The 223,378-nt window shown below is 69.4% G+C and carries 209 protein-coding genes, 4 tRNA genes, 1 other RNA gene, 2 pseudogenes and 1 riboswitch; of the genes and pseudogenes, 106 read left to right on the forward strand and 110 right to left on the reverse strand.

What is annotated here, in order from left to right; genetic code table 11:
• Window positions 1–250 precede the first annotated feature (250 nt).
• From J3S89_RS13630 to J3S89_RS13640, 3 genes are all read right to left on the reverse strand, one after another.
• A complete protein-coding gene (locus J3S89_RS13630) occupies window positions 251–1,819 on the reverse strand; it encodes an HVO_A0114 family putative DNA-binding protein (protein WP_217928153.1) in 1,569 nt (522 codons plus the stop codon).
• Window positions 1,812–2,189 carry a toxin-antitoxin system TumE family protein gene (locus J3S89_RS13635; RefSeq protein WP_217928154.1) on the reverse strand — a complete coding sequence of 126 codons (378 nt, stop codon included), beginning with the start codon at window positions 2,187–2,189 and terminating at the stop codon, window positions 1,812–1,814. Before J3S89_RS13635 ends, J3S89_RS13630 begins: the two co-directional genes overlap by 8 nt.
• Window positions 2,190–2,592: 403 nt before the next feature.
• Complete coding sequence (locus J3S89_RS13640) at window positions 2,593–5,352, reverse strand: ATP-dependent helicase (RefSeq protein WP_217928155.1); 2,760 nt, start codon at window positions 5,350–5,352, stop codon at window positions 2,593–2,595.
• A 229-nt stretch (window positions 5,353–5,581) separates the two neighbouring features.
• Between J3S89_RS13640 and J3S89_RS13645 the strand changes: the two genes are divergently transcribed.
• Complete coding sequence (locus J3S89_RS13645; protein WP_217928157.1) at window positions 5,582–7,183, forward strand: pentapeptide repeat-containing protein; 1,602 nt, start codon at window positions 5,582–5,584, stop codon at window positions 7,181–7,183.
• On the opposite strand, the gene J3S89_RS13650 is transcribed toward J3S89_RS13645, so the two are convergent.
• The gene (locus J3S89_RS13650) at window positions 7,176–7,787 is read right to left on the reverse strand and encodes an HPP family protein (RefSeq protein WP_217928160.1); all 612 of its coding nucleotides are present in this window, start codon (window positions 7,785–7,787) and stop codon (window positions 7,176–7,178) included. The genes J3S89_RS13645 and J3S89_RS13650 overlap by 8 nt on opposite strands.
• A 150-nt stretch (window positions 7,788–7,937) precedes the next feature.
• Here J3S89_RS13650 and chrA point away from each other — a divergent pair, with 150 nt between their 5' ends.
• Window positions 7,938–9,170: a chromate efflux transporter gene (gene chrA, locus J3S89_RS13655; RefSeq protein ID WP_217928162.1), complete on the forward strand. Its 1,233-nt coding sequence runs from the start codon at window positions 7,938–7,940 to the stop codon at window positions 9,168–9,170.
• Window positions 9,171–9,406: 236 nt separating this feature from the next.
• A complete protein-coding gene (locus J3S89_RS13660) occupies window positions 9,407–11,380 on the forward strand; it encodes a methyl-accepting chemotaxis protein (protein WP_217928163.1) in 1,974 nt (657 codons plus the stop codon).
• 51 nt (window positions 11,381–11,431) lie between these two features.
• On the opposite strand, the gene J3S89_RS13665 is transcribed toward J3S89_RS13660, so the two are convergent.
• From J3S89_RS13665 to J3S89_RS13675, 3 genes are read right to left on the reverse strand one after another with little or no spacing between them, the layout of a single operon-like run.
• Window positions 11,432–11,872, reverse strand: coding sequence for an NUDIX hydrolase (locus J3S89_RS13665; protein WP_217928164.1), 441 nt, complete (start codon window positions 11,870–11,872; stop codon window positions 11,432–11,434).
• Window positions 11,872–12,873, reverse strand: a complete 1,002-nt coding sequence (locus J3S89_RS13670) for an inorganic phosphate transporter (RefSeq protein ID WP_217928165.1) — start codon at window positions 12,871–12,873, stop codon at window positions 11,872–11,874. Before J3S89_RS13670 ends, J3S89_RS13665 begins: the two co-directional genes overlap by 1 nt.
• A 42-nt stretch (window positions 12,874–12,915) precedes the next feature.
• Window positions 12,916–13,560: a DUF47 domain-containing protein gene (locus J3S89_RS13675; RefSeq protein ID WP_217928166.1), complete on the reverse strand. Its 645-nt coding sequence runs from the start codon at window positions 13,558–13,560 to the stop codon at window positions 12,916–12,918.
• Between the two features lie 186 nt (window positions 13,561–13,746).
• On the opposite strand from J3S89_RS13675, the gene J3S89_RS13680 reads away from it, so the two are divergent.
• From J3S89_RS13680 to J3S89_RS13690, 3 genes are all read left to right on the forward strand, one after another.
• Window positions 13,747–14,805, forward strand: coding sequence for an AbrB family transcriptional regulator (locus J3S89_RS13680; RefSeq protein ID WP_217928167.1), 1,059 nt, complete (start codon window positions 13,747–13,749; stop codon window positions 14,803–14,805).
• Between the two features lie 78 nt (window positions 14,806–14,883).
• Window positions 14,884–16,284: an FAD-binding oxidoreductase gene (locus J3S89_RS13685; RefSeq protein ID WP_217928168.1), complete on the forward strand. Its 1,401-nt coding sequence runs from the start codon at window positions 14,884–14,886 to the stop codon at window positions 16,282–16,284.
• A gap of 34 nt (window positions 16,285–16,318) precedes the next feature.
• A complete protein-coding gene (locus J3S89_RS13690) occupies window positions 16,319–19,957 on the forward strand; it encodes an AsmA family protein (protein ID WP_217928169.1) in 3,639 nt (1,212 codons plus the stop codon).
• 3 nt (window positions 19,958–19,960) lie between these two features.
• On the opposite strand, the gene J3S89_RS13695 is transcribed toward J3S89_RS13690, so the two are convergent.
• The 5 genes from J3S89_RS13695 to J3S89_RS13715 form a co-directional block, all read right to left on the reverse strand.
• Window positions 19,961–20,179: a ribbon-helix-helix domain-containing protein gene (locus J3S89_RS13695; protein WP_217928170.1), complete on the reverse strand. Its 219-nt coding sequence runs from the start codon at window positions 20,177–20,179 to the stop codon at window positions 19,961–19,963.
• Between the two features lie 17 nt (window positions 20,180–20,196).
• Window positions 20,197–20,409, reverse strand: a complete 213-nt coding sequence (locus tag J3S89_RS13700) for a DUF4169 family protein (RefSeq protein ID WP_217928172.1) — start codon at window positions 20,407–20,409, stop codon at window positions 20,197–20,199.
• 24 nt (window positions 20,410–20,433) lie between these two features.
• A complete protein-coding gene (locus tag J3S89_RS13705; RefSeq protein ID WP_217928173.1) occupies window positions 20,434–20,997 on the reverse strand; it encodes an SspB family protein in 564 nt (187 codons plus the stop codon).
• Between the two features lie 104 nt (window positions 20,998–21,101).
• Window positions 21,102–21,464: a transfer-messenger RNA gene (gene ssrA / locus J3S89_RS13710) on the reverse strand.
• A 38-nt stretch (window positions 21,465–21,502) separates the two neighbouring features.
• Window positions 21,503–21,796, reverse strand: coding sequence for a YjiS-like domain-containing protein (locus tag J3S89_RS13715; RefSeq protein ID WP_217928174.1), 294 nt, complete (start codon window positions 21,794–21,796; stop codon window positions 21,503–21,505).
• Window positions 21,797–21,975: 179 nt separating this feature from the next.
• On the opposite strand from J3S89_RS13715, the gene J3S89_RS13720 reads away from it, so the two are divergent.
• The gene (locus J3S89_RS13720; protein WP_217928175.1) at window positions 21,976–22,911 is read left to right on the forward strand and encodes a LysR substrate-binding domain-containing protein; all 936 of its coding nucleotides are present in this window, start codon (window positions 21,976–21,978) and stop codon (window positions 22,909–22,911) included.
• A gap of 10 nt (window positions 22,912–22,921) precedes the next feature.
• On the opposite strand, the gene J3S89_RS13725 is transcribed toward J3S89_RS13720, so the two are convergent.
• Complete coding sequence (locus tag J3S89_RS13725; RefSeq protein WP_217928176.1) at window positions 22,922–23,338, reverse strand: VOC family protein; 417 nt, start codon at window positions 23,336–23,338, stop codon at window positions 22,922–22,924.
• A 161-nt stretch (window positions 23,339–23,499) separates the two neighbouring features.
• Here J3S89_RS13725 and J3S89_RS13730 point away from each other — a divergent pair, with 161 nt between their 5' ends.
• From J3S89_RS13730 to J3S89_RS13760, 7 genes are all read left to right on the forward strand, one after another.
• On the forward strand, window positions 23,500–24,294 hold the full coding sequence (locus J3S89_RS13730; RefSeq protein ID WP_217928177.1) for a thymidylate synthase: 795 nt from the start codon (window positions 23,500–23,502) through the stop codon (window positions 24,292–24,294).
• Window positions 24,291–24,794 carry a GNAT family N-acetyltransferase gene (locus J3S89_RS13735; RefSeq protein ID WP_420801315.1) on the forward strand — a complete coding sequence of 168 codons (504 nt, stop codon included), beginning with the start codon at window positions 24,291–24,293 and terminating at the stop codon, window positions 24,792–24,794. Before J3S89_RS13730 ends, J3S89_RS13735 begins: the two co-directional genes overlap by 4 nt.
• Window positions 24,791–25,318: a dihydrofolate reductase gene (locus tag J3S89_RS13740; protein WP_217928178.1), complete on the forward strand. Its 528-nt coding sequence runs from the start codon at window positions 24,791–24,793 to the stop codon at window positions 25,316–25,318. The genes J3S89_RS13735 and J3S89_RS13740 overlap by 4 nt, the downstream gene beginning before the upstream one ends.
• A gap of 155 nt (window positions 25,319–25,473) precedes the next feature.
• Window positions 25,474–26,649 (forward strand): FtsH protease activity modulator HflK, encoded by a 1,176-nt coding sequence (gene hflK / locus J3S89_RS13745; RefSeq protein ID WP_217928180.1) that lies wholly within the window; start codon window positions 25,474–25,476, stop codon window positions 26,647–26,649.
• On the forward strand, window positions 26,649–27,539 hold the full coding sequence (hflC, locus tag J3S89_RS13750; protein ID WP_217928181.1) for a protease modulator HflC: 891 nt from the start codon (window positions 26,649–26,651) through the stop codon (window positions 27,537–27,539). Before hflK ends, hflC begins: the two co-directional genes overlap by 1 nt.
• Before the next feature lies 1 nt (window position 27,540).
• Window positions 27,541–27,744: a DUF2065 domain-containing protein gene (locus J3S89_RS13755; protein ID WP_217928182.1), complete on the forward strand. Its 204-nt coding sequence runs from the start codon at window positions 27,541–27,543 to the stop codon at window positions 27,742–27,744.
• 154 nt (window positions 27,745–27,898) lie between these two features.
• The gene (locus J3S89_RS13760) at window positions 27,899–29,437 is read left to right on the forward strand and encodes a DegQ family serine endoprotease (RefSeq protein WP_217928468.1); all 1,539 of its coding nucleotides are present in this window, start codon (window positions 27,899–27,901) and stop codon (window positions 29,435–29,437) included.
• 301 nt (window positions 29,438–29,738) lie between these two features.
• On the opposite strand, the gene serB is transcribed toward J3S89_RS13760, so the two are convergent.
• Window positions 29,739–30,629 (reverse strand): phosphoserine phosphatase SerB, encoded by an 891-nt coding sequence (gene serB / locus J3S89_RS13765; RefSeq protein WP_217928183.1) that lies wholly within the window; start codon window positions 30,627–30,629, stop codon window positions 29,739–29,741.
• 50 nt (window positions 30,630–30,679) lie between these two features.
• Here serB and miaA point away from each other — a divergent pair, with 50 nt between their 5' ends.
• The 5 genes from miaA (at window position 30,680) to J3S89_RS13790 (ending at window position 37,088) form a co-directional block, all read left to right on the forward strand.
• On the forward strand, window positions 30,680–31,621 hold the full coding sequence (miaA, locus tag J3S89_RS13770) for a tRNA (adenosine(37)-N6)-dimethylallyltransferase MiaA (RefSeq protein WP_217928184.1): 942 nt from the start codon (window positions 30,680–30,682) through the stop codon (window positions 31,619–31,621).
• 296 nt (window positions 31,622–31,917) lie between these two features.
• Window positions 31,918–33,678, forward strand: a complete 1,761-nt coding sequence (locus tag J3S89_RS13775; protein ID WP_217928185.1) for an acetolactate synthase 3 large subunit — start codon at window positions 31,918–31,920, stop codon at window positions 33,676–33,678.
• Between the two features lie 77 nt (window positions 33,679–33,755).
• Complete coding sequence (gene ilvN, locus J3S89_RS13780; RefSeq protein ID WP_217928186.1) at window positions 33,756–34,292, forward strand: acetolactate synthase small subunit; 537 nt, start codon at window positions 33,756–33,758, stop codon at window positions 34,290–34,292.
• Window positions 34,293–34,434: 142 nt separating this feature from the next.
• Window positions 34,435–35,304 (forward strand): hypothetical protein, encoded by an 870-nt coding sequence (locus J3S89_RS13785; protein WP_217928187.1) that lies wholly within the window; start codon window positions 34,435–34,437, stop codon window positions 35,302–35,304.
• A 173-nt stretch (window positions 35,305–35,477) separates the two neighbouring features.
• Complete coding sequence (locus J3S89_RS13790; protein ID WP_217928188.1) at window positions 35,478–37,088, forward strand: hypothetical protein; 1,611 nt, start codon at window positions 35,478–35,480, stop codon at window positions 37,086–37,088.
• A gap of 24 nt (window positions 37,089–37,112) precedes the next feature.
• On the opposite strand, the gene J3S89_RS13795 is transcribed toward J3S89_RS13790, so the two are convergent.
• Window positions 37,113–37,583, reverse strand: a complete 471-nt coding sequence (locus tag J3S89_RS13795) for a protoglobin domain-containing protein (protein WP_217928189.1) — start codon at window positions 37,581–37,583, stop codon at window positions 37,113–37,115.
• A 559-nt stretch (window positions 37,584–38,142) separates the two neighbouring features.
• On the opposite strand from J3S89_RS13795, the gene J3S89_RS13800 reads away from it, so the two are divergent.
• Window positions 38,143–38,829 (forward strand): TetR/AcrR family transcriptional regulator, encoded by a 687-nt coding sequence (locus J3S89_RS13800; RefSeq protein WP_230489060.1) that lies wholly within the window; start codon window positions 38,143–38,145, stop codon window positions 38,827–38,829.
• Between the two features lie 24 nt (window positions 38,830–38,853).
• The gene (gene ilvC / locus J3S89_RS13805) at window positions 38,854–39,873 is read left to right on the forward strand and encodes a ketol-acid reductoisomerase (RefSeq protein WP_217928192.1); all 1,020 of its coding nucleotides are present in this window, start codon (window positions 38,854–38,856) and stop codon (window positions 39,871–39,873) included.
• Window positions 39,874–39,942: 69 nt separating this feature from the next.
• On the opposite strand, the gene J3S89_RS13810 is transcribed toward ilvC, so the two are convergent.
• The 4 genes from J3S89_RS13810 to blaOXA form a co-directional block, all read right to left on the reverse strand.
• Window positions 39,943–40,647, reverse strand: a complete 705-nt coding sequence (locus J3S89_RS13810) for a GNAT family N-acetyltransferase (protein WP_217928193.1) — start codon at window positions 40,645–40,647, stop codon at window positions 39,943–39,945.
• Entirely contained in the window at window positions 40,644–41,147 is a 504-nt protein-coding gene (locus J3S89_RS13815) for a MarR family winged helix-turn-helix transcriptional regulator (RefSeq protein ID WP_217928194.1), read from the reverse strand. Before J3S89_RS13815 ends, J3S89_RS13810 begins: the two co-directional genes overlap by 4 nt.
• A gap of 119 nt (window positions 41,148–41,266) precedes the next feature.
• Window positions 41,267–41,770, reverse strand: coding sequence for a hypothetical protein (locus J3S89_RS13820; protein WP_217928195.1), 504 nt, complete (start codon window positions 41,768–41,770; stop codon window positions 41,267–41,269).
• Between the two features lie 59 nt (window positions 41,771–41,829).
• Window positions 41,830–42,636 (reverse strand): class D beta-lactamase, encoded by an 807-nt coding sequence (blaOXA, locus tag J3S89_RS13825; RefSeq protein WP_420801313.1) that lies wholly within the window; start codon window positions 42,634–42,636, stop codon window positions 41,830–41,832.
• 116 nt (window positions 42,637–42,752) lie between these two features.
• Between blaOXA and J3S89_RS13830 the strand changes: the two genes are divergently transcribed.
• Together J3S89_RS13830 and J3S89_RS13835 are read left to right on the forward strand one after the other, a co-directional pair.
• A complete protein-coding gene (locus J3S89_RS13830; RefSeq protein ID WP_217928197.1) occupies window positions 42,753–43,043 on the forward strand; it encodes a hypothetical protein in 291 nt (96 codons plus the stop codon).
• An 89-nt stretch (window positions 43,044–43,132) separates the two neighbouring features.
• Window positions 43,133–43,522, forward strand: a complete 390-nt coding sequence (locus tag J3S89_RS13835; protein WP_217928198.1) for a hypothetical protein — start codon at window positions 43,133–43,135, stop codon at window positions 43,520–43,522.
• Window positions 43,523–43,610: 88 nt separating this feature from the next.
• On the opposite strand, the gene J3S89_RS13840 is transcribed toward J3S89_RS13835, so the two are convergent.
• From J3S89_RS13840 to J3S89_RS13850, 3 genes are all read right to left on the reverse strand, one after another.
• Window positions 43,611–44,153 carry a hypothetical protein gene (locus J3S89_RS13840; RefSeq protein ID WP_217928200.1) on the reverse strand — a complete coding sequence of 181 codons (543 nt, stop codon included), beginning with the start codon at window positions 44,151–44,153 and terminating at the stop codon, window positions 43,611–43,613.
• Window positions 44,154–44,220: 67 nt separating this feature from the next.
• Window positions 44,221–45,864, reverse strand: coding sequence for a glucose-6-phosphate isomerase (pgi, locus tag J3S89_RS13845; RefSeq protein ID WP_217928202.1), 1,644 nt, complete (start codon window positions 45,862–45,864; stop codon window positions 44,221–44,223).
• A 92-nt stretch (window positions 45,865–45,956) separates the two neighbouring features.
• Complete coding sequence (locus J3S89_RS13850) at window positions 45,957–46,193, reverse strand: Lrp/AsnC ligand binding domain-containing protein (RefSeq protein WP_217928204.1); 237 nt, start codon at window positions 46,191–46,193, stop codon at window positions 45,957–45,959.
• 141 nt (window positions 46,194–46,334) lie between these two features.
• Window positions 46,335–46,440: riboswitch (TPP riboswitch) on the forward strand.
• Here J3S89_RS13850 and thiM point away from each other — a divergent pair.
• From thiM to J3S89_RS13880, 6 genes are all read left to right on the forward strand, one after another.
• On the forward strand, window positions 46,429–47,235 hold the full coding sequence (gene thiM, locus J3S89_RS13855) for a hydroxyethylthiazole kinase (RefSeq protein ID WP_217928205.1): 807 nt from the start codon (window positions 46,429–46,431) through the stop codon (window positions 47,233–47,235). It overlaps the preceding riboswitch by 12 nt.
• Complete coding sequence (gene thiE / locus J3S89_RS13860) at window positions 47,232–47,894, forward strand: thiamine phosphate synthase (protein ID WP_217928206.1); 663 nt, start codon at window positions 47,232–47,234, stop codon at window positions 47,892–47,894. Before thiM ends, thiE begins: the two co-directional genes overlap by 4 nt.
• Window positions 47,891–48,700: a bifunctional hydroxymethylpyrimidine kinase/phosphomethylpyrimidine kinase gene (gene thiD / locus J3S89_RS13865; protein WP_217928207.1), complete on the forward strand. Its 810-nt coding sequence runs from the start codon at window positions 47,891–47,893 to the stop codon at window positions 48,698–48,700. The genes thiE and thiD overlap by 4 nt, the downstream gene beginning before the upstream one ends.
• Before the next feature lie 65 nt (window positions 48,701–48,765).
• Complete coding sequence (locus J3S89_RS13870; protein WP_217928208.1) at window positions 48,766–49,845, forward strand: TRAP transporter substrate-binding protein; 1,080 nt, start codon at window positions 48,766–48,768, stop codon at window positions 49,843–49,845.
• A gap of 82 nt (window positions 49,846–49,927) precedes the next feature.
• A complete protein-coding gene (locus tag J3S89_RS13875) occupies window positions 49,928–50,743 on the forward strand; it encodes a UDP-2,3-diacylglucosamine diphosphatase (protein ID WP_217928209.1) in 816 nt (271 codons plus the stop codon).
• On the forward strand, window positions 50,740–51,810 hold the full coding sequence (locus J3S89_RS13880) for a glycosyltransferase family 4 protein (RefSeq protein WP_217928210.1): 1,071 nt from the start codon (window positions 50,740–50,742) through the stop codon (window positions 51,808–51,810). Before J3S89_RS13875 ends, J3S89_RS13880 begins: the two co-directional genes overlap by 4 nt.
• Here J3S89_RS13880 and J3S89_RS23140 read toward each other — a convergent pair.
• On the reverse strand, window positions 51,797–53,002 hold the full coding sequence (locus J3S89_RS23140; protein WP_230489059.1) for a protein phosphatase CheZ: 1,206 nt from the start codon (window positions 53,000–53,002) through the stop codon (window positions 51,797–51,799). The two genes, J3S89_RS13880 and J3S89_RS23140, sit on opposite strands and share 14 nt — an antisense overlap.
• A gap of 128 nt (window positions 53,003–53,130) precedes the next feature.
• On the opposite strand from J3S89_RS23140, the gene J3S89_RS13890 reads away from it, so the two are divergent.
• Entirely contained in the window at window positions 53,131–54,336 is a 1,206-nt protein-coding gene (locus tag J3S89_RS13890; protein WP_217928211.1) for an MFS transporter, read from the forward strand.
• Here J3S89_RS13890 and dgcA read toward each other — a convergent pair.
• Complete coding sequence (gene dgcA, locus J3S89_RS13895) at window positions 54,306–55,292, reverse strand: N-acetyl-D-Glu racemase DgcA (RefSeq protein ID WP_217928212.1); 987 nt, start codon at window positions 55,290–55,292, stop codon at window positions 54,306–54,308. The genes J3S89_RS13890 and dgcA overlap by 31 nt on opposite strands.
• A 5-nt stretch (window positions 55,293–55,297) precedes the next feature.
• Window positions 55,298–56,311, reverse strand: coding sequence for an N-acetyltransferase DgcN (gene dgcN, locus J3S89_RS13900; RefSeq protein ID WP_217928213.1), 1,014 nt, complete (start codon window positions 56,309–56,311; stop codon window positions 55,298–55,300).
• A 296-nt stretch (window positions 56,312–56,607) separates the two neighbouring features.
• Here dgcN and J3S89_RS13905 point away from each other — a divergent pair, with 296 nt between their 5' ends.
• From J3S89_RS13905 to msrP, 5 genes are all read left to right on the forward strand, one after another.
• Window positions 56,608–57,771 (forward strand): ABC transporter permease, encoded by a 1,164-nt coding sequence (locus J3S89_RS13905; RefSeq protein ID WP_217928214.1) that lies wholly within the window; start codon window positions 56,608–56,610, stop codon window positions 57,769–57,771.
• A gap of 1 nt (window position 57,772) precedes the next feature.
• Window positions 57,773–58,570: an ABC transporter ATP-binding protein gene (locus tag J3S89_RS13910; RefSeq protein ID WP_217928215.1), complete on the forward strand. Its 798-nt coding sequence runs from the start codon at window positions 57,773–57,775 to the stop codon at window positions 58,568–58,570.
• A gap of 7 nt (window positions 58,571–58,577) precedes the next feature.
• Entirely contained in the window at window positions 58,578–59,675 is a 1,098-nt protein-coding gene (locus J3S89_RS13915; protein WP_217928216.1) for an MlaD family protein, read from the forward strand.
• Complete coding sequence (locus tag J3S89_RS13920) at window positions 59,672–60,295, forward strand: ABC-type transport auxiliary lipoprotein family protein (RefSeq protein WP_217928217.1); 624 nt, start codon at window positions 59,672–59,674, stop codon at window positions 60,293–60,295. The genes J3S89_RS13915 and J3S89_RS13920 overlap by 4 nt, the downstream gene beginning before the upstream one ends.
• Window positions 60,296–60,397: 102 nt before the next feature.
• Window positions 60,398–61,348: a protein-methionine-sulfoxide reductase catalytic subunit MsrP gene (gene msrP, locus J3S89_RS13925; protein ID WP_217928218.1), complete on the forward strand. Its 951-nt coding sequence runs from the start codon at window positions 60,398–60,400 to the stop codon at window positions 61,346–61,348.
• Between the two features lie 248 nt (window positions 61,349–61,596).
• Here msrP and J3S89_RS13930 read toward each other — a convergent pair whose 3' ends face one another.
• From J3S89_RS13930 to J3S89_RS13940, 3 genes are all read right to left on the reverse strand, one after another.
• A complete protein-coding gene (locus tag J3S89_RS13930) occupies window positions 61,597–62,487 on the reverse strand; it encodes a LysR family transcriptional regulator (protein ID WP_217928220.1) in 891 nt (296 codons plus the stop codon).
• A 68-nt stretch (window positions 62,488–62,555) separates the two neighbouring features.
• Window positions 62,556–63,503: a thioredoxin-disulfide reductase gene (gene trxB / locus J3S89_RS13935; RefSeq protein ID WP_217928222.1), complete on the reverse strand. Its 948-nt coding sequence runs from the start codon at window positions 63,501–63,503 to the stop codon at window positions 62,556–62,558.
• 97 nt (window positions 63,504–63,600) lie between these two features.
• On the reverse strand, window positions 63,601–64,503 hold the full coding sequence (locus J3S89_RS13940; RefSeq protein ID WP_217928224.1) for a lysophospholipid acyltransferase family protein: 903 nt from the start codon (window positions 64,501–64,503) through the stop codon (window positions 63,601–63,603).
• A 170-nt stretch (window positions 64,504–64,673) separates the two neighbouring features.
• Here J3S89_RS13940 and rfaD point away from each other — a divergent pair, with 170 nt between their 5' ends.
• Genes rfaD through J3S89_RS13960 form a run of 4 tightly spaced genes read left to right on the forward strand, consistent with a single transcriptional unit; the run spans window position 64,674 to window position 68,342 of the window.
• Window positions 64,674–65,618, forward strand: coding sequence for an ADP-glyceromanno-heptose 6-epimerase (rfaD, locus tag J3S89_RS13945; RefSeq protein ID WP_217928226.1), 945 nt, complete (start codon window positions 64,674–64,676; stop codon window positions 65,616–65,618).
• Window positions 65,594–66,598, forward strand: coding sequence for a lipopolysaccharide heptosyltransferase II (waaF, locus tag J3S89_RS13950; protein ID WP_217928228.1), 1,005 nt, complete (start codon window positions 65,594–65,596; stop codon window positions 66,596–66,598). The genes rfaD and waaF overlap by 25 nt, the downstream gene beginning before the upstream one ends.
• Window positions 66,595–67,596 carry a lipopolysaccharide heptosyltransferase I gene (gene waaC, locus J3S89_RS13955; protein WP_217928230.1) on the forward strand — a complete coding sequence of 334 codons (1,002 nt, stop codon included), beginning with the start codon at window positions 66,595–66,597 and terminating at the stop codon, window positions 67,594–67,596. Before waaF ends, waaC begins: the two co-directional genes overlap by 4 nt.
• Complete coding sequence (locus J3S89_RS13960; RefSeq protein WP_217928232.1) at window positions 67,593–68,342, forward strand: glycosyltransferase family 2 protein; 750 nt, start codon at window positions 67,593–67,595, stop codon at window positions 68,340–68,342. Before waaC ends, J3S89_RS13960 begins: the two co-directional genes overlap by 4 nt.
• 282 nt (window positions 68,343–68,624) lie before the next feature.
• Here the strand turns inward: J3S89_RS13960 and greA are convergent, their stop codons facing one another.
• Window positions 68,625–69,098 (reverse strand): transcription elongation factor GreA, encoded by a 474-nt coding sequence (greA, locus tag J3S89_RS13965; RefSeq protein WP_217928233.1) that lies wholly within the window; start codon window positions 69,096–69,098, stop codon window positions 68,625–68,627.
• A gap of 164 nt (window positions 69,099–69,262) precedes the next feature.
• On the reverse strand, window positions 69,263–72,580 hold the full coding sequence (gene carB / locus J3S89_RS13970; protein ID WP_217928234.1) for a carbamoyl-phosphate synthase large subunit: 3,318 nt from the start codon (window positions 72,578–72,580) through the stop codon (window positions 69,263–69,265).
• 391 nt (window positions 72,581–72,971) lie between these two features.
• Here carB and J3S89_RS13975 point away from each other — a divergent pair.
• A pseudogene (locus tag J3S89_RS13975) lies at window positions 72,972–74,546 on the forward strand (methyl-accepting chemotaxis protein); the annotation flags it as partial.
• 164 nt (window positions 74,547–74,710) lie between these two features.
• A complete protein-coding gene (gene ypfJ / locus J3S89_RS13980; RefSeq protein ID WP_217928236.1) occupies window positions 74,711–75,670 on the forward strand; it encodes a KPN_02809 family neutral zinc metallopeptidase in 960 nt (319 codons plus the stop codon).
• Here ypfJ and J3S89_RS13985 read toward each other — a convergent pair.
• Window positions 75,651–76,556, reverse strand: a complete 906-nt coding sequence (locus tag J3S89_RS13985) for a DMT family transporter (RefSeq protein WP_217928237.1) — start codon at window positions 76,554–76,556, stop codon at window positions 75,651–75,653. The two genes, ypfJ and J3S89_RS13985, sit on opposite strands and share 20 nt — an antisense overlap.
• 125 nt (window positions 76,557–76,681) lie before the next feature.
• Between J3S89_RS13985 and J3S89_RS13990 the strand changes: the two genes are divergently transcribed.
• A complete protein-coding gene (locus tag J3S89_RS13990; RefSeq protein ID WP_217928238.1) occupies window positions 76,682–78,082 on the forward strand; it encodes an aminotransferase-like domain-containing protein in 1,401 nt (466 codons plus the stop codon).
• A gap of 69 nt (window positions 78,083–78,151) precedes the next feature.
• On the opposite strand, the gene carA is transcribed toward J3S89_RS13990, so the two are convergent.
• Entirely contained in the window at window positions 78,152–79,360 is a 1,209-nt protein-coding gene (gene carA / locus J3S89_RS13995; RefSeq protein ID WP_217928239.1) for a glutamine-hydrolyzing carbamoyl-phosphate synthase small subunit, read from the reverse strand.
• Window positions 79,361–79,613: 253 nt separating this feature from the next.
• Here carA and J3S89_RS14000 point away from each other — a divergent pair, with 253 nt between their 5' ends.
• The 4 genes from J3S89_RS14000 to J3S89_RS14015 all read left to right on the forward strand — a co-directional run bounded on the left by J3S89_RS14000 (window position 79,614) and on the right by J3S89_RS14015 (window position 82,342).
• A complete protein-coding gene (locus tag J3S89_RS14000) occupies window positions 79,614–80,069 on the forward strand; it encodes a GatB/YqeY domain-containing protein (RefSeq protein ID WP_217928240.1) in 456 nt (151 codons plus the stop codon).
• An 11-nt stretch (window positions 80,070–80,080) separates the two neighbouring features.
• Window positions 80,081–80,404, forward strand: a complete 324-nt coding sequence (locus J3S89_RS14005; RefSeq protein WP_217928242.1) for a YnfA family protein — start codon at window positions 80,081–80,083, stop codon at window positions 80,402–80,404.
• Window positions 80,405–80,670: 266 nt separating this feature from the next.
• Window positions 80,671–81,672 (forward strand): cytochrome-c peroxidase, encoded by a 1,002-nt coding sequence (locus J3S89_RS14010; RefSeq protein WP_217928244.1) that lies wholly within the window; start codon window positions 80,671–80,673, stop codon window positions 81,670–81,672.
• Window positions 81,673–81,865: 193 nt separating this feature from the next.
• On the forward strand, window positions 81,866–82,342 hold the full coding sequence (locus tag J3S89_RS14015; protein ID WP_217928246.1) for a Fur family transcriptional regulator: 477 nt from the start codon (window positions 81,866–81,868) through the stop codon (window positions 82,340–82,342).
• 17 nt (window positions 82,343–82,359) lie between these two features.
• Here the strand turns inward: J3S89_RS14015 and J3S89_RS14020 are convergent, their stop codons facing one another.
• Both J3S89_RS14020 and J3S89_RS14025 read right to left on the reverse strand, forming a co-directional pair.
• Complete coding sequence (locus J3S89_RS14020; RefSeq protein ID WP_217928247.1) at window positions 82,360–82,719, reverse strand: BrnA antitoxin family protein; 360 nt, start codon at window positions 82,717–82,719, stop codon at window positions 82,360–82,362.
• Window positions 82,673–82,984, reverse strand: a complete 312-nt coding sequence (locus tag J3S89_RS14025) for a BrnT family toxin (protein WP_217928249.1) — start codon at window positions 82,982–82,984, stop codon at window positions 82,673–82,675. Before J3S89_RS14025 ends, J3S89_RS14020 begins: the two co-directional genes overlap by 47 nt.
• Before the next feature lie 211 nt (window positions 82,985–83,195).
• On the opposite strand from J3S89_RS14025, the gene dnaG reads away from it, so the two are divergent.
• The 6 genes and pseudogenes from dnaG (at window position 83,196) to J3S89_RS14055 (ending at window position 89,800) form a co-directional block, all read left to right on the forward strand.
• Window positions 83,196–85,139: a DNA primase gene (gene dnaG / locus J3S89_RS14030; protein WP_217928250.1), complete on the forward strand. Its 1,944-nt coding sequence runs from the start codon at window positions 83,196–83,198 to the stop codon at window positions 85,137–85,139.
• Between the two features lie 438 nt (window positions 85,140–85,577).
• On the forward strand, window positions 85,578–87,560 hold the full coding sequence (rpoD, locus tag J3S89_RS14035) for an RNA polymerase sigma factor RpoD (RefSeq protein WP_217928251.1): 1,983 nt from the start codon (window positions 85,578–85,580) through the stop codon (window positions 87,558–87,560).
• Between the two features lie 178 nt (window positions 87,561–87,738).
• A pseudogene (locus J3S89_RS14040) lies at window positions 87,739–88,235 on the forward strand (REP-associated tyrosine transposase).
• 101 nt (window positions 88,236–88,336) lie between these two features.
• Window positions 88,337–88,621 carry an HlyU family transcriptional regulator gene (locus J3S89_RS14045; RefSeq protein WP_217928252.1) on the forward strand — a complete coding sequence of 95 codons (285 nt, stop codon included), beginning with the start codon at window positions 88,337–88,339 and terminating at the stop codon, window positions 88,619–88,621.
• A gap of 84 nt (window positions 88,622–88,705) precedes the next feature.
• Complete coding sequence (locus J3S89_RS14050; RefSeq protein WP_217928253.1) at window positions 88,706–89,104, forward strand: acyl-CoA thioesterase; 399 nt, start codon at window positions 88,706–88,708, stop codon at window positions 89,102–89,104.
• Between the two features lie 81 nt (window positions 89,105–89,185).
• Complete coding sequence (locus tag J3S89_RS14055) at window positions 89,186–89,800, forward strand: LysE family translocator (RefSeq protein ID WP_217928254.1); 615 nt, start codon at window positions 89,186–89,188, stop codon at window positions 89,798–89,800.
• Between the two features lie 211 nt (window positions 89,801–90,011).
• Here J3S89_RS14055 and J3S89_RS14060 read toward each other — a convergent pair whose 3' ends face one another.
• Together J3S89_RS14060 and J3S89_RS14065 are read right to left on the reverse strand one after the other, a co-directional pair.
• Window positions 90,012–90,665 (reverse strand): septal ring lytic transglycosylase RlpA family protein, encoded by a 654-nt coding sequence (locus tag J3S89_RS14060; protein ID WP_217928255.1) that lies wholly within the window; start codon window positions 90,663–90,665, stop codon window positions 90,012–90,014.
• Between the two features lie 277 nt (window positions 90,666–90,942).
• Complete coding sequence (locus tag J3S89_RS14065) at window positions 90,943–91,713, reverse strand: SIMPL domain-containing protein (RefSeq protein ID WP_217928256.1); 771 nt, start codon at window positions 91,711–91,713, stop codon at window positions 90,943–90,945.
• Window positions 91,714–92,071: 358 nt separating this feature from the next.
• Here J3S89_RS14065 and J3S89_RS14070 point away from each other — a divergent pair.
• A tRNA-Ile gene (locus J3S89_RS14070) sits at window positions 92,072–92,147 on the forward strand.
• Window positions 92,148–92,168: 21 nt separating this feature from the next.
• Here J3S89_RS14070 and J3S89_RS14075 read toward each other — a convergent pair.
• Both J3S89_RS14075 and J3S89_RS14080 read right to left on the reverse strand, forming a co-directional pair.
• Window positions 92,169–92,417, reverse strand: a complete 249-nt coding sequence (locus J3S89_RS14075; protein WP_217928257.1) for a hypothetical protein — start codon at window positions 92,415–92,417, stop codon at window positions 92,169–92,171.
• A gap of 14 nt (window positions 92,418–92,431) precedes the next feature.
• Window positions 92,432–93,427, reverse strand: a complete 996-nt coding sequence (locus J3S89_RS14080) for a hypothetical protein (protein WP_217928258.1) — start codon at window positions 93,425–93,427, stop codon at window positions 92,432–92,434.
• Window positions 93,428–93,700: 273 nt separating this feature from the next.
• Here J3S89_RS14080 and J3S89_RS14085 point away from each other — a divergent pair, with 273 nt between their 5' ends.
• On the forward strand, window positions 93,701–94,732 hold the full coding sequence (locus J3S89_RS14085; RefSeq protein WP_217928260.1) for an adenosine deaminase: 1,032 nt from the start codon (window positions 93,701–93,703) through the stop codon (window positions 94,730–94,732).
• A gap of 42 nt (window positions 94,733–94,774) precedes the next feature.
• On the opposite strand, the gene J3S89_RS14090 is transcribed toward J3S89_RS14085, so the two are convergent.
• The 11 genes from J3S89_RS14090 to J3S89_RS14140 form a co-directional block, all read right to left on the reverse strand.
• A complete protein-coding gene (locus J3S89_RS14090) occupies window positions 94,775–96,409 on the reverse strand; it encodes a pyruvate, phosphate dikinase (RefSeq protein ID WP_217928262.1) in 1,635 nt (544 codons plus the stop codon).
• A 13-nt stretch (window positions 96,410–96,422) separates the two neighbouring features.
• Entirely contained in the window at window positions 96,423–98,384 is a 1,962-nt protein-coding gene (locus J3S89_RS14095) for a hypothetical protein (protein ID WP_217928264.1), read from the reverse strand.
• 125 nt (window positions 98,385–98,509) lie between these two features.
• Window positions 98,510–99,631: an ABC transporter ATP-binding protein gene (locus tag J3S89_RS14100; RefSeq protein WP_217928266.1), complete on the reverse strand. Its 1,122-nt coding sequence runs from the start codon at window positions 99,629–99,631 to the stop codon at window positions 98,510–98,512.
• 10 nt (window positions 99,632–99,641) lie between these two features.
• Window positions 99,642–100,556 (reverse strand): ABC transporter permease subunit, encoded by a 915-nt coding sequence (locus tag J3S89_RS14105; RefSeq protein WP_217928269.1) that lies wholly within the window; start codon window positions 100,554–100,556, stop codon window positions 99,642–99,644.
• A gap of 8 nt (window positions 100,557–100,564) precedes the next feature.
• The gene (locus J3S89_RS14110; protein ID WP_217928271.1) at window positions 100,565–101,449 is read right to left on the reverse strand and encodes a carbohydrate ABC transporter permease; all 885 of its coding nucleotides are present in this window, start codon (window positions 101,447–101,449) and stop codon (window positions 100,565–100,567) included.
• 100 nt (window positions 101,450–101,549) lie between these two features.
• Window positions 101,550–102,893, reverse strand: a complete 1,344-nt coding sequence (locus J3S89_RS14115) for an extracellular solute-binding protein (RefSeq protein ID WP_217928272.1) — start codon at window positions 102,891–102,893, stop codon at window positions 101,550–101,552.
• A gap of 178 nt (window positions 102,894–103,071) precedes the next feature.
• Entirely contained in the window at window positions 103,072–104,304 is a 1,233-nt protein-coding gene (locus tag J3S89_RS14120) for an FtsX-like permease family protein (RefSeq protein WP_217928273.1), read from the reverse strand.
• Window positions 104,301–105,026, reverse strand: coding sequence for an ABC transporter ATP-binding protein (locus tag J3S89_RS14125; protein ID WP_217928274.1), 726 nt, complete (start codon window positions 105,024–105,026; stop codon window positions 104,301–104,303). Before J3S89_RS14125 ends, J3S89_RS14120 begins: the two co-directional genes overlap by 4 nt.
• On the reverse strand, window positions 105,001–105,480 hold the full coding sequence (locus J3S89_RS14130; protein ID WP_230489056.1) for a hypothetical protein: 480 nt from the start codon (window positions 105,478–105,480) through the stop codon (window positions 105,001–105,003). Before J3S89_RS14130 ends, J3S89_RS14125 begins: the two co-directional genes overlap by 26 nt.
• A 28-nt stretch (window positions 105,481–105,508) precedes the next feature.
• Window positions 105,509–107,251 (reverse strand): alkaline phosphatase, encoded by a 1,743-nt coding sequence (locus tag J3S89_RS14135; protein ID WP_217928275.1) that lies wholly within the window; start codon window positions 107,249–107,251, stop codon window positions 105,509–105,511.
• A 144-nt stretch (window positions 107,252–107,395) separates the two neighbouring features.
• Window positions 107,396–108,382, reverse strand: coding sequence for an aldo/keto reductase (locus J3S89_RS14140; protein WP_217928276.1), 987 nt, complete (start codon window positions 108,380–108,382; stop codon window positions 107,396–107,398).
• Window positions 108,383–108,629: 247 nt separating this feature from the next.
• On the opposite strand from J3S89_RS14140, the gene J3S89_RS14145 reads away from it, so the two are divergent.
• From J3S89_RS14145 to xylA, 4 genes are all read left to right on the forward strand, one after another.
• Window positions 108,630–109,631 carry an aldose epimerase family protein gene (locus J3S89_RS14145; RefSeq protein WP_217928277.1) on the forward strand — a complete coding sequence of 334 codons (1,002 nt, stop codon included), beginning with the start codon at window positions 108,630–108,632 and terminating at the stop codon, window positions 109,629–109,631.
• Window positions 109,632–109,743: 112 nt separating this feature from the next.
• Window positions 109,744–110,787, forward strand: coding sequence for a LacI family DNA-binding transcriptional regulator (locus tag J3S89_RS14150; RefSeq protein ID WP_217928278.1), 1,044 nt, complete (start codon window positions 109,744–109,746; stop codon window positions 110,785–110,787).
• A gap of 39 nt (window positions 110,788–110,826) precedes the next feature.
• The gene (gene xylB / locus J3S89_RS14155) at window positions 110,827–112,281 is read left to right on the forward strand and encodes a xylulokinase (protein ID WP_217928280.1); all 1,455 of its coding nucleotides are present in this window, start codon (window positions 110,827–110,829) and stop codon (window positions 112,279–112,281) included.
• A complete protein-coding gene (xylA, locus tag J3S89_RS14160) occupies window positions 112,278–113,603 on the forward strand; it encodes a xylose isomerase (RefSeq protein WP_217928282.1) in 1,326 nt (441 codons plus the stop codon). The genes xylB and xylA overlap by 4 nt, the downstream gene beginning before the upstream one ends.
• A 79-nt stretch (window positions 113,604–113,682) precedes the next feature.
• Here xylA and J3S89_RS14165 read toward each other — a convergent pair whose 3' ends face one another.
• The 4 genes from J3S89_RS14165 to xylF form a co-directional block, all read right to left on the reverse strand.
• Window positions 113,683–115,158, reverse strand: coding sequence for a sensor domain-containing diguanylate cyclase (locus tag J3S89_RS14165; protein ID WP_217928284.1), 1,476 nt, complete (start codon window positions 115,156–115,158; stop codon window positions 113,683–113,685).
• A gap of 189 nt (window positions 115,159–115,347) precedes the next feature.
• A complete protein-coding gene (locus J3S89_RS14170) occupies window positions 115,348–116,514 on the reverse strand; it encodes a sugar ABC transporter permease (protein WP_217928285.1) in 1,167 nt (388 codons plus the stop codon).
• A 31-nt stretch (window positions 116,515–116,545) separates the two neighbouring features.
• Window positions 116,546–118,084, reverse strand: coding sequence for a xylose ABC transporter ATP-binding protein (locus tag J3S89_RS14175; protein ID WP_217928286.1), 1,539 nt, complete (start codon window positions 118,082–118,084; stop codon window positions 116,546–116,548).
• 164 nt (window positions 118,085–118,248) lie between these two features.
• Window positions 118,249–119,259, reverse strand: coding sequence for a D-xylose ABC transporter substrate-binding protein (xylF, locus tag J3S89_RS14180; RefSeq protein WP_217928287.1), 1,011 nt, complete (start codon window positions 119,257–119,259; stop codon window positions 118,249–118,251).
• A 604-nt stretch (window positions 119,260–119,863) separates the two neighbouring features.
• Between xylF and J3S89_RS14185 the strand changes: the two genes are divergently transcribed.
• The gene (locus tag J3S89_RS14185) at window positions 119,864–120,874 is read left to right on the forward strand and encodes a hypothetical protein (protein ID WP_217928288.1); all 1,011 of its coding nucleotides are present in this window, start codon (window positions 119,864–119,866) and stop codon (window positions 120,872–120,874) included.
• An 88-nt stretch (window positions 120,875–120,962) separates the two neighbouring features.
• On the opposite strand, the gene J3S89_RS14190 is transcribed toward J3S89_RS14185, so the two are convergent.
• From J3S89_RS14190 to hemP, 12 genes are all read right to left on the reverse strand, one after another.
• Window positions 120,963–122,546 (reverse strand): caspase family protein, encoded by a 1,584-nt coding sequence (locus J3S89_RS14190; RefSeq protein WP_217928289.1) that lies wholly within the window; start codon window positions 122,544–122,546, stop codon window positions 120,963–120,965.
• Between the two features lie 176 nt (window positions 122,547–122,722).
• Entirely contained in the window at window positions 122,723–123,712 is a 990-nt protein-coding gene (locus J3S89_RS14195; protein WP_217928290.1) for a hypothetical protein, read from the reverse strand.
• 117 nt (window positions 123,713–123,829) lie between these two features.
• Entirely contained in the window at window positions 123,830–124,501 is a 672-nt protein-coding gene (locus J3S89_RS14200) for an OmpA family protein (protein WP_217928291.1), read from the reverse strand.
• 166 nt (window positions 124,502–124,667) lie between these two features.
• Entirely contained in the window at window positions 124,668–126,119 is a 1,452-nt protein-coding gene (locus J3S89_RS14205) for a DUF4384 domain-containing protein (RefSeq protein WP_217928292.1), read from the reverse strand.
• A 34-nt stretch (window positions 126,120–126,153) separates the two neighbouring features.
• Window positions 126,154–127,488 carry a hypothetical protein gene (locus J3S89_RS14210; protein ID WP_217928293.1) on the reverse strand — a complete coding sequence of 445 codons (1,335 nt, stop codon included), beginning with the start codon at window positions 127,486–127,488 and terminating at the stop codon, window positions 126,154–126,156.
• 59 nt (window positions 127,489–127,547) lie between these two features.
• A complete protein-coding gene (locus J3S89_RS14215) occupies window positions 127,548–128,630 on the reverse strand; it encodes an alpha-hydroxy acid oxidase (RefSeq protein WP_217928294.1) in 1,083 nt (360 codons plus the stop codon).
• The gene (locus tag J3S89_RS14220; RefSeq protein ID WP_217928295.1) at window positions 128,627–129,439 is read right to left on the reverse strand and encodes an energy transducer TonB; all 813 of its coding nucleotides are present in this window, start codon (window positions 129,437–129,439) and stop codon (window positions 128,627–128,629) included. Before J3S89_RS14220 ends, J3S89_RS14215 begins: the two co-directional genes overlap by 4 nt.
• Entirely contained in the window at window positions 129,436–129,912 is a 477-nt protein-coding gene (exbD, locus tag J3S89_RS14225; protein WP_217928296.1) for a TonB system transport protein ExbD, read from the reverse strand. Before exbD ends, J3S89_RS14220 begins: the two co-directional genes overlap by 4 nt.
• 5 nt (window positions 129,913–129,917) lie before the next feature.
• Window positions 129,918–130,694, reverse strand: coding sequence for a tonB-system energizer ExbB (exbB, locus tag J3S89_RS14230; RefSeq protein WP_217928297.1), 777 nt, complete (start codon window positions 130,692–130,694; stop codon window positions 129,918–129,920).
• Between the two features lie 8 nt (window positions 130,695–130,702).
• A complete protein-coding gene (locus J3S89_RS14235; RefSeq protein WP_217928298.1) occupies window positions 130,703–131,386 on the reverse strand; it encodes a Fe2+-dependent dioxygenase in 684 nt (227 codons plus the stop codon).
• 68 nt (window positions 131,387–131,454) lie between these two features.
• Window positions 131,455–133,806 carry a TonB-dependent siderophore receptor gene (locus tag J3S89_RS14240; protein WP_217928299.1) on the reverse strand — a complete coding sequence of 784 codons (2,352 nt, stop codon included), beginning with the start codon at window positions 133,804–133,806 and terminating at the stop codon, window positions 131,455–131,457.
• A 343-nt stretch (window positions 133,807–134,149) separates the two neighbouring features.
• Entirely contained in the window at window positions 134,150–134,302 is a 153-nt protein-coding gene (hemP, locus tag J3S89_RS14245) for a hemin uptake protein HemP (RefSeq protein WP_217928300.1), read from the reverse strand.
• 521 nt (window positions 134,303–134,823) lie between these two features.
• On the opposite strand from hemP, the gene J3S89_RS14250 reads away from it, so the two are divergent.
• The 3 genes from J3S89_RS14250 to J3S89_RS14260 are packed head-to-tail and all read left to right on the forward strand — an operon-like array spanning window position 134,824 to window position 138,622.
• Entirely contained in the window at window positions 134,824–135,828 is a 1,005-nt protein-coding gene (locus J3S89_RS14250) for an extracellular solute-binding protein (protein WP_217928302.1), read from the forward strand.
• On the forward strand, window positions 135,825–137,561 hold the full coding sequence (locus tag J3S89_RS14255) for an ABC transporter permease (protein WP_217928304.1): 1,737 nt from the start codon (window positions 135,825–135,827) through the stop codon (window positions 137,559–137,561). The genes J3S89_RS14250 and J3S89_RS14255 overlap by 4 nt, the downstream gene beginning before the upstream one ends.
• Entirely contained in the window at window positions 137,558–138,622 is a 1,065-nt protein-coding gene (locus J3S89_RS14260) for an ABC transporter ATP-binding protein (protein ID WP_217928306.1), read from the forward strand. The genes J3S89_RS14255 and J3S89_RS14260 overlap by 4 nt, the downstream gene beginning before the upstream one ends.
• A gap of 44 nt (window positions 138,623–138,666) precedes the next feature.
• Here the strand turns inward: J3S89_RS14260 and J3S89_RS14265 are convergent, their stop codons facing one another.
• The 9 genes from J3S89_RS14265 to J3S89_RS14305 form a co-directional block, all read right to left on the reverse strand.
• Complete coding sequence (locus tag J3S89_RS14265) at window positions 138,667–139,365, reverse strand: putative periplasmic lipoprotein (protein ID WP_217928308.1); 699 nt, start codon at window positions 139,363–139,365, stop codon at window positions 138,667–138,669.
• A gap of 109 nt (window positions 139,366–139,474) precedes the next feature.
• Window positions 139,475–139,873 carry a hypothetical protein gene (locus J3S89_RS14270; protein WP_217928309.1) on the reverse strand — a complete coding sequence of 133 codons (399 nt, stop codon included), beginning with the start codon at window positions 139,871–139,873 and terminating at the stop codon, window positions 139,475–139,477.
• Complete coding sequence (locus tag J3S89_RS14275) at window positions 139,870–140,460, reverse strand: hypothetical protein (RefSeq protein WP_217928310.1); 591 nt, start codon at window positions 140,458–140,460, stop codon at window positions 139,870–139,872. Before J3S89_RS14275 ends, J3S89_RS14270 begins: the two co-directional genes overlap by 4 nt.
• Complete coding sequence (locus J3S89_RS14280) at window positions 140,457–141,770, reverse strand: hydantoinase/carbamoylase family amidase (protein ID WP_217928311.1); 1,314 nt, start codon at window positions 141,768–141,770, stop codon at window positions 140,457–140,459. The genes J3S89_RS14275 and J3S89_RS14280 overlap by 4 nt, the downstream gene beginning before the upstream one ends.
• Before the next feature lie 2 nt (window positions 141,771–141,772).
• The gene (locus J3S89_RS14285) at window positions 141,773–142,654 is read right to left on the reverse strand and encodes an alpha/beta fold hydrolase (protein ID WP_217928312.1); all 882 of its coding nucleotides are present in this window, start codon (window positions 142,652–142,654) and stop codon (window positions 141,773–141,775) included.
• Between the two features lie 14 nt (window positions 142,655–142,668).
• A complete protein-coding gene (locus J3S89_RS14290) occupies window positions 142,669–143,802 on the reverse strand; it encodes a pyridoxal phosphate-dependent aminotransferase (RefSeq protein WP_217928313.1) in 1,134 nt (377 codons plus the stop codon).
• Window positions 143,799–144,614, reverse strand: a complete 816-nt coding sequence (locus tag J3S89_RS14295) for an SDR family oxidoreductase (protein ID WP_217928314.1) — start codon at window positions 144,612–144,614, stop codon at window positions 143,799–143,801. Before J3S89_RS14295 ends, J3S89_RS14290 begins: the two co-directional genes overlap by 4 nt.
• A 145-nt stretch (window positions 144,615–144,759) precedes the next feature.
• Window positions 144,760–145,509, reverse strand: coding sequence for a GntR family transcriptional regulator (locus J3S89_RS14300; protein ID WP_217928316.1), 750 nt, complete (start codon window positions 145,507–145,509; stop codon window positions 144,760–144,762).
• A 61-nt stretch (window positions 145,510–145,570) separates the two neighbouring features.
• Window positions 145,571–146,170, reverse strand: a complete 600-nt coding sequence (locus tag J3S89_RS14305) for an HD domain-containing protein (RefSeq protein WP_217928317.1) — start codon at window positions 146,168–146,170, stop codon at window positions 145,571–145,573.
• A 446-nt stretch (window positions 146,171–146,616) separates the two neighbouring features.
• Between J3S89_RS14305 and J3S89_RS14310 the strand changes: the two genes are divergently transcribed.
• From J3S89_RS14310 to J3S89_RS14385, 16 genes are all read left to right on the forward strand, one after another.
• Entirely contained in the window at window positions 146,617–147,681 is a 1,065-nt protein-coding gene (locus J3S89_RS14310) for an ABC transporter substrate-binding protein (protein ID WP_217928318.1), read from the forward strand.
• A gap of 75 nt (window positions 147,682–147,756) precedes the next feature.
• Entirely contained in the window at window positions 147,757–148,614 is an 858-nt protein-coding gene (locus J3S89_RS14315) for an ABC transporter ATP-binding protein (protein WP_217928319.1), read from the forward strand.
• Window positions 148,611–149,387: an ABC transporter permease gene (locus tag J3S89_RS14320; RefSeq protein ID WP_217928320.1), complete on the forward strand. Its 777-nt coding sequence runs from the start codon at window positions 148,611–148,613 to the stop codon at window positions 149,385–149,387. Before J3S89_RS14315 ends, J3S89_RS14320 begins: the two co-directional genes overlap by 4 nt.
• A complete protein-coding gene (locus J3S89_RS14325) occupies window positions 149,384–150,127 on the forward strand; it encodes an ABC transporter permease (protein WP_217928321.1) in 744 nt (247 codons plus the stop codon). The genes J3S89_RS14320 and J3S89_RS14325 overlap by 4 nt, the downstream gene beginning before the upstream one ends.
• A 36-nt stretch (window positions 150,128–150,163) precedes the next feature.
• Window positions 150,164–150,940: a class II aldolase/adducin family protein gene (locus J3S89_RS14330; protein ID WP_217928322.1), complete on the forward strand. Its 777-nt coding sequence runs from the start codon at window positions 150,164–150,166 to the stop codon at window positions 150,938–150,940.
• An 88-nt stretch (window positions 150,941–151,028) separates the two neighbouring features.
• Window positions 151,029–151,865, forward strand: a complete 837-nt coding sequence (locus J3S89_RS14335; RefSeq protein ID WP_217928323.1) for a TauD/TfdA dioxygenase family protein — start codon at window positions 151,029–151,031, stop codon at window positions 151,863–151,865.
• Window positions 151,866–152,200: 335 nt separating this feature from the next.
• Window positions 152,201–152,995 carry an IclR family transcriptional regulator gene (locus J3S89_RS14340; protein WP_217928324.1) on the forward strand — a complete coding sequence of 265 codons (795 nt, stop codon included), beginning with the start codon at window positions 152,201–152,203 and terminating at the stop codon, window positions 152,993–152,995.
• Window positions 152,992–155,055 carry a hydantoinase/oxoprolinase family protein gene (locus J3S89_RS14345; RefSeq protein ID WP_217928325.1) on the forward strand — a complete coding sequence of 688 codons (2,064 nt, stop codon included), beginning with the start codon at window positions 152,992–152,994 and terminating at the stop codon, window positions 155,053–155,055. Before J3S89_RS14340 ends, J3S89_RS14345 begins: the two co-directional genes overlap by 4 nt.
• Before the next feature lie 8 nt (window positions 155,056–155,063).
• Window positions 155,064–156,632, forward strand: a complete 1,569-nt coding sequence (locus J3S89_RS14350; protein WP_230489054.1) for a hydantoinase B/oxoprolinase family protein — start codon at window positions 155,064–155,066, stop codon at window positions 156,630–156,632.
• Window positions 156,633–156,703: 71 nt separating this feature from the next.
• Window positions 156,704–157,840 (forward strand): ABC transporter substrate-binding protein, encoded by a 1,137-nt coding sequence (locus tag J3S89_RS14355; protein WP_217928326.1) that lies wholly within the window; start codon window positions 156,704–156,706, stop codon window positions 157,838–157,840.
• On the forward strand, window positions 157,837–158,562 hold the full coding sequence (locus J3S89_RS14360; RefSeq protein ID WP_217928327.1) for an ABC transporter ATP-binding protein: 726 nt from the start codon (window positions 157,837–157,839) through the stop codon (window positions 158,560–158,562). Before J3S89_RS14355 ends, J3S89_RS14360 begins: the two co-directional genes overlap by 4 nt.
• Complete coding sequence (locus tag J3S89_RS14365; RefSeq protein WP_217928328.1) at window positions 158,531–159,532, forward strand: branched-chain amino acid ABC transporter permease; 1,002 nt, start codon at window positions 158,531–158,533, stop codon at window positions 159,530–159,532. Before J3S89_RS14360 ends, J3S89_RS14365 begins: the two co-directional genes overlap by 32 nt.
• Complete coding sequence (locus J3S89_RS14370; protein WP_217928329.1) at window positions 159,529–160,284, forward strand: ABC transporter ATP-binding protein; 756 nt, start codon at window positions 159,529–159,531, stop codon at window positions 160,282–160,284. The genes J3S89_RS14365 and J3S89_RS14370 overlap by 4 nt, the downstream gene beginning before the upstream one ends.
• A 12-nt stretch (window positions 160,285–160,296) precedes the next feature.
• Window positions 160,297–161,172 carry a branched-chain amino acid ABC transporter permease gene (locus J3S89_RS14375; RefSeq protein WP_217928330.1) on the forward strand — a complete coding sequence of 292 codons (876 nt, stop codon included), beginning with the start codon at window positions 160,297–160,299 and terminating at the stop codon, window positions 161,170–161,172.
• A gap of 26 nt (window positions 161,173–161,198) precedes the next feature.
• A complete protein-coding gene (locus J3S89_RS14380) occupies window positions 161,199–161,531 on the forward strand; it encodes a cupin domain-containing protein (protein WP_217928331.1) in 333 nt (110 codons plus the stop codon).
• Between the two features lie 16 nt (window positions 161,532–161,547).
• Window positions 161,548–163,050, forward strand: a complete 1,503-nt coding sequence (locus J3S89_RS14385) for an AMP-binding protein (RefSeq protein WP_217928332.1) — start codon at window positions 161,548–161,550, stop codon at window positions 163,048–163,050.
• A 76-nt stretch (window positions 163,051–163,126) separates the two neighbouring features.
• Here J3S89_RS14385 and J3S89_RS14390 read toward each other — a convergent pair whose 3' ends face one another.
• Window positions 163,127–163,858: an HpcH/HpaI aldolase family protein gene (locus tag J3S89_RS14390; protein WP_217928333.1), complete on the reverse strand. Its 732-nt coding sequence runs from the start codon at window positions 163,856–163,858 to the stop codon at window positions 163,127–163,129.
• A gap of 263 nt (window positions 163,859–164,121) precedes the next feature.
• Here J3S89_RS14390 and J3S89_RS23405 point away from each other — a divergent pair, with 263 nt between their 5' ends.
• The 8 genes from J3S89_RS23405 to J3S89_RS14425 are packed head-to-tail and all read left to right on the forward strand — an operon-like array spanning window position 164,122 to window position 172,663.
• Entirely contained in the window at window positions 164,122–164,244 is a 123-nt protein-coding gene (locus tag J3S89_RS23405) for a hypothetical protein (RefSeq protein ID WP_274383205.1), read from the forward strand.
• 10 nt (window positions 164,245–164,254) lie between these two features.
• Window positions 164,255–164,341, forward strand: coding sequence for a potassium-transporting ATPase subunit F (locus J3S89_RS14395; protein WP_230489063.1), 87 nt, complete (start codon window positions 164,255–164,257; stop codon window positions 164,339–164,341).
• 30 nt (window positions 164,342–164,371) lie between these two features.
• On the forward strand, window positions 164,372–166,081 hold the full coding sequence (gene kdpA, locus J3S89_RS14400; protein WP_217928335.1) for a potassium-transporting ATPase subunit KdpA: 1,710 nt from the start codon (window positions 164,372–164,374) through the stop codon (window positions 166,079–166,081).
• A gap of 26 nt (window positions 166,082–166,107) precedes the next feature.
• The gene (gene kdpB, locus J3S89_RS14405; protein WP_217928336.1) at window positions 166,108–168,162 is read left to right on the forward strand and encodes a potassium-transporting ATPase subunit KdpB; all 2,055 of its coding nucleotides are present in this window, start codon (window positions 166,108–166,110) and stop codon (window positions 168,160–168,162) included.
• Between the two features lie 10 nt (window positions 168,163–168,172).
• Complete coding sequence (kdpC, locus tag J3S89_RS14410; RefSeq protein WP_217928337.1) at window positions 168,173–168,778, forward strand: potassium-transporting ATPase subunit KdpC; 606 nt, start codon at window positions 168,173–168,175, stop codon at window positions 168,776–168,778.
• A gap of 13 nt (window positions 168,779–168,791) precedes the next feature.
• On the forward strand, window positions 168,792–171,503 hold the full coding sequence (locus tag J3S89_RS14415) for a sensor histidine kinase (RefSeq protein ID WP_217928338.1): 2,712 nt from the start codon (window positions 168,792–168,794) through the stop codon (window positions 171,501–171,503).
• The gene (locus J3S89_RS14420) at window positions 171,500–172,195 is read left to right on the forward strand and encodes a response regulator (protein WP_217928339.1); all 696 of its coding nucleotides are present in this window, start codon (window positions 171,500–171,502) and stop codon (window positions 172,193–172,195) included. The genes J3S89_RS14415 and J3S89_RS14420 overlap by 4 nt, the downstream gene beginning before the upstream one ends.
• 18 nt (window positions 172,196–172,213) lie before the next feature.
• The gene (locus J3S89_RS14425; protein WP_217928340.1) at window positions 172,214–172,663 is read left to right on the forward strand and encodes a PTS sugar transporter subunit IIA; all 450 of its coding nucleotides are present in this window, start codon (window positions 172,214–172,216) and stop codon (window positions 172,661–172,663) included.
• Between the two features lie 98 nt (window positions 172,664–172,761).
• Here J3S89_RS14425 and J3S89_RS14430 read toward each other — a convergent pair.
• A tRNA-Arg gene (locus J3S89_RS14430) sits at window positions 172,762–172,838 on the reverse strand.
• Window positions 172,839–173,485: 647 nt separating this feature from the next.
• On the opposite strand from J3S89_RS14430, the gene J3S89_RS14435 reads away from it, so the two are divergent.
• Complete coding sequence (locus J3S89_RS14435; protein ID WP_217928341.1) at window positions 173,486–173,866, forward strand: rhodanese-like domain-containing protein; 381 nt, start codon at window positions 173,486–173,488, stop codon at window positions 173,864–173,866.
• A gap of 91 nt (window positions 173,867–173,957) precedes the next feature.
• Here the strand turns inward: J3S89_RS14435 and J3S89_RS14440 are convergent, their stop codons facing one another.
• Window positions 173,958–175,178: a 6-phosphofructokinase gene (locus J3S89_RS14440; protein ID WP_217928342.1), complete on the reverse strand. Its 1,221-nt coding sequence runs from the start codon at window positions 175,176–175,178 to the stop codon at window positions 173,958–173,960.
• Between the two features lie 257 nt (window positions 175,179–175,435).
• On the opposite strand from J3S89_RS14440, the gene J3S89_RS14445 reads away from it, so the two are divergent.
• Window positions 175,436–177,190 carry a DEAD/DEAH box helicase gene (locus tag J3S89_RS14445; RefSeq protein ID WP_230489053.1) on the forward strand — a complete coding sequence of 585 codons (1,755 nt, stop codon included), beginning with the start codon at window positions 175,436–175,438 and terminating at the stop codon, window positions 177,188–177,190.
• Window positions 177,191–177,212: 22 nt separating this feature from the next.
• Here J3S89_RS14445 and J3S89_RS14450 read toward each other — a convergent pair whose 3' ends face one another.
• The 3 genes from J3S89_RS14450 to J3S89_RS14460 form a co-directional block, all read right to left on the reverse strand.
• The gene (locus tag J3S89_RS14450; RefSeq protein WP_217928345.1) at window positions 177,213–178,277 is read right to left on the reverse strand and encodes a glycosyltransferase; all 1,065 of its coding nucleotides are present in this window, start codon (window positions 178,275–178,277) and stop codon (window positions 177,213–177,215) included.
• An 84-nt stretch (window positions 178,278–178,361) separates the two neighbouring features.
• On the reverse strand, window positions 178,362–179,339 hold the full coding sequence (locus tag J3S89_RS14455) for a D-2-hydroxyacid dehydrogenase (RefSeq protein ID WP_217928346.1): 978 nt from the start codon (window positions 179,337–179,339) through the stop codon (window positions 178,362–178,364).
• A 110-nt stretch (window positions 179,340–179,449) separates the two neighbouring features.
• Window positions 179,450–179,947 (reverse strand): hypothetical protein, encoded by a 498-nt coding sequence (locus J3S89_RS14460; protein ID WP_217928347.1) that lies wholly within the window; start codon window positions 179,945–179,947, stop codon window positions 179,450–179,452.
• 128 nt (window positions 179,948–180,075) lie between these two features.
• Between J3S89_RS14460 and J3S89_RS14465 the strand changes: the two genes are divergently transcribed.
• Window positions 180,076–180,408 carry a (2Fe-2S) ferredoxin domain-containing protein gene (locus J3S89_RS14465; protein ID WP_217928348.1) on the forward strand — a complete coding sequence of 111 codons (333 nt, stop codon included), beginning with the start codon at window positions 180,076–180,078 and terminating at the stop codon, window positions 180,406–180,408.
• Window positions 180,409–180,524: 116 nt separating this feature from the next.
• Here J3S89_RS14465 and J3S89_RS14470 read toward each other — a convergent pair whose 3' ends face one another.
• From J3S89_RS14470 to J3S89_RS14485, 4 genes are all read right to left on the reverse strand, one after another.
• Entirely contained in the window at window positions 180,525–181,052 is a 528-nt protein-coding gene (locus tag J3S89_RS14470; RefSeq protein WP_217928349.1) for an Hsp20/alpha crystallin family protein, read from the reverse strand.
• Window positions 181,053–181,245: 193 nt separating this feature from the next.
• Window positions 181,246–181,584 carry a P-II family nitrogen regulator gene (locus J3S89_RS14475; protein WP_217928350.1) on the reverse strand — a complete coding sequence of 113 codons (339 nt, stop codon included), beginning with the start codon at window positions 181,582–181,584 and terminating at the stop codon, window positions 181,246–181,248.
• 177 nt (window positions 181,585–181,761) lie between these two features.
• Window positions 181,762–182,958 (reverse strand): MFS transporter, encoded by a 1,197-nt coding sequence (locus tag J3S89_RS14480; RefSeq protein WP_217928351.1) that lies wholly within the window; start codon window positions 182,956–182,958, stop codon window positions 181,762–181,764.
• On the reverse strand, window positions 182,955–183,518 hold the full coding sequence (locus tag J3S89_RS14485) for a GNAT family N-acetyltransferase (protein ID WP_217928352.1): 564 nt from the start codon (window positions 183,516–183,518) through the stop codon (window positions 182,955–182,957). Before J3S89_RS14485 ends, J3S89_RS14480 begins: the two co-directional genes overlap by 4 nt.
• A 111-nt stretch (window positions 183,519–183,629) precedes the next feature.
• On the opposite strand from J3S89_RS14485, the gene J3S89_RS14490 reads away from it, so the two are divergent.
• Window positions 183,630–184,559, forward strand: coding sequence for a LysR family transcriptional regulator (locus J3S89_RS14490; RefSeq protein WP_230489052.1), 930 nt, complete (start codon window positions 183,630–183,632; stop codon window positions 184,557–184,559).
• On the opposite strand, the gene J3S89_RS14495 is transcribed toward J3S89_RS14490, so the two are convergent.
• Together J3S89_RS14495 and J3S89_RS14500 are read right to left on the reverse strand one after the other, a co-directional pair.
• The gene (locus tag J3S89_RS14495) at window positions 184,532–184,981 is read right to left on the reverse strand and encodes a DUF4442 domain-containing protein (protein WP_217928355.1); all 450 of its coding nucleotides are present in this window, start codon (window positions 184,979–184,981) and stop codon (window positions 184,532–184,534) included. The genes J3S89_RS14490 and J3S89_RS14495 overlap by 28 nt on opposite strands.
• Window positions 184,982–185,159: 178 nt before the next feature.
• A tRNA-Phe gene (locus J3S89_RS14500) sits at window positions 185,160–185,235 on the reverse strand.
• 372 nt (window positions 185,236–185,607) lie between these two features.
• Between J3S89_RS14500 and J3S89_RS14505 the strand changes: the two genes are divergently transcribed.
• From J3S89_RS14505 to J3S89_RS14515, 3 genes are read left to right on the forward strand one after another with little or no spacing between them, the layout of a single operon-like run.
• Window positions 185,608–186,168, forward strand: a complete 561-nt coding sequence (locus J3S89_RS14505; RefSeq protein ID WP_217928357.1) for a hypothetical protein — start codon at window positions 185,608–185,610, stop codon at window positions 186,166–186,168.
• The gene (locus J3S89_RS14510; RefSeq protein ID WP_217928359.1) at window positions 186,168–186,521 is read left to right on the forward strand and encodes a hypothetical protein; all 354 of its coding nucleotides are present in this window, start codon (window positions 186,168–186,170) and stop codon (window positions 186,519–186,521) included. Before J3S89_RS14505 ends, J3S89_RS14510 begins: the two co-directional genes overlap by 1 nt.
• Window positions 186,491–187,108 carry a cytochrome b/b6 domain-containing protein gene (locus J3S89_RS14515; RefSeq protein ID WP_217928361.1) on the forward strand — a complete coding sequence of 206 codons (618 nt, stop codon included), beginning with the start codon at window positions 186,491–186,493 and terminating at the stop codon, window positions 187,106–187,108. The genes J3S89_RS14510 and J3S89_RS14515 overlap by 31 nt, the downstream gene beginning before the upstream one ends.
• 72 nt (window positions 187,109–187,180) lie before the next feature.
• On the opposite strand, the gene yacG is transcribed toward J3S89_RS14515, so the two are convergent.
• From yacG to hisD, 7 genes are all read right to left on the reverse strand, one after another.
• Window positions 187,181–187,378, reverse strand: a complete 198-nt coding sequence (gene yacG / locus J3S89_RS14520; protein ID WP_217928363.1) for a DNA gyrase inhibitor YacG — start codon at window positions 187,376–187,378, stop codon at window positions 187,181–187,183.
• 2 nt (window positions 187,379–187,380) lie between these two features.
• A complete protein-coding gene (locus J3S89_RS14525; protein WP_217928365.1) occupies window positions 187,381–188,019 on the reverse strand; it encodes a Maf-like protein in 639 nt (212 codons plus the stop codon).
• Between the two features lie 108 nt (window positions 188,020–188,127).
• Window positions 188,128–188,865, reverse strand: a complete 738-nt coding sequence (locus J3S89_RS14530; protein ID WP_217928367.1) for a pentapeptide repeat-containing protein — start codon at window positions 188,863–188,865, stop codon at window positions 188,128–188,130.
• Window positions 188,862–189,524, reverse strand: coding sequence for a hypothetical protein (locus J3S89_RS14535; protein WP_217928368.1), 663 nt, complete (start codon window positions 189,522–189,524; stop codon window positions 188,862–188,864). Before J3S89_RS14535 ends, J3S89_RS14530 begins: the two co-directional genes overlap by 4 nt.
• Window positions 189,524–189,970 carry an arsenate-mycothiol transferase ArsC gene (locus J3S89_RS14540; RefSeq protein ID WP_217928369.1) on the reverse strand — a complete coding sequence of 149 codons (447 nt, stop codon included), beginning with the start codon at window positions 189,968–189,970 and terminating at the stop codon, window positions 189,524–189,526. The genes J3S89_RS14535 and J3S89_RS14540 overlap by 1 nt, the downstream gene beginning before the upstream one ends.
• A gap of 5 nt (window positions 189,971–189,975) precedes the next feature.
• On the reverse strand, window positions 189,976–190,470 hold the full coding sequence (locus tag J3S89_RS14545) for a UPF0262 family protein (protein WP_217928370.1): 495 nt from the start codon (window positions 190,468–190,470) through the stop codon (window positions 189,976–189,978).
• Window positions 190,471–190,536: 66 nt separating this feature from the next.
• Window positions 190,537–191,829, reverse strand: a complete 1,293-nt coding sequence (gene hisD, locus J3S89_RS14550; RefSeq protein ID WP_217928371.1) for a histidinol dehydrogenase — start codon at window positions 191,827–191,829, stop codon at window positions 190,537–190,539.
• Window positions 191,830–192,030: 201 nt separating this feature from the next.
• Here hisD and J3S89_RS14555 point away from each other — a divergent pair, with 201 nt between their 5' ends.
• Window positions 192,031–192,786: a hypothetical protein gene (locus J3S89_RS14555; RefSeq protein ID WP_217928372.1), complete on the forward strand. Its 756-nt coding sequence runs from the start codon at window positions 192,031–192,033 to the stop codon at window positions 192,784–192,786.
• Between the two features lie 60 nt (window positions 192,787–192,846).
• Here the strand turns inward: J3S89_RS14555 and J3S89_RS14560 are convergent, their stop codons facing one another.
• The 3 genes from J3S89_RS14560 to J3S89_RS14570 form a co-directional block, all read right to left on the reverse strand.
• The gene (locus J3S89_RS14560) at window positions 192,847–193,281 is read right to left on the reverse strand and encodes a DUF2948 family protein (RefSeq protein ID WP_217928373.1); all 435 of its coding nucleotides are present in this window, start codon (window positions 193,279–193,281) and stop codon (window positions 192,847–192,849) included.
• Window positions 193,282–193,405: 124 nt separating this feature from the next.
• Window positions 193,406–194,707, reverse strand: a complete 1,302-nt coding sequence (murA, locus tag J3S89_RS14565; RefSeq protein ID WP_217928374.1) for a UDP-N-acetylglucosamine 1-carboxyvinyltransferase — start codon at window positions 194,705–194,707, stop codon at window positions 193,406–193,408.
• 141 nt (window positions 194,708–194,848) lie between these two features.
• Entirely contained in the window at window positions 194,849–195,016 is a 168-nt protein-coding gene (locus tag J3S89_RS14570; RefSeq protein WP_217928480.1) for a hypothetical protein, read from the reverse strand.
• Window positions 195,017–195,246: 230 nt separating this feature from the next.
• Here J3S89_RS14570 and J3S89_RS14575 point away from each other — a divergent pair.
• Window positions 195,247–195,321: transfer RNA gene (locus J3S89_RS14575), tRNA-Thr, on the forward strand.
• A gap of 253 nt (window positions 195,322–195,574) precedes the next feature.
• Window positions 195,575–196,483, forward strand: a complete 909-nt coding sequence (locus J3S89_RS14580) for a DNA-methyltransferase (RefSeq protein ID WP_217928375.1) — start codon at window positions 195,575–195,577, stop codon at window positions 196,481–196,483.
• Here J3S89_RS14580 and J3S89_RS14585 read toward each other — a convergent pair.
• The 3 genes from J3S89_RS14585 to J3S89_RS23410 form a co-directional block, all read right to left on the reverse strand.
• On the reverse strand, window positions 196,422–197,594 hold the full coding sequence (locus J3S89_RS14585) for a helix-turn-helix domain-containing protein (RefSeq protein WP_230489051.1): 1,173 nt from the start codon (window positions 197,592–197,594) through the stop codon (window positions 196,422–196,424). The two genes, J3S89_RS14580 and J3S89_RS14585, sit on opposite strands and share 62 nt — an antisense overlap.
• A complete protein-coding gene (locus tag J3S89_RS14590) occupies window positions 197,594–197,812 on the reverse strand; it encodes a helix-turn-helix domain-containing protein (protein ID WP_217928377.1) in 219 nt (72 codons plus the stop codon). Before J3S89_RS14590 ends, J3S89_RS14585 begins: the two co-directional genes overlap by 1 nt.
• Before the next feature lie 220 nt (window positions 197,813–198,032).
• Window positions 198,033–204,320, reverse strand: a complete 6,288-nt coding sequence (locus J3S89_RS23410) for an apolipoprotein A-IV repeat region-like domain-containing protein (protein ID WP_217928379.1) — start codon at window positions 204,318–204,320, stop codon at window positions 198,033–198,035.
• 515 nt (window positions 204,321–204,835) lie between these two features.
• Here J3S89_RS23410 and J3S89_RS14600 point away from each other — a divergent pair.
• The 4 genes from J3S89_RS14600 to J3S89_RS14615 all read left to right on the forward strand — a co-directional run bounded on the left by J3S89_RS14600 (window position 204,836) and on the right by J3S89_RS14615 (window position 208,615).
• Complete coding sequence (locus J3S89_RS14600) at window positions 204,836–205,222, forward strand: Hpt domain-containing protein (protein WP_230489050.1); 387 nt, start codon at window positions 204,836–204,838, stop codon at window positions 205,220–205,222.
• Window positions 205,223–205,447: 225 nt separating this feature from the next.
• Window positions 205,448–205,768 carry a 2Fe-2S iron-sulfur cluster-binding protein gene (locus J3S89_RS14605; RefSeq protein ID WP_217928381.1) on the forward strand — a complete coding sequence of 107 codons (321 nt, stop codon included), beginning with the start codon at window positions 205,448–205,450 and terminating at the stop codon, window positions 205,766–205,768.
• A 243-nt stretch (window positions 205,769–206,011) separates the two neighbouring features.
• Window positions 206,012–207,364 carry a hypothetical protein gene (locus J3S89_RS14610; protein WP_217928382.1) on the forward strand — a complete coding sequence of 451 codons (1,353 nt, stop codon included), beginning with the start codon at window positions 206,012–206,014 and terminating at the stop codon, window positions 207,362–207,364.
• Window positions 207,365–207,586: 222 nt separating this feature from the next.
• Complete coding sequence (locus tag J3S89_RS14615) at window positions 207,587–208,615, forward strand: NAD(P)/FAD-dependent oxidoreductase (protein ID WP_217928383.1); 1,029 nt, start codon at window positions 207,587–207,589, stop codon at window positions 208,613–208,615.
• Between the two features lie 79 nt (window positions 208,616–208,694).
• Here the strand turns inward: J3S89_RS14615 and J3S89_RS14620 are convergent, their stop codons facing one another.
• Both J3S89_RS14620 and ggt read right to left on the reverse strand, forming a co-directional pair.
• Window positions 208,695–209,195, reverse strand: coding sequence for a hypothetical protein (locus tag J3S89_RS14620; RefSeq protein ID WP_217928384.1), 501 nt, complete (start codon window positions 209,193–209,195; stop codon window positions 208,695–208,697).
• A 176-nt stretch (window positions 209,196–209,371) separates the two neighbouring features.
• Window positions 209,372–211,135 carry a gamma-glutamyltransferase gene (gene ggt, locus J3S89_RS14625; RefSeq protein ID WP_217928385.1) on the reverse strand — a complete coding sequence of 588 codons (1,764 nt, stop codon included), beginning with the start codon at window positions 211,133–211,135 and terminating at the stop codon, window positions 209,372–209,374.
• A gap of 149 nt (window positions 211,136–211,284) precedes the next feature.
• Between ggt and J3S89_RS14630 the strand changes: the two genes are divergently transcribed.
• The 3 genes from J3S89_RS14630 to J3S89_RS14640 are packed head-to-tail and all read left to right on the forward strand — an operon-like array spanning window position 211,285 to window position 213,465.
• The gene (locus tag J3S89_RS14630; RefSeq protein ID WP_217928386.1) at window positions 211,285–211,839 is read left to right on the forward strand and encodes a cysteine hydrolase family protein; all 555 of its coding nucleotides are present in this window, start codon (window positions 211,285–211,287) and stop codon (window positions 211,837–211,839) included.
• Window positions 211,840–211,890: 51 nt separating this feature from the next.
• Entirely contained in the window at window positions 211,891–212,274 is a 384-nt protein-coding gene (locus J3S89_RS14635; RefSeq protein WP_217928387.1) for a hypothetical protein, read from the forward strand.
• Window positions 212,275–212,289: 15 nt separating this feature from the next.
• A complete protein-coding gene (locus tag J3S89_RS14640; RefSeq protein WP_217928388.1) occupies window positions 212,290–213,465 on the forward strand; it encodes a vWA domain-containing protein in 1,176 nt (391 codons plus the stop codon).
• 3 nt (window positions 213,466–213,468) lie between these two features.
• On the opposite strand, the gene J3S89_RS14645 is transcribed toward J3S89_RS14640, so the two are convergent.
• Entirely contained in the window at window positions 213,469–213,981 is a 513-nt protein-coding gene (locus J3S89_RS14645) for a hypothetical protein (protein ID WP_217928389.1), read from the reverse strand.
• 105 nt (window positions 213,982–214,086) lie between these two features.
• Here J3S89_RS14645 and J3S89_RS14650 point away from each other — a divergent pair, with 105 nt between their 5' ends.
• Window positions 214,087–214,872: a glycosyltransferase family A protein gene (locus J3S89_RS14650; RefSeq protein WP_217928391.1), complete on the forward strand. Its 786-nt coding sequence runs from the start codon at window positions 214,087–214,089 to the stop codon at window positions 214,870–214,872.
• A gap of 19 nt (window positions 214,873–214,891) precedes the next feature.
• Here J3S89_RS14650 and J3S89_RS14655 read toward each other — a convergent pair whose 3' ends face one another.
• From J3S89_RS14655 to J3S89_RS14685, 7 genes are all read right to left on the reverse strand, one after another.
• Window positions 214,892–216,385: a hypothetical protein gene (locus J3S89_RS14655; protein WP_217928392.1), complete on the reverse strand. Its 1,494-nt coding sequence runs from the start codon at window positions 216,383–216,385 to the stop codon at window positions 214,892–214,894.
• Between the two features lie 139 nt (window positions 216,386–216,524).
• Window positions 216,525–216,950 carry a universal stress protein gene (locus J3S89_RS14660; RefSeq protein ID WP_217928395.1) on the reverse strand — a complete coding sequence of 142 codons (426 nt, stop codon included), beginning with the start codon at window positions 216,948–216,950 and terminating at the stop codon, window positions 216,525–216,527.
• Between the two features lie 132 nt (window positions 216,951–217,082).
• Complete coding sequence (locus tag J3S89_RS14665) at window positions 217,083–218,120, reverse strand: YcjF family protein (RefSeq protein ID WP_217928397.1); 1,038 nt, start codon at window positions 218,118–218,120, stop codon at window positions 217,083–217,085.
• Window positions 218,117–219,703 (reverse strand): YcjX family GTP-binding protein, encoded by a 1,587-nt coding sequence (locus J3S89_RS14670; protein ID WP_230489049.1) that lies wholly within the window; start codon window positions 219,701–219,703, stop codon window positions 218,117–218,119. Before J3S89_RS14670 ends, J3S89_RS14665 begins: the two co-directional genes overlap by 4 nt.
• Before the next feature lie 98 nt (window positions 219,704–219,801).
• Window positions 219,802–220,356, reverse strand: coding sequence for a SixA phosphatase family protein (locus tag J3S89_RS14675; protein ID WP_217928398.1), 555 nt, complete (start codon window positions 220,354–220,356; stop codon window positions 219,802–219,804).
• A gap of 184 nt (window positions 220,357–220,540) precedes the next feature.
• Complete coding sequence (locus J3S89_RS14680; protein ID WP_217928399.1) at window positions 220,541–220,771, reverse strand: helix-turn-helix domain-containing protein; 231 nt, start codon at window positions 220,769–220,771, stop codon at window positions 220,541–220,543.
• A gap of 9 nt (window positions 220,772–220,780) precedes the next feature.
• The gene (locus tag J3S89_RS14685) at window positions 220,781–221,356 is read right to left on the reverse strand and encodes a DUF2975 domain-containing protein (RefSeq protein WP_217928400.1); all 576 of its coding nucleotides are present in this window, start codon (window positions 221,354–221,356) and stop codon (window positions 220,781–220,783) included.
• 79 nt (window positions 221,357–221,435) lie between these two features.
• Between J3S89_RS14685 and J3S89_RS14690 the strand changes: the two genes are divergently transcribed.
• On the forward strand, window positions 221,436–222,056 hold the full coding sequence (locus tag J3S89_RS14690; protein WP_217928401.1) for a hypothetical protein: 621 nt from the start codon (window positions 221,436–221,438) through the stop codon (window positions 222,054–222,056).
• Window positions 222,057–222,132: 76 nt separating this feature from the next.
• Entirely contained in the window at window positions 222,133–222,360 is a 228-nt protein-coding gene (locus tag J3S89_RS14695) for an FmdB family zinc ribbon protein (RefSeq protein ID WP_217928402.1), read from the forward strand.
• Between the two features lie 67 nt (window positions 222,361–222,427).
• Here the strand turns inward: J3S89_RS14695 and J3S89_RS14700 are convergent, their stop codons facing one another.
• Window positions 222,428–223,273, reverse strand: coding sequence for an AAA family ATPase (locus tag J3S89_RS14700; RefSeq protein ID WP_217928403.1), 846 nt, complete (start codon window positions 223,271–223,273; stop codon window positions 222,428–222,430).
• Window positions 223,274–223,378 lie beyond the last annotated feature (105 nt).

Consider the following 223,378-nt stretch of genomic DNA (forward strand, 5'->3'; position numbering starts at 1 on the left):
GAACTCGTAGAACAGGGAGTCTTGAACGACTTGCCGATCGCCCATCATCGACTTCACTCCTGCCGCCGTGACACGAGTGAATCAGTGATCGACGCTCGGCGCAACGCCTGAGTTTTTCAACAGAATCCGCCGAAAGCGGAAGCTCGTCAACTACCGCGATGCCTGTGGAGCCATTCAGTGCCTGAATGACAAGGCGTAGCAATTGCACGTCGGTATCGCGGGATCGGCAGCAGGCCAATTTCTTCGGTTCTTAGTTGAATGCGTTCTCATGCTGTCGGTCGATAACCGAGATCGAGACGCCGAAATGATCTGCAATCTTAGATTTCGGAAGATCCTCTTCCTCCATCATATGGATCACCGCATTTTGGGGGGCCAAGAACTCCGCGGCAAAAGCACGCCCGACCGCCTGCCGATCAGTGTACAGATTGGCAACGCAGGACGTTCGGCTGCCAAACGCAATGAAATCTCCCACACCGCGCGCCAGGGTAAACACACTCGTACGCGGTCCCTCATCCTCGACGACGAACGAGGGAACTTCGCCTTCGGAGTCCTGGAAGGCCCGCAAAGTTCCAGGCGCTTTGGGGCTAAGTCCAATGCCACCACCCGCGCCTAGTAGCTTCGACAAGCCCTCTATGCCCTTGACGGGCTCGTCCTCATCCAACCCTAGGCATTTGCGCGCACTGCGCGCGAGTGCATAGCCATGCCGATAGGGCCTCCCCGCTGCACTGTAATCGCTCGCGCATGCGCCGCGCAGCTGAGTAAGTGCTGGCATTGCGTTGCGATTACGAAATCGCTTAAGTTCTTGGGTGGTCCAAAGCAGACCTTCGCCCAGCGATTCGATAAGAACTGCTGAGCTGAAATCAAGACGCGCAGGTTCATCTGCTATGAGAGCCAGCAGATCTCGAATCTGTTGAGCGCGTTCATCCGATAAGTCGTGAGGCGTTACACCGAGAGCCCCTGCTGTGCAGCAGAACGCACGCTCGGTGGGATGACCACGCGAATCTTCGATTCTCTGTAGAAGTGCGTGGAGCGGACGAGAACTTCTTCCCTTCAGCCGATGGTGGGAAGCCAAAGGTCGCAGAAATTCATCGATCAAATGCTGCTCAAAAGCAGAAACTGAAAATACACGAGACCCCTTCTCAAGATCGAGCATTCGATTGTTGCTCGCCCTCGCCTGAAGAACGATACTTGCGCCGCGAACTGTGGCTATTAATCCAAAGTCTTCTCCCGGCATCTCCTCAAGCGTGAACTCCCAAAGACGAAACGGAGCGTCGCGCCGGTAGAGAATTCGCCACCAGTTCGCAAGCAACTTGCGCCCAAGCGCATCGAGGTCGCCTTCAGTCCGCGCAGCGGCCCGCTCCCTAGACGACGCCAACCACAACCAGCTGGTCAGTTGACCTTCGATGTTGTCACTCGAAAGCTCCGCTGCCGTGGACTCAGCAATCTCTACAGAGAACAAGTCGTCTGCGGACAGGCTGGGCGTAGCAACGCCCTCGTCCGAATTGTACAGCCCGAGTTCCCGCGCCTTGGTCGCCCCCGTATCTGTAATCCTCGGAATCGAACGACGGCCGCTCGAAACGATCTCGACTAAGCCGGCGGCAACTAGCGCAGTCAGCGCCCGGCTAACGTTGGGCTGAGCGCGCGCCGCGAGATCGGCAAGCGCGCCAATGCTCGGCGGATTATGTCGCGCGATCAGACCGAGCAGATCGCGATGTCCCGGAATGCCAAGCACACGTACCCAGTCGTCGTTCGCCCGCGGCGCCTGAACACGTGCCAGTAGCCGGTCGCGCATGGCAGAGGCTGAAATGGTGTTAGGCATGGTCATCATCCACGATGAATTCCGACGAAACGCCGTGAGCGGCACAATGGGTCCCTAGTTTGTCGAAGAAATCACTGATCAACTTCGACGCTGAGACGAACCCGTAACGGAATCGCTGGCCCGTACGGCCGGCTCGATGCTCATGGTCCCAACAATCGTCTTCGTTCGCACCATCGAACGCATGGGAGTTGTCATACCCGAAGAGACGGTCGCCGCTGCCGTCTTGGAAAATGAGCGCGTAGTCAATCCCGTGTGGCTGCTGTGGCGTCGGATCGACCCATTCAGCCCTGATAACTACCTGCCACCCATTTGCCATCCGGTAGACACCGGCCATATCGATCAGATTGCTGAGTTCGACATCACCGAACATATATCGCCTCACGATATGAAATGGAAGAGGCTCCTCGGCTCTAAGTGGTGCTTGGGTGCACGCTTCGGCTTTTGGCGAATCAAACTACAATCAGCCACTATGACGCGCAATGAACCCTATCTGCTTGAATTTCCCTTCCGCTTGGAGGCCGTCACGACCAGCATTGATGGCGTAGCGACCTTGCGATCGGGCTCCACTTAAATGTCCGCTTCGGGTCGAACTGCGTCGACCGCATCGCGCCGAAAGCGGAAGCTGAGCTCACGTTGCACGGCGACCGAAATGGGGTCGGAAACCGCCCCTCCCGCCCCCTCGTGCCTTCCCGGCCCCTCGTACGCCTCCGGCCCCTTTCCCGGGTTTTCGCCCCCACCGGACGTCGCCGTTCGAGCTTCACTCGCCCCACCCTTCACGCCGTCGGCGTCACGAAGCCGTCCAGCACTCGCTTTCGTCCCGCCCTGTCGAAGTCGATCGTCAGTTTCTCGCCTTCGACTTCCGCCACGTTGCCGTTGCCGAACTTCTGGTGGAAGACGCGGTCGCCGACGGCGAATTTCGGCGGGGACGCGGTCACCGATTTGGCCACCAGCGCGCCTTCGATCACCTTGATCTTCTTCTCGTGGATCGGGTTGCCCCAGCGGTCGCGGGCGGGGGTGCGGTCCATGCGCTCGGTCGAGCCCGACCAGCGGCCGCCGCGTTCCTCGAAGCCGGTGGGGCCGTTGCGGCCGCTCGCCTCGCCGAAGCGATCACGGCCGGCGCCGCCCCAGCCCTGGTCGGCGCCGGCGCGGGTGGCGGCCGATTGGTCGAAGTCGCCGTCGTCGGCGCCGTAGCCGCGCGCCACGCGGGCCTGTTTCTGCGCTTGGGCCCGCTGCCAGCCGGGCGTCGCATAGGTCGAGCCGAAGGGTTCGGCCTGATCGAAGCGCGAGCGGCCGTAGCCGCCGTAGCTCGAGCCGGTCTCGCGGATCTCCACATGCGGCTCGGGCAATTCGTCGAGGAAGCGCGAGGGCAGGGACGATTGCCACGAGCCGTGGATGCGGCGGTTGGAGGCGAACCAGAGATAGGCACGCTTCTTGGCCCGGGTGATGCCGACATAGGCCAGGCGCCGCTCTTCCTCGAGGCCGGAGCGGCCGCCTTCGTCGAGGGAGCGCTGGTGCGGGAAGAGGCCTTCCTCCCAGCCGGGCAGGAACACGCGCTCGAATTCGAGACCCTTGGCCGAATGGAGCGTCATCAGGTTGACGGCGTCGACCGATTTGTCGCTCTCGGTGTCCATCACCAGGGCGACGTGCTCGAGGAAGGCGGGGAGGCTCTCGTAATCCTCCATCGCCTTGATCAGTTCCTTGAGGTTCTCGAGCCGGCCCGGCGCCTCGGCCGACTTGTCGTTCTGCCACATCTCGGTGTAGCCGGCCTCGTCGAGGATGAGGCCGGCGAGTTCGCCGTGCGGCAGCGCGTCGAGCTGATCGCGCCAGCGGGTGAAGTTCTGCACCAGCGCCTTCAGGGTGGCGCGGACCTTGGGCTTCAGCTCGTCGGTCTCGACGATGCGCCGCGCCGCCTCGAGCAGGGGCACGCCCTGGACCCGGGCGAAGGCATGGACCTGTTGCAGAGTGGCGTCGCCGAGGCCGCGCTTCGGCGTGTTGACGATGCGCTCGAAGGCGAGATCGTCGGCGGGCTGGGCCGTGACCCGGAAATAGGCCATGGCGTCGCGGATCTCCATGCGCTCGTAGAAGCGCGGGCCGCCGACCACCCGGTAGGGCAGGCCCAGCGTCACGAAGCGATCCTCGAATTCGCGCATCTGGAAGGAGGCGCGCACCAGGATGGCGATCTCGTCGAGGGGCGTTCCCTTGCGCTGAAGGGTCTCGATCTCGTCGCCGATCGAGCGGGCCTCTTCCTCCGAATCCCAGGCGTTGGCGACCAGGACCTTCTCGGCGTCGGGGTCGTCCTGTTCGGTGAAGAGCGTCTTGCCGAGCCGGCCCTCGTTGTGGGCGATGAGATGGGAGGCGCTCGCGAGAATATGCGTCGTCGAGCGATAGTTGCGCTCCAGCCGGATCACCAGGGCGCCGGGGAAATCCTTCTCGAAGCGCAGGATGTTGTCGACCTCGGCGCCGCGCCAGCCGTAGATCGACTGATCGTCGTCGCCGACGCAGCAGACGTTCCTGGTGCCGACGGCGAGCAGCCGCAGCCACAGATATTGGCAGACGTTGGTATCCTGATACTCGTCGACCAGGATGTAGCGGAAGCGGCGCTGCCAATCGGCGAGCACGTCGGGGCGGTCGCGCCAGATGCGGATGACGTGCAGCAGGAGATCGCCGAAGTCACAGGCGTTCAGCGTCAGGAGGCGGGCCTGATAGGCGCGGTAGAGCTCGACGCCCTTGCCGTTGCCGAAGGCGCGGCCCTCGAGCGGCGGCACCTGATCGGGGGTGAGTCCCTTGTTCTTCCAGCCGTCCATGAAGGCGGCGAACTGGCGCGCCGGCCAGCGCTTCTCGTCGATGCCCTCGGCCTGGATGATCTGTTTGATCAGGCGGATCTGATCGTCCATGTCGAGGATGGTGAAATCGGAGCGCAAGCCCACCAGCTCGGCGTGACGGCGCAAGATCCGCGTGCCGATGGCGTGGAAGGTGCCGAGCCAGGGCATGCCCTCGACGCGCTCGCCGACGAGCCGGCCGATGCGCTCCTTCATCTCGCGCGCCGCCTTGTTGGTGAAGGTGACGGCGAGGATCTCGCCGGGACGCGCCCGGCCGGTGGCGAGGATGTGGGCGATGCGGGTGGTCAGCACCCGCGTCTTGCCGGTGCCGGCGCCGGCGAGGACCAGGACCGGGCCTTCGGTCGCCTCGATCGCCTGACGCTGTTCGGGATTGAGGCCGGTGAAGAACTCGGCCGAGGGGGCGGCGAAGTTCGCAGCCGCCGCGCGGGCGGCGATGCCGCCCGGATTGTAATGGGGCGCGTCTCCGGACGCGCGGCCGGCGATGCCGCCCGGATTGTAATGGGGCGCGTCTGGCGACGCGCGGCCGGCGATGCCGCCGGGGGCGTACGGCGGGGCGGGTTCGAAGGGGCGGTTCGCGGCACCGGGCAGGGGGATCGGGCAATCGTCGTCGAGATCGGCGGGCAGGGGGGCGCGGGCGCCGCTCGCGGGGCCGGGCGCGAAAGGATCGTCGTCGCGGTCGAAACCGTTGATCATACTGGTCGTCGTCTCGGAATGGGGCGGGCCGCCACCCGGGCGCCGGCCGTGATTCTCACTTCGTTCCCCTCCACCATAGCATGGATGTGGGCACGAGGAGGGCGGAGCGACGCGGAGGGGCCGCCGTGGTTGAAAGGGCTACGCGCGATGGACTTGCGGGTGCCCATGGATTCACGTGAGAGTAGCGCCTAGGTGCGGCGCCCAAGCCTCGCCGTCAATCGAATAACCGATGACTGCGGAGGACGCCGCCGTGCGGGCGAGGACCGTCTACGACCAAGCGTTCTTCTTGGCCTTGGCACGGCCGCGCGACAACTCTTACGCGGCGCGGCTGGAAGCGCTCGAGCGGTGGAACGCGTGGCGGCGCGATCCGGCGAATGCTGCGGTGAGTGTCAATTTCACCGGGGTGGACTTTCGGGCGGAGGAAAACGTCCAGATTCGGTTCGAGGGATTTGAGTTCGGGGATCGGGCTCGCTTCGATGGTGCGACTTTCAATAATGGAGCGAAGTTCCACAGCGCGACATTCGGCGCTTTGGCGCGGTTTGTTGGTGCGAGGTTCAGGGCTGGTGCGGTGTTCAACAATGTGCGAATCGGGCTCGGGGCGAGGTTCGACGGCGCATCGTTCGGTGATGGCGCAAGCCTCCATGGCGCGACGTTCGGAAATTTGACGTGCTTCGACGACGCGACGTTCGCCCATGGCGCGAGCTTCGTGGACGCGGCGTTTGGTATAGGAACTCGGTTCGTCGGCGCGACATTTGGGGCACTTGCGCAGTTCCGCGGCGCGACCTTTGACGATCGGGTGTCGTTTGACGGTGCCTGCGGCGAAGGCGACGTGAAGGCAAGGCGGTGGGAATGGGAAACTCTGGGCGAGGCGGAAGGCGAAAGAAGAGAAAAATTCTATCGAGATCGACGCGAGTCCGAAGGGTTCGGTCCGGCGAAGTTCTCGATCGTCTCCTTCACGGGCGCTCACTTTCGCGGCAACGTCTCCTTCGCTCGCCGTTCCTTCGAGCACCCGGCCGATTTCACCGGGGTCCGCTTCGACGCCCCGCCCGAGTTCGACGGTGCGACCAATCTCCAGCGTATCAATTTCACTGGCGCGCGCATCAGATTCGCGCCCGCCGACCGTCCATGGTGGAAGCCGCACTTTACTACCAACAGCACCGTCGCCATCCGCCTGCGTGCTCTGCGTTCCCAAATAGAAGCCACCAAGAACCACGACTTCGAGCGCGATCTCTACATCGAAGAACGCAAGGCGGAGCGGGGGATCTATTTCGATCGTTATCTGGAAGAGCGGCGCTGGGCCGCGCTCGCTGGGCATTGCCTGTGGATCGGCGTCATGGCCGTCTACTGGGCGTTCTCCGACTACGGCCGATCCTGGCTGCGCCCCGCGATCTGGCTCGCCCTCAGCATCCCCGCCTTCCATCTCCTCTACGCGCATCTTCTCGCCGATCGGCGCGAGATCACCGTCGTCGCGGCGCGGGAGGCGGTGACGAAGACCGGCGAGGGCAAGGACGCGCTCGTCGTCGTGAAGGGGTGGCAGGTGGCGGAGGCGCGTGTCCTCGCCGACTACGACGCGACGGTCGGGCAATTGGCGGTCTCGAATGCCGTGCCCTTCGTCGGGCCGCTCACCATCGACGGCGACGCCAAGAAATTCCTCTATTGTGGCGTCTGGCCGACGGGGAAGGGCGAGACCATCGCGGGGAGCGTCGTCGAGCCGTGCCGGCCGATCCCGCCGCCGGGGTTCCAGGCAGCGATGATCTCCCAGAACCTCCTCTCGATCCTCCTCGTCTTCTTCATCGGCCTCGCGCTCCGGAACTACTTCCGGGTCAAGTGACCGATCGTTCGACCTCCACCGGCACCGCCTCCGTCCCCGTGGCAGCCGCGCCGGCGGCCTCCTCCTTCGCCGCCCACTCCGCCACGCGTGGCTTCTTCGGGCGGGCGTGGTCGGGGAGCGGCAGGGGGTAGACGTGACGAGGGGGCAGGCGGTGGGTGACGATCGCCACCAGCACCAGGATCAGCGAACCGACGATCACCGGGGCGGCCAGAAACGACCAGTGCGGATGGGTCAGCATCACCACCAGGGCGGTCGCGCCGGCCGGCGGATGTGTCAGCCGCATGAGACCCAGGAGCGCGATGACGCCGCCGACGGTGCCGGCGAGGTTGAGCGGGCCGGCGGGGAGGAGATGGTCGGTCAGGAGCGCCACGGCGGCGGCGATCGCATGACCGCCGATGACGTTCGCCGGTTGAGACAGCGGACTGTCGGGCACGCCGAAGAGGAGCACCGCCGAGGCGCCGAAGGGGGCGACGATCAGGCTCGCGCGGGTCGCCTCGCCGAGCAGCCAGATCGCCAGGAAGGCGATCGCCGTGCCGAGCCCGGCCTTGATCCACCGCGCGGCGGGCGCGCTCGGCTGATGGCGATGCAGAAATCGTCGCGGCATGGTCCCTCCCGGAAATGCGGACGACTTCGTGGCCGTCTTCTGCCCGGAAAATGAGCACAAGGCCGTTCCCCTCACAACGCGGCTCGCCGTCACGGCGCCGTCATGAGAGTCTCGCGATAGAAGGCGCCGAAGAGAGAGGCGAGGGACGTGATGGATGCGGGCGATCGGGGCGATCTGGACGCGGCGGTGGGGACGCCGGGCGAGGTCTTTCTCGCCTTTCTGCGCCAGGGGGTGACCGCCTTCGGCGGGCCGATCGCCCATCTCGGCTATTTCCGCGAGGAGTTCGTCGTGCGGCGCAAGTGGCTCGACGACGCGACCTACGCCGATCTGGTGGCGCTCTGCCAGTTCCTGCCGGGGCCGGCGTCGTCGCAGGTGGGGATGGCGCTCGGCCTGATGCGGGCGGGCCGGCTCGGGGCGCTCGCGGCCTGGGCCGGGTTCACGCTGCCGTCGGCGATCGCGCTGGTCCTCCTCGCGCTCGGGATCGCCTCGTTCGGGACCGGCGCCGCCGGGTGGCTGCACGGGCTGAAGATCGCGGCGGCGGCGGTGGTCGCCGGGGCGCTCATCGGCATGATCCGCAGCCTCGCGGCCGCCCGCGAGACGGCGACGATCGCGGTCGCGGCGATGGCGGCGGCGACGGTGCTGCCGGGTGCGATCGGACAACTCGCGGCGATCGCGCTCGGCGGCCTCGCGGGCGCGGCGGCGGGGCGGTTCGATCTCCTCGGGGCGCGGGGGGAGGCGAGCGGCGCGCCGGGGCGTGGGCTTTCGACGGTGATCGGACGCGGCGAGGCGGTGGCGATGCTGGCGGTCTTCGCCGGGATCTCGGTCTCGTTGCCGCTGGCGGCGGCGACGGGGTCGGGCACCCTCGGGCTCGCCGATGCGTTCTGGCGGGCGGGGTCGTGGGTCTTCGGCGGCGGGCACGTGGTGTTGCCGCTCCTCCAGGCGGAACTGGTGACGACGGGCCGGGTCGACGGGGCGGCGTTCCTCGCCGGCTACGGCGCCACGCAGGCGGTGCCGGGGCCGCTCTTCACTTTCGCCGCCTTCCTCGGGGCGGTGGCGAAGATCGGGCCGGGCGGTGTGCTCGGCGCCGCCGTGGCGCTGGTGGCGATCTTCCTGCCGTCGTGGTTCCTGGTCGCGGGGGCGTTGCCGTTCTGGCGGGACCTGCGGGGGCGGGCGGCGGCACGGGCGGTGCTCGCCGGGGTCAATGCCGCCGTGGTCGGGCTGTTGGCGGCGGCCTTCTTCGCGGTGGTGTGGCCGCAGGCGATCCTGGCGCCGGGCGACGCGGTCGTGGCGGCGGCGGCCTTCGTCGCGCTGGTGGCGTGGAAGGCGCCGCCCTGGGCGGTGGTGGCGGTCTGCGCACCGATCGGGGCGGTGATCGCGGGGTGAGGCCGCACGGACGGAGCGTCGGCTCTCTCGTCGAGATCTTTTCGCCGGCGTACAGGCCGTGTCGTCTCCACTTGAATTGACGTTTCGTCATTTCGAGCGGAAAAGCATGACGCAACGTAATTCTTTGCGTGGCCTGTAACTCCGGTCGGATATATTTCCGGATCGGCGAAATCAAAACGAATGATAAAGGAATCCACCCCAAATTGCGACGAGACCGCCAATCGGGGATTTCGGTAATGATGGGTCTTTCGAAGCTCGGCCTGCGCCTTCAGGTGGGCAGTATCGTCGTCGTCGCCGTCTCGTGTCTGGCGGTGGTGGCGGGGCTCTATGTGCGCGGCGAGGCGCGGATGTCGGCGATCCTCGGCGAGGTCGAGGCGGTCCGATCGGTCGCCGACCGGGTCACCCGGCTCGAAATCGACTTCCTGCAGATGCGGCGCTTCGAGAAGAACTTCCTGATGCGTCTCGATCCCGGCGCGGTGAGCGAACACGGCGCCGCGCGCGGGCGCGCCGGCGAGACCATCGCGTCGCTGAGCCGGGATCTGAAGGCCTCCGGCCGGAGCGATCTGGCGTCGCGCGCGGGCGAGGTCGCCAACGGGTTGACCGCCTATGGCGGCGCCTTCGACGGGCTGGTGGAGGCGCGCACGGTGCTCGGTCTCACCCCGGACACGGGTCTCGAGGGGGTGCTGCGCCGCGTGGTGCACGATCTCGAGAAGGCGGTCGGCGACTTGAGCGATCCGAGCCTGCAGATTCTCGTGTTGCAGATGCGGCGAAACGAGAAGGACTTCATGCTGCGGCACGATCCGAAATACGCGGACGCGGTGGTGGCGCGGGCCAAGGAGCTGAGCGACCGGCTCATGGCTCTCGACCTCCCGTTGATGACCCGCATCACGCTGACGCAGACGATCGAAGGCTATCGGGTCCGGTTCCTGGCTTGGGCCGAGGGCGAGCGCAAGGTGCGCGAGGCCGAGACGGCGATGCAGAAGGTGCATCGTTCGATGGAACCCGTCATGACCGGGCTCGCGTCGGCGGCCTCCGATCTGCGGCGCGGCACCGAGGCGACGGCGGAGGCGACCAAGGTTTCGACCGAGCGCTCGCTCCTTCTCGCCATCGGCGCGCTCCTGGTGTTGTTGACCGGCATTTCCGCTCTGATCGGCCGGGCGATCGCCAAGCCGATCGTCGGCATGACCGAGGCGATGAGCCGGCTCGCCGACGGCGATCTCGCGGTGGCGGTGCCGGGGCAGGGGACCGGCAACGAGATCGGGCGCATGGCGCGCGCGGTCGAGGTGTTCCGCGACAACGCCCGCGAGCGGCAGGCGCTCGAGGCGGCACAGCGCGGCGAGGCGGCGCGGCTCGCCGCCGACCGGCGCGCGACGATGGCGGCGCTGGCCGATCGGTTCGACCGGCAGGTCGGCGGCGTGGTGGCGACGGTCTCGGCGGCGGCGCGTCGCTTGGAGGCCTCTGCGGGCACGCTCAGCGCGGCGTCGGAGGAGGTCTCCGCCCAGTCGACGGCGGTGGCGGCGGCGTCCGAACAGGCGAGCCGCAACGTCCAGAGCGTGGCGGCGGCGACGGAGGAACTCTCTTCGACCGTGACCGAGGTCGGCCGGCAGGTCGCCCGCTCGACCGAGATCACCGCCGAGGCCCAGACCGCCGCCGAGGGCGGCGTGGCGCAGATGCGCGGGCTCGCGGCGGCGGCCGAACAGATCGGGACGATCGTCCAGATGATCACCGAGATCGCGGCCAAGACCAATCTTCTCGCCCTCAACGCGACGATCGAGGCGGCACGCGCCGGCGACGCCGGACGCGGCTTCGCGATCGTGGCGCAGGAGGTGAAGGGGCTCGCCGAGCAGACCACGCGGGCGACCTCGGAGATCGGCGTGCAGGTGGCGGCCATCCAGGGTTCGACCCAGCTCACCGCCGAATCGATCACGTCGATCGGCCGGACCATCGGCTCGATGAACGAGGTCGCCGGCTCGATCGCCGCGGCGGTCGAGGAACAGGGGGCGACCACGCTCGAGATCTCCCGCAATCTGCAGGAGGCGGCGCGCGGCACCGCCGACGTCAACGCCAACATCGACGGCGTCAGCACCGCCGCCGTCGGCTCGAGCGAGGCCTCGACCGAGGTCCTGTCCTCGGCGACCGATCTGGCGCGGCAGGCGGAGACGCTCAGGGCCGAACTCGCGCGGTTCCTGGCCGACATTCGCGCGGCGTGAGCCGGGCGTTCGGCGGAGGCCGTCGGCCGTCTTCGATGCCCGATGATGGCCTCAGCCGCGCTCGGGCGCGAAGCGCGCCAACAGGCCGGCGAGATCCGGCTCCTCGACCAGGAGGGCGGCATCGTCCGGCGTCATCCAGCGGACGTCGCGCTCGGCGCTCTCCTTGAAGGTCGCGAGATGACGCTCGACCTTCAGCGCGTAGACCTCGACCCGGACGAAGTGGAAGCGGTCGGACATCCGCTTCCAATAGGTGAAGGCGCCGATCGGTGTCTTGCCGACCTTGCCGGTGACGCCGGCCTCCTCCTCCGCCTCGGTGCGGGCGGCGGCGCGCGCGGTCAGCCGCTTGATCGGCCAGCCCTTGGGGATGGTCCAGCGGTGCGTCTCGCGGGTGGTCACCAGACAGACCTCGAGGCGGCCGTCGACGATCCGCCACGGCAGGGCGGCGATCTGACGGCGCGGTTCGTCGAGCTCGGCGGTCGGCGACTTCGCCATCACACGAGGCCCACCAGCCACCAGGTCGCGGCGGAGATGATCGCGGCGGCGGGAATGGTCACCACCCAGGCGACGACGATCGAGGAGGCGACGTTCCAGCGCACCGCCGAGGTGCGCCGGGCCGAACCGACGCCGACGATCGCGCCGGTGATGGTGTGAGTGGTCGACACCGGCACGCCGAGCCAGGTGGCGAGGAACAGCGTCAGCGCACCGCCGGTCTCGGCGCAGAAGCCCTGCATCGGGGTGAGACGGGTGATCTTGGACCCCATGGTGTGAACGATCCGCCAGCCGCCCAGAAGCGTGCCGAGGCCCATCGCCGCCTGACAGGAGATCACAACCCAGAACGGCACGTGGAACTCGCCCCCCAGATAACCCTGCGACCACAGCAGCACCGCGATGATGCCCATGGTCTTCTGGGCGTCGTTGCCGCCGTGACCGAGCGAATAGAGCGAGGCGGAGACGAACTGCAGCGTCCGGAAGCCTCGGTCGACGGAGAAGGGCGTGAAGGGGCGGCAGACCCAGGCGACGATCGCCATCAGCACCAGCGCCAACAGGAAGCCGAGCAAAGGCGACAGAACGATGGCGACGGCGGTCTTGAGGAAGCCCGACATCACCACCGCGTCGACCCCGGCCTTGGCGAGGCCGGCGCCGATCAGCCCGCCGACCAGCGCATGCGACGACGAGGAGGGAATGCCCACCACCCAGGTGACGATGTTCCAGACGATCGCCCCGCTCAGCGCGCCGAAGACGACGCGCGGATCGATCACGTTCGCCTCGACGATGCCCTTGCCGAGGGTCTGGGCGACGTGGAGGCCGAAGAACATGAAGGCGATGAAATTGAAGAACGCCGCCCAGGCGACCGCGTATTGCGGGCTCAAAACCCGCGTCGAGACGATCGTGGCGATCGAATTGGCGGCGTCGTGCAGGCCGTTCAGAAAGTCGAAGGCGAGCGCGACGGCGATCAGTCCGACGAGGAGGGGCAGGGCCAGGGTGGCGTCCATGGGATCGGTTCGGCCTCGGGCGGCAAGGGGCGGATGCCCGGGTCAGACGTGTTCGATGACGATGCCGGAAATCTCGTTGGCGACGTCCTCGAAGCGGTCGGCGACGCGCTCGAGGTGGCCGTAGATCTCGGCGCCGACGGTGAAGGCCATCGGGTCGGTGTGGCGATGGGTCAGGAAGAGCGCCTTCAGACCCTGATCGTGCAGCTTGTCGACCTTGCCCTCGAGATCGGTGATCGCCACCGCGTAGGTGTTGAGGGCGCCGGCGTTGGTGCCGACCTTGCGCAGGAGCGGGATCGCCCGGACCGTCATCTCGGCCGCCTCGACGGCGATCGCCGCCATCTCGCGCATCGGCGCCTCGAAGGTGGTCACCTCGAACAGCGTGATCGCCTTGGAGGTCTGATGCATCTGGTCGATGGCGTCGTCGAGCGACTCGATCAGATCCTTGATGTCGACCCGGTCGAAGGGCGTGATGAAGGAGCGGCGCACCGCCTGGAGTACCTCGGCCGTGATGTCGTCGGCGCGCTTCTCGTGTCGCTTGACCTCGGCGCAGGCGGTGGCGATGTCGGCGGAGCCGTCGAAGAGCGAGCGCAGCGCCAGCGCGCCCTCCAGGAGAACCTGCGAATGGGCCTCGAAGAGGTCGAAGAACCCGTCTTCCCTGGGCATCAGGGCCCGGAACCAGGACAACATGGAAACCCCCGTCCGTGTCGTGACGGGCGCGGTTTATGACAGTTCGGTGACGAAGGCGAGTCCGAACAGGTCCGGACCCCGTCTCCCGCCTCGGCCCCGGCCGCCCGGCCGACCCTCCGGGAAGGCGAGGATGCGGCTTGACCCGGACGAGGCGGCGTGGTGCATCGGGAGCGAAGGCGAGGGGCGATGCGATCGAGCGAGGCGACGGTTCGGGTGATGCGGTGGGCCCTGCTCGCCGCGCTGTCGCTCCTCCTCGCGTGGGGGCTCGAGGAGATGCGCCTGCCGGCCGCGTTCCTGATCGGGCCGCTGGTGGCGGGCATTCTCGTGCGGCTCGCCGAGATGGCGCCGAAGGTGCCGCGTCCGGCCTTTCTCGCCTCGCAGGCGGTGGTCGGGGCGATGTTGGGCTCGGCGTTGACGCCGTCGATCGTCGCGACGTTCCGCGCGGATTGGCCGATCCTTCTCGGCACCGTGGCGGTGATCGTGGCGGCGGCGGGCCTCTCGGGCTTTCTCTTGTCGCGATTCGGGGTGTTGCCGGGGACGACCGGGGTGTGGGGCGCCTCGCCGGGCGCCGCCTCGGCGATGGTGATCCAGGCGGCGGCGCACGGCGCCGACGTGTCGCTGGTCGCCTTCATGCAATATCTCAGGGTGTTGTTCGTGGCCTCCGGGGCCTCGGTGACGGCGCGGCTGTGGATCGGCGTCGAGGCGATGCCGCCGCCGCCGGTGATCTTTCCGCCGCTCCATCCCGGGCCCCTGGCGCTGACACTGGCGATCGTCGCGGTCGCGGCCGGGCTCGGCATCGTCTCGCGGATTCCGTCGGGCGCGATGCTCGGGCCGCTCCTCGCCGGGGCGGTGCTGCACGGCGCCGACGTCTTCGTGTTCGATCTGCCGACCTGGCTGCTGATCGCCGCCTATGCCGGGGTCGGCTGGACGATCGGGCTCGGCTTCACCCGGTCGGCGGTGGCGCACGCGGCGCGGGCGCTGCCGTGGATCGTCCTGTCGATCCTGTTCCTGATGGCGGTGGCGGCGGGTCTGTCGGTGGTGCTGGTCGAGCGGCTCGGGGTCGATCCGCTGACCGCCTATCTCGCGACCTCGCCGGGCGGCATGGACACGGTGGCGATCATCGCCGCCTCGACCCCGGTGGACGTCTCCTTCGTCCTGGCCCTGCAGGCGGTGCGGTTCTTCGTTCTGGTGGGGATCGGGCCGTGGTTGTCGCGGCGGGTGGCGGCATGGTCTTCGAAGAGCTGAGGCGCCTCGCCTCGACTTCTCCGGAGCCCTGCGGGCTGCTAGGGTCCGGCTCCGAGTTTTCCATGGGGAGAGGCGAGCATGAGTGAGCGGACGCGCAACGAGGCCGGAATCGCGGCGACGATCGAGCGATTGATCGAACGCTTCGGCGAGCGGGTCTCGACGTCGGCGTCGATGCGCGAGCAACACGGTCACACGCTCACCTGGATCGCCAATCAGGCCCCCGACGCGGTGGTCTTCGCAAAGAGCGAGGCGGAGGTGCAGGAGATCGTGCGGATCGCCGCGGCGAACGACTGTCCGCTGGTGCCGTTCGGGGCGGGGACCTCGCTCGAGGGGCATCTCAACGCGCCCTACGGCGGCATCTCGGTCGACGTCTCGGCGATGGACGCGATCGTCGCGGTCCATCCGGACGATCTCGACGTGGTGGTGCAGCCCGGCATTCGCCGCAAGGCGCTGAACGAGCAGCTGCGCGACACCGGCCTCTTCTTCCCGATCGATCCCGGCGCCGACGCAACCCTCGGCGGCATGGCGGCGACGCGCGCCTCCGGCACCAACGCGGTGCGCTACGGCACCATGAAGGACAACGTGCTGGCGCTGCGCGCCGTCACCGCCACCGGCGAGGTCGTCACCACCTCGCGCCGGGCCAAGAAGTCCTCGACCGGCTACGATCTCACCCGGCTCTTCGTCGGCTCGGAAGGCACGCTCGGCATCATCACCGAGCTGACCATCCGTCTCTCCGGCATTCCCGAGGCGATTTCCGGCGGCATCTGTCCCTTCCCGAGCGTGCAGGCGGCGGCCGACGCGGTGATCCTGACGATCCAGTCGGGGATCCCGGTCGCGCGCATCGAGTTGCTCGACGAGGTGCAGGTGCGCGCCTGCAATCTCTATTCGAAGCTCGATCTGCCGGAGACGCCGCTGCTGCTCGTCGAGTTCCACGGCACCGAGGCGTGGGTCGCCGAACAATCGACCCGCTTCGGCGAGATCGCCGAGGATCTCGGCGGCGGACCGTTCACCTGGACGACGAAGCCGGAGGAGCGCTCGAAGCTCTGGGCGGCGCGCCACGACGCCTATTGGGCGGGGCTGGCGCTGCGCCCCGGCTGTCAGACCTTCTCCTCCGACGTCTGCGTGCCGATCTCGCGGCTCGCCGAGTGCATCGCCGAGACCAAGGCCGACATCGAGGCGACCGGCCTCGTCGCGCCGATCGTCGGTCACGTCGGCGACGGCAACTTCCACACGCTGCCGCTGTTCGATCCCGCCGACGCGGACGAGGTGGCGCGGGTCAAGGCCTTCGTCGGGCGGCTGGTCGAGCGCACGCTCGCCATGGAGGGCACCGCCTCCGGCGAGCACGGCGTCGGTCAGGGCAAGATGAAATATCTCGAGGCCGAACACGGCGCCGCCGCCCTCGACATGATGGCGACGATCAAGCGGGCGCTCGATCCCAAGGGCATCCTCAATCCCGGCAAGATCGTCGCGATCCGATGAGCCGGGGCCGGCGGCGGACAGGACGGAGGGCGCGTTGAATTCGCTCTACATCGGTGTCGGCGTCGCGATCATCCTGGCGTTGGTGACGGCGCTGGTCGGGCCGCTCTTCGTCGATTGGGGCACCCATCGGGCGGTGTTCGAGGCGGAGGCGAGCCGGATCGTCGGTCTGCCGGTGCGGGTGCTCGGCGACGTCGACGCGCGCCTCCTGCCGAGCCCGCGCGTGCGTTTCGGTGACGTCGTCGTCGGCGATCTCGCCCGTCCGGTGGCGCGGGTCGGCCGTTTCGACCTCGATCTCGACGTGGCCGGGCTGCTCCGGGGCGAGACGCGGGTGTCCGATCTCGTGCTCGATCGTCCAGCCGTCGATCTCACCATCGAGACCGACGGCCGCATCGTCGGCCTGCCCGAGCACGGCGCCGATCTCACCGACGTGCACATCGAGGCGATCCGCTTCGTCGACGGCCGGGCGCGGCTCACCGATCTGCGTTCCGGCACGGAGTGGACCGCGACCCGGCTCGAGGGATCGGGCTCGGTGGAGAGCCTCGGCGGGTCGTGGCGGCTCGACGTCGCCGGTCAGTCGCAGGGCCGGGCGCTGAGCCTCCGGTTGGCGGCGCGCGGCAGCGGCGAGGCGCGGCAGTTGCGGACCGTGCTCTCACTGCCGGACCTCGGGGTGACCGTCTCGGGCGATCTCACCGCCGGCGATCCCGCGACCAAGCCCGGTGTCGCCGGTCCGATTACGGTGGAGAAGCGCGACGACACGGCCCTGCCGATCACCGCGACGGCGGCGATGGCGCTCGATCCGGACGGGGTGCGGCTCACCGATCTCGCGGTGGTGATCGGCGACGCGGTCGAGGGCGCGCGGTTCGAGGGGCGGGCGACCGCCCGGTTCGCCGCCGCGACGACGCTCGACGTCGATCTCTCCGCCAAGCGGCTCGATCTCGACGGAACCGCCCCGGCGCCCGGTGGCGCGGGAGCCAGGCTCGCCGGGCTCGGCGAGGGCGTGCGCGGCGGTGTCGGCCGGCTGGCGCTTCCGCGCGCCACCCGCGTCTCGCTCTCGCTCGGCTCGGTCGCGGTGGCGGGCGGGCTCGTCTCCGACGTGGCGCTGGAGGCGCGGGCGCGGCCCGGCGGATGGACCCTCGATCGGCTGGCGGCGCGCCTTCCCGGCGAGACTCGGCTCGATCTCGCCGGGCGGATCGGCCTCGCCGAGGGGGCGACGCTCGACGGGCGCGGGTCGATCGCGATCGGCGCGCCGGAAACCCTGGCCGCGTGGTGGTCGGGCGAGCCGGCGGGCGAGGCGGCGATCGGCGCTTTGACGCTCGACGGTGGCTTCTCGCTCTCGCGCGACGGGTTCTTCGGCCCGGATCTGGCGGTGACGCTCGCCGGCGCGCGGGCGCGCGGACGGGTCGAGAAGCGGGCCGACGGCGCGCTGCGGCTCGGGCTTTCGGCCGACCGGCTCGACGGCGCGCGGTTGGCGCGGCTCGGCCGGCGCCTCGGCGTCTCCTCGGCGATCGGGCGCGGGCTGGATCTCGACCTCGACATGCGGGTGGTCGATCTCGGCGCGGCGCGGGCGGAGGGCGCGCGGCTGGCGCTGCGGCTCACCGGCGACACGGTGGCGATCGATCGGCTGAGCGTCGCCGATCTCGCCGGCGCGCGGATCGAGGGCTCGGGCCGGATCGCCTCGGCGTGGAGCGCGCCGAGCGGGTCGCTCGACCTCGCCGTCGCCTCGGAACGCCCGGCGGCGGCGGCCAAGGCGCTCGCCGGCCTGATCTCGGCGGAAGCGGCGGCGGCGGCCGAGGCGATCGGCGCGGCGGCGGGGCCGCTCGATCTCAAATTGACGCTGGCGGGCGGTGGCGAGGCGCTTCGTCTCGGCATCGACGGCCGCGCGGCCGGTGGCACGCTCGCGGTCGGCGGCACCTGGACCGGGCGGCTCGACGATCTCGCCCATGGCCGGATCGAGGCCGAGGCGAACCTCGCCGGGGCCAAGCTGACACCCGCCGCAGCCCGTCTCCTCGACGCGAAGCCGGGGGAGGCGTCGGTCCTGAGCGGCACGATCCGCGGCCGGGCGAGCGACGGTATCGCCTTCGCGCTGCGGGCCGGGCTCGGCGGGCGCCGGGCGGAGGTCGCCGGTACCCTGTCGCGGCCCGACGAAGGGCCGGCGAAGGCGGCGTTCGAGGCGAAACTCGCGGCGCCCGACGTCGGGTTCCTCGCCGGGCTCGCGGGACGGCCGGGGCTCGCCTTCGAGCGGCGGCTTCCGGTCGATCTGAAGGTGACGGCGGCGGGCTGGGGCGACGATTGGCGGGTCGCCGATCTCTCCGGCACCATCGCCGAGACGCGGCTGACGGCCTCGGGCGCGTTGGCGCTCGCCGGGCCGCGACCCAAGGCGACGGGCCGGCTCGGGCTCGATCGGGCCGATCTGGCGGTGCTCGCCGGCACCGCGCTCTCGATCGGCATCGACTTCGATCTGGCGACGACGATCGATCGGCTCGACGACGACGAGATCCCGGTCGCGACGGCCGTCGCCGGGCGGGCGATCGGCGAGCCGGGAGCGGCGCGCCTGATCGATCTCTCGGCGCGGGTCGGGGCGGCGGCGATCGGCGGCGAGATCCGCGCGCGGCGCCCCGAGGCGACGCGGACGCTGGTCTCGGGACGGCTGGAGGCGAAGGGGGTTCCGCTCGCGATCGCGCCGGAGGCCGGGCGTCCGGGCCTCCAGGGGCGGCTCTCCGGCGACGTGGTCTTCGAGGCGGACGGCACCGATCGCGCCGCCACGATGGCGTCGCTGGCCGGCAGCGGTCACGTGCGGTTCGACGACGGTCGGCTCGACGGGGTCGCGGTCGACGCGCTGAGGGCCCCGGCGGGGGAGGCGGAGGCTCCGGCGGAGCGGGTGGTGCGGGCGATGGCGGGGCGGACGACGGCCCTGCCGGCGATCGACGTGCCGGTGCTCGTCGACAAGGGCGTGATCCAGATCCCGCGCTTTCAGGCCGCGCTCGACGGCGGGCGGCTCTCGGGGCGGGCGACGATCGATCCGGTCGCCGGCACGCTCGACGGGCTGATGACGATCGAACCCGTCGGCGAGGGCGATCTGCGCCGGACGACGGCGGTGTCGCATGCGACGCCGTCGCTCGATCTGGCGCTGTCGGGGACCTGGGAGACGCCGCATCTCGCCTTCGATACGACCAGCCTCACGGCGTTCCTGTCGCTCTATCGGCTGGAACGGGAGATCGAGGCGGCGGAGGCCCTGCGGCAGGACCGGGTCGAACGTCTGCGCTTCTCCACCATCCTCAAGCGGATCGAGGAGAAGCGGCGCGCGCGCGAGGCGGAAGCGGCGGCGAAGGCCGCCGAAGCGGCCCGGGCGGCGGAAGCGGCGAGGGCAGCGGAAGCGGCGGCGAAGGCGGCGGAAGCGGCGCGGACACAGGCGCCGCCCTCTCCGACGGTCGCGCCGCTCGGGGCGATCCGGCCGACGGCCCCGGCTCCGGCGCCCACCGCGCCGGGCGCCGTTCAGGCGCGGCCGTCGCCTTCGACACCGGCTCCCTCCGGCGCGCCCGCCGCGCCGGGAGCGGCGGCGCCGTCGCTGGCGCCGATGCGGATCACGCCCGTGGCTCCCACCGAGGCGTCGAGCCCGCCACCGGGGATCCCGGCGGGCGGGGGCGAGCGCCCCGGGGCGCCGACGATCCCGTGAGGATCAGCCGGCGCGCGTCTTTCGGGAGAGATGGGCGAGAACCGCGACGCGGATGGCGGATGCGAGATTGCGGTCGGGGGTGCGGGCGCCGTCGATTTCGGCGACCAGGGCCGCGAGGGGCAGGGACCGTTCCGTGGCGAGCGCTTCGAGCGCCGCCCAGAACTCCGGCTCGAGGGCGACCGAGGTGCGGTGGCCGGCAATGGTCATGGAACGCTTGTCCATGGTGGCCTCCTCGGACTTCACCCGTGCGGCGTATCGGTCTCCTCCGACGGAGGGATCTCGTCGCGACGGTGGGCTTCGAGGCGGCGGCGATCGAGGGTGCTCGTCAGCTCGACAGTGTCGCGCTCGGCCCGGGTTCGGCCGAATTTCACGCGATTTTCTTCCGCGCGTCGGCGATCCTCCGCCCGTGCGCGGGTCTTGCGAGCCTTGGAGAGCGACAGGATCTCGGTCATGGCCGCCTCACGGTACCCAGGAGATCACTTCTTCCGGAACTTGTCGAGCGAGACGACCGTCGCACCCGTGTCGGGGGCGGGGGGCTCCTCGGCCGGTTCGGCGGGGCTCGCGTCCGGTTCGGCGGCGGCTTCGGTCGCGACGTCCGGGGTGGGCTGGATCGGAATGATCGAGGGTTCGGTCGGCACCAGGCGGGGGCCGTCGGAGACGGCCTCGGCGGCTTCGGTGCCCTCGGTGATCACCTCGAACTGCAGGCCGAATTCGACGGAGGGGTCGACGAAGCCCTTCACCGCGTTGAACGGCACGTGCATGCGCTCGGGGATGCCGGAGAAGGAGAGATTCACCTCGAAATATTGATCGGTGACCTCGAGGTCCCAGTACTGGTGCTGGAGCACCACGGTCATCTCGGTCGGGTAGCGCTGGCGCAGGCGGCCGGACAGGCGCACGCCGGGATGGCGCGTGTCGAAGGACACGTAGAAATGGTGTTCGCCGGGCAGGCCGGTCTTGGCGATCTCGCCCATGACCTTGCGGACGACGCCTCGAAGCGCCTCCTGCACCAGCACGTCGTAACGGATGAGATCCTGCGTCATGGTCGTTCGCTCACGGGTCGCACGGAAGAGTCGCTCCCTTCTGTTTAGCCCAAGCGAAGGCCGATGACCACGAAGGCGTGTCGGACACGGGCGGAAAGGGAGGAAGTGAGGGCTTCTGTTGCCAGGTGCCCTCGAACCCCGCCTAGACGCTGCTACACGTCAGGACTTTTTGACCGGAGTCAGAAACCGCTCACGCGGCCACTGCAACCGGAGCATAGTTGTCGTTGGCAACTATAATTTTGACCCGATGACGGCGGTATCATGCCGGGCGAAAGACCAGTCTTTAGACCCTCGTCGATCCTGGTTCGCCCCCGCCGGAGCCCATCGGCGATGTGCCGGTGGGCTCGGGTGGAGGCGCCGGGTACTGCCCCCGGGTCCGATAGGCTTATTACACAGTTCGTTTATCGCCATATCCGTCTTGCGACGGCAGAGCCAATATAGGGGGCCGGGGCCGCGACGAAAAGGCCCCGGCGAAAAATCGCCCACAGCGGATGCGCCGCTCCGGTCAATCGATCACCCAGCGATCGCGCAGGATCCGGGCGCGCGCCGCGCGCGCCAGACGGCGGGTCTCGGCGAGCGGATCGGCGACGGCCGCGCGCGGGTCGAGATCTCCCGGCACCAGGCCGATGTCGGCGAGGCGGTCGGCGTCGAGGCGCTCGAGATGAGCGAGGGCACGGGCGGCGGCGTTGCGCCGCCGGATCAGGGCCGGGAGTTCGCGCAGGGCGGCGATCGCCCGGGCGGCGAGGGAGGGCGCGAAATCGTCGCGTCCACGGGCGAGGGTCAGAGCGGCTTCACGCATGGCGATGGTCTCCCGTTGCCGGAAACCGGCTCTCGCGCGGCCTTCCGGGTGATCACGTCTTCGTCGGTGGGGGCGAGAAACGCATCTCGCGAGGATCACTCTGTGGGAGATGGATTGATCAGACAATCGAAAAGATCTAACGTCACGCATCAGGTTTTCTGAATTGTCCGGAGGGCGCGATGACCGACGTGGGCAGTGAGCAGGGGGCGAGCTTCACCGGGGCGGCCTCGCTCGAGATCGATCTCCTCAAGACCTTCGCGGCGATCGCGCGCACGGGCTCGTTCAGCCGTGCCGCGCAGGCGGTGTTCCGCACGCCCTCGGCGGTCTCCATGCAGATGAAGCGGCTCGAGGAGATCGTCGGCCGCCCGCTCTTCGCCAAGGACGGGCGCACGGTGGTCTTCACCGAGGCCGGCGACGATCTCCTCGGCTACGCCCGGCGGATCCTCAGGCTCAACGAGGAGGCGTTGGCGCGCTTTCGCTGCGCCGACACCGCCGGCATGGTGCGGCTCGGCACGCCCGACGACTATGCCACCAAGTTCCTGCCGAAGATCCTGGCGCGGTTCGCGGCGAGCCATCCGCTGGTGCAGGTCGACGTGGTGTGCCGGCCGTCGACCGAATTGGCGCAGCGGCTCGACGAGGATCAGATCGACATCGCTCTGATCAGCTCCGGTCTCGGTTGCACCCTGCCGACGAGCGGCACCATCGTCCATCGCGAGAAGCTCGTCTGGGCGGGGGTGCGCTACGGCGAGGCGCACGAGCGCCGGCCGCTGCCGCTCGCCGTCTCCGGCACGACCTGCTCGTGGCGGACGCGGGCGATGGACGTGCTCGACCGGCTCGGGGTCGCCTACCGGGTCGCCTATTCGAGCCAGCACTACGTCGGGCAGATGGCGGCGGTGCTCGCCGACCTCGCGGTGGCGCCGTTGCCGTCGAGCGTCATCGACGGCGAGTTGGTGCCGATCGACGAGCGGGTCCTGCCGCCGATCGGTCACTATGAGATCCAGATGATCCGTTCGGCGCGCGCGGCCGGGGCGGCGGTCGACGCGCTCGCCGGCCACATCGTCTCCTCCTTCGAGATCGAAGAGGGGATGTTGCCGGAACGCGAGGCGGCGGAGTGAGCCGGGCGGCTCAGCCGACGATCTCGATCAGGGCGCCCTCGGGCGAGCGGATCACCGCCTCGTAATAGCCGTCGCCGGTGGTGCGCGGCGGCGAGACCAGCGCGCCCTCGGCGGCCAGTGTCGCGGCGAGCGTGTCGACCGCCTCGCGCGAGCCGAGATCGATCGCCACATGGGTCCAGCCGATCCGCTCGGCCGGGTCGGCGCGATCGCCGTCGAGCCAGGGTCCGGTCATCAACTCGAGCGCCGGGCCCTCGGCGAGGCGGACGAAGCGCGAGCGGAAGCCCGGGCGATTGCGGCTGACGTATTCCTCGCCGACGGCGGCGGCGAAATGGCGGGCCCAGAAGGCGACGGAGGCGTCGAGGTCGGGGGTCCACAGGGCGACGTGCGCGATGCGGGCGGGGGCGAGCCGGGGGGACGCGGGACGCATGAGGGCCTCCATCGGGTGTGAAAAGTCGGGGACCACGGCGAGGTCCTCGGTTGAACGGTCATCGCGGCGCGAGTAGGGCAGGGGAAGCGTTGCGCGACGGGCGGGGCGGTCCCATGCTCGCGCTTCGCCGAGGGGCGAGTCGAGAGCGGAGAGGGAAATCGATGCGAGCCTATCTCGATCTGATGCGGCGGATCCGCGACGAGGGCGCCACCAAGACCGACCGCACCGGCACCGGCACGCGCTCCGTCTTCGGCCATCAGATGCGTTTCGATCTCGCCGACGGCTTCCCGGTGCTCACCACCAAGAAGCTGCATCTGAAGTCGATCATCCACGAACTGCTGTGGTTCCTGGCCGGCGACACCAACATCAAATATCTGAAGGACAACGGCGTTTCGATCTGGGACGAGTGGGCCGACGAAAACGGCGATCTCGGGCCGGTCTACGGCCACCAGTGGCGCTCGTGGCCGAAGCCCGACGGCGGCACGATCGATCAGATCGCCTGGGTCCAGAACGAGATCCGCCGCAATCCCGACAGCCGCCGCCTGATCGTCTCGGCATGGAACCCGGCCGACATTCCGCGCATGAAGCTGCCGCCGTGCCATCTCCTGTTCCAGTTCTACGTCGCCGACGGCCGGCTCTCCTGCCAGCTCTATCAGCGCTCGGCCGACGTCTTCCTGGGCGTGCCCTTCAACATCGCCTCCTACGCGCTGCTGACGATGATGATGGCGCAGGCGACGGGCCTGAAGGCCGGCGACTTCGTCCATTCCTTCGGCGACGCCCATCTCTATCTGAACCATCTCGATCAGGTGGAGACGCAGCTCACGCGCGAGACACGGCCGCTGCCGACGATGGCGATCGATCCGGGGATCTCCGACATCTTCGACTTCCGCTTCGAGCATTTCCGGCTCGAGGGTTACGATCCCCATCCCCACATCAAAGCGCCGGTGGCGGTATGAGCGGGGATCGTATGAGTGGGGGCGTGATCCGGCCGGCGCGGCCCGGCGAGGCGGGGGTGGTGCTCTCCTTCATTCGGGCGCTCGCGGTCTACGAGAAGCTCGAGCACGAGGTGACCGCGACCGAGGCGATGATCGACGCGGCGCTGTTCGGCGAGCACCCACGCGCCTTCTGCGATCTGATCGAGGAGGCGGGGCGGCCGGTCGGCTTCGCCCTGTGGTTCTACAATTTCTCGACTTTCGAGGGGAAACACGGGATCTATCTGGAAGATCTCTTCGTTCTCCCGGAGGCGCGCGGGCGCGGGTACGGCAAGGCCTTGCTGGCGCATCTGGCGCGGCGTTGCGTCGCGGAGGGGCTCGGGCGGCTGCAATGGTGGGTGCTCGACTGGAACACGCCCTCGATCGACTTCTATCGCGGGCTCGGGGCGCGGCCGATGGACGAATGGACGGTGATGCGCGTCGACGGCGACGCGCTCGTCCGGTTGGCGGAGGCGGGCACATGAGCGGGGTCGAACTCTTCTGTGTCGTGGCGGCGGCCCGCAATCGGGTGATCGGCCGTGGCGGGACGCTGCCCTGGCACATCCCCTCCGACCTGAAGCACTTCAAGGCGGCGACGCTCGGGCGGCCGATGATCATGGGGCGGCGGACCTGGGCCTCGATCGGCCGGGCGCTGCCGGGCCGGACCACGCTGGTCGTCAGTCGCGAGCCGGGCTTTGCGGCCGAGGGCACGGAGGTCGTCGCCTCGCTCGAGGCGGCGATCGCGCGGGGCCGGGCGATCGCGGCGCGGGACGGGGTCGACGGGGTCGCGATCGTCGGCGGCGGCGAGATCTACGCCCAGGCGCTGCCGCTCTGCGATCGGGTCGAGCTGACCGAGGTGCGGCTCGATCCGCCGGTCGAGGGGGCGGTGCTCTTTCCCGCGCTCGACGCGGGCACCTGGGTCGAGACCGCGCGGGTCGCGGGGACGCGCACGGAGCGCGACGACGCCGACTTCGACTTCGTCACGCTGCGGCGGCGTGGCGCGGCCTGAAGTCGCGATCGCGATTCGATTTCGGCTTTCTTTCCAGCGGTCGCGTTGAAACGCCCGGTCGCGATACCTATAAAACGGGGAGTGCTACGGCGCGACACGTCTCGGGCCCACGGTTCCTCGTGCCGTGGAACCCGTCATCCGACAAAGGAAAAGACATGCCTTGGAGCAACCAGAACGGCGGCGGCGGAAGCGGCGGCGGATGGAAGGGCGGCGGCGGCGGCCCATGGGGTCAACCGCCGCGCGGACCTTCCGGTGGCGGCGGCAATCAGCCCCCCGATCTCGAGGAACTCCTGCGACGGAGCCAGGAACAGCTGCGCAGCTGGCTGCCGGGCAGCGGCGGCGGCTCGGGCGGTGGCGGTCTCGGCGGGATCGGCCTCAAGGGCCTCGGCCTCGGCGCGGTCGCGGCGCTCGCGCTGTGGCTGGCGACCGGGTTCTACCGGGTCGAGCCGGACGAGCTCGGCGTCGAGCTGGTGCTGGGCAAGGTGGTGTCGCAGACGACGCCGGGCCTCAACTACAATTTCCCGTACCCGATCGGGCAGGTCTACACGCCGAAGGTCCTGGCGGTGCGCGAGCTCTCCGTCGGCCAGCGCGACGGCGACGGCGTGCGCAGCCTGTCGCCGCGTGACGGCAGCGACGAGAGCCTGATGCTGACCGGCGACGAGAACATGATCGACGTCTCGTTCAAGGTGCAATGGGACGTCAAGGACGCGACCGCCTATCTCTTCAACATCCAGAACCCGGAGGCCACCGTGAAGGCGGTCGCCGAGAGTTCGATGCGCGAGGTGGTCGGCCGCAACACGCTCGACTATCTGCTCACCGAGAACCAGGTGGTGGTGCAGAACGAGGTGCGGCGGCTGATGCAGAAGGCGCTCGATTCCTACGGCGCCGGCATCGAGATCCGCCTCGTCAACATCAACGGCAACGGCGCCAACCCGCCGGTGCAGGTGATCGACTCCTTCCGCGACGTCCAGGCGGCGAGCATCGACGCGGTGCGTCTGCAGAACGAGGCGCGCTCCTACGCCAACAAGATCGTGCCGGAAGCGCGCGGTCAGGCGGCGGCGATCACCGCCCAGGCGCAGGCCTATCGCCAGCGCACCGTGGAAGAGGCGCGCGGTCAGGCCGACCGCTTCTCGGCGGTGCTGACGGAATACAAGCTCGCTCCCGACGTGACGCGCGAACGGCTCTATCTCGAGACGATGGAGCGGGTGTTCGGCGGGATGGACAAGGTCATCGTCGATCAGGGCAAGGGCGAGGGATCGGTCCTGCCCTATCTGCCGCTCGATCAGATCGGCCGTAAGGCCCAGCCGCGTACCGGCACCGGAGGTCAGTGATGAAGAACGGATTCATCGGGCTCTTCGCCGTCGCCGCGGCGGTGGTGATCGCCTTCGTCACCGGCGTCGCCTTCGTCGTCACGCCGACCATGCAGGTCCTCGTGCTGCAGTTCGGTCAGGTCAAGCGGGCGGTCGTCGAGCCGGGCATCTACTTCAAGATTCCCTTCATCCAGAACGTCGAATATCTCGACAAGCGGATCCTCGACATCGACCTCAACCCGCAGGAGCTGATCGCCTCCGACAAGAAGCGGCTGGTGGTCGACGCCTTCGCGCGCTACCGCATCATCGATCCGGTGCAGTTCTACCAGTCGGTCCGGACGATCCAGGGCGGCAATCAGCGCCTCAACACCTTCGTCTCCTCGGCGGTGCGCGCGGTTCTGGCCGACGCGACCTTCTTCGAGGTGGTGCGGGACGACCGCGCCGGGCTGATGGACAAGATCCGCACCCAGGTCGACGGCGAGGCCAAGGGCATCGGCGTCAAGATCGTCGACGTCAAGCTGCGCCGCGCCGATCTGCCGCAGAAGAACTCCGAGGCGGTGTTCCAGCGGATGCAGACCGAGCGTCAGCGCGAGGCGACCGAGCTGCGCGCCAAGGGCGCGGAGGAATCGAGCCGCATCCGCGCCAAGGCCGAGGCCGAGAAGGAGATCCTTCTGGCGGAGGCGAACCGCGACGCGGAACGGGTTCGCGGCGAGGGCGATGCCGAGCGCATCAAGATCTTCGCCGACGCCTTCGGCAAGGACCCCGATTTCTTCGCCTTCTATCGCTCGATGCAGGCCTACGAGGCGTCGATGAAGGGCTCGGACACCCGGGTTCTCCTGTCGCCGAACTCGTCCGACTTCTTCCGCTACCTGACCGACCCGAAGGGCGGAACGAGCGCGGGGGCCAAGTGAGGTGACGGCGGGCCCGGGCACGCGCGACTTTCTGGCGGCGCTCGGGCTGCTGCTGGTGTTCGAGGGGGTGCTCTACGCGCTCGCCCCGGGCGCCCTGAAGCGGATGTTCGAGGCGGCGCAGACGCTCGACGACGGGGCGCTCAGGATCGGTGGCGTGCTCGCGGTGGCGGCCGGAGTGGCCGTCGTGTGGTGGGTGCGCGGCTGAGGCCCGAGGTCGTCGGATCACATCGCCGCGAGGCGAGACGGGGCGGGCATGGTTCCGCCCCATTCCGTCGTTTGTGTCGACGTGCGAAGACACCACCCGGACCGGCGCCACGCGGAGCGGCCGGTAAACGAGAAGGACCGACGTCCCGATGACGATGCCTGCCCCCTCCGGTTCGACCCTGGCGCGGACGCGTCTTCTTCTCGGCGCGACGCTGGCGGCGACGCTCGTCGCCGGCACCGCCTTCGCCCAGACCGCGACGGCGCCGCTCTCGGCCCCGGTGGCCCCCTCGGCGGCGGCGTCGCAGCCGACCCGGCACGGCCCGGCTTCGGTCGCCGATCTCGCCGACGCGCTCTCCGGCGCGGTGGTCAACATCTCGACCACTCAGACGGTGGCGGCGGAACGGCCGATCCAGATCCCCAAGGCGCCGGACGGATCGCCCTTGCAGGAGTTCTTCGACGAGTTCTTCAAGAACCAGATGGGCAAGAACGGCGGCGCGCCGCGCAAGATCCAGTCGCTCGGCTCGGGCTTCGTGATCGACGCCTCCGGCCTGATCGTCACCAACAATCACGTCATCGACGGCGCCGACGAGATCACCGCCAACTTCACCGACGGCACCAAGCTGAAGGCGGAACTGGTCGGGCGCGACAAGAAGACCGATCTGGCGCTGCTGCGCGTCAAGCCGCTGAAGCCGCTGACGGCGGTCAAGTTCGGCGACAGCGACAAGGCGCGGGTCGGCGACTGGGTGATGGCGATCGGCAATCCGTTCGGCTTCGGCGGCACGGTGACGGTCGGCATCGTCTCGGCGCGCAATCGCGACATCAATTCCGGCCCCTACGACAACTACATCCAGACCGACGCGGCCATCAACAAGGGCAACTCGGGCGGCCCGCTGTTCGACATGTACGGCGACGTGATCGGCATCAACACGGCGATCATCTCGCCGACCGGCGGCTCGATCGGCATCGGCTTCGCGGTGCCCTCGAAGACCGCGGCGGCGGTGGTGGAGCAGCTGAAGCAGTATGGCGAGACCCGGCGCGGCTGGCTCGGCGTGCGCATTCAGGGTGTTTCCGACGACATCGCGGAGAGCCTCGGCCTGAAGGAGGCCAAGGGCGCGCTGGTCGCGGGCATCTCCGAGAAGGGCCCGGCCGACAAGGCGGGGATCCAGGCCGGCGACGTCATCGTCAAATTCGACGGCAAGGACGTGCCCAACGTGCGCGAGTTGCCGCGCATGGTCGCCGACACGCCGATCGACAAGTCGGTCGAGGTGGTGGTGCTCCGGAAGGGCAAGGAGGTCACCGTCAAGGTGGCGCTCGGCCGGCTCGAGGAGGGCGAGAAGCTCGCGGCCGCCGACAAGCCCGGCACCAAGCCCGACTCGGTGGTGCCCACCACCAAGACCGTCGCTGGCGCGACGCTGGCGCCGCTCGACGCGGAGGCGCGGGCGAAGTTCAAGATCAAGGATCAGGTCGCCAAGGGCGTGGTGGTGACCGAGGTCGCGCCGGGTTCGGCGGCGGCGGAAAAGCGGATCCAGCCGGGCGAGGTCATCCTCGAGGTCGGCCAGGAGGAGGTCGCGAGCCCCGAGGACGTCGTCAAGAAGTTCGAGGCGCTGAAGAAGGACGGCCGCAAGCGGGCGCTCCTGCTGATCGCCTCCGCCGAGGGCGAAATGCGCTTCGTGACGCTCGCCTCGGCCGAGTGAGGCTCTTTCGCGCGTGACGAGATCGGACGGCGCCGGAGCGATCCGGCGCCGTCGTCGTTTTTCGGAGTCCGAGCCGGAGCGGGGCACCGTCTCCTGTCGAGGGCGTGAGGTCCCGACCCATTCGACGTCGAGCGGAGGTCCTTCACCCTGAGGTGCGAGCGTGAGCTCGCCTCGAAGGGCCAAGGGCCAAGGGCCGAAGGGCACGGCCCCGTCGAGGCTTCGCCCTTCGAGGCCCGGTCTTCGACCGTGCGCCTCAGGGCGAAGCCGAACCCGGCGCAGAGTCGAGACTTTCCGCGTCGTCTCAATCGGCCACGAATTCGCTGCGCCGATAGCCCTGGAGGTAGAGCAGAGCGGTCAGATCGCCGTGGTCGATGCGGGCGTGGGCGGCGGCGGCCACCTTGGGCTTGGCGTGATAGGCGACGCCGAGGCCGGAGGCCTCGATCATGGCGAGGTCGTTGGCGCCGTCGCCGACCGCGAGGGTCAGGTCCATCGGCACCTTCTTTTCCGCCGCCAGCTCGAGGAGCGAGGCCTTCTTGGCGTCCTGGCCGAGGATCGGCTCGGCGACGGTGCCGGCGAGCTTGCCGTCCGCCTCGATCAGAAGGTTCGAACGGTGCTCGTGAAAGCCGATCATCTTGGAGATCGGGCCGGTGAAGACGGTGAAGCCGCCGGAGACGAGCGCGGTATAGGCGCCGTTCGCCCGCATGGTGCGCACCAGCTCGATGGCGCCGGGGGTGATGCGGATCCGCTCGGCGATGACCTTGGCGACGACACTCGCCGGCAGTCCGGCGAGGAGGCCGACACGTTCCCGGAGAGCCGGCTCGAAGGCGATCTCGCCGCGCATGGCGCGTTCGGTGATCGCCGCGATCTTCTCCTTCAGCCCCAGTTCGGCGGCGAGTTCGTCGATGCATTCCTGGCCGATCATGGTGGAATCCATGTCGGCGATCAGCAGGCCCTTGGCGCGGGCGCCGATCCTCTGCACCACCACGTCGACCGAGGCGGCGAGTGCCTGCCGCAGGTCCTCGGCGACCGCCTTCTCGGTGCCGGGCTCGGCGCGGAAATGGACGTCGGCGGCGATGCCGCTCGCCAGCGTGTCGATCGCGGTGCCGGCGAGCCGGGCGCGGGCGGCCTCGGCCAGCGCCGCGTCGACGGCGGGGGTGGTCGGCGCGGAGATCAGGGTTGCAACATGAGTCATGATCGAGAACAAGCTCCTGACCGGGGCGAGGCGACGAGCGAGGGCGGCGAATGAGCGAGAAGAGGGCGGCGCCCGCGCGCGCGGTGCTTATCGCAGGACCGACGGCGAGCGGCAAGTCGGCGCTGGCGCTCGACCTCGCCGAGGCGCTCGACGGGGTCGTGATCAACGCCGACTCGATGCAGATCTACGATGGGCTGCGCATCCTCACCGCGCGGCCGTCGCCGGCGGAGGAGGCGCGCGCGCCGCATCGGCTCTATGGTCACGTCGATCCCGCCCATGCCTTCTCGGTCGCCGAGTGGCTCGCCGACGTCGGCCCGGTGCTCGAGGAGACCCGGGACGCGGGACGGGTGCCGATCGTGGTCGGGGGCACCGGGCTCTATTTCGAGGGCCTGCTCGAGGGGCTCGCGCCGGTGCCGGAGATCGCCGAGGAGGTACGCGCCCATTGGCGCGCGCGCGCCGACGCGGTCGGGGCGGAGGCGCTCCACCGCGATCTCGAACGGCTCGATCCGGTGATGGCGGAGCGGCTCAGGCCGTCGGACACGCAGCGCATCACCCGCGCGCTCGAGGTCATCGCCTCGACCGGACGCTCGCTCGCCGATTGGCAGGCGGCGCCGCATTCACCGGCACTGCTCACGCGCGAGGAGACGGTGCGGATCGTGCTGGAGCCGGAGCGGGCGGTGCTCCACGAGCGGATCGCGCGGCGGTTCCGACTGATGATCGCGGAGGGCGCGATCGAGGAGGCGGCGGCGTTCGCGGCGCGAGGCCTGTCGCCGCGCCTGCCGGCGTGCCGGGCGATCGGGGTCGCGGCGCTGGCGCAAGTCGCCGCCGGGCGGCTGCCGCTCCAGGACGGGATGACGCGCGGCATCGTCGAGACCCGGCAATATGCCAAGCGTCAGTCGACGTGGTTTCGCGGGCGGATGGGCGAGTGGCTGCGCGGTGAGGCGGCCGATCTCCACGCGGCGACGATCGCGGTGATCGCGGGAGGGGCGTGAGCGACGATTTCGTCGAAGTTCGACGCGAAATCGTCAAAACCCTCACTTGACCGGCCGGAAGTCGATCGCTAACGTCCCGGCCATCGACCAACCAGAGGATCTGCGCCGCCATGTCGCGCATCGACATTCTCGTACTCGTATCGCGCGCCGCCGCCGGGACCCGCTGAAGGGGTTCCCGAACGAGAGCGAGCGCGCGGATCCAGGCCCCCCACCGGGGCCTTTTTTATTACCCGAACCAGACCATCGACAATCGGAAGAGGCGCCCGGACGGGCGGCCGAGGAGCGGAGAAGACCCCATGTCACGGCAGATGACCGGAGCGGAAATGGTGATCGCGGCCCTGCAGGATCAGGGTGTCGAGGTGCTGTTCGGCTATCCCGGCGGATCGGTGCTGCCGATCTACGACGCGATCTTCAAGCAGGAGAAGATCCGCCACGTTCTGGTTCGCCACGAGCAGGGCGCGGTCCATGCCGCCGAGGGCTACGCGCGGTCGACCGGCAAGGTCGGCGCGGTCCTCGTCACCTCCGGCCCCGGCGCGACCAATGCGGTCACCGGCCTCACCGACGCGTTGATGGACTCCATCCCGCTGGTCTGCATCACAGGGCAGGTTCCGACCCATCTGATCGGTCAGGACGCCTTCCAGGAGTGCGACACCGTCGGCATCACCCGGCCCTGCACCAAGCACAATTGGCTGGTCAAGCGGATCGAGGATCTGCCGCGCATCCTGCACGAGGCCTTCCTGGTCGCCAAGTCCGGCCGTCCCGGCCCGGTCGTCATCGACATTCCGAAGGACGTCCAGTTCGCGACCGGCACCTACGTCGGCCCGAAGAACATCCAGCACAAGACCTATCGCCCGAAGATCAAGGGCGACATGGACGCGATCCGCAAGGCGGTCGAGATGATCGGCAAGGCCCATCGGCCGATCTTCTATACCGGCGGCGGCGTCATCAACTCCGGCCCGGCGGCCTCGCAGCTGCTGCGCGAGCTGGTCAAGGCGACCGGCTATCCGATCACCTCGACGCTGATGGGCCTCGGCGCCTATCCCGCCAAGGACGATCAGTTCCTGGGCATGCTGGGCATGCACGGGACGCTCGAGGCCAACATGGCGATGCACGAGTCGGATCTGATCATCTGCGTCGGCGCGCGCTTCGACGACCGCATCACCGGCCGTCTCGACGCCTTCGCGCCGCATGCCAAGAAGATCCACATCGACATCGACCCGTCCTCGATCAACAAGATCATCAAGGTCGACTGCGCCATCGTCGGCGACGTCGCCCATGTGCTCGAGGACATGCTGCGCGTCTGGAAGCAGACCCAGCCGGAGATCGACAAGAAGGCGCTGAAGGCCTGGTGGGGCAAGATCGAGGCCTGGAAGGCGCGCAAGTGCCTCGCCTACAAGGGCTCCGACGAGATCATCAAGCCGCAGTACGCGATCCAGCGTCTCTACGAGATGACGAAGAAGCACGACACCTACATCACGACCGAGGTCGGTCAGCACCAGATGTGGGCGGCGCAATTCTTCAAGTTCGACGAGCCCAATCGCTGGATGACCTCGGGCGGTCTCGGCACCATGGGCTACGGCATTCCGGCGGCGGTCGGCGTGCAGATGGCGCATCCGAAGTCGCTCGTCATCGACATCGCCGGCGAGGCCTCGGTGCTGATGACCATGCAGGAGATGTCGACGGCGGTGCAGTATCGCCTGCCGATCAAGATCTTCATCCTGAACAACCACTACATGGGCATGGTCCGGCAGTGGCAGGAGCTTCTGCACGGCGGGCGCTATTCGGAGAGCTATTCGGAGGCGCTGCCCGACTTCGTCAAGCTGGCGGAAGCCTTCGGCGGCGTCGGCATCCGCTGCGACAAGCCGTCCGAACTCGACGCGGCGATCCAGCAGATGATCGACTGCCCGAAGCCGGTGATCTTCGACTGCATCGTCGATCCGGCCGAGAACTGCTTCCCGATGATCCCGTCGGGCAAGGCGCACAACGAGATGCTGTTCGGTGACGCGGTCGAGGACATCGGCTCGGTCATCGACGAGAAGGGCAAGATGTTGGTGTGAGGCGATCGCGGCGCGGGTGATCGCCCGCGCCGTCGCTCCTCCGTTTCCGGTTTTCTCAGACAACGACGGTTCTCGCCATGAACACCTCGCATTATCCCTCTCAGCACATCTTCCAGACGCCCGAAACCCACACGCTCTCGGTGATCGTCGACAACGAACCGGGCGTTCTCGCCCGCGTCGTCGGTCTCTTCTCCGGTCGCGGCTACAACATCGAGAGCCTGACGGTCTCGGAGACGGAACACGAAGCCCATCTTTCGCGCATCACCATCGTCACCACCGGCACGCCTATGGTCATCGAGCAGATCAAGAACCAGTTGGCGCGGCTGGTGCCGGTCCACCGGGTGGTCGATCTGACCGTGACCGGCCGGGTGCTGGCGCGCGAGCTGGCGCTGATCAAGGTCAAGGGCAAGGGCGAGGCGCGCGTCGAGGCGCTGCGTCTGGCCGACGCCTTCCGCGCCCGCGTGGTCGACGCCAACACCGAGAGCTTCGTGTTCGAGCTGACCGGCAAGTCCGACAAGATCGACGAATTCGTCGGGCTGATGGGGCCGCTCGGCCTCGTCGAATATTCGCGCACGGGCGTGGCCGCGATCTCGCGCGGACCCGACGCGATGTGAACCGGGACGGGCGGGGCGACGATCGGCGATGCCGTCGCGTCCCGCCTCGTTCGTGGCTCCGTGACGGCTTTCGTCACTTCGTCGCAGCGTCGATTTCCCCTATCGTCCCGTCGCGCGAGGCACGTGCGGCGGGACGAACGTCATGATCGAATGGGGACTACGGGCGCTCGGCGCCTTCTGGATCGTGGGCGGCGCGGCGACCCTGATCGCCTTGTGGCGGTCGCGGCCGTTCGACCGGCTGTTGGCGGCGCTCGGCGGTGGGTGGCGGCGGCGCGACCGCATTCGCGCCGGTCTCCTCGGTCTCGGAGCGGTGCTGACGCTGGCGTCCGGGGCGGGCCTCGCGGCGCTCGATCGCGCGGCTCCCGGCCTCATGGTCGCCAATGCGCTCGTCCAGGCGGCGTGGCTCGTCTTCGCGGCGCGGGCGTTTCCGCCGGAGGACGACGACGAGGCGCTCGGCCGCCGGCGGGTGGTCGTGGCCTTCGTGCTCTGGTGCCTCGCCACGGCGGCCGTGGTCACGGCCGCGCTCGGCGATGCCGTGAGGTTCGCGGCTCTGCCGCTGTTCGAGGCGGGGCTCGCGTTCGTGTCGCTGGCGCTGGCGGCGATCGTCGGATGGAGCGCGACGGCACGCGCCTGGGACGGGGCCGGGGCGGACGAGGAGATCCGGGGCGACGTTCCGGAGCCGATCGTCGATCCGACGGTGCCGCATCGTTGGATGTTCGCGCCCAACATCGTGACCGCGTCCATGCGCGACGTCGATACCGATCGGACGTTCGAGCCGGCGGCCCTGAAGCTGCCGGAGGCGCTGACCGAGCGGCTGGAGGCGTTCGAGATCGAGGTCCTCGAGCATCTCGTGGAGAGTCGCGACGACCCGGAGGTCTATGTCCTGCCGGCGCGGATCCGACGCGACCTCGAGGCGCGGATCGGCGAACTCGCCGAGGCGTTGAAGCCGCATGCGCTGAACGGCGAGACGTCGTGGTGGCTGCCACCGGGCGAGGAGCCGGAGCCGACGTGACGGACGCCGGGCGAGGTGCATTTCGATCACGCTCGAGAACTATTCGAAAATTTCCGTGGGCGCGGATTCGCTTCGTCACGAAATCGGCGTAGATCGCGGAGAGAGACGCCGGCTCGAGATCGCGCCGCGCCTTCTCTCCCGATTGAACGTTCATTCCTGTCGTTCGGACCCCCATGACCGTAGATCAAATCCATGCCCCGGAGGCGTGTCGCGTTCCGCCAGCGCGAGCTCGTCTCGTCGACCTTCTCCTGACGCACGAATTCTCGGTCGCGTTCTGGCTCCTGACGATCCTGGTGGTGACGCCGGTGTTCCTGGTCGGGGTGCCGCCGCTCGCCGACTACGTCAACCACCTCGCGCGCATGCGGGTGATCGCGGTCCAGGGGGTCGATCCGTCGCTGACGGCCTTCTACAAGATCGACTGGCAGCTGATCCCCAATCTGGCGATGGATCTGATCGTGCCGGTGCTCGACCGGATTCTCGACATCTATCGGGCCGGGCAGATCTTCACCGCGCTCACCGTTTTGTCGATGGTGACGGGGCCGATGGCGGTGCACAAGGCGCTGTTCGGACGGATCAACGCCTTCCCGCTCGTCGCCTTCGTCGTGGTCTACAACGGCATCTTCCTGTTCGGGATGATGAACTATCTGCTCGGCGTCGGTCTGGCGATGTGGGGGCTCGCGGCCTGGATCGCGCTGAAGGAACGGCCGGTGATCCTGCGGATGATCGTCTCGGCGGTGTTCTGCTTCCTGCTCTACGTCTGTCATCTCTACGCGGTCGGGCTCTACGGGCTCGCCATCGGCTCCTACGAACTGTGGGCGTGGAGCCGCCGGCGCTTCGCCCTCGACCGGGCGCTGATGGTCGATCTCGTCGCGCTGATCGTGCCGGTGCTGCCCTTGGTGCCGCTCCTGATGGGGTCGTCGACCTGGGGGCTGGTCACGGAATACGCCTGGGCGCCGCAGAGCAAGATGGAAGGGCTGGAACTGATCTTCCGGACCTATGTCGACACGCACGACCTCGCGCTGATGGGGCTCGGCGCGGTGGCGCTCGGCTGGGCGCTCCATCGCGGCATCCTGTCGGTGCACGGGGCGATCTGGCCGCTCGCCTTCTTCGGCTTCGCGGTGTTCCTGGCGATGCCCTACACCCTGTTCGGCTCGGAAATGGCCGATCAGCGGATGCCGGTGGCGCTCCTCCTGATGCTGATCGGCTTCGTTCACCTCGATCCTGACGACAAGTGGTCGAAGGCCGGGTTCCTGGTGCTGGTGGTCGGCTTCGCGGCGATGCGGGTCGGCGACGTCGCGGTGCATTGGCTGAAGATCGACGCGATCTATACCGACATGCGCGCCTCCTTCGCCTCCATGCCGCGCGGCTCGAAGATCCTGGTCTCGGTCGCCGACGATCCCAAGGGCGCGCAGGCCGAGCAGGACGCGATCAGCCATGCGCCCTGTCTCGCCATGATCGAGCGCTCGGCGCTGGTCTCGACCGCCTTCACCGTCAAGGGCAAGCAGATCATGACGGTGCGCAAGGCGTTCCGCGCCCAGGTCGACACCGAGGACGGGGTGCCGCCGGCGATCTCGCAGCTGGTGGCGACGTCCTACGTCTTCGACGACGACGAACCGCGTGAGCACTTCTGGGACAAGTGGACGGAGGAGGACGACTACGTCTATGTCCTCTACACCGAGAAGGAAGCCGACAACCCGGATCCGAGCAATCTCGATCTCGCCTATGACGGCAAGGGCTTCCAGCTCTACAAGGTCAAGAAGAACGCGGACGCCGAGGGGCGCTGAGCCCCTCGTCGACCGTCCGGCGGATCAGTCGATCAGCGCCACGTCATAGGCGCCGATGGCCATCGCCATGTCGAAGAAGATCAGCTTGGTGACCGAGGCGATCAGATCGGCGCGTTCGTCGGTGTCGAGGTTCGGGACCCGAGTCAGGTCCTCGACGAGCCGCGAGGCGAACCAGCCATAGGCCTGGATATAGAGCTTCGGCAGGATGTCGTGCTCGCGGTGGACGATGCCGACGCGGGTCACGCGGGTCACATAGGCATCGTCGATGCCCTGTTCGAACAGGCGCTCCCAATGGTCGATCAGCAGGTTCGTCAGGCGATCGGAATCGACGCCGACGAGATGGTTCGCCGCGCTGGTCGCGGTCAAGGTCTCGATCAGGCGAACCGCCACGGGCCGAATGAGGCTCTTCAACAGGGGCAGGTTTCGCGACGCGCTGACGTGACATCGCTCGGTGAGGCCCATGACGGCGGCGGCTTCCATGATCTCGTCTCGCATGAAACGCGTATCCTCCTTGGACTTCGACGGAAGGCACCGTCGAGTGAGGCAACCTCCAATGGCCGGTTCGATCATGCACCGAATATTCGGGGCGTTCCTCAACAATCGATGATTGTGGGGTCGCCTCGGCCCGTTTCGGCGCATCTTGCCGGGAACGGATAGTCGTTCATCCACCACCGTGTGTTCTCTGCGACACGGCGACGCCGGGGCGGGCGCCGCGCCGATCCGGCGCGCCGGGCTCGAGGGTACGTCCATCGGCGCGCGGTCGGGCGAGACGAGAGGATCCGACGAACGGACCCTTGACCGCGCGCGGCGGCGCGGCTAAACCGACCGGCGACTAGTACCGTACGGTACAGTACGCTGCGCTGCGAAAGGCGGTTCTTCGCGCATGCGTGTGTCGCGGATGCGGGCAGGGCTCGCGGAGGCGCATATGGCATCGCGGAGGCGGGTGTCACGGGTTCGGACGCATCGCGGCGGAGACATCGCGTTCGATGTGGGGCGCGGTTCGCGAGCGGTGCGGTTCGGGGTGGGTCGCGCGACGTGGCCGGAGGGGTCTGGGGTGAACGTGTCTTCGATCCAGGACGAGGCGGCCTTGAGCGAGCGCCAGATCGGCGTTCTCGCGGCGGTGCTGCGTCTTCTGGTGGAGACCGGCGACCGGCTGACCATGGCGGCGGTGGCGCGGGCGGCCTCGTGCTCCAAGGAGACGCTCTACAAGTGGTTCGGCGATCGCGACGGGCTCCTCGCCGCGACGGTGCGCTGGCAGGCGGCGCGGGTCCGGGTCGGGCCGGTCGACCGCTCGCGTCTCGATCGGGAGCGCCTCGCCGAACGGCTCGAGGAATTCGCGATCAATTGGCTGAGCGTGATCTCGACCGACACGTCGATCGCGCTCAATCGGGTGGCGATCGGGGCGGCGGCCAAGGCGGGTGCCGCCGGGCCCGGGACGGGAGCGGCCGATCCGCATTCGCTGGGGGCGATCGTGCTCGAAAACGGCCGCTTCGCCATGGGGCGGCGGTTGAAGCCGGTGCTGGAGGCGGGTCGCGAGGCCGGTCTCCTCGCCTTCGACGACGCGGAGGAGGCGTTCCGCACCTTCTTCGGGCTCGTCGCCCGCGACATTCACATCCGGTTGCTGCTCGGCGACCGGATCGTTCTCGACCCCGAGCGGATTCGCGGCGAAGCCGCGCGTGCGGTCGGGCAATTCCTCGCTCTTCACGGAGCGGATCCCCAAACCGGCGCCGCCGGTGCGTAATCCCTGTCAGGGAAGGAAAAGAAGATGCGCGTCTATTACGATTCCGATGCCGACATCAATCTGATCAAGGGCAAGAAGGTCGTCATCGTCGGCTACGGCTCGCAGGGCCGGGCCCACGCCATGAACCTCAAGGATTCGGGCGTGAAGGAGATCCGGATCGCGCTGAAGGCCGGTTCGACCACCGCCGCCAAGGTCGTCGCCGACGGTCTCGAGGTGATGAGCGTCGCCGACGCCGCCAAGTGGGCCGACCTCATGATGATGGCGACCCCCGACGAGCTGCAGGCCGACATCTACAAGGCCGAGATCGCCCCCTTCATCCGTGACGGCGCGGCGATCGCCTTCGCCCACGGCCTCAACGTCCACTTCGGCCTGATCGAGCCGAAGAAGACCGTCGACGTCATCATGATCGCGCCGAAGGGCCCGGGCCACACCGTGCGCGGCGAGTATCAGAAGGGCGGCGGCGTGCCGTGTCTGATCGCCGTCCATCAGGACGCCTCGGGCAACGCCCACGACCTCGCGCTCTCCTACGCCTGCGGCGTCGGCGGCGGCCGTTCGGGCGTCATCGAGACCAACTTCCGCGAGGAATGCGAGACCGACCTGTTCGGCGAGCAGGTCGTGCTCTGCGGCGGTCTGGTCGAGCTGATCCGCGCCGGCTTCGAGACCCTGGTCGAGGCGGGCTATGCCCCCGAGATGGCCTATTTCGAGTGCCTGCACGAAGTGAAGCTGATCGTCGACCTCATCTACGAGGGCGGCATCGCCAACATGAACTACTCGATCTCCAACACCGCCGAATGGGGCGAGTACGTCTCCGGCCCGCGCATCATCACCTCCGAGACCAAGGCGGAGATGAAGAAGGTGCTGCGCGACATCCAGACCGGCAAGTTCACGTCGGACTGGATGCAGGAGTATCGCGCCGGCGCCGCCCGCTTCAAGGGCATCCGCCGTCTCAACGACGAGCATCAGATCGAGGAAGTCGGCGCCAAGCTGCGCGCCATGATGCCCTGGATCGGCAAGAACAAGCTCGTCGACAAGGCCAAGAACTGAGCGGTCCCGCTCCTCTTCCCGCCCGGACCCTCGGTTCGGGCGGGGGTCACGGACGTTCCCCGGCCGGCCTCACGCCGGCCGGAGGAGCACGAAGGTCATCTCCCGGCGCAGCCTGAAGCCGAGCCGCTCGTAGAGCGCGATCGCGCCGGCGTTGCTCGCGAAGGCGTGCAGAAACGGACGGTCGCCACGGACGAGGACGTCGCGGGCGACCCGGCTGCAGAGGATCGCGGCGAGGCCGCGGCCCCGGACGTCGGGATGGGTACAGACGCCGCTGACCTCGGTCAGGCCGGGCAGGCGCATCCGTTCCCCCGCCATCGCGACGAGGCGCCCCTCGATCCGAACCCCCCAGAAGCGACCGAGCGTATGCGTGCGCGCGGCGAAGGGCCCCGGCGCCGTCGCGGTGGCGAGGGCGAGCATGTCGCCGGCGTCGGTGTCGCCGAGCGGCTCGATCCCGGCGTCGTCGATCGCGGCTTCCTCGACGAGCCGATCGGGGCTCTCCAGCACCATCTGCACCGCCGGCGCGCGGATCTCTTCGCGGCACCCCGGCGGCACCGGCGAGGCGACCGCCTGCATCAGGCCGAGGCCGCCGGCCGAGACGACCAGCGCCGCGAGTTCGGCGAGGCTCTCCGCCTCGTCGTCGATCGTCGCCGCCAGCGGTCCGATGTCGGGATGAAAGCGGCGGGCCCGCTCGGTGCCGACCGAGACGGAGCGCTGGAGGGTCGAGAGGGCATGCCAGATCGGGCGGTCGAGGGCGGGGTGGTCGAGTGGGGTCACGGCCGGGGCTCCGTCTCGGGGAGGAGGTCACGAGCCCGCGCATCGAGCGGCCGCGCGGCGAGGGCGTCTTCCAAGGCGTCGAGTTGATCGAGCAGCGGGCCGTCGAGATCGGCGCAGAGCCGGCGCACCGCCGTCTCGATCGCCGGCCACAGGTCGCGTTCGGCGCGGTCGACGAGACGTCGTCCGGCCTCGGTGAGACGAACGACCCGGGCGCGCTGGTCGGTGGGATCGGCGGCGGTCGCGACGAGGCCGGCGGCCTCGAGCTGCGTGACCGAGCGGGTGATCGCCGGCTGGCTCACCCCGACGCGGCGCGCCAAGGCGCCGATCGAGGCGGGTTCGGTGCCGGCGAGGACGGCGAGCAGCGGATATTGGCCGGCGGCGATGTCCAGGCCGAGGCGCGCGGACAGACGCGTCACGTCTCCCTGCAGCCGCTCGCCGATCCGCTTCAGGCGGCTGCCGAGCGTCAAGTGTCCCATGCGTCGAACGAGGTCGTCGACCATCGCATCCTCCGAGCGGTCCACGCCGCCTCGGAAGATTTTACATAACGCGTTATATTCTTCAACGGCGATCGACGCGACGGGGCGAGGCGCTCGGGCGATGCGTCCGGTCGGGCCGCCGATCAGCTCGGGAATTCGCGCCGGGCCCAGGTGGCGGCGAGGGCGAGGAGGCCGGCGAGGCGGCGATCGTCGATGTCGGGGAGATACCAGGGGCCGGCATCGCCGGGCGCGCGAGTGGCGCGGATCGGGCGCGAGAGAGCGGGCAGGCCGTCGATCGCGGCGACCTCGAGCCGGCCGGAGAACTCGTCGCTCTCCGCCGGGGGAAATTCGCCGTCGCCGCTTCCGGAGGCGAGGCGGATCTCGTCGACACGCAGTGTTGCGACGCCGGCGCGGGAATCGTTCGGCGCGAGCATGTCGACGAAGGCGCGCTCGAGGGCGGGACGGCCGAGGGCCGCGACCTTCTCGGCATAGCCGGCGAGCCCCTTGGCGGCAATCGGCTGCACGTCGAGCGTGATCGCGCGCAGGCGGCGATGGGGCAGGGGCGGATGGCCGCCGACGATGCATCCGCCGAGCGGCGCGAGGCCGAGGGCGGCGAGGAGGGACCGACGGGTGAGGAGACGTTTCATCGAGGCCACCGTTCGCGCGGGGTTCGAGCAAGGGCGTCAGTCTACGACGGGCAGTGGCTTCAGAGCGAGCCCGGAGTGGTGAAGAGATCGGCGACGACCGAGTCTTTCGCGGCCAGTCCGGGAAAGACGGACGGTTTGCGGTCGAGACGCACCAGGCGCGCGAAGAGGACCGTGCGGCCGCCCTTCTCGGCCCAGCCGACGAACCAGCCGATCGGCCTTTCCCGGTCGAGCGAGTCGTCGGGGTGTCGCGCCGCCGCCGAGCCCGTCTTGCCGTAGAGGCGCCAGCCGCCCGGCTCCAGGCCGGTGTCGAGGAGGCGGATCGTCGTCTCGATGGCGTGGGGCGTGACGGGCAGCCGGCGGCCGACGAGCCCCCGCAGGAAGGCGATCTGCTCGAGCGGCGAGATCTTCAGGGACGAGCCGATCCAGGATCGGGTCAGGCCGTTGCCCTTGCCGGGGTCGCCGGAGACGTCGCGATTGCCGTAGTCGAGGCGCGCGACGGCGTCGGCGAAGCGCCGCTTCCCCAGGGCCTCGGTGATCTTCTGCGAATACCAGACCACCGAGTTGCGGATCCATCCGGTCGGATCTGTATCGGTCTTCCAAGAGGGCATCCAGGCGGGATAGCCTGGGCGATAGGGCAGGACGGGCGCATGTTCGTCGGTCAGGATGCCGGCGTCGAAGCCGATCACGGCGAGGGCGATCTTGAAGGTGGAGGCGGGCGTGACGCGAGTCTCGCAGTCTCCCTCCCGTTTCAGGAGAGTGTCGGTGCCGGCCTCGGCGACAGCCGTGCAGACGACCGACATCTCGGCTCTGGCGAGGGAGACGGAGGCGAGAGCGAACACGAGTGCGAGCGATGCGACATGTCTCACGGCCGATTCCCCCCCGAGTCGTCCCTTTTCACCACAGCGCTCGAGGATTATGGCATTCGGTGGACGGTCGGCGGTCCGCCGAGACCGTTCGAGAGGCAGGAGCCCGAGAGGTGGCGATGCGGCGGTTGAAACTGATGGCGGACTACGGCTGCCATCCCCTGTGGGGGACGGTCGACCCCGAGATCGGCGACATCGATCCGGCGAGCCTGCCGTTGTCGGCGGCGCTCATCGCCGATCTCGCCGCCTGGGCGGCGGCCTTCGACGCGACGCTCGACCGCGACGATCCCGCCGCTTCCGGCTTCGCCTCGGCCGAGGCGGAGGCGGCGTTCCGGGCCGAGGGCGAGCGTCTGGCGGCGCGGCTCTCGGCCGAACTCGGGCCGGATTTCGAGATCGTCCCGGTGCTCTGAGACGCGTCTCCGCAGCATTGCTCATGGATCGCCGCCGGCCGCGTGCCCATCTGAGGCGACGAGGAGGGCGCGAGCCGGGAGGGTCGGTCATGAGGCGAAGAGCGATCGGTGCGGTGGTGCTGGCAGTCGGACTGCTGGCGAGTGGGTCGGCGCTCGCGTGTTCCTGCGCGCGGGTCTCGCGCGAGGCGGTGATCGAGCGGGCGGAGGTCGCCTTTCGCGGCGAGATCGTCTCCTCGGGGAAGAGCCGTGACGGCCGCGAGGTGGTGGCGCGGGTCAGGGTGATCGCGCCGATCAAGGGGCGGGTGCCGGCGATGGTCACTGTGACCAGCACGGCGGTGGCCGCCCGCTGCGGCTATCCGCTCCATCAGGGCGCGACGCTCGACTTCGCCGGGCGCCTCGACGCGGGCGGGCGCATGGGCGTCGGCATGTGCGGCATGGTGCCGCTCAATCCGAGCCCGTGGGGCGATCGGCTCCGTTGAGGGCACGGTGCCGTCCCGGCCCGATCCCGCACCGTTCCGCCCGCGACCGTCGTGGTGGCGACGGCCGAGGCGTCACCTCGCGCGAATTTCAGGCGCCGAATTCCCGCCGTGCCCAGGCGGCGAAGACGGTCGCGACGCCGTCGAGGCGGCGCTGATCGATGTCGGGGAGAGACCAGGGGCCGGCGCTCTCGGCGTCTCGCGACGCGGTGATGCGGCGGCGAGTGGTGCCCCAGGTGACCCAGCCCTCGATCCAGTCGGAATGGGCGTCACCGGAGAAGGAGCCGAAGGGAATCGTCCGCCAGCGGCCGGCGACATAGACGGGGAAGTCGCAGGCGTCGATCTCGAGGGTCAGCACGGGGGCCTTGCGGTCGCTCGGATCGATCATGTCGGCGAAGGCGGGCGTGGCGGCGCGACGCACCGCGTCACCGACGCGCCGGGCCCAGGCGGGCATTCCGGCGGCGGCGATCGGCGAGGCGTCGACCTTCAGGGCGCGGAACCGGCGGCGCGGCAGCGGCGGCTCGAGGCCGAGCGCGGACTGGAGGCCCGGTTCCCCGGCGCAGCCGGCGAGCGGGGCGAGGGCGAGGCCGGCGAGGAGCGCGCGGCGGGTGAGAGGGGGGAATGACGAGGTCACTTGCGGAAGTCCTTCCTCGTGCGGGATGGGGCGCGGGGCGGCGACCTCGCGCCGGGCCGTTCTTCGCTCAGTCCTCGGCGCGGAGCGCCAGGAAATGCTCGAGCAATCCTCCGGTCGAGGGGTCGACGCCGGCGATCGGCGCGGCTCCGGTGACCATCGGCAGCAGGTCCGTCGCCAGTTGCTTGCCCAGCTCGACGCCCCATTGATCGAAGGAATTGACGTCGAACAACACGCCCTGGACGAAGACCTTGTGCTCGTAGAGCGCCAGGAGGCGGCCGAGGGTGAAGGGGTTCAGGCGGCGATAGAGGATGGTGTTCGAGGGGCGGTTGCCGGGGAAGATCTTGTGCGGGGTGAGCGCGTCGATCTTGGCCTTGTCCATGCCCGCGGCATGGAGTTCGGCACGCACGGCACGTTCGTTCTTGCCGGTCATCAGGGCCTGGGCCTGCGCGAGGCAATTGGCGACCAGCTTGGCGTGATGATCGCCCATCGGCTCGTTGGGCTCGGCGGCGACCAGGAAATCGACCGGGATGACGTCGGTCCCCTGGTGGATCAACTGGAAGAAGGCGTGCTGGCCGTTGGTGCCGGGCTCGCCCCATACCACCGGGCCGGTCGGACCCTCGACCGGACGGCCGTCGCGGCGCACCGATTTCCCGTTCGATTCCATGTCCAACTGCTGGAGATGGGCGGGGAAGCGCGACAGGCGCTGATCGTAGGGAATGATCGCCTGGGTCGGGAAGCCCATCAGCGAGCGATACCAGACGCCGATCAGGGCGAGCAGCACCGGCAGGTTGCGCTCGAGCGGGGCCTCGAGGAAATGGTCGTCCATCGCCGCGCCACCGGCCAGGAAGGCGCGGAAATTCTCCGGGCCGACCGAGAGCATCACCGGCAGGCCGATCGCCGACCACACCGAATAGCGCCCGCCGACCCAGTCCCAGAAGCCGAAGATGCGATTCTCGGCGATGCCGAAGGCCTTGACCTTGGGAATGGCGGTGGAGATCGCGGCGAAATGATCGGCGATCGCCGCCTCGCCGAGCGCCGAGACCAGCCAGGCGCGCGCCGAGGCGGCGTTGGTCATCGTCTCGAGCGTGGTGAAGGTCTTGGAGGCGATCAGGAACAGGGTCGTCTTCGGGTCGAGAGCCTTCAGCGTGTCGTGGAGATGGGCGCCGTCGACGTTGGAGACGTAGTGGACCTTCAGCGGGCCGGCCCAGGGCTCGAGCGCCAGCGTCACCATCGCCGGGCCGAGGTCGGAGCCGCCGATGCCGAGATTGACCACGTCGGTGAAGCGCTCGCCGGTGGCACCGCGCGCGGTGCCGGAGCGGACCGCCTCGGCGAAGGCGGTCATGGCGAGGAGCACGTCCTCGACGTCGCCGGTGACGTCGCGGCCGGCGACCGTGTAGGGGCGGCGCCGATCGGGATTGCGCAGGGCGACGTGGAGGACGGCGCGGCCCTCGGTCGTGTTGATCGCCTCGCCGGCGAACATCGCGGCGCGGCGATTCTCGAGCTTCGAGGCACGGGCGAGCGCGAAGAGGAGGCTCATCGTCTCGTCGTTCACCCGATTCTTGGAATAGTCGATCATCAGATCGTCGAGGCGGGCGGAGAAGCGCTCGAAGCGATCGGGCTCGGTGGCGAAGAGGTCGACGATATGGGCCGAGCGCATGGTCTGAGCATGAGCGCGGAGGGCCTGAAAGGCGACGTTGCGAGTATCGGTCATGGGTGTCGACCTTCTCGAGTCGTTGGAGGAGCGCGGGCGGCGCGCCACCCGCTCCGGCGTCGCGACCGGCGCCCGGAAGAGCGAGGCGCTCGTCAGAACGCCTTGAAGGTGATCAGGGTCTTGGTGTCGACGATCCCGGGAATCGGGTGGACCTTCTGATTGACGAAGTGGCCGATGTCGGTCTGGTCGTCGACGTAGAACTTGACGATCAGGTCGTGGTCGCCGGCGATCGAGTAGATTTCCGAGGCGATTTCGGCGTCGGCGATCGCGGTGGCGACGTCGTAGGACCGCCCGAGGGCGCATTTGATGAGGACGAAGAAGGGTTTCATTCCGGGGGGCCTCGTCGAGATTTCACGCCAGTCGACCAGATGAGGAAGCGAAGGGCAAGAGCGGAGGCTTGCGGATCAGTCCCGCGCGGGTCCTCGCGATCGAAAGCCCTTGCCAGGATCGGTTTCGCGGCTTAACTCTCGGCGATCTCATGGGGGTGCCCGACCAGGATCGGGCTGAGAGGCGAGCGCCAACTCCTAGAACCTGATCCGGGTCGTGCCGGCGGAGGGATTTGAGATGTCGTACGACGAGACCACTCTTCCGACTTCACCCGTGGGCAAGGTCCGCAAGCTCGAGGCGCGTCGCGTCGTCGAGGTGCTCGCCCATGTGCGCGAGCGCCGGCCGCGCGTCCACGTCCTGACCTCGCCGGTGGCGCAGACCTTCACCGCCAACATGTTGCTGGCGGTCGGGGCCGAGCCGTCGATGACCTTCTCACCGGAGGAGGTGCCGGCCTTCGTGGCCTCCGCCGACGCGCTGCTGGTCAATCTCGGCATGCTCGACCGCGTCCGCCGCGACGCCTCGACGACGGCGATCGAGGTCGCCAAGGAGGCCGGCGTCCCCTGGGTGCTCGATCCCGTCAAGATGCAGATCTCACCGTCGCGAATGGAGTTCGCGCGGCGGCTGATCGAGATGGACCCCGATCTGGTGCACACCAATCGCGGCGAGTTTCTGGGCCTCTCCGGGCTCGAGGCGAGCGACGAGGCGGTCGAGCAATATGCCGTCCATTTCGTCTCGACGCTGGCGGTCACCGGCGAGGTCGACATCGTCACCGACGGAACGCGGATCATTCGCGTCGCCAACGGTCATCCGCTGATGGACCGGGTCACGGCGATGGGCTGCGCCGGATTCGCGGTCGCCACCGCCTTCCGCGCGGTCGAGCCCGATCCGGTGGTGGCCGGCGCGGCGGCGCTGGTCGTGCTCGGCGTGGCGGGCGAGGTGGCGGCGGCGGCGGCCCATGGTCCCGGCTCCTTCGCCGTCGAGATCCTCGACGCGCTCCACACTCTCGACGAAGAAACCCTGCTGGCACGAGCGAAGATCCGATGATCCCCGACATCCGCTGTTATGCCATTCTCGACCCCGAGCACTGCCGGGGCCGCGATCTCGCCGACCTCGCGCGCGCCTCCGCCGAGGGGGGCGCGACGCTCCTTCAACTGCGCGACAAGCACGGCACCACCCGCGAGATGGTGGAGCGGGCGCGGGTGATCGTCGCGGCGCTCGCCGGCTCCAAGGTGCCGGTCCTGATCAACGACCGGGTCGACGTCGCGCTGGCGGCGCGGGCGGACGGCGTCCACGTCGGCCAGGACGACATGTCGCCGCAGGACGTGCGCCGCCTGATGGGACCCGACGCGATCGTCGGTCTGACGGTGAAGACCGCCGACCAGGCGGCGGAGGTGCCGGTCGGGCTGGTCGACTACACTTGTGTCGGCGGGATCTTCGCCACCGTCTCCAAGCACAACCCGGATCCGCCGGTCGGGCTCCTCGGCCTCGGCCGGCTCGCCGACCGGATCCGTCTGAAGCGGCGGGATCTTCCGGTCGGGGCGATCGCCGGCATTCGCGCCGACAATGCCGAGGAGGTGATCGCCGCCGGCGCCGACGGCGTGGCGGTGATCTCCGAGATCTTCATGGCCGACGATCCGCGCGCGGCGACGGAACGCCTGCGCAAGGCGGTCGATCGGGGTCTGGCGGGGAGGACGGAGCGATGACGGCCAAGGCGCTCACCATCGCCGGCTCGGATTCCGGCGGCGGCGCCGGGATCCAGGCGGATCTCAAGACCTTCTCGGCGCTCGGCGTCTACGGCGCCAGCGTGATCACCGCGCTGACGGCGCAGAACACGCGCGGCGTCACCGCGATCCTCGACGTGCCGCCGGAGTTCGTCACCGCTCAGATCGACGCGGTCTTCTCCGACATCGCCTTCGACGCGGTGAAGATCGGCATGCTGTCGCAGCCCGGCGTGATCCGCGCGGTACGCGACGGGCTCGACCGCTGGCGGGCGACGTCGGTGGTGCTCGATCCGGTGATGGTGGCGACCAGCGGCGACCTTCTGTTGGCGCCGGAGGCGATCGACGCCCTGCGCCGGCTCCTGCTGCCGCGCGCGACGCTGATCACCCCCAATCTGGCCGAGGCGGCGAAGCTGACCGATCAACCCATGGCCGACACGCCCGAGGCGATGATCGAACAGGGGCGGATCCTGCTCGGCATGGGCGCGCAGGCGGTGCTGGTGAAGGGGGGGCACGGCGAGGGGCGGGTCGCCGAGGACGTGCTGGTGAAGCCGAACGGGATCGAATGGTTCTCGGCGGCGCGCCATCCGACCCGCAACACCCACGGCACCGGCTGCACACTGTCGTCGGGGATCGCCGCCGGGCTCGCGCTCGGTCTCGACCTGACCCAATCGATCCGCGCGGCCAAGGCCTATCTGACGGCGGCGATCCGCACCGCCGATCGGCTGGCGATCGGCGGTGGCCGCGGGCCGGTCGATCATTTCCACGCCTGGTGGCCGGATCGGGCCTGAACCGCCCGGCTTCGCCTTTCGATCTCTCGCACGGGCGCCGTCGGGGCGCCGGATGGAGCACGTCCATGGTGTCCTCGTCTCTCACCCGCCGCGCCGCGTTCGGGTCCCTCGCGGCGGCGGCCGGCACGGCGCTGGCGCGGCCGGCGATCGCACGCGGCCGCATCGAATGGCGGATGGCGACCTCCTGGCCCAAGGGCCTGCCGGGGCCCGGGGTCTCGGCTGAGCGGCTGGCGCAGTCGATCGGGCGGCTCTCGGAGGGGCGGTTGACCGTCAAGGTCTTCGCGGCCGGGGAGTTGGTTCCGGCGCTCGAGGTGTTCGACGCGGTCTCCGGCGGCTCGGCCGACATGGGGCACACGGCCTCGCTCTATTGGGCGGGCAAGATGCCGGCGGCGCCGATCTTCACCTCGCTGCCGTTCGGATTGACGCCGCTCGAACATCTCTCCTGGCTCGAGCAGGGCGGCGGACAGGCGCTGTGGGACGAGCTCTACGCCCCGCACGGGATCAAGCCGCTCGTCGCCGGCAACACCGGCATGTCGATGGCGGGCTGGTTCCGCCGCGAGCTCGGTAGCCTCGACGACGTCAAGGGTCTGAAGATCCGCATCGTCGGGCTCGGCGCCGAGATTTGGCGGCGGATGGGGGCGACCCCGGTGACGCTGCCGCCGGGCGAGGTCTTCCCGGGGTTCCAGGCGGGGATCGTCGACGCGGCCGAACTGTTGGCGCCGGCCTCCGACCTCGCGGTCGGCCTGCATCGGTTGACGCGCTTCTACTACGGACCCGGCTTCGACAAGCCGAACGGGGCGGGCGAGGCGCTGATCGCGATCCGCGCCTTCGAGGCCCTGCCGGACGACCTCAAGGCGATCGTGACGAGCGCCTGCCGCGAGGAACATGCCGTCGCGCTGGCGCAGGCGGAATGGGCCAACGCGGTCGCGCTCCAGGCGATGGTGGAGACGCACGGGGTGGTCCTGTCGACGGTGCCGGAGCCGATCCTGGCGGCCGCGCGCGGTCACGGCGAGGATCTCGTCGGCGAATTGGCGAGCCGGGACGCGATCTCGGCGCGGATCGTCGCCTCCTACCGCGTCGCGCGGGAGCGATCGCTCGTCTGGACGCGGGCCAATTGGAGACCGTTCTTCGCCGCGCGAGGGTGAGGTTTATCGTCGCTGTCATCAAACCGTGATCGGACTCGTGTTCTTGCGTGGCACGACACCCACGAAGATCGGAGCGGATCCGATGACGGCACCGGCCGAAGCCAGACATTTCCATGCGCTGTTTCTTTCAGACATTCATCTGGGAACACGGGGCTGCCGCGCGGAACTGTTGATCGATTTTCTGAAGTACCATGACGCGGAGACGATCTACCTCGTCGGCGACATCGTCGACGGCTGGCGTCTGAAGCGCGGCTGGTACTGGCCGCAGACCCACAACGACGTCGTCCAGAAGATCCTGCGCAAGGGACGCAAGGGCGCGCGCATCGTCTACGTGCCCGGCAACCACGACGAATTCCTGCGAGACTTCCTCGGGTCGCATTTCGGCGTGGTCGAGGTGGTGGACTCGGCCATCCACGAGAGCATCGACGGGCGCCGCCTCCTGGTGATCCACGGCGATCAGTTCGACGTGGTGGTGCGCAACGCCAAGTGGCTCGCCCTCCTCGGCGACGGCGCCTACACGGTGGCGCTCGGCATCAACACCGCGCTCGACGCGGTGCGCCGCCGCCTCGGCTTTCCCTATTGGTCGCTGTCGGCCTGGGCCAAGCTCAAGGTCAAGAACGCGGTCAACTTCATCGGCGACTTCGAGAAGACGCTGGCGGGCGAGGCGAAGCGGATCGGCGTCGACGGCGTCGTCTGCGGCCACATCCACCACGCCACCATCGCCGAGCATCACGGCGTGACCTACATGAACACCGGCGACTGGGTGGAGAGCTGCACGGCGATCGCCGAGGGCCACGACGGCACCTTCGAGGTGATCACCTGGCAGCGCCGGGGCGAGACCGCGGGCGAGGACGCCGAGGACAAGGACAGGGAAGACGGAGCGCTCGTCGCGGCATGAAGAAACTGCTCATCGTGACGGATGCCTGGCGTCCGCAGATCAACGGCGTCGTGCGCTCGCTCGAACGCCTCGCCGAGGAACTGGTCCGCTACGACTTCGACGTCGTGTTCCTGACCCCTCAATCCTACAAGACCCTGCCGTGTCCGAGCTATCCGGAGATCCGGCTGGCGTTGACGACGCCGTGGGGCGTGCGGCGCAAGATCGAGGAGATCGCGCCGGACTACATCCACATCGCGACCGAGGGGCCGCTCGGGATCATGGCGCGCCGTGCCGCGCTCGATCGCGCCGCGCCGGGCTTCACGACGAGCTACCACACCCGTTTCCCCGAATACATGGCCTCGCGCTGGCCGGTGCCGACCGGGCCGATCCATCGGTGGCTGAAGCGCTTCCACAACGCCGGCCTCGTCTGCATGGTGGCGACCGAGAGCCTGCGCAAGGAGCTCGAGAGCCACGGCCACGACAATCTGATGCCGTGGTCGCGGGGCGTCGACACCGGCCTCTTTCATCCGCGCGACGATCTCGGCGAGATCTACGCGGGTCTGCCGCGTCCGATCTTCCTCAACGTGGGCCGGGTCGCGGTGGAGAAGAACCTCGAGGCCTTCCTGGCGCTCGACCTGCCGGGATCGAAGGTGGTGATCGGCGAGGGGCCGCTGCTCGAGCCCCTGCGCAAGGCCCATCCGGACGCCCATTTCCTCGGCGCCAAGGTGGGCGAGGATCTGGCCCGCCACTATGCGGCGGCCGACGTCTTCGTCTTCCCGTCGCTGACCGACACGTTCGGCAACGTGATCGTCGAGGCGCTCGCCTCGGGCCTGCCGGTGGCGGCCTATCCGGTGATGGGGCCGATCGACATCGTCGGCGGCACCCGCGCCGGCGCGCTGTCGGAGGATCTGCGCGCGGCCGCGCTCGAGGCGACGACCCTCGACCGGGCCGACGCGATCGCGCTCGCCGCGACCTACAGCTGGGATCATTCGACGCGGCAGTTCATCGACGCGATCGAGCTGGCGCAGGAGCGCCGCTTCGCCCAGGCGGAGACGCGCCGTCTCCTGCCCTCGTTCAGCCGAAGGTGATCAGACGCCGCTCGACGCCGAGTTCGGCGATCGGGTCGGCGGCGCTCACCACCGCCAGGGCCGGCGTGGGCGCCGGCGCCGGCAGGGCCTCGTCCTCGACCACCATCACGGTGTTGCCGACCGTCACGGTGACGGGGGCGCCCCCGGTCCGCTCGAAGGCGCCGGTCTCGGTGGAGGCGAGCGAGGCGGCGGGGGCGAGCGAGGCGGCGGGGGTGCCGCGCGTCGGCTCGGCCGGCGCGAAGACGTCGGGCGCGGCGAAGACGTCGGCGCCCCGGCGCGCGGCGGGGGCGAGCGAGGCGGGCGCGAAGACGTCGGCGGAGGTATCGAAGACGTCGGCGGCGGGCGAGGCGGCCTCGGCCGGCTCGGACGCCTCGGGCGCGGGCGCCGGTTCTTCGGTGGCGAAGACGGCGGGTTCCTCGCCGATCTCGAAGGCTTCGACCGACGGCGTGGCGCCGTCCTGCCACATCAACTCGTCGACGTCGTCCTGACGGATTCCCCGGCCCTGGAGCTGCGGTCCGTTGAGGAGATGGCGGTCGGGACGCGCGTCCATCGGATCGAAGGCATCGGACGTCGTCGTGGTCGCGGCGGCGATGTCGGCGTGGGCGTCGTCCTGCATACCCCAAATGTCGATCATCGCATTGATGCGGCTCTCGAGATAGCGCAACACGGTGACGACCTTGCGGGTCCGCTGGCCGGTGAGGTCCTGGAAGGAGCAGGCGGTATAGACTTCGGTGGCGTGGGTATCGAGCTTTTCGCACAGATCCTCGGAGGCGCCGGCCTCGCGCAGGGTCCAGGCGACTTCCTGGATGCCCTCGGCGGCGAGGAGGATCTCGTTGGTGGCGGTCTCGGTCTGGTCGACGATGGCGTCGAGTTCCTGGCTGGCCTCGGCGAAACGGCCGCCTTCGTTCGCCTCGACCTTCATCTGGGCGATCTCCTGCTTGGTGCGGGAAATCGCCTCGGCCATGTCGGCGAGGTCGAGACGGATGCGATCGATGTCGGGAGCGGCGCGTTCGCGACGGATGGTGCGCTCGATGCGCTCCAGCGAGGTCAGAACCAGATCGGTGTCGCAGTTGCGATTGCGACGGGCATATTCGGAGAGGAACCAACGCCCGCGCTGCGTCTCCATCACCGCGGATTCGATCGCGTCGTAGTCTTCGATGGCGAGTGGAGTGACCGTCACGGGCGTCGTCATGGGGCTTGCTCGTCGTCGAAGAACCGAGATCACGGATGGGAAGCGGCGGATGCGATCGTCGATCGCCGTCTCATACGCGCGAATCTCCTGCCAAAAGTTTATGAGTTCGTGAAAACCAGAGCAATGGTATGCAGTCTTCGTCCACTCCCCTGCGCATTTCGAGCTTCTTCGCCGCCTCCTTCGTGCCGTTCGGCGTTCATCTGCCGTTCTTTCCGGTGCTCCTGGCGGCGCGGGGACAGGACGAGGCCGCGATCGCGCTGATCACCACCGTGCCGATCGTGCTGCGGGTGACGACCGGATCGCTGATGGGCTCCTTCGCCGATCGCATCGGCGATCGCCGTCTGGCGCTGATCCTCTATTCGGCGGTGGCTCTGGTCGGGGTGATCCTGCTCGGGCCGGCGCAGTCGTTCTGGGGGCTGCTGCTCGCCAGCTCGCTGGCGGCGGCGGCGTGGAACGGCATCCTGCCGGTCACCGACGCGCTGGCGACCGGCGCGGTCCGGCGCGGCGAGGCGGTCTACGGGCGGATGCGGGTGTGGGGCTCGGCCGCCTTCGTCGCCGCCAATCTCGCCGCCGGGGTAGTCGCCTCGCGCTGGGGCGAGAGCGGCATCTACGGGTTCCTGCTCGCCGGTTTCGCCGGGCAGTTCGTCGCCGCCTTCCTGGTGCCGCGCGACCGGGTCGCCTCGGAGGTGGCGCCGCGCCGGCGCGAGGGGATGATGACGGCCCTGCGCGCGGTCGCCGCCGACCGGCGGCTGATGGCGGTGATGGCCGGGGCGGCGGTGCTGCAGTCGAGCCACGCCATGCTCTACGGCTTCTCGAGCCTGCACTGGGCGTCGCTCGGCTTCTCCGGCACCGAGATCGGCGCGCTGTGGGCGGTCGGGGTGACCGGCGAGATCCTGCTCTTCACCTTCTCCGGCCGGATCCTGCCGCGGCTCGGCGCGCGCGGCCTCCTGGCGATCGGCGGCCTCGGCGGCACGTTGCGCTGGGCGCTCTTTCCCCTCCTCGGCGGCGAGACGGCGCCCTGGGTGACGCTGCAACTGCTCCATGCCGCGACCTTCGCCGCGACCCATCTCGGCACCATGACGGTGATCGCCCGCTCGGTCGAGGACGAGCGGGCGGCGACGGCGCAAGGGTTGATGGTGTCGATCAACGGCTCGGCGATGGCGCTGGCGACGCTGGCGTCGGGGCCGCTCTATCAGGCCTTCGGCGGCGGCGGATTCGCCGCCATGTCGGTCCTGGCGGCGGTCGGCGGGACGATCCTGATGGTGGCGACGGCGGCGCGGCCGCGCGTCGCGCCCACCGGGGATCAGCCCCACAGCGCCGGCAGGGGCGGGTAGACCTGCGAGCCCTCGTAGCGCAGGCCGGGCACGCGGTCGCGGGCGAGGAGCAGGGGGCCGTCGAGATCGACGAAGTCGGCGTCGCGGGCGAGGAGCACCGCAGGCGCCATCGCCAGCGACGAGCCGACCATGCAGCCGACCATCACCCTGAGCCGCAGGCGTCGGGCGGCGCGCACCAGTTTCAGCGCCTCGGTGAGACCGCCGGTCTTGTCGAGCTTGACGTTGACGGCGGCGTAACGGTCGGTGAGCGCCTCGAGGTCCTCGCAGGTGTGCAGGCTCTCGTCGGCGCAGAGCGGGATCGGGCTCTGAAGGCCGATCAGCGCGGCATCGTCGTCGGCGGGCAGCGGTTGTTCGATCAGTTCGACACCGGCCTCGACGCAAGCCGCGAGGGCGTCGGCGAGGGTCTCGGGGCGCCAGGCCTCGTTGGCGTCGACGATCAGGCGGGCCTCGGGCGCGCCCTCGCGCACGGCGGCGATGCGTTCGGGGTCGCCGTCGCCGCCGAGTTTGACCTTGAGGAGGGGGCGGGAGGCCGCCGCCCGGGCGGCGGCGAGCATGGTCTCGGGGGTGCCGAGGCTCAGCGTATAGGCGGTGACGAGGGGGATCGGCTCGTCGAGGCCGGCGGCGATCCGCGCCGGGATGCCGGAGCGTTTGGCCTCGTAGTCCCAGAGCGCGCAATCGAGCGCGTTGCGGGCGGCGCCGGCCGGCAACAGCGTCGCCAGACGAGCGCGGTCGAAGCCGGGATCGGCGACCGCCCCGGCGAGCCCCTCGAGGACGGCGACGACGCCCTCGACGGTCTCGCCGTAGCGGGCGTAGGGCACGCATTCCCCCCGTCCCACGGCCCTGCCGTCGGTCACCGTGGCGGTGACGACGACGGCTTCGGTGCGGCTGCCGCGCGAGATCGTGAAGGCTCCGGCGATGGGAAAGCGCTCGATCGCGACGGTGAGGGAGAGGGCCATGGGGCTCAGCCTTTCGGGAAGGCGGCGAGGAGACGGTCGACGATCGGGCCGACGCCGAAGCGGACCGGGTCGGAGGCGGGCAGATCGTGGAAGGCCGCGGCCTCCTCACAGACCCGCCGAGCCTCGGCCTCGTCGAGATGCTCGGTGTTGATGGCGATGCCGATCGGGCGGATCGCCGGATTGGTGAGGCGGCCGCAGGCGAGGGTCATGTCGATCACCTCGCGGATCGACGGCAGCGCGTGCTGGACGCCGCGCATCTTGGTGCGGGTCGGCTCGTGGCAGACGACGAAGGCGTCGGGCTGGGCGCCGTGCAGGAGGCCGAGCGAGACGCCGGCGAAGCTCGGATGGAAGAGCGAGCCCTGACCCTCGATCACGTCCCAGTGGCCGGGATCGGCAGCGGGGGCGATCCATTCGACCGCGCCGGAGATGAAGTCGGCGACGACCGCGTCGATCGCGGCGCCTCGGCCGGAGATGAAGACGCCGGTCTGGCCGGTGGCGCGGAAGTCGGCGTCGAGGCCGCGGGCGCGCATCTCCTTCTCGAGGGCGAGGGCGGTGTACTTCTTGCCGACCGAACAGTCGGTGCCGACGGTGAGGAGCCGCAGGCCCGGACGCTTGGTGCCCTTGCCGGTGGCGAAGCGCTCGTGGGTGTGGCGCACGTCGTGCAGCTTGCGGCCGGAGCGGGCGGCGGCCTCGGCGATCGCCGGGATCGTGGCGAGGCGGACGTGGAGGCCGGTCGCCACGTCGAGACCGGCGTCGAGCGCCTCGACGATGGTGGTGATCCAATGGTCGGGCAGGACGCCGCCGGCGTTGACGACGCCGACCACCATGGTCTTGACGCCGGCCGCGACCGCGTCGGTGACGCTCATCTCGGGGATCTTGGCGTCGGCCTTGCAGCCGGGCAGGCGCAACTGGCCGAGGCACCAGTCGGGGCGCCAGTCGACGATGCCGAGTGCGGTCTTGGCGGCCAGTGCGTCGGGGACGTCGCCGAGGAAGAGGAGGTAGGGACGAGCGATTTCCATGTGCGAACACTCCGGTTTCCTCGAGCGCCGTCGTCGTCACGCAACACGATCGCGGCAAAAGGCGCGGTGACCTTGCGGATCGGGGGCGAGGGGCGGCACACTCCGAAACCGATTCATACGAGGCCGAGCGGGCGGACGACAAGTCTCGCCGGGCCTCGCCGTCATGCGCGGCACGCCGAGGAGGGCAGCGGCGGTCGCGGTTCGTGGTGTCGGCGCTTCGGCTCGCGGCGCGGAAATCGGCCGCGTGGCGGCCCGAACGACTGGAACGGCGGCCGATCGTGGTCGTGGGAGTACCGATGGACAGCGCCTCGCCGCTCGCGCCCTGGGCGCAATCGCCGCCGACCTTCCGCCGCGACCCGGGCGACGCGGGCGAGGTGGTGCGTCTATCCGGCGACTGGACGATCCGAACGATCGGGCCGATCGAGGCGGATCTCGTCCCGTTCCGGCGCGATCTCGAGGCGGCGGCGGGCGCGGTCACCTTCGATCTCGGCGGCCTCGGCCGGCTCGACACGGCCGGCGCGCTGGTGCTGCTCCATCTCTTCGGCGACGTCGCCGAGGCGCGGCGGACGATCGTCGGCGTCGACGCCAAGCAGCGCATCCTGCTCGACGAGGTCGCGGGCGCCGAGCGGGAACCGGCCGCGCCGCAGCTCGGGCCGGGGCCGGTGATCCGCTTCCTGATCGAACTGGGGCGCTACGGCGTCGGCTGGTGGGTCGAGGCGCGGGCGGTGCTCGGGCTCCTCGGCGGTGTGGCGGCGGTTCTCTTCAAGATCATGCTGCATCCGTCCAGGCTCCGGTTCATTCCCTTCGTCAATCAGCTCCAGCGCACCGCGCTCGACGCGACGCCGATCATCACCCTGATGAGCTTCCTGATCGGTTGCATCATCGCGCAGCAGGGGGCGTTCTATTTCCGCAGGTTCGGCGCCGACCTCTACGTGGTCGACATGGTGGGCGTTCTGACGCTGCGCGAGATCGCGGTGATCCTGACGGCGGTGATGGTGGCGGGCCGGTCGGGCTCGGCCTTCACCGCCGAACTCGGCTCGATGAAGATGCGCGAGGAGATCGACGCGCTGAAGGTGATCGGTCTCGATCCGGTCGAGATCCTGGTGGTGCCGCGTCTCGTCGCGCTGATGATCGCGCTGCCGATCCTGACGTTCCTGTCCGATCTCGCCTCGATTCTCGGGGCGGCGATCGTCTGCAACGTCTATGCGGACATTCCGATCGAGACGTTCCTCTATCGCCTGCATGCGGCGGTGGAGATGCGGACCTTCTTCGTCGGCGTCTCCAAGGCGCCGTTCATGGCGCTGATCATCGCCCTGGTCGCCTGCGTGCAGGGGCTGCAGGTCGAGGGCAGCGCCGAATCGCTCGGCCGGCGCACCACGATGGCGGTGGTGAAGTCGATCTTCATGGTGGTGGTGGTCGACGGCATCTTCGCCATGTTCTACGCGGCGGCGGGGGTGTGAGATGAGCGCCTGCGCCGAAGGCATCGCCGAGAACGAGGTGATCATCCGCTGTCGCGGGGTGACGGTGGGGTTCGGCGAGCGGCTGATCCTCGACGGGCTCGATCTCGACGTCCGGCGCGGCGAGATCCTCGGCTTCGTCGGCGGGTCGGGCACCGGCAAGTCGGTCCTGATGCGCACCATCCTCGGGCTCAATCCCCTGCGCGGCGGCACGGTCGAGGTGTTCGGCCACGATCTCGGCGCCGTCGACACGGCGACGCGGGCGGGAATCGAGCGCTGTTGGGGGGTGTTGTTCCAACACGGGGCGCTGTTCTCGTCGCTGACGGTGCTGCAGAACATTCAGGTGCCGATGCGCGAGCATCTCCATCTGACGCAGGGCCTGATGGACGATCTGGCGCGGCTGAAGATCGCGATGGTCGGCCTGCCGCCCGACGCGGCCGACAAATTTCCGTCGGAACTCTCCGGCGGCATGATCAAGCGCGCCAGTCTCGCCCGGGCGCTGGCGCTCGATCCGGCGATCGTCTTCCTCGACGAGCCGACCTCCGGCCTCGATCCGATCGGGGCGGGCGATTTCGACGACCTGATCGCCAAACTGCGTGATACGTTGGGTCTGACGGTCTTCATGGTGACGCACGACCTCGACAGTCTGCGGTCTGTGTGCGACCGAATAGCGGTACTCGGGAATCGCCGGGTTCTGGTCGAAGGGCCGCTCGCGACGATGTTGACCTTCGACGACCCCTGGGTGAAGGCCTATTTCCGAGGGACCCGCGCGCGGGGCCTCGCCGCCCCGGCAGCCGAGTAGAGGACCGATGGAGACCCGCGCCAATCTCGTCACCGTCGGCCTGTTCGTGCTCGCGCTGATCGCGGCGGGCTTCGGCTCGGCCTTCTGGCTTCTCAAGGGCTCCGATTCGAGCGGACGCTCGGCGATCACCGTCGTCTTCCCCGGCTCGGTGTCGGGGCTCGTCACCGGGGCCAGCGTCACCTTCAACGGCATCAAGGTCGGCGAGGTCGCGCGGCTGTCGTTCTCGCCCGACGATCCGGAACGGGTGGTGGCGCGGATCGCGGTGGAATCGACCACGCCGATCAAGACCGACAGTCACGTCTCGCTCGGCTATCAGGGCCTGACCGGCGTCTCCTTCGTCCAGGTCTGGGGCGGCTCGGCGGCGGCTCAGCGCCTGCTCGAGATCCCCGAGAACGACCGGGTGATGCTGGCCGAGCGCTCGACCGTCCAGGACATCATGGAAGGCGCGCAGCGCGTGCTGGCGCGGGTCGACAGCGCGGTCGGCACGATCGATCAGCTGGTCAAGGACAATGCCAAGTCGGTGGAGACCACGGCGCGCAACGTCGAGGCCTTCTCCAACGTGCTCGCCGAGAACAAGGACGGCGTCCGGAACTTCATGGAGTCGGTCGGCAAGGCGGCGGACGTGCTCGCCAAGATCTCGGCCAAGGCCGAGACGCTGGTCGGCCATGTCGACGACCTGGTGGTCTCGGTCGACAAGACCCGGGTCGCCTCGATCGTCGATCACGCCGACGCCACCATGGCGCGGCTCGACGAGGCCTCCAAGCGGGTCGACGGCATTCTCGCCAAGCTCGACGGTCTCGCAGGGTCCGACGAGGGCAAGGGGCTCGCGGTCAAGGCGGGCGACTTCCTCGACGAGGCGAAGGCGGCGGCCAAGTCGATCCGCGAGACGGCGGTGACCTTCCAGGCCAAGGCCGAGGCGATCTCGGCCGGGCTCGAGCGCTTCACCGGCTCGGGCCTGCGTGATCTGCGCGACTTCGTCGCCGACGGGCGGCGCACGCTCTCCACCATCGACCGGACGGTCGGCAATCTCGATCGCGATCCCAAGCGGTTGATCTTCGGCGGCCAGGGCGGCAACGTGCCGGAGTATTCGGGGAATCGGCGATGACGAGCGGACGCAGAGAGGGGCGGGGTCGACGGCGCGCGGGGATCGCGGCGCGTCTCTTCGCGGCCGTGGCGCTGTCGGGCCTCGTCGCCGCCTGCGCCTCGATCGCCGGGCCGACTCCGATCGACACGTTCGATCTCACCGCGCCGGTGGTGGCCACCCCGGCCCGGGGGCGCACGCTGCAGGTGCTGGTGCCCGAGCCGGTGGTCGATCGCGCCTATGACGGCGACCGGCTGCTGGTGCGGCCGAGCGCCACGGAGATCGCCTATTTCGCCGGGGCGCAATGGTCGGACCGGCTGCCGCGCCTGATCCAGTCGCGGCTCGTCGAGGCGCTCGAGAAGTCCGGCCGCTTCCATGCCGTGGGACGGCCGGGGCAGGGGCTGGCGATCGATCGTCAGATGATCGTCGACATTCGCGCCTTCGACTATCTGGTCGCGGAGCGGCGGGTCGAGGTGGCGCTGTCGGTCAAGACCATGGACGATCGCAACGGCCGGGTGCTGACGGTGAGGGAGCATCGCGCCGAGGCGCCGGTCGCCGGCGACACGGCGAAGGACGTGGTGCTCGCCTTCGATGCCGCCTTCGGCCGGGTGCTCGGCGAGATCGTCGCCGGGGCGGGGCGCTGAGGCGCGATCACGCGGTTGCTATCGGCCGTGAGTCGTTTCCATGAAACGAATCTGCTCCACGTTCCGTAGTGTGGTCACGAGGCACCAACGGAGGCGAGACCGATGCGGTTCGGACGGCGATCCTGGGAGATTTCCGAGGCGGAAGTGACACCGGAGGCGGTGTTCCTGGAGCGGCGGCGCCTGCTCGGCTTCGCCGCCGGCGGGCTGGCGGCGGGGCTGGTCGGTCTGCCGCGCGGGGCGCGGGCGGCGGCGGTCGAAGGCCTGTTGCCGGCGAAGGCCAATCCGGCCTTCGGGCAGGGCGACACGCAAACCGCCGAAAAGGCGGCGACGAGCTACAACAATTTCTACGAATTCGGCCTCTCCAAGAACATCGTGGCGGCCTCCAAGAAGCTGCCGACGACGCCGTGGACGATCACCATCGACGGGCTGGTGGAGAAGCCGCTCACGCTCGACATCGACGATCTCCTGAAGAAGGTCTCGCTCGAGGAGCGGATCTATCGGCATCGCTGCGTCGAGGCGTGGTCGATGGTGGTGCCGTGGACCGGCTTCCCCGTGGCGGAGCTGGTGAAGCTCGCGGCGCCGAAGGCCGAGGCCAAATATCTCCTGATGGAGAGCTTCATGAACCCCAAGGTCGCGCCCTATCAGAGCGCGCCGCAATATCCCTGGCCCTATGTGGAGGGGCTGACGCTCGCCGAGGCGAGGAACGATCTCGCCTTCCTCGCCGTCGGCCTCTACGGCAAGCCGATGCCGACCCAGAACGGCGCGCCGATCCGGCTGGCGGTGCCGTGGAAATACGGGTTCAAGTCGGCCAAGTCGATCGTCCGCTTCTCCTTCGTGGCGAAGCGTCCGCAGACCTTCTGGGAGGCGCTGGGGCCGGACGAATACGGCTTCTGGGCCAATGTGAACCCCAAGGTCGCCCATCCGCGCTGGTCGCAGGCGAACGAGCGGCGGATCGGCACCGAGGAGATGATCCCGACGCGGCTCTTCAACGGCTACGAGGCCGAGGTCGCCGGGCTCTATCAGGGGCTCGAGAAGGAGCGGCTCTACATGTGAGCGGGTGGGCCGCTCCGGGTGGGCCGTGACGCCTCGCTCGCGCAGGGCTTCACCCCGAGGTACCCGGCCGCAGGTCGGGCCTCGAAGGGTGGATGGCCGCGACGGCCGTGACACCCGGCCCTTCGCACTTGGAGGCTCGCTCCGCTCGCGCCTCGGTGTGAAGGACCTCCGCTCGAAATGGCCGGAGGGCCCCTCGGGGCGCGTGTCGGGCTTCCGCTCCAGGTGAGTGGAAGCCACATTCGGCCGGATCAGAACGTCCAGCGCTCCGCCTTGGAGATCAGGAAGTCGCGAAACACCTTGACGCGGGCGGTGTTGCGCATCTCCTCGGGGTAGACGAAGTAGCAGTCGAAGGCCGGGACGTCGGCCTCGGGGATCAGCTGGATCAGATCGGAATTGCCGTCGATCAGATAATCGGGCAACAGGGCGACGCCGACGCCGCGCTGGACGGCGCGCTTGATCGCCAGAACCGAATTGATCTTGAGGCAGGGCCGGCGCGGCGTGTTGAGCGGCCGGCCGGCGGTCTCCAGCCAGTTCATGTCGCGCAGATAGACCGGGGCCGAGGAGCCGAAGGTGATGATGCGGTGATTGTCGAGTTCCTCGATCGTCTCCGGATTGCCGTGGCGCTTGATGTAGGCCGACGAGGCGTAGAGATGATAGTGGATGGCGAAGAGCTTGCGCTGGATCAGATCCGGCTGCACCGGCTGACGCACGCGCAGCGCGACGTCGGCCTCGCGCATGGCGAGGTCGAGTTCCTGATCGTCGAGGATCAGCTCCAGCTCCACCTCCGGATAGAGGTCGACGAATTCGTGGATCCGCGAGGTCAGCCAGGAGGTGCCGAGGCCGACCGTCGTGGTGACGCGCAGCGTGCCGGTCGGCTTCTCGCGGGTCTCGACGAGGCGGGAGCGGGCCTGCTCGAGCTTCAGCATCACCTCGCGGGCGGTGCGGAACAGGAGCTCGCCCTGCTCGGTCAGGATCAGGCCACGGGCATGGCGATGAAACAGCGGCACGCCGAGATCCTGCTCGAGGGCGGAGACCTGACGGCTCACCGCCGACTGGCTCATCTCGAGGAATTCACCCGCGTGGGTGAAGGACCCCGCGTCGGCGGCGGCGTGAAAGATCCTCAGCTTGTCCCAATCCACGGATGCTTCCCCCCAAGTGTCTGTCGTCCGTCGCGGCCTGTCCTCCGCGCGGGTCCGGTCGGCGCCGCTCAGGCGCCGTGTCCGGCCAGATATTTTTCGGCCTCGAGCGCGGCCATGCAGCCCATTCCGGCGGCGGTGACGGCCTGACGGAACACGTCGTCGGCGACGTCACCGGCGGCGAAGACGCCGGGGATCGAGGTGCGCGACGTGCCGGGCTCGACCCAGAGATAGCCGGACGGCTTCAGTTTGAGTTGCCCCTCGAAGAGTTCGACCGCCGGTTTGTGGCCGATCGCCACGAAGAGGCCGTCGCAGGGGATCTCGCGCAGGGCGCCGGTCACGGTGTCCTTCAGACGCACGCCGGTCACCGACGGCGGCATGCCGCCCGCGCCCAGCACCTCGTCGACGGCCGCGTTCCAGATCACCTCGATCTTCGGGTTCTCGAACAGGCGGTTCTGGAGGATGCGTTCGGCGCGGAAGCCCTCGCGGCGGTGGACCACCGTCACCTTGGAGGCGTGGTTGGTCAGATAGAGCGCCTCCTCGACGGCCGAGTTGCCGCCGCCGACCACGACCACTTCCTTGCCGCGATAGAAGAACCCGTCGCAGGTGGCGCAGGCCGAGACGCCGAAGCCGCGGAACTTCTCCTCCGAGGGGATGCCGAGCCATTTCGCCTGGGCGCCGGTGGCGATGATCAGCACGTCGCAGGTCCAGGTGTCGCCACCGTCGAGCGTCAGGGTGAAGGGCTTCGCCGAGAGGTCGGCCTTCACCACCGTGTCGGAGAGGAATTTCGTGCCGCAGTGCTCGGCCTGGAGGCGCATCTGTTCCACCAGCCACGGGCCCTGGATCGGCTCGGCGAAGCCGGGGTAGTTCTCGACCTCGGTGGTGACCGTCAGCTGGCCGCCGATCTGGATGCCGGCGATCAGCACCGGCTCCAACATGGCGCGGGCGGCATAGATGGCGGCGGTATAGCCGGCCGGGCCGGAGCCGATGACGAGAACGCGGGCGTGATGCTGGGGCATCGGATGTCCATCCCATTCCGAGAAAGCGGGTTTCACCTCATCATATAGTCCAAGGGGTGGGGATTCCCCAACCCCCCGTGAGAAGAAAACGACCGTTTCACAACCATTTACGATGCGCCCACATCCATTGTTCGGGATGTTCGCGGATCCATTCCTCGAAGACGGCGTGGATGGAGCGGGTCAGGCTCTCGACGTCGGCGCCCGCATCGTCGGTGCGGGGCACCTCGAGCCAGCGGCCGTCGAGCCGAAAATGGGCGCCGTGGGTGCGGATCGAGCGGCCGACGAAGAGCGGCAGGCCGAGCCGACGGGCGAGCAGCGCCGGGAAGGGCGTGGCGGCGGCGGGGCGGCCGAAGAAGTCGAGGGTGATCCCGGTCGGGTCCTTGAGATCGGCCAGGATCGCCAGCGTCGCCCCGGATTTGGCGAGCGACTTCAGCTTGACCGCGATGGTGCGGTCGAGCGCCATCAGGCCGCCGGCATAGAGGGCGCGGCGGCGCTCGGCCAGCCATTCCTCGACCGCCGGATTGCGCAAGGGCTTGTAGACGGCGCGCAGGTCGAGGCCGGCGGCGGCGAGGGGCACCGACACCAGTTCCCAATTGCCGGTGTGGAGCGAGACGAAGATCGCGCCGCCGCGCGCCTTCTCGAACGTGTCGGGCGGGAGATGATCCCAGGTGATCCGCTCCGGCTCCTTCAGGAGATCGGGCAGGAGGATGGTCTCGGCGGCGGTGCGGCCGAGGTTCTCCCACATGTCGCGGACGATACGGCGCCGGGTGGCGCGGTCCATCTCGGGGAAGGCGGCGGCGAGATGGCCGTGGACGCGGGCGTGGCGCTGGTTCAGCGGCGCGAAGGTGCGCCAAGCCCACCCCATGAAGGCGGAAGCGCGGTCGACGCCGAGGAGGCCGAGCAGGCGGGCGATCGCCACCAGTCCCCAATATTGCACGCGATGCGCGATCCGTCGCCGTCCGGCGGCGGTGAACACAGCGGTGAGGGGGGGCGTCGCCATCGTATCCCGAGCGGTTCGGCGGGGGAAGGCCCGCGGCTGCGAACGGTTCTTAGCGAATGCGCCCCCTCGGGGCAAGGCGAGGCGGGGTGGAGGGCGCGGTGGACCTCGCGGCGGCCTTGATCTAGAGAGGGAGCTCTTCGCGAGAGCGCGGCCGGAACGGGAGACGTTCGATGATCGTGGTGACGGGCGGGGCCGGAATGATCGGCGCCAATCTGGTGATGGCGCTCAACGGCGAGGGCCGCGACGACATTCTGGTGGTCGACGACCTCACCGACGGCACCAAATTCGCCAATCTCGTCGAGGCGCGCATCGCCGATTATCAGGACAAGGACGATTTCCTCGCCCGCATCCTCGCCGGCGAGGAGATGGGGATCGAGGTGATCTTCCATCAGGGCGCCTGCTCGGCCACCACCGAGTGGGACGGGCGCTTCATGATGAAGGTCAACTACGACTACACCAAAGCGCTCTATCACTATTGCAAGACCCGCAAGATCCCCTTCCTCTACGCCTCCTCGGCGGCCGTCTACGGCGGCGGGACGACGTTCCGCGAAGAGTATGAATTCGAGGCGCCGCTCAACGTCTACGGCTGGTCGAAGAAGCTCTTCGACGACTATCTGCGCCGCAATCATCGCGAGGGCGACCCGCCGGTGGTGGGGCTTCGCTACTTCAACGTCTACGGACCGCGCGAGGGCCACAAGGGCACCATGGCCTCGGTCGCCTTCCACCTCTTCAACCAGGTGAAGCGCGGCGAGAACCCCAAGCTCTTCGGCGCCTGGGAGGGCTACGGGCCGGGCGAGCAGAGTCGCGACTTCGTCCATGTCGAGGACGTGGCGGCGGTCAATCTGTGGTGCTGGCACAAGGGCGCCTCGGGCATCTTCAACTGCGGCACCGGGCGCTCGCAGCCGTTCAAGACGGTCGCCGAGGGGGTGATCGCCGGGCTCGGGCAGGGCCGAATCGAGTTCATCGACTTCCCCGACCATCTCAAGGGGCGCTATCAGAGCTTCACCCAGGCGGACATGTCGAAACTGCGCGCGGCCGGCTACAACGGCGCCTTCCGCGACGTGGAGACCGGCGTTCGGGAGTATGTCGAATGGCTCCGCGCGCGATCCTCGTGATCGGCCCACGCTGGGTCGGCGACATGGTGATGGCCCAGTGCCTGTTTTCGGCGCTGAAGGCGCGCGAGCCCGACGTGGCGATCGACGTGGTGGCGCCGAGCTGGGCGACGCCGCTCCTCGACCGGATGCCGGAGGTGCGGCGGCGGATCGATGCGCCCTTTCGTCCGAAGGAATTCGGGCTCGGCGCGCGTTGGCGGCTCGGGCGGGATCTCGCCGGGCGATACGACGCGGCCTATGTGCTGCCGGGGAGTTGGAAATCGGCGCTGGTGCCGTTCTTCGCGCGGGTGCCGGTCCGGATCGGTTATCGGAAGGAGATGCGCTACGGGCTCCTCACCCGCATGCCGGCGCTGCCGAAGGCGCTGAAGCGCAAGACCGCCGACACCTATTTCCGGCTCGCCGAGGTCGACGGGCCGCGCCCGGATCCGAGGCTCACGGTCGATACCGCCAATCGCGATCGGCTGCTCGCCGCGCATGGGCTCGCGGTGGGGGGCTACGTCGCCCTCATGCCGGGGGCGGAATATGGGCCGGCGAAGCGCTGGCCGTCGCGCCACTATGCGGCGTTGGCGGTCGCGCGGATGGCGGCGGGCGACCGGGTGATCCTGCTCGGCAGCCCCAAGGACGCCGAGGTCGGGGCGGAGATCGTCGCGCTGGCGCCGGGCGTGATCGATCTGACCGGCCAGACCCGACTCGAGGATGCGATCGATCTCCTCTCGGTGGCGCGGCTCGCGGTCTGCAACGACAGCGGTCTGATGCACGTGGCCGCGGCGGTCGGCACGCCGGTGGTGGCGGTCTACGGCTCGACCTCGGCGGCGAACACGCCGCCGCTCTCGCCGCGCGCGGAGATCGTCACGCTCGGGCTCTCCTGTTCGCCCTGTCACGAGAAGGTCTGCCCGCTCGGCCATCTCGACTGCCTGGAGAAGCTCGAGCCCGGCCTCGTCGCGGCGGCGGCGGAGCGGGTGACGGGGAAGGCGGGTCGATGAAGGCGTTGCTGGTCAAGACCTCGTCGATGGGCGACGTGATCCACACCTTCCCGGCGGTGACCGAGGCGCTGGCCAAGCGGCCGGATCTGATCATCGACTGGCTGGTCGAGGAGAGTTTCGTCGAGGTGGCGCGGCTCCATCCGGGGGTGCGCAAGGTGATCCCGGTGGCGGTCCGGCGCTGGCGCAAGGGGATCCTCCGGGCCGAGACGCGGGCGGAGATCTCCGGTGTCCGGCGGGCCTTGCGGCTCGAGACCTACGATCTCGTCCTCGACGCGCAGGGGCTGATCAAGAGCGCATGGCTCGCCCGTTTCGCGCGCCGGCCGATCGAGGGCTTCGACAAGCGCAGCGTGCGCGAATGGCCGGCGAGCCTCGTCTATGCGCGCGGCCACACCATCGCCCGCGAGGGCCACGCGATCGACCGGACGCGACGGCTGTTCGGGGCGGTGTTCGGCTATGAGCCGGATCTCGACCAGTTCGCCTCCGGCCTCGAGCGCGAGGGTCCCGGCAGCGACGAGGTCTTTCTCCTGCACGGCACGACCTGGCCGACCAAGCGCTGGCCGACCGGCGCCTGGATCGATCTGGCGCGGGGGCTGGTCGCGCGCGGGCTGGTGCCGGTCGTCACCCATGCCGACCCGGTCGAGGCGACGGTGGCCGAGGCGATCGCGGCGGCCGTGCCCGGGGTCGTCCATCTGCCGAAGACCCGGCTCGGCACCCTGGCGGATCGGCTCGGCCGGGCGCGCGGCGCCGTCGGGGTCGATACCGGGCTCACCCATCTCGCCGCCGCCTTCGGCCTGCCGACGGTGGCGCTCTTCTCCTCGACGGTGCCGGGACTGACCGGGCCGATGGGGCGGGCGACGGAGGTGATCGCCTCCGAGGCGGCCTGCGCGCCGTGCCGGCAGAGGACCTGCCGGTTGACGCCGGGCGCGGCCGTTCTCGCCTGTCACGCCACCATGGGGGCGGACCGCGTCCTCGCCTCGATCGATCGGTGGGCCCCATGAGCGAGCCGCGTCTCTCCGCGATCCTGATCACCCGCGACGAGGCGGCGGATCTGCCCGACTGCCTCGCCTCGCTCGCCTTCTGCGACGAGATCGTGGTGGTCGATTCCGGTTCGACCGACGCCACCGTGGCGATCGCCGAGGGGGCCGGCGCGCGGGTGAGCGTAACGGCGGACTGGCCCGGGTTCGGACCGCAAAAGCAGCGCGCGCTCGACCGGGCGACCGGCGACTGGGTGTTGTCGATCGACGCCGACGAGCGGATCCCGGCCGATCTCGCGGCGGAGATCCGGGCGGCGATCGCCCGCGGCGGGGCCGAGACGGGCTTTCGGATCAACCGGCGCTCGACGTTCCTCGGCCGGTTTCTTCTCCACGGCGGCTGGTATCCCGACCGGGTCCTCAGGCTGGCGCGGCGCGACGCGGCACGGTTCACGCCCGATCGGGTCCACGAACGGCTGGTGGTCGAGGGGGCGGTCGGCGATCTCTCCGCCGACATGGTCCACCATTCCTACCGCTCGATCGACGAGGTGCTCGACAAGGGCCGGCGCTATGCGCTCGCCTCGGCCGCCGAGCGGCGCGCGCGCGGCAAGCGCGGCGGGCTCGCCACCGCGCTCCTCAGGGCGACATGGGCGTTCCTGCGCCACTATCTCTTGAAACAGGGGTTCCGCGACGGGGCGCACGGGTTCGTCGCCGCGCTCGCCAAGGCGCAGGAGACGTTCTGGCGCTGGCTCGCGGTCGGCTGGGAGCGGTGATCCCGGCCGCTCGAGATCGTTCCATTCGGCTTCGAGCGGAGGCGCTTCATCCCGAGGTGCGAGCGTGAGCTCGCTCGAAGGGGGAAGGGCCGAGAGGCACGGCCCGTCGTGGCTTCGCCCTTCGAGGCACGGTCTTGCGACCGTGCGCCTCGGGGTGAAGCCGAACGAAGGGCCGTGGGGCATGAACCTGCGGCGTCGGGCGGGATTTTTCGTGTCCGCCACCGAACGCGAAAACGGCGCCCGCGAGGGCGCCGTTCGATCGATGGTCGGGCGAGGCGCGGCTCAGGCGTAGCGAACCGCCATCACCTCGTAGGAGCGGGCGCCGCCGGGCGAGATCACCTCGACGGTGTCGCCGATGTCCTTGCCGATGAGCGCGCGTGCGATCGGCGAGGAGATCGAGATCTTGCCCTGCTTCACGTCGGCCTCCATGTCGCCGACGATCTGGTACTTCTTCTCCTCCTCGGTGTCCTCGTCGATGAGGGTCACCGTGGCGCCGAACTTGATCTTGGTGCCGGTGAGCTTGGACACGTCGATGATCTCGGCGCGGCCGAGCTTGTCCTCGAGCTCCGCGATCCGGCCCTCGTTGTGGCTCTGCTGTTCCTTGGCGGAATGATATTCGGCATTTTCCGAAAGGTCGCCGTGGGCGCGCGCTTCCGAGATGGCCTGGATGATGCGCGGGCGCTCGACCTGCTGACGTTGCTTCAGCTCGGTTTCGAGAGCGGCATGGCCGCCCGCGGTCATCGGAATCTTCTCCATGGGTCTCGACCCTTCCTCATGCGCCCGGTATCGCCGAGCGTCGAACGGTGAACGAACACGGCTCACGTCCTCGCGACGGGAGCCGTGTGTCGTCGTCGGTCCCGCGTCTCGGCCGAAGCCTCGCGCGGGGATGTGTCACGTCGCTCGACGCGCCTCGGGCGCGATCACGCGGCGTCCGTGAAATAGGCCTGGAGCGGTCGAACCTGCAGCTCGCCGCCGGCATAGGCGACGATCGCTTCGGCGGCTGCGACCGCACCGGCGAGGGTCGTATAGTACGGCACTTTGTGCAAGAGGGCAGCACGGCGCAAAGACCGGCTGTCGGCGAGCGCCTGGGCTCCCTCGGTGGTGTTGATCACCAGCTGGACGCCGCCGTTCTTGATCGCATCGACGATGTGCGGCCGACCCTCCAGGACCTTGTTGATCTTGGTGGCGGGCACGTCGTGCTCGACGAAGTAGCGCTGGGTGCCGGAGGTGGCGATCACCTTGAAGCCGGTCGCCACCAGCGCGCGCACCGAGGCGAGGATGCGGTCCTTGTCCTCGTCGCGCACCGAGATGAAGACGGTGCCCTCGGTCGGCACGCGGGTGCCGGAGCCGAGCTGCGACTTGGCGAAGGCCATCGCGTAGTCGTAGTCGAGGCCGATCACCTCGCCGGTCGACTTCATTTCCGGGCCGAGCACGGTGTCGACGCCGGGGAAGCGGGCGAAGGGGAAGACCGCCTCCTTGACCGCGATGTGCTTGAGGCTCTTCGGCTTCAGGCCGAAGGAGGAGAGGCTCTCGCCGGCCATGATGCGGGAGGCGATCTTGGCGACCGGCTCGCCGATGGTCTTGGCGACGAAGGGCACCGTGCGCGAGGCGCGCGGGTTCACCTCGAGGATGAAGACCACGTCGTTCTGAACCGCATACTGCACGTTCATCAGGCCGCCGACGTCGAGGGCCAGCGCCAGTTCGCGGGTCTGACGCTCGATTTCGGCGACGACCTCGCGCTTCAGCGAGTGCGTCGGCAGCGAACAGGCCGAATCGCCGGAGTGGATGCCGGCTTCCTCGATGTGTTCCATGATGCCGGCGATGTAGACGTCCTTTCCGTCGCAGAGCGCGTCGACGTCGACCTCGATCGCGCCGGAGAGGTAGCGGTCGAAGAGGAGCGGGGATTTGCCCAGCACCATGTTGATCTGGCCGGTCTTGTCGTTCGGATAGCGCGCCTTGACGTCGGCGGGCACCATGCCGGGCAGGGTGCCGTGCAGATAGGCGTCGAAGCCGGCGTCGTCGCGCACGATCTCCATGGCGCGGCCGCCGAGCACGTAGGACGGGCGCACCACCAGCGGGAAGCCGAGGCTCTCCGCGACGAGGCGCGCCTGTTCGATCGAATAGGCGATGCCGTTTTCGGGCTGGCGCAGGGCGAGCTTGTCGAGCAGGCGCTTGAAGCGGTCGCGGTCCTCGGCGAGGTCGATGGCGTCGGGCGAGGTGCCGAGGATCGGGATCCCGGCCTTCTCCAGCGCGTCGGCGAGCTTGAGCGGGGTCTGGCCGCCGAACTGGACGATGACGCCCTTCAGCGTGCCGTTCTGCTTCTCCGTCTCGAGGATCTCCAGCACGTCTTCCGCCGTCAGCGGCTCGAAATAGAGCCGGTCGGAGGTGTCGTAGTCGGTGGAGACGGTCTCCGGGTTGCAGTTGACCATGATGGTCTCGAAGCCGGCGTCGGAGAGCGCGAAGGCGGCGTGACAGCAGCAGTAGTCGAACTCGATGCCCTGGCCGATGCGGTTCGGTCCGCCGCCGAGGATGACGATCTTGTTCGCCGCGCTCGGACGCGCCTCGTCGGCGAGGGTGCCGGCGAAGGGGGTCTCGTAGGTCGAGTACATGTAGGCGGTCGGCGCCGCGAATTCGGCGGCGCAGGTGTCGATGCGCTTGAAGACCGGGCGCACGGCGAGCGTGGCGCGGAGCGCCTTCACGTCGGCCTCGGTGGTGCCGGCGAGTTCGGCGAGACGGGCGTCGGAGAAGCCCATCGCCTTGAGGGCGCGCAAGGCTCCCGCGGTCTTCGGCAGGCCGTGCTCGCGGACCTTGGCCTCGGTGTCGACGATCTCGCGGAACTGCTCGAGGAACCAGGGGTCGATCTTGCAGGAGGCGTGGATCTGCTCGTTGGAGACGCCGAGGCGCATGGCCTGGGCGACGGCGCGCAGGCGATCGGGGGTCGGCGTGCCGAGGACGGCGCGGATGGCGTTCTTGTCGTCGCCCTGGCCGAGGCCGGGGATCTCGATCTCGTTGAGGCCGGTCAGGCCCGTCTCGAGACCGCGCAGGGCCTTCTGGAGGCTCTCCTGGAAGGTGCGGCCGATCGCCATGACCTCGCCGACCGACTTCATCGCGGTGGTCAGCGTCGGCTCGGCGCCGGGGAACTTCTCGAAGGCGAAGCGCGGGATCTTGGTGACGACGTAGTCGATGGTCGGCTCGAACGAGGCCGGGGTGGCGCCGCCGGTGATGTCGTTCGCCAGTTCGTCGAGCGTGTAGCCGACGGCGAGGCGCGCCGCGACCTTGGCGATCGGGAAGCCGGTCGCCTTGGAGGCCAGCGCCGAGGAGCGCGACACGCGCGGGTTCATCTCGATGACGATCATGCGGCCGGTCGCCGGATCGATGGCGAACTGGACGTTGGAGCCGCCGGTCTCGACGCCGATCTCGCGCAGAACCGCCAGCGAGGCGTCGCGCATGATCTGGTATTCCTTGTCGGTCAGCGTCAGCGCCGGGGCGATGGTGATCGAATCGCCGGTGTGGACGCCCATCGGATCGACGTTCTCGATCGAGCAGACGATGATGCAGTTGTCCGCGCGATCGCGGACGACCTCCATCTCGTATTCCTTCCAGCCGAGCACCGATTCCTCGATCAGGACCTCGTTGGTCGGGGAGGCGTCGACGCCGCGCTCGACGATGTCGATGAATTCCTCGCGGTTGTAGGCGATGCCGCCGCCGGTGCCGCCGAGCGTGAAGGACGGGCGGATGATGGCGGGCAGGCCGATCTCGTCGAGCGCCGGCAGCGCCTCGGCGAGCGAATGGGCGAGGATCGACTTCGGCGTGTCGAGGCCGATCTTGGTCATCGCCTCGCGGAAGCGCTCGCGATCCTCGGCCTTGTCGATGGCGTCGGCGGTGGCGCCGATCATCTCGACGCCGAACTTGTCCAGGATGCCCATCTTGCGCAGCGACAGCGCGCAGTTGAGCGCGGTCTGGCCGCCCATGGTCGGGAGCAGCGCGTCGGGGCGCTCCTTCTCGATGATCTTGGCGACCACCTCCGGCGTGATCGGCTCGACATAGGTGGCGTGAGCCAGATCCGGGTCGGTCATGATCGTCGCCGGATTGGAGTTGACCAGAATGATCCGGTAGCCCTCGGCCTTCAGCGCCTTGCAGGCCTGGGTGCCGGAATAGTCGAACTCGCAGGCCTGCCCGATGACGATCGGGCCGGCGCCGATGACGAGGATACTCTGGATGTCGGTTCTCTTGGGCATGCGTGCTCGCGACCATGCCGACGCGATCGCTATGGGAGCGTCTCGCGCCGGTTCGTGTACCGGGTAAGTCGGAAATTCGTCCAGACCGGGCGGGGTTATAGGGGAAAAGACGGGCGCGGGGAAGGGGAAGCGTCGGTCGGGGACGTCGCATCCACCGCCGGTGACGATCGGACGCCACGGAACATATGCGGAAACAACGCTTTGTTTACCCCGGAGGCCGATCGTGACGCCGTATCGGGCGCGTCGCGGTCCCCGCCTCGCGCAGGGGAGCCTGTCGATGTTCAACTTTCACGCGATTTCCTTCCGTGTCGCGGCGGTCGTCGTCCTGGCGGTCGTGGCGGTCTCCGGCGTCGGTGTCCTGGGCTATCTCGATCTGAGCTCGTCCTTGCGCGAGCAGAAGGCGCAGGAGCTGCATCATCAGGTGGAGACGGCGGCGACCATCATCGAGGGCTTCCGCGCGCGGGCGGCGAAGGGGGAGATGAGCGAGGCGGAGGCGCAGGCGGCCGCCAAGGCGGCGCTGCGGCCGGTGCGCTTCGGCGCCGACGGCAACTACTTCTTCGTCTACGACATGCAGGGCAACAACATCCTCCTGCCGGGCAAGCCCGAACTCGAGGGCAAGAGCCTGATCGACATGAAGGACAAGAGCGGGCGCTTCATCGTCCGCGATCTGATCGCTCTCGCGCGCGCCGGCGGCGGCCTCTACGTCTACGACTGGGTCAAGCCGGGCGACACGGAAGCGAGCGTCAAACTCTCCTACGCTCAGGGGATTTCCGGTTGGAACTGGATGCTCGGCACCGGCTTCCACGTGCCCGACATGGACGCGGCGCTGGCGGCGAGCTCGCGCAGTCTGATCGGCGCGACCCTGCTCGCGCTGGGGGCGCTGGCGGCGGCGGCCTGGGCGGTGACGCGCAGCATATCGCGTCCGTTGTCGCGGCTCACCGGGTCGATGGACCGGCTCGTCGGCGGCGATCTCGACGCCGAGGTCGCCGGCGCAGCGCGGCGCGACGAGATCGGGCTGATTGCCCGCTCGGTGGTCGCCTTCCGCGATCTCCTGCGCCGGCGTCTCGCGGCGGAGGCGGCGGCCGAGCAGAAGCGCATCCTCGACGAGGAACACCGCCGCCAGGAGGTGCTCGCCGGGATGGCGAACGAATTCGACGGCAGCGTCAAGAAGACCGCCGGCGGCATGGACGTGACCGTCGCGGGCTTCGAATCGGCGGCGCGCGATCTCTCGGCGATGGCGGCGGACACCCGCGTCCAGGCGGAGAAGAGCGCCTCGGCCGGCCGCACGGCGCGGGAGAACGTCCAGGCGGTGTCGAGCGCGGCGGAGGAGCTTTCCGCCTCGATCTCGGAGATCGTCGCCCAGGTCGATCACGCGGCGGAACTGACCGGCGGCGCGGTGCGCGACATGGTCCATGCGACCGAGGTGATCCACGGTCTCGACACGGCCTCCTCGGAGATCGGCAAGGTGGTGGCGCTGATCGAGGAGATCGCGTCGCAGACCAATCTCCTCGCCCTCAACGCCACGATCGAGGCGGCGCGCGCGGGCGAGGCCGGCAAGGGCTTCGCGGTGGTCGCCTCCGAGGTCAAGGTCCTGGCCGGGCAGACCTCCAAGGCGACCGAGGAGATCTCGCGCCGGATCACCGTGATCCAGCAGGCGACGCAGGAGGCGGTGGCGGCGACCGGATCGGTCGGCGCCAGCATCGAGCGGGTCAACACCATCTCCTCGTCGATCGCCGGCACGCTCGACCAGCAGAACGCCGCCGTCGCGGAGATCTCGCAGGCGATCACCGGCACCTTCGCCGCCGTCGGCGGGCTCGCCGCCGACATGGAACGGCTGATGGCCAACGCGACCGCCTCCGACGGCAAGTCGCAGGACGTGGCCGAGGCGGCGCGGCGGCTGCGGGGCGACACCGAGTTGCTGCAGACCCAGGTCGATCGCCTGATGCGCGAGCTCAGGACCGCGTGACACCGGCTCGAACGGAGAGAATCGACGGCGGCGGGCCTCGTCCGCCGCCGTCGCCGTTCGTCGAGCGGGGATGGGCGCGGTCTCTTTCGCGGCGCCCCGTCCGCAGGGTATAGATGCGGCGGGATGCCCGAGGCGGACGGGCCGTCGACCGAGGAGTGGCCGAGATGCGCTGGGATGGTCATCGCGAGAGCAGCAACATCGAGGACCGGCGCGACGACGGCGGCTTCGGCGGCGACGACACCGGCTCGGGCGGCGGCTATTCCGGCGGCGGGTTCGGCGGGTTGCCGATCAATCTCGGCGGTGGCGGCCTCGGCACGATCGTGGTGATGCTGATCATCGCCTGGGTGCTCGGCATCAATCCGCTGACCCTGCTCTCGGGGATGCCGGTCGGGCCGGGACAGTCGTCCTCGTCCTATCAGACGGCGCAGCCGAGCCGGACGTCGCCGGCGCGGCGCGACGATCTCACCCGATTCGTCGCGGTGGTGCTCGGCGACACCGAGGATCGCTGGAGGGAGATCCTGCCGGCGCAGGCGGGCGATCTCGTGCCGCGCGCCGCCGGCCTGCGCTACGAGGAGCCGAAGCTCGTCCTCTTCTCCGGCGCGACGCGCAGCCCCTGCGGGCAGGCGAGCGCGGCGACCGGACCGTTCTATTGCCCGGCCGATCGCAAGGTCTACATCGACCTCGCCTTCTACGACGAACTGAAGACGCGCTTCCGCGCCCCCGGCGACTTCGCCCAGGCCTATGTGATCGCCCACGAGATCGGTCATCACATCCAGAATCAGCTCGGCATCCTCCCGGCCTTCAATCAGGCGCGGGCGCGGATGAGCGAGCGGGAGGCGAACCGCGCCTCGGTCAAGGTCGAGCTCCAGGCCGACTGTTTCGCCGGGGTGTGGGCCCATTTCGCCCAGAAGGAGCGCGACTTCATCGAGCCGGGCGACATCGACGAGGCGCTCAACGCCGCCAGCCGGATCGGCGACGATTCGATCCAGAAGACCATGCGCGGCTACGTCGTGCCCGACAGTTTCACCCACGGCTCGTCGGCGCAGCGGCAGCGGTGGTTCAAGGCCGGCTTCGACAGCGGGCGGCTCGGCTCCTGCGACACGTTCAAGGCGACGACTCTGTGAGGGGGGCGGGGCGCGCCGGTCTCGGCCGCGCCGCCGCCATGCGCGCGCCGACGATGCAGACGACCACGGCGACGGTGGCGGCGATCAGGCCGAGGCCGATCGTCTCGCCGAGCAACAGTCCCGCCAGGATCAGGCCGAGGAAGGGCTGGAGCAGTTGCAGCTGCGACACCGCCGCGACGCCGCCGCGCTCGAGGCCGCGATACCAGAAGACGAAGCCGAGCCACTGGCTGATCGCCGCCGTATAGGCGAGGCCGCCCATCGCCGAGGGGGCGACGCGGCTCCAGTCGGGCCATTCTCTGACGACGCCGACGAGCGCCCAGGGCAGGGCGAGGAGCACGGCCCAGGAGATCACCCGCCAGCCGCCGAGCCGGGTCGAGAGCCGCGCGCCCTCGGCATAGCCGAGGCCGGCCGAGACGACCGCCGCGACGATGAAGCCGTCGCCCCGGAGCGTGCCGGCGAGCGAGCCGGAGAGCGCGTAGGTCGCGACCACGGCGCTGCCGGCGGCGGCGAAGAGCCAGAAGGCCGGGCGCGGCGCGGTGGCGCCCCGGGCGATGGCGAAGGCGGCGGTGAAGAGTGGCAGCAGGCCGATGAAGAGCGTCGCCCGGCCGGCGCCGATCTCGCGCAGCGCCAGCGCCGAGAAGAGCGGGAAGCCGACCACCACCGTCGCCGCGACGACGGCGAGGGCGACGAATTCGCGCGGGCGCGGCAGCGGCCTCGGCGCGACGGCGAGGGCGAGGCCGGCGAAGAGCGCGGCGCCGACGGCGCGGGCATGGGTCGAGAACAGAGGATCGAGGTCGATCACCGCGAAACGGGTCGCCACCAGCGATCCGGAAAACATCGTCACGCCGATCAATCCGTCGATCAGCCCCGCCCGGCGTCCGTCCATCCCGTCTCTCCGCTTGTCGCCGCCCTTCGCGGCGGGTCGCAGAATGGCGTGACGCGCCGAGAGGATCGAGGTACGGTCACGGTACGGTCGTTCGAACCGTACCGATACATTCGGCAGGACGGTCCATGGACATCGCCATCGACAGAGACGGACATTCGACGCTGGTCGCGGCCGTGGTGGCGGCGGTCGAGCGGGCGATCGACGAGCGGCGGCTGACGCCCGGCGCGCGGCTGCCGTCGATCCGGCGCTTCGCCGAGGCGCAGGGCCTTTCGAAATCGACGGTGGTGGAGGCCTACGACCGGCTGGTGGCGGCAGGGCGCGCGGTGTCGCGGCCGGGCTCGGGTTTCACCGTGGCGGCGGCGCCGCGGCTTCCGGTCGAGCCGGGGCCGGTCGTCGATCGCGACATCGATCCGTCCTGGGTGATGCGGCAGTCGCTCGAACTCGACCCGTCGGTGCCGAAACCCGGCTGTGGCTGGCTGCCGAGCGAATGGCTGGAGGAGGCGGGGATCCGCCGGGCGCTCCGGGCGGTCGCGCGCGATCCCGCCGCCCGCCTCGTCGACTACGGTCCTCCGCTCGGCCATGCGGGGCTGCGCCGTCAGATCGCGATCCGGCTCGGCGAACGCGGCATCGCGGTCGAACCGTCACGGGTGTTGCTGACGGCGGGGGCCTCGGCGGCGGTCGATCTGGTGTTGCGGCGGCTCGTCGAGCCGGGCGACACGGTCTTCGTCGACGATCCCTGCTACTACAACTTCCGCGCCAAGCTGAAGCTGCATCGGGCGCGGGTGGTCGGCATTCCCTTCCATCCCGACGGGCCCGATCTCGAGGTCTTCGAGCGCGAGGCGGCGGCGCTCCGGCCGAAGCTCTATCTGACCAATTCCGGTCCGCACAATCCGACCGGCGGGCGGATCGGTCCGGCGACGGCGCATCGGCTGCTCAATCTCGCGGGGCGTTACGATTTCGCGGTGATCGAGGACGACGTCTTCGCCGATTTCGAGGGGCGGCCGTCGCCCCGGATGGCGGCGCTCGACGGGCTGACGCGGGTGGTCCACGTCGGGTCCTTCTCCAAGACGCTGTCGTCGGCCATTCGGCTCGGCTGGATCGCGGCGCGGCCGGAGCTGATCGAGGATCTGACGGAAGCGAAGCTCGCGACCTCCTTCACCAACGACGATCTGGCGGCGCAGGTGATCCACCGTCTCCTCGCCGACGGCAGCTATCGCCGCCACGTCGAGGGCCTGCGCCGGCGCATCGCCGAGGCGCGCGGGCGGGTGGTGCGCTCGCTCGAGCGGGTCGGTCTCGTGCCCCGGAGCGGGGCGGAGGAGGGGATCTTCGTCTGGGCGGAACTGCCCGAGGGGGTCGAGGCGGGCGAGATCTCGAAACGCGCGGCGGCGGCGGGGATCGTCTTCGCGCCGGGCAACGTCTTCTCGCCGTCGCTCTCGGCCGGCCGCTTCCTGCGCTTCAACGTCGCCCAGTCGGGCGATCCGCGCGTCTGGGCGTTTCTGCGCGAGGCGCTGGAGGGGGTTCGATGATGCGAAACGGCCGGATCTCGGGGAGATCCGGCCGTCGACCGCGTCTCTTCGGAGCCTTCGCGGCTCGCCTCAGGCCCGCTCGGGCAGGACCGGCTCGCCCTTCTTCTCGCGGATCAGGTTCATGAAGCGCGTGAAGAGATAGTGACTGTCGCGGGGGCCGGGCGAGGCCTCCGGGTGGTACTGCACCGAGAAGATCGGCTTGCCCTCGACCGCGATGCCGCAGTTCGAGCCGTCGAAGAGCGAGACGTGGGTCTCGACGACGCCCGCCGGCAGCGTGTCGCGATCGACCGCGAAGCCGTGGTTCATCGAGGTGATCTCGACCTTGTCGGTGGTGAAGTCCTTGACCGGATGGTTGGCGCCGTGGTGGCCCTGATGCATCTTCATGGTCTTGGCGCCGAGCGCCAGCGCCAGCATCTGGTGGCCGAGGCAGATGCCGAAGGTCGGCACGCCCGAGGCGATCACGCCCTGGATGGTCGGGACCGCGTAGACGCCGGTGGCGGCGGGGTCGCCGGGGCCGTTCGACAGGAACACGCCGTCGGGCGAAAGCGCCAGCACCTCGTCGGCGGTCGCGGTCGCCGGCAGCACGGTGACCTTGCAACCGGCATCGGCGAGGAGGCGCAGGATGTTGCGCTTGACGCCGAAGTCGAGGGCGACCACGTGGAGCTTCGGGTCGGTCTGGCGGCCGTAGCCCTTGCCCAGTTCCCAGGTGGTCTCGTCCCAGACGAAGGACTGGGCGGAGGTGACCATCGGCACCAGATCCATGCCCTCGAGACCCGGCCACGCGGCCGCCTCGGCCTTCAGCGCGGGAAGATCGAAGACGCCGTCGGGCGAATGGGCGATCACCGCGTTGGGCATGCCCTTGTCGCGGATGAGGGCGGTGAGCGCGCGGGTGTCGATGCCGGAGATGCCGACGATGCCGCGGGCCTTCAGCCAGGCGTCGAGATCGCGCGAGGCGCGCCAGTTCGACGGCGAGGTGATCGGCGCCTTCAGTACGCAGCCGCGCACGCCCGAGGACGAGGCCATGTTGACGGTCTCGATGTCCTCGTCGTTGACGCCGATGTTGCCGATGTGGGGGAAGGTGAAGGTGATGATCTGGCCGGCGTAGGAGGGATCGGTGAGGATCTCCTGGTAGCCGGTGATGGCGGTGTTGAAGCAGACCTCGCCCACCGCCGTGCCGGTGGCGCCGAGGCCGACGCCCTCGATGACGGTGCCGTCGGCCAACACCAGGAGGGCGGTCGGCTTCTGTTCGGCCCAGACGTCGTCGGTCATGTCGTTCATCCCGAAAGGGGGTCGCGCGTGGGCGCTCTCGCGGGTCGCTCGGACGGCCTCGGAGGGAGGGCTCGTCCGGGCGCGCGACGTCCGACCCCGCGAAGGTCGTCGCCCGCTCGTTCGCGCGGATATAGGGGGAAGCCCGGAGGCGGTCAACTGCGGGGCAGGGTCGCGCCCATCGTATCCACCGCCGGAATGGGCTATGGAGGGCGCCGAACGGCCCGTAAGGCCGAGACGACGGTCCGAGAACGAGGAGTGGACGATGCGCGAGGAACTGAACGCCGCGGTGAAGGCGGCGATGAAGGCGGGCGACAAGGCGCGGCTGTCGACGCTCCGGATGATGACCTCGGCGATCAAGGACAAGGACATCGCGGCGCGCACCGAGGGCGGCGGCGAGGGCATCTCGGACGCGGCGATCGGTGAACTGCTCTCCAAGCTGGTCAAGAGCCGCGAGGATTCCGCCAAGCTCTACGACGACGGCGGCCGTCCCGAACTCGCCGCCAAGGAGCGCGAGGAGATCGCCGTCATCCGCGAATTCATGCCGCGCCAGATGGAAGAGGCGGAGGCCAAGGCGGCGATCGCGGCGGTGGTCGCCGAACTCGGCGCCGCCGGCCCGAAGGACATGGGCCGCGTCATGGCCGCGCTCAAGGAGCGGTTCACCGGCACGATGGACTTCGGCAAGGCCTCGGGTCTGGTCAAGGCGGCGCTGACCGCCTGAGGAAGGAGAGCATGGGCGCGATCGGCCTCTATGTCCTGGCGGCGGCCGCGGAGATCGCCGGCTGCTTCGCCTTCTGGGCGTGGCTGAGGCTCGGCCGGTCGGTCCTGTGGCTCGCTCCGGGGATGGTGGCGCTGGCGCTCTTCGCCTGGCTCCTCACCCGGGTCGACGCCGAGGCGGCGGGGCGGGCCTATGCCGCCTATGGCGGCATCTACATCTGCGCCTCGCTCTTCTGGCTGTGGGGCGCGGAAGGGGTGCGGCCGGATCGCTGGGACGTCGGCGGAGCCGGCGTCGCGCTCCTCGGCGCGGCGATCATCCTGTTCGGGCCGCGCGGCTGAGGCCGGTCCTCCGGTGCCGGCGAGGCGGCGTCGAACCCGTGAAGTTCGACCTGCCGTCCAAGATCTGCGACATGCGGTCCCTGCGGTGGAAACGCCGCAGGAATTTTTGATTCAGAGCAAGATTTAGACGCGGTCCAAATGCGAGGAACGGTCCAGATCGGACCGACGGCTCGCGGTTCGGACGGGAGGCGCGAGCGGGACGGCGTCGGACGATCACCCGAGGAGACCTGCCGGATCCACGCCGGCCGATCCGATGGAGACGTTCCATGACGCGTCCGATGTCCCTGATCCTCGCATCCCTCGCCGCCCTGGCGGGCTCCACCGCGATCGCGGTCGCGGCCTCCGACGAGCCGATCCAGCCGATCCAGCCGGCGGTGGTCACCAAGCCGGCGATGGTCGAACTGGGCAAGAAGCTCTACTTCGATCCGCGCCTGTCGAAGTCCGGCTTCATCTCCTGCAACTCGTGCCACAACCTCTCGATGGGCGGCACCGACAATCTCCAGACCTCGATCGGCGATCATTGGCAGCAGGGGCCGATCAACGCGCCGACGGTGCTCAATTCCTCGATGAACCTCGCCCAGTTCTGGGACGGCCGCGCCAAGGATCTCAAGGCGCAGGCGGGCGGGCCGATCGCCAATCCCGGCGAGATGGGCTTCACCCACGCGCTCGCCGTCGAGGTGTTGAAGTCGATCCCGGCCTACGAGGCGGAATTCGCGAAGGCCTTCGGCTCGCCTGGTGTGGACATCGATCGGGTGACGACGGCGATCGCCGCGTTCGAGGAGACGCTGGTCACGCCCAATTCGCGCTTCGACAAGTGGCTCGCCGGCGACAAGACGGCGCTGACCAAGCAGGAGGTCGCCGGCTACGAGCTCTTCAAGGATTCCGGCTGCACCGCCTGCCACAACGGCCCGGCGGTGGGCGGGGCCTCGTTCCAGAAGATGGGCGTGGTCGAGCCCTATCAGACCAAGAACAAGGCCGTGGGCCTCGCCGCGGTCACCGGCAAGGACGCGGACCGCTTCAACTTCAAGGTTCCGACGCTCCGGAACGTCGAGATGACCTATCCCTATTTCCACGACGGCGCCTATTGGAAGCTCACCGACGTGGTCGATCTGATGGGCCGTCTCCAGCTCGGCAAGACCTTCACGAAGGAGGAGAACGCCGACATCGTCGCCTTCCTGAAGACGCTGACCGGCGATCAGCCCGACTTCAAACTGCCGATCCTGCCGCCCTCGACCGACGAGACGCCGCGTCCGAAGCCGTTCGGCTGAGGCACGGCGAGTGGCCGCGACCTGCGAGGGCAGGGCGCGGCGCGATCGGGGAAGCCCCACGGGGCTTCCCTCGGTTGGGATTTTGGAAGCCCCACGGGGCTTCCTTGGGTTCGATCTCAGCATTGGACCGGATCTATCGGGTACGGGGAAGACATGCCACGATTCCCCCTCACCCGCATCGGAGGGGTCGATCATGGGCCGTGCCAGCCATCTCTCGCCGCTTCTGACCGAGATCACGGTCGCGACCCCCGGAGAGCGCATGCCCGAGGTGACGGATCAGGACCTGGCCGACCGGCTCAGGGCGCAGGGCGTCTCGCTGACGCTGCAACGGCTCGTCATCGCGCGGGTGCTGTTGTCGCATCCGGTCCACCTGACGGCGGATCAGGTGTGGGGCCGGGCCAAGGACATCATGCCGGAGATCAGCCGGGCGACGGTCTACAACACGCTCGATCTGTTCGAGCGGTCGGGCCTCCTGCGCCGCCTGATCATCGACGCGGAGAAGGTGGTGTTCGATTCCAACACCGCGCCCCATCACCATCTCTACGATTCCACCACCGGCGAGGTGATCGACATCGCCCCGGGCGAACTCCAGGTGATCGGCATGCCGACCCTGCCGCCGGGCGTCGAACTCGAGGACGTCGACGTGGTGGTGCGGGTGCGGCGGCGCTGATCGGCCGAGCCTCAGGCTCACTCGGCAGCGTCGGGCTTGCGCTTGGCGCGGCGCTTTCGCGTGTGCGTCATATAGGAGCGCAGCACCGCGTTGATCCGCTTCTGATACCCGGCGCCGCCCGCTTTGAAGAAGGAGAGGACGTCGTCGTCGAGGCGGATCGAGATCGGCGTCTTGGACGGGGGGATCACCAGGACGGCGTTCTCCCAGTCGGGGTCGAGATCGTCCTGCCAATCGGGATCGGCCCGCATCGCCGCCTCGATGTCGGCGTCCGTGAGCGCGTCGACACGCGCCCAGTCGGTCTGGCTCTTCAGTTCGCCCTTGGCGCGCTTCTCACGGATCTCCTGGATCGTGTAACGCACGATACGCTCTTCGCTCATTGGGTCTCACTCTTCGCGCCGAGATGATCCGGATCGACGTTCCTCGCCATGTGTAGATCACTGCGACGAGCCGGCCATGAACCGGACCGAGCGCCTTGCGGCGCGTTTCGTGCGGATAGGACAGCGCTTCGTCCAGATGAGGCTCGAAGAAGAGATCGACGACGTCTTCGAAGTCGATGCCGTGCTTCTCGATGTTGCCGAGCCTCTTGGGTTCATCCCACTCGAAGCCGGTGGCTTCGAGTGAATTATCGTGATGGTCGTCCATATGGCCTCCACACGGGGGGCACGGCCTTTACGGGGTGCCTCCCGCGATGCTGCGGTTTCGAAGCATGCGTGTTCCTTTCGATCTCTTTTCTTGTTGATGCACGCCGTCTCCGGCGAACGGAATTGTATATACAGTTGTGTTTCCTGATTTTCAAGGGCAGAGCAATTTGCCTGCCGTCGCATCCGGCCGCTCGATCCCCTATACTCCCCCCATGAAGTACCCTCCGCACATCCTCGACGAGATCCGCGCGCGGCTTCCGGTTTCGGAGGTCGTGGGGCGGCGCGTGCGGTTGAAACGGCAGGGGCGCGAGTTCGCCGGGCTGTCGCCGTTCAATCCCGAGAAGACGCCGTCCTTCTTCGTCAACGATCAGAAGGGCTTCTATCACTGCTTCTCCTCCGGCAAGCACGGCGACGTGTTCCGCTTCCTGATGGAGACCGAGGGGCTGTCCTTTCCGGAGGCCGTCGAGCGGTTGGCGGCGGAAAGCGGGGTGCCGCTGCCGAAGCCCGACGTCCGCGAGGAGAAGCGCGAGCAGTTGCGCGCCAGTCTCGCCGACGTCTGCGAGATGGCTGCGCGGTTCTTCGAGGACAATCTGAAGCTCGCGGTGGGGGCGGCGGCTCGCACCTATGTGGAGCGCCGGCGGCTCGAGCCGCGCACCGTCAAGGAATTCCGGATCGGCTATGCGCCGGGCGAGCGCGAGGCCCTGAAGCGGCATCTCCTCGCCAAGGGCGTCGACGAGGCGGCGATGGTCGAGGCCGGGCTCCTGATCAAGCCCGACGACGGCCGGGCGACCTATGACCGCTTCCGCAATCGCCTGATGATCCCGATCCAGGACGAGCGCGGGCGCGTCGTCGCCTTCGGCGGGCGGGCGCTGTCGGCAGACGACAATCCGAAGTACCTCAATTCGCCGGAGACCGAGCTCTTCCACAAGGGCTTCATGCTGTTCAACGGTCACCGCGCCAAGGCGGCGGCCTATGATCAGGGCTCGGTGATCGTGGTCGAGGGCTATCTCGACGCGATCGCGGTGTGGCAGGCGGGGATCCCGGCGGTGGTGGCGACGCTCGGCACCGCCTTCACCGAGGAGCAGATCCAGCGCATGTGGCGCTTCGCCGCCGAGCCACTCGTCTGTTTCGACGGCGACCGGGCCGGCGTGAAAGCGGCGCATCGGGCGATCGACCGGATCCTGCCGCATCTGAAGTCGGGCTTCTCCTTCAATTTCGTGTTCCTGCCCGACGGCAAGGATCCCGACGATCTCGTCCAATCGGGTGGGGCGGAGGCGTTCCGCGCCGAAATGGCGCGCGCGGTGCCGCTCGCCGACGTGCTGTGGGACCGCGAGACGCAAGGCACCGCGATCGACACGCCCGAGCGCAAGGCGGCGCTCGAGAAGCGGCTCGAGGATCTCGTCCACGAGATCAAGGACAACCGGGTTCAACGCGCCTATCAACTCCGGTTCCGGCTGAAGCTCTCCAATCTGTTCTGGACCTCGGAGCGCGGCGACAGTCGTGGAGGACGTGGCGGGCGCGCCGGGGTGCCGGTGGCGCAGCCGATGCCGCCGATGCCGGGCGGCGATCTCGTCGGGCTCGAGCGGGTCGTGCTCGGGCTCTGCGTCGAATATCCCGATCTCTTCGAGGCGGCGGCGGAGCGGGTGCTGGCGCTCGACTTCGGGCTCGAGCCGCACGAAGCCTTCAAGCGCGAATTGCATCGGATGGCGACCGAGGTCTCCGATCTCTCCGTCTCCTCTTTCTACGACGGGATCGATCCGCGCTTCTTCTTCCTGCTCGAGGAGTTGCACGGGGCGGAGATCACCGACGAGAGCGGCCGGGTGATCGAGCCGAGCGGCGGGCATCTGCGCACGCGTTTCAAGGTGCTGCGGCACCATCCGCCGGAGGCCTGGGTCGAGGGGTGTCTGTGGCATTTCCTCGATCGGTTGGAACTCCGGCAGATGGAGCGCGACCTCGAGCGCGAGGTGGCGGGCATCGGCGCGGAGGTCGACGAGGCGCTGGAGGCGCGGATCCTGGGCCTGTCGCGCGACATCGCCAAGCGCAAGGAAGAATTCGGCCGGCGCGAGCAGGAATTGGCGGAAGAGGCCAAGGAAATTCGCCGCGCTCAGGGCGACGGGCCGCGCGGCGGCATCGCCGCCGGCGGCGGGCACGGGTGAGGAACGGGTTGCCGCAAGTCGGGCCGTCTCGGGCAATCGGGGCGGAATTCCGCCGCCGCGCCGACGGCATGATTCGCATGCGGGCGCGAATCATGCGACGAATCACCCTTGCAGAAAGCGATTCGCCCGTTAAATAACCCACAGGGTCTCTCTCGCATCGGCGCCGCAACGTGTGCGCGGGCGGACGAGGTCCTTACGAGCGGGCGTTTCTCAACGTCGGTCCTCGCCGTTTCGGAGCCTCTTCGGAGCGTTCTTGCGAAGCGGAGACGGGCCGGCGCTTCGATCGAGCAGAGTTAATCGGAGCTTAAGACAAGCACCGTAGTCCAGACATCCGGGCCACGTCGACATCGTAGCTCCCCTCGCCGCCGTGGGCCCACACGGCCGTCGCGAGGGCGGGGCGGGCGTCGGCGGGCGCGGGCCAGTTTCAGGAGACGTTTCATGGCGACCAAGGCCGGCGAGCAGGAAGAGACGGAGGTCCAGGCTCCCGAGACGCAGGACGGCCCGCTGCTCGACCTGTCGGATGCCGCCGTCAAGAGGATGATCAAGCTCGCCAAGAAGCGCGGCTTCGTCACCTATGACGAACTCAACGAGGTGCTTCCCTCCGAACAGGTCGCCTCCGAGCAGATCGAGGACATCCTCGCCATGCTCAACGAGATGGGGATCAACGTCGTCGAGACGGAAGAGGCCGAGGAGCACGAGGGCGAGGCCAAGGGCGAGGACGACGAGCCGGAGAGCACCGACCTCGTCGAGACCGCCTCGGCGGTGCCGGCGCGCACCACCACGGCGCGCGAGCCCGCCGACCGCACCGACGATCCGGTGCGCATGTATCTGCGCGAGATGGGCTCGGTCGAGCTTCTGTCGCGCGAGGGCGAAATCGCCATCGCCAAGCGCATCGAGGCCGGCCGCGAGGCGATGATCGCCGGTCTCTGCGAGAGCCCGCTGACCCTCCAGGCGATCATCATCTGGCGCGACGAGCTCAACGAAGGCAAGATTCTGCTGCGCGAGATCATCGATCTCGAGGCGACCTACGCCGGTCCCGACGGCAAGAACGCCGGCCCGCCGATGGTTCCCGTCGACGAGGAGACGACCGAGGCCGAGGAGGAGCCGCCCGAGCCGGAGGCCTCCGAGGACGGCGAGGACGACATGGAGGGCAACGTCTCCCTGTCGGCCATGGAAGCGGAACTGAAGCCGAAGGTGCTGGAGATCTTCGATCTCATCGCCGACGACTACAAGAAGCTCGCCCGTCTCCAGGAACAGCTGGTCGAGGGACGCCTCAAGAGCGAGACGCTGTCGCCCTCCCAGGAGCGCCGCTACAAGAAGCTCAAGGAGGATCTGATCCTCCAGGTGAAGAGCCTGTCGCTCAATCAGGCGCGTATCGACAGCCTCGTCGAGCAGCTCTACGACATCAACAAGAAGCTGATGGGCTTCGAGGGCCGTCTCCTGCGCCTCGCCGAGAGCTTCGGCGTCGGCCGCGAGGACTTCCTCAAGAACTATCAGGGCTCCGAGCTCGATCCGCACTGGCTGCGCCGCGTCGCCAATCTCGGCACGCGCGGCTGGCGCGACTTCGTCAAGAACGAGGGCGACACGATCAAGGAGTTCCGGGGCGCGATCCAGAACCTCGCCTCCGAGACCGGGCTCGAGATCGTCGAGTTCCGCCGCATCGTCCACATGGTGCAGAAGGGCGAGCGCGAGGCCCGTCAGGCGAAGAAGGAGATGGTCGAGGCGAACCTGCGTCTCGTCATCTCGATCGCCAAGAAATATACGAACCGCGGCCTGCAGTTCCTGGATCTGATCCAGGAGGGCAACATCGGCCTGATGAAGGCTGTCGACAAGTTCGAGTATCGGCGCGGCTACAAGTTCTCGACCTATGCCACCTGGTGGATCCGGCAGGCGATCACCCGTTCGATCGCCGACCAGGCCCGCACCATCCGCATCCCTGTGCACATGATCGAGACGATCAACAAGATCGTCCGCACCTCGCGACAGATGCTGCACGAGATCGGCCGCGAGCCGACCCCGGAGGAGCTGGCCGAGAAGCTCGCCATGCCGCTCGAGAAGGTGCGCAAGGTGCTGAAGATCGCCAAGGAGCCGATCAGCCTCGAGACGCCGATCGGCGACGAGGAGGATTCGCACCTCGGCGACTTCATCGAGGACAAGAACGCGATCCTGCCGATCGACGCGGCGATCCAGAGCAATCTGCGCGAGACGACCACCCGCGTATTGGCGTCGCTGACGCCGCGCGAGGAACGCGTCCTGCGCATGCGCTTCGGCATCGGCATGAACACCGACCACACGCTCGAGGAGGTCGGCCAGCAGTTCTCGGTGACGCGCGAACGCATCCGCCAGATCGAGGCGAAGGCACTCAGGAAGCTCAAGCACCCGTCGCGCAGCCGCAAGCTCCGGTCGTTCCTCGACAATTGAGAGCTTCGGTGTGTGGCACGCGAATCGAACCCCGGCGGCGACGCCGGGGTTTTTTCGTCGCGGGGAAGGTGCGGCTCGTCACTCCCGCCGGGCGGCGTAGGGTGCAATAGGCGAAGCCGTATTGCACCGGCCACGCTCGAGGCGCACCCTGCGCGTGTATCTCGCCGAGACGCCTTTCATGCCCGACTATCGTCGCCTGTTCGTTCCGGGAGGGTGCCGGTTCTTCACCACGACGCTGGCGGACCGCAGGAGCCGGCTGTTGGTCGAGCGGATCGATGCCCTCCGGACGGCCGTGGCGACGGTGAAGCGGGCGCATCCCTTCGGCATCGACGCCATGGTGATTCTGCCCGATCACATCCATGCCGTCTGGACGCTGCCGGGGGGGGGGGACGCCGACTTTCCGTTGCGCTGGCGTCTGATCGAACGAGCCTTCTCGGTGGCGTTGCCCTCGCGACCGCGCGGCGGCGCGAGGGCGAACGAGGCATTTGGAAACGGCGCTATTGGGAGCATCTGATCCGCGACGGCGACGATTTCGGTCGTCACGTCGATTATTGCCACGTCAATCCGATGCGCCATGGGCTGGTCTCGCGGGTGCGGGACTGGCCGTATTCGACGTTTCATCGCGTGGTGGCGGCGGGTACATATGCAGAGGATTGGGGTGGCGAGGTCGCCTGATGCCAGGGGCGGCTTTGGTGGATGTGGCGGATTACGCTACGCTAATCCGCCCTACGTCGACGAGATGGCCGGAGGATCGGCCACTGACCCGGAGAGATCACATGTCCCTTCTCAAGCGCCTGTTCGGTCGCTCGAGCGATGCGCCGACCCTGCCGGCGGCGGCGCCCAGCGTCGAATTCGACGGCTTCACCGTCCGCGCCACGCCCTATCCGGAGGCGGGGCAGTTCCAGCTCTGTGGGGTGATCTCCAAGGAGATCGGCGGGGTGGTGAAGGAGCATCGCTTCGTGCGCGCCGATCGTTTCACCGACATGGACACGGCGGTGGAGATGACCTTCACCAAAGCGCGGTTGATCATCGCGCAGTCGGGCGGGCGGCTGTTCGACTGACGCGCCGTCGTTCGCGCGGACGGGGTTCCGCCCGCCCGCCGGCTCCGCTAGGCTTTCGGCGTCGCAACAGCCTACGAGCCTCCGATGCCACAAGCTCCCACTCCCGAGACCCATCGCGGCGAACTCACCGTTCGCGTCATCGCCATGCCGTCGGACACCAATGCCAACGGCGACATCTTCGGCGGCTGGGTGCTCTCCCAGATGGACGCGGCCGGGGGCATTCGCGGGGTCGAGCAGGCGCAGGGCCGCGTCGTCACCCTCAAGGTCGACACGCTCACTTTTCACCGGCCGGTCAAGGTCGGCGACGTGCTCTGCGTCTATACCGACATCGAGAGCATCGGGCGAACCTCGATGAAGATCCATATCGAGGCCTGGGCGCGGCGCTTCCTCACCGCCGAGCGGGAGAAGGTCACCGACGCCACCTTCACCTTCGTCGCCGTCGACGAGGACGGCCGCCCGCGGGTCATTCCGCGCGAGGCGTGAGCGCCCGCGTCGGCCACGGCCGCTGGCGCGACGTTCGGGCGGTGATAGGGTGAGCCGATCACTCTCGCGCGGAGCCGCACCATGTTCGGATGGGACTTCCTCCTCACCACCCTGATCGTCGTCGTCGCCCCGGGGGCCGGGGTGATCTACACGCTCGCCGCCGGTCTCGGCCAGGGGGCGCGGGCGAGTGTGGTCGCCGCCATCGGCTGCACCATCGGCATCGTGCCGCATCTCTCGGCGGCGCTGTTCGGGCTCGCGGCGCTGCTGCATGCCTCGGCCGTCGCCTTCTCGATGGTGAAATATGCCGGTGTCGCCTATCTCCTGTGGATGGCGTGGCGCATGCTCGGCGAGACGGGCGGGCTCTCGGTCGAGGCGTCGAGCCCGGCGCGCTCCGACCTGCGGGTGATCCGCGACGGCATCCTGATCAACATCCTCAATCCGAAACTGTCGGTCTTCTTCCTCGCCTTCCTGCCGCAGTTCCTGCGCGCCGAGGATCCCCACCCGCTGGTCACCATGGCCTCGCTCGGCGGGGTCTTCATGGGGCTGACGCTGGTGGTCTTCGTCGGTTACGGGCTGTTCGCGGCCTCGCTGCGCGATCACGTCATGTCGCGGCCGAGGGTGCTCGCGTGGATGCGGCGCAGTTTCGCCGCCGCCTTCGTCGGGCTCGGGGCGAAGCTGGCGCTGACCGACCGCTGAGACCGAGCGTATGAAGTTCCGACCTGTTCGGCCCTTCTTCGTGCGCGAAGGCAAGCCCGAACGGGCGCCGGCCGGCCGGGCCGTAACGCTCGTGACGTTCGGGCGAGTCCGAATGTCATGAACCCGGTATGAGACGCGAAAGCCCCGGGCGGCGGACCGACCGGGGCTTTCGATTTCGGCGGGGATCGCCGGGCGTGGCGCCCGTCGACCGTCAGTTCCGGGAGCGGGTCCGATCGATGAGATAGCGATCGCGATCGTCGAGGGCGACGGCGACCTCGCCGGCGTGATCGCGCTTCGGGGTGGTCTCGGCGGTCTTCGGCGCGGTCTCGGCGACGGCCTTCTCGGTGGCGGCCTTCTCGCGCGCGGTCTTCCGGGACGCGGCGGCGGCCGTCTTGCGCTCGACCTTCGGTGCGATCGAGGCGGTGGTCTCGACGTCGTCGGCGGTGGCGGTGCGGGTCGGGGTTTCGGCGGCGCCGGCCTCGACGGTCTCGATCGCGACGCGGGTCAGGCCGGAGGAGACGAAACCGAGCCGGTCGGCGGCGGCACGGGAGAGGTCGATGATGCGGCCCTTCACGAAGGGGCCGCGATCGTTGATGCGCACGACGACGCTGCGGCCGTTGCGGAGATTGGTGACGCGCATGTGCGAGCCGAGCCGGGCGGTGCGATGGGCGGCGGTCATGGCGTGCATGTCGAAACGCTCGCCGGAGGCGGTGGGGCCGCCGTGTTCGGAGCGACCGTAGAAGGAGGCGACGCCTTCGGCGGCGGCCACGGGCGAGAGGCCCCCGAGCAGCAGGCCGGAGGCGATGAACGCCGAGCGCACGGCTCCGCCGCGTCGCGAAGCGACGTCGTCACGAGTGATTGTCATTCCCTAGTCTCCAAGTCCATGGAGCGAGCCGGGGCGATCCTCGCCTTCTCGTCTCGCTGCGTGGCGACGGCACGAACCGGGTCCTTGCCCGTCTGGGTTCGTGCTCCGTCTCGAAGCGCCGATCGGCCCCGGTTTCCCGACGGGGCGGGGATCGGCGGTGGGGCGCCGGACGACGTTTCGGACGTCGGCCGGTGCCTCCCGGGTGCGGCGCGTCACGCTGCCGGCCCCGGTCGTTCCCCCGCGTCTCCGCGACGCCTCGGGGGGAAGTCTCGTCGGTCTATTGCGCCGCGCGTGGAGCCAGCTCGAAAGTCATGGTCACGTCGGCGGAAATCGTCTGGGTTCCGGCCTCGATCGGCACGGCGCCTGCGCTCATGGCGGCCTTGGCGAAGACCCGGGGCATCGGCCGTTCGGCGGTGCCTTCTGTGATCGAGAGCACGCGCACCAGCCGTTGATCGGCGGCGGCGGCGAGGAGTTCGGCCCGCGCCCGGGCGGCGGCGACGGCGGCGACACGCGCCTCGTCGCGGCGCCTGCCGGCGTCGGAGACCTCGAAGGCGATACCGGAGACGGTGTCGGATCCCCCGGCGACGACGCGCTCGAGCAGGGGGCCGAGATCGGCCAGTCGGCGGATCTTGAGCGTGAAGGTGTTGGAGACCGAATAGCCGGTGATGCGGGCGGGGCCGTCGCCGGATCCGGTGCGGGTGGACCACACCGGCGCGACCGAGAAGTCGGCGGTGGCGACGTCGGCCTTGGCGATGCCGGCGGCGGCGGCCTCGGCGAGGAGGGCGGCGGCGGCCTTGTCGGCGCCGGCCAGGGCCTCGGCGGTGGTGCGGGCCTCCGAGACGATGCCGGCGGTGACGAGGGCGGTGTCGGGGACGGCGGTGACTTCACCCGATGCGGTGACGGTGAGGGTCGGGACGACCGGCTCGGCGATGGCGAGGGGGACGGCGGCGAGGACCAGGGCCGCGGTCAGTGCCGCGACGACGATGCCTCTACGCGCGGGGGCGAGCCCCGTTCCTGCGTCGATGATGCCTTGCTTCCGACTTTCCAAACCGTGCGACCTCTCGTTCTTCGGCGCCGACGGCGCTCGACGACCGAGGGGCCGGCCGTCTTGGGTGCAGTGCAATATGGAAGTATCATGAAAAAAGTGGTCACAAAAGGGCGAGACCGCGTCCGGGCTCTGGCGCAGTGGTCCAGGTCTGTGCTAGGCGCCGCTCGAATCACGGGATTCGCGTGGTTTCGCCGTGGGATGGGCTCAGTCGGTGGGGCGTGGGGGAGACGACGTATGCGTGTGGTCCGCGCCGTCTCGACTTGTCAGGCGAGCGCCGATCTGCGATGAGGACGCAGCCGATGCGACCGGCGTCGGGCGAGGGGGCCGAGCGGGCTCCGATCGCGGCCGGTCGGTCGACGGGCCTGTAGCTCAATGGTCAGAGCTGGCCGCTCATAACGGCTAGGTTGGGGGTTCGAGTCCCTCCGGGCCCACCACCTCCCCACCTTTTCCTGACCTCAATTGTCCAGGTCGCCCGTCCCCCCGGGGCCGGTGAGGTCGATGATCCACGGCTCGAGCTCCGGATGCTTCGCCGCGAGGGCCTTCAATTCGCGCCGGGTCGAGGCGTTCACCGTGACCCGCAGCTTACCGGCGCGCGCCGCCTCCGCGAGGGCGGCCTCGATCTCGGGCTTTCCGTGCACGTTGCGAAAAAAGCCCGAAAATCGCGTGAGTTCGATGCTCGGGCGTGTCCGTCTCGTCGTCGCCATGGGGCGTCCCTCCGTCACTGCACCAACTGGAACTTGATCTCTCTGCCGAGGTAGGTGGCGAGACCGGCACGGGCGGCGGTCTCCGCGTCGATCCCGTCACTCCGCAGAAGCGTCGTCGCGGCGGCGGAGCGATTCCAGGACTGGAAGACGATCTGCTGGAGCGCGCGCGTGTCCCCGGCCGCCGTCAGGTTGATCGTCAATTTGTGGATGTCGGTCCGAGAGTTGTCGGACAGGAGCTTGCCGGTCGTCAGCGTCACCGGGGCGTTCGCGGGCGTGTAGGTGATCGACGGATGGAGGTTGCCGCTCACCGTCGTGGTGAACTTCAATTGCTCGGTCATCGTCGAGGACGTCGACGGGCGTTTGGCCGTCGGATTGTCGGTGAGCGCCAGGGAGAAGAAGGCGGCGACGGTCCGATCGATGCCGACGTTGCCGGCCATCGGATAGATCTTGTCGTCACTGGCCAGATCGAGGCCCTCGCAATAGCGCGGCTGAAGCTCCCAGAGCTTCTCGAACGTGTCGGACGTGTCGAAGGTGCGGACGTTCTGACGGCTGCGGTTGAGGGCGGTCGTCACCCCGAGAGTGCCGATGGAACTCGTGAGCGCGCGGGTCAGTCCGATTTCGGCCGACAGGTCGTTCTTCTCGGTGATGTCGAATTCGAAATTGTAGGCGAGGCCCGTCTTCATCGTCGTCTCGAAGACCTCGGAGAACGAGGCGAGACGCCGCTCGCGCTTCAATTCCGCGCGCACGGCGGGAAGCTCGAGCGGGTTCGCCATCAACCGCTCGCCGAAGCCGTGGAGCATCTCGACGCCTTCGGCGGATCGTGGGTCGTTCGAGTGGCGGTGGACCAGCCAATCGCCGAGCGCCCGGGCCACGGCGTCGCGCGCCTCGCAGCGCACGTGTCGAACGATGTTGTGCGTGCTGACGCCGGCGAAGTCGATCGGCGAGGGATGGGTCGTGCATCCCCCGACGGCGCATGCGGCGACCGATGCGAACAAGACGGACGATCTCATGGCTCGATCCCCCCGGGCACCACGATCCGGACGGGGGATTGAACCCTTGCCTCCTTTCGCGTGCAATATGGAAATTTACAATTCATTAATATTTCACGCCGAAGACGAGCAGATGGACATTTCTACTTTTTCGTGTGTCGTCGCGTGCCGTTCTGCGGCTCCGATCCGGCGCTTGCGGTCCGGACGGGTCTCGTCCGGCGTGGGGGCGATCGGGTGTCGACAGACGCGGGTTCGGGAGCGATGATCGGGCGACACGACGACCGGAGAAATGCGATGTCCGCGATCGATCCCGCCTTCGCGACCTTTCTCGTCGGGCTGCCCAAGGCGGAGCTTCATGTCCACATCGAGGGGACGCTGGAGCCGGAGACGATCTTCCGGCTCGCCGCGCGCAACGGCGTGGCGCTCGCCTATGAAAGCGTCGAGGCGCTCAGGGCGGCCTATGCCTTCACCGATCTCCAGTCGTTCCTCGACATCTATTACGCGGGCGCGAGCGTTCTGCTCACGGCGGCGGATTTCGCCGACATGGGCCGGGCCTATCTCGCGCGGGCGGCGGCGGACGGGGTGATCCGGGCCGAGATCTTCTTCGATCCGCAGACCCACACCGCGCGCGGCGTCGCGATGGCGACGGTGATCGAGGGGCTGACGCGGGCGCTCGACGAGGCACGGGCGGGCGGCATGAGCTGCGATCTGATCCTGTGTTTCCTGCGTCATCTCTCGGAAGAGGACGCCTTCGCGACGCTGCGGGCGGCGCTGCCGTTCCGTGACGCCTTCATCGGGGTCGGGCTCGATTCGAGCGAGGTCGGCCATCCCCCGGAGAAATTCGCCCGGGTCTTCGCCGAGGCGCGCGCGCTCGGACTCCATGTCGTCGCCCATGCCGGCGAGGAGGGGCCGCCGGACTACATCGTCCAGGCGCTCGATCTCCTCGGCGCGGAACGGATCGACCACGGCGTGCGCTGTCTCGAGGACGCCGATCTGGTGGCGCGGCTGGCGCGCGAGCGGGTGCCGCTCACCGTCTGCCCCTTCTCCAACGTCAAGCTCAGGGTCTGTGACCGGCTCGAGGATCATCCGCTGCGGCGGATGCTGGAGGCGGGGCTGGCGGTCACGATCAATTCCGACGATCCCGCCTATTTCGGCGGTCAGATCGGCGCGAATTACGTCGAGACCTGCGCCGCGCTCGGTCTCGACCGGGCGGCGGCGGCGCGGATCGCCCGCACCAGTCTCGAGGCGTCGTTCGTCGACGCGGCGACGAAGGCGGGGTTCCTCGCCCGGCTCGACGCTCATCTCGCGGCGACGGCGGGTGCGTGATCCAGGCCCGTGCTCCCGCCTCGTTCGGGCGGGGGGCGGGGGTCACGAGGCCGGAGCCTCCTCGCCGCGGGCCTTGCGATGCTTGCCGGCATGGGCGTGTTCGGCCTTTCGAGCCGCCTTCCAACCCTGCCAGACGGCGATCTCGGCCTCGGGCCGGGTGCGGACGATGTCGCGACGGCCGCGATGGATCGTGCCGGCATCGGCATCGAGCGACAGCCAATCGCCCTCGCTCAGCTCGACCTCGCCGAGGGTGACGCGCCGCCGGGTCTCGTCGACGCGGAGCGCGGCGCAGCCGACGATGCAGGGGCGGCCCATCTGGCGGGCGACCAGGGCGGCGTGGGCGGTGCGCCCGCCGCTGGCGGTGAGGATGCCGGCGGCGACGGAGAAGCCGATCACGTCGGCGGTCGAGGTGTCGGGACGCACCAGGACGACCGGATCGCCGCTCTCGGCCATGCGCCGCGCCGTCTCGCCGTCGCAGGCGATGCGGCCGCAGGCGACGCCGGGCGAGGCGGCGACGCCGACGGCGAGCGCCGGGGCGGCGCCGAGGAAGCCGGTGGCGTCGAGGGCGTCCTCGTCGACGTCCTTCAGCCGGTCGAGCGCCTCGTCGGGCGAGATCAGGCCCTCCTCGACCAGGGCGATGGCGATGGTGAGGGCGGCGCGCGGGGTGCGTTTGGCGGCGCGGGTCTGGAGGATCCACAGCCGGCCGGCCTCGATGGTGAATTCGACGTCCTGGACGTCGCACCAGCGCCGCTCGAGCCGATCGAGGGCCTGGATCAGTTCGGCGGTGACGGCGGGCATGCGGCGCTCGAAGGCGCGGGCGTCGAGCGGCGTGCGACGGCCGGAGACGACGTCCTCGCCCTGAGCCTCGAACAACACCTCGACGACCGGCTCGCGGGCGCCGGTCGAGGGGTCGCGGGAGAAGGCGACGCCGGCGCCGGAGCGGCCGTCGGCATTGCCGTAGACCATGGCCTGAACGGTGACGGCAGTTCCGGCGAGGTCGTCGAGACCGTGGATCCGGCGATAGGCGACGGCCTTGTCGGAGCCCCAGGAGGCGAAGACGGCGCGGGCGGCGGCGCGCAACTGGGCCATCGGATCGTCGGGCACGCGGCCCTGGGTATGGAGGAGGCAGCGGCCGACGTGGTCGGCGAGGGCCTCGACGTCGAGATCGCGGTCGCTGGCGACGCCCTCGGCGGCGACGCGCTCGGCGAGGTCGGCGGCGAGCGGGCGTGGATCGAGGCCGAGCACGGTCTCGGCATAGGCCTCGAGCAGGCGGCGGCGGCAATCGAGGGCGAAACGCGGGTTGCCGGTCAGGCGGACGAGGCCGGCGGCGGTGGTCTCGTCGGCGCCGACGTCGAGCACCGTCTCCAGCATGCCGGGCATGGAGCGGGCGGCGCCGGAGCGCACCGAGACGAGGAGCGGGCGGCGGCGATCGCCGAAGCGGCGGCCGGTGCGGGCCTCGAGGAAGGCGATGCCCTCGGCGAGGCGTTCGTCGAGTTGGGCGAGCGCCTTCTTGCGGCCGCTCGCCACGTCGGCGCAGAGGTCGACGAGGATCACGAAGGCGGGCGGCACGGCGAGGCCGAGCCGGGCCATCTCGCCGAGATTGGCCGCCTTGGCGCCGACCCGTTCGGGATCGAGCGGTTCGGTCGCGAGACCGTCGACGAGGAAGAGCCGGGTCATGGTCGTTCCTCCCTCAGGGGTGGGCGTCGTCGCGACCGCGCCGGCCGAGATCGCCGAGGACGTGACCGCGCAGGAGGTGACCTGCGCGAGCGAAGCGATCGGTGGCGATCTCGATGCGACGGGCGCATTCGACCGCCGCGACGATCCGCTCGGCGGAGGCGCCGGAGGCGAGGGCGGCGGCGATGGTCGCGCGCTCGACGTCGTCGGCTTCATGTTCCAGGGCGAAGAGATCGGCAAGGGCGACGAGGGCGTCGTCGACGTCGGCTCGGTGGCCGTCGGGCACGCAGGCGGCGGCGTCGGCCATGCGCGCGACCGCCTCGGTGGAGCGCAGCGCCAGGGCGCAGAGGCCGGCGAGGCGGATGTCGACGGGGTCGTCGACCCCGGCCGGGGCGAGGACGGAGAGGAAGAAGGCGGCCTCCTCCAATTCGTCGATCGCCTCCTCCATCGTGTCGATCAGCGGCATCAGGTCGTCGCGCACGCCGTAGCGATCGGCGGCGGCGCGCAGGTCGAGGGCACGGCGGTCGGCCTTCTCCTCGATCCGTTTGGCGATCGCCGCGACATGGGCGGCGGCGCCGTCGCGACCGGCGATGCGCTCGCGGAAGGCCTCGTCGAGCGCGGCGACGATCGAGCGGGCGAGTCCGGCCTGGGTGACGACGCCGTGCAGCAGGGTACTGCCGGAGCGCTCCAGGCGGCGCACCAGTTCGGCGTCGACGGCGTCGCGCACCAGCCGGTCGGCGCGGCCGGCGAGCAGGAAATCGGAGGTGATCGCCAGGACCCGGCGCAGGAAGTCGATCGCCTGTTCGCGGCCGATCGCCTGATCGAGGCGGACGCCGTAGCCGATGTGATCGGCGGCGACGCGGCGGATGGCGCCCTCGACCAGGGCGGCGGCGCCGGTCTCGAGGAAGGCGCGGTGGCCGTGGCGGCGGCGGGCGCCCCAGGTCAGCACGGCGACGGCGCCGGGCTTGTCGACGAAGCGCTGCAACTGTTTGCGCGCCTTGTTCCAGTCGATCAGGAAGACCAGCGCCGCGCCGATCGCGGTCAGGAAGGCGTCGCGGCGGGCGCGCTCGTCGGTGGCGAGGCGGGCGGTGACCAGATGGAAGGCGTCGCCTTCGGCGAGGCCCTCGACCCGGCGCTCGTCGGGGTCGGACCATTCGACCCCGTCGATCTCGTCGAAGAGCGAGACGAAGAAGCGGGCGCGCGGGCGGTGCACGTCGGTGTAGGTGAGCTCGACCGCGTCGTCGCGCACCGTCACGCAGAGGACATGGGCGTCGGTGGTGCCGATGTCGTTCTGCAGGACCAGCCGATCGCCGATGCGGGCGGCGGTGGTGTCGAGGCCGGGATGGTCGAACTTGAGGGCGCGGGTGGCGGCGAGGCCGTTCATGAAGGCGGTGACGGCGCGGCGATCGTCGGTGCCGAGGCCGGAGCAGCGGGCGCCGGCGACGTCCTCCTCGGCATGATCGGCGGCGAGGCGGTTCAGCGCCTTGTGCAGGTCCATCACCAGACGGTGGACACTGTCGTCGCCTTCGGCGCGGGCGGCGGTGACGGAAAGGACGGCGGCGCGGGCGAAAAGATCGCCCGGGGCGGTGCAATCGGTGCGGCGGCGGGTCCAGCGGCGGCGGAAGTCGGCGGCCTCCGGGCCGGCGCCGGCCTCGATGCCGGCGACCATGGTCTCGACGTCGTCGGCGAGGTCGGCGAGCAGCGTGTCGAGGCCGGGGGCGTGGAAGCGATCGCCGTCACGGGCGTCGGCGCCGTTCACCAGAGCGCGGACGCGGTCCGGATCGAGATCGGCGCGGACGGCCTCGTCTCCGAGATCGATCGGCGCCCCGAGCGGGGCGAAGGCGCGGGAGGCGGCGGCCTGAAGCGCGCTCATGCGCACCTTGGCCCGGTCGTTGGCGAGGAGAGCATCGCGGATCCGGCGCGGCAGCAGCAGCGCCTCCTCGCCGAGATGCTCGACGATCCTGGTCTTGGCGATCATCGGCCGCGTCCATCGTCGTTCGTGGGGAGGTCAGTATGGTCCGGCCGGCGCTCGGCGCATTGCGAGAGGTCATTCACGCCCCCGTCACATGGTGACGGCGGCGAGGAGGCCGGCGGGCGATCGTCTCACGCCGTCGGGGCGAGCACGGCCGGGCGGGCGAGGGCGGCGGCGTCGTTCACGGTGGCGAGGCGGCGGCCGGTCGCGGCGTCGAAGAGGTGGAGGGCGGGCGGATCGATCCCGAGCGCGAGGCCTTCCGGCGCCCCTTCGGCCAGCGCGGCGGGGGCGGTGACGACGAAATCGTGTCCGCCGAAACGGCCGTGGACCAGAGCGGCGGCGCCGAGTTGCTCGACGAAGTCGACGGCGAGTACCAGGCCGGGGTCGTTCACCGCCGCGCCGACGCGGACGTCCTCGGCGCGGATGCCGATCACCACGGGCGTGCCGGGGCGCAGCGCGAGGGGCGGGGTGTCGATCGGCGTGCCGTCGGCGAGGCGGACGCGGGTGTCGGTCTCGACCGTGGCCTCGAGCAAGTTCATCGGCGGCATGCCGACGAAGCCGGCGACGAAGCGGCTCGCCGGGCGATGCCAGATCTCGAGCGGGGTGCCGATCTGCTCGACCTTGCCGGCGTTCATGACGACGATGCGATCGGCCAGCGTCATCGCCTCGACCTGATCGTGGGTGACGAAGATCGAGGTGGCCGACAGGCGGTTGTGCAGTTTGCGGATCTCGATGCGCATCTGGACGCGGAGCTTGGCGTCGAGGTTCGACAGCGGTTCGTCGAACAGGAACACCTTGGGCTCGCGGATCATGGCGCGGCCCATGGCGACGCGCTGGCGCTGGCCGCCGGAGAGCTGGGCGGGGCGGCGATCGAGGAGGGCCGTCAGCCCGAGCGTCTCGGCGACGCGGCCGATGCGGGCGAGGCGCTCGGCCTTGGCGACGCCGGCGACCTTCAGGGCATAGCCCATGTTGTCGGCGACGCTCATGTGGGGATAGAGCGCGTAGTTCTGGAACACCATGGCGCAGCCGCGCTCGCGCGGCTCGAGGCGGTTCACGATCGTCCCGTCGATGGCGATGTCGCCGGCGGAGATCTCCTCGAGCCCGGCGATCATTCTGAGCAGGGTCGACTTGCCGCAGCCGGACGGGCCGAGCACGACGATGAATTCGCCGGAATGGATGTCGAGATCGAGCGCTTCCACCACGGACGTCTTGCCGTAGGACTTGGCGACCTTGCGGATGGAGATGTCGGCCATGAGGGCGCCTTCACTTCTCGGTGCTGATGAGGCCGCGCACGAACCAGCGCTGCATGACGACGACGACGAGGAGCGTCGGCAGCATGACGATCAGCGTCCCGGCCATGGCGATGTTCCATTCGGGAACGCCGCCGACATTGGGGATCAACTGCTTCAGTTCGGTGACGGCAGTGGCGTGGGTCGGATCGGTGGTGACCAGCAGCGGCCACAGATATTGGTTCCAGGCCCACAGGAACATGATGGTGGCGAGGGCGGCGACGTTGTTGCGCGACAGCGGCCACAGGATGTCGACGAAGAAGCGGATCGGTCCGGCGCCGTCCATCTTGGCGGCCTCGACCAGCTCGTCGGGGATGGTCAGGAAGAACTGGCGATAGAGGAAAGTGCCGGTGGCGGTGGCGACCAGCGGCAGGATCAGGCCGGTATAGGAATTGAGCAGGCCGAACTGCAGATCGAGCCGGATCCCGGAGATCCAGGCGATCAGATCGGTGAGGCCGGTCACGTCGAGGATGGTCTGATAGGGGCCGAGCACGTTGGCGGCGACGGCGTAGGTCGGCACGATGCGCACCTCGAGCGGCAGCATCAAGGTGACGAAGATCGCCCAGAAGATCGCCTGACGGCCGGGGAAGCGGAAGAACACGATGGCATAGGCGGTGATCGCCGAGACGAACACCTTGCCGGCCGCGACGCCCCCGGCGAAGATCAGCGAATTCAAGAGCTTGTGGCCGAGGTCGGCGCGGGTCCAGGCCTCGGTCATGTTCTCCCAGAAATGGCCGCCGGGGAGAAGCGGCATCGGCACCAGATTGACGTGGAAGAGATCGTGGCTGGCGGCGACCGCGACCACCACGAAGGGCAGCACCGCGACGAGGAAGCCGAGAAACAGCACCGTGTGGGTGACGGCGTTCAGGATGGGCGTGCGCTCGATCATCGCGGGCCTCACTTGTAGTGGACGCGCCGCTCGATGAAGCGGAACTGGAGAACGGTGAGGGCGACGATCAGGATCATCAGGATGATCGACTGGGCGGCGGCGCCGGAATAGTCGAGGCCGCGGAAGCCGTCGAAATAGATCTTGTAGACCATCAGCTCGGTGGCACGCGCCGGGCCGCCCGAGGTCATGATGTCGACGATGCCGAAACTGTCCTGGAAGCTCTCGGTGATGTCGATCACCAGGAGGAAGAACACGGTCGGGGTCAGCATCGGCAGCTGGATGTCGCGCAGGCGCCGGATCCAGCCGGCGCCGTCGAGGGCGGCGGCCTCGGTCAGCGACTTCGGGATGCCCTGGAGCGCCGACAGGAAGAAGACGAAGTTGTAGCCGACGTATTTCCACGAGAAGGCGACGATGACGGCGATCATCGCGTCGGTGCCGTCGAGGCCCGGATCCCAGAGGCCCGGCCAGAGCCGGTTGACGAAGGCGAGGAGGCCGGCCTCGGGCGCCAGCATGAAGCGGAAGGCGAGCGCCAGCGCCGGCGCGGCGATGCCGTAGGGCCAGATCATCACGACCCGGTAGACCTTGGAGCCGGCCAGCTCGCGGTCGACGAAGACGGCGAGGACGAGGCCGATCCCCATCGCCAGGAGGGTGGAGAAGAGGGCGAAGACGAAGGAGCGGACGACCGAGTTCCAATAGAGCGGATCGGTCAGGATCTGGCGGAAATTGTCGAGACCGACCCAGATGTTGCCGCCGCCCCAGGGCTGCTGCAGGGTCATCGACCAATAGACCGCCTGACCGGCCGGCCAATAGAAGAAGGTGAAGATCAGGATGATCTGCGGGATCGCGAAGGCGATGCCGATCCACCAATGACCGAAGGTCGCGCGCTTTTCCATGGATCCGCCGTCGGCTCGTTCGACCGGCGCGCCGAGTGGCGGGCCGCGAAATGCGCCGGGCGTCCCTCGCGAGACGCCCGGCCGGTTCGGGAGGGAACGATCAGGGCAGGGTCTTGCCCTTGTAGGTCGCCTCGAAGCGACGCAGGATCGCGTTGCCACGGGTCACCATGCCGTCGATCGCGGTCTGGACGTCGGACTTGCCGGAGAAGATCTCCTGCAGGCCGTTGCCGACCTCGGCGCGGATCTGGGTGAAGCCGCCGAGGCGCAGACCACGGGTGAGCGGGGTCGGCGGGGTGGCGGTCAGCGAGGCGATGGCGACCTCACGGCCCTTGTAGGGGGCCTTGTCGTAGAAGCCGTGCGACTTCATGTAGGCGAAGCCGGATTCGGTGACCGGGACGTAGCCGGTGACGGTCGACCAGAACAGCGCGCTCTCCGGCTCGGCGACGAAGGCGAGGAAGGCGGCGGCGGCCTTGTATTCGGCCGGCGACTTGCCCTTCAGCGTCCACAGCGAGGCGCCGCCGACGAGGCTGTTCTTGCGTTCGGTGCCCTCGTAGACCGGCAGCATCGCCACGTCCCAGGAGAGGTCTTCCTTGGCGGTGCGGCCGACGGTGCCGTGATCGCCGACCGAGGTCATGATCATCTGGCAGTCGCCCGCGGCGAAGGCCTGGACCATGTCCTGACCCTGATCCTTCGACTTGATCTTCACGAGACCGGCGTCGTACCAGGCCTTGAGATCCTTGATGTACTTGACGAACTTGGTCTTGTTGAAGACCAGCTCGGCGTCGAGGCCGTCATAGCCGTTGTTCTTGGAGGCGACCGGCTCGCCGTGGATCGCCGAGAACTGCTCGAGCAGCTGCCAGCTCTCGTTCTGCGAGACGTTGATCGCGATCGGGCATTCGTAACCGGCCTTCTTCAGCGCCTCGGCGTCGGCGTGCGCCTCTTCCCAGGTCTTCGGCGCGGCGGTCTTGCCGATCTTCTCGAAGGCGGTCTTGTTCCAATAGAGCAGCGGCGTCGAGGAGTTGAAGGGGAAGGAGAACATCTGGCCCTTCGACGAGGCGTAATAGCCGGCGATGCCGCCGATATAGTCCTTCCAGTCGATCTTGTAGCCGTTCTTCTCCATCAGCTCGTAGGCCGGGACGAAGGCGTCGGAGAGCATCATGGTGGCGGTGCCGACGTCGTAGACCTGGACCACGGTCGGCTGCTTGCCGGCGCGGAAGGCGGCGATGGTGTTCTGCAGGGCGGCGTCGTAGTTGCCCTGGCTGGTGCAGACCACCTCGTAGTCGTTCTGCGAGGCGTTGAAGCGGGCGCAGACCTCCTGGACGCGCTTTTCCAGATCGCCGGAGAGGCCGAACCAGAAATCGAACTTGGTCTTCTCGGCGGCCTGGGCGCCGGTCGTGATCATCAGCGCCGCGAGCGCGGCCGAGGCGAGCAGGGTCTTCTTCATCGTCGTTTCCTCGAGGAGACGAGGGCTCGCGCCGAAGGGCCGCGGCAGCCTCGATCAGGATGGGACGGCGCGACCTTGATCGGTCCCGGTGACGTCCCGGCGACGATTGCATGACGGTCTCGTGTACGATCGTCCGAGAGAGACGTCGCCGCGACTCAGCCCTCGGTTGTCGAGGGCCTCAGCCGGCGAGACCGTCGACGACGCGGCCGCGTCCGGCGACGATCGCCGGCACCAGCGCGAACAGGCTGCCGGCGAGGAAGACGAGGCCGGCCCAGAGGAAATCGGGCGCCTCGAGACGGACCGGCACGGCGAGGCCGGTCTCGGCGGTCAGGAGATGTGAGACGAGGCCGGCGGCGGCCCAGCCGAGGCCGAGGCCGAGGAGGCAGCCGATCGCGACCAGCGTGGCGGCCGAGCCCCAGACGGTCGCCAGCACGAATCGGCGCGGCGCGCCGAGCGCCCGCAGCATGGCGTAACGGCGTCGGCGCAAGCCCCCGACGGTGACGAGCAGCGCCGTCACGGCGAGGAAGACGAGGCCGTCGTCGAGCGCCGAGGCGATCTTCAGGATCCGGCCGACGTCGCCGAGCACGGCATAGAGTTCGACCAGGACCTCGGCCGGGAACAGCGCGCCGAGCCCCTTCGCGCGGCCCTCGGCGCGCAACTGATAGGCGGCGGCGAAGGACTTCGGCTTGATCACCAGGGCGGGGAGGCCCGGCAGTTTCTCGGCGTCGAAGGGGGCGCCGATGTGGTCCTCGCCCTGGTGGCCGTTGCCGAGACCATGGGTCTCCCAGACGCTCTCGACCGGCACCATCACGGCGCGATCCCAGGGACCGCCGGTCGGCGGCATGCGGCCGACGACGGTGTAATGGACCTCGCCGTGGACGTGGGCCTTCTCCTCCGGATCGGCCTCGCCGGGGTGCGCGGCGCTGCCGGCACGGCCGTGCGAGGGGCTGAAGCTCTCTCCGACGGCGATGGTCGCGGCCGAGCCGACCACGGCCTCGCCTTCCTCGGCGAACATTCGACCTTCGCTCGGAGCCAGGCGGCCCCAGCGGGAGGCGAAATCGGCGGTGGTGCCGATCACCGGGTGACCACGCACGACGTCGCCGAAGGCGATCGGCGCGACGGCGGCGACGCGCTCGTCGGCGCCGTAGCGACGCAGGGTCTCGCCGTCGAGGAGGGGGAGGGCGTCGAGGCGGAGATAGACCGTCGACAGGACCAATTGAGTCGGGCTGCCGGCGGCGCCGATCACCAACGGGAAGTCGCTGGCGGCGGTGGCGGAGGCGTGGCGGAAGGCGCGTTCCTGCGCGCCCAGCGCGATGCCGACGGCGACCGCGATCGCGACCAGGGCGACGATCACCACGCCGATCCATTTGAGACCGCGCAGATCGGCGAGGATCATCGGGATCGGGTTCATCGTGTCGTCTCCGGGTCGAGCCGGCCGGCGCGGAGCGCGACGACCCGGTCCATGCGGGCGAGAAGGTCGCGGTCGTGGGCGGCGACGATCAGGGTCGCGCCGCTCTCGCGCGCCGTGGCGACCAGAAGGTCGGCGACCTCGTGGCCGTTGGCGGCGTCGAGGCTGGCGGTCGGTTCGTCGGCGAGGATCAGGCGGGGGCCCATCAGGAGGGCTCGGGCGACGGCGACGCGCTGGCGCTCGCCCCGCGAGAGGCGCGCCGCCCGGCGGGCGGGATCGGCGAGGCCGACGCGCTCGATCAGGGCGTGGGCACGGGCACGCAGGGCGGGGGCCGCGCGGAAGGCGGCGAATCGGGCGGGCAGCAGCACGTTGTCGAGAACCGAGAGTTCGTCGACGAGGTGGAAATCCTGGAAGACGAAGCCGACGGTCTCGCGCCGCCAGCGGTCGCGGGCGCCTTCGCCGAGGCGGTCGATCCGGGTCGCCCCCCAGGTGACGGCGCCTTCGCTCGGAAGCGCGAGGCCGGCGACGATGTGGAGCAGCGTCGACTTGCCGGCACCCGACGGGCCGGAGACGCCGAGCGCGGTGGCGGGGGCGACGTCGAGTCGATCGAGGCGCAGTGCCTCGAAGGGGGCGTTTCCCTTGCGGGCATGGACGACGGCGACGGCGTCGAGCGTCAGCGTCTCGGCCGGGGCGGGCGCCTCAGGGGCCACGGCGATATTCGGCATCGACGATCCTCAATTGGCTGACGAAGCCGGTGTCGGGATCGGTGGCGGTGCCGACCTCGAGCGTGCCGGTGACGGTGACGCGCGTGCCGGCGGAGACCAGCGGGCTCGCCCCGGCGAGGCGGACGACGACGATGTCGGAGGGCCAATCGGCGTCGGACTGGCAGAAGGGGCAGATCGCCAGCGGCTCGCGGGTCAGGACGAAGAAGGTCGCCTCGGCCATCAGCGGCGGCGCCATGTAGCCGATTATCGAGACCGGCTTGCCGACGGAGGCCTTGACGGTCGGGGAGAACACCAGACCGCGCACGCCGAATTCGGAATAGAGCGTGTCGAAGGTCAGCGGCGTCGGCGCGGCGGCGCGGGCGGATCCGGGGAGAGCCGCGAAAGCGAACCACGCGGCGGTGAAACACCGCCGCGTGATCCCGATCCTGGTCGATCCCGAGAGGGAATCGGACATGGACATCCTCACTTCTTCGCTCGTCCGCTCACTTGGCGAGGCCGAGAGCGGTCGCCATGGCGCGGAAGACGCGGGTGTTGTCGAGGCGGCCGTGGAAGACCTCCGCGCCCGGGCCCATCGCCGTCAGCAGCACGTCGTCGCCCGAATGGACGCCCGAGGAGGCATCGAAGGGCAGGTTGCCGGTGATGTGGACGGCGCCGGGACGCTCGCAGTTCTTCGGGTTCTCGACATAGGTCTTCGGCGTGGCGCCGGCGACGGCCGGGACGTTCTCGCCGTCCATGAAGGGCTTGGCGTTGAAGCAGGTGTCCGGGGTGGTGCCGAACTCGAGGGCGATGCGCCGGGAGACATCGATGTTGGTGGGATAGCCCTCGGCGTCGACCGGGCCGTAGTTCGGCACCTTGGCGTCGGCGTAGGTGCCGAGCTTCTCGCGCGGGGTCTGGCCCGGACGGTCGTCGTCATAGGTGCCGATGATCGACACGGGGTGGGCGTGGTCGGCCACGACGATGATCATGGTGTCGCCGTTCTTCGCCGCGAAGTCCTTGGCGTATTTGACGGCGTTGTCGAGCATGATGGTGTCGAAGAGCGCGCGCTCGGGGTCGAGCGAGTGCGAGTACTTGTCGATGCGGGCGCTCTCGACCATCAGGAAGAAGCCGTTCGGGTTCTTCGACAGGGTGGCGATCGCCGCCTTGGTCTCGTCGACCACGTCGGGCTGGTCGGGGAACTTCGAGACGGAGCCCTTCTTGAGATACTTCAGGTCGAGGGCGCCGTCGATGTTGCCGGTGTTGTAGAGGCCGAGGATCTTCGACTTGCCGTCGGCGACCGCCTTCTCCATCTCGGTCTTGGTCGAGACGAAGGCGTAGCCGGCCTCCTCGAACTTCTTGAGATAGTCGACGTCGTCCTTGCGCTTGGAGCCGGGGGTCGACTTCGGCAGGAAGTTGGGCGAGCCGCCGCCCATGATCACGTCCGGCTTCACGTCGTAGAACATCTCGACGATGTCGTTGAAGTCGGAGCGCTTGCGGGTGTGGGCGACGATGCCGGCCGGGGTGGCGTCCTCGATCTCGGAATTGGTGACGACGCCGAGCGCCATGCCGGTCTTGCGCTTCACCAGTTCGCCGATGGTCTCGACCTTGGGATGGTCGAGGGTGTTCTTGTTCTTGGCGCAGTAGATGCCGAGCGCGTTGACGCAGGTCTTGTGGCCGGTCGTGTAGGCGCTCATCGCATTGGCGCTGTCGGTGACGATCGAATCCGTGCCGGGCGTCGAGATCAGCGCCATGTAGGGCATGTCGTCGACGGCGAGCTCGCCGCCGAAGTGGCCCTGGACGATGCCCTTCGACATGATGCGGGCGGCGGTGCGATGGGCGATCGAGAAGCCGTCGCCGACGAAGAGGATGACGTTCTTGGCGACGCGGCCCTTGGGCGTGTCGAACACTTCCCAGGCGACCGACTTCTTCTCGGTGCCGGCGGAGGCTTCGACCTTCACCTTGCCGGCGGTGGTCAGCGACACGCCACGCAGCCAATAGGCGGTCAGGTCGTGGCCGTCCTCCTTGGCGACGATCTCGGGCTTGGCGCCCAGCACCTCGGCGGCGTCCTTGCCGTCGATCGTGACCTTCAACTGGTCGGCGGCGACGGTGCCGGGGAATTCGACCTTGAGGTCGAACTTGGAGCCGGAGAGGATCTCCGCCCGATCGAGCGGATAGATGGTCTGGGCGACGGCACCGCCGGTCCAGCCGGCGGTGACCAGAACGGTCGCGAGAAGGGCGCGCTTCAGCATGGCAACCTCGTCAATGGGCGAGCCCGACGGGGCCCGCGCGAGTTCGATGCCGACGAGGAACACCCTTCCCATTGCAGTTCCATGACGGTCCGTCGCATGGGCGTGGATATCGCCCATGCGCGTCCCACGCCGCCCGGCCCTGGTTCACCAGCGCTGATGGACGTGCGGCGCGATCATCGTGCGGTAGATCTCGCGGATCGCCTCCATCGTCGCCGGCGGGATCGGCGGCAGATCGGCGGCAGCGGCGTTGGCGCGGGCCTGATCGGCGTTGCGGGCGCCGGGGATCACCACCGAGACGGCGGTCTCCATCAGGATCCAACGCAGGGCGAAGGCGGCCATGGCCACGCCCTCGGGCACCACGCGGCGGATCTCCTCGACCGCCGCCAGGCCGACGTCGAAGGGCACGCCGGCGAAGGTCTCGCCGACGTCGAAGGCCTCGCCGTGGCGGTTGAACTTGCGGTGGTCGTCGTCGGCGAAGACGGTGGAGCGGCCGATCTTGCCGGTGAGGAGGCCGCTCGCCAGGGGGACGCGGGTGATCACGGCGATGCCGCGACGCTCGGCCTCGCGGAAGAACAGGCCGGCCGGGCGCTGGCGGAACATGTTGTAGATGATCTGGATCGACACCACGCCGGGGTATTCGATCGCCTTCAGCGCCTCCTCGACCTTCTCGACGCTGACGCCGTAGTCGCGGATCTTGCCGGCGCGCTTCAGGCCGTCGAGCGCGTCGAACACCTCGGGGCGGTAGAGGGTCTCGGTCGGCGGGCAATGGAGCTGGACGAGGTCGAGCCGCTCGACGTCGAGATTGGCGAGGCTGCGGTCGACGAAGGCCTCGAGATTGGCGGCGGTGTAGCCGGCGTCGACGTGGGGGGCGAGGCGGCGGCCGGCCTTGGTGGCGACGAAGGGGCGGTCGCCGCCGCGCTCGCGCAGCACCTCGGCGATGATTCGCTCCGAACGGCCGTCGCCGTAGACGTCGGCGGTGTCGACGAAGGTCATGCCGGCGTCGAGCGCGGCATGGAGCGCGGCGCGGCCGTCGGCCTCGTCGACGGATCCCCAGGAGCCGCCGATCTGCCAGGCACCGAAACCGATTTCGGAAACGGCGACGCCGGTGTGGCCGAAGATGCGGGTCTTCATGGCATGTCCTCTCTGACGGGTGGGCGAGCAGCCTACTCACCGCAAATTTTCGATTGGCGTACCTCGAGATAATGCATCGAAGCCTCGATGCAATGGGGATCCGGCAGGACGAGGCTTCGGCGCGGCTGCGGTCGATCGCCTCTCCCCCTCGGCGGCTCCCGGGAGTAGACAGGGGGCGGGCACGGCCGGAACGGCGGCCCGGCGCACCGACGGCGCGCCTTCCGGGGCACGGAGACGGACGACGATCATGGCACTCATCCGCGATTTCGGGACGATCGACGGCGAGGCGGTCCAGGCGGTGGAGCTGCGCTCGCCGGGTGGGGCGGTCGCCTCGATCGTGACGATCGGTGCGGCGGTGCGCGGGCTCACGGTGCCGGTCGGCGACGGCGCGCCGCGCCCGGTGGTGCTCGGCTACGAGACGATCGAGGGTTATCGGCTCAATCCGTCCCATCTCGGGGTGATCGCCGGGCGCTGCGCCAATCGCATCGGCGGCGGGCGGTTTCGTCTCGACGGGCGCGAGGTTCGGCTGGCGGTGAACGAGGGCGGCGTCAACACGCTGCACGGCGGTCCGGTCGGCTTCACCCGGCGGATCTGGCGGCTCGAGGGCGCGAGCGAGGACGCGGTCGAGCTGTCGCTGGTGTCGGAGGACGGCGATCAGGGCTGGCCGGGCCAGGTCGAGGCGCGGGTGGTCTATCGCCTGACCGGGGCGGCGTCGCTGGAGATCTCGGCGAGTGCCACATGCGACGCGCCGACGCCGGTGAACCTCACCAATCACGCCTATTTCACCCTGAACGGCGGCGCCGATTGCCGCGATCACCGGCTCGAACTCGCGGCCGACTTCTACACGCCGGTCGACGCGGCGATGATCCCGACCGGCGCGATCCTGCCGGTGGCGGGAACCGAATACGATTTTCGCAACCCGCGTCGCATCGACGGCGACTACGACGTCGCCTTCGCGCTCTCGGGCGCGCCGGGGGAGGTGGCGCTCGCGGCGCGGGTGTGGGCGCCGGACGGGCGCCTGAGGCTCGAGGTGGAGACCGATCAGCCGGCGCTCCAGCTCTATACCGCCGCCCATCTCGGCGCGGCGGGTGCGGCGCACGACGGGATCGCGCACGGGCCTCATGCCGGGTTCTGCCTCGAGGCGCAGGGGTTCGTCGACGCGCCCAACAAGCGTCAATTCCCGTCGGTGCTGCTGCGGCCGGGCGCCCGCTATCGGCATCGGACCGCCTATCGGTTCTTCGCCGACTGACTGAGCCATCCTCCCGTCGGACAAGGCTTTTTCGCTCTGCCGCGCGGTCTCTGGCGCAGTGCAGCGACGAATTGAGTTGCGCACCTCAGATTTTTGCGCAATCCATCGTGACATGAACGACGAGATCGACCCCTCATCCACCACGTTGAAGGACGTCGCCCGCGAGGCCGGCGTTTCGATCGCCACCGTCGACCGCGTCCTGCACGGACGTCCCGGGGTGCGCAAGGCGACGGTCGCGCGGGTCGAGGAGACGATCGAGCGGCTGGGGTTCCGCCCCCACGCGGCGGCGGCGGAACTGGCGCGCGGCCTCACTTATCGCTTCTGCTTCGTGATGCCGAAGAGCACCAACGTCTTCATGGAGGAGATCCAGCAGACGGTGGTGCGGGAACGCGCCTGGCTGACCGCGCGGCGGACCCGGGTCGACATCGTCGAGACCGACGTCTTCGATGCCAATGCCCTCACGCAGACCCTCGAGGACATCGGCCCGACCTATGACGGCCTCGCCGTGGTGGCGCTCGATCATCCCCGGGTGCGGGCGGCGATCGACGATCTCGTCGCGGCCGGGATCCACGTGGTGACGCTCGTCTCCGACGTGCCGTCGTCGAAGCGGGCGCGCTACGTCGGGATCGACAACATCGCCGCCGGGCGCACGGCGGGCTCGCTGATCGGCCGGTTCATCGGCGGTCGCAAGGGCAAGGTGGCGGTCATCGCGGGGTCGCTGGCGCTTTCGGATCACACCGACCGCTTCATCGGCATCTCCCGGGTGATCGCGTCCGACTTTCCCGATCTCGAGCTGATGCTGCCGCTCGAGGGGCGCGACGACGACGAGACCAATCGCCGCCTCACCGCCAAATTGGCCGCCGAGGTGCCGGATCTCGTCGGGCTCTACAACATCGGGGCGGGCACGCCCGGCGTGGTCGCCGGTCTCGCCGAGAGCGGGCGCACCGGCGAGGTGGTCTTCGTCGGTCACGATCTGACGGTGCACACTCGGCGGTTCCTGCTCAACGGCTCGATGGACGCGGTGATCTCGCAGAACCCCGGGCGGGAGGCGCGATCGGCGCTGAGGGTGCTCCAGGCGCTGGCGCGCAAGGAGCCGATCTCCACCGCCCAGGAAACCATCGGTATCGACATCGTCATCCGAGAAAATCTGCCCTGAGGGCGGGATGACGAGCGTGATCGGGAGAGGAGCGGATCGATGTATCTCGGTCTCGACATCGGCACGTCGAGTGTCAAGGCGGCCCTGGTCGACGGCGATCGGGTCGTCGCCACGGTCGAGCGGCCGCTCGAGGTCCACCGGCCGCGACCGCTCTGGTCGGAGCAGGATCCCGAGACCTGGGTGAGCGCGACGATCTCGGCGGTCGACGAACTCGCCGGCACCCATCCGCGCGAGGTCGCGGCGGTGGCGGGGATCGGGCTCTCCGGCCAGATGCACGGGGCGGTGCTGCTCGATCGCGACGACCGCGTGTTGCGCCCCTGCATCCTGTGGAACGACGGGCGCTCCGCCGCCGAATGCGTGGCATTGGAGGCGGCCGTGCCGGACCTGCACGCGATCACCGGCAATCTCGCCATGCCCGGCTTCACCGCGCCGAAGCTCCTGTGGGTGCGCGCGCACGAGCCGGAGATCTTCGCGCGCACGGCCTGCGTACTGCTGCCCAAGGCCTTCGTGCGGCTGCGGCTGACCGGCGAGAAGATCGAGGACATGTCGGACGCGTCGGGCACGCTGTGGCTCGATCCGGCGCGGCGCGACTGGTCGGACGAGGTCCTCTCCGCCTGCGGGCTGACGCGAGACCACATGCCGCGTCTCGCCGAGGGCTCGGCACCGGCGGGACGCCTTTCACCCGCGCTCTGCGCCCGCTGGGGTATGGCTTCGGCGCCGGTCGTCGCGGGTGGGGCGGGCGACAATGCCGCGACCGCCGTCGGCCTCGGCGCGATCGCGGCGGGCGACGCCTTCCTGTCGCTCGGCACTTCGGGCGTGTTGTGGGTCACCACCGACCGCTTCGCCCCCAATCCGGGCTCGGCGGTCCATGCCTTCGCCCATGCGCTGCCGGGGCTGTGGCATCAGATGGGGGTGATGCTGTCGGCCGCCTCCTGCCTCGCCTGGTGGGCGGGGGTGACGGGGGCGAGCGCCGAGGCGCTCCTCGCCGAACTCGGCGACGACGCCACCCCGGGCGGGGAGGCGATGTTCCTGCCCTATCTCACCGGCGAGCGCACGCCCGCCAACGATCCCGAGCTTCGGGCGATCTTCGCCGGTCTCGGCGGCGGTCACGGCCGCGCGGTGATGACGCGGGCGGTGCTCGAGGGCGTCGGCCACGCGGTGGTCGACAATCGCGATGCGCTCGCCGCCGCCGGCACCGTCATCGGCGAGATCGATCTCGTCGGCGGCGGGTCGCGCTCGCGGCTGTGGGCGCAGATCCTCGCCGATCAACTGGCCATCCCGGTCCACCGGGTCGAGGAGGGCGCGGTCGGCGCCGCCCATGGCGCGGCGCGGCTCGGCCGCCTCGCCGCGACCGGAGAACGTCCCGCCGACGTCTGCGCCCGACCGCGCCGGCTCGAAACCTTCCATCCCGATGCGGCCCGCGCCGCGCTCCATCGCGAGACCCACGCCCGTTGGCGCCGGCTCGCCCCCTTCGCCAAGGAGATTCGTTCATGAACGCTCCCGCCACGCGCTTCTTCGGCGCGCTCGAGCCGATCCGCTTCCAGGGGACGGACGCCACCGATCCGCTCTCCTATCGCTGGTACGACAAGAACCGGGTGGTGGCCGGGCGCACCATGGCGGAGCATCTGCGCTTCGCCGTGTGCTATTGGCATTCGTTCTGCTGGCCGGGCGGCGATCCCTTCGGCGGCGAGACCTTCCTGCGGCCGTGGATGCACGGCGTCGATCCGATGGAGATGGCCAAGGCCAAGGCCGACGTCGCCTTCGATCTCTTCCGGCTGCTCGACGTGCCCTTCTTCACCTTTCACGACGTCGACGCGGCGCCGGAAGGGGCGAACCTCGCCGAGCAGGCGAAGAACGTCGCGGCGATCTGCGACGTGTTCGAGAAGAAGATCGAGGAGACCGGCGTGAAGCTCCTGTGGGGCACCGCCAATCTCTTCTCGCACCGCCGCTACATGGCGGGTGCGGCGACCAATCCCGATCCGGAGGTCTTCGCCTATGCCGCCGGTCAGGTGCGGATCGCGCTCGAGGCGACCAAGCGGCTCGGCGGCGCCAATTACGTGCTGTGGGGCGGGCGCGAGGGGTACGAGACCCTGCTCAACACCGACATGAAGCGTGAGCTCGATCAGTTCGGCCGCTTCCTCGCCATGGTGGCCGAGCACAAGCACAAGATCGGCTTCGACGGCCCGCTCCTGATCGAGCCCAAGCCGCGCGAGCCGACCAAGCACCAGTACGACTTCGACGTCGCGACCGTCTACGGCTTCCTGGAGCGCTATGATCTCCTCGCCGACGTCAAGGTCAACATCGAGCAGAACCACGCCCTTCTCGCCGGTCATTCGTTCGAGCACGAGGTGATGCTCGCCAATGCGCTCGGCATCTTCGGGTCGATCGACATCAACCGTGGCGACGCGCTCCTCGGCTGGGACACCGACCAGTTCGCGATGGACGTCGGCGAACTCACGCTGGTCTTCCACGAGATCCTGAAGGGCGGCGGCTTCACCACCGGCGGCATGAACTTCGACGCGAAGATCCGCCGTCAGTCGATCGACCCGGCCGACCTCCTCCATGCCCACGTCGGCTCGATCGACGCCTGCGCCCGGGCGCTCCTCAACGCCGCGGCGATGCTCGAGAAGCGCACGCTCACGGCGCCGCGCGAGGCGCGTTACGCCGGTTGGGACGGGGCCGAGGGGCAGGCGATCCTCGCCGGAAAGCGCAGCCTCGCCGAGGTCGCCGACCGCGCCACCGCCGAGGGGCTCGATCCGCAGCCGCGTTCGGGCCGCCAGGAGTTCCTCGAGGGCGAGGTGATGCGGAGCCTGTGACCGGCCGGCGCCGCTCGGGACATGCGAAGGCCGCCGCGATCGTGCGATCGCGGCGGCCTTTCGTCATCGGCGGGTGGGATCAGCGCGGCTTGTCCTTGGAGGCGTAGTGGAGGCGCTTCGCCTCGTACATGGCGGCATCGGCGCGGCGGGCGACCTCTTCCATCCGTTCGCCGGGACGCTGGGTCGCGGCGCCGACGGCGAAGCTGAGGGGCAGGCCGCCGTAGAACTGATTGTTCAGCTCGGTCAGGCGATGGATGCGCTGGATGATCGCGGCGCCGCCGCGTTCGTCGGTCGCCGGAAGGAGGATGGCGAATTCGTCGCCGCCGATGCGCGAGGCGCGCGCCGGCTCTTCGGCGAGCTTGCTCAGGACCTCGCCGGCGCGGCGCAGCAACTGGTCGCCGACGGCGTGACCGTGGCAGTCGTTGGCCTCCTTGAGCCCGTTCAGATCGGCGATGACGATCGTCGTGGGGGTCAGGTCGGAGCGCTCGGTGCGGGCGATCTCGTCGACGTAGAAGGAGCGATTGTAGAGCTTGGTCAGCACGTCGTGCTTGCCGAGGAACTCGAGATAGGCCTCGGCCTTCTTGCGGGCGGTGATGTCGGTGAGCGCGACCTGGACCAGATCCCACTTCGCCTCGTGGCCGGGCAGAACCGAGAACTGCATCATGAAGTGCAGTTCCTCGCCGGCGAGCGAGTAGTTCACCACCTCGCGCTGCTGGAAGAGCTTGCCGTTCCAAAGGTCGATCAGCTGCTCGCGGAAGGCGACCTGCATCGATCCCCGGAAGACCTCATGGAGGCGCAGGAGAAGTTCGGAGCGGTTGGCGGCGCGGAAGGTCTCGAGCGTCTGACGGTTGACGTCGATCACCCGGATCTCGCTCATGCAGCGCCCGACGAATTCGGGGTGGACGTCGGTGAAGGTGCGGAAATCGTCGATGCCGCAGGCGCGCACCTCGTCGATCAGGCGCTTCACCGAGGAGAAGTCCTCGACCCACAGTGACACCGGCGAATGCTGGAACAGGCCACGGGCATGGCTCTCGGCGGCGGCGAGCTCGCGCCGCGCGGTCTCACGGTCGCTGACGTCCTCGATCGCCACCAGCACCCGCGACCAGTCCTTTTCATGGCCCGGCAGAAGGCGCGCGCGCAGCATGATGTCGAGACGGCGCCCCGACAGGGTGTAGTTGACGGTGAAGCTCGAGAAGTCGGTACGGCCGGCCCAGAGCTGCTCCAACTCGTCGATGTGATAGAGCAGCATGTCGTCGCGGAAGACGTCGTCGAGGCGGGCGAGGAGGTGGATCGGGTCGTCGGCCTCGTAGAGGTCGAGCGTGCGCTGGTTGACCTTCACGACGCGGATCAGCCGGGTGCAGACGCGGATCCGCTCGACGTCGGCGAGCAGGAACTCGCGCAGCGACGTCACGCCCTCGGCGCGCCATTCGTCGAGCTGGACGAGAACGGCGGAATAGTCCTCGAGCCACAACGACACCGGCGCCATATCGAAGGTCGAGAGTTCATCCCAGTCGGAGGACTGCTTCGGCTCGGACGAGAACTCGAGGGCTTGCATGCATCACCTGTCGGAAACGGGATGGCGAATCTCGCTCCAGTATAGGTCGCGAAGGTTCGGATCGGGTAAACGATCGCCGTGGGGCCGGTTCCCACGAGAAAAACACCCCCCGACCGGGGCGGTCGGGGGGTGGCGAGGTTTCCGTCGCGGGAGGCGCCGGAGGATCTCGGCGGGTGTCGCCCGAGGGTCTCAGCGGGTGTTGCCGGAGGAGACGATGTCCATCCACACGGCCAGCACCAGGATCACGCCCTTGACGATCTGCTGCCAGAAGGTCTCGACGCCGAGCATCGACATGCCGTTGTCGAGGCTCGCCATGATCACCGCGCCGACCAGCGCGCCGGCGACCGAGCCGATGCCGCCGCGCATCGAGGTGCCGCCGATGAAGCAGGAGGCGATGGCGTCGAGTTCGCCGCCGAAGCCGGCCGAGGGCGTGCCGGCGGCGAGGCGGGCGGTGGTGGTGAGGCCGGCGAGGGCGCACATCAGGCCCATCAGACCGAAGACCAGCATCTTCACCAGATTGACGTCGACGCCGGAGAGGCGCGTCGCCTCGAGGTTGGAGCCGACCGCGTAGATGCGGCGGCCGAACACGGTCTTGTTGCCGACGATGGTGAAGATGCCGAGGATCACCAGCAGGATCAGCACCGGCACCGGCACGCCCTGATAGCTGTTCAAGGTGACGACGAAGCCGAGGATGACCGCGCCGATCGCCACCAGACGGGCGACTTCCGCCGCCATGGAGGAGACGGGCAGCCCATGCTTCTGACGCCCGGCCCGGGTGCGGAAGGCCGTCACCACCAGGAGCACGAAGAGGATGGCGGCGAGACCGTCGCCGAGGCCGCCGGGCAGATAGCCCTGGCCGATGACCTTCAGCTCCTCCGACGCCGGGGCCACGGTGATGCCGCCGGTGAGCCCGAGGACGGCGCCACGGAACACCAGCATGCCGCCGAGGGTGACGATGAAGGAGGGGATGCCCTGATAGGCGGTGAGCCAGCCGACGCCGAGGCCGATGACGATGCCGAGCAGGATCACGACCGCGATCGTCCCGGCCAGCGGCCAGTGGTAGATCACGTCGAGCACCGCCGCGATGCCGCCGAGGAGGCCGAGCAGCGAGCCGACCGACAGGTCGATCTCGCCGGCGACGATGACGAACACCATCGCGCTCGCCAACATGCCGGTGATCGCCATCTGGCGCAGCAGGTTGGAGAAGTTGCGCGCCGTCAGGAACTGGGAGCCACCGAGATCGGCATCATAGGTCATGAAGCCGAAGAAGGCCCAGATCACCGCGATGACGATGAGAAGGGCGACGATCTTGTAGGAGGAGAGGAACGTCCTCAGGTCTTTTCTCGTCAGGGTCATGGTTCGTCTTCCGACCAGGGTTCGCGCGCGATCAGGCGGCATCCCGTGTTTGTTTGCCGAGAGCGGCGGCGAGGATCTGTTCCTGGCTGAGGCCGGTGTTGGGGAAGTCGCCGCGCAGGCGGCCCTCGCCCATCACCAGGACGCGGTCGGAGATGCCGAGCACCTCGGGCAGTTCCGAGGAGATCATCAGCACCGCCACGCCCTGTTTCGCCAGTTCGAAGATCAGTTTGTAGATCTCGTATTTGGCGCCGACGTCGACGCCGCGGGTCGGCTCGTCGAGGATCAGGACGCGCGGACCCGGCAGCAGCATCTTGGCGACCACCGCCTTCTGCTGATTGCCGCCGGAGAGCGAGGCGATCGGCAGGAGGGGCTGGGCGGTCTTGATCCGCATGCGGTCGATCTCGTTGCGGATCACCGCCATTTCGTCCTCGGCGTCGATCAGGCCGAAGCGGGTGTAGTTGCGCAGCACCGACAGGGTGATGTTGTGGCCGACCCCCATCAGGGGCACGATGCCGTGGCGCTTGCGGTCCTCCGGCACCATGCAGATGCCCTGGCGCACGGCCTGGAGGGGCGAGTGGACGCGAACCTCCTTGCCGTCGAGCAGGATGGCGCCGGTGTGCTCGCCGCGCCAACAGCCGAAGAGATGAGAGGCGAGTTCGGTGCGGCCGGCGCCGACGAGACCGGCGACGCCGAGGATCTCGCCGCGCCGCAGAGTGAAGGAGACGTCGTCGACCAGCTTGCGCTCGGTGTTGGTGGTGTCCCAGACGGTGACGTTGCGCGCCTCGAAGATCACCTCGCCGATGTCGTGGTCCTCGCGCGGGAAGAGGTTCTTCATCTCGCGGCCGACCATCATGGTGATGATCTTGTCGGTGGTGAGCTCGGCCATCGGATGGGTCGCCACATGGGTGCCGTCGCGGATGACGGTGACCGTGTCGGCGATCTCGGCGACCTCGTCGAGTTTGTGGGAGATGTAGACGCAGGCCATGCCGCGCGCCTTGAACTCGGCGACGAGGTCGAGCAGCGTGCGGGTCTCCGAGGAGGTCAGCGCCGAGGTCGGCTCGTCGAGGATCAGCAGCTTGGCGTTCTTGTTCAGCGCCTTGGCGATCTCGATCAGCTGCTGCTTGCCGCCCGAATAGGCCATCACCGGCAGGGCGACGTTGATGTCCGGCATCTTCAGCTGGATCATCAGCTCGGCGGCGCGGGCGTTCATCGCGTCGTAGTCGATCAGGCCGCCGAAGGTGGTCGGCTCGGAGCCGAGGAAGATGTTCTCGGCGACCGAGAGATGCGGCACCATCATCAGTTCCTGATGGATGATGACGATACCGGCCTCCTCGGTCTCGCGGATGTTGCGGGCCTTCAGCTCCGCGCCCTCCCACAGGATCGTGCCGGTCCAGGAGCCGGGCGGATAGACCGCGGAGAGGACCTTCATCAGCGTCGACTTGCCGGCGCCGTTCTCGCCACAGAGGCCGACGCATTCGCCCGGGCGGACCTTCAGGTCGATGCCGTCGATCGCCTTGACGCCGGAGAATTCCTTGGTGATGCCACGCATCTCGAGCAGATAATCGGCCATCGTCTGTCCCTCGAGGCGGCCCTGGGACCGCGGGCTGCCGGTCGCTCGTCGTCCGGGGCGGGGCGCGTCCCGGTGGGCGGGGCGCATCCGCCGGAGACGGACGCGGCCCGCGGATCCGAACGTCCCGCGGTCACGCCGAGGCGCGACCCGCGGGACCGGGACGGTCACTTACCGTCGACCTGTTCCTTGGTGTAGAAGCCGTCGGTGACGACCAGATCCACGTTGTCCTTGGTGAGGGCGACCGGGGTCAGGAGGAGGCTCTCGACCTGCTTCTTGCCGTTGTCGAGCTTGGCGTTGAAGGCGGGCTTCTCCTTGCGGACCATCTGCACCGTCAGCTTGGCCGCCTCGGTGGCGATCAGCTTCAGGGGCTTGTAGACGGTCACGGTCTGGGTTCCGGCCTTGACGCGCTTGATCGCGGCGAGGTCGGCGTCCTGGCCGGAGATCGCCACCTTGCCGGCGAGACCTTGGGCGGCGAGCGCCTGGATCGCGCCACCGGCGGTGCCGTCGTTGGAGGCGACGACGGCGTCGATCTTGTTCTGGTTGGCGGTGAGCGCGTTCTCCATGATCGACAGAGCCTCGGTCGGGCTCCATTCCTTCACCCACTGCGAGCCGATGATCTTGATCTTGCCGGCGTCGACGGCGGGCTTCAGGGCCTTCTCCTGGCCGGCGCGCAGGAGCTTGGCGTTGTTGTCGGTGGGCGAGCCGCCGAGCATGTAGTAGCGGCCGGTCGGCTGAGCCTTCAGCACGGCCTCGGCCTGGAGATAGCCGACGCGCTCGTTGTCGAAGGAGATGTAGGCGTCGACGTCGGCGTTGAGGATCAGGCGGTCGTAGGAGAGCACCTTGATGCCGGCCTTGTGGGCCTCCTCGACGACGGCGGAGAAGACCTTGGAGTTCATCGGCACGATGACGATCGCGTCGACCTTCTGGGCGATCAGATTCTCGATCTGACGGACCTGCTTCTCCTCGTTGCCGTCGGCGGACTGAACGGAGACCGTGGCGCCGAGCTCCTTGGCGGCGGCCATGAAGTAGTCGCGGTCGCGCGCCCAGCGCTCCACGCGCAGGTCGTCGATGGAGAAGCCGATCACGGGAGCCGCCTCGCTGGCGCTCGCCATCGAGAGGGGCAGGCATACGGTCAGAGCCGTGAGAGAGCCGGCCAGCACATGCAGCAGTTTCATCTCGTAGATCCTCCTGATCGCCCTCTCCTGGAGGGCAGGTCCGCCGTTGGCCGGCGGGTTCCTCATGTCTTCCGCGCGTCCGACGGACGTCGGGATCCCCGGAAGCGAAACCGGGCGGTCGGTCGACGGGCGACGCGGCCTCGGTTCGGTGTCCGTTACGCAGGCGCCAGTTTCATCAAATTTCTGAGGTGCGCAACTCAAATCAATGCTGCGCCGCCCACCTCATTTCTTGCTGCACTGCGCTCAAGTAAGGGTTTTTACGATGGTTTTTTCTTTCAGGGGGATGAGTGCCGGTACGAGGTGCGCGGCCGGCGGGGGGGCGGAGTGGTCGTCGGCCGGGTCGGGAGCGGTCATGCCGCGCGCGTCGGGGGCGTGGTCTTTCGATGTGGTCTCGCGTGATCTACGTAGGTCTCGTGATGGTCTTCCGCTTCGTTTCGCGGTAGTTTTTCGAGACGACGTGAAGAAGAAAGATCGTGCGGCGAAGCGTTCCGATCGAAGTGACATGTCGGAATTCGGGCGCCGGGTCGATCTTCGAAAGGAGCGGGCGATGACGATCGGGGCATGGCGGCCGGATCGGAGGGCCGTTCTTCGCGGTGGTCTCGTGATGTCGGCCTGTTTCGGCGTGGCGCCGGTCCTCTCGCGGCGGGCGATCGCCGCCGGCCGGCCGAGGGCGTATGTCGCCTCGGGCGCGGGCGCATTGTCGCTGTTGGACGATCCGGACTATCGGCGCGTCTTCGAGAGCATCTTTTCCGGGCTCGACGCGCGATTCGCCGCGGCACCCTCTTCGGAGGCTCTGCTCGAGGGGATGATGGCGGCGGACGTCGTCTATCTCAGCGTCCACAGCAATTCACAGGTGATCGGCACCGATCAGGGACGGCTGGTCTCGATCGGCGACATCGTCCGGCGTCGCCGTGTCGTCGGACGGGGCCCGCGCCTCGTCGTCATCGCCGGGTGCCTCACCCTCGACAACCAGACCCGCACGACGCTGCCGCGCGCCTTCGGCGTGGAGGAGGGTGCGAGCGGGGCGGCCTATATCGGCTTTTCCACGACGATCGTCGGCAAGAACGTCGACGCCTTCTTCCGGATCTTCTTCTCGCTGTGGCTGAAGCCGGCGAAGGGCGGGACCCACCGCACCCTCGAGGCGGCCCGCAGCGAGGCGATCGACTTCATCGAGGCGCGGATCGTCGACAATGCCGCGATAAAGGCGCAGGGCAACACCGATGCCGGCAAGATGATGGGCTTCGCGGCGGGCGTGCCCAACGTCGGGCGGAAGATGGTGATCGTCGGCGATTCCGGTCTGCGCCTCACCGATCTCGACCGTCCGTTCACCGTCGCGCCGAGCGACGGCGGCGCGGCCGGGACGACCGCCGGTTCCTCGTCCTCCCCGACGCCGTCGACCTCGGGTGCTCCGAGCCCGTCGACGTCCGGGGGCGTCCCCGCGAACGCGGGTTCCTCCGGTGCGTCGGGCGGCGGTGGATCGTGGACGCCCTCCGGCGGTTCGTCGTGGTCGCCGGGCGGCGGCGGGCAGGCGCCGGGAACATCGGGATCTTCGGGAGCGGCTGGGCCGGCCGGCGGCGGCGATGCCGATGCCATCAACGACATGCTGAAACGCTGAAGCCGCACCGTCCCGCGACGGTCGCGGGTCTCGCGTGAGGGTCACGCCGCACGGGGCTCGGGGCGCGGTGCGGGGGCCTCGTCGGGGATCATCGGCGCGGCGAGAGGATCATCGCGCCGCGCAGATCGTCGACGGCGCGGGGGCTCTGCTGGCCGCCGGTCGCCTTCTCGACATCGAGACGAATCCTGCGATGGAGGACCGAGATGTCCTCGCCGGGGGTCGGCAACATGCGCAGCAGGGCGTCGGTATAGACCGAGACGTCACCGACGCCGGTCTGGGCGGTCCTGCCCTCGTCGGCGGCGAAGCCGATGAACTGGCCGGGGGCGAGGTTCTCCCGGGGCACCACGGCGAGGCCCTTGGTCTGGCCGCCGACGCTCTTGTAGAAGGTCTTGGCCATGCTCTCCTCGACGATCGGGTTGTCGCGGCAGGCATCGACGAAGGCGAGCACCGTCTTCGCACCGCCGGCGGCATTGATGTATTTCTGGAGATCGACGGCGCGACCGTCGATGTCGAGCGCGGCCTGGGGATCGTCGAAACGGGCGTCGGTCGGAAGCAGGTAGTTGTGGCCGTTCACCTGGACGCCGTGGCCGGAGAAGTAGAAGAGGGCAACGTCGGCGCCCTTGGCCTGATCGTAGAGGGTGGCGAGATCGGCGGTCATCGCCGAGCGGGCGAGGTCGGTGCCGACGGTCACCTCGAAGCCGAGGCCGCGCAACATCACCGCCATGCGGGTCGCATCGCGGACCGGGGTCTGCAACTTCGGCACGCCGACATAGGCGCCGTTGCCGATCACCAGGGCGACGCGGCGGCCGGCCGGCGGCGGGGGCGGGGCGGCCTCGTCGCGATCCTTGGCCGGGGACGCGGTCGCGCCTTGGGAGAGTTTCAACTGCTCGAGCTTCAGCCGCTCGATCTCGGCCTGGAGCTTCAGGCGCTCGAGTTCGGCGGTGGAGCGGGGCGTGGTCGGGGTCTCGGAGGTCGGCGGCGGGGCCGGCTCGGGGGGCTTCGCGGCGGTGGCGACGGGGGGCGAGGGCGTCGTGCCGACGGACTGCGCCGCGACCAGGGATTTCGACAGGCGCGTGACCATCTCGGAGGCCGCCTTCGACAGGTTGCGCGGATGGGAGATCACCAGGAAGGTGAAGACCGATCGGTCGGCGGCGAGATGGACGCGGATATAGACGCCGTGGCCGTCGTGGATGCCGGAGAGGACGAAATTGTCGGGGAAGCTGCGGTCGTAGTCGAAATTCGCCCCGTTCATGCCGGCGCGGGTGCGCGAGCGCATGGTGGCGAGATCGAGCCCGCCGGGATTGGGCCGCGCGTAGACGCGGACGTCGATGCGGCGGTCGCGCGAGCGCAGGGCGAGGGCGTCGGCATCGGAGGCGGCCGGATCGGGGACGAGATCGTCGGGCACGTCGATGGCGAAGCGGTAGCGCGGACTCTCCCAGCGCCGCCAATTCACCTCCGAAACGCCCGGCGAGGGCTCGGTTCGCTCCGGCGCGGGATCGGGCTGCATCGGGACGAAGTGCGAGCCCGATCCGCCGGCGCTCGAACCGCCGGGCAGGACGAAGCGATCGCCCGCGGCGGCGGGCGCCGCGCCGAGAAGCGCGAGGGCGAGCGCGAGGGCGAGGACCCCGCCGAGGCGCGCGCGGTGTCGACGGGTGAGGTCGTGTGCCGGCATGGTCGCGCGCCTCCTTCTTCCTCGCGACGGGATTCCTTCGCGACCGGCGTCCTTCGCGAGGGGCGTGTCGGGGACGGCCCGAGGGCCGTGCGGCGGGGGCGCGGATGGCGTCCCCGCCGGAGTCTCACGCGGGATCGGTCTCGCAGGGAGAGTGGCGAGACCGATCGCTTGACCCGTCAACGGGTCTGCGGGGCGGCGATCTTGTCGAGCTCGAAGCGATTGGCGCGCATCGAGATCCGCGCCTGGAGACCCATCTGCTCCATCGTCATGTGGAGATTGCGCTCGAGACGAGCGGAGTCTATGCAGGACTCGTACCAGTATTCGGCGTAGCGCATCTGCGAGCGGATCGGCCGATAGTGGTCATAGCCCTTGAAGGCGGTCAGGTATTCCTGGATCCGCATCACTTCCTGACTTTCGAACCCGCGCAGGACGATCGTATAGGCCGTGGTCATGCCGGTGCAGTCGCTGGGCGGGCCAGCCGGGGTGGCGATCGGCGCGGGCGCGGTCGGGACGACCACGGGCGCGGGTTCCACCGCCGGGTTGGTGATCGGGCCGGGGCGGGCCGGCGACAGGGCGGCGAGCTTCTGGGCGAGAACCGCGCCGACGTCGTGGGCGATCTGCTTGGCCTGACCGCCGATGTGCTCGAGGGCGCACTCGCGGTTGCAGTTGGGCGGCAGCGGCGGCAGGTCGCGCGGACCGTAGGCGACCTCGAAATTGCCGAGCCCGAGGCCGGTCTGCACCTGCAGCATACGGCCGGGGATGCGGATGTTCAGATCCATGATGTCGGCGTAGTTGTTGCGCTGCACCGAGGCGTAGATCTGGAAGATCACGATCGCGTCGATCGGCGGGGTCTGCACGCGCTGGGCGACCGAGATCACCTCGGCGTCGACCCGGCGGATGCGGCCGGGATTGGTGATGCCCATGGAGACCGCGGTCTCGTCGTAGACGCGGAAGCCCAATTGACCCATTTCCGACTGGATCGCCTGGAGGACGCGGTTGAAGACCCGCGAATTGCGCGGAACCGTGTCCTCGTCGGCGTCCTCGCCGACCACCAGGAGGTTGGGTTGTTCGCCGGCGAGCACCTTGCCGCCGGGAAGGCTCATGACCGCGAGGCCGATCGCCAGGGCCGTGGCGGCTGTCTTGAGGAGGGTCGACCAAGTCGTCATGACAATCTCCCTGTCTTCGAGAAGTCCCGCCGTGCGCGGCGGTGAGGGGAGACCTCCCGCCGTAGGAGGCGGTGAGGGGGGAGGACGTCCGCCGCGTGCGGCGGTCGGGGGAGGGGGTCACCAACGGATGGTGGGCTTGCCGTCGGGACCGGGTCTCGGGTCGGTGCCGCCGTCGGGCCCACGGCGGCGCGCCACGGGCAAGATCAGGATCACCTCGACGCGTCGATTGATCGCGGCGGCCGGCTCGTCCGGACGTTTCAAGCGGCGGTCGCCGAAGCCCACCGCCCTCAGCCGGTCGGGATCGATCGGGAAGGCGCTCACGAGATGGTCGCGCACCGCGTGGGCGCGGCGGCGGGAGAGATCGAGGTTGTAGCCGGGATCGCCGACCGCGTCGGTGTGTCCGGCGACGAGATAGCGATAGGGGGTGAGATCGCGCGAGGCGAGCGCGCGGCCGAGCGGCCTGAGGTCGGCCCGGGCCCGCGGCGTCAAGGCGGCGCTGTCGAACTGGAAATAGACCTCGAGATCGACGGTGCGGGAGGGGACCACGACGATGGTCTCGCCCTCGATGTCCGGCTCGACGCGGGTGCCGCCGTAATATTCGGGCGGCGGCGGCCGGTCGGCGTCGAAGCGCTGGTCGTAGCCCCCGGTCGGGGCCTGCCCACGGATCGGCGCGAGGGAGCGGATGATCGCATTGATCTCCGCCTCGCCGGCCGCTGCCGCTTCCGTCGGCCAGCCGGCGCCGGCGAGCATCGCCGCGAAGAGGAGCTCTCTCCTGTCGAAACGGACCATGGCTCCCTCCTTTCGGGTGAGAAGGTCTTCGCGGCGCTCGCGCGTCCCAATGTTTCTCTGTTTTTTCGCGATGTCGTTGACCTGGAGCAAGTTCGAGAAAAAAGCGGAGTCTCGAACGGGCGATCATTGGTATTTCAGAGGGCGAAATCTCAGACTTCCGCCGCGATCAGGGCGCGACACTGATCGTCACCTCGGCCGAGCCGGCCTCGACGTCGAGGAGACGGGCGAAGGCGAGATCGAGACCGGCGGCATCGAGGCCGGGGACGGGGCCGAGCGGGTCGGGGAAGAAGGCGGTGGGGAGATCCTTGCGGACGTCGCGGCTGGTGGCGTAGCAGCGGACGAATTCCTCGCCGGTGGTGTCGGCGTTGAAGACGAAGCGGAACGGGTCGAGCTTCGGATCCGGCAGCGACTGGGGGGTCCCGGCGGCGAGATGGTTGGCGTCGGGCGTGCGGCGATAGGGATTGGGCAGCACGGTCGACACGGTGCCGGCGGAATCGACGTAGAAGCACCAGATCCAGGCGTCGCGGCTCGAGCGGGCGACGAGGGTGAGTTCCTCGCCGGGCCGATAGATCGGCGTGCGGCCGCGCGGGCTCGTCAGGCGGAAGGCGAAGGGGCCGTGGCCGAGGTCGTCGGCGCCGATCCCGGGATTGGTCGGGCGCAGCTCGAGGCCCGCGAAGTCCTGAAGACGGATGCGTCCGGCCCAGGCGTGGGTGGCGCCGTCGCCGCGCCGCAGGGTGAGTTTCAGATCGACGGCATTGCCGCGCAGCCAATAGCGGCCGGTCAGATCGTAGATCGGTTCGGCGGTTTCGGCCGGGGCGGCGCCGTCGCCGGTCGGATCGAGCACCTTGAGGGCGCGGCCGGAGACCGGATTGGCCACTTCGCCGGTCAGGGCGGAGATCAGGCGATCGCGCAGGTAGCGCCCGGCGGGCGGCTGGGCGGCGGTGTCCTGATAGAAGAAACCGCCGAGCCGCACCGTGCGCAGATCGGCGATGTCGAGGGCGAAGCGGTGGGCGGCGCGGTTGATCGCCGCGTCCATCGTGGTGGCGAGATCGGCGAGATCGCCGACCAGATAGACCTCGGGCACCACCACCGGCCGGGTCAGGGCGAGGGTGCGACCGCTGGCGCGCTCGATGCCGCGCAGCGTCAGGACGATCTTGCCGTCCTGGCCGTAGATCTGCGGCATGACCACGACGTCGACCTTGCGATTGGCCTCCTCGAGCGCGGCGACGGGATTGCCGCCGCTCTTCTGCAGCGCTCCGGTCCGGTCGAGATGGGTGATCACCGCGCCGATGGCGGTGCCGTCGAGGACGTCGAGGCAGGGGAGGCGGCGGCCGACGAGGCGGGCGACGATCTCGTCGTAGACCCGCTGCGCGCTCTTGGCCTGAACCGGCACGCGATCCGCGTCGAAGGGCCAGATGCCGATGCTCTTGCGGGCGCCGAAGAGGCAGGAGCCCTGGCCGATCTCGCCGTCGAGCAGTTGCTCGACGGCGGTGGTGATCGGGTCGACCGGCGGCGGTGTGGGGGCTTGGGCGGGGGACTGGGCGAGGGCGCCGGACGCGACGGCGAGGACCAGCGCCAGGGCGGTCGGAAGCGCGAGAAACCGGCTCCTCCTCGTCATGGGCGTCTGACCTCCGATCTCGGGGCGCGGCGCCTCAGGGCGTCGCCCGCCAGGTGCCGCTCGCCTTGTCGAGGCCACCTGCTCCGGTCCACGTCCCCGAGGCCGAACCCTTGGTGAAGCGTCCGTCGAGGTGACCGGAGAAGGCGACGCCCTTGTTCCAATGCACGGTGCCGCTCATGTTGGCGCCGAAGGTTCCCTGGGCGTCGATGGCGCCGGAGAAGCTGCCGGTGACGCCGTCGCCCTTGACGGAGCCGCTGATGGTGCCGTGCACGACCGCGCCGGAGACGGTGATCGACATCGAGCCCGAGGCGCCGCCGCCGGAGAAGGTGCCGCGCCACGCCCCTTGCAGATCCGCCTGGGTCGGCAGGGTCGAGGGGCTCATGACGCCGAGGCCGTTGATCGGTTCCTTGCCGATCAGCTTGCCCTGAGGATCGTACTGCAGGGTGTAGCCACCGACGACGTTGCCTTGGGCGTCCTTGGTGTAGATCAGCTTCGTCGTGCCGTTCTTGTCGGTGACCCGTCCGACCTCGTAGTCGCCGGGGCCGTTGGTCGGCGGCGTCGGCGCCGAGGTGTTGGAGAAGGGCTCCTTCGAAATCAGATTGCCCTGGGGATCGTAGTGCTCGATCCAGCCGCCGGTGATGTTGCCTTGGGCGTCGCGGGTATTGAAGACCTTGGAGGTGCCGTTCTTGCCGGTGACGTAGCCGCCCTCGGTGGTGCCGGCGGTCGGCGCCGGGGTCGGCGGCGGAGTGTTGGAGAAGGGCTCCTTCGAGATCAGCTTGCCCTGAGCGTCGTAGTGCTCGATCCAGCCGCCGGTGATGTTGCCCTGGGCGTCGCGGGTGTTGAAGACCTTGGAGGTGCCGTTCTTGTCGGTGAGGTAACCGCCCTCGGTGGTGCCGGCGGTCGGCGCCGGGGTCGGCGGCGGGGTGTTGGAGAAGGGCTCCTTGGCGATCAGCTTGCCCTGCGCGTCGTAGTGCTCGATCCATCCGCCGGTGATGTTGCCTTGGGCGTCGCGGGTGTTGAAGACCTTGGACGTCCCGTGCTTGTCGGTGAGGTAGCCACCCTCGGAGGTGGTGCCCCCGGACGAGGAGGACGGCGAAGGCGCGGGGGAGGGCGCGGCGGCGGGGGCGTTCTTGAAGGGGTCCCAGCCCGAGCCGGCGCCGCCGGAGGAGGGCGACGTCGAGCCGCCGCCGCTCGCGCCGCTGCCGCCGGTCGCGCCACCCGCGCCGCCGCTTCCCGAACTCGGGGCGGGCTGCTTCAGCCAGTCGTTGCCGTCGGATCCGCCCGCCGATTGCGCGAGCGCGAGACCAGTCGATCCGGCGAGCAGGAGGAAGACCGTCACGGAGACGGACAGAGAGCGAATGGCGTCCATGGCGACACCTCGTCATCTCGAAGGCGGTATTTCCAGTTTATGTCTCCGTCGAGCGAACTTCATTGATCTCGCGCATCGGATCGGCGGGGCGGGCCGGCGAGAGCCAGGGTGATCGCCCATTCGTCGATCAGGGTGCGCAGCGCGTGCGCGACGCCGAGCGGGCCGCCGACGGCGAGCGCCTCGATCAACGGACGGCCGACCATCACCGCGTCGGCGCCCCGCGAAAGCGCCACGTGGACGTCGCCGCCGCGCCGGACGCCGCCGTCGAGGAGGATCGTCGGGCGATCGCCGAGCCGGTCGCGGATCGGCGCGAGCCGGTCGAGCGCGGCCGGGGCGAGATCGAGCACGCGGCCGCCGTGGTTGGAGACGATCACGCCGGCGGCGCCGAGATCGATCGCCCGGGCGGCGTCCTCGACGTCGAGGATGCCCTTCAGGAGCACCGGCAGGCGGGTCCGCGCGACGATGTGGGCGACGTCGCTCCAGGTCGGCCTCCGGGCGAGGAGGGCGGCGAGCGATCCGTCGCCGCCGTCCGCCGGCGCGTCGCGCAGATTGGCCGGGGCGAGGGGCGCCGGCAGGCGAAAGCCGGCGCGCTGCTCGACGTTGCGCACGCCGAAGACGGGCGCGTCGACGGTGATCACCAGCGCCGCGTAGCCGGCCGCCTCGGCGCGGGCGACGAGGGCGTCGGTGAAGCCGCGATCGGGCTGGACGTAGAGCTGGAACCACTGGGTGCCGCCGTCGGCGGCCTCGGCGATCGCCTCGAGCGACAGGGTGGAGAGGGTCGAGGCGACGAGGATCGTGTCGACCGCGCTCGCCGCCATCGCCGTCGCCCGTTCGGCGAGCGGATGGAAGAGGCCCTGATGGGCGACCGGGGCGACCAGGATCGGCGCGGCGATCGACCGTCCGAACAGGGTCGCGGCCGGGGCCGGATCCTGATCGAGCAGTAGGCGCGGCACGATCTCGGCGGCGAGAAAGGCGTCGCGGTTGCGTCGCGCGGTGACCCCGTCGCAGGCATGGCCGGCGAGATAGGCGTGGGCCTCCGGGGCGAGCCGCGCGCGGGCGAGCGGCGCCCAATCCTCGAGCGAGACGACGCCCGGCGGAACCGCGCCGAAGTCGGAGGGACCGAGGTCTCCGGCCGCCGTCACGACTTCAACCGGAAGCGGATCGGCACGACCACGTCGACGTGATCGGCGAGGAAATTGGCGGGCATGGCCGGCAGGGGCGCGGCGCGGTCGATCAGATCGAGGGCGGCGCCGTCGAGGACGGCGGAGCCGGCGGTGCGATGGAGACGGCGGGCGACGACGCGGCCGTCGCGTCCGACCGTCACCGCCACCAGCACCTCGCCTTCGGCGCCGGAGGCGCGCGCCTCGCGCGGGTAGCGCTTGTGGCGGCCGAGATGGGCCATGACGGCCTTGGCCCAGGAGGCGGGCGTCGGCGGGGCCTCGCGGACGCTGCCCTCGCTCGGCGCGGCGGTGGTGGCGGCGGTCTGCTCGACCGGCGAGGGGGCGGCGGCGGAGGCGGAGGCGGCGCTGTCGGCGGCGGCCTGCGACGGGGCCATCTCCTCGGTCGTCTGTTGCTCGGCCGACTCCTCGGTGCGCTCGAGCGTCTTCTTCTCGGCGAGGAGGAGATCGGGATCGTCGGGCTTGCGGGGCGAGGCGTCGGTCTCCGGCAGATCGTCCTCGCCGGCGGCGGAGAGCGACTTCTTGACCTCGGGGGTCGACTGGGAGGCCTGCGACTCGCTCGCCTCGGCGACGCTGTCGCTGGTCTCGGCGGTCTCGGTCACGTCGGCGAATTCGACCACCATCTGCAGGCCGACGTCCTCCCACACCTTCTCGTTCGGGGTGAAGGCGACGAAGGTCGCGGCGGCCGGGGCGGCGTGGAGGAGGAGGGCGGCGAGGGATCCGGCGATCCAGCGGCCGCGGGTGGCGGGGTCGCGCAGGCGATCGTGGGTCATGGGCCTTCTCCCGGCGCGGTGGAGGCGGTGACGGGCGCGGCGGTGGCGGGGACCGAGCCGCCCTCCATGCCGACCAGGGCGATCTTCAGATGACCGGAGGCGCGCAGCATGTTCATCAGCCGCGTCACCTCGCCATAGGGCACCGACTTGTCGGCGCGGACGAAGACGCGCTTGTCGAAATCGTACTTCGTGGCGCGCCCCATCTCGAGCTCGAAGGCCTCCGCCGCGACCGGGGTCTCGCCGATCAGGACGGAGAGGTCCGCCTTCATGGTGACGAAGACCGGCTTGTCGGGGCGCGGCTCCGGCTTGGCGGTGGAGACCGGCAGGTCGACCGGCGCGTCCACCGTGGAGAGCGGCGCGGCGACCATGAAGATGATCAGGAGCACCAGCATCACGTCGATGAAGGGGGTGACGTTGATCTCGCTCATCTCGCCGAGATCGTCGCCGCCACCGGGGAGAAGTCCGCCCGCCATCGCCGTCACTCCGCCGCGCGGACGGCGCCGACCCGACCGCCGCGGTCGAGTTCGCGCGAGAGGATGCGGCGCACGGCGGCGCCGGCGTCGGCGACGGCGTTGCGATAGAGGCCGATCGAGCGGACGAGGCGGTTGTAGAGCACGACCGCCGGGATCGCCGCGACGAGGCCGATGGCGGTGGCGAACAGCGCCTCGGCGATGCCGGGGGCGACGACGGCGAGATTGGTCGACTGCGACTTCGCGATGCCGACGAAGCTGTTCATGATGCCCCAGACCGTGCCGAACAGGCCGACGAAGGGGGCGGTCGAGCCGACCGTGCCGACGAGGCCGACGCCGCTCGACATGGTCTGCGCCACCGCCGCCTCGATCCGGGCGAGATGGGAGGCGACGCGCGCCTCGAGACCGGCTCGGTCGACGTCGGGGCCGGACAGGTCGATCTCGCGGGCGACGGCGTCGAGCATGGCGCGGCCGGGGCCGTGATCGCGGCCGAAGGCGGCGGAGGCCTCGGCCAGACGCGGCGCGCGGGTCAGGGCCTCGATCGTCTCCTCGACGTGGCGGTTGGCGGCGCGCAACTCGAACATCTTGGCGACGAAGATCGTCCAGGAGAGGAGCGAGGCGAGGGCGAGCACGCCCATCACCGACTTCACCACCCAATCGGCGCCGAGGAACATGGCGACGGGCGACAGGTCGGCGGCGGGGCCGGCCGCCGAGGCGGAACCGGCGAGGGCGGAGACGAGAGAGGCGACGGCGACGAAGAGGCCGAGGCGGGGAAATCTGAACATGGGGTGCCTCACGTCTCGGCCCAGCGGCGCACGAGGTTGTGGTAGACGAAGGAGAGGCGGACGGCGTGGGGATCGCCCTCGCCGTCGCGCAGTCTCAGGTCCTGGATGGTCTGATCGAGATCGAAGAGGAGGGTGCGCTCGCCCTCGTCGCGGATCATGCTCTGGATCCAGAAGAACGAGGCGATCCGCTCGCCCGAACGCACCGGCGCCACTTCGTGGAGCGAGGTCGAGGGATAGACCACGGCATGGCCGGCCGGCAGCTTGACGCTCTGGGCGCCGAAGGGCGTCTCGATCGTCAGTTCGCCGCCCTCGTAGTCGTCCGGGTCGGACAGGAACACGGTGGCGGAGACGTCGGCGCGGATGCGGGTCGGGTCGCTGGGGGCGTTGCGCACGGCGTTGTCGACGTGAATGCCGAAGGATTCGCCCGGGCCATAGGCGTTGAACATCGGCGGTAGGATCCGGAGCGGCAGCGTCGCCGACAGGAAGGTCGGATCGCGATGGAGCGCGGCGAGGATCTCCGCGCCGATCTCGACCGCGTCGCGGCCGGTCGGATCGAGCTGGCGGTTGTTCTTCACCGTCGCCGAGATCGGCCCGGCGGTGGCGCGCCCGTCGATCCAGGTCGCGGCGGCGAGCCGGCTCCGGCACCGGGCGAGCGTCTGCGGGTCGAGGAGATCGGGGATGGTGATCAACATGGCGCAATCCGGCGGCGACCCGAGCCCGAGCGAGGCCGGGGGAGCCCGGCGCCGCTCGGATCGGTGGGTCAATATTTCACGTTGAGCGAGAGGTATCCGACCCGGCCGGGCTGGATGTGGGCGTATTGCGCGGCGTTCTCGTAGGGCGTCTCGAAGAGAACCGTGTCGAAGACGTTGTTGATGTTGCCGCGCAGGGTGACGTTCGGCCGAACCTTCCACTCCGCCATCAGATCGAAGCGCCAGCCGGCCGGGACCGACCAGGTCGCCTCGGCGAGAGTGCCGCCGTAGACGCGGCTCTTGTAGGTCGCGCCGGCGCCGAGGGTGAGGCCGTCGAGCACCTCGTATTTGGTGAGGACGTTGAAAGTCTCGTGGGCGTTGCGGCCGAGCCGCTTGCCGACGTTGGCGGCGACCGCCGACTTCGTCACCTCGCTGTCCATGAAGACGGCGCCGCCGAAGAGGCTCCAGCGGTCGGTGATCTTGCCGGCGACGTTGAACTCGACGCCCTGGACGACATAGGCGCCGCCGTCGGACCACACGGTGGTGCTGCCGGAGCGGACCGACTCGCGTGCATTGTCCTTTTCGGTGCGGAAGAGGGCGGCGGAGGCGAGCAGGCGATTGCCGAAGAGCTGCCACTTGGTGCCGATCTCGTAGGAGGTGTTCTTCTCCGGGGCGAGGGCGGAGGTGGTGGCGTCGATGCCGCCGTAGGAGGCGTTGGTCACGTCCAGCTCGGCGCCGATCGGGTTGGCCGAGGTGCCGTAGGCGGCGTAGAGCGTGGCATTGTCCCAGAACTTCCAGGTCAGCGCGGCGTTCCAGTTGAGCAGCGTGTCGTGGCGGGAGATGCCGCCGGTGCGCTCGACCTCGAAGTCGTCGACGCGGGCGCCGAGGTCGAGCCGCCAGCGGTCGGTCAGATCGATGGCGTCGCTCAGATAAAGGCTCTTGGTGTCGATCGAGACGGTGGTCTCGTTCGGGTTCGACGTGTAGGTCGTCGCCGGGTCGAGGTTGGAGAAATCGAAGTCGAAGATGTTCGAATAGGACCAGTAGGTCACGCCCTCGGCGTTGGTGCAGGTCGACGTCGAGCCGGTCGAGCCGATCGAGCAGAGCTTGGAGCCGACCACCATGTGTTCGCGCATCATCTCGAAACCGGCGACGAAGGTGTGTTTCACGCCCCAGGTGTCGGCGTGGAACTCGACGTCGTTGGTCATCGCCAGACTGTCGTTGCGGCGGACGTGAGACGTCGTCGAGGAGCGACCGGAGAAGAGGCCGGTGACCGGATCGAAGCTCGCGGCGCCGGGCTTCGCCAGCACCATGTCGTAATCCGACGAGCCGAAGCGCAGGCGGTTGGTCCACTTGGCGCCGTCGCCGAGCATCACCTCGGTCTTGGCGGAGACGATGTCCTGCTTGTAGTGGAGGTAGTCGCGCTTGGCCAAGCCGAAGTAGGCGCCGCGCGAGAGACCGTATTCGGTCATCGGCTTGCCGTCGTACATCGGCACGCCGTAGTCGGGGAGCTGGTCGATGTCGACGTGATACCAGTCGACCGTGGTCTTGAAGGTCTCGTTCGGCCGCCAGGTGGCGGCGAGGAGGCCGCCCCAACGATCGTCGCGGCCCTGATCGCGGCCGGCGACCTCGGCCTTCTGCCACATTCCGTTCGCACGCAGGGCGAAGGTCTCGTCGATCTTCTTGTTGACGTCGATGTCGATGCGGCGGGTCGCGTCGGTGCCGAGGGTGGTGGTCGCCTCGTAGTGATCGGCGAAGAAGGGCTTCTTGGTCTCGATGGCGACGGCGCCGCCGGCGCTGCCGCGTCCGGCGACCGTGCCGGAGGGACCTTTGAGGATCTCGATCTGTTCGGTCGCGAAATTCTCGCGCACGGCGACGCCGCTGTCGCGCTGGCCGTCGACGAAGACGTCGTTGCGGGCGTCGAAGCCGCGAATGAAGATGCGGTCGCCGAAGGGATTGCCGCCCTCGCCGGAGCCGAGCGTGATGCCGGCGGTGGTGCGCACCAGTTCACGGAACGAGGTCGCGGCCTTGTCCTCCATCACCTCCTTGGGGATGGCGACGACGGTGCGCGGGGTCTCGGCGAGCGGACGCACCAGCTTCGAGGAGGCGGAGCGGTCGATCTTGTAGGGCGCGCCCGGGGCGGCGTTGGGATTGGTCCCGCCCTCGCCGGGAACGGGAGCGGTCGCGACCGGGGCGACCGTCTCGCTCGCGGCCGGCGTGGCGGCGGCCGACTCGTCCGGACGCGCCGTGGTCGGCGAGGCGCGGCGCGGCGCGGCCTTGCGGGGGCGGGCGGGCTTCCTCACGTCCTTTTCCGCCTCGACGGTCAGGGCCGGCAGTTCGGTCGGCGCGGTCTGCGCCTCGGCCGAGCCGCCGAAGGCGACGATCGTGGCGACGGCCATCGGCACCACCAGCTCAGATCGCTTCACGACCTGTGACACGGTCCGACGATCCCGCAGCGACGCGGGCGTGACGATACTCTTCGACATGATTTCGATGCCCCTTGCGGCGACCGGCGGTCGCCTTCCCCAAATCCAACGAGCGAGCCTCCGTTTCGGACGGGGGCTCGGTGATCGGCTCGTTCGTGGGTGGCCGGATCGCTCCGTGAGGCTGCCTGGATCAAGCTATGATAATGCTAATCATTCGCAAATATGACGTCAAGGACGAAATTTCCCGCTTCGGGTGGCGTGTCCTTGATTTCGTTCGTCTTCTCCGCGCTTCGCGGGAGGTCCCGGTGTTCGGCCGCCGTCGTGGCGCGCCGGCGAGGGGCGGTCACTTGGTCAGGATGAGGCGATTCTGCGCGGTGATTCTGAGCCGATAGATCTGGCCTTCGTGGCGGATGTGCGCCTCGCGCTCGGTGCCGACGAGGGTCTCGATCGGCCACAGGAGCGGTTTCTTCTGCTGGGGAGCCTGTTCTGTCTGCATCGCGCCTTTCTCTCTCGACGGAGGAGCCGGCCGGCCCGAGCGGCCGGAGGAGATCGTCGGATTGCTAACGCAACTGCGAATCAATCTCAATAACTGTCGATCCGATGGGGTCGAGGCTGGAGGGAGACGGGGGAGACGGGGACGCGGGGCGATGGATCGCGAGGGGCGCGATCCGGTGCGCTCGGCAGTGGTCGGGGTCCGGCCGGCGTGTTCGGACCTGTCCGGGCGGGAAGGGCGCGTCGGTGCGTCGCTTCCGTCGGGTCGTAAGCCATCGATCGAGAAAGCGGCGCATCGGTCTCGCATGAGGCCCGGCGGGCGCATGGCGCCGGTCGGGTGGCCTGGGGGGATCGGCGCGAGGGCGGGGTCGACCCGTGGCGTGCCGGCCGGCGCGTATGCGGACATCGCCGTTCGTGATCCCGGCCGGTGCGTGCGAGGCCGGACATGGGGTCGAAAGGCATGCAATTGACAATCAGTCGCAAAGTATGTTTGAGGAGGAGGGTCATCATCAGGAAAGGTCGAGCATGTTCAAACCGGGTCTTCTCGTTCTCGCCGCCCTCGTCGCGTCTCCCGCCGCCGCCGAGGAGGTCAACGTCTACACCACCCGTGAACCCGGCCTGTTCGCGCCGCTCGCCAAGGCCTTCACCGAGAAGACCGGGATCAAGGTCAACACCGTCTTCGTCAAGGACGGGCTCGCCGAGCGCGTGGCGGCGGAAGGCGAGGCCTCGCCCGCCGACCTGCTCATGACCGTCGACGTCGGCAATCTCGTCGATCTCGTCGAGAAGGGGGTGACGCGGCCGATCACCTCGCCGTCGGTCGCCGCCGCCGTGCCGGCCAATCTCCGGGCGGCCGACGGGTCGTGGACCGCGCTGTCGATGCGCGCGCGTCTGGTGTGGGCCGACAAGGCGTTGAAGCTGAAGTCGATCACCTATGCCGATCTGGCCGATCCGAAGTGGAAGGGGCAGATCTGCATCCGCTCGGGCCAGCACCCCTACAACACCGCGCTGATCGCCGCGACGATCGCCCACGAAGGGCCGGAGAAGACCAAGGCCTGGCTCGCCGGGGTGAAGGCCAATCTCGCCAAGAAGCCCTCCGGCGGCGATCGCGACGTCGCCCGCGACATTCTCGGCGGCCTGTGCAAGATCGGCGTCGGCAACTCCTACTATGTCGGCCTGATGCGCTCGGGCAAGGGCGGGCCGGCCCAGAAGACCTGGGGCGACGGCGTCGACGTCCTGCTGCCGACCTTCGCCGGCGGCGGCACCCATGTGAACATCACCGGCGCGGCGGTCGCCAAGAACGCGCCCCACGCGGCGGCGGCGGAAAAGCTCGTCGACTATCTCGTCTCGCCCGAGGGGCAGGCGATCTACGCCGAGCAGAACTTCGAATATCCGGTCAACCGCGCCGCCACCGTCCATCCGACCATCGCCGGCCTCGGCGCGCTCGCGGTCGACGGCGTCTCGATCGCCGAGGTCGCGAGCCGGCGCAAGGCGGCGAGCCTTCTCGTCGACGAGGTCGGGTTCGATCAATGACGTCGGTCGTCATCGCGGATCACGGCTCCGGCTCGACCGCGACGGGCGCGCCTCCCCCGCGCGTCCGCCGCGTCGGGTCGACCTTCGACGGGTTTCTCGGCCTCGGTCTCGTGGCGGGCGCGGCGGCGCTCGCGCCCGTCGTCGCCCTGGCGGTGATCGCCGCCGGGGGCGACGGCGGGCTCTGGCGTCATCTCTTCACCTCGGTCGTGCCGCGCGCCACCTGGGAGACGTCGATCCTGGTCCTCGGGGTCGCCGTCTTCGTGATGGTGGTGGGCACCGGCACGGCGTGGCTGGTGGCGGTGCACGATTTTCCCGGGCGGCGGCTGCTCGAGGTGCTGCTCCTGCTGCCGCTCGCCTTTCCGATCTACGTGCTGGCCTATTCCTGGCTCGATCTGTTGCATCCGGTCGGGGCGTTCCAGACCGAATTGCGGGCGCTCCTCGGGATCGCCCGTCCGGCCGATCTGCGGCTGCCGGACCTGCGCACGCTGCCGGGGGCGGTGCTGATCTTCGGTCTCGGCCTCTACCCTTACGTCTATGTGGCGGTGCGCACGGTGTTCCTGGCGCAGACGGCGGCCCTGGTCGAGGCGGCGCGGATGCTCGGCGCGAGCCGGAAGCGGATCTTCTTCCGCGTCGCGCTGCCGCTCGCGCGCCCGGCGATCGCCGCCGGCACGGCGCTGGCGATCATGGAGACGCTCAACGACGTCGGCGCGGCCGAGTTCCTCTCGGTCAACACGTTGACGGCGGCGGTCTATTCGACCTGGGTCAATCGCGGCGATCTCTCCGGCGCGGCGCAGATCGCGCTGGCGATGTTGGTGTTCGTGTCGACGCTGTTCCTGTTCGAGCGGCTCGGACGCGGCGCGCGCGGCTACGCGGTGGTCGGACGGGCGGTCCGGCCGATGAACCCGATCCGGGTGGAGGGCCTCGCCGGGTTCGGCCTCTTCGCGCTCGGGGCGCTGCCGGCGGTGCTCGGTTTCGTCGTTCCGGCGCTGCATCTCCTGCGGCAGGCGCAGGAGCGGCTCGCCTTCGCCGGTTTCGCCGACGAGATCCTGGTGGAGACGCTCAACACCGTCTCGGTGGCGGTGGCGGCGACGCTGGTGGCGCTCGTCGTCGGTCTGCCGATGGTCTCGGGGCGGCGGCTCAATCCGGGATCGCGGCTCCACACGGCGCTGCTGCGGATCTCGACGATCGGCTACGCGGTGCCCGGCACGGTGCTGGCGATCGGGCTCCTGGCGGTCTACGGCGGGGTGGACGCGGTGATCCGGGCGGCGCGCGGGGCGCTCGGCGGGGCGCCTTCGGGGCTCTTCCTCTCCGCCTCCTTCGCCGGTCTGGTGATCGCGCTGACGCTGCGGTTCTTCCGCCTCTCGGCGTCCAAGATCGAGACCGGGCTCGAGCGGATCTCGCCCTCGCTCGATCAATCGGCGCGGACGCTCGGGCGCAGCCCCTTCGCGGTGATGTGGGAGATCCATCTGCCGCTCATGACGCCGACGCTCGCGGGCGCGGCGCTGCTGCTCTTCGTCGACTGCATGAAGGAACTGCCGGCGACGCTGCTCTTGAGACCCATGGGGTTCGAGACGCTCTCGACCCATCTCTACGGCGAGGCGGCGCGCGGCACCTACGAGAACGGGGCGCTCGCCGCCTGCCTGATCGTCGCCTTCGGCCTGTTGCCGATCATCCTGATGACCCGGATCGGCCGCCGCGCCACGATCCCCGCCGCCGAAGGAGCGCCGTCGTGACGTCCTCATCCGTTCCGGCTCTCGCCTTCGACGACGTCCATCACGCCTATGGCGCGACGCGGGCCTTGCGGGGGGTGTCGCTCTCGATCCTCCCCGGCGAGGTGGTCGCCCTTCTCGGTCCGTCCGGCTGCGGCAAGACCTCGCTGTTGCGGATCGCCGCCGGGCTCGAACGGCCGCTCGCCGGAACCGTCGTCATGAACGGGCGGATGCTCGCCGGACCGGGCGTCATGGAGCCGCCGGAGCGGCGCGGCATCGGCATGATGTTCCAGGACTACGCCCTCTTTCCCCATCTCGACGTCGCCACCAACGTCGGCTTCGGTCTCGCCGGGCGGGCGCGGGGCGAGATCGAGGCGATCGTCGCCGATCTCCTTTCTCGGGTCGGGCTCGCCGATCGTGGCCGCGCCTATCCGCACATGCTCTCCGGCGGCGAGCAGCAGCGGGTGGCGCTGGCGCGGGCCTTGGCGCCCGATCCTGCGATCCTGCTGATGGACGAGCCCTTCTCCAATCTCGACCAACGCCTCCGCCGGGGCATGCGCGAGGAGACGACCGCGCTGCTGCGTGCCGGCGGGGCGGCGGCGATGATGGTCACCCACGATCCCGACGACGCGCTCGCGGTCGCCGATCGCATCGCCCTGATGCGGGCCGGGCGGATCGTCCAGGTGGGGACGCCGGAAGAGGTCCATCGCGCGCCGGTCGATCGCTGGGTCGCGGCCTTCTTCGCCGATCTCGAGGAGGTGCCGGCGACGGTCGACGGCGGCCGGGCGGAGACGCCGCTCGGCTCCTTCGCGGCGCCGGGGCTCGCCGACGGGCCGGCGCTCGTCTGCATCCGGCGCGACGCCTTCGATCTCGACGCGGAGGAGCCGGTGTTCGCGGCCCGGGTGCTCGCCACCCGCTTCCTCGGCGAGCGGCGGATGGTCACACTGGCGATCGAGGGATGGGAGCGGCCCGTCGACATCCACACCGATCCGCGCCGGCCGGTCGAGGTCGGCGCCCGCGTCGGCATCGGCCTCGATCGCGACGAGGTCTTCGTCTTCGGCCCCGAGCCCGACGCCGCCGCGTGATCCCTTCCGTCGTCGCGACGGGGAGGCGCGCGGGGAGGGCGGCCTCAGCTCTTGATCGGGTTCTGCGTCACCTCGAACACGTGGTGCTCGCCGCCGACCTCGATGTCGAGCGAATAGGCCGAGGACTGCTCCGGGCCGGAGGTGGCGGGCGGCTCGATCTGCATGACGCCGCCGTACCATTCGCCGGGCATCAGGGTGTTGTCCTTGATGATGGTCTTCTCGAGCGTGGCGAGGTTGAGGCTGCCCTGGGCTGCGACCGAGCTCATCATCTCGGTGTTCTCCCGGGTCGCGACGTGCTGATTCCAGGCGGAGACGTAGGGGTTTCGGCTCGAATGGGAGGCCGCCGCCGCATTGGCTCCGGCGGCGACGCCGACCAGGATGGCGGCGGCGACCTGACGGGCCTGTTCCTCGGCGACGAGGTCCTCGTAGGTGAAGACCTTCAGCGAACGGCCGTCCGCCTCGCCGCTCCTCTGCTCGGCGCGGACGCCGGCCAAGCGGAAGGTGACCGGCTGAGCGGAACGGTTCTGGATCGCCACCACCAGCGAGGGCCGCGCCCCGACCGGAGCCTGACGCGCAGAGGGCGCGAGAACCACGCTGGTCTTGGCCTTGTCCGAGGCGACCGACGGCCGGCCGTCCCGCACCAGGGCGATCTGGCCGGCGCCGGCGCGGAACGACGTGGTCTGCCCGGTGACGCATCCGCCGAGCAGGATGGCGAGCGCCACCGCGCTGATCTTCTTCGACATCGATGTCCCCCTCTGATCGAGGGTGCATCAAAGCGTTTATTTTTCAGAAATACAACTCATGCGATCGTCGCTGCCGGCGCTCGGCTCGGAAGGCGTGCCGTGGCCGGGATCACGCGGCCCTCACCGCGTCGATCGCCGCCGCCGTGGCCGGGCGGGCGACGCGGGCGATCGGCGGCAGGTCGGTGTTCCAGCGGGCGAGGGCGGCGCGGAGCTCGTCGAGCCAGACCCCTTCGCCGGGAAGGTCGGCGACCGCGACGATCACGACGCGGTGGTCGTGTCTCAGATAGTCGACGAGATCGCCGGCGATGGTCTCGACGATCGCTCGGGCGGTCGTGGCGGCGAGCCCGTGCGGGGGCATCTTGACGAAGCCCCAGCCGTCCTCGACCAGGGCGGCGATCAGCGGATCGGGGGTGCCGGTGCCGTCGCCGCCGTTGAGGCGGGAGCCGGGATTGACCAGGGCATCGGGGAGCACGACGACGCGGAGGCTTCTCTGATCGACGCGTCTCACGGGCGGGCTCCTTCGGCAGTGGTCTCGTCGGCGGCGTCGAGGAAGCCGTCGAGATCGACCAGGGCGGCCTCGAGGTCGAAGTCCTGGGCGTCCATGGCGATGCCGGTGGCGCGCGGGAACGGGTGACCGCGCTCCTCGAATTCGTTCTTCAATTCCTCCATCCAGACGCCCATGCCGGGACGTCGGCTGCTGCCGCCGGCGATCGCGCCCTCGGGACGGCCGCCCCATTCGGGCTTGGTGGAGGTGAGGCGCACGCCGCTCGACGGGCTGCCGTCGAGGCCGATCACGACGAGGTCGTAGTCGTGGGCGATGTGGAGTTCGGCGAGGTCGACGACGCTCTTCGCGAGCGCGCGGCAGTGACGGCGGTAGCCGGCGGTGTCGTATTGCTCGCGCGACTGCCACCAGCGGGAGACGCCGAGGAAGCTCATCTCCGGGCAGGGCAATTGCTGGATCTCCCAGCCGTGTTCGACGAGGCGGCCGACGAGCGGCGAGAAGACGCCGGCGCAGCGGGCGAATTCGGAGACCTTGGCGTTCTGGTTGAGCAGGCAATGGGCGACGAAGGCCACCCTCCGAACGGGGTTCGTCATGCGCTCTCTCCCTCTCGTGCGATCGATGTGGGGGCTTCCGCCTCGGCGAGGTCCCAGAGGACGGCGGCGAGAACCCGCGTGCCGGCGACGACGTCGGCGGGGTCGGTCCATTCGTGTTCGGCGTGGCTGACGCCGCCCCGGCTCGGCACGAAGATCATGGCGCTCGGCGCCAGATCGACCATGTGGCGGGCGTCGTGGCCGGCGGCGGAGAGGATGTCCATGGCCGAGAGGTCGAGGGCCTCGGCGGCCCCGGCGATGCGGGCGCGCAAAGTCGGTGCGAAGACGGAGGCGGCGGCGTCGACCAGGGGTTCGACCGTGACGGCGCAAGGCGCGGCGGCGGTCGCCGCCCGCTCGCGCTGACGCGCGCCGGCCGTCCGCAGGAGTTCGGTCTCGGCATGGCGGAGGTCGGTCGAAAAGCGCACGCGACCGGGCACCACCGAGGGGGCGTTCGGGAAGACGTCGAAACGGCCGACGGTGAAGAACATCGCCGGGTCGGCCTCGGCGGCGATCTTCGCCAGGGCGTCGACGACGCGCAACGCGCCCATCAGCGCGTCGCGGCGCTCGGCCATGGCGCGGGTGCCGGCATGGGCCTCCTCGCCGGTGACGGTGACGCGCATCGTCTGTTTGCCCTGGATGCCGGTGACGACGCCGATGGTGCGGCCGGCCGCCTCGAGGAGGGGCCCCTGCTCGATGTGCGCCTCGACGTAAGCCGTGAGGGGGAAGCCGAGCGGGCGTTCGGGAACCGGCGGCAGGGCGGCGACGAGCCGGTCGAGGGCCTCGCCGACGGTCACGCCGGTGGCGTCGGTGGTCGCGCGGATCTCGGCGAGGTCGCGGTGGCCGGCGAAGGCCTCCGATCCCATCATGCCCGGCGCGAAACGCGAGCCCTCCTCGTTCATCCAGGCGACCATCTCGATCGACCGCCGTGGCCGCAGATCGCGGTCGCGCAAGGCTTCGAGCACCTCGAGCGCGGCGAGCACGCCCCAGACGCCGTCGAAACGGCCGCCGGTCGGCTGCGTGTCGAGATGGGAGCCGGAGAGGACCGGCGGCAGGGCCGGATCGCGCCCCTCGAGGCGGAGGAAGAGATTGCCGGCGGCATCGGCGAAGACGGCGAGGCCGCGCGCCTCGGCGATCGCCAGGAGGTGGCGGCGGGCGGCGACCTCCGCCTCGGAGAGCGCCTGCCGGTTCACGCCGCCGCCGGGGAGGGCGCCGAAGGCGGCGAGTTCCTCGATCCGCCGCCACAGGCGATCGCCGTCGACGGCGGTCGCGACGCGGAGGGCGTCGTCGGAGGGGCGGGCGGTCGCGGCGGCCATCGTCACTCCGTCTTCATGATCTGGCTGGCGATGGCGCGGGGATCGCGCGGCAGCCAGCGGCCGGCCTCGACCATGGCGATGAACTCGCGCAGATGGGCGTTGAAGAGTTCCGGCTCCTCGATGTTGAGGGTGTGGCCGGTCTTCGGCAGCACGGCGAGACCGCAGGCGGGGATGGTCTTCTTCAGGAAGATGCCCGGCTGGAGGCAGTGGTCGTCCTCGTCGCCGACCATGACGAGGGTCGGCACCGGCATCTTCGCGAACTCCGCCTCGAGGTCGTAGAGCGAGGGCCGGCGCGCCTGGACGCCGCGCATGGTGTTGGCGGCACCGAGGTCGGAGTGCTCGGCGAGGCGGTCGGCGAAGGCGCGCCAGCCGCGCGGGTCCTTGTTCTCGAACTGCACGCGGCTCGCGCCGAGCGCATAGGTCTCGGCGAAGACGCGGGCGGTCTTCTTCTCGAAATTGTCGGCGACGTCGAGCGAGACGCCACGGAAATAGTCCTCGAACTGCTTCTCCGCCCCGTAGCCGGCGCCGGCGATCACGAGCGAAAGGGCGCGTTCTGGGGCGACGAGGCCGAAATGGGCGGTGGCGAAGCCGCCCATCGACAGGCCGACGACATGGGCCTTCTCGATCGCGAGATGGTCCATGACGGCGAGGATGTCGGTGACCGCGATCGCCTGGGAATAGGCGTCGACGGCGCTCGGCACGTCCGACGGCGGATAGCCGCGCGCCGCGAAGGTGACGCAGCGATGGCGCCGCGCGAAGAAGTTCATCTGCGGTTCCCATGCCCGATGGTCGCCGCCGAATTCGTGAACGAAGACGATCGGCGTACCGACGCCGGCCTCCTCGACCCAGAGACGCGTGCCGTCGGAGGCGGTGGCGAAGGGCATGGTGGGTTCCTTCCTCAGAAGAGAGACGAGAGGTCGTTGAGGGTGCGGGCGCGCTCGACGGCGGCGGGCAGGAGATCGACGAAGTCGCGGACCCAGGCCTCCGGCACGGTGGTGCTCACCTTGACGAAGCGATGGCCGAAGCGGGGCGTGTGATAGGCGCCCTGGCGGATCATCACGTCGTGGGCGCCGAGTTCGGCGACGAGCGCCTCGGGACGGATGCCCGCCTCGATACATTCGACGACGACGAAATTGCCCTGGGAGTCCGGCACCGGCATCGAGAAGCCGGGCAGCTTGTCGACCGCTTCGGCGATCATCGCCTGATTGGCGCGCTGACGCGGGCCGATCGCGGCCATCCATTCGGCCTTGACCGAGAGGCCGGCGAGCGCTCCCGCCTGGGCGAGCATCGAGCAGCCGAGCGGGGCGTCGGAGACCGCCGCGATCTTCTCCATCAGCTCCGGCATGGCGACGAAGGCGCCGAGGCGCAGGCCGGCGAAGCCGAGCCACTTGGAGAAGGAGACGACGGTGACCGCACCTTCCGGATAGACCCGGGTCGCCGGGGTGTGGGCGTCGGCAAAGTCGCGATAGGTGCTGTCGTGGATCAGGATCGCGCCGACCGAACGGGCGATCGCGGCGAAGGCCTCGATGTCCTCGGCCGAATAGCCGACGCCGAGCGGATTGTTGGGGTCGACCAGATAGATCACCGCCGTGTTCGGACCGACCTCGGCGCGCAGGCGCTCCGGGGTCAGGCGATAGTTCGTCTCGGGCGTCCAGATCGGGATCTCGGTCACCGTCGCGCCGGCGCGGCGGGCGAAGAGGATCGGCCATTTCCAGCCGGGATCGGTCGTCACCATGTCGCGACCGGGGCCGCAGAAGGCGCGCACGATCATGGCCAGCGCCTCGACCGCGCCGTTGGTGACGAAGGCCCGCGCGCCGGGCAGGCCGAGATCGGCGACGATCGCCTCGCGCAGTGCCTCGACGCCGGCGGGCGGGGCATAGACGTGGAAATTCTCGTCGCGGATCGAGGCCTCGAGCGCCTCGCGCACCTTCGGGTGGAGGGGGAAGTGGTTGGTGTTCTGGCCGAGCCAACGCACGTTCGGGTTCGACACGAGCCGGTCGAAGAAGGCGTTCTTCTCCTCGAAGTCGCTCATGCCGACACCACGGTCTTGAGGCCGCCTTCCTTGATGATCGACCCGCGCGCGGCGATGCCGCCGTCGACGGTGACGATGGTGCCGCTGACGTAGCCGGCGCGCGGCGAGGCGAGGAAGACCATGAGGTCGGCGACCTCCTCCACCGTCGCCGGGCGGGCGGACGGGTAGCGGTCGAAGAGCTCGCGCCAGCGGCCCTCGTCGCCGAAGAGGTCGACGGCGCGGCGCTTCATCAGACGCACCATGCGCTCGGTCTCGACCGGGCCGGGGTTCACGCCGAGGACGCGGACGCCGTAGTCCATGCTGACGCCGCCGAGCGCGCGGGTGAAGGCCATCAACGCGGCGTTGCCGGTCGAGCCGGCGATGTAGTTGGCGTCCCAGTTCTCGCCGGAATTGCCGATGTCGTTGATGATGACGCCGGTGCCGCGCTTCTGCATGCGGGCGTAGTAGATGCGGGTCAGCGAGACGTAGCCGAAGACCTTGAGGTCGAAGCCCTTGCGCCAGGCGGCGTCGTCGACGGCGTCGATCGGGCCGGACGGGATGTTGCCGGCGTTGTTGACGAGGACGTCGACGTCGCCGACCGCATCGGCGAGCGCGTGCATCTGCGCGTCGGAGCCGAGGTCCATGGCATGGATGCCGACCTCGACGCCGGTCTCGGCGACGATGCGGTCGCGGATGGCGGTGAGCTTGTCGCCCGAGCGGGCGGCGAGTTCGATGCGGCAGCCTTCGGCGGCGAAGGCGTGGGCCGCCGCCTCGCCGATCCCCTGGGAGGCGCCGGTGATGAGGACGCGCCGTCCTGCGAGCTTCAGATCCATCGATGATTCTCCAACGAAACGGACGATGGGTCGGTCGATGGGGGCATGAGCGCCTCGATCCGCCGCATCAAATTATGCACGATTCAAATTTCTGCATACACAGTCGTCGTTGTCAATCACCTTCGCCGGCTCTTCGTCGGCGTCGTCACGGCGCCTCGTTCGCCGCCTCGAGGATGCGGGCGGTGCGGCGCGCGGCGGTGGAACGTTCGCCGGGGGGCGTCAGGGCCTCGGGGGGGATGGAGGCGATGAAATCGGTCAGATTGTCGCCGAGGAGATTGACGTGATCGCGCATCGCGCGCTGGGCGGCGACGGGGTCGGCGGCGAGCACGGCGGCGAGCACGGCCTCGTGTTCCTCGATCGTCGCGATCATCCGTCCGGGCTGGAAGGTGATGTAACGGCGATAAGGCGAGACGCGATTGCGCAGGAGAAGCGTCTGCTCGGCGATGAATTCCGAGTTCGAGGCTTCGTATAGCGCCTCGTGAAACTGCCGGTTCGCCTCGTAGAACTTGACCGGATCGTTCTCCTTGTCGACGTCGACCAGATGACGATGGGTCTCTTCGAGCTTTCGACGCTGCTCTGGGCGGGCGCGGCGGGCGGCGAGATTGGCGCAGAGCCCCTCGAGTTCGGCCATCACCTGGAACATCTCGAGCAGCATCGGCAGCGAGACCGAGGCGACGTGCGCTCCCTGCCGGGCGCGGATGTCGACGAGGCCGGAGGCGGCGAGCGACTGGAGCGCCTCGCGCACCGGGGTGCGCGAAACGCCGAAGCGTTCGGCCAGTTCCACCTCGTCGAGGCGGGTGCCGGGGCGCAGCGTTCCGGCGAAGATCGCCGCCTCGAGGGTATGGCGCAGATCGGCCGCGCGCGTTTCCGATCCCGTACGTCTGGGCTGCCTCATGGTCTTCTCCCGTCGTGCCTTCGTTCACGGCGCGGCCCGATTTCGGGCGGCCGTCGTCGTCTCATTCGAACCGGAACCTCGGGGGCTGCGACAAAATCCGCCGCACCATCGGCTCGAAGGCCTCGAGCGGCATCGAATCGTAGTCGCGGTCGAACGAGGTCTGATCGTATTTCTCGCAGAAGAGGGCGGTCTTCTCGAAGTTCGGATGGCCGCGCCAGTGCTCGCGCAGGTGCCGGTCGCGGCCGATGAAATGGTAGTAATAATAGCCCTGAAAGACGCCGTGGTTGCGCACCAGCCAATAATTTTCGTCCGAGACGTAGGGGCGCAGCAGCGCGCCGCCGGCCTCGGGGTGATTGGCCGGGGCGACCGCCTCGCCGACGTCGTGGAAGAGGGCGGTGAAGACGTATTCCTCGTCGCATCCGTCGCGGAAGGCGCGGGTCGCGGTCTGGAGCGAATGTTCGAGCCGATCGACGGGAAAGCCGAGATGCGGGCTCTCGAGGCTGCGCAGGAAGTTCAGATAGAGGTCGGCGACGCCGTCGTGCAGGCCCTTCTGATAGAGGTTCTGAACGACGTAGTCCTCCGGGCGGCTCTCCGCGATGGTGCGGTAGGTCGCCCGGGGTTCCGACGCGGCTGTCTCGACGGCGGTCTCGGCCTCGGACATGACGATCTCCCTTCCGGCTTTGGATACAAGGTACGCCATATCATATGCAAGAATCGCCGCAATGTCGCTTCCAGGGAAAATCAGGGTGCTTTCCGGGGGTGAAGGGTGGTTCTGCCCATGAATCGATCAAATGGCGATCGTCCGGCGCGCATTTGGCGCGATGATGGGCAGGAGAGTGCGAGGCGTTTGCAGTCGCTCGAGGGGCGCGAAAGCCCTGACGGGGCCGGGGCGCGAGGCCTCGATCGAAGCCTCGTAAATCTATTTGTTTCAATGGTTTGATCGATGGTCTGCGGCGGACCGACGGGCCGGCGCGCGGCGGTGCCATACGAGAAATTCCTGATGGCACGGGGCCTGCATATACACGATTGCAAATTTTGTGTACCGGAGTTCATCTCGCAGCAGGATGCGACGAGGTGGCCGAGCCCGGACTTCGAGGAGGCAGACCGATGCAGTTCCCGCAATCCAAGCACCGCTCCCCGATCGACCGTCGCACCGTCCTCGCCCGCATGGGGCGGTTCGCCATGGTCGCGGCGACGGCCGCCGGCCTCGGCGTCGTCGCCCTCGCCGGCACGACGGGTGGGGCGGCGGCGGCCGAGAAGGTGTCGCTGCGCCTGAAGTGGCTGACCCAGACCCAGTTCGCCGGCTTCTACGTGGCCAAGGCCAAGGGCTATTACGACGCCGTCGGCATCGATCTCACCATCAATCCCGGTGGTCCGAACCTCAATGCCGACGCGCTGGTCGCCTCCGGCGCCGACACGTTCGGCCTCACCGGCGGCGCGGAGAGCCAGCTCGCCGCCGCCGACAAGGGCCTGCCGCTGGTCGCCTTCGGCGTCTCGCATCTGACCACGCCCTACGTCTTCGTCGCCAAGGCCTCCTCCGGCATCACCAAGCTCGAGGACTTCCGCGGCAAGAAGGTCTCGACCTGGTTCACCGGCGCCCAGCACACGCTGAAGGCCATGCTCGCCTCCGTCGGCATCGGCGAGAAGGACTTCACCCTGGTGCCGCAGTCGGCGACGATGAACCCGTTCATCGACGGTCAGGTCGACGTCGCCACCGCCACCCTCTACAACGAATATCAGACGCTGGTCGCCAAGGGTCTGACCGATCTCAAGGTCTTCCGCGCCGACGACTACGGCATCTCGGTGCCGCGCGACACGCTGGTGACCACCAAGGCGATCGCCGAGGGCAAGCCGCAGCTCGTCCAGAACTTCCTCGAGGCGACGCTCAAGGGTTGGCAGTATGCGCTGCGCAATCCCGACGAGGCGGTCGACATCGTCATGAAGGTCGACCCGAGCCTCGATCGCGCCCATCAGGCGGCGCAGATGAAGGTGCTGCGCGAACTGATGCTGCCGCCGGGCGCGCCGGGCCTCCTCGCCATCGAATATCCCAAGATCGAGAAGCTCGCCCAGCTCCTCAAGGACGCCGGTGTGCTCACCAAGGTGCCGGACGTCCATGCCGCCTTCGACGATCGCTTCTGGAAGGCCGCACCGGACAGTCTCAAGAAGCTCTGAGGCGGACGCGAGAGGATCGGTCGGCGTCCGCGCCGGCCGATCGGACCTGCAACGGAATCGAGGAGCATCTCGGGAATGGGAACGAGCCCCGCAACGTCCGACGACGGCCAGGAACTGCCCGTCATCGAACTCGTCAACGTCTGGAAGCGCTTCGGGGCGGGCTCGCCGTCCGAGGTGGTCGCCGTGTCCGGTGTCGATCTGAAGATCCGCCCCGGCGAGTTCATCACTCTGATCGGGCCGTCGGGGTGCGGCAAGTCCACGCTCTTCAACATGATCGGCGGGTTGGAACCCTGCGACGACGACGGCTCGATCCTGATGCGCGGTCGCGTCCAGCAGGACGGCGAGTTGCTCGGCAAGGTCGCCTTCATGCCGCAGAAGGATCTGCTCTTTCCCTGGCGCACGGTGGTCGACAACGCCATTCTGGCGCTCGAGGTGGAAGGAGTGCCGGTCCGTCAGGCGCGCGAGCGGGCGCGGGCGATGCTGCCGGACTTCGGTCTCGCCGGCTTCGGCGATCACTATCCCCATCAGCTCTCGGGCGGCATGCGCCAGCGCGTGGCGCTGATGCGCACCTTCCTGTTCGAACGCGAGCTCATTCTGCTCGACGAGCCCTTCGGCGCGCTCGACGCGCTCACCCGCGCCATGATGCAGCGCTGGCTGCTCGACGTGTGGGCCGAGCATCGCCGGACAGTCCTCTTCATCACCCACGACATCGACGAGGCGATCTTCCTCGGCGACCGCGTCGTGGTGATGAGCGCGCGGCCGGGCACCATCAAATGTTCCGAGACGATCGACCTGCCGCGTCCGCGCGACGCCTCGATCGTCACCTCGCCGGAGTTCATGGCGATCAAGCGGCGCCTCCTCGGCGCGGTCGAGGAGGAGAGCCTCAAGTCGTTCGAGGCGGCGCGCGCCGACGCGCGCCGGGTCGGCGCATGAGCGGGATCACACGCCTCACCGGCCGCGGCTGCGGCTCCGTCTGCCTGCCGATCGTGATGATCCTGGTGGCGGCGGCGCTGTGGGAGCTCTCGCCGCGGGTCTTCAAGATCTCGCCCTATTATTTCCCGCCGCTCAGCGACGTGCTGGCGGAAGGGTGGCGGATCCGCACCATCGTCCTCGACGGGATCGTGCGCACGGTGACGGAGACGCTCCTCGGCTTTTCGGCCGGGGCGCTGTTCGGCATCGCCTGCGGCGTGCTCTTCGCGCTGGTGCGGCCGCTGGAGCGGGCGGTCTTCCCGCTCTTCGTGGTGTCGCAGACGGTGCCGGTCGTCGCCTTCGGCGCGATCGTCATCATCTGGTTCGGCAACACGATCTTCGCCAAGGTGGTGATCGCCTTCTATCTCACCTTCTTTCCCGTCACCGTGAACACCCACGCCGGGATCCTCGCCTGCGATCCGCAGAAGGTGGCGCTGATGCGCTCCTTCGGGGCGGGGCCGGCGGCGATCTTCTGGCGGCTGCGGCTGCCCTCGGCGCTGCCGACGATCGCGGTGGCGCTGCGGCTCGGCATCTCGCTCGGGCTCATCGGCGCCATCGTCGGGGAGTGGTTCGGCGACACGGTCGGCCTCGGCGTGATGCTGATCCAGGCCATGTACACCGAGGCGGTGGTGCGGCTGTGGCTGATCATCCTGTGTTGCGGCGTGGTCGGCGCGGGGCTCTACGGAGCCGTCGCCTTCGTCGAACGCCGTCTCGTCTGGTGGAGGAGCGACGCGTGATCCGCAAGATTCCGGCCCTGGCGCCGCTCGCCGGCCTCGCCGTCTTCCTCCTCGGTTGGGAGATCGCGGTCCATCTCTTCGCCATCCCGGAGTTCGTGTTGCCGGCGCCGAGCGCCATGGCGGCGACGATCTGGACGGAGGCGGGGTCGCTCTCGCTCGCGCTCGCGGTGACGCTCGCCGAGGCGCTCGGCGGCTTCGCGCTCGGGATCGCGGCGGGTCTGGTGATCGCCATGATCCTGGTGTCGGCGCCGCCGCTCGAGAAGGCGATGCTGCCGCTCCTCGTCGCGATCAACTCGGTGCCGGTCGTCGCCTATACGCCGCTGGCGCTGATCTGGCTCGGCATCGGCTCGGCCTCGAAGGTGACGATGGTCACGCTCGCCGTCGGCTTCGTCGTGCTGCTCAACATGCTGCACGGCCTGAAGAAGCCGGAGCAGGGGGCGATCGATCTGATGCGCAGCTTCGGCGCGGGGCGGGCGACGATCATGTGGAAGCTCCGGCTTCCGGCGGCGATGCCCTCGCTCGTGGTGGCGCTGCGCGTCGGCATCGTCCGGGCGATGATCGTGGCGATCGTGACCGAGATGCTCGGCGCCTACATGGGCATCGGCTGGATCATCTTCCAGGCGACGCAACAGATCGGCTTCCGCGAGGTGTGGGCGGCGATCGCGGTCTCCTCGCTCGCCAGCATGGCGCTCTACGGGGCGCTGGTGTGGATCGACCGCCGCCTCGTCTGGTGGAAATGAACGGCCGCGACCGGCCGAGACAAGGACAGGATCCCGATGACCATCCTCGCCCAGGCGAACGTGGAGCAGCCCCGCGACGAGGCGGAAGCGCGCCTCCAGCTCGCCGCCGCCTATCGCCTCGTCGCCCATTTCGGCATGGACGACCTCATCTACAATCACATCTCCATGCGAGTGCCGGGTGAGGACGAGCATTTCCTCATCAACCCCTATGGGATGTTCTTCCGCGAGATCACCGCGTCGTCGCTGGTGAAGATCGACGTGGACGGCAATCGCATCTCCGGCGAGGGCGAGGTCAATCGCGCCGGCTTCGTCATCCACGCCGCCGTCCACAAGGCGCGTGTCGACGCGCATTGCGTGTTGCACACCCATTCCGACGCGGCGACCGCGGTCTCCGCGCTGCCGGAGGGACTGCTGCCGGTCAGCCAGTTCTCGATGCACTTCTACGACCGGATCGGCTTTCACGACTATGAGGGCGTGGTGCTCGACCTCGGCGAACAGGAACGGCTCGCCGCCAATCTCGGGGAAAAGCGGGCGCTTCTCCTGCGCAACCACGGTCTCCTGACCGTCGGGCGCACGGTGCCGGAGGCCTTCATGCTCGCCTATTACTTCGAGCGCGCCGCCCGCATTCAGCTCGCCGCCTCGGCGGCGACGCCGGGTGGGTCGGCCGGGCTCCATCTGCCGCCGCCGGAGGTGTGCGAGCACACGGCCCGCCAGTTCACCGAACTGAAGGGCGACATCCGCTGGCCGGGCTCGCGGGAATGGCCGGGCTTCGTCCGCCTCCTCGACGCCACCGCTCCGGGCTGGCGCGACTGAGCGCCGGATCCCCGTTTCCTCTCACCCCGGGGCGGCGGCGCGAGGCCGCGTTCCCCCTCTCTATCTCACAGGAGCAAGACCGATGGACGTGACGCCGCTTTCCCCGAAGATCGGGGTGGAGATCGCCGGCATCGACCTTTCGCAGCCGCTCGACGAGGCGACCTTCGCGGAGATCCGGCGGCTTCTCAACGAGCATTCGCTGATCGCCATTCGCGGCCAGAACCTGAGCGAGGCCGAGCACGTCGCCTTCGCCCGCCGCTTCGGGCAGTTGCAGATCCACGTCCTGAAGCAGTTCCTGACGACGCCCTATCCCGAGCTCTACGTCCTCTCCAACAAGAGGGAAGCGGGCAAGCCGATCGGCAATCACAAGGAGGGCTGGAACTGGCATTCCGACCTCTCCTATCTCGAGGTCCCCTGTCTCGGCTCGGTGCTCTATGCGCGCGAGGTGCCGCCGGTCGGCGCCGACACGCTGTTTTCCTCGATGGAGGCGGCCTGGGAGGCGCTCGACGCGGAGACCAAGGCGAAGATCCGGCCGCTGAAGTGCGTCCATTCCTATTCCGGCTATTACGCCAAGGCCTTCGCCGATCGCACACCGCTCACCGAAGAGCAGCGCGCGGCGACGCCGGACGTGGTGCATCCGCTGGTGCGCACCCATCCGGAGACCGGCCGGCTGTCGCTCTACGTCGGCGAGGACGTGGTCAAGGAAGTGGTCGGGCTCGAGCCGGAGGAGAGCGCGGCGCTGCTCGCCCGCCTCAATCGCCATGCGACCTCGGACGAGTTCTCCCATCGCCACGTGTGGCGTCAGGGCGACGTGATCATCTGGGACAACCGCTGCACCATGCACAAGGCGACGCCCTATGACGACGTCGCCTACACCCGCGTGATGCACCGGGCGACGATCTGCGGGACCGAACGTCCGTTCTGAGGTTTCCGCCGATCCGACGTCCGAAGGTTCCCGGCGCCGGCCGGAGGGTTCGTCCCCTCCGGCCGGCGTTCGTCGTTTCGCGACGGCGAGACGAGGCGGGGGCAGGCGAGGGGCGGCGATCGCCCGATCGGCCGCTTCCGTCGCGGAATCGGGGGATTTTTCGCTTTCGCAAGCGCGAAACGGCTCCGTGCCGACCGTTTCAATCGATCTCAGCGCCGGTGATCGCGATGTCGATGGGTGCGTTCGAGCTCTTGACAAGCACCGACGCGTCGCTAATCTCGTTTCATAAAACAAAATAGCGTTTCAATAAATGAAACGCAACACGGAAACGCTCGATGACGGAACGATCGTCTGCGCCGGTCAAGATGACGGCGGGAACGAGTACGCTCGACCTCGCTCTGCGTGCGCTCGAGTTTCTCGTCGCCGAAGGCTCTCCCCAGAGCCTGGCGTCGATCGCCAAGACGCTGAACGCGTCGAAGGCGACGATCCTGCGCCACCTCGTGACGCTGTCGGCGCACGGGTTGGTCAGTCAGGATCGCGACAGTGGGCGCTACGAGCCCGCGGTCAAGCTCCTGGTCTGGGGCGAGGCCATCCGGTCGCGCTTCGACGTGGTGCCGGCCGCCCGCGATTCGATGGTCCGGCTGCGCGACCGGACCTCGCAGGCGGTGACGCTGTGCGGCCGGATCGACGGGCAACTGGTCGTCCTGGAACTCATTCAGGGACGCACCGTCATCGAGTTCGGGACGCGCGCCGGCACGCGGCTCGATTTCCACGCCTCCGCCCATGGGCGCGTCTGGCTCGCCTTCACCGACGACGCCGAGCGCGAGCGCCTGCTCGCCGAGCCGCTCAAGCCCTGGACCCCGCACACGATCGTCGATCCGGACGCCCTCAGGGCGGAACTGGTCGAGGTGAGGCGCCGCGGCTGGGCCAGTGCCCCCGATGAAATCATCATATCCGTCAATGCCCTCGCCGCGCCGATCTTCGATCACCGCGGGCGTCAGGTCGGCTCCCTCGCGATCGTCGGAGCCACGCAGTTCATCCCGTCCCCCCCGCTGGAAAGCCAGATCCACGACGTCCTCGCCGCTGCGGAAGAGGTGTCGCGGAGCCTGGGCTGGAGACCGACCCCATGAGTCATTCCCTCGCCGTCGACATCGGCGGCACCTTCACCGACATCGTCCTGCGCAACTCCGACGGCACGCTGACCGTCGACAAGACGCTCACCACCCATCACGACCTGCTCGAGGGCTTCTTCACCGGCGTCGACGCGGTGCTGGCCAAGGCCGGAATCACGGCGCGCGACGTCGACGGCGTCGTCGTCCATGCGACCACCGTCGTCACCAACGCGCTGATCGAGCGCAAGGGCGCGCCGACCGCGCTCGTCGTCACCGAAGGCTTCCGCGACGTGCTCGTCATTCGCAACGAGCATCGCTACGACATGTACGATCCGCAGATCGAATTCCCCGAGCCGCTGGTCGCGCCGGAGACGACCTTCGGGTTTCCCGAGCGCACGCTCGCCGACGGCACCGTCCTGCGCGCGCCCTCGGAGGAGGACATCGAGGCGCTGGCGGCCGAGCTGAAGGCGGCCGGCATCCAGGCGGTCGCGGTCTGCTTCCTCAACTCCTTCGCCAATCCCGCCAACGAGGCGATGGTGGCGGAAGGTCTGGCGCGGCGGCTTCCGGGGGTCTTCGTCTGCCATTCGGCCGAGGTGGCGCCGCAGATCCGCGAATATCAGCGGGCCTCGACGACGACCGTCAACGCCTATGCCATGCCGATCTCGCTGCCCTATCTGAAGCGCCTGTCGCAGCGCCTCGCCGGCGAGGGCATCGGCCAGACCGCGCTCATCATGCTCTCCTCCGGCGGGGTCGTCGGCGCCGAGACGGCCGGGCGCAACCCGGTGCGGATGATCGAATCCGGCCCGGCCGCCGGCGTGCTCGCCGCCTGCCACTATGCCGAGGTGCTGGGGCTCGACCGGCTGATGTCCTTCGACATGGGCGGCACCACCGCCAAGGCCTGCCTGATCGAGAACCGGACGCCGCTCGTCACCGGCCTCTTCGAGGTCGATCGGCGCTATCGCTTCAAGGAGGGGAGCGGTCTTCCCGTGACCGTGCCTTCAATCGATCTGATCGAGATCGGCGCGGGCGGCGGTTCGATCGCCCGGGTCGACGATCTCGGCCTCCTCAAGGTCGGGCCGGACAGCGCCGGATCGAACCCGGGCCCGGCTTGCTACGGGCGCGGCGGACGGTCGGCGACGGTCACCGACGCCGATCTCCTGCTCGGGCTGATCGACGCCGACAACTTCCTCGGCGGCGAGATGAAGCTCGACCTCGCCGCGACCGAGGCGGCGCTCGGCCGTCTCGGCGCCGAACTCGGCATCACCGCCGTCCAGGCGGCGCGCGGCATCTACCGCGTCGTCACCGAGGCGATGGCCAATGCGGCGCGCTCGCATGCGACCGATCGCGGCGTCGACTATCGCGGGCTGCCGCTCTTCGCCTTCGGTGGCGCGGGGGCGCTCCATGCCTGCGGCGTCGCCGAACTCCTGCAGTCGTCGTCGGTGATCGTGCCGCCGCAGTCGAGCGTGCTCTCCGCCTTCGGAACGCTGGTGACGCCGGTCCGGCTCGATCTGGTGCGCTCCGATCTCGTCCGTCTCGACACCGTCGACTGGGCGCGCATCGACGACATTCTCGGCGCCCTCGAACAGGAGGGCCGCGCCGCGCTCGGCGAGGCCGGCTGCGCGGAGGCCGACGTCCGGGTGAAGATCGGCGCGGACATGCGCTATTCCGGTCAGCAGAACGAGGTCACCGTGACCTTCGCCGCCGATCCGCGCGCGACGCGCGACGTGCGGCTGCTGGCCGAGGCCTTCGAGCGGGAATACCGCGTCCTCTACGGGGTCAATCCGTCCCATGTGCCGGTCGAGATCGTGACCTGGCGCGTCGTCGTCGAGGGGCCGCAGATCCGCTTCCACGCCGCCGGCCGTCCGGCCGTGGCGCCGGGCAAGCCGAAGGGCCGGCGGATCGTCCATGCCTGGGCCGACGACCAGCCGCTCGACGTCTGGCGGCGTTCCGATCTCGCGGTCGGCCAGACCGTCGCCGGTCCCGCCGTGATCGAGGAACGCGAGACCACCACCGCGGTCCCCCCCGGCTGGACCGCCTCCATCGACCCCGTCGGCTGCATCGTCGTCACCAAGGGCTGAGGCGAACCATGACCCGTGATCTTTCCTCCATCGACGCCGTCGAACTCGAAATCCTCTGGTCCAACCTGATCGGCATGGTGTCCGAACGGGCGAAGGCGTTGCAGCGCATCGCCTTCTCGCCGATCGTTCGCGAGGCGGGCGATCTCGCCTATGCCCTCTTCGACCGTCGCGGCCGGATGGTGGCGCAGGCCAACACCGGCACGCCCGGCCACATCAACTCGCTCGCCTTCGCCGGCAAGCATCTCGCCGGCCTCTTCGTCGACCGGGTCGATCCCGGCGACGTGCTGATCACCAACGATCCCTGGCTCTCGGCCGGCCATTTCTTCGACATCACCACGCTGACGCCGATCTTCAACGGCGCGACCCTCATCGGCTGGGTCGGCTCGACGATCCATCACACCGACATCGGTGGTTACGGCATCGGCGCCGGCGCCCGCGACGTCCATGAAGAAGGGCTTTGGATCCCGCCGCTCAAGCTCTACGAGCGCGACGTGCCGAACGAGGTGCTGCACGAGATCATCCGCTCCAACGTGCGCACGCCCGACGCGGTCTTCGGCGATCTCGCCGCGCAGGTCTCGGCCGGCCGGGTGGCGTCGGAACATCTCGTGACGCTGCTCGCCCGCCACGGGCTCGACGATCTCGAGGCGCTCTCCGACGAGATCCTACGCCGCTCGGAGGAGGCGACCCGCGCCGCCATTCGCAAGTTGAAGCCCGGCACCTATCACGGCGAGAGCCGATTCGACGTGCCCGGCGGCGAGGTGATCACGCTGAAGACGGCGGTCACCATCGACGCGGAGATCGGTCACATCGTCATCGACTTCGAGGGCTCCTCGAAGCAGACCTCGACCGGCATCAACGTGGTGCTCAACTACACCCACGCCTATTCGACCTTCGCGGTCCGCTCCTGCCTCAATCCGGATCTGCCCAACAACACCGGGTCGCTGGCGCCGATCGAGGTGCGGGCGCCCAAGGGCTCGATCGTCAACTGCGCCTATCCGGCCCCCGTCAACGCGCGTCACGTCGTCGGCATGTACGTGCCGATGCCGATCCTGAAGGCGCTCCATCAGGTGATCCCCGACCGGGTGGTGGCGGAAGGCTCCGGCGCGGTCTGGACCATTCAGGTCCAGGGCAAGCGGGCGGATGGACGCGCCTTCACCTCCTCGATGTTCAACTATTCGGGCGGCATGGGCGCGCGCGCCGAGAAGCCCGGGCCGAGCGCCACCTGCTACCCCACGGGCGTCGCGGCGGTGCCGGTGGAGATCCTCGAGGCGGCGATGCCGATCGTGTTCGATCGCAAGGAGCTGCGGCGCGGGTCCGGCGGCGAGGGCCGCATGCCGGGCGGCGACGGCCAGACCATCGGCTTCCATCTGCGGACCGACGAGCCGTGGCTCCTCAATGCGGTGCCGAGCCGCCTCGAGACGGGCCCCGAGGGGCTCGGCGGCGGCAGCGGCGGGGCGGCCGGGCGCTTCCTCGTCAACGGCGAGCCGGTCTCCCAGGCCAAGAAGCTGCAGATGAACCCCGGCGACCGGGTTCTGCTCGAGACCCCCGGCGGCGGCGGCTTCGGCGCCTCCGCGTGAGCGGGCCTCGACGCGACACATCGACGGAAGACGGAATCCAAAAAGAACCAGACCCATCGGAGGAAACAACCGTGAAGGCCAAGTCGACCATCGCACTCGCCGTCCTCGCGCTCACCGCCGCCGCCGGCGCGGCGAACGCCGAGGACGTCTACAAGATCGGCATCTCCGCCGGTCTCACCGGCTATGCCGCCACCGTCGACCGCGCCTGGCGCGACGGCGTCGAGGTCGCGGCCGAGGCGATCAACGCCAAGGGCGGCGTCATGGGCCGCAAGATCAAGGTCTTCGTGGAGGACAATCGGTCCGAGCCGCAGGAGGCGGTGACCGTCTACAAGAAGATGATCTCCTCCGACGAGGTCGACGTCTTCGTCTCCGGCTGCGTCTCGGCCGGCAACTTCGCCGCCGCGCCGCTGGTGGTGAAGGCGGAACGGCCGATGGTGCTCTGCTCGATCCTGCCGCAGCAGCCGGCGCAGGTGAAGTGGGCCTATTCGACCCTGCCGCCGGCCGGGTTCGAGGTGCGCAAGCGCTTCGAATATCTCAAGGAGAAGACCGACATCCGCAAGGTCGCGGTGCTCCACGACCCGACCCCCTACGCGCTCCTGCAGAAGGGCGTCGCGGAGAAGGTCGCGGCCGAATACGGGCTCGAGGTCGTCGCGGTCGAGGCCTACAAGCAGGACGACGCCGATCTCTCCGTCCAGCTCGGCAAGATGCAGGCGGCGGGCGCCGGCGCGGTGATCAAGATCGGTCTCGGCGGCACCACCCTGACGGCGGCCAAGAACCTGAAGCAGCTCGGTTCGAAGATGCTGCTCCTGACCAGCCTCGAGGATCTCGCGGTGTTCCGTCCGGTCGCCGAGGTGCTGGGCGACCAGTTCTTCTTCGTCGCCTCGCCGTCGCAGGTCTCCGACCAGTTGGCGGACGGGCCGCTCAAGACCGAGATCGGCAAGTTCCTCGCGCCGTGGCGGGCGAAGTACGGCGATCGCGATCCCAACTGGGCGTCGCGCGGCTGGGACGGCGTCATGCTGACGGTCGCGGCGATCGAGAAGGCCAAGTCCTTCCAGGGCCCGGCGGTGCGCGACGCGATCGAGGGCATCACCGGCTGGCAGGGCACCACCGGCGTCTACGACTTCGGCCCGGATCAGCACCAGGGCATCACCAAGAACCCGCTGCTGCTCGCCACGATCCGGAACGGCAAGGTCGAGATCGTGAAATGACGCAAGGATCCCGGTCGGAACCGATCCTCGAAGTGCGCGGTCTCGCGGCCTCCTACGGCCACGTCGAGGCGCTCTCCCCGACCGATCTCCGGTTGGATCGCGGCGAACTCGTCGCGATCCTCGGCCCCAACGGCGCGGGCAAGTCGACGCTGCTGCGCTCGATCGTCGGTCTCACCAAGACCCGCGGCGAGGTGCTCTGCGAGGGCGAGCCCCTGCCGCGCGGCGATCCGGTGGCGGTGGCGGCGCGCGGCATCGTCCTGGTGCCGGAGGGGCGCGGGATCTTCGGGCCGATGACGGTGATGGAGAACCTGCGTCTCGGCGCCTACCGGGTGCGAAACGGCGGAGAGGTCGCGCGCCGCTACGAGCGGGTGTTCGACCTCTTCCCCCGGCTGAAGGAACGCCTGCATCAGCCGGCGGGATCGATGTCGGGCGGCGAGCAGCAGATGGTCGCGGTGGGGCGCGCCATGATGGCGGACCCCAAGGTGCTGCTGCTCGACGAACCCTCGCTCGGGCTCGCGCCCCGGGTCACGGTCGAGATCCTGGAAACGCTGCGGCGGCTCAATGCCGAGGGCCTTTCGGTCGTCCTCGTCGAACAGAAGGCGCCGCTGGCGCTCGAGCTCGCCCGCCGGGTCCATCTCCTCTCTCTCGGTCGCACCGTCGCGGTGATCGACCCTCGTGAGGTCAAGACGCATGACGAACTCGCCCGATACTATTTCGCCTGAGGCGATCGGAAAGGCATTCGCCCCCGTTCCGCGCGGCCTCGGCGCGATCCTCGGGTTCGCCCCCTGGCTCGTCGTGGTGGCCCTGATCGGGACGGCGCTGGTGGTCGGCGGATACATCTCCACCGTCGTCGCCTTCGCGCTGATCTACGCGCTGTTCGTGTCCGGCCTCAACGTCTTCATGGGCCTGACCGCGCAGGTCTCCTTCGGCCACAACGCCTTCGCGGCGATCGGCGGCTACACCTCGGCGGTGCTGACCACGGCCTACGACTGGTCGCCGATCGCGGCGATGGGGGCCGGGCTCGCCGGGGCGCTGGCGCTCGCCGCCGTGATCGGCTGGCCGACGCTGCGGCTCAAGGGGCACTATCTGTCGATGGGGACGCTGGCGATCGGCCTCATCACCTATGAGATCGCGGTCCAGTGGACCAGCGTCACCCAGGGCTACATGGGCATTTCCGGCATTCCCTCGCTCGGCATCGGCCGCTTCGAGGCGGTGTCGGACCGGCAGATCCTGGTGGTCTTGACCTTGACGGCGGCGCTCGGCGCCTGGTGCGTGGCGCGCATCCGGCGCTCACGGTTCGGGCGGGCGCTGGCGGCGATCGCCGGCTCGGAGGAGGCGGCGAGGGCGCTCGGCATCGACGTCGCCTCCTACAAGCTCGCCTCCTTCCTGATCTCGGCCGGCTATGCCTCGATCGCCGGATCGCTCTTCGTCCATGTCGTCGGCTACGTCAGCCCCGAGGTCTTCGGCCTCCACATGGTGATCCTCGCCTTCACGATGCTCTATGTCGGCGGCATCGGCACGGTGGTCGGGCCGCTCGTCGGCGCGCTGCTGGTCTCGATGCTGCCGGAGACGTTCCGCGGCTTCCGCGACTATCAGGATCTCGCCTATGGCGCGGCCCTGATCGCGATCCTCGTCTATGCGCCGCGGGGCCTCGCCGGCCTCGCCGAGCTCTTCCGGAAGGATGCGCCATGACCGCCCGGCTCACCGTGGAGAATGCCACCAAGCGTTTCGGCGGACTGGTCGCCGTCGACGGCGTCAGCTTCGAGGTGCCGACGACCGGCGTCACGGCGGTCATCGGCCCGAACGGGGCCGGCAAGACCACGCTCTTCAATCTCATCTCGGGCGCGCTCGAGCCGACCTCGGGGCGGGTCTTGTTCGAGGGCGAGGACGTCACCCGTCTCGCCCCGGAGAAGCGGGCGGCGCGCGGCCTCGTGCGGACGTTCCAGCTGGTCAAGCTCTTCGCCGATCTGACGGCGGTGGAGAACGTCGCCGTCGGCGCGCATCTGAAGAGCCGGGGCGGGCTTCTCGCCGCGCTGCTCGGCACCCCGGCGACCCGGGCGATGGAACGGCGCGTCGACGAGAAGGCGCGGGCGTTGCTCGATCGGGTCGGTCTCGGCGCGGTCGCCGACCGGCGCGCCGACACGCTCTCCTACGGGCGCCGGCGTCTGCTCGAGGTCGCCCGCGCGCTCGCCGCCGAGCCGCGCCTCCTGCTCCTCGACGAGCCGGCCGCCGGCCTCGACGCGGAGGAGAGCGCGCGTCTCTCCTCGCTGATCCGCGCGGTGGCGGCGGAGGGGACCTCGGTCCTCCTCATCGAGCACGACATGCAACTCGTCATGAACACCGCCGACCAAGTGGTCGTCGTCGATTTCGGGCGCAAGATCGCGCAAGGCACGCCCGCCGAGGTCAAGGCCGATCCGGCCGTGATCGCGGCCTATCTGGGTTGAGGGGAGAGGGGCATGAGCGGCGATCTTCTGATGCAGAGCCTCGTGTCGGGACTGGCGATCGGCTGTGTCTACGGCCTGATCGGCATCGGCTTCTGCGTCATCTACAACGCATCCGGCATCGTCAACTTCGCGCAGGGCGCCTTCGTGATGCTCGGCGGCATGTTGACCCATGTGGGTCTGAAGACCTGGCATCTGCCCTATTGGGCGGCGGCGCTGTTCGCGGTGGTCGCGGTGGCGGTGCTCGGGGTCGTCCTCGAACGGATCGTGGTGCGGCCCTTGTGGCGGCGCAAGGCGCCGGTCTTCGTCATGATCCTGGCGACGCTCGCCGCCCAGATCGTGATCGAGCGGCTGACCTTCCTGCTGGTCGACGATCAACCGAAGACGCTGCCGGTCTTCACCGATCTGCCGCCGCTGAAGCTCGGCGCGGTGGCGCTCTCCTATCAGACGCTGTGGATCGTGGCGGGCTCGCTCGCCATCGTCGCGGGGCTCGCGGTGTTCTTCAAGTCGACGCTGACCGGCAAGGCGATGCGCGCCTGCGCCATCGACCGCGAGGCGGCGCTGCTCCAGGCGATCCCGGTGTCGCGGATGCTGGCGCTCGCCTTCGCGCTCTCGGCGGCGCTGGGCGCGGTGGCGGGGATCCTGCTGACGCCGACGCAGTACACCGCCTTCAACGTCGGCGTGCCCTTCGCCATCTCCGGATTCATCGCCGCGATCATCGGCGGCTTCGGCCGGCCCTTCGGCGCCTTCCTGGGTGGGTTGATGCTCGGCGTCGTCCAGTCGGTGGCGATCCTGTCGCTGGGATCGGGGCTGAAGAGCGCGGCCGCGCTCTCGGTGCTGCTGGTCTTCCTGTTCTTCCGCCCCGCCGGGATCTTCGGCGTGGCCAAGTGAGCCCGAACCCTCGAGGAGTGACGACCATGACCTTTCCGACGATCGACTGGAGCACCATCCCCTGGACCGAGGTTCGGCCGGGCGTCGAGCGCAAGTCCTTCGGCGGCGCCGGCGCGACGGTGGCGCTCCACCGGCTCCAACCGGGCCACGAGCCGCGCCCCCATGCCCATCCCAACGAGCAGATCGCCTACATCATCGCCGGGCAGATCCGCTTTCACGTCGGCGACGAGGTTCATCTGCTCGGCCCCGGCGGGCTCCTGTGCATTCCCCCGGACGTGACGCATTGGGGCGAAGTGGTGGGGGACGAGGCCGTCCTCAACCTCGACGTCTTCACCCCGGCCCGGCCCGAATATCTCTGACCCGACGAGGCGCCGCATGAATCTCGCCGCTTGGCTCGACGCCGCAGGCAGGACCGACGGAACCGTGCTCGCGCTCGCCTCCGGCACGCGCGATCTCGCGACCTACCACGCGCTCGCCGCGACCGCCGCCCGTCTCGCCGGCGGGCTCGCGCGGGCCGGGATCGCCCGCGACGACCGCGTGGCGATCGTCGCCTCCAACCACCCCGACTACGTCGCCTGCCTCCATGCGATCTGGTGGGTGGGGGCGGTCGCGGTGCCGCTCAACGCGAAGCTCCACGAACGCGAGGTCGCCTGGGCGCTCGAGAACGCGGGCGCCCGGATCGTCTTCGTCTCGGCCGATCACGAGACGGCGGTCGCCGGCGCGGCGCCGCCTTGCGTCGAGCGGGTCGTGGCCTTCGGCGGCCCGGAGCATCGCGAGCTGTCGGCGGCGGAGCCGATCGCGGTCGCCGAGCGCAGCGCCGACGATCTCGCTTGGCTCTTCTATACGAGCGGCACCACGGGCCGGCCGAAGGGCGCGATGCTGAGCCACGGCAATCTCGCCACCATGACCTTCGCCTATCTCGCCGAGGTCGACCCGACGGTTCCCGGCGACTGTCTGATCCATGCCGCGCCGATGAGCCACGGCTCCGGGCTCTACATGCCGGCGCACGTCCTCCGGCGCGCGGTCAACGTCGTGCCCGAGTCCGGCGGTTTCGATCCGGAGGAGATCGGCGGGATCGCGTCGCATCGGCGGCGGGCGTCGCTCTTCGCGGCGCCGACCATGGTGAAGCGCATGGTGACCGCCGGCGTCGACGATCCTACCGCGTTTCGAACCGTCGTCTACGGCGGCGGGCCGATGTACGCGGCCGATGCCGAGGCGGCGCTCGACGTCTTCGGCCCGCGCCTCGCCCAGATCTACGGTCAGGGCGAGACGCCGATGACGATCTCCACCCTGCGCCGCGACATGATCGCCGATCGCGAGCACCCCGATTGGCGGCGGCGGCTGGCGAGCGTCGGCCATCCCTTCGCGGCGGTCGAGGTGCGCATCGCCGACGCGAGCGGGCGGCCGGTCGAGCCGGGCGAGGCGGGGGAGATCCTGGTGCACGGGGCCACCGTCATGAAGGGCTATTGGCAGAACCGCGAGGCGAGCGGCAGGGCGCTGGCGGGCGGATGGCTCCACACCGGCGACGTCGGCGTGCTCGACGAGCACCGTCTCCTGACGCTGAAGGATCGCTCGAAGGACGTGATCATCTCCGGCGGCAGCAACATCTATCCGCGCGAGGTCGAGGAGACGCTGCTGCGTCACCCCGGCGTGCGCGAGGTGTCGGTGATCGGGCGCAAGGACGAGGACTGGGGCGAGGTCGTCGTCGCCTGCGTGGTCGGCGACGTCTCGCCGGAGGAACTCGACGCGCTCTGCCTCTCCGAAATCGCCCGGTTCAAGCGCCCGAAGCACTATCGCTTCTACGAGACCCTGCCCAAGAACAACTACGGCAAGGTGTTGAAGGTGAAGCTCCGAGAACTCGACCGCGATGAGGACTGACCGCGTCGCGGCCGGGCGCCGGGCGGCCGTCGGCGTGCCCGTTCGGGGCTCACGCCGCGACCGCCGCCGCGTCCAATCAGGGGGCGGCGAGGCGGCCGCGCAGGGCGGAGGCGGCCGAGGCGAGCAGCGACTGGTCGGAGCCCACGACGAAACAGGTGACGCCCATCGCGGTCATCTCGGCGATTTCCGCCGGGCCGCAGGCGACCGCCGCGACGATGCCGGAGCGCCGCGCCGCCGCCACCGTGCGTTCGACCCCGGCCATCACCTGCGGATGGCGGACGCCGGAGACGCCGAGCGAGAGCGACAGGTCGAGCCGGCCGACCAGCAGGCCCGCGACGCCCGGAACGGCGGCGATCTCGTCGACCGAGGCGACCGCCGCGCCGCTCTCGATCTGGCAGACGACGGCCGAGCGGTCGGAGGCGGCGATCATCTCGGCGAGGGGGATCGAGCCGTAACCGCCGTTGCGCGGCGACGGCGAGATGCCGCGCCGGCCGCCGACGTAGCGCGCGGCCGCCACCACGGCGCGCGCATCCTCCGGCGTGTCGACGCGCGGTACCACGACGCCCGCCGCGCCCATGTCGAGCACCCGGAGGATGGTCGCGTCCCGGTGGTCGGGGACGCGCACCAGCAAGGGCAGGGCGGCGGCCCGCGAGGCGACCATCATGCGGTCGATGGTCACGAGATCGAAGGGCGCATGCTCGGCGTCGACGACGGCGAAGTCGAGAGCGCAAGTGCCGAGAACCTCGACCACCTGCGGGCTGTCGGTCTTGATGAAGGTTCCAATCCCGTCGAATTCGAATGTCGGCATCGTCTTCTCCCTGTCGAACGAGTTTTCATGCTCGTTCGACTTCGAGATGAAGTCAACATACCGTCGAGATTTATTTGCAAGACGCTCTCTTATCGATCCGTCTTCCGAAGTATATGTGAAATATACTTTGAATTCCGTTCTTCGCGAACGTTTCGGTGGGGCGTCCTCGGTCGCGCCCGGCGGTGTGGGCGTGCGGTCGGCCTTATGAAATTCCTATGCGCGAGCCCGGCCTTCCCGATCGATTCCTGATGGGGATCGGGAGGATGGTCCCCGACGAAGCACTCGTCACGAGGACCTTCGCCATGTCGGACTTCGCCTGTCTTCTCTCCGCCGTCGCGCTCTTCGCCGTCGCCGCGCTCTATGCGCGGGCCTGTGGCGATCTGTGAGGAGGTGATCATGCTCGAACCGATCCTCGCGCTGATCGTCGCCGTCCTCCTCGGCGCCTATCTCGTCCACACGCTCGTGCGCCCCGATAGGTACTGAGCGGCCCCCCCTTCCTTTCGAGGTGACGCCATGACCGTCTTCGGCTGGCTGCAGATCCTGTTCGTCGCCGCTCTCGTCCTCGCCACGATGGTGCCGCTCGGCCGGCACATGGCGCGGGTCTACGCGGGCGAGCGCACCGTTCTCTCGCCCGTGGTCGGGCCGCTCGAGCGGGCGCTCCTGGCGCTCGCCGGCGCCGGAGCGCGGCGCTCCCAGACCTGGCTCGGCTACACCACGGCCATGCTGGTCTTCAACGCCGCCGGCTTCGCGCTCCTCTACGCGCTGCTGCGGCTCCAGGGCGTGTTGCCGCTGAACCCGCGCGGGTTCGACGGCGTCGAGCCGTTCCTCGCGTTCAACACCGCGATCAGCTTCGTCACCAACACCAACTGGCAGGCCTATGGCGGCGAGACCACCCTGAGCCACTTCACGCAGATGGCCGGGCTGACGGTGCAGAACTTCCTGTCCGCGGCCACCGGACTGGCGCTCGCGGCGGTGATGATCCGCGCCTTCGCGCTTTCCGGCACCGATCGGGTCGGCAACTTCTGGGTCGACCTGACGCGGGTGACGCTGCACGTCCTGTTGCCGCTCTCGGTCGGGCTCGCGCTGGTCTTCGTCGCCTGCGGCCTTCCGCAGACGCTTCTCGGCTCGGTCGACGCGACGACGCTCGAAGGGGCGAAACAGACGATCGCGCTCGGCCCGGTCGGATCCCAGGAGGCGATCAAGCTCCTCGGCACCAACGGCGGCGGCTTCTTCAACGCCAATGCCGCGCATCCCTTCGAGAACCCGACGCCGATCACCGACGCGGTGGAGATCTGGGCGTTGCTGGCGATCTCCTTCGCGCTCACCCACACCTTCGGGCGCATGGTGGGCGACGCCCGCCAGGGCTGGGCCCTGGCGGCGGTGATGGCGATCGTCCTCGGCGGATGCCTCCTCGTCGCCCAGGGGATCGAGGCGGGCGGCAATCCGCTCCTGACGGCGCTCGGGGTCGATCCCTCGCTCGGCAACATGGAGGGCAAGGAGGTGCGTTTCGGCTCGGCCGCCTCGGCGCTCTACGCGGTCGCCACCACCGGCACCTCGACCGGCTCGGTCAATTCCATGCACGAGAGTTTCATGCCGCTCGGTGGGCTGATGCCGCTCCTCCTGATCAAGCTCGGCGAAGTCGCCCCCGGTGGCGTCGGTTCGGGTCTCTTCGGCATGCTGGTGATCGCGATCCTCACCGTCTTCATCGCCGGGCTGATGGTCGGCCGGACGCCGGAATATCTCGGCAAGAAGATCGAGGCGCGGGAGATGAAACTGGCGATGCTCGCCCAGCTCATCCTGCCGGCGACGATCCTCGGCTTCACGGCCGTCGCGGCGATGATGCCGGCGGCGCTGGCGAGCCTCGCCAATGCCGGCCCGCACGGGCTGACGGAGCTGCTCTACGCCTATGCCTCGGCGACCGGCAACAACGGTTCCGCCTTCGCCGGGCTCGCGGCGGACACGCCGTGGTTCGACGTGACGCTCGGCATCGCCATGTTCCTCGGCCGTTTCGGCTACGTCGTGCCGGTGATGGCGATCGCCGGATCGCTGATCGGCAAGACCCGGGCGGCCGCCTCCGTCGGCACCTTCCCGACCCATGGACCGCTCTTCGTCGGGCTCGTCACGGCGGTGATCCTGATCCTCGGCGGGCTCCAGTTCTTTCCCGCCTTCGCGCTCGGACCGATCGTCGAGCACCTGCTGATCCCGACCGGCCAGACCTTCTGACCCTCGTCGCCGGAGGACCGATCTCCATGTCGCAACATCCGATTTCCGCGCCGTCGCTGCTCGACGGCAAGATCCTCGCGGCCGCCGCGCTCGATGCCTTCGTCAAGCTCGACCCGCGCCGGCTCGTCCGCAACCCCGTGATCTTCGTCACCGAGGTCGTGGCGCTGGTGGTCACGCTGGTCTTCGCCAAGGACCTCGCGACGGCGACCGGCACGCCGCTCTTCGACGGCCAGATCGCCGCCTGGCTGTGGTTCACCGTGCTCTTCGCCAATTTCGCCGAGGCGGTCGCGGAGGGGCGCGGCAAGGCGCAGGCCGACGCGCTGCGCAAGACCCGCTCCGACACCGTCGCCAAGCGGCTGATGTTCGACGATCCCGACGATCTCGCCCACACGGTCGTCTCCTCGCCGGATCTGCGGCTCGACGACCTCGTCCTGGTCGAGCCGGGCGACGTCATCCCCTGCGACGGCGAGGTGGTCCGCGGCGTCGCCTCGGTCGACGAGAGCGCGATCACCGGCGAATCCGCGCCGGTCATCCGCGAATCCGGGGGCGATCGCTCGGCGGTCACCGGCGGCACCACCGTGCTCTCCGACTGGATCGTGGTCCGCATCACCGCCGCGCCGGGCACGACCTTCATCGACCGGATGATCGCGCTGGTGGAGGGCGCCGAGCGGCAGAAGACGCCGAACGAGCTGGCGCTCTCGATCCTGCTCTCGGGCCTCACCCTGATCTTCCTGATCACCGTGGTGACGCTCTGGGGCATCGCCGGTCATTCCGGGACGATCGTCTCCGTCACCGTGCTGATCGCGCTCCTCGTCACGCTGATCCCGACCACGATCGGCGGACTCCTCTCGGCGATCGGCATCGCCGGCATGGATCGGCTGATCCGCTTCAACGTCGTCGCCACCTCGGGCCGGGCGGTCGAGGCCGCCGGCGACGTCGACACGCTGCTTCTCGACAAGACCGGGACCATCACCTTCGGCAATCGCATGGCGACCGAGTTCCTGCCGGTGCCGGGCGTGAGCCCGCAGGCGCTGGCGGAGGCCGCGCTGATCGCCTCCCACGCCGACGAGACGCCGGAGGGGCGCTCGATCGTCGCTCTCGCCGAGGGCGTCCACGGGCTCGCCGAACCGGAGGGTATCGCCGGCGCGAACTTCGTGCCCTTCACCGCGCAGACGCGGCTGTCGGGGGTCGACTTCGCCGGCCGCTCGATCCGCAAGGGGGCGGTCGACGCGGTCATGCGCCATCTCGGCACCTCCTTCGAGGCGGCGCCGTCCGCCTTCCGCGACGCCGTCGACCGGATCGCCCGCACCGGCGGGACGCCGCTCGCCGTCGCCGAGAACGGGCGTCTGATCGGCGCGATCCAGCTGAAGGACGTGGTCAAGCCCGGCATCAAGGAGCGTTTCGCGGAACTGCGCGCCATGGGCATCCGCACCGTCATGGTGACCGGCGACAATCCCGTGACCGCCGCGGCGATCGCCTCGGAGGCCGGCGTCGACGACTTCATCGCCGAGGCGACGCCGCAGGACAAGCTCGCCTACATCCGCTCGGAACAGACGCACGGGCGGCTGATCGCCATGTGCGGCGACGGCACCAACGACGCGCCCGCCCTCGCTCAGGCCGACGTCGGCGTCGCCATGCAGTCGGGCACCCAGGCGGCGCGCGAGGCCGGCAACATGGTCGATCTCGACAGCGATCCGACCAAGCTCATCGAGGTCGTGGCGATCGGCAAGCAGCTCCTGATGACGCGCGGCTCGCTCACCACCTTCTCGATCGCCAACGACGTCGCGAAATATTTCGCGATCGTGCCGGCCCTGTTCGTGGCGACCTGGCCGCAATTGAACGCGCTGAACGTGATGGGGCTCGCCTCGCCGGAGAGCGCGATCCTCTCGGCGGTGATCTTCAACGCGCTGATCATCGTCGCCCTCATTCCGCTGGCGCTGAAGGGCATCGCCTATCGCCCCGTCGGGGCGGCGGCGCTGCTCCGGCGCAATCTCCTCGTCTGGGGCGTCGGCGGGCTCGTCCTGCCCTTCGCCGGCATCAAGGCGATCGACGCGATCGTCGCCGCGCTCCATCTCGCCTGAGGGACCGATCATGATCGAACATCTCCGCCCCACCTTCGCCCTGCTCGGCGGTCTGACGGTGCTGACGGGTCTCGTCTATCCGCTGGCGCTGACCGGCATTGCCCAGGTCGCGCTGCCGGGACGCGCGAACGGCAGCCTCGTCGAGGTCGACGGCCGGGTCGTCGGCTCGCAGCTGATCGGCCAGGCCTTCACCGGCGCGAAATGGTTCCACGGCCGCCCCTCGGCGACGACGGCGCCCGACCCGAAGGATCCCGCCGCGACCGCCGAGGCGCCCTATGACGCCGCGCGTTCCGCTGGATCGAACCTCGGGCCGCTGTCGCGGCGGCTCGTCGAGCGGGTGCGGGCGGACACCGAGGCGCTGAAGGCGGAAGCCGGCGTCGCCACGGTTCCCGGCGATGCCGTGACCACCTCGGCGAGCGGCCTCGATCCGCACATTTCCCCGGCCTTCGCCCGGCTCCAGGTGAAGCGGATCGCGGCGGCGCGCGGCCTCGCGCCGGAGACGCTCGAGGCGTTGATCGTCGCCCATACCCGGGGCCGCGATCTCGGCTTTCTCGGCGAGCCGCGCGTGAATGTGCTCGATCTCGATCTCGCTCTTGCGCGTCTCGATCCTTCGTGAGCGGATGGCGGCGATGAACGAGACGCGCGCCCACGACGGTCGACCCTCTCCGGAAGCGCTGCTGGCGCTCGCCGAACGGGAGGGCCGTGGGCGTCTCAAGATCCATCTCGGCGCGGCGCCCGGGGTCGGCAAGACCTTCGCCATGCTGTCGAATGCCCGCCGTCTCGCCGGGGAGGGGCTCGACGTGGTGGTGGGGCTGGTCGAGACCCACGGCCGCGCGGAGACGGCGGCGCTGATCGAGGGGCTCGAGGTGCTGCCGCGCCGGCCGGTGATCCATCGTGGCCGCAGCCTGATGGAGTTCGACATCGACGCGGCTCTCGCCCGCCGCCCGGCACTCCTGGTGGTCGACGAACTCGCCCACACCAACGCGCCGGGCAGCCGTCATCCCAAGCGCTTCCAGGACGTCGAGGAATTGCTCGACGCGGGGATCGACGTCTGGACCGCGCTCAACATCCAGCATCTCGAGAGCCTCTCCGACGTGGTCGGGCGGATCACCGGGATCACCGTCCGCGAGACCGTGCCCGACCGCATCCTCGAGCGCGCCGACGAGGTGGTTCTGGTCGACCTGACCCCGGAGGAGCTGGTCGAGCGGTTGAAGGACGGCAAGGTCTATCTGCCGGAGAGCGCGGCGCGCGCCATCGACAATTTCTTCAAGCCGTCGAACCTGACGGCGTTGCGCGAACTGGCGCTGCGCCGGACCGCGGCCCATGTCGACGACGAGATGCTGGCCTTCCTGCGCCAGAGTGCGATCGAAGGACCGTGGCCGACCGCCGAGCGGATCCTCGTCTGCGTCGGGGCCGACGCGGGCAGCGAGGACGTCGTGCGCATCGCGGCGCGTCAGGCGGGCGGCCTCAACGCGCCCTGGACCGCACTCCACGTCGACCGGCCGGACGTCGCGCCGAGCGACGAGGCCTCGATCCGCCGGCTCGATGCCCATCTCCATCTCGCCGAACGGCTCGGCGCGGAGCGCATCCGCGTCATCGGAACCGACATCGTCGCGGAGATCCTGCGGTTCGCGCGGCGGGAGAACGTGTCGCAGATCGTGATCGGACGGTCGACCCGGCACGGGCGCCTGCGCCGTCTCTTCGCCCGCTCGCTCTCCGACGAGCTGATGTACCGCGCCTCGGACATCTCGGTTCAGGTGGTGACCGGCGAGAGCGATCCGGCGGTGGCGCGCCGATCGGCGCGGCGCCTCGTCGACCGGGCCGGCCCGACCCTGGGGTTCGCGGTGGCGACCGGCGTCGTCGCCGCCTCGGTGGCGATCGGCCTCGGGGTGCGGCGGTTCGTCGATCTGCCCAACGTGTCGATGATCTTTCTCGGCGCGGTGGTGCTGTGCGCGCTGCGTTTCGGCCGTCTCGTCGCCTATGCGGCGGCGTTCCTGTCGTTTCTCGCCTACAATTTCTTCTTCATCGAGCCGCTCCACACCTTCACCATCGCCAAGCCCTACGAGCTCTTCGCGCTGGTCGTCTTTCTCTTCGTCGCCACGACGGTGGGCGGGCTCGCCGGACGGGCGCACGAACAGGCCGAGGCGGCGCTGGCGCGGGCGCGGTCGACGCGGGCGCTCTACGAGTATTCGCGCAAGATCGCCGGCATCTCGGCGCTCGAGCCGCTGACCTGGACCGCCGTGACCCAGATCGCCGGGGCGGTGCGGGGCAGCGCGGTCGCGCTGCTCGCCGAGGGCGGCGATCTCCGGGTCGCCAGCGCCTTCCCGCCCGACGTCGCGCTCGGCGTGACCGAGACCGGGGCGGCGCGCTGGGCCTTCGAGCGCGGCGAGCCGGCCGGCCGCCATTCGCCGACCCTGCCCAATGCCGAGATGCAGTTCCGGCCGCTGGTGACGGCGAGCGGCACGGTCGGCGTCGTCGGTTTCGCGCCGAGCGACGCCGACGCGGCGCTCTCCGAGGACGTCGAGCGGTTTCTCGTCGCCCTGGTCGATCAGACGGCGATCGCGATCGAGCGCATCCAACTCGGCACGCGCGCGAACGACGCGGCGGCGAGCGTGGAGAGCGAACGCCTGCGTTCGGCGCTGCTCTCCTCGATCTCGCACGATCTGCGGACCCCGCTCGCCTCGATCCTGGGATCGGTGACGAGCCTGAGGGATTTCGGCGATCGTCTCGATCCGGCGACGCGCAAGGATCTCCTGTCGGCGATCGAGGAGGAGACGCGGCGGCTCGGTCAGTTCGTCGCCAATCTCCTGGACATGACCCGGCTCGAGACCGGCAATTTCGAACTCGCCACCGACTGGGTCGATCTCGCCGACGTGGTGCGTGGCGCCGTCACCCGGGTCGGGCGGTTCCACCCGGAGCGCCGGATCGTCCTCGCCGACGCGGGCACGCCCATCGTGCTCGAGGGCAATGCGACGCTGCTCGAGCAGGTGCTGTTCAACCTCCTCGACAATGCGATCAAGTTCTCGGCGGGTGACACCGAGGTGCGGGTGCGCCTCGGCGGGGAGGGGGGCTCGGCGCGGATCGAGGTCGAGGACGCGGGGCGGGGCATCCCCCCCGACGAGCTCGAACGGGTGTTCGAGAAGTTTCACCGCGTGGCGAGCGGCGACGGCCGCGCCGCCGGCACGGGTCTCGGCCTCTCCATCTGCCGGGGCGTCGTCACCGCCATGGGCGGATCGATCACCGCCGAGAGCCCGATCGCCGACGGCCACGGCACCCGGATGACCGTCCGTCTGCCGGTTCCCCGGCATCCCTCGACCGCGCAGAAAGGAGCGATGCGATGACGGCCTCCCGTGTCCTCGTCGTCGACGACGAGCCCCAGATCCACCGCTTTCTGAAGCCCGCCCTGGTCGCCTCGGGTCACGAGGTGGAATGCGTCGACACCGGCGCGGCGGCGATCCGGGCGGCGGCGACCTGGGGCCCGGATCTGATCCTGCTCGACCTCGGCCTGCCCGACCTCGACGGCAAGGAGGTGATCCGCGCCATCCGCGAATGGTCGAAGACGCCGATCATCATCCTCTCGGCGCGGGACCGTGAGAGCGAGAAGATCGCCGCCCTCGACCTCGGCGCCGACGACTACGTCAACAAGCCCTTCGGGGTCGGCGAACTGCTCGCCCGGCTGCGCGCTGCGCTGCGCCACGCCGCTCATCGCGAGGGGGAGGAGGCGGTGGTGACGACCGGCGGTCTCGTCGTCGACACGGTCCGCCGCGTCGTCAGCCGCGACGGCGGGCGGGTGCATCTGACGCCGAAGGAATACGATCTCCTTCATGTCCTCGCCCGCAACGTCGGCAAGGTCGTCACCCAGAAGATGCTGACCTCGGCGCTGTGGGGGGCGAGCCTGACGGCCGATCCGCAGTATCTCCGCGTCCTCGTCAGCCAATTGCGCCAGAAGATCGACCGGCCGCCGCCCGCGCCGTCTCTGGTGGAGACCGAGACCGGGGTCGGCTACCGCCTGCGGGAGCAGGACGTCGCGTGAGGAAGGGGGCGATGCGTCATGTCCGACGATGATCCGCTCGACGTGGAGGTGGTTCTGCTCGACCTCGCCGCGCGCACCAAGGCCGACGTGCTCCAGCGGCTCGCCGAGCGGGCCGGGGCGGTGCTGGGCCGCGCGGCGGCGGACATTTCGCGCGCGCTCGCCGATCGTGAGCGGCTCGGTTCGACCGGCGTCGGCTGCGAGGTGGCGCTGCCGCATGCCGACGTGCCCGGTCTCGATCGCTCCCTCACCCTCTTCGCGCGCTTGGCACGGCCGGTCGAATGGGACGCGATCGACGATCGTCCGGTCGGTCTGATCGTGGCGGTCCTGTCGCCGCCGCTCGCCGAACGCGCACCCTCGACCCTCCTGGCGCGGCTCGCGCGTCTCCTCAGGCGCGCGGACGTGCGCGACCGGCTCGCCGCCTCTTCGAGCGACGACGAGGTCCGCCGGATCTTCGCGGACGCAGGCTGAGGGAGAGGAGGCCGCAAGGGGGGGCGTGGGCGGCGTGCGACGCGGGGCCGCGCTTGGAGGCGATGCTTCGCTGGCGTGGATCGCGAATTCTCAGGGAATGGCGCACCCGACAGGATTCGAACCTGTGACCTTCGCCTTCGGAGGGCGACACTCTATCCAGCTGAGCTACGGGTGCTTCCGAGACACCGGCGACTCGCGTCGTCGGAGGTTCCGGGTCCGAAGGCCGGAACGCGCCTCTCATAGCCGATGCGGTCGGGGGTCGCAACGGCTATCGACGCGATCCTCGCCCCTGTCCTCAGCGACGGCGGCCGAGAAGGCGGCGGCGCCACGTCATCATGTCGTGAAAGGCATGGCTGAACGGTGAAATCGGCGCGGGACGCGCGGTCGGCGCATCGCTCGACACCGGGGGAGATTCGGCGCGCTCGTTCTCTTTCGCCTCTTCGGCGTCGTCGAGCCAGGCTCTGATGTCGGCGGGTCCGAGCATGCGCCACTCCCGTGTCGGCGCCCGGGTCTTCCGCCGCGCCTCGACCGCGGCCGACCTGGGCCACGTTCCATCCTGCTCGACCCGCCTCGCGGATCGAACGCCCGGACCACTCGCCATCCGTTCGGAACGTCGATGGGTCTGCGCGGAACGATCACGCTCCGCCACCCTCTTTCGATCCATTGAACATTTTTGCGGTGCAATGTCAATGTTGCACTGCACAATTCAAAGGGGCGTGATGTCGCGGGAGCGGGTGGTCCGTTCATGAGTGATTTCTGATAAGAGGCCGTCATAGGCGATGTGCGACGGTCGTGTCGTCGTCCGCCACGGAGAATCGATCGATGCGTTCTGGTCTCGCCGCCGCCGCCCTGGCTCTCGCCCTCGGCCTCGCCACCCCCGCCGTCGCGGAAGGGGTGATCGGCATGGACGCCGTGAAGGCCGGCCTCGACTCGGGGCGGATCATCCTCGTCGACGTGCGCGAGCCCGACGAATTCGCCGCCGGTCACGTGCCCGGCGCGATCAATCTGCCGATGTCGACCTTCTCGCCGTCGGTGCTGCCGCGCGCGGGCGACAAGACGGTGGTGGTGATGTGCCGTTCGGGCCGCCGCGCCGGCCAAGCCCAGGCGATCGCGGCCTCCGCCGGACGTCGCGACATCGTCGACTATGCCGGCAGCATGATCGAGTGGACCGCCAAGGGCGGGCCGGTCACCACCGGCAAGTGAGGGCGGTCGCGCCGCGCCTCGACGGATTCGACGCGAAACGGCGGGAAGGAGACCTCCCCGCCGTTCGTCGTGTCGTGGTCTCGGCCCGGGCTCAGCCCTCGGCGGCGAGGATCTTCGGCACACGGTTGAGGCGCAGCCGATAGGCGTCGGGCATGCCGGAGCCGAGCAGCGGGCGCAGATAGAGGCGGAAGGCGTCGGTGACGTCGTTGCCGCTCGTCGAAATGAACTCGTCGGGCATGTGCCGGGTCTTGCCGGCCACCGCCTCCAGCGGCGAGAGATGGTAGTCGACCGAATAGAAGCCGGTACGGTGGATCGTCACCGAGCCGTCGGTCTTGCCCCACATCGCGTATTGCACCGCCTTCTCGCCGACCTCGCGCGCCTCTCGCTGATCGACGTCGGAGACGCAGCCGATGAACGAGCGCTGGAGATAGCCGAAGGTGTCGCCGCGCACGCGCGAGATCTTGAGCTTGGTCTTGATCTCGTTGCAGAGCAGGTCGGCCAGCGCGCCGGTGCCGGAGAGCTGGATGTTGCCGTGGGCGTCGCGCTCGACCTCGGAGGTGAGCTTGGTGATGATCGGCACGCCCTTCTCGTCGTGGATGCCTTCCGACACAGCGACGACGCAGCGCCCGTATTTCTCGTAGGTCGCCTTCACGTCGCCGAGGAACTTGTCGATCGAGAAGGCGCGCTCCGGCACGTAGATGAGATGCGGGCCGTCGTCGGGGAACTTCTTGCCGAGCGCCGAGGCGGCGGTCAGGAAGCCGGCGTGGCGCCCCATCACCACGGCCACGTAGACGCCGGGCAGCGCCGCGTTGTCGAGGTTCACGCCCATGAAGGCCTGGGCGACGAAGCGGGCGGCGGAGGGGAAGCCGGGGGTGTGGTCGTTGACGGTCAGATCGTTGTCGATCGTCTTGGGGATGTGGATCGAGCGCAGCGGATAGCCGGCCTTGTGGGCCTCCTCGGAGACGATGCGCACGGTGTCGGACGAATCGTTGCCGCCGACATAGAAGAAATAGCCGATCCCATGGGCCTTCAGAACCTTGAAGATCTCCTGGCAATACTTCAGATCCGGCTTGTCGCGGGTCGATCCGAGGCCGGAGGAGGGGGTGTGGCCGACCATCTCCAGGTTGTGGCTGGTCTCCTGGGTGAGATCCAGGAACTCCTCGTCGACGATGCCGCGCACGCCGTGGTGCGCGCCATAGACCAGTTCGACGTTGCGGAACTTGCGGGCCTCGAGCACCGCGCCGACGATCGACTGGTTGATGACGGCGGTGGGGCCGCCCCCTTGCGCGACGAGGACCTTGGTCTGTGACATGTGCGTGTATCCCATAGAGTAACGCGGACGACGGCGAAGCGCTCCGCCGACGCCCATCCTGCGCAGGTCGACGCCGATCTCAAGCCGTTTGTGACATGTCGGACCGCCTCGACGCAGCAATTGCATGCTGCATTGCGAAAGCCGCGACCACTTCGACGTCGACCGGAGAGCGCGAACCGGCTATAGCAGGCGTAAAGCGGCGAGGCGCAGGCGGCGAACTCCTTACGCGCCCCCTCGACCGGACAGGAGCATCCCCTTTGGCCTTTCCTCTCGCGAGCCCCGCGCTCGATCGCGCGCTCGTCAAGCGCAACTACGACGAACCGACTCCGGTCCAGGCCGCGGTGCTCGCGGCCGAGACCCGTGGACGCGACCTGCTGGTCTCGGCCCAGACCGGATCCGGCAAGACCGTCGCCTACGGGTTGGCGCTCGGCGCCGATCTGCTCGGCGAGACCGAGACCTTCGGCCCGGCCGGCCAGCCGCAGGCGCTGGTGATCGCGCCGACGCGCGAACTGGCGCTTCAGGTCGAACGCGAACTCGCGTGGCTCTTCGAGGAGACCGAGGCGCGGATCGTGCCTTGCGTCGGCGGCATGGATCCGCGCGCCGAGCGGCGGCGGCTGCACATGGGGTCGCACATCGTCGTGGGCACGCCCGGGCGTCTGCGCGATCACATCGAGCGCGGCGGGCTCGACCTGTCGGCGATGCGCGCGGTGGTGCTCGACGAGGCCGACGAGATGCTCGACATGGGCTTTCGCGAGGACCTCGAGTTCATCCTCGAGGCGACGCCGAAGGAGCGGATGACGCTGCTCTTCTCCGCCACCCTGCCCAAGACCATCGTCCAGCTCGCCACGCGCTATCAGCGCGACGCGCTCCGGATCGCCGTCGCCGGCGCCGAGCGCGGCCACGCCGACATCGAGCATCAGGCGATCCGGGTGGCGCCGAAGGAGATCGAGGCGGCGGTGGTCAATCTGCTGCGCTTCCACGAGAGCCCGGCGGCGATCGTCTTCGCCAACACCCGCGAGGCGGTGCGCCACATCCAGGCGACGCTGCAGGAGCGCGGGTTCCAGGCGGTGGCGCTCTCCGGCGAACTCGGCCAGCACGAGCGCAATCAGGCGCTGCAGGCGCTGCGCGACGGCCGGGCGCGGGTCTGCGTCGCCACCGACGTCGCCGCGCGCGGCATTGATCTGCCCAATCTCGATCTCGTCATCCACGCCGATCTGCCGCACGACCGCGAGGTGTTCCAGCACCGTTCGGGGCGGACGGGACGCGCGGGTCGCAAGGGCATCTCCTGCCTCCTGGTGCCGCCGGCGCGTCGCCGCCGCGCCGAGCGGATGCTGGCGGAAGCGGGGATCCGGCCGGAATGGGCCGGGCCGCCGAGCGCGGAGGCGATCACCGAACTCGATCGGCGGCGCTTCCTGGCCGATCCGCTGCTCTCCGAGCCGGTCGGCGAGGAGGACGCGGAAATGGCGCGGCTCCTGATCGAGACGCGCACGCCGGAGGAGATCGCGAGAGCACTGGCGCGGCTCTGGCGTGGTCGTCTGCCGGCGGTCGAGGAGGTGGTCGATCCGGGCCAGGGCGGGCCACGCGATCGCTCGCGCACCGACGGGCCGGGACGCGGGCCGATGGGCGTGTGGTTCCGCTGCGACGTCGGCCGGCGCCAGAAGGCCGATCCGAAATGGCTGCTGCCGATGCTGTGCCGGCGCGGCGGCATCGAGCGCGACGACATCGGCACCATCCGCATCTTCGACGGGGAGACCCGGTTCGAGGTGGCGGAGGGGGTCGCGGCGCGGTTCTGGGCCAATGCGCGCCGTCCCGACGAGGAGCAGATCCGCTTCTCCCCGGTCGACGGCGAGCCGGAACCGGAGCGCGCGCGCCGTGGGCCGCCGCGCGGTGTCGATCGTCCGCCGCGTCGCAAGGCCGAGGGTGGCCACGAGGGATCGCGGGCGCGCCCCGAAGGCGGCGGCCCCGCCGGTGGTCCGAGGGGCGGCAACCGGCGGCGCGAACGCGGCGCCTGAGCGAGGCGCTCGATCGGGCGTCTCAGCGAGCGAGCGCGGCCAGTTCGCCGAGGAGGGCGCGCGTCGCCACGGGCTTGGCGCGATCGGCGACGGAGGCGCGCACCGCCTCCGGGCCGATCTTTCCGGCGTCGATGTCGGCCTTCACGGCCACGATGGTGTCGAGGAAGGCGTCGGCGTCCCAGGCGGGCGCGAAGCGGGCGTATGGGTTGGCGCCATAGGCGCCGGTCAGCGTCGGCAGCGGCGACAGCACATAGGGGCGGCCGCAGGCGAGCGTCTCCACCACGATGAAGGGCGAGCCCTCGCCGAAGTGCGAGCACATCAGCCCCATGTGGCATTCGGCAATGGCCTTGGTCAGCCCGGCCGCGTCGAGAAGCCCGGTGCAGGTGACGCGGTCGCGCAGGCCCGCCCTGTCGATCTCCTCCACGTCCTTGCCGAAATAGCGGAACTCGATCGCCTCGCCGAAGCGCTCCTTGCCGCGCCGGATGATCTCGTAGAGGAGCTTCGGGTTCTTCTGCTCGACGATGCGGCCGGCGTAGAAGACGATGGTCTTTTCGCCCGTCGGCAACGGCGTCGCGGTGAAGCGGTCGTCGTACCAGGCGTCGATATGGGCGAGGCGGGGGCCGATGCGGCGGATGACGCCCTCCGAGAGGCCGGAATCGTCGCGGCCGACCACTTGGACCCGATCCGCCACCAGCGGTAGGAACCAGCAGGCGGCGTCGTGGATCGCGCGCTTGCCGGTCTCGCCGGCGCCGGGGCCGGTGCCGTGGATGGTGAAGACCTTGGCGCCGGGAAAAGCCCAGGCGAAGACCACGTATTCCGGCCGCGAGAATTCCATCGTCCGTTTCGCGGTCTGTTTCAGGCGGGCGCGGATGGTGGCGAGGTTGCCCCAGACGGCCAGCGCGAAGGGGATCCACTTCGGGCCCGGCAGCTTCGGCAGGGCGATGTCGAGACGGTTCGGCGCGGGGCGCGCCGGGGGCTCGGAGATCAGGACCGCGTCGTCGCCGGCGGCCGCCAGCAGCGTGTCGACGTAGCGTTCGATGCCGCCCTGCGCGTCGGTGACGTCGTTCTGATGAAAGAAGGCGAACATCGCGGATCGGTCCCCGTTTCCCTCTGGTCGGGGACCGTTCTTACGCACTCGATCTGAAGATCGCGTTGACGGAGGGAGAGGGCGTCATGCCACGCGGTTGGTCGGCTCGCCCTTCGCCCAGGCCTCGACATTGGCGACGAGACGGTCGGCGAGGCCCTGCACCGCCTCGCGCGAGGCCCAGCCGACGTGCGGCGTGACGATCACGTTCGGCCGCGTCGCCAGCCGCATGATCGGCGCGTCCGCCGGCGGCGGCTCGGGGGCGGCGACGTCGATGCCGGCGCCGGCGATCTCTCGCGCCTCGAGCGCGGCGTCGAGGGCCTCGACGTCGACGAGGCCGGCGCGGGCGGTGTTGATCAGCAGCGCATTCGGCTTCATCGCCGCGAATTCGGCGGCACCGAAGAGGCCGGTCGTCTCCGGCGTCAGCGGGCAATGGAGGGAGACGACATCGGCGCGGGCGAGGAATTCGGCGAAGGGGACGGCGTCGGGTCGGGAGCCTTCGCCCGACTTGCGGCCGGCGAAGATTGGGATCATGCCGAAGGCGCGGCCGATCTCGGCGACGCGGCTGCCGAGCGAGCCGGAGCCGACGATGCCGAGCGTGGCGCCGGAGAGATCGTCGATGGGGAAGTCGTGGTAGCAGAATTGCGCCGCCTCCTGCCAGCGGCCCGCGAGCACCGAGGCGCGGTAGGAGAGGAGCGAGCGGCGCAGCGCCAGGATCAGCGCGAACGTGTGTTCCGGCACGGTGGCGCGGGCATAGTCGCGGATGTTGACGACGACGATGCCGCGCGCCTTCGCCGCCGCGAGGTCGATGTTGTCGGAGCCGGTGGCGGCGAGCGCGATCAGGCGCAGGTTCGGCGCTGCGTCCATCTCGGCCGCGCCGATGCGCACCTTGTTGACCAGCACGACGTCGGCGCCGGCGATGCGCGCCGCGGTCTCGCCGGGCGCGGTGCGGGCGTGGGTCTCGAGCGCGTGGGCGAAGGAGAAGGGCGCCAGGACGGTGTCGGGGCGCAGCGTCTCGGCATCGAGGAAGACGACGCGAATCGGGTGATCGGGCAAGGGGCTCATCGGGTCTCTCGTCGCTGGGAGCCTCGACGGTAGTGGGGGGCGATGCCGGCGGCAAACGAAAAGCCGTGATGACTGCGATCGGGTTCGGGAATGAGCGTGGCGCTCTCGCCTCATCCCGCCGTCCCGCGCCAGATCGCCTCGACCACGGAGCCGCCGACGGCGTCGTCGGGATCGAGGCGGGCGAGGGCGTCGAGGGCGGCGCGGGCCTCGTCGGGCTCGTCGCGGCGCAGGCGGATGAAGGCGAGGGCCTTCAGCGTGTAGAGCGCGAAACGGCCGGGGCCGTCGAAGGAGATCGCCTCGGCGTCCCAATCGCGCCAGTCGGGGGCGAGATTGGCCTGACGCGCCGCCTCGCGGGCGCCGCCCTCGGCGGCGACCAGGGCGGCGTCGAGATCGCCGGAATAGGTGTGGATCTTGTAGAGGCAGAACCAGGTGGCGAGCGCACGCGGATCGAGGGCGAGCGCCTCGCGGAAGGCGGCGTCGGCGGCGACGCGGTCGGTGCGCCACAGCGCGACGCCCCTTTGTAGGATTTCGTTCACGGCGGGGGGAACCTCGCCGAAGTCGATCGCGTCGTCGTCGCGCGACGCCTTGGTCCGGCTCGTCCTCGCCATGTCGAAACTCCCGCATTTCCGCCGTGGTTCGTGCCTCGTGGCAAGAAGCGGACCGATCGAGGGCGGGCGCGGCACGGCCCTTGAATACGGAGATTTCCGGAGTGACCCGTCGAAGCCGGAGGTACGCGATGACGTCGGAAATCCCGCAGGTCTACAAGATCCATGTCTTCGCCTGTTTCCAGAGCCGGCCGCCGGGGCACCCGCGCGGGAGCTGCGGCGCGCAAGGGGCCGAGCCCCTGTGGAAGCGGCTCCAGTTCCGTGTGGAGTCGCTCGGCGATCCGGAGGTGGCGATGACCGCGACCGGCTGTCTCGGCTTCTGCCGCGCCGGGCCGCTGATGGTCGTCTATCCCCAGGGCATCTGGTACGCGCCGAAGACGGAAGCCGACATCGACGAGATCTGCGAGAGCCATTTCGAGAAGGGCATGCCGGTCGAGCGGCTGATCGTCGTGCCGAAGCCGTGACGCGCCGGAGACGACGAGAAGCTGAGACGACGAGGGCGCGGTCACCCGCGCCCCGGTCTTCGGCCATCCGGCCGCTTCGTCGAGGGACGCGCCCTGTGCGGGCGCGGCCGGCCGCATCATGCGGCCTTGACCTCGATCTTCTTCTCCTCGGGCTTCTCCACCGCGAGTTTGGGTACGGTCACGGTGAGGACGCCGTCGGCGTAGCGCGCCACCACCTTGTCGCGGTCGATCCCTTCGGGCAGGCGGAACGAACGGGCGAAGGAGCCGTAACGGCGCTCACTCACGTGGGTGCCCTTGTCGTCTTCCTCGCGGGTCTCGGTCTTCTCGCCCTTCAGGGTCAGGACGTCGCCGGCGATCGAGACGTCGATCGCCTTCTCGTCGAGGCCGGGAAGTTCGGCGGTGATCGCCCAGGCGCCGTCCTTCTCCACGACGTCGACGGCGGGCGCGAGAGCGCGTCCGGCGAAGACGCCGGTGCCGAAGGCCGGCAGTGTCGGGTCGCGGAACCAGCCGCGGCCGAAGTCGTCGAAGAGCCGATCCATCTCACGGCGCAGGTCCGCGAACATCGGCCAACCCGTCGCCGCGGGAGCGGTACCGACGGCTTTCGCTTCATTGCGAACAGGGAGTTTGGTCGCAGTGTCAGCCATGGTCTTGCCTCCTCGATGCGGGTCGGGAGGGTCGGGAACGAGATCCTCCCGACGCGTGGAAGTTTAGACCACGGTCCGGATCGCGCCTTGTCCCAGATCATTGAAATGCAAAAAAAACGGCGGTTTCCCGCCGTTCTTCGTATACGAACGGGGCCCGCGCGGAGGCGCGAGGCGCCCGGGCGGAAGGGGGCGATCAGAGCGCGCCGTCGCCGGTCTCGGCGGTGCGGATGCGCATGGCCTGCTCGATCGGCTGGACGAAGATCTTGCCGTCGCCGATCTGGCCGGAATGGGCGCCGGTGCGGATCGCCTCGACGGCGGCGTCGACGAGAGAGTCGGGTACGGCGACCTCGATCCGCACCTTGGGGATGAAGTTCACCACGTATTCGGCGCCGCGATAGATCTCGGCATGGCCCTTCTGGCGGCCGTAGCCCTTCACCTCGGTGAGGGTCATGCCGTGGATCTCGAGCTTGGTCAGCGCGTCGCGGACCTCGTCGAGCTTGAACGGCTTGATGACGGCGATGACGAGTTTCATGCGGGACCCCCGGTGCGAACGGATGAGGCGACGTGGCGACGTCACGAGCAGATCGGCGCGCCGATCTTGCTCATTTCCTCGGCATCCGGCAACCCGTTCGGGCACTTCGTCGCGGCGATCGGGAGACGGCGCGCTTCGGGATCGCGTTTCGGGGCGCCGGCCGGGGGCTCGCGGGCGTCATCGCGGCCGGCGGCGGCGCGTGCCGAGGGCGAGGGCGAGCGCGGCGGCGAAGGCGGCCACCGCCGGGATCGCCAGCAGGGCGAGCGCCAGGGTCGGGCCGCCGTGGTCGAGCGCCAGGGCGACGACGAAGGGGGTGAGGGCGGAGACCCAGAAGGCGGGGGCGGCGATGCGCCCGGTGATCGTGCCGTAGACGGCGGGTTCGAAGAGGACCAGCGGGACGGTGCCGCGGGCGATGGTCATCAGCCCGTTGCCGGCGCCGCCGGCGAAGGAGAACAGCGCCGCCGCGCCGACCGAGAGCCCCGCGAAGGGGGCGAGCGCCAGGGAGGCCGGCAGAAGAGCGGCCGCCACCAGCGACAGATCGAGCGGGGCGAGGCGGCGGGGGGAGAGGAACTCGATCGCCCGGGCGACCGATTGGCCGATGCCGCGCAAGGTGGCGATGGTCACGGCGGTGGAGAGCGCGACGCCGAGGGTGAGGAGAAGCGGGATCATGTGCGCGGCGAGCGCGGTGGCGAGGGCGGCCGACGCGATCACCAGCACCGCGAAGAGGGCGGTGGCGCGGCGCTCGGCGGCGGGATCGCTCCGATGCGGGTCGACGTCGCGATCCGTCCCTCCCGGCGCGGGGCGCGGGCGTGCCGGGTGATCGGCGGCGGTGGGAAGCGTCAGCGGCAGCGCGGCGGAGGCGAGGGCGATCGCCGCGAAGACGCCGAAGGCGGCGCGCCAGCCGTAGGCCTCGGCGAGGCGGTCGCCGAGAAACCAGAAGACGGTCGAGGCGAGACCGCCGGTGAGCGTCACCGTGGTGATGGCGCGGCGGGCGTCGGCCGGATCGACGCGGACGAGGGCGGCGAAACAGGCATCGTAGAGGGTCATGCGCAGGGCGACGCCGAGCAGCGCCCAGGCGCCCCACCAGACCGGCAGGCTCCGGGCGAGGCCGGCGAGGCCGAGACCGACGGCGAGGAGGAGGGAGCCCGCCGTCATCACCGCGCGGCCGCCGTCGCGATCGATGCGGCGGCCGACGGCGGCGGAGACGAGCCCCATCACCACGAGAGCGATGGAGAAGCCGGCGTGGACTTCGCCGCTCGTCCAGCCGGTCTCGGCGGCGATGCGGGGGGCGAAGACGCCGATCGCATAGTAGCCGGTGCCCCAGCCGATCAATTGGGAGAGGGAGAGGGCGGCGACCGTGCGCGGCGGGATCATCGCGGTGGGGCCGGATCGACCGGGGGCGTGGCGTCGCCGTCGCCGAGCGCGCGCTGCATCAGGATGCTGTCGAGCCAGCGGCCGTGTTTCCAGCCGACCGAGCGCAGCACGCCGGCGTGCTCGAAGCCGAGGGCTGCGTGAAGGCCGATCGAGGCGGCGTTGCCGGCGTCGCCGATCACCGCGATCATCTGGCGGAAACCGTCGGCCGTCGCCCGCTCGAGCAGGGCGGCGAGGAGAGCGCGGCCGATGCCGCCGCCCTTGGCCTCGGGCGCGACATAGACCGAATTCTCGACGGTGAAACGATAGGCCGGGCGGGTTCGATAGGAGCCGAAATAGCCGTAGCCGACGACGGCGCCGTCGCGCTCGGCGACCAGCCAGGGAAAGCCGGCGGCGAGGATCGCGGCGTGGCGGCGCTCCATCTCGGAGCGATCGGGGGCGGTGGTCTCGAAGGAGGCGCAGCCGGTCTCCACGGCATGGGCGTAGATCGCGCGGATCGCTTCGAAATCGGCGCTTTCGGCGGCGCGGATCCGCAGGACGGGCGATGGATGGACGGCCGGCATCGGGGCTCCCTCGGCGAATGGGTGGGCTGATGCCCGCGCCCCCTTCTTGCGGGAAGTCTCTCCCGCGATCAATCTCATGGATGTTGTGCGATGCATGAGGAAAACTCGTCGATGGACGGACCGGATCTCGATCGTCTCTTCGCCTTCGCGGCCGTCGCGGCGGCGGGCGGCTTCACGCGCGCGGCGGAGGCCGAGGGGCTCACCCAATCGGCGATGAGCCTCAAGATCCGCCAGCTCGAGCGCGAACTCGGGGTGCGTCTCTTCGAGCGGGTGGGGCGTCGGGTGAGCCCGACGGCGGCGGGGGTGGCGCTGCTCGCCCATGTGGAGCGTCTCAGGGCGGCGCATGCGGCGGCGATGGCGGCGATCGCGCCGCACCGCGACGGCGCGGTCGGACGGGTGGTGATCGGCACCGGGGCGACGGCCTGTCTCCACTTTCTGCCCGGTCCGCTCCGGGCGCTGCGCGAGCGGATGCCGGGGGTGGAGATCATCGTGCGCACCGGCGACTCCGCCGACATGCTGATCGATCTCGAGGCCAATCGGCTCGACCTCGCCCTGGTGACGCTGCCTGCGGCCGGACGGGCCTTCGTCGTCGAGGAGTTGATGGCGGATCCGTTGGTCGCGGTGATGCCGGCGGAGAGCGGCGGGGCGCGCGAGGGGGAACCGATCACGGCGGCGGAGCTCGCGGGCCATCCGCTCATTCTCTACGAATCGCGCGGGTCGACCCGGCGGATCGTCGACGGCTGGTTCGCCGCCGGCGGCATCGTCGCGCGGCCGGTGATGGAACTGTCGAGCGTGGAGACGATCCGCGAGTTGGTCGGGGCGGGTCTCGGCGCGGCGGTCTTGCCGAGCCTCGCCTTTCCGCTCGGCGGCCACGGCGCCGGGGTCGGGATCCGGCCGCTCGATCCGCCGCTCGATCGCCGGCTCGGCCTCGTCCTCAGGCGGGACAAGGTGTTGGAGCCGGGTCTTCGGGCGATGGTGGCGGAGCTTCAGGCGGCGGCGCGGGCGCGCGAGGGTCAGGCGGCGCGCTTGCGGCGGACGTAGACGGTGCGTTCGACCACGGCGACGAGGGCGCCGGCCGAATCGGTGATCTCACAGCGAAAGACCGGCAGCGCCTTGGCGCCCTCGGCGCAGGCGGCGCGGATCTCGGCGATGCGCGCCTCGTCGAGGCGGAAGCGGGCGGTGACGGTACCGCGTCCCGGCGCGACGAAGTCGATCGTCGCCGCCTTGTCCCAGACGACGTGGCCGGGGCCGAGATTCTTCAGCAACATCAGCATGTAGAACGGATCGGTCATGGCGAAGAGCGAACCGCCGAAATGGGTGCCGACATAATTTCGATTGAGGCGGCCCATGCGCAATTCGACCTCGGCGGCGCGGAAATCCTCGTCGAGACGGACGCAGCGGATGCCGGTGAAGAGAAACGGTGGCCAGAGATTCATCAGGCGGCGGAAGACGGCGGCCTTCATGGGGAACTCCCGTTCGGTGTTTCCCATAACAAGAATATCATTCCGTAAACGTCAAGTTCAGACCGCGCGATCCGGGCAAGCGGAGATCGACGGTGGCGCTCCGGTGCGAAGAGCACGCGGCGGTCACGACACGATCGCGGATCGGCGTTCGACGTGACGGATCGGAGGGGAAGGAAAGTGGTGCCTGAGGGCGGATTCGAACCACCGACACGCGGATTTTCAATCCGCTGCTCTACCAACTGAGCTACTCAGGCGACCGGGCGAGGCGGGGCGGTGAAACCGTCACCTCGTTGGTGGGGCGCTTTATAATCAGTGCCCCGATGGCTGTCCAGTGGCGCGAGACGAAAAGATCGTCGGCGCCGCCGGCCTGTGGGTAACCCGCCTTCGCGCGCCCCTCGCCCCTGCCGGCCCGGCGCGGCCGGTCCCCCGCGCGCCGGCCCTTTCTCCCCCCCCTTCGTTCGTCGTCGCCCGGTCGCGCCGTCGCCTCGGCCGGCTGTGATGACGACGGGTCGAGGAAGGGGCTCGATGAAAGATATATGAATTATATAATATATAAGAAATGTACAACAATTTTGCCGACCCGCCGCCCGCGCGGCGGTTCGAACGCGAGAGACCGGGGGGACCTCATGGCAGAGGCGCGGGCGACGCGCGTTTCGGCGCGTTTCATTTCGAGGCTCGGGCTTCTGGCCGGGCTCGCACCGGCCCTCTGGGCGGGGGCTCCCGTCCGCGCGGCGGAGGGCGAGGGCGCGGCGGCGGAGAGCCATGCGGCGGCGGCGCCCGCCGTCGTCACGGGGCAGAAATCCGGCGCGCTCGAGGGCGGCACCGCCGATCACACCGAGTTCAAGATCCTCGAGGGGCCGTTCGCCGACGGGTCCGAGGTCACCAAGGCGTGCCTGACCTGCCACCCTGAGGCGGGCGCACACGTCATGAAGTCGATCCACTGGACCTGGGACTACACCAATCCCAAGACCGGCCAGACGCTCGGCAAGAAGAACGTCATCAACAACTTCTGCACCAACGCCAAGGGCAACGAGGGCATGTGCGCCCAGTGCCACGCCGGCTACGGGTGGAAGGACGACGGGTTCGACTTCACCGATCAGAGCAAGATCGATTGTCTCGTCTGCCACGATCGCACCGCGACCTATTACAGCTGCCCAATTCGCGCGGTCACGACGCCTGTGGCGTGATGTTCGAGGGCAAGGAGCCGATCGATCTGCCCAAGGTCGCGCAACACGTCGGCCTGCCGGGTCGCGAGAATTGCGGTGCCTGCCACTTCAACGGCGGCGGCGGCGACGGCGTCAAGCGCGGCGATCTCGATTCGTCGCTGATCACGCCGCCGCGCGCGGTCGACGTCCACATGTCGGTCGACGGGGCGAATTTCGCCCGCACCCGGTGCCACGTCTCCGACGAGCACGTCATCGCCGGGTCGCGCTACGACATGATCGCCAAGGACGCCAAGGCGCCCGCCATCGCCAGATGGCCGAGGAGATCGAGCCAGCGGAACGTGTCGTGGCCGGGCACTGGTCCCAGGCGGTGCTGATCTTCGTTCTGGCGCTGTCCGGCTTCGGCCTGCACGGCACCCATGGGCCGGTGGACTTCCGAACGGCCGTGCAGGTCCCTTCCTACGCGGCGATCGCGCTGATCGTCTTGTGGATCTTCACCACCTTCTGGCACTTCACCACTGGGCAGTGGCGGCAGTATCTGCCGAAACTGTCGAGCCTGCCGGCGGTCATTCGCTTCTACGCCCGCGGGATCCTCACCGGCGCCCCGCATCCCTATCACAAGAGCCTGAAGCGCAAGCAGAACGCGCTCCAGTCGCTGGCCTGTCTCTCCTTCATGGTGATCATCGGCCCGGCGTTGTGGTCGTCGGGGATCGTCTATCTGACCTATCCCCTGTGGGCCGAGGCGGCGATCGGGACGATCGGCCTGCCGGCGGTCGCCTTCGTGCACACGGCGGCGGCGTTCCTGATGGTCACCTTCGTGATGATCGACGTCTACATGACGACGACCGGCAAGACGCCGACCCATTACGTCGAGACCATGATCACCGGCTGCGACACCATCGAGCTGACGGCGGCGGAAGCCGCCTACCTCGAGGAGGAGGAGCGGGAGAAGCCCAAGTTCTGATCCGATCGGTCCTCCCGACCGCGCCTCGCGCCGCTCGTCCCTCCGGGGCGGGCGGCCTCTTTCGTCGCGGGGTCAGTCGTCGCCGCCCTCGCCGCCGCCCTCGCCGCCGTCTTCCTCGACGACGGGGATGGCGTAGGAGCCGGTCAGCCATTTGTGCAGGTCGACCTGCCGGCAACGCGGCGAGCAGAAGGGGCGATGCTCGGGAACGGCCGGCTTGCCGCAGATCGGGCAGGGGCGGGTCGGCGCGGCGGGGGGCGTGCGGCTGGCCATGATCAGTCGACCGGGACCAGGGGCGCGTCCCAGGTCGCGCGCACCGGATAGCCGGCACCGTCGAGGAGCGTCATCACCTCGTAGAGCGGCAGGCCGACGACGCTCGGATAGGAGCCGATCAGGCGCACCACGAAGGCGCCGGCGAGGCCCTGGATCGCATAGCCGCCGGCCTTGCCGCGCCACTCGTCGGAGGCGAGATAGGTGGTCAGTTCGGCGTGCGACAGGCGCTTGAAGCGCAGGCGGCTCTCCACCAGCCGGGTCTTGATCGCACCGGAGGGGGTGACGAGGGCGAGGCCGGTCCAGACCCGATGGGCGCGGCCGGAGAGGAGCCTGAGGCACTCCTCGGCTTCCTCGCGGGTCTCGGCCTTGGGCAGGACACGGCGGCCGACGGCGACGACGGTGTCGGCGGTCAGGATGAAGCTGCCGGTCCATTCGGCATCGCGCTTCGACCAGGCGAGCGCGGCCTCCGCCTTGTCCTTGGCGAGGCGCTGGGCGAGCTGGCGCGGCAGTTCGCCGGCCTGCGGGGTCTCGTCGACGTCGGTCGGGTGGAGATGATCGGGATCGATGCCGATCTGTTGCAGAAGGCCCAGACGGCGCGGCGAGGCGGAGGCCAGCACGAGTTTGGGTCGTTCGGCGGTCATGGGATGTCTCGTTTCGACGGTTCGGGATCGGCGGGCACGCTAGCGGATCGGGGGGCGAAAGGGAACCCGAGGGCGACGCCGGCTCACCGATGGACGGAAGCCGGCGGCTCAGTCCGGGTGGACCTCGACGCCCATGGCGACCAGGAGCTGGTGGGCATGATCGGACGAGATCTTCATCCCGCGAAAGCCGGCCCATTCCACCGGGTTCATGCCGCAGAGGTCGGCGCCGCGCAGATCGGCGCGCGTGAAGGTCGCGCCGGCGGTGGTGGCCTGAAAGAAGTCGCAGCCGCGCAGGTCGGCCCCTTCGAAATCGGCGCCGACGAGGACGGCCTCGCGCAGGCGCGTGTCGCGGATCGCGCAGCCGGGCATGCGGATCGCGCCGAGGTCGGCGAATTCCAGATTGCAGTCGCGAAAAGCTCCCGCCCATTTCACGATCTTGCGTCCGAGGAGGCGGGAGAAGTCGACGTCGGTGAAGCGCGCGCCGCGCAGATTGCAGCCGGTCGCCTCGAGGCCGTGGAGATCGGACCGCTCGAAGGTCGCGAAGGAGAGGTCGCAATCGGCGAAGCAGGCCTCCTCCAGCCGCGAGAAGGCGAAGGCGACGCCGGTGTGGTCGCGATCGTCGGCGAAGACGCAGTCCTCGAACCGCGTCCGGCGGAGGTCGGTGTCGGCGAAGCGACAGCGGACGATCCGGCAGTTCGAGAACCGCGCCCCGTCCAGGCAGGCGCCGGTGATCGTGGCATCGACGATCGCGCAGCGTTCGAACACGGCATCGGTGAGATCGAGGTCGGTGAAGTCGGCGCGCGAGAGGTCGAGATCGCTGAGGACGGCGCCCGGCTCGAGCCTCATGGTCGGCGCGCCCCGGGGCAGGTGTCGCCGAGGTCGCCGAGCCCCTGGCGGCGCAGATCGAAGCGGACGCGCGGCGTCCCCGCCGCGTCGCGGCTGAGGGTGAGGACGTGGATCGACTCGAAGTCGTCGCCCCGCCATTTCGGTACGACGGCGGGATCGCCACCGTTGGCGGCGATCAGCTTCTTGGAGATCTCGACGATCTCCTTGTGCTCCCAGGCGACCAGAACCCGGGAGCGGGCCAGCGCGGGAGCGGTCAGGGCGGCGGCGAGGCCGTCGACGTCGTTCCAGCCGAAGCGGGTGTCGACGGGCAGGCCGTAGCGGATCGCCGTCGGCTCGATGGTGGCGAGGGGGCGGACGTAGTCGTAGGCGGTGCCGCCGTCCTCCTTGCGGATGGACGGGTCGGGCGCGAAGACGGTGTCGGGGCGGCCGAGTTCGCGCGCGATCACGTCGGGCAGCGCGAGGGCGCGGGAGAGACCGCGACAGTTCAGCTGACCGAGACCGGCCTCCGGCTTCTCGCCGTGGCGGACGAGGACGATCGTCTCCACCGTCTCGTCGGCTCGCGCCGGACCGGGGGCGAGGAGGCCGGCCGAGGCGAGGATCGTCGTGGCGATCGCGAGGCGGAGGGTGCGGCCGAGGGGGCGCGTCGAGCGAGGAGCCATCACGTCTGTCCCTGTGGTTTCCAGTCGAGGCGCGAACGGATGCGCTTTTCGAGCCCGTCGCGAACGGCGCGATAGGTCTCCATGATCTGCTCGCGCGAGCCGGTCGCCAATTGCGGATCGGGGGTCGGCCAATATTCGACGTCGGCGGCGAGCGTCCGGGTCATGTCGAGGGCCTTGTGGTGGGCCTCCGGCGCCAGCGTGATGATCAGGTCGAAATTGTCGTCCTCGATCTCCTCGACGGTGCGGGGCCGGTGGCGGCCGATGTCGAGGCCGACCTCCTCCATCACCTTGACCGAGAAGGGGTCGAGTTCGCCCTTCCGGACCCCGGCCGACTGGATGTAGATCGACTTGCCGAACAGGCGCCGCGCCAGAGCCTCGGCCATGGGCGAGCGCACGGCGTTGAGACCGCACACGAAGAGGACGGAGCTCGGCCGCGTCCCGCCCATGCGCGTCAGCCCTTCCAATGCAGGGCGCAGATCAACGTGAACAGGCGGCGGGCGGTATCGAAGTCGATCTCCACCTTGTCGGCGAGACGGTCCATCAGAACCCGCGAGCCGTCGTTGTGGAGGCCGCGACGGCCCATGTCGATCGCCTCGATCTGCGACGGGGTCGCGGTGCGGATCGCGGCGAAATAGCTCTCGCAGACGAGGAAATAGTCCTTCACGATCTTGCGGAAGGGCGTCAGCGAGAGAAGATGCACGGCGACCGGGGGGCCCTTCTCCTCGCTGATCTCGAGGGCGAGGCGGTTCTCGACGATGCCGAGACGCAGCCGGTAGGGACCACCGTCGTGGCCGACGGGGGCGAAGCTGTTGTCCTCGATCAGATCCCAGATGGCGGTGGCGCGTTCGTGCTCGACGTCGGCGGAGGCGCGGGCGATCGATCCGTCGTCGATTTCGATGCCGACGAGGCGGGCCTTGGATTTCGTCGCGTCGGCGGTGGACGGCATGGCGGGGCGGAGCCCTCCCGGGGCGGCTGCGGCGACCCGCGCGAGGATCCGGTCCCCGCGCCTGGGTCAGAGATTGAGGCGGATCGACACGGAGCGGGCGTGCGCGTCGAGACCCTCGGAGTCGGCCAGCAGCATCGCCGCCGGCCCGAGCGCGCGCAAGCCCTCGGCGTCGAGTTGGAGGATCGACGTTCGTTTGACGAAATCGAGCGTCGAGAGCCCCGAGGAGAAGCGCGCCGAGCGCGCCGTCGGCAGGACGTGGTTCGAGCCGCCGACATAGTCGCCGATCGCCTCGGGCGTGTGATGGCCGAGGAAGAGGGCGCCGGCGTTGCGCACCTTCGCGGCGAGCGGCGCGGGATCGTCGAGGGCGATCTCGAGGTGCTCGGCGGCGATGCGGTCGGCGAGGGGGACGGCTTCGTCGAGGGTGCGGACGAGGATGATCGCGCCATAGTCGAGCCAGCTCGCGCGCGCGGTCGCGGCGCGCGAGAGCGTCGCGAGCTGCTTGTCGACCGCCTTCTCGACCGCCTCGGCGAGATCGATGCTGTCGGTGATCAGGATCGACTGGGCGGCCGGGTCGTGCTCGGCCTGGGCGAGCAGGTCGGCGGCGAGCCAATCGGGATCGTTGTTCGCATCCGCCAGGATCAGCACCTCCGACGGGCCGGCGATCATGTCGATGCCGACCTTGCCGAAGACGCGGCGCTTGGCGGCGGCGACGAAGGCGTTGCCGGGCCCGACGATCTTGGCGACGGGGGCGATCGAGGGCGTGCCGTAGGCGAGGGCCGCGACCGCCTGGGCGCCGCCGATCTTCCAGATCTCGTCGACACCGGCGAGATCGGCGGCGGCGAGCACCAGCGGGTTCAGCTTACCGTCCGGGGTCGGCACCACCATGACGAGGCGATCGACGCCGGCGACCTTGGCCGGCACGGCGTTCATCAGCACCGAGGAGGGGTAGCTCGCGGTGCCGCCGGGCACGTAGAGGCCGACCGATTCCAGCGCCGTCCAGCGCGAGCCCAGCGTCACGCCGAGGGCATCGGTATAGACGTCGTCCCTAGGCATCTGGCGGGCGTGGTGCGAGCGGATCCGGTCGCGCGCGAGTTCGAGCGCGGCGAGGGTCGCGGCCGGCACGGAGGCCTTGGCGGCGGCGATCTCGTCGGCGGTGACGCGCAGGCCGGTCGGGCGCAGATCGACCCGGTCGAATTTTTCGGTGAGGTCGTAGAGGGCGTCGTCGCCGCGGGCGCGCACGTCGGCGATGATGCCGGCGACGATGCGGTCGACGTCCTCGGAGACCTCGCGCTTCATGTCGAGAAGGTCGGCGAAGCGAGCGCCGAAGTCGGCGTCGCGGCTGTCGAGACGGATGGCCAAGGTCGAATGCCTCGATGGACGGGTTCGGGGAACGCCGACGCGTTCCTTGCCTACAGGGAGCGTCGTAACCGATCGGGCAGGGGGGAGCAACGGTGCGCGGTCGTGAAAGCGCCCGTCGCCGGGGCGCGCCGGCGTCGTCGATCCGTCGGACTACCCATGCTAGGCTCGACCGATCGGGGTCCGAACCATGGGGAGGGGGAAATGGGCACGACTCGGAAAGACGGGCGATCGACGAGGGCGATCGGCGCGCGGTTCGTCGGGGTCGCGGCGGCGGCACTGATCTCGGCGGCGCTGGCCGGTCCGGCCGGCGCGGTCGACTTCGATCCGCCGGTGAAGCGGCAGCAGGTGGCGGGCAAGGACGGCGCGGAGGTGGTCTGCACGACCTTTTCCGACGTCACGCTGATCGAGCGCCTCGACGGGCCGACGGCACTCGCGCCGGTGCTCGTCGCCGATCCGAAGGCCCGCTGCGGGGCGCCGGGTCCGGGACGGGGCGTCGAGCTCGAGCTGACGGACATGTCGTTCGTCGGGCGGGTCGGCCCGATGATGATCTTCTCGCAGATGGATCCGCACGGCGCCGTCGAGATCGCGGTCGCCGAGGTGATCCTCGACAAGAAGGTGGTGTTCCGCGACGCGGCGGACGGCGATCCGCTGATCCGCAAGGCGGCGATCGGGCGCAGTGCCTTCCATCTCGGCTACGTGCGCGGCATCAACGCCTCGTGCTCGCTGCGTCAGGATGCGCGCGCGTGCTGGGCGCAGCTCGTCGGCGAGGGCAAAATCCCCAAGGAGATGGCCGGGCTCGCGCCGGACGGCTCGATCTGCGCCAAGTCCTACGCGGAGACGGGCGCGCCGCCGGACGCGCCGAGCATCGTCACCTGGACCAACGAGGTGGAGATCTTCCCCGACGGCCATTACGTCAGGACCTCGCAGCAGGACTTCGGCTGTCTCGCGCAGCCGTGAGGGCGCGCGCCTACCGGGTTCTCGCGGTTTCGACGCGTTCGAGACCGCGCGGGCTCGGTCTCAGACCCCGTCGTGATTGGGGCAGCAGGTGGTGGACCAGGCGGCGCCGAGGTCGGTGAGGCGGACCTCGAGGCACTCGACTTCGGCGCGCAGCGTGGCGCCGCCGGCGAAGAGCAGTTCGACCCAGCCGCTCGGGGCCTCGGTCTCGGTGAAGCGGATGGTCAGGAGCTCGAGGACGGCATCGGGACGATCCGGGGAGAGGTGCTGGGCCTTGACGGCGGTCACCCGGCCGAGGTCGAGCGCGGCGCGGCGGCGCTCGAAGGAGCGCGGGCGGGCGCCGGTCGCCTCCCAGGCGAAGCGGTTGAGGGCGATCAGCAGCCGCTTCTCGCCGGCGCGCCAATGGATGTCGCCGATCTTCAGGACCGCGTCCTGGACCTGGGCGGACACCACCTCGAGGTCTTCGGCATCGAGGGCGAGAAGCTTCAGGTGCGACATTGCGGGCGGCTCTCTCACGAGGCGACCGCGCTCGGCGGCCGCGTGACGACGACTGTCGAGGATATGGGGGCGTGGGACGATCGACGCAAGCACGCCCGCGCCGGCACGGCGGCCTGATCGTCGTTCAGCGCATGCCTTCGCCGGAGATGCGCTCGACGATCGCGCCGCAACGGGTCAGCTTCTCCTCGAGCCGCTCGAAGCCGCGATCGAGGTGATAGACCCGGCTGACGATGGTCTCGCCTTCGGCGGCGAGGCCGCCGATCACCAGCGACACGGAGGCGCGCAGGTCGGTCGCCATCACCGGCGCGCCGATCAGGCGATCGACGCCGGTGACCTCGGCGGTGCGGCCGTCGATGGCGATGCGCGCGCCGAGGCGGGAGAGTTCCGCGACGTGCATGAAGCGGTTCTCGAAGATCGTCTCGGTGATGCGCGAAACGCCGCTCGCCCGGGTCATCAGGGCCATGAACTGGGCCTGGAGATCGGTCGGGAAGCCGGGGAAGGGCTCGGTGACGACGTCGACCGGCCTCAGGGGCTGAGATCCGCGCGCGATCCGGATGCCGTCGGGCCCCGCCTCGACGGTGGTGCCGGTGGCGGCGAGCACGTCGAGGGCGTTGCTCAGGAGGTCGGGCGAGGTGCCGGTCAGGGTGACGTCGCCGCCGGTCATGGCGACCGCCATGGCATAGGTGCCGGTCTCGATGCGATCGGGCACGACGCGGTGGGTGGCGCCGTGGAGTCGGTCGACGCCCTCGATGCGGATGGTGGAGGTGCCGGCGCCCTCGATGTTCGCGCCCATCGCGATCAGGCAATCGGCGAGATCGACCACCTCGGGCTCGCGGGCGGCGTTCTCGAGCACGGTCTCGCCTTTGGCCAGGGTCGCCGCCATCATCAGCGTGTGGGTGGCGCCGACCGAGACCTTGGGGAAGACGTAGCGCGCGCCGACGAGGCCGCCGGGGGCCTTGGCGACGGCATAGCCCGCCTCGATGTCGATCTGCGCGCCGAGGGCCTGGAGGCCGGAGATGAAGAGATCGACCGGGCGGGTGCCGATGGCGCAGCCGCCGGGGAGCGACACCTTGGCCTCGTGGCAGCGCGCCAGCAGCGGCCCGATCACCCAGAAGGAGGCGCGCATCTGGCTGACCAGCTCGTAGGGCGCGCGGGTGTCGACGATCTCGCGGGCGGTCAGGTGGATGGTCTGGCCGGCGAGATGGTCCTCGCCCGGGCGCTTGCCGTTCAGCGAATAGTCGACGCCGTGATTGGTGAGGATACGGGTGAGCAGCGAGACGTCGCGCAGGCGCGGCATGTTCTCGAGGGTCAGGCGTTCATCGGTCAGGAGCGAGGCGATGATCAACGGCAGCGCGGCGTTCTTGGCGCCGGAAATCGGAATGACGCCCTCGAGGCGGTTGCCGCCGACGATCCGGATCTTGTCCATCGATTCCTGTCCTTCACGATTGCCCGACGCGCCGCCCCGCCCACGGCTCGTTCTCGTCTCGATCTCGCGTCTCCCATAACGGTTCGGCGAAACCGGGGCAAGCGAAGCAGGGTCGCGGGCCGCCGCGGCAGAGGGAGTGTGTCAGCGCGGATCGTCGTCGGCGGCGGGGGTGTGGGCGGCGGCCTCGTCGCGGCCGCGAACCTGGCGTTTGCGACGCTGGAGATTGGCGCGCAGTTCGGCGGCGAGCCGTTCGGCCCGCAATTCGGCTTCGGTCTTGGGGCGCGGAGGGGTGTCGGTCGGGTTCGCCATGGGCGGAGTGTGCCAGAGGCGACGGGCCGGGCCAACCGGATCGCCCGGCGGCGACGGCGGCGAGAGGGGGCGGCGCGCGGCTTATCCACCGAGAAGATCGAGGTTTCGCGCGGCTTTTCCGGTCTCGACGTTTTCCCTGGCGGAGAGGGTTGCAACGGGGGGGCGCCTGTGGCAAATAGCGGGCCGCGCGAGGGACGTCGGCCGAACGACCGCCCCCTCGGAGCCGGTTCGCTGCGGTAGCTCAGTGGTAGAGCACTCCCTTGGTAAGGGAGAGGTCGAGAGTTCAATCCTCTCTCGCAGCACCATTTCTCCCCGCCGAATTCCGACAGATCCGTTCGATCCGCGCTCGCGGCCTCGCTGCGCGCGATGCGTCGCCGTCCATCGACGCACCGGGGGAGGGCGACGAAAAAGGAAGGCTCTCACCCTCCCTCATGACCCCATGTCTCGGTGGCGATTCCCGGTCGAGCGCCACGCCGTCCCGGTGATGTCCTTCGGTGTGTATCCATTGACAGCTCATCCACTGGTGCGATGACTTTGCGCATCCGATTGGGGGGGCTCGTGGTCGATTCGCTCGGTTCGTTCAAACTCGATTCCGTCACCTGCGGCGACAGCGCGAGCCTCGTCTCTCGGCTTCCCGACAGTTCGATCGACGTTCTCGTCACCAGTCCGCCCTATTGGGGTCAGAGAACGTCCAACGGGACCGGAACGGAGGATGATCCGCGCCACTATCTGAGTTTCTTGACGACGTTGTTTTCGAGTTTTCTTCCGAAGTTGAAGAATGAAGGCATCGTCTGGATCAATATCGGTGACGCCTACAATACGCCGGTGAACTGGCGGCTGGACGATCGTCAGTACAGCACGTTGGGCGCCGACAAGGGCGGGCTTTCCGACAACAATTCGGCATATACGAAGCCGCGGGCCAAGCGGAAGGCGTTCATCGAAAAGGAGACGCCTTGGCTCAAATATGGAAACCTGCTCTCGCTGCCCAGTCGGCTCGTCATCGGATTGACCGATGCCGGCTATCTCCATCGTGGCGAGGTGATCTGGCGGAAGCGCAACCCGATGCCCGAAGGGCGGTGTCGGCGGCCCCATCGTCAGCACGAGTCGATCTTCCTTCTCGCCAAGAACGAGGCGCACGGCTTTCGCGTCACCCCGCCGGTCGGGTCGGTCTGGGAGTTCTCCAACGAGAAGATCGACGGGCCCGCACATTTTTCGCGGTTTCCCGAGGAACTGCCGCGACGCTGCATCGAGGCCTACGGCAGGGTCGGGCCCGATACGGTCGTGTTCGATCCGTTTTCCGGCTCCGGCACGACCGGGATGGCCGCGCTTCGGCTGGGGTGTCGGTATCTCGGGTTCGAGATCGATCCGCATCAGGCCGCAGCATCGAACGAGCGGCTCCGGCACGTCAAGGAGATGGACGCACCGCTGTTTCGCGCCGCGCGCGAAACGCGTGCCACCGATCGATGACGAAGCGAGAAAAGGCGTCGTCCGGGTCGTTGAAGTCGCAGACCTGGATCCGACGCTCGACCGGGAGCGACGCCGGGCTGGGGCGCGTGTTGGCGTTGTAGGAGAAGCACCCGGTGAAATAGCCCTCGTCCTCGATGTCCCGCCGCTTGGCGCCACGGTCCCCGTCGGCTTCGCCGAGCTCGCCTCGATTGATCGGCGTCGCCCCTGGCATGCTCTTGCAGTCCATCGTCCACAACGGCGAGGTGTATCCGGCGCGTGACAGCGCTTCACTCATCGGAACGTCGTCGGTCCGGCGCTCGGCGAAGCTCGCCTTGACGTGCACCACCCCGAAGAAGACGGGCCCTTCGGGGGTACCGCCGGTCAAGACGACGTCGATCTTGTCGGCCTCCATGCGGATCGGGAGGTCGAGGGCGCCGATGATCCGACGTTTCTCGACGGTGCTCGAAATGGCGATGTCGATGCCCTTCGTCGCGAGGAATGGCCTGTAATGGCGTACCAGGATCTCCTCGAGTGCCCAACCCGCCGTTCGTTTCCAGCTCTGTTCGAAGCCGAGGCGACCCGATCGGGCCGGATGATTGTAGGGATCGCAGTAGGCGCGATAGACGACGAACCACCAGAGGTCCGAGGGATTGGCATGTGGCCACAGAGTGGTCGCGACGCGGAAGGCGTGTGCCACGGCATTCGTCTTGATCGCCTGAGCGTCGCCGTCACCGTTCCGAGCCAGTCCGTCACGCAATGCCCTGACGACGGACTCGAATTCGCCGAGTGTCGCGCGCGGGAGGAGATGGCGGGCGTCGTGGTTCGCGTAGGTGAAGCGAACGCTCAAATCGTCGCCGGACGGTTCCGCGGAGATGCTTCTCACGATCGGTGCGGCGCCTGTCTCCGGCTTCGGAAGGTTCGAAAACAGTTCGACGGGGTCGCCGCCGATTTCTGCGAGGATCGCGAGCAGGACGTCGACGCTCGGCAGCGTCTCGCCGGTTTCGAATCGTGAGATCCAGCCAGGACCGAGAACGAGGCGCCGTTCGAGGTCGGCTCGACTCAACCCCGAGTTCTCGCGGAGACGCTCTAGGTTTCCGAGTAGCGTATCGATCTGCCCTCTCGATCTCGGCATCAGAAGAAATCCTTCGCCTCGACGCCGAGGGACTGCGCAATCTTCACGATGTTCACGAGGCTGATGTTTCTTTCGCCACGCTCGACGCCGCCGATGTAGGTGCGGTCGAGACCGCAGATCAATGCCAACGTTTCCTGGGAAAGACCCTTTGACTTCCGAATCGAACGGAGATTTTCCCCAAACCTCTTTTGAATGGCCGATCCGGAATCGCTGCTCATGAGGAGAAACGAACATCTATGCCGACAATGAGTCCACGGACTTTAGGTATCTGATCGCGGTCACGGAGGAGGACGACACATTTCTCGCCAGGACCATTTCGCGATCGCGCGCGAGTCCGAACGGCCCATCCGCGCCGCCGTCCATCGAAGCGCCGGGGAGGGCAAACGAAAAAGGGAGGGCTTTCGCCCTCCCTTTTCGATTCGTCCCGGGCCGGGTGACTCAGTCGAGGCGGCCGGCGGCGTGGGCGAGCATCGTGTAGACCTTGCCGGTGTCGGAGGCGAGGTAGTTGCGGGCGGCGTCGGGATCACGGCTCGAGCGGGTCGCCTCGCCGAGCAGCGTCTCGAAGTCGGTCACGTAGCGATCGACCGCCGTGCGGAACTCGCCGTCGCGCTGGTACTTGCGGCGGATCTCCTCGAAGGTCTGCTGGCCCTGGATCGTGTAGAGGCGACGGGTGAAGGCGTTGCGCTCACCCTGCTTGTAGCGATCCCACAGGTCGAGGAAGGCCTCGTCGTCGATGGCGCGGGCGATATCGACGGAGAGCGAGTTCAGGCTCTCGACGATGTGTCCGGCCGGACGGCTCCAGCTCTGCTGCGCGGGCTCCTCGTCGCGCGAGGCGCGGCGCAACAGGTCGGAGACCCAACCGCCACGGGCGCCGTCGGCGCGGGGCTCCTCACGCGGCGTCTCGCGCGCGGGCTCGCGGCCGTAGGTGCCGTAGGCGGGCGGGGTCGGGGTCGGGGTCGCGGCGGGCGTCGGCACCGGGGTCGGCGGGGCGACGCGGCGCGGTTCGACGGCGCGCGGCTCGGGCAGGGGCGCGGGGGCCGGCGGTTCGGTCGGCTGGGTCGGAGCGGGCCGGCGGGCCTCCCAACGCGGCGCCTCGATCGCGGGCGCGGCGGCGGCGCGGGCCGGCGCGGCGGCACGGGAGACGTCGAGATTGGCGGTCTGACGGCCGACCAGGCTCGACAGTTCGGACAGCGCGCGGAGCTGGTCGGTGACGATGCGGCGCAGATTGGCCGTCGACTCCTCGGTCTCCTTGGGCAGTTCGAGAACACCGCGACGCAGCTCGCCTCGGGTCGCCTCGAGCTCGCTCTGCATCAGGCGGGCGGCCTCGCGCATCTTCTCGGTCGCCTCGGCGAAGCGGCCGGTGGTCTCGCCGACGGCGCGGCTCATCTCGGCGATCATCGCCTCCTGAGCATCGCGCAGGGTCTCGGCCGACCGCTGGCCCTCGACGCCGGCGGTCTGGCGGAGCGTCTCCATCTGCGCCAGGACCTTGCGCATGGCCTCCTCGGCCGAGGTGGTCAGCGCGCCGCCGACCTCGCGAGCGCGGGCCTCGGCGGAGGCGAGCGTGTCGCCGATCAGGCTGGTGAAGCCGTGCATCAGGCTCTCCACCGACTGAGTCTTGTCGACCAGACCGGCGGCGAGATCCTCGAGGGCGCGACGACGGTCGTCGACGGTGGTCTCGAGGACGCGGTTGGCGTCGCCGACCAACTGGGCGGCGGAGGTGAGGGCGCGGGCCTGATCGTCGAAGCGCAGGGTCAGATCGGCGACGTCGGTCAACACCGTGCCGGACGTGTCCTTGAGCGAGGCGACCTGACGGGACACCGCGTCGGTGATGCCGCGGGTGTCGGCGAGGGCGCGCTCGATGACGATGCGGACCTCCTCGGTGCGGCCGCCGAGGTTCTTCTCGACGAGGTCGAGGTTCTCGGAGGCGTTGTTCAGCACCGAGTGCAGCGCGAGGTTGGCCTGGGTCAGGCGATCGAGCAGGCCGCTCATGTCGTCGCGCAGACGATCGTTGGCCTCGCCGACGACGCCGATCGCCTCGCGGGTCTTCTCGCCGATGGCGCCGACCAGCTGATCGCGGGCCTCGCCGACCATGCGGGCGGCGTCGAGGCCCTGGCGGGCGACGGCCTCGGTGAGGTCGCGGCCCTTGCGGTCGAGCGCGTCGGCGAGGATCTCGCCGGCCTGACCGATCCGCTCGGAAATGTCGCCGATCTTGCCGTCGACGGTGTCGCCGAGCGTGCGGGCGACCTCCTCGGCGCGGGCGGCGAACTCGTGCGAGCGGGCGCCGAGGGCGTCGACCAGATCGCTGCCACGGCCGCCGATGAGATCGGAGAGGTCGCGGGTGCGGGCGTCGAGCTGGGTAACCACCTCGGAGGTGCGGCCGACGACGGTCTGCTCGAGGGTCTGGGCGGCGCTCGAGACGTGCCGGGCGGCGGTCTCCAGGGTGCCGACGATATGGGAGGTGGCGCGGCGGGATTCCTCCTCGAGGGTCGAGGAGATCGCGCCGAGGCGCTCGCCGACCAGATGGTCGAGGGTGGCGGTGCGCTCGTCGAGGGCGGAGGTCGCCTCCGCCAGCGTGCGTCCGACGGTGTCGGTGAAGACGACGGTGCGCTCGTCGAGAGCGGCGGTGACGCTCGCGGCGGTGCGGCCGACGGTGTCGGCGAAGGTGGCGGTGCGCTCGTCGAGAGCGGCGGTGACGCTCGCGGCGGTGCGGCCGACGGTGTCGGCGAAGGTGGCGGAGCGCTCGTCGAGGGCGGTGGTGACCTCGGCGGCGGTGCGGCCGACGGTCTCCGCGAAGGCGGTGCTGCGGGCATCGAGCGCCGCGGTGACCTCGGCGGCGGTGCGGCCGACGGTGTCGGCGAAGGTGGTGGTGCGGGCGCCGAGCGCGGCGGTGACCTCGGCGGCGGTGCGGCCGACGGTGTCGGCGAAGGTCGCGGTGCGCGCGTCGAGCGCGGCGGTGACCTCGGCGGCGGTGCGGCCGACGGTGTCGGCGAAGGTGGTGGTGCGCGCGTCGAGGGACGCGGTGACCTCGGCGGCGGTGCGGCCGAGCGTGTCGGCGAAGGCCTGGGTGCGATCGTCGAGGACGTCGGCGACGTCGGCGGCGGAGCGGCCGAGGGTGTCGGCGAGGGTCCGGGTGCGCTCGTCGATCGTGTCGGCGACATGGGCGACGGCGCGGTCGAGCGTCTCGGTGAGCACGCCGGTGCGGCCGTCGAGGGCGGCGGTGGCGTCGGCCACGGTCCGGCCGATCGATTCGGTGAGGGCGGTGGTGCGCGTGTCGAGCGTGAACGCGGCCTCGGCGACCGAACGGTCGAAGGTCTCGGCGAGCGCGCGGGTGCGGCCGTCGAGGGCGGTGGTGGCGGTCTCGACGGTGCGGCCGAGGGTGTCGGCGATGGCGTGGGTGCGTTCGGCGGCGATGCGCTCGAGGCGCTCGGTACCGGCATCGAGCGTGCCGGAGACCTCGAGCAGGCGGGCGCCGAGGGTGCCGTTGATCTCGGAGACACGATCGGCCAGCTGCGAGCCGACGACCTCGGCGCGATCGGACAGGACCCGGCCGATCTCGTCGAGGCGGCCGTCGAAGGCGGCGGTGATCTGCGACTGACCCTCGGCGAAGGTCTGGGCGATGTCGCGGGTGCGGTCCATCAGGTTGCCGGCGATCATGCGGCCGCGCAGGTCGAGCGCCTCGTCGATCTTGCGGACGCGGCCGTCGAGGGTCTCGCCGAGGCGCGCGGTACGCTCGTCGAGGTCGCGGGTGACGCCGTCGATGCGGGTGCCGATGGTCTCGGCGAAGGCCTCGACGCGGGTGTCGAGGATGTCGGCCATGGCGCCGACCTTGCCGTCCATGGTGCCGCCGAAGGAGGCGAGATGGGCGTCGAGGGAAGCGGACAGACGATCGGTGCTGTCGGAGAGGGTCGCGGCGAGGGCGTCGCTGCGCTCGGTGAGGCTCTCGGCGACGGTGGCGAAGCGGTTGTCGACGATGTCGCGGATGGTCTCGGTGCGCTCGCCCAGGGCCTCGACGAGGCCGGCGGCGCGGACGTTGACGATCTGATCGAGCGAGTCGATCCGGGTCTCGAGGCCCGAGCGGATCTCGGCGCCGCGGGCGTCGAGGATCTCGGCGATCTTCTCGCCGGTCTCGGCCATGCGGCCGGTGACCGATTCGCCCTGGGTGGCGACCAGACGGGCGACTTCGCCGCCGGCGCGGGCGAGGCGTTCGGCGAGGTCGGTGGTGCGCGCGAGAAGCTCGTCGCCGACGCCCTGGAGGGAGCTGTCGAGGCTCGAGCGGAAGGCGGCGGTGCGGGTGTCGAGCAGGGTGTCGAGTTCCTCGCCGGTGGCGGCGAGGCGCGACTGCAGCTCGGCGCCGTGCACGACGATCGACTGGTAGATCTTCTCGCCGGTCTCGCCGAGCCGGTCGGCGAGCTCGCCGCCGCGCGAGGAGATGGTCTCGGCGATCTTGGTGCCGGTCTCGTCGAGGCGCTCGGTGATCTCCGAGCCGCGCAGCGACATGTCGACCACCAGCGACTGGCCGGTGCCCTTGAGGGCCTCGGCGACCTCGCCGGCGCGTTCGGCGATGGCGTCGACCACCTCGCCGCCGGTGCGGGTCAGCGAGGCCGTGACCTCGCGCGAGCGCTCGACGAAGACGGTGTTGATCTCGGCGCCGGCGGCGGAGAGCGCGCCGGTGACCTCGTTGCCGCGCATCGAGATCATCTCGACGACCTCGCGGCCGGTGCGCGACAGCGAGCCGTCGATCTCCTCGGCGCGGGTCTTGAGCGCGACGTTGACCGCTTCGCCCCGGGTCTCGATGGTCTCGGCGATCAGGCGGCCGGTCGAGGACAGGCTGTCGGTCAGCGAAGTGCCGGTGGAGGCGAGCGTCTCGGTCAGGGAGGCGCCGGTCGCGGCGAGATTCTCGGTCAGCGACGCGCCGGTCGCCGACAGGGTCTCGATCAGGGTGACGCCGGTCTTGGACAGGGTGCCGTTCACCGATTCGGCGCGCTCGACGAGGGTGTCGCCCGTGACGCGGATGGTCGTGGTCAGGGCCTCGGTGCGCTCGGTCAGGTCGCCGGCGATGCGCTCGCCCGCCGCCGAGAGGGTGCCGGTGACCTCGGCGGTGCGGTCGGTGAGGGTGGCGACCAGCTGGTCGGTGGTGTCGCCCAAGCGGGCCGACAGGGTGACGGTGCTGTCGCCGAGGGTCGCGGCGAGGGTGTCGGTGCGCTCGGTCAGGGTCGCGACCAGGGTGTCGGCGCGCTCGGTGAGCGTCGAGGCGAGGGTCGTGGTGCGCTCGGCCAGGGTCGAGGACAGGTTCGACGTCGTGTCGGAGAGGGTGGCGGCGAGCGTGTCGGTGCTCAGGGCCAGGGTCGAGGCGAGCCGGTCGGTGCGCTCGGAGAGCGTCGCGGCGAGCCGGTCGGTGCGGTCGGTCAGGGTCGAGGCGAGCGTGTCGGTGCGCTCGGTCAGGGTGGCGGCGAGGCCGTCGCCCATCGAGCGGACGGTCTCCGAGAGGAGATCGGTGCGATCGGTCAGGTTGGCGATGATCTGATCGCCGGTGCGGTTCAGCGTGTCGGTGAGTTCGAAGCCCTTCACCGACAGCGTCTCGGCGGCGATCTGGCCGGCCGAGGTCAGGCTCTCGGAGACGGTGCGGCCGGTGTCGGCGAGACGCTCGATCACCTCGGAGGAGCGGCCACCGAGCTGCTCGACGACGGAGCCGACGGTGCGCTCGAGGGTGCCGGTGATCTCCGCGCCCTTGGTGGTGAGCGACGAGACGAGACGGGTGGAGGCCTCGTCGGCGGCTTCCACCAGCTTCTCGCGGGTGGTGAGGAGGTCGCCGGAGAGCCCCTCGTGGGCGCCGGTGATGGCGGCGCGGACGCGCTCGGAATTGTTGACGATCGCCTCGCGCTGGTTGACCAGCTCCTCGATCAGCGAGCGGATGCGCAGTTCGTTCTCGCCATAGGCGCGCTCGAGCGAGGAGACCTCGTTGTGGACGAGGACCTCGATCTCGCCGGCGCGGGCGACGACGCGCTCGAGACCGTCACCGACGGCGGCCATCTCGCGACGGATGGCGCGGCCGACCGAGACGACCGCCTCCTGGGCGTTGGTCTCGGGCTCGGCGAGACGCAGGGCGATCTCGGTCATCGAGCGGGCGGTCAGGCGCAGCTCCTGGGCGCGACGCACCAGGGTGGCGAAGGCGAAGACCAGCAGCACCGGCAGCAGCAGGCCGACCAGGGCGAGGATCGCGCGCGGGTCGCTCAGCAGCGCGGCGGCGTCGGTCGGGGCGCCGGTGGCGGCGAGGAAATTCCAGACCAGCCAACCCGCGCCGGCGAGCCAGACGATCGAGGCGATCGCGGCGAAGGCGAGGGGGGCGCCGGAGGGGCGGCGCTCGAGGCTCTGGGCGATCGATCCGGTGGTGCGCCGGTCGTCGTTGGCGGCGCGGGGTTGGGTCATCGCCTCCGTCGCGGTCTCGACGGGCTTGGCGCGCGGCTCGGGCTTGGCGGTGGCCGCCGCCGGGGCCGGAGTGGCGGCGGGAGCCGGTGTCGGCGCCGGGGTCGGCTCGGCCAGCGCCGCCTCGAGCGAGCGCGACAGGCGCTCGCCGGTGGCGTCGGCGCGCGGTTCGGCCCGGACGGGTGGCACTCCCTCGGATCCGGTCTCGGGCTCGGCATCGCCGAGATCGAGCTTCAGAGCCTCTTCGACCGCCGTGAGGGCCGCCTCGACGGGATCGATCGACTTGGAAGGAGTGGTGGCCATGATGGTCTTTCGCCTCGTGTCCGTACGCCGTACCAACCGGACCCCACATCGGCCGGCGCCGGAACGGCGCGCGGGGCGACGCGGGGAAAGGCCCGGCTTCTCGTGGATCGCGCCCGCTCGAGCATCCGCTCCGCTCGCGTGGGGACGTCCGTTTGTTTCCGGGTGAAGAGGGGCGCGCCGGCTCGACGCGAGTCGACGGTCCTCTTCGGAGTCTATGCCGCACTTCGATGGTAACGGGACATTAACGAATATGAAACCGGCACTCCCCGGTTTTACCTATCATCGTTAACGACCGCGATTCTCCGCCGTCGCGGCGGACGGCGGCCGGTGGAAAACGCCGGCAACCCGCCGATATTGCGGCATCGGGCACAGGCCGGCCGCGCATTCACCATTTTCTCACCCTATGAATCGTTCCAGGCTGCTCGGTGGGGTCCTCGCGCTTCGGTTTAACCGCTTCGCGAGGGCGGAGGCGCCAGGATCGGGCGACGGACGGGTCGATGCGCGGAGGGACGGCGATGTTGATGGAACCGAGGACGGCGACGACGATCGAGGTGGCCGACATGACGGAACACGGCGCCGGCCGACGGGCCGCTCCGATCGATCTGGTGCATCTGGCGCGGCAGACCTTCGGCTCGGCCGATCTCGAGCGCGAGGTTCTCGGGCTCTTCGTCGCCCAGTCCAAGGGGCTGGTGGCGCGGATCGCGACCGCGGAGCCGCGCGAGCGCGGCGCGCTGGTGCACCGGCTGAAGGGATCGGCGCGCGGCGTCGGCGCCACCACGGTGGCGCGGATCTGCGACGCGTTGGAGGCGCCCGCCCTGGCGGAGGCCGAGGCGCGCCGGCTGATCGACGATCTGGGCGTGGCCACCGCCGATGTGCGGCGGTTCGTCGATTCCATTCTCTGAAGTCTCCGAGCGTTCCTTCGCGGCCGGTCTCGCTCTCCCGATTCGGTCGGGTGACGAGGCGGCGGGCCGGGGCGAGGGCGAGCGGTCCGGCCCGGCGCGACGCCGTCGCGACTTGACGGGCGGGCGTGATCTCGCCATTTGGAGGCCTGCGCGCCGCCGAGCCCCCATCCGCAGCGATCTCCCGACGGCGCCGGCCCCTCTCTCCGCGCTGCGTCAGGTTCCTCGATGCCCAAGATCACCTTCGTTCCCTATCGACAGGAAGAGATCACCGTGGAGGCCGAGATCGGCTCGACCGTCATGGAGACGGCCGTGCGCAACGGCATTCCCGGCATCGAGGCCGAATGCGGCGGCGCCTGCGCCTGCGCCACCTGCCACGTCTATGTGGAAGACGGCTGGTACGAGAAGGTCGGCGCGCCGCAGCCGATGGAAGAGGACATGCTCGACTTCGCCTGGGAGGTGAAGCCGAATTCGCGTCTCTCCTGCCAGATGAAGGTGACGGCCGAGCTCGACGGGCTCGTCGTCCACGTTCCCGAACGCCAGGCCTGATCGCCGGTTCACCGACCCGACCGAGCGATGGCGGGAGGACATCCCGCCATGCGCCGCCGTCGACGCGACTTCGAGTGACTGGTTGTACCATACGTATATATACACGTATGGATATTCGTGTTAATCATATCCGGCCGGGTTTTCCGGCGACTTTCTTCGAAACGACGACAGACACGGCACGGCTGAGTCTTCCCCCGGGGGAGGGCGCGGCACGGAGAACCGTGCCCGACGGGAGGCTCTTCCATGAACGGCGATCTCGACGCATTCCGTAAGCTCGACGCGATCAAGTCGGCCGAGGCGAAGAAGATTCTGGCGCGACCGGGGGTCACCGGCGTCGCGGTGGGGTATCGCACCAAGGGAGGCGCGCGGACCTCCGAGCCGGTCATCATCGTCTATGTCGAGAAGAAGAAGCCGCGCGAGATGCTCGGCGCCCAGGACGTGATCGAGCTGGACGGGGCGCCGATCGACATTCAGGAGCACGGGCCGATGGTGGCGCAATATCTGCGCATGCCCCGGGACCAGATCTCCGCGCAGGATTCCTCGCCGCATCGCCCGCTGACCGGCGGCATCGAGATCGGTCCGACCGGCGATCACTTCGTCGGCACGCTCGGCGCGATCCTCTACGACACCGCCTCGCATCAGCCGACCGGCCTGACCAATTGGCATGTCGCGGCGGGCAGCACGGCCAATCCCGTGGGCCGGACCATCAGCCAACCGGGCAACGGCGCGGCCGCGAAGATCGGGCATTGCGTCCGCGCGGTTCGCGGGCCGGGGGGCGGCGGCGACGTCGACGCGGCGGCGATCGCGCTCGACCCGGGGGTGCCCTATGCGCTGCTCCAGGAGCAGTCGATCGGCACCATCAACGGCGTCGCGCCGGCGGCCCTCAATCAGTCCGTCGTCAAACAGGGGCGCACGAGCAATCGGACCACCGGCCGCGTCGCCGCGCTCGGGTGGACCGGAAACGTGAATTATGACGGCACTCTCGTCCATTTCTCCAACCAGATTCTGATCGAGCCCGTCGGCGTGCCGGCGGCCAGTCTGCCGGGGGATTCCGGGTCGGTCTGGCTCTCCGATCCGGCGCATCTGGCGATCGGGCTCAATTTCGCCGGCGACGGGCACGTCGCCATCGCCAACCCGATCGCGGCGGTTCTGGCCGCGGTCGGCGTCACCGCGTCTCTCGGAGCGTCGGCGTTCTATCGCTGGTTCAACCCCTCCCACGGCGACCACTTCTATACCGAGGACCCGGCGGGCGAGTTGGCGCCGGTTTCGGGCTATGTCTTCGAGGGGGTCGGATGCCGCCTGTTCACACAGGGAACGGCGGGGACGACGCCGTTGCATCGCTGGTATCGGTCGGCCAACGGGGATCACTTCTATACGACGGATCCTTCGGGCGAGTTGGCCCCGCAGGCCGGCTACGTCTACGAGGGCGTCGCCGGTCTCGTGGCGACGAGCGCCGCGCCGGGGCGGGTCGCCTGGAACCGCTGGTTCAATCCGCACAGCGGCGATCATTTCTACACCACCGATCCCAACGGTGAGCTGGCGCCGCAGGCCGGCTATGTCTCGGAAGGCGTGACCGGGTGGGTCTTGCCCGCCTGATCCCGTCGGTGCGCGCTCGGACGTGTCGCTTCCGGGCGGCGCACTACGGAACGGAGCCTCGCCGGAAGAGCATTCGCTTTTCCGGGGGCGCAAGGGAATGGCGGTTCTTGCCGTGCCCTCGACACCGGCATATGAAACGCGGAACGGGGTCGCCCCCTCCGCTGCCGGCCGAGGCGCGGAGAGGAATGCCGTTCCCAAACGTCCATTCGTCCGAGGAAGTCCATGTCCGAACGCATCTCCACCGACGTCGTCATCATCGGAGCCGGGCCGGTCGGCCTCTTCGCGGTGTTCGAACTGGGTCTCCTCGATCTCAAGTGCCATCTGATCGACATTCTCGACAAGCCGGGCGGCCAGTGCGCCGAGCTCTATCCGGAAAAGCCGATCTACGACATTCCCGCCTATCCGGTGATCGGCGCGCAGGAACTGGTCGACAAGCTCCAGGAGCAGATCAAGCCGTTCGGACCGATCTTCCACTACGGCCAGCAGGTCGAGAAGGTGGAGAAGCTCGACGACGGCTCCTTCCTCGTCGGCACCGACGCCGGGACCGAGTTCGCCGCCAAGGTGGTGGTGATCGCCGCCGGCGGTGGGTCGTTCCAGCCCAAGCGTCCGCCGGTCCCCGGCATCGAGGGCTACGAGGGCACGTCGGTCTTCTATTCCGTGCGAAAGATGGACGCGTTCCGCGATCAGTCGATCGTCATCGTCGGAGGTGGCGATTCCGCGCTCGACTGGACCCTCAATCTCCAGCCGATCGCGAAGCGCGTGACCCTGGTCCATCGCCGCGACGACTTCCGCGGCGCGCCCCATTCGGTCGATCAGATGCGGGCGCTGGTCGCGGAGGGCAAGGTCGATCTGGTGATCGGCCAGATCGCGGGCCTCGAGGGCGAGGGCGCGGACCTCTCCGGCGTGGTGATCAAGAAGACCGACGGGTCCACGGTGACGATCCCGGCGACGCGGATGATGCCGTTCTTCGGCCTCACCATGAAGCTCGGGCCGATCGCCCAGTGGGGGCTGAACCTCACCGAGAACCTGATCGCGGTCGATACCGAGAAGTTCGAGACCTCCGAACCCGGCATCTTCGCGATCGGCGACATCAATTCCTATCCGGGCAAGCTGAAGCTGATCCTCTCCGGCTTCCACGAGGCGGCGCTGATGGCGCAGGCCGCCAAGCGCATCGTCGATCCGACCAAGCGTCTGGTGTTCCAGTACACGACCTCGTCGACGAGCCTGCAGAAGAAGCTCGGCGTCAACTGATCTCGATCCCGATCGATGCGCGAAGGGCCGGAGGTTCACGCCTCCGGCCCTTCGTCGTCTTCCGACCTGCCGCGGCCGATCAGCGCCCGGAGGTCGCCATCCGGCGTTCGCTCGCGGTGCCGGGTGGGGCGGTCTCGGTCGCGGTGCCGGCGATGGCGACGCCGGGGAGGCCGAGGAGCCGGGTGAGGTCGGTGGCGACCTCGGCCTTCCAGGCGAGGGTCGCGCCGACGCCGTCGGGCGAGGGGGTGACGGTGCTCTCGGCCGCGGTGAGGCGAACGCCGGGGAGGGCGGCCGCGCCGACGGCGAGGCTGGTCCGGCCGGCGAGGGCGGCGGCGGTTCGATCGGCGGGGGCGGTGCCGCCGCTGGTGCTGCGCTCGGCGTCGATCGCGCCGGCGCGGGCGGCGCTGTGGGCGGCGTTCCGCATCTCCGTCGCCACCGTCGCGACGTGGATCGCATCGACGATCATGGCCGTCGCGGCGATGCCGAGGAGGATCGCCACCGCGACGGCGCGGGCACTCGGGCCCCGGCGCTCACCGTCGATCGCCGTCGGGTCCGTGGTCTTCGTCGTCCTGGTCTTCATCCGCTCCACACTCGATGACTTCTTCACCCTCGGCGGATGAAATCGAGTGCAGAGTCTAGACGTCGAATTTCGGCGAAAACATGTGACAACCAATTGTAAATGAGCCGGTCTATTTTGTTTCTTCTATTTCCGGTTCGTATCTTTTGTTGCATGGAGTGAGGCCGCGACTCTCACGTCTATTCCGCCGCGGCGGCTCCGGCGGGGCGGCGGTCGTCGTTGGCGCCGTAGACGTGGCCGGGCAGGACCGCGCCGGAGGAGGCGGCATCGTTGCCGGAGGTGATCGCGCCGCCGGTCTCGCCCTCGGGCGGGGCGCGCTCGATCAGTTCGGCGGCGCCCCAGGGCGACTGCTGGACCAGGGTGTAGCCGCGCGCGTTGAGGAGCGCGAGCGTGTCGGCGGAGAGCGCGAAGGGCTCGTAGAAGACCTTGTCGGGCAGCCACTGATGATGGATGCGCGGCGCGTCGACCGCCTCGCGCGGCCGCATGCCGAAGTCGACGACGTTCAGGATCGTCTCCAGAACCGTGGTGATGATGCGCGACCCGCCGGGCGAGCCGACCACCAGGAAGACCCGGCCGTCGCGCGAGACGATGGTCGGCGACATCGAGGAGAGGGGGCGCTTTCCCGCCGCGATGGCGTTGGTCGCGCCCTGGACGAGGCCGAACAGATTGGCGGCGCCGGGCTTCACGGTGAAGTCGTCCATCTCGTCGTTGAGGAGGAAGCCGGTGCCGGGGGCGACCACGGCGGCGCCGAAGAGGCCGTTGATCGTATAGGTCACGGCGACGGCGTTGCCGGCGGCGTCGACGATCGAATAATGGGTGGTCTCGAGCTTCTCGTGTGGCGGATCGCCGGGGCCGAGGCGATCGGAGGGGATCATGCCGGTGTCCTCGATGCGGGTGCGGATCGCCGCCGCGTAGTCCTTCGAGGTCAGGCGGGCGAGCGGCATGGTGACGAAGTCGGGGTCGCCGAGCAGCGTGTTGCGGTCGAGAAAGGCGTGGCGCATCGCCTCGACCATGCGGTGGACGGTGTCGGCCGAATGCCAGCCCGACGCCTTCAGGTCCCATCCCTCGAGCACGTTCAGGATCAGGCACAACGTCACCCCGCCCGATGACGGCGGCGGCGCGGAGAGGACGTCGAGACCGCGATAGCGGCAGCGGATCGGCTCGCGCTCGGCCGTCCGATAGGCGGCGAAGTCGCCGGTCGTGAGGGTGCCGCCGTGGACCGTCATCGCCACGTCGACGGCGCGGGCGATCTCGCCGCCGTAGAAGGCGTCGGGTCCGCCGGTGGCGATCGCCTCGAGGGTCGCGGCGAGATCGGTCTGGACGAGGCGGTCGCCGGGGGCGAGGGGGGCGCCGTCGGGCTTCAGGAAGATGCGCGCGGCTTCCGGGTCGCGGGCGAGGCGGGCCTTGCCGCGCGCGAGGATGTCGGTGTCGGCGCGGGTCAGCGTGAAGCCCTCGCGCGCCAGCCGGATCGCCGGGGCCATGACGCGGTCGCGCGGCAGGCTGCCCCATTGCTTCAGGGCGTGATCGAGCCCGGCGACGGTGCCGGGGACGCCGCTCGCCCGCCAACCGTCGAGGCTCGCGCCCTTCACGACCTCGCCCTTCGGGTCGAGATACATGTCCGGCGTCGCCACCGCCGGCGCCTTCTCGCGGAAATCGAGGAAGCGCTCGGTGCCGTCGGCGAGTTTGAGCGTCATGAAGCCGCCGCCGCCGATGTTGCCGCAGCAGGGATCGACCACGGCGAGGGCGTAGCCGACGGCGACCGCCGCGTCGATCGCGTTGCCGCCGGCGGCGAGGATGTCGCGGCCGATCTCGCTCGCCAGCCGATGGGCGGAGACGACCATGCCGCGCGTGCCTTCCACCGCCGGCGGCGAGGCGGCGAGGGCGGGGGCTGCGGCGAGCACCGCGACGAGGGCGGCGGCGAGGACGAGGCGGCGGCGAGGCATCGGCGGATCCCGTGTCGGCGAAGGGAGGCGAGCCTAACCCGCCGAGGGGACGGGCGAAACCGGGCGGACGAAAACGCTTGCGTGATGAGGAGCCGGCTTCAAAGCCGGCGCCGGACATGGCAGGATCGCGGCCCAGCCGGAGCTCCCGAATGATCGATCTCGACGCCGCCGTCCTCCTTCCCATCGACATGCAGAAGGCGATCGACCTGCCGGGCCGGCCGGCGCGCGGCAATCCGAAGCTCGACGAGAACGGTCTGAGGCTGCTCGCCCTTTGGCGGGCGCGCGGGCTGCCGATCATCCATGTCCAGCATGCCTCGGTCGAGCCGGACTCGTGGTTCCGCCCGGGCCACGCGGGCTACGACATGCGCCCCGGCTTCGAGCCGCGCGCGGGCGAGGGCCATGTGATCAAGTCGGTCAATTCGGCCTTCATCGGCACCGATCTCGATCTGAGATTGCGCCGGCTCGGGGCGAAGCGGGTGGTCTGTTTCGGCTGGGCCACCGACATGTGCGTCTCCACCACCATCCGCACCGGCGCCAACATGGGCTGGGAGATGGTGATGGTTCACGACGCCTGCGACTGCAGCGATCTGCCGGACGTGCTGGGCCACGGGACGATCCCGGCGGCCGAGCTCCACCGCGCCCATGTGGCGACGCTGGCGGCGGATTTCTGTAAGGTGGTGGGGGTGGACGCTCTTTCGGCATGACGGATCGACGAGGCGCCCGGGATCGAACGGGGTTCGATCGAGGAGGACCGCATGCTGAGCGCCGAAGCGATTTCACAGGCCAAGACCGCGGTGGTCTATTCCAATCAGGCGCCGCCCCATCACGAAAGCGACGATTGCATTCGCATTGCCTACGAGTGGTTGGACGCTCAACTGAAGATCGCCAACAAATGTTCGAAGCGATATTCGCTCAAGCATCTCGTCGAGAAATGGGCCGGACGTTACGTCTCGCAGGCAGACGTCGACGTCGCCGCCTTTCTCCACCCCGACATTGCTGGGAAATACCCCCATTACAACTTTTCGGCTCAGTTGATGGAGCCGAACCTTCGGCGGCTCGAGGGGATCGCCGAGGCTATGACGCAAATGAATTACAGGAAAGACTTCAGCCCCGGTCTCTATAAATATCACGAATCCTGAGGAGCGGTGTTCTTCATGTTCATCACCTTCTTCACCGAACTGAAGTCTGCCGGAATTCCCGTTTCTTTGCGGGAGTATCTGACGCTCATGGAAGCGTTGGAGAAGGATCTCGCCGAGAAGCGGGTCGAGGATTTCTATCACCTCGCCCGGGTCTGTCTGGTCAAGGACGAGAAGTTCCTCGACAAGTTCGACCGCGTCTTCGGCGCCGTCTTCAAGGGTCTCGACCTGATGAGCGAGGCGACCGAGGCGGAGATCCCCGAGGAGTGGCTGAGAAAGCTCGCCGAGCGGTTTCTGACCGAGGAGGAGAAGGCCAAGATCGAGGCGCTCGGCGGGTTCGAGGCTCTGATGGAGACGCTGAAGAAGCGGCTCGAGGAGCAGAAGGGGCGCCATCAGGGCGGCAACAAGTGGATCGGCACCGCCGGCACCTCGCCCTTCGGCGCCTATGGCTACAATCCGGAAGGTGTGCGCATCGGGCAGGAGACGTCGCGCCACCGCCGCGCGGTCAAGGTCTGGGACAAGCGCGAGTTCAAGGATCTCGACGGTTCGGTCGAGCTCGGCACGCGCAACATCAAGGTGGCGCTCAAACGCCTGCGCCGCTTCGCCCGCACCGGCGCGGCCGATGAGCTCGATCTCGACGGCACCATCAAGTCGACCGCCGAACGGGGGTATCTCGACGTGAAGCTGCGCCCGGAACGGCGCAACGCGGTCAAGCTCCTGGTCTTCTTCGACGTCGGCGGCTCGATGGACGACCACGTCCGGGTCTGCGAGGAGCTGTTCTCGGCGGTGAAGACCGAGTTCAAGACCATGGAGTGGTTCTATTTCCACAATTGTCTCTACGACTTCGTGTGGAAGAAGAACGATCGCCGCACCACGGAGAAGATCGACACCTGGTCGGTGCTGCACAAATATCCGTCCGACTACAAGGTGATCTTCGTCGGCGACGCGTCGATGTCGCCTTACGAGATCTCGCATCCGGGCGGGTCGGTCGAATATTGGAACGAGGAGGCGGGCGCCACCTGGATCGAGCGGGTGACGACGGTCTATCCGAAGACCGTCTGGCTCAATCCGACCACCGAGGACTGGTGGGGCTACACGCCCTCGATCGGCATGGTGAGGCGGCTGATGGGCGAGCGCATGTTCCCGCTGACCCTCGAGGGCCTCGACCGGGCGGCGCGCGAACTGGCGCGGTGAGGCTCACGCGCTCGGATCGCGCATCCGCCGCACCGGGCCGCTCGGGGGAAGCGGCGCCAGCACGCGGTTGACCAGCACGCCGACGAGAAAGACGATCCCGCCCAGCACGACGGCGCCGATCGTCCAGATCAGCGCGAACCAGTCGATCGTGTCGGCCCAGGGCAGACCTTCGGCGACGCGGACGCGGATCGGGCTGCCGGCCGGCCACCGATCGACCAGCGCCTGCGAAATCGCGCGGTTGCCGCGATCGGTACCGGCGTTCATCGCGCCGACAAGGGCGACGTCGCCGCCACCGGGGGGCCAACGCACGCGGATGCGTGGCGCCCAGCGCGGGTTGCCGCCGACGTAGCCGGTGAGCACCACCTCCGAATCGGCGACCGTGGTCTCGGCCCGCTCCGCCAGCGAGGCGAGAGGGGGCGTGCCGCGCGTCGGCGCGCCGAGGAGGCCGACGACGAAGAACAAACCGCCGACGACGATGAAGACCCAGCGGAAGACGAAGAGTGTGACGCCCGTCATTCTGTTCTCCCTCCGGCAGATGGGAACACGGACGGCGGGGCGCGGTCAAACCCGGGCGGGTGCTTTCGCGGTTAGAGTGGGCGGACCCGAATCGGAGGACGACCCATGAGCGAGACGACGAACCCGGCGGATCGCGGGGCCGGCCCCCGCGTGTTGGTGATCACCGCCTACTACAAAGAGGATCGGGCGCTGATCGAGCGGACGATCCGTTCGGTCGCCGGTCAGACCGCGAAGGCGGCCGGCGTGGTGGTCGATCACATGCTGGTCGCCGACGGCTTCCCGCAAGACTGGATCGACGGCGCCGGCGTGCGCCATCTTCGTCTCGACCGGGCGCACGGCGATTACGGCAACACGCCGCGCGGGGTGGGCTCGTTGCTCGCGATCTCCGAGGGCTACGACGCGATCTGTTATTGCGACGCCGACAATTGGTACGAGCCGAACCACGTCGAGGCCTGCCTCAAGGCGGCGGAGGCGGTCGCCGACGTCGATTACGTGATCGCGCGGCGGACGATGCGGCGGCCGGACGAGAGCGTGATCCCGATCGGCGACGAGCCGATCCGCAGCCACGTCGACACCAACTGCTTCTTCTTCCTGCCCGGCGCCTTTCACATGATCCATCATTTCGCGGCGATCCCGAAGGCCCTGTCGGGGATCGGCGACAGGGTCTTCTACGCGGCGCTGCAGAAGGCGCAGTTGAAGGCGGTGGCGCTGGCGCAGCCGACCGTCGCCTACCTGTGTCTCTGGATCCCGATCTATCGGGCGATCGGCGAGACGCCGCCGGAAGGGGCGAAGCCCGCCGTCGATCATTCCGGCGCCGATCGCTACATCGCGACGCTCACGCCGCGCGAGAAGGTGATCCTGTCGCGGCTGACCGGGCTGCCGTTCGGCTGAGCGGGTCGGCCGGGGCGGCTCAGAGCGCCACGCCGTGGGCGCGCGATTCCGCCATGACGCGGGTGTCCTCCTCGACATGGCTCTCGGCGAAGAGATCGAACAGCTTCTTCTGACCGCACAGTTGGCGGTAGAGCTCGAGGCAGGTGGCGACTATCGCCTCGTCGTCGAGGGCGAAAGCGTCGTCGAGGCGATGGCGGCGCGAGATCTCGAGCGCCTTCATGAAGGTGTCGCGCTGCTCGGCGATCGCGGCGAGGGTGGCGGCGTTCCGGGTCTCCGGGGCGAGACGCGGGGCGAAACCGCCCTCGAAGGCGATCACGTCCTCGACCATGCCGTGGCCGGCGTAATTGGCCATCTCGAAATGGCGATTGTCGAATTCGCCCATCTCGGGCGTGATCATCGCGGTGACGGCGCAGGCGCTTTCGGGCGGGGTGGCGACGCCGGCCGATTGCGGCCGCACCTTGTGGATGAAGAACACCTCTTGGCCCTCGCGTCCGAGCGCCGGCATCAGCCGGGCGAGCGAGGCGCCGGTGCCGCAGATGTCGGCGACCACGGCGCCGGGGGCGAGGGCGTCCTCGACATAGGCCAGGTAGTCGGGCGAGGCGCGCATGCGGGCGAGGCGGCTCGTCAGGAGATAGCGCGGCTCGATCGCGGTGCCGGTGCGGCGCAGGATGTCCGAGAAGGCGTGGATCCACAGATTGCAGTCGCGCGCCGAGAACAGCACGCGAGGGACCTCCAGCGCCAGGGCGCGGCGGGCGAGCACGATGCTCGACAGATAGAGTAGTGGGAAATTGAGTCCGGCCTGGACCAGTTGCAGCAGGCGGTGGCCGGGCGTCGTGGTCCAGGTGGCGAGCCGGGTCTCGCGGGCGACGAGGGCCAGATCGCGCAGGCCCCGGTCGAGCAGGATGCGCTCGATCGGCGAGGGGACGGAGGCGGTGGTGTGGCGCGCGGGAACGCCGTGCGCCTTGGGCGAGGCGACGTCGGAATGGGCGTTGTCGCCGAGGTGTTCCTCGATCGTCACGCGTTCCTTCAGTTTCGGCCAGATCCAGCCGTGGTGCTTGCCGGCGGAGGTCACCACCAACCCGACCTCGCGGGAGAAGCCGGCGCGCGCGAGCAGGCCACGGATGGCGGTCGCCGGCAGATACATGTCGGAGACCAGCAGGTCGCCGTCGCGCACCGCGGCGATGTTCTGGGCGATCGGGATCGCGGTATCGAGTTCGAGCTCGATCTCGAGCGCCTTCATCGCCGCGACCACGTCGGCCTCGAGGCCGAGATCGCGGCCGAGTTCGGCATAGACGTCGTCGAGCGTGTAGGGGCGGCCGGCGACACGGGCTTCGGCCTTGCGGCGGCGATCGACGAAATCGGCGATGCCGGCCTTCTCGCCGAGGGCCTCGAAGACGCGCCAGGGCTCGTGGCAGCGCCGGGCGATCAGGGTGTCGAAGACGTCGAAGGTGCGAACGGTCGGACGATCGGCGGCCTCGGCCGGTGCCGTCGTCTCGCGTGTCGGTTCGGTCATGATCGCAGCCCCTTCGGTCTGGGGCGGGCGACGAATCACACCCGCTCGGGCGGAGGGTACGCCATTCGGCCGGGTCGACGCGAAAGCGGGGCGATTCGGCGCGGCGTCCGACCGGGTCAGGCCGCCGCGCCGAGAGGGTTCAGGTGCGCAGCACCAGCACCGAGCACGGGGCGTGGCGGACGATCTTGGCGGCGTTGGAGCCGAGCAGATAGGTCGACATCACCGGGCGATGCGAGCAGACGACGATGGCGTCGGCGCCCCAGTCCGTCGCCTCGTCGATGACCTCGTGATAGACCGAGCCGGTGCGCATCACGATCGAGAGCTTGTCGGCCGGGATGCCGGCGGTCGAGCCGAGGCCGCGGACGCGGGAATCGGTCTCCTTCTCCAGCGCCACCTCGTAGTCGGCCGGCAGCAGCTCGGAGACGTAGCCGTTCATCACCGGCAGGACCGCGATCAGGCGCACTTCACCGCCGGCCTGGGCGGCGAGATTGGCAGCCGCCTCGACGGCCGGCTTGGCGAAGTCGATTTCACTGGGGTCGACCGGAACGACGATCTTCTTGAACATGCGGGTACTCTCCTCCTCGGCCCATGGGCGGCTCTCGCGCCGCCGTCTCGGGCGATCCGACGACCTCGATAGACTCCGACCAAAGTCGCGCATTGCGAGAGGTCAAGCAAGTCGTTCCGAGATGGCAGCTCTTCATGGAGCGGGGGGCTCGCCGACCTTGCCGAAGGTGGCCGTGCGGGTCAGTTCGCTCATCATGTCGGAGAAGGCCGGGCGCGGCAGCGCCGCCCAGGGCAGGGGGCGCACGACGTCGAGGGCGGCGAGGCCGAGACGCGCCGTCAGGAGGCCGTTGACGACGCCCTCGCCGAGCTTGGCGGAGAGGCGGGCCGCGAGGCCCTGCCCGACCAATTGCTGAACCAGCGTGTCGCCGAGCGCCATGCCGCCGGTGACGCCGAGATGGACGAAGATGCGGCCGACGAGGCGCAGGAAGCCGAGGCTGCCGGGGCGGCCGCCGTAGAGATCGGCGAGGCGGCGCATCAGGCGCAGGTTCTCGAAGGCGACATAGGCGATGTCGACGAGGGCGCGCGGGCTGATCGCGGTGACCACCGAGACCCGCTTGGCGGCGTCGAGAATCAACGTGCGCGACAGGGCATCGAGCCCGCCCATCAGCTCTCGCTCGGCGAGGTGGACGAGGTCGCGGCCGTCGACCACCTCGGCGCGATGGGCAGCCAGCGCGGCGCGGGCACGGGCGAGGTCGGGACGGTCGCGATAGAGGGCGTCGAGATCGGCGACGAGTCCGGGCACGGCGAGGCGGTCGTCGCTCGCCAACACCAGGGCGGCGCGGTCGCGCAGGTGCTCGACCCGGGAGAGACGGCGCAGGCCCACGACCTCGCGCACGGCGATGGCGAGGAGCGCCAGGAGGGCGAGGGCGAGGAAGCCGACGCCGACCCAGCCGAGCCATTCGGCGCGAGCCCAGAGGTCGGTCAGCAGGCGGTCGATCGCGAGCCCCAGCGCCAGCGAGATCAGGCCGCCGAGGCCGGCGAGGAAGAGCTTGCGCCAGGGCAGGGTCCGCGACGGCGGCAGCACCGTCTCGATCGGAGCCTCGGGGGGCGGCTCGACACCGGGGATGATCACGGTGCGAGTGCCGAAACGGGTCGAGGCGCTCTCGGGGGCGACCACGACGTCGGGATCGTCGACGCGGAAGGCGCGGGGACGGCGGGGGGCGTCGCTCATGACATCCGATCTCCGAGCAGGAACTGAAGCGCCCGGTCGAGCCGGATGTGCGGCAGCGACAGGGTCAGGCCTTCCGCCGTGCGCTCGAGCCGGGGCGGGCGGAAGCGGACGAAGGCGAGGGCGGGATCGACGCGGGTCTTCGCGGGACGAGTCCGCGAATGGCCGGAAGTCGTTGGGCGCGAATCGGAAACGGCGCCGGCGCGATCTTCGTGTTTCGAATCCGATTCGGCTTCCTCATGTTCAGATTCCGAGTCCGCCGGAGCTTCGAAAAGTGAATCCGGGTCTTCCGGCAAGTCGCCGGGAAACAAGGCGAATTCGGCGTCCGGATCGAGCGGCTCGCCGTCCAGCGTCTCGCCGGGCAGGGGGCGGCCGAGAATGGCGGGGAGTTTCTCGCCGTCGTGCTCGACGATCGCCTCGCGGGTGGCGCGGACGGCGGCGAGCGCGACCACGTCGACCGCCGCGCCCTGGAGGCTCGCGCGCGCCATCGCGTCGTCGACGAGCCGGCGCAGGATCTTCTCCAGCCGGTCGTGCGAGGAGCGGTGGAGGTGGTCGGCCTTGGTGGCGGCGAAGACGATGCGATCGATGCGCCGGGTCAGGATCGAGGCGAGCCAGGAGGTGCGACCCGGGCGGAAGCAGGCGAGGATGCCGGTCAGCGCCTCGCGCAGGTCGGAGACCGCCTCGGGGCCGGCGTTGAGGGCCTGGAGCGCGTCGACCAGGACGATCTGGCGATCGAGCCTCGAGAAGTGATCGCGGAAGAAGGGGCGCACCACCACGTCCTTATAGGCTTCGTAGCGGCGCTCCATCATCGCGGCGAGCGACTTCGACGGTGGGGCGCCGGTGCCGAGGGCCAGCGGCGCGAAGGTCAGCGCCGGTGAGCCCTCGAGGTCGCCGGGCATCAGGAAGCGGCCGGGCGGGAGCGTGGAGAGCGCGTGCTCGTCGGCGCGGGCGGCGCGCAGATAGTCGGTGAAGAGGGCGGCGAGGCGGCGGGCGGTGGTCTCGTCCTCGGGCGCAGCGCGGTCTACGGCCGCGGTCGCGGCGAGCCACTCGGCGGCGAGGCCGGCATGGGCGCCGTGGCGGGCGCGGGCGAGGGTCTCGGCCGACCATTCGGCATAGGACTTGGTGAGCAGCGGCAGGTCGAGCAGCCATTCGCCGGGATAGTCGACGATGTCGAGATGGAGCCGGCCGCGACCGAAGGCGCGGGCGAAGAACGAGCTCGACTGGAACTCGAGCGTCAGCCTCAATTCGGAGATGCGACGGGTCGAGGACGGCCACAGGCGTTTCTCGATCAGGGTGGCGACGTGATCCTCGACGTCGAAGCGCGGCACGGCGTCGTCGGGCTGGGGTTCGAGCTCGGCCTTGGCGAGGCGGCCGCGCGCCACCGGCTCGAACAGCGGCAGGCGGCCGCCGTGGACGAGATTGTGGACCAGCGCGGTGATGAAGACCGTCTTGCCGGCGCGGCTGAGGCCGGTGACGCCGAGGCGCAGCGTCGGCGTCGCCAGCCCCATGGCGAAGTCGCCGGCATTGGCGAGCGCGGTCACGGCCTGATCGTAGAGGGAGAGTTCCGGGGGGTGGGCGGTCGACATGCGAGGCGGGGCTCCGACGCGGGATACCCCCCATGTAGGCATTCGGCCGGCGTCGCGCCAAGGTCGAGCGCGGAATGACCCCTTGGCGGCGGTGCGACTCAGGCCTCGCCCTCGCCGAGGGCGGCGAGTTCGGCGACCAGATCGAGGCTGCGCGGCCGCAGGAAGGCGGCGAGACGGCCGGTCTTCAGTTCGACGTCGACCCAGCGGATGGCGGGGAAGTCGATCACCGCGAGGCCGGCGGTCGGAAACTTGGTCTCGAGGTCCTCGATCAGCGAGGGATGGCCCGCGCCGATCAGGGCGAGGGCGGTCTGGGTCAGGCCGGGTTCGTGACCGATCACCAGAAGCGTGGCGGCGCCGACGCCGTGGCCGCGGATCTGGTCGATCGTCTCGTCCTCGCCGGCCATGTAGAGATCGCGGGTGAGGCGGATCTCGCAATCGCCGGGCAGGGCGGGGATCAGGCCGGCCAGCGTCTCGCGCGAGCGCAGCGCCGAGGAGCACAGAATGCGCTGGGGCGCGAGCCCGAGCGCGGTCATGTGGCGCCCCATGCGCGGGGCCGTGTCACGGCCGCGATCGGCCAGGGGACGATCGAAATCGTCGATCTCCTGGTCGGTGCGGTCGGATTTGGCGTGACGCATCAACAACAGGCGCGACATGCGGGCTCTCGTGGCTCGTTTCAGGGTCTCAGCCGATTAGCATGGCCGAATGCACGATACCATGACAGCCGTATGACGGTCGTGACATGTCACGATTCAAGGTTGGCGGTTTCTGTCGAGGTCACTCGAGGGCATCCGAGAGGCGGCGCAACCCTCGAGAGCCTTCGTCTCGGTGGAGGGCGGGTCAGTCGGAGGAGGGCGCTTCCGCCGGGTCGGGGTGCCATTCGAGGAGGTCGCCGGGCTGACACTCGAGGACCCGGCAGATCGCTTCCAGCGTATCGAAGCGAATACCCTTCACCTTGCCGGATTTCAGCAGGGAGACGTTCTGCTCGGTGATGCCGATGCGGGCGGCGAGATCGCGCGAACGCATCTTGCGGCGGGCGAGCATGACGTCGAGGGAGACGACGATGGGCATGGACGGTCCTCAGACGATTGCGGCGTTGTCTTCCGCGATCTCGGCGGCGACCTTGAAGACCTGAGCCAGGGCCAGAAGTCCACCCAGGAACATGAGATTCAACAGGTCGTCGGTCCGGAAGAAGAAGCCGAGGTGGCGCTGACCGGGCGGCATGTGGAGGCTGACCAGGACGGAGAGGAGCGGCCGGCCGATCATGTCGGCGGCCTCCGAGGCGAGGCCGAAGAGCGCCAGGCGGCGCAGCGTCAGGGCGGCGTCGAGCGTGAAGACGCGGCCGGCGAGGAAGCCCGAGAACAACCGCCACATCGCGACGCAGGCCCCGACCAGCAATCCCCAACTCACCATGTGGACGAGGAAGCCGCCCAGGCGGTGGGCCGGCGGGACCTCGGTCAGCGTCGCGCGCAGCCAATGGGAATAGGCGCGGGTCACCTCCGGGCCGTCCGACCAATGCAGGGCGATCAGCACGAAGACCCAGACCGCATAGGCGACAGCGGCGAGCCGCAACAGGTGACAGAGCCAGCCGATGCGGGCGCGAAGCGCGGCCTCGGGCGTGACGGCGGGGGAGAGGGTGGTGTCCGAGAGAGTCATGGGCGGCTCCGTTGATATGGATTGACGTGAGAAAAAATTATCGTAAAACAATAAAAAGTCAATCCAAGAGGTGAAGTCCATGGTTCGTTCCGTTTCCGTCGCCCGCCGTCTGGCCGGCCCCGTCCTCGCGCTCGGTCTGGCGGCGGCGCTCGCCGCCTGTACGCATGTTCCGGCCCGGACGATCTGGGCTCTGCGGTCCTTCGATCCGCTGACCACCGATCCGGCGCGTCTGCGCGCCGCGGTGGCGATGCCGCAGGAGGCGTTTCCGGCGCATGGCGGGGCGAAGCTCGTGATCTCCCAGGTCCGCCGAGGGGGCGGCGACGAGGAGAAGATCGAAATCCAGCTGGAGGAAGTGCCGCTCGCCTCGGAGACGGGGCTCGGCGCGGTGAAGCCGAAGCCGGGTCAGACGGCGCGGGCCTATCGGATCCCTCCGGCCGAGATCCCGCGTCTGCTCGAGGCGCGCCAGCGGGCGGCGGCGCGGGCGGCGAAGGAGCCGGGCGCCTTCGCCGGCACCTTGTCGGTGGGCGTCGACGGCTGCCGGCCGGAGGGCGCGCCCTCGCCGAAGGCGTTCCACGTCTCGACCTGGTTGAAGACGGCCGAGACCGGGGAATATCTCACGGTTCTCGACGACGTCGATCTGGTGAAGCTGGTCGGCGCGGAGAAGCTCGCGGCGGAGGCGAAGGTGTGCGAGGCGAAGTGAGCCCCGCCCGGGTTCCTCCGCACTTGATCGGCGGCGCCCTCGTCCCTATTCGCAAGGGAGAGACGAGGAGGGTGCCGTGCCGATCCATGCCTATGAATGCCGCGCCTGCGGCAAGCCGTTCTCGACCCTGGTGCGCGGCGGCGAGACGCCGCAGTGCCCGGCCTGCGGGAGTGTCGATCTCGAGCGGCAATTGTCGCTGATCGCCTCGCCGCAGAAGTCGAACGACGAGCCGGCACCGATGGGCTGCGCCGCCGGGATGGGCGGGTGCGCGGGAGCGGTCTGTCCGGCGTTCGACGGCGGCTGAGGCCCTCGGCGCAGAGGAAGAGGAAATACGAGCGGGGCGAGGTCGTCCCGCTCGGTCGGAACCGGCGTCAGCGCCCGTCGCGGCGCGACAGGAACGCCAGCCGCTCGAACAGGTGGACGTCCTGCTCGTTCTTCAGGAGCGCGCCGGCGAGCGGGGGGATCACCTTGCGCGGGTCGGACTGGCGCAGCGTCGTCTCGTCGATGTCCTCGTTGAGCAGGAGCTTGATCCAGTCGAGGAGTTCGGAGGTCGAGGGCTTCTTCTTCAGGCCCGGCACCTCGCGCACGGTGAAGAAGATCCGGAGCGCCTCCTCGAGCAGCTGCTTCTTCAGGCCGGGGAAGTGGACGTCGACGATCGCCTGCATGGTCTCGGCGTCGGGGAAGCGGATGTAGTGGAAGAAACAGCGGCGCAGGAAGGCGTCGGGCAGTTCCTTCTCGTTGTTGGAGGTGATGATGACGACCGGGCGGCGGCGGGCCTTGATGGTCTCGCCGGTCTCGTAGACGTGGAACTCCATGCGATCGATCTCGAGCAGGAGATCGTTGGGGAATTCGATGTCGGCCTTGTCGATCTCGTCGATCAGCAGCACCGGGCGCTCGTCGGCGGTGAAGGCCTCCCAGAGCTTGCCGCGCTTGATGTAGTTGCGGATGTCCTTGACCCGCTCGTCGCCGATCTGGCCGTCGCGCAGGCGCGACACGGCGTCGTACTCGTAGAGGCCCTGGGCCGCCTTGGTGGTCGACTTCACGTGCCATTCGATCAGCGGCAGGCCGAGGGCGCCGGCGATCTCGCGCGCCAGCACGGTCTTGCCGGTGCCGGGCTCGCCCTTGACCAGAAGCGGCCGCTCGAGAGTGATCGCGGCATTGACGGCGATCCTGAGATCCTCGGTGGCGACGTAGTCGGTGGTTCCTTCGAAACGCATGGATCGTCCCCGTGGTGGTCGTCGCCGGGCCCCGAACGGGGCGCCCGCGGTCCCGGGCGGCGGGCCGGCCGGGCAGAAAATTCCGGGCGATCGGTCGAACCTGCC

This window comes from Pinisolibacter aquiterrae (genome assembly GCF_019160155.1).
In the GTDB taxonomy this organism is placed as follows: domain Bacteria; phylum Pseudomonadota; class Alphaproteobacteria; order Rhizobiales; family Ancalomicrobiaceae; genus Pinisolibacter; species Pinisolibacter aquiterrae.

Excerpts from the sequence above, each read along its gene's own strand:
- ggt (WP_217928385.1), bottom strand. The coding sequence starts at position 211,135 with ATGCCTCGCCGCCGCCTCGTCCTCGCCGCCGCCCTCGTCGCGGTGCTC.
- J3S89_RS14370 (WP_217928329.1), top strand. The coding sequence starts at position 159,529 with ATGACCGCCCGGCTCACCGTGGAGAATGCCACCAAGCGTTTCGGCGGA.
- J3S89_RS14620 (WP_217928384.1), bottom strand. The coding sequence starts at position 209,195 with ATGAAGACCAGGACGACGAAGACCACGGACCCGACGGCGATCGACGGT.
- J3S89_RS14560 (WP_217928373.1), bottom strand. The coding sequence starts at position 193,281 with ATGTCGCACCTGAAGCTTCTCGCCCTCGATGCCGAAGACCTCGAGGTG.
- J3S89_RS13735 (WP_420801315.1), top strand. The coding sequence starts at position 24,291 with ATGAGCGGGGATCGTATGAGTGGGGGCGTGATCCGGCCGGCGCGGCCC.
- J3S89_RS14080 (WP_217928258.1), bottom strand. The coding sequence starts at position 93,427 with ATGAGATCGTCCGTCTTGTTCGCATCGGTCGCCGCATGCGCCGTCGGG.
- J3S89_RS13650 (WP_217928160.1), bottom strand. The coding sequence starts at position 7,787 with ATGCCGCGACGATTTCTGCATCGCCATCAGCCGAGCGCGCCCGCCGCG.
- J3S89_RS14640 (WP_217928388.1), top strand. The coding sequence starts at position 212,290 with ATGTTCATCACCTTCTTCACCGAACTGAAGTCTGCCGGAATTCCCGTT.
- J3S89_RS23140 (WP_230489059.1), bottom strand. The coding sequence starts at position 53,002 with ATGACGACGCCCGTGACGGTCACTCCACTCGCCATCGAAGACTACGAC.
- J3S89_RS14135 (WP_217928275.1), bottom strand. The coding sequence starts at position 107,251 with ATGCTGAAGCGCGCCCTTCTCGCGACCGTTCTGGTCACCGCCGGCTGG.
- J3S89_RS14340 (WP_217928324.1), top strand. The coding sequence starts at position 152,201 with ATGACGGAACGATCGTCTGCGCCGGTCAAGATGACGGCGGGAACGAGT.
- J3S89_RS13685 (WP_217928168.1), top strand. The coding sequence starts at position 14,884 with ATGAGTGAGCGGACGCGCAACGAGGCCGGAATCGCGGCGACGATCGAG.
- J3S89_RS14250 (WP_217928302.1), top strand. The coding sequence starts at position 134,824 with ATGTTCAAACCGGGTCTTCTCGTTCTCGCCGCCCTCGTCGCGTCTCCC.
- J3S89_RS13870 (WP_217928208.1), top strand. The coding sequence starts at position 48,766 with ATGGTGTCCTCGTCTCTCACCCGCCGCGCCGCGTTCGGGTCCCTCGCG.
- J3S89_RS14460 (WP_217928347.1), bottom strand. The coding sequence starts at position 179,947 with ATGGCGAGGACGAGCCGGACCAAGGCGTCGCGCGACGACGACGCGATC.
- J3S89_RS23405 (WP_274383205.1), top strand. The coding sequence starts at position 164,122 with ATGGTCCCCGACGAAGCACTCGTCACGAGGACCTTCGCCATGTCGGAC.
- J3S89_RS14645 (WP_217928389.1), bottom strand. The coding sequence starts at position 213,981 with ATGACGGGCGTCACACTCTTCGTCTTCCGCTGGGTCTTCATCGTCGTC.
- J3S89_RS14605 (WP_217928381.1), top strand. The coding sequence starts at position 205,448 with ATGCCCAAGATCACCTTCGTTCCCTATCGACAGGAAGAGATCACCGTG.
- J3S89_RS14690 (WP_217928401.1), top strand. The coding sequence starts at position 221,436 with ATGGTTCGTTCCGTTTCCGTCGCCCGCCGTCTGGCCGGCCCCGTCCTC.
- J3S89_RS14685 (WP_217928400.1), bottom strand. The coding sequence starts at position 221,356 with ATGACTCTCTCGGACACCACCCTCTCCCCCGCCGTCACGCCCGAGGCC.
- greA (WP_217928233.1), bottom strand. The coding sequence starts at position 69,098 with ATGGAGAAGATTCCGATGACCGCGGGCGGCCATGCCGCTCTCGAAACC.
- J3S89_RS14535 (WP_217928368.1), bottom strand. The coding sequence starts at position 189,524 with ATGGCTCCTCGCTCGACGCGCCCCCTCGGCCGCACCCTCCGCCTCGCG.
- J3S89_RS14660 (WP_217928395.1), bottom strand. The coding sequence starts at position 216,950 with ATGTTCAAGAAGATCGTCGTTCCGGTCGACCCCAGTGAAATCGACTTC.
- waaC (WP_217928230.1), top strand. The coding sequence starts at position 66,595 with ATGAAGGCGTTGCTGGTCAAGACCTCGTCGATGGGCGACGTGATCCAC.
- J3S89_RS13630 (WP_217928153.1), bottom strand. The coding sequence starts at position 1,819 with ATGCCTAACACCATTTCAGCCTCTGCCATGCGCGACCGGCTACTGGCA.
- J3S89_RS14200 (WP_217928291.1), bottom strand. The coding sequence starts at position 124,501 with ATGGTCCGTTTCGACAGGAGAGAGCTCCTCTTCGCGGCGATGCTCGCC.
- J3S89_RS14610 (WP_217928382.1), top strand. The coding sequence starts at position 206,012 with ATGAACGGCGATCTCGACGCATTCCGTAAGCTCGACGCGATCAAGTCG.
- J3S89_RS14310 (WP_217928318.1), top strand. The coding sequence starts at position 146,617 with ATGCAGTTCCCGCAATCCAAGCACCGCTCCCCGATCGACCGTCGCACC.
- thiE (WP_217928206.1), top strand. The coding sequence starts at position 47,232 with ATGATCCCCGACATCCGCTGTTATGCCATTCTCGACCCCGAGCACTGC.
- J3S89_RS14085 (WP_217928260.1), top strand. The coding sequence starts at position 93,701 with ATGTCCGCGATCGATCCCGCCTTCGCGACCTTTCTCGTCGGGCTGCCC.
- J3S89_RS14175 (WP_217928286.1), bottom strand. The coding sequence starts at position 118,084 with ATGGCCGATTATCTGCTCGAGATGCGTGGCATCACCAAGGAATTCTCC.
- J3S89_RS14050 (WP_217928253.1), top strand. The coding sequence starts at position 88,706 with ATGCCACAAGCTCCCACTCCCGAGACCCATCGCGGCGAACTCACCGTT.
- waaF (WP_217928228.1), top strand. The coding sequence starts at position 65,594 with ATGGCTCCGCGCGCGATCCTCGTGATCGGCCCACGCTGGGTCGGCGAC.
- J3S89_RS14265 (WP_217928308.1), bottom strand. The coding sequence starts at position 139,365 with ATGTCGAAGAAGATCAGCGCGGTGGCGCTCGCCATCCTGCTCGGCGGA.
- J3S89_RS14665 (WP_217928397.1), bottom strand. The coding sequence starts at position 218,120 with ATGAGCGACGCCCCCCGCCGTCCCCGCGCCTTCCGCGTCGACGATCCC.
- J3S89_RS13725 (WP_217928176.1), bottom strand. The coding sequence starts at position 23,338 with ATGCGTCCCGCGTCCCCCCGGCTCGCCCCCGCCCGCATCGCGCACGTC.
- J3S89_RS14630 (WP_217928386.1), top strand. The coding sequence starts at position 211,285 with ATGATCGATCTCGACGCCGCCGTCCTCCTTCCCATCGACATGCAGAAG.
- J3S89_RS14530 (WP_217928367.1), bottom strand. The coding sequence starts at position 188,865 with ATGAGGCTCGAGCCGGGCGCCGTCCTCAGCGATCTCGACCTCTCGCGC.
- J3S89_RS14010 (WP_217928244.1), top strand. The coding sequence starts at position 80,671 with ATGACGCGTCCGATGTCCCTGATCCTCGCATCCCTCGCCGCCCTGGCG.
- J3S89_RS14170 (WP_217928285.1), bottom strand. The coding sequence starts at position 116,514 with ATGACCCTGACGAGAAAAGACCTGAGGACGTTCCTCTCCTCCTACAAG.
- J3S89_RS14165 (WP_217928284.1), bottom strand. The coding sequence starts at position 115,158 with ATGCAAGCCCTCGAGTTCTCGTCCGAGCCGAAGCAGTCCTCCGACTGG.
- J3S89_RS14540 (WP_217928369.1), bottom strand. The coding sequence starts at position 189,970 with ATGGGCGGGACGCGGCCGAGCTCCGTCCTCTTCGTGTGCGGTCTCAAC.
- J3S89_RS14150 (WP_217928278.1), top strand. The coding sequence starts at position 109,744 with ATGAACGACGAGATCGACCCCTCATCCACCACGTTGAAGGACGTCGCC.
- J3S89_RS14650 (WP_217928391.1), top strand. The coding sequence starts at position 214,087 with ATGAGCGAGACGACGAACCCGGCGGATCGCGGGGCCGGCCCCCGCGTG.
- J3S89_RS14020 (WP_217928247.1), bottom strand. The coding sequence starts at position 82,719 with ATGAGCGAAGAGCGTATCGTGCGTTACACGATCCAGGAGATCCGTGAG.
- J3S89_RS13785 (WP_217928187.1), top strand. The coding sequence starts at position 34,435 with ATGATCGAATGGGGACTACGGGCGCTCGGCGCCTTCTGGATCGTGGGC.
- J3S89_RS13990 (WP_217928238.1), top strand. The coding sequence starts at position 76,682 with ATGGACATCGCCATCGACAGAGACGGACATTCGACGCTGGTCGCGGCC.
- J3S89_RS14025 (WP_217928249.1), bottom strand. The coding sequence starts at position 82,984 with ATGGACGACCATCACGATAATTCACTCGAAGCCACCGGCTTCGAGTGG.
- J3S89_RS14600 (WP_230489050.1), top strand. The coding sequence starts at position 204,836 with ATGTTGATGGAACCGAGGACGGCGACGACGATCGAGGTGGCCGACATG.
- J3S89_RS14060 (WP_217928255.1), bottom strand. The coding sequence starts at position 90,665 with ATGACAATCACTCGTGACGACGTCGCTTCGCGACGCGGCGGAGCCGTG.
- J3S89_RS14385 (WP_217928332.1), top strand. The coding sequence starts at position 161,548 with ATGAATCTCGCCGCTTGGCTCGACGCCGCAGGCAGGACCGACGGAACC.
- J3S89_RS14525 (WP_217928365.1), bottom strand. The coding sequence starts at position 188,019 with ATGACCGCCGAACGACCCAAACTCGTGCTGGCCTCCGCCTCGCCGCGC.
- J3S89_RS14570 (WP_217928480.1), bottom strand. The coding sequence starts at position 195,016 with ATGGCGAACCCGACCGACACCCCTCCGCGCCCCAAGACCGAAGCCGAA.
- J3S89_RS14130 (WP_230489056.1), bottom strand. The coding sequence starts at position 105,480 with ATGTCCGATTCCCTCTCGGGATCGACCAGGATCGGGATCACGCGGCGG.
- J3S89_RS14205 (WP_217928292.1), bottom strand. The coding sequence starts at position 126,119 with ATGACGAGGAGGAGCCGGTTTCTCGCGCTTCCGACCGCCCTGGCGCTG.
- J3S89_RS14465 (WP_217928348.1), top strand. The coding sequence starts at position 180,076 with ATGACGTCGGAAATCCCGCAGGTCTACAAGATCCATGTCTTCGCCTGT.
- dgcA (WP_217928212.1), bottom strand. The coding sequence starts at position 55,292 with ATGGCCCTCTCCCTCACCGTCGCGATCGAGCGCTTTCCCATCGCCGGA.
- J3S89_RS14005 (WP_217928242.1), top strand. The coding sequence starts at position 80,081 with ATGGGCGCGATCGGCCTCTATGTCCTGGCGGCGGCCGCGGAGATCGCC.
- J3S89_RS13775 (WP_217928185.1), top strand. The coding sequence starts at position 31,918 with ATGTCACGGCAGATGACCGGAGCGGAAATGGTGATCGCGGCCCTGCAG.
- J3S89_RS14045 (WP_217928252.1), top strand. The coding sequence starts at position 88,337 with ATGTCCCTTCTCAAGCGCCTGTTCGGTCGCTCGAGCGATGCGCCGACC.
- J3S89_RS14545 (WP_217928370.1), bottom strand. The coding sequence starts at position 190,470 with ATGCCGTCCACCGCCGACGCGACGAAATCCAAGGCCCGCCTCGTCGGC.
- J3S89_RS14680 (WP_217928399.1), bottom strand. The coding sequence starts at position 220,771 with ATGCCCATCGTCGTCTCCCTCGACGTCATGCTCGCCCGCCGCAAGATG.
- J3S89_RS14505 (WP_217928357.1), top strand. The coding sequence starts at position 185,608 with ATGGCAGAGGCGCGGGCGACGCGCGTTTCGGCGCGTTTCATTTCGAGG.
- hflK (WP_217928180.1), top strand. The coding sequence starts at position 25,474 with ATGCCTTGGAGCAACCAGAACGGCGGCGGCGGAAGCGGCGGCGGATGG.
- J3S89_RS14320 (WP_217928320.1), top strand. The coding sequence starts at position 148,611 with ATGAGCGGGATCACACGCCTCACCGGCCGCGGCTGCGGCTCCGTCTGC.
- J3S89_RS14075 (WP_217928257.1), bottom strand. The coding sequence starts at position 92,417 with ATGGCGACGACGAGACGGACACGCCCGAGCATCGAACTCACGCGATTT.
- ilvN (WP_217928186.1), top strand. The coding sequence starts at position 33,756 with ATGAACACCTCGCATTATCCCTCTCAGCACATCTTCCAGACGCCCGAA.
- J3S89_RS13640 (WP_217928155.1), bottom strand. The coding sequence starts at position 5,352 with ATGATCAACGGTTTCGACCGCGACGACGATCCTTTCGCGCCCGGCCCC.
- J3S89_RS13960 (WP_217928232.1), top strand. The coding sequence starts at position 67,593 with ATGAGCGAGCCGCGTCTCTCCGCGATCCTGATCACCCGCGACGAGGCG.
- J3S89_RS14420 (WP_217928339.1), top strand. The coding sequence starts at position 171,500 with ATGACGGCCTCCCGTGTCCTCGTCGTCGACGACGAGCCCCAGATCCAC.
- J3S89_RS13875 (WP_217928209.1), top strand. The coding sequence starts at position 49,928 with ATGACGGCACCGGCCGAAGCCAGACATTTCCATGCGCTGTTTCTTTCA.
- J3S89_RS14555 (WP_217928372.1), top strand. The coding sequence starts at position 192,031 with ATGGGCACGACTCGGAAAGACGGGCGATCGACGAGGGCGATCGGCGCG.
- J3S89_RS13705 (WP_217928173.1), bottom strand. The coding sequence starts at position 20,997 with ATGACGCAGGATCTCATCCGTTACGACGTGCTGGTGCAGGAGGCGCTT.
- trxB (WP_217928222.1), bottom strand. The coding sequence starts at position 63,503 with ATGCCCCAGCATCACGCCCGCGTTCTCGTCATCGGCTCCGGCCCGGCC.
- J3S89_RS14655 (WP_217928392.1), bottom strand. The coding sequence starts at position 216,385 with ATGACCGAACCGACACGCGAGACGACGGCACCGGCCGAGGCCGCCGAT.
- J3S89_RS14345 (WP_217928325.1), top strand. The coding sequence starts at position 152,992 with ATGAGTCATTCCCTCGCCGTCGACATCGGCGGCACCTTCACCGACATC.
- J3S89_RS14290 (WP_217928313.1), bottom strand. The coding sequence starts at position 143,802 with ATGAGCGACTTCGAGGAGAAGAACGCCTTCTTCGACCGGCTCGTGTCG.
- thiD (WP_217928207.1), top strand. The coding sequence starts at position 47,891 with ATGACGGCCAAGGCGCTCACCATCGCCGGCTCGGATTCCGGCGGCGGC.
- dgcN (WP_217928213.1), bottom strand. The coding sequence starts at position 56,311 with ATGGAAATCGCTCGTCCCTACCTCCTCTTCCTCGGCGACGTCCCCGAC.
- J3S89_RS14255 (WP_217928304.1), top strand. The coding sequence starts at position 135,825 with ATGACGTCGGTCGTCATCGCGGATCACGGCTCCGGCTCGACCGCGACG.
- J3S89_RS14360 (WP_217928327.1), top strand. The coding sequence starts at position 157,837 with ATGACGCAAGGATCCCGGTCGGAACCGATCCTCGAAGTGCGCGGTCTC.
- J3S89_RS14675 (WP_217928398.1), bottom strand. The coding sequence starts at position 220,356 with ATGTCGCGCCTGTTGTTGATGCGTCACGCCAAATCCGACCGCACCGAC.
- J3S89_RS14275 (WP_217928310.1), bottom strand. The coding sequence starts at position 140,460 with ATGACGAACCCCGTTCGGAGGGTGGCCTTCGTCGCCCATTGCCTGCTC.
- J3S89_RS13820 (WP_217928195.1), bottom strand. The coding sequence starts at position 41,770 with ATGAAACGTCTCCTCACCCGTCGGTCCCTCCTCGCCGCCCTCGGCCTC.
- ypfJ (WP_217928236.1), top strand. The coding sequence starts at position 74,711 with ATGCGCTGGGATGGTCATCGCGAGAGCAGCAACATCGAGGACCGGCGC.
- J3S89_RS14510 (WP_217928359.1), top strand. The coding sequence starts at position 186,168 with ATGTTCGAGGGCAAGGAGCCGATCGATCTGCCCAAGGTCGCGCAACAC.
- J3S89_RS14210 (WP_217928293.1), bottom strand. The coding sequence starts at position 127,488 with ATGGACGCCATTCGCTCTCTGTCCGTCTCCGTGACGGTCTTCCTCCTG.
- J3S89_RS13730 (WP_217928177.1), top strand. The coding sequence starts at position 23,500 with ATGCGAGCCTATCTCGATCTGATGCGGCGGATCCGCGACGAGGGCGCC.
- J3S89_RS14590 (WP_217928377.1), bottom strand. The coding sequence starts at position 197,812 with ATGAGCAGCGATTCCGGATCGGCCATTCAAAAGAGGTTTGGGGAAAAT.
- rfaD (WP_217928226.1), top strand. The coding sequence starts at position 64,674 with ATGATCGTGGTGACGGGCGGGGCCGGAATGATCGGCGCCAATCTGGTG.
- J3S89_RS13920 (WP_217928217.1), top strand. The coding sequence starts at position 59,672 with ATGACGAGCGGACGCAGAGAGGGGCGGGGTCGACGGCGCGCGGGGATC.
- J3S89_RS13740 (WP_217928178.1), top strand. The coding sequence starts at position 24,791 with ATGAGCGGGGTCGAACTCTTCTGTGTCGTGGCGGCGGCCCGCAATCGG.
- xylA (WP_217928282.1), top strand. The coding sequence starts at position 112,278 with ATGAACGCTCCCGCCACGCGCTTCTTCGGCGCGCTCGAGCCGATCCGC.
- J3S89_RS14125 (WP_217928274.1), bottom strand. The coding sequence starts at position 105,026 with ATGCCGAATATCGCCGTGGCCCCTGAGGCGCCCGCCCCGGCCGAGACG.
- J3S89_RS14185 (WP_217928288.1), top strand. The coding sequence starts at position 119,864 with ATGTCGGCCTGTTTCGGCGTGGCGCCGGTCCTCTCGCGGCGGGCGATC.
- xylF (WP_217928287.1), bottom strand. The coding sequence starts at position 119,259 with ATGAAACTGCTGCATGTGCTGGCCGGCTCTCTCACGGCTCTGACCGTA.
- J3S89_RS14490 (WP_230489052.1), top strand. The coding sequence starts at position 183,630 with ATGGACGGACCGGATCTCGATCGTCTCTTCGCCTTCGCGGCCGTCGCG.
- J3S89_RS13665 (WP_217928164.1), bottom strand. The coding sequence starts at position 11,872 with ATGGCGAAGTCGCCGACCGCCGAGCTCGACGAACCGCGCCGTCAGATC.
- J3S89_RS13795 (WP_217928189.1), bottom strand. The coding sequence starts at position 37,583 with ATGCGAGACGAGATCATGGAAGCCGCCGCCGTCATGGGCCTCACCGAG.
- murA (WP_217928374.1), bottom strand. The coding sequence starts at position 194,707 with ATGGACAAGATCCGGATCGTCGGCGGCAACCGCCTCGAGGGCGTCATT.
- carB (WP_217928234.1), bottom strand. The coding sequence starts at position 72,580 with ATGCCCAAGAGAACCGACATCCAGAGTATCCTCGTCATCGGCGCCGGC.
- J3S89_RS13635 (WP_217928154.1), bottom strand. The coding sequence starts at position 2,189 with ATGTTCGGTGATGTCGAACTCAGCAATCTGATCGATATGGCCGGTGTC.
- xylB (WP_217928280.1), top strand. The coding sequence starts at position 110,827 with ATGTATCTCGGTCTCGACATCGGCACGTCGAGTGTCAAGGCGGCCCTG.
- J3S89_RS14435 (WP_217928341.1), top strand. The coding sequence starts at position 173,486 with ATGCGTTCTGGTCTCGCCGCCGCCGCCCTGGCTCTCGCCCTCGGCCTC.
- J3S89_RS14140 (WP_217928276.1), bottom strand. The coding sequence starts at position 108,382 with ATGAAGACCCGCATCTTCGGCCACACCGGCGTCGCCGTTTCCGAAATC.
- hemP (WP_217928300.1), bottom strand. The coding sequence starts at position 134,302 with ATGCAGACAGAACAGGCTCCCCAGCAGAAGAAACCGCTCCTGTGGCCG.
- J3S89_RS13985 (WP_217928237.1), bottom strand. The coding sequence starts at position 76,556 with ATGGACGGACGCCGGGCGGGGCTGATCGACGGATTGATCGGCGTGACG.
- J3S89_RS14380 (WP_217928331.1), top strand. The coding sequence starts at position 161,199 with ATGACCTTTCCGACGATCGACTGGAGCACCATCCCCTGGACCGAGGTT.
- kdpB (WP_217928336.1), top strand. The coding sequence starts at position 166,108 with ATGTCGCAACATCCGATTTCCGCGCCGTCGCTGCTCGACGGCAAGATC.
- J3S89_RS13675 (WP_217928166.1), bottom strand. The coding sequence starts at position 13,560 with ATGTTGTCCTGGTTCCGGGCCCTGATGCCCAGGGAAGACGGGTTCTTC.
- J3S89_RS14485 (WP_217928352.1), bottom strand. The coding sequence starts at position 183,518 with ATGCCGGCCGTCCATCCATCGCCCGTCCTGCGGATCCGCGCCGCCGAA.
- J3S89_RS14470 (WP_217928349.1), bottom strand. The coding sequence starts at position 181,052 with ATGGCTGACACTGCGACCAAACTCCCTGTTCGCAATGAAGCGAAAGCC.
- J3S89_RS14190 (WP_217928289.1), bottom strand. The coding sequence starts at position 122,546 with ATGCCGGCACACGACCTCACCCGTCGACACCGCGCGCGCCTCGGCGGG.
- J3S89_RS14375 (WP_217928330.1), top strand. The coding sequence starts at position 160,297 with ATGAGCGGCGATCTTCTGATGCAGAGCCTCGTGTCGGGACTGGCGATC.
- ilvC (WP_217928192.1), top strand. The coding sequence starts at position 38,854 with ATGCGCGTCTATTACGATTCCGATGCCGACATCAATCTGATCAAGGGC.
- J3S89_RS14100 (WP_217928266.1), bottom strand. The coding sequence starts at position 99,631 with ATGGCCGACATCTCCATCCGCAAGGTCGCCAAGTCCTACGGCAAGACG.
- J3S89_RS14350 (WP_230489054.1), top strand. The coding sequence starts at position 155,064 with ATGACCCGTGATCTTTCCTCCATCGACGCCGTCGAACTCGAAATCCTC.
- J3S89_RS13915 (WP_217928216.1), top strand. The coding sequence starts at position 58,578 with ATGGAGACCCGCGCCAATCTCGTCACCGTCGGCCTGTTCGTGCTCGCG.
- J3S89_RS14635 (WP_217928387.1), top strand. The coding sequence starts at position 211,891 with ATGCTGAGCGCCGAAGCGATTTCACAGGCCAAGACCGCGGTGGTCTAT.
- J3S89_RS14105 (WP_217928269.1), bottom strand. The coding sequence starts at position 100,556 with ATGATCGAGCGCACGCCCATCCTGAACGCCGTCACCCACACGGTGCTG.
- J3S89_RS13680 (WP_217928167.1), top strand. The coding sequence starts at position 13,747 with ATGCGATCGAGCGAGGCGACGGTTCGGGTGATGCGGTGGGCCCTGCTC.
- J3S89_RS13715 (WP_217928174.1), bottom strand. The coding sequence starts at position 21,796 with ATGCGTGAAGCCGCTCTGACCCTCGCCCGTGGACGCGACGATTTCGCG.
- hflC (WP_217928181.1), top strand. The coding sequence starts at position 26,649 with ATGAAGAACGGATTCATCGGGCTCTTCGCCGTCGCCGCGGCGGTGGTG.
- kdpC (WP_217928337.1), top strand. The coding sequence starts at position 168,173 with ATGATCGAACATCTCCGCCCCACCTTCGCCCTGCTCGGCGGTCTGACG.
- J3S89_RS13645 (WP_217928157.1), top strand. The coding sequence starts at position 5,582 with ATGACTGCGGAGGACGCCGCCGTGCGGGCGAGGACCGTCTACGACCAA.
- J3S89_RS13790 (WP_217928188.1), top strand. The coding sequence starts at position 35,478 with ATGACCGTAGATCAAATCCATGCCCCGGAGGCGTGTCGCGTTCCGCCA.
- J3S89_RS13835 (WP_217928198.1), top strand. The coding sequence starts at position 43,133 with ATGAGGCGAAGAGCGATCGGTGCGGTGGTGCTGGCAGTCGGACTGCTG.
- J3S89_RS13880 (WP_217928210.1), top strand. The coding sequence starts at position 50,740 with ATGAAGAAACTGCTCATCGTGACGGATGCCTGGCGTCCGCAGATCAAC.
- J3S89_RS13940 (WP_217928224.1), bottom strand. The coding sequence starts at position 64,503 with ATGGCGACGCCCCCCCTCACCGCTGTGTTCACCGCCGCCGGACGGCGA.
- J3S89_RS14235 (WP_217928298.1), bottom strand. The coding sequence starts at position 131,386 with ATGTTGATCACCATCCCCGATCTCCTCGACCCGCAGACGCTCGCCCGG.
- yacG (WP_217928363.1), bottom strand. The coding sequence starts at position 187,378 with ATGGCCAGCCGCACGCCCCCCGCCGCGCCGACCCGCCCCTGCCCGATC.
- miaA (WP_217928184.1), top strand. The coding sequence starts at position 30,680 with ATGAGCGAGAAGAGGGCGGCGCCCGCGCGCGCGGTGCTTATCGCAGGA.
- J3S89_RS14670 (WP_230489049.1), bottom strand. The coding sequence starts at position 219,703 with ATGTCGACCGCCCACCCCCCGGAACTCTCCCTCTACGATCAGGCCGTG.
- J3S89_RS14585 (WP_230489051.1), bottom strand. The coding sequence starts at position 197,594 with ATGCCGAGATCGAGAGGGCAGATCGATACGCTACTCGGAAACCTAGAG.
- J3S89_RS13815 (WP_217928194.1), bottom strand. The coding sequence starts at position 41,147 with ATGGTCGACGACCTCGTTCGACGCATGGGACACTTGACGCTCGGCAGC.
- J3S89_RS14700 (WP_217928403.1), bottom strand. The coding sequence starts at position 223,273 with ATGCGTTTCGAAGGAACCACCGACTACGTCGCCACCGAGGATCTCAGG.
- J3S89_RS13760 (WP_217928468.1), top strand. The coding sequence starts at position 27,899 with ATGCCTGCCCCCTCCGGTTCGACCCTGGCGCGGACGCGTCTTCTTCTC.
- J3S89_RS14095 (WP_217928264.1), bottom strand. The coding sequence starts at position 98,384 with ATGATCGCCAAGACCAGGATCGTCGAGCATCTCGGCGAGGAGGCGCTG.
- J3S89_RS14415 (WP_217928338.1), top strand. The coding sequence starts at position 168,792 with ATGAACGAGACGCGCGCCCACGACGGTCGACCCTCTCCGGAAGCGCTG.
- J3S89_RS14330 (WP_217928322.1), top strand. The coding sequence starts at position 150,164 with ATGACCATCCTCGCCCAGGCGAACGTGGAGCAGCCCCGCGACGAGGCG.
- chrA (WP_217928162.1), top strand. The coding sequence starts at position 7,938 with ATGGATGCGGGCGATCGGGGCGATCTGGACGCGGCGGTGGGGACGCCG.
- exbB (WP_217928297.1), bottom strand. The coding sequence starts at position 130,694 with ATGTTCAGATTTCCCCGCCTCGGCCTCTTCGTCGCCGTCGCCTCTCTC.
- J3S89_RS14055 (WP_217928254.1), top strand. The coding sequence starts at position 89,186 with ATGTTCGGATGGGACTTCCTCCTCACCACCCTGATCGTCGTCGTCGCC.
- J3S89_RS14090 (WP_217928262.1), bottom strand. The coding sequence starts at position 96,409 with ATGACCCGGCTCTTCCTCGTCGACGGTCTCGCGACCGAACCGCTCGAT.
- J3S89_RS13905 (WP_217928214.1), top strand. The coding sequence starts at position 56,608 with ATGGACAGCGCCTCGCCGCTCGCGCCCTGGGCGCAATCGCCGCCGACC.
- J3S89_RS13660 (WP_217928163.1), top strand. The coding sequence starts at position 9,407 with ATGATGGGTCTTTCGAAGCTCGGCCTGCGCCTTCAGGTGGGCAGTATC.
- pgi (WP_217928202.1), bottom strand. The coding sequence starts at position 45,864 with ATGACCGATACTCGCAACGTCGCCTTTCAGGCCCTCCGCGCTCATGCT.
- J3S89_RS14000 (WP_217928240.1), top strand. The coding sequence starts at position 79,614 with ATGCGCGAGGAACTGAACGCCGCGGTGAAGGCGGCGATGAAGGCGGGC.
- serB (WP_217928183.1), bottom strand. The coding sequence starts at position 30,629 with ATGACTCATGTTGCAACCCTGATCTCCGCGCCGACCACCCCCGCCGTC.
- msrP (WP_217928218.1), top strand. The coding sequence starts at position 60,398 with ATGCGGTTCGGACGGCGATCCTGGGAGATTTCCGAGGCGGAAGTGACA.
- J3S89_RS13850 (WP_217928204.1), bottom strand. The coding sequence starts at position 46,193 with ATGAAACCCTTCTTCGTCCTCATCAAATGCGCCCTCGGGCGGTCCTAC.
- J3S89_RS14495 (WP_217928355.1), bottom strand. The coding sequence starts at position 184,981 with ATGAAGGCCGCCGTCTTCCGCCGCCTGATGAATCTCTGGCCACCGTTT.
- J3S89_RS14475 (WP_217928350.1), bottom strand. The coding sequence starts at position 181,584 with ATGAAACTCGTCATCGCCGTCATCAAGCCGTTCAAGCTCGACGAGGTC.
- J3S89_RS14450 (WP_217928345.1), bottom strand. The coding sequence starts at position 178,277 with ATGTTCGCCTTCTTTCATCAGAACGACGTCACCGACGCGCAGGGCGGC.
- exbD (WP_217928296.1), bottom strand. The coding sequence starts at position 129,912 with ATGGCGGGCGGACTTCTCCCCGGTGGCGGCGACGATCTCGGCGAGATG.
- J3S89_RS14315 (WP_217928319.1), top strand. The coding sequence starts at position 147,757 with ATGGGAACGAGCCCCGCAACGTCCGACGACGGCCAGGAACTGCCCGTC.
- J3S89_RS14195 (WP_217928290.1), bottom strand. The coding sequence starts at position 123,712 with ATGACGACTTGGTCGACCCTCCTCAAGACAGCCGCCACGGCCCTGGCG.
- J3S89_RS14455 (WP_217928346.1), bottom strand. The coding sequence starts at position 179,339 with ATGAGCCCCTTGCCCGATCACCCGATTCGCGTCGTCTTCCTCGATGCC.
- J3S89_RS13720 (WP_217928175.1), top strand. The coding sequence starts at position 21,976 with ATGACCGACGTGGGCAGTGAGCAGGGGGCGAGCTTCACCGGGGCGGCC.
- J3S89_RS14615 (WP_217928383.1), top strand. The coding sequence starts at position 207,587 with ATGTCCGAACGCATCTCCACCGACGTCGTCATCATCGGAGCCGGGCCG.
- J3S89_RS14395 (WP_230489063.1), top strand. The coding sequence starts at position 164,255 with ATGCTCGAACCGATCCTCGCGCTGATCGTCGCCGTCCTCCTCGGCGCC.
- J3S89_RS14110 (WP_217928271.1), bottom strand. The coding sequence starts at position 101,449 with ATGGAAAAGCGCGCGACCTTCGGTCATTGGTGGATCGGCATCGCCTTC.
- J3S89_RS13830 (WP_217928197.1), top strand. The coding sequence starts at position 42,753 with ATGCGGCGGTTGAAACTGATGGCGGACTACGGCTGCCATCCCCTGTGG.
- J3S89_RS13700 (WP_217928172.1), bottom strand. The coding sequence starts at position 20,409 with ATGACCGAGATCCTGTCGCTCTCCAAGGCTCGCAAGACCCGCGCACGG.
- J3S89_RS13890 (WP_217928211.1), top strand. The coding sequence starts at position 53,131 with ATGCAGTCTTCGTCCACTCCCCTGCGCATTTCGAGCTTCTTCGCCGCC.
- J3S89_RS14295 (WP_217928314.1), bottom strand. The coding sequence starts at position 144,614 with ATGGATCTGAAGCTCGCAGGACGGCGCGTCCTCATCACCGGCGCCTCC.
- J3S89_RS14280 (WP_217928311.1), bottom strand. The coding sequence starts at position 141,770 with ATGGCCGCCGCGACCGCCCGCCCCTCCGACGACGCCCTCCGCGTCGCG.
- J3S89_RS14300 (WP_217928316.1), bottom strand. The coding sequence starts at position 145,509 with ATGAGGCAGCCCAGACGTACGGGATCGGAAACGCGCGCGGCCGATCTG.
- carA (WP_217928239.1), bottom strand. The coding sequence starts at position 79,360 with ATGAACGACATGACCGACGACGTCTGGGCCGAACAGAAGCCGACCGCC.
- J3S89_RS14220 (WP_217928295.1), bottom strand. The coding sequence starts at position 129,439 with ATGACCCACGATCGCCTGCGCGACCCCGCCACCCGCGGCCGCTGGATC.
- J3S89_RS13910 (WP_217928215.1), top strand. The coding sequence starts at position 57,773 with ATGAGCGCCTGCGCCGAAGGCATCGCCGAGAACGAGGTGATCATCCGC.
- thiM (WP_217928205.1), top strand. The coding sequence starts at position 46,429 with ATGTCGTACGACGAGACCACTCTTCCGACTTCACCCGTGGGCAAGGTC.
- J3S89_RS14305 (WP_217928317.1), bottom strand. The coding sequence starts at position 146,170 with ATGTCCGAGGCCGAGACCGCCGTCGAGACAGCCGCGTCGGAACCCCGG.
- rpoD (WP_217928251.1), top strand. The coding sequence starts at position 85,578 with ATGGCGACCAAGGCCGGCGAGCAGGAAGAGACGGAGGTCCAGGCTCCC.
- J3S89_RS14285 (WP_217928312.1), bottom strand. The coding sequence starts at position 142,654 with ATGCCCTTCGCCACCGCCTCCGACGGCACGCGTCTCTGGGTCGAGGAG.
- kdpA (WP_217928335.1), top strand. The coding sequence starts at position 164,372 with ATGACCGTCTTCGGCTGGCTGCAGATCCTGTTCGTCGCCGCTCTCGTC.
- J3S89_RS14120 (WP_217928273.1), bottom strand. The coding sequence starts at position 104,304 with ATGAACCCGATCCCGATGATCCTCGCCGATCTGCGCGGTCTCAAATGG.
- J3S89_RS14115 (WP_217928272.1), bottom strand. The coding sequence starts at position 102,893 with ATGAAGAAGACCCTGCTCGCCTCGGCCGCGCTCGCGGCGCTGATGATC.
- J3S89_RS14440 (WP_217928342.1), bottom strand. The coding sequence starts at position 175,178 with ATGTCACAGACCAAGGTCCTCGTCGCGCAAGGGGGCGGCCCCACCGCC.
- J3S89_RS14145 (WP_217928277.1), top strand. The coding sequence starts at position 108,630 with ATGGCACTCATCCGCGATTTCGGGACGATCGACGGCGAGGCGGTCCAG.
- J3S89_RS14390 (WP_217928333.1), bottom strand. The coding sequence starts at position 163,858 with ATGCCGACATTCGAATTCGACGGGATTGGAACCTTCATCAAGACCGAC.
- J3S89_RS14015 (WP_217928246.1), top strand. The coding sequence starts at position 81,866 with ATGGGCCGTGCCAGCCATCTCTCGCCGCTTCTGACCGAGATCACGGTC.
- dnaG (WP_217928250.1), top strand. The coding sequence starts at position 83,196 with ATGAAGTACCCTCCGCACATCCTCGACGAGATCCGCGCGCGGCTTCCG.
- J3S89_RS14425 (WP_217928340.1), top strand. The coding sequence starts at position 172,214 with ATGTCCGACGATGATCCGCTCGACGTGGAGGTGGTTCTGCTCGACCTC.
- J3S89_RS14365 (WP_217928328.1), top strand. The coding sequence starts at position 158,531 with ATGACGAACTCGCCCGATACTATTTCGCCTGAGGCGATCGGAAAGGCA.
- J3S89_RS23410 (WP_217928379.1), bottom strand. The coding sequence starts at position 204,320 with ATGGCCACCACTCCTTCCAAGTCGATCGATCCCGTCGAGGCGGCCCTC.
- J3S89_RS14480 (WP_217928351.1), bottom strand. The coding sequence starts at position 182,958 with ATGATCCCGCCGCGCACGGTCGCCGCCCTCTCCCTCTCCCAATTGATC.
- J3S89_RS13695 (WP_217928170.1), bottom strand. The coding sequence starts at position 20,179 with ATGGACAAGCGTTCCATGACCATTGCCGGCCACCGCACCTCGGTCGCC.
- J3S89_RS13670 (WP_217928165.1), bottom strand. The coding sequence starts at position 12,873 with ATGGACGCCACCCTGGCCCTGCCCCTCCTCGTCGGACTGATCGCCGTC.